212 protein-coding genes, 11 pseudogenes and 1 riboswitch (1 of these 224 cut by a window edge) are annotated in these 230,686 nt (G+C 67.2%); of the genes and pseudogenes, 106 read left to right on the top strand and 117 right to left on the bottom strand.

Going from position 1 to position 230,686, the window contains the following annotated elements:
• On the bottom strand, positions 1-276 hold the 5' portion of the coding sequence (locus C5E41_RS03485; RefSeq protein WP_104374374.1) for a phage holin family protein. The gene continues 138 nt to the left of window position 1, outside the view; 276 of the gene's 414 nt are visible here — the first part of the coding sequence; it begins with the start codon at positions 274-276; the stop codon falls past the left edge of the window.
• 280 nt (positions 277-556) lie between these two features.
• On the opposite strand from C5E41_RS03485, the gene C5E41_RS03480 reads away from it, so the two are divergent.
• Positions 557-895 carry an STAS domain-containing protein gene (locus tag C5E41_RS03480; RefSeq protein WP_104374535.1) on the top strand — a complete coding sequence of 113 codons (339 nt, stop codon included), beginning with the start codon at positions 557-559 and terminating at the stop codon, positions 893-895.
• 75 nt (positions 896-970) lie between these two features.
• Here the strand turns inward: C5E41_RS03480 and C5E41_RS03475 are convergent, their stop codons facing one another.
• Positions 971-2,008: an LLM class F420-dependent oxidoreductase gene (locus C5E41_RS03475; RefSeq protein ID WP_104374534.1), complete on the bottom strand. Its 1,038-nt coding sequence runs from the start codon at positions 2,006-2,008 to the stop codon at positions 971-973.
• 233 nt (positions 2,009-2,241) lie between these two features.
• On the opposite strand from C5E41_RS03475, the gene C5E41_RS03470 reads away from it, so the two are divergent.
• Both C5E41_RS03470 and C5E41_RS03465 read left to right on the top strand, forming a co-directional pair.
• The gene (locus tag C5E41_RS03470) at positions 2,242-2,898 is read left to right on the top strand and encodes a cyclodeaminase/cyclohydrolase family protein (protein WP_104374373.1); all 657 of its coding nucleotides are present in this window, start codon (positions 2,242-2,244) and stop codon (positions 2,896-2,898) included.
• A gap of 149 nt (positions 2,899-3,047) precedes the next feature.
• Positions 3,048-3,779, top strand: coding sequence for a L,D-transpeptidase (locus C5E41_RS03465; protein WP_308706118.1), 732 nt, complete (start codon positions 3,048-3,050; stop codon positions 3,777-3,779).
• A gap of 16 nt (positions 3,780-3,795) precedes the next feature.
• Here the strand turns inward: C5E41_RS03465 and C5E41_RS03460 are convergent, their stop codons facing one another.
• Positions 3,796-4,644 carry a bifunctional 5,10-methylenetetrahydrofolate dehydrogenase/5,10-methenyltetrahydrofolate cyclohydrolase gene (locus tag C5E41_RS03460; protein WP_104374371.1) on the bottom strand — a complete coding sequence of 283 codons (849 nt, stop codon included), beginning with the start codon at positions 4,642-4,644 and terminating at the stop codon, positions 3,796-3,798.
• Between the two features lie 180 nt (positions 4,645-4,824).
• Between C5E41_RS03460 and C5E41_RS03455 the strand changes: the two genes are divergently transcribed.
• Together C5E41_RS03455 and C5E41_RS03450 are read left to right on the top strand one after the other, a co-directional pair.
• The gene (locus C5E41_RS03455) at positions 4,825-5,697 is read left to right on the top strand and encodes a YdcF family protein (RefSeq protein WP_258081521.1); all 873 of its coding nucleotides are present in this window, start codon (positions 4,825-4,827) and stop codon (positions 5,695-5,697) included.
• Positions 5,698-5,742: 45 nt separating this feature from the next.
• Complete coding sequence (locus C5E41_RS03450; protein ID WP_258080710.1) at positions 5,743-6,570, top strand: putative protein N(5)-glutamine methyltransferase; 828 nt, start codon at positions 5,743-5,745, stop codon at positions 6,568-6,570.
• On the opposite strand, the gene C5E41_RS03445 is transcribed toward C5E41_RS03450, so the two are convergent.
• From C5E41_RS03445 to C5E41_RS03435, 3 genes are all read right to left on the bottom strand, one after another.
• A complete protein-coding gene (locus C5E41_RS03445) occupies positions 6,567-7,073 on the bottom strand; it encodes a hypothetical protein (RefSeq protein WP_104374369.1) in 507 nt (168 codons plus the stop codon). The two genes, C5E41_RS03450 and C5E41_RS03445, sit on opposite strands and share 4 nt — an antisense overlap.
• A gap of 1 nt (position 7,074) precedes the next feature.
• A complete protein-coding gene (locus tag C5E41_RS03440) occupies positions 7,075-8,475 on the bottom strand; it encodes a hypothetical protein (protein WP_219823085.1) in 1,401 nt (466 codons plus the stop codon).
• Between the two features lie 159 nt (positions 8,476-8,634).
• Complete coding sequence (locus tag C5E41_RS03435) at positions 8,635-9,810, bottom strand: SPFH domain-containing protein (RefSeq protein ID WP_104374368.1); 1,176 nt, start codon at positions 9,808-9,810, stop codon at positions 8,635-8,637.
• 84 nt (positions 9,811-9,894) lie between these two features.
• Here C5E41_RS03435 and C5E41_RS03430 point away from each other — a divergent pair, with 84 nt between their 5' ends.
• Positions 9,895-10,410, top strand: a complete 516-nt coding sequence (locus C5E41_RS03430) for an NUDIX domain-containing protein (protein ID WP_104374367.1) — start codon at positions 9,895-9,897, stop codon at positions 10,408-10,410.
• Positions 10,411-10,422: 12 nt separating this feature from the next.
• Here C5E41_RS03430 and C5E41_RS03425 read toward each other — a convergent pair whose 3' ends face one another.
• On the bottom strand, positions 10,423-11,250 hold the full coding sequence (locus tag C5E41_RS03425; RefSeq protein WP_104374366.1) for an SDR family NAD(P)-dependent oxidoreductase: 828 nt from the start codon (positions 11,248-11,250) through the stop codon (positions 10,423-10,425).
• Positions 11,251-11,335: 85 nt separating this feature from the next.
• Complete coding sequence (locus C5E41_RS03420) at positions 11,336-12,907, bottom strand: succinic semialdehyde dehydrogenase (protein ID WP_104374365.1); 1,572 nt, start codon at positions 12,905-12,907, stop codon at positions 11,336-11,338.
• Positions 12,908-13,039: 132 nt separating this feature from the next.
• Here C5E41_RS03420 and C5E41_RS03415 point away from each other — a divergent pair, with 132 nt between their 5' ends.
• Positions 13,040-13,744, top strand: coding sequence for a TetR/AcrR family transcriptional regulator (locus tag C5E41_RS03415; RefSeq protein ID WP_104374364.1), 705 nt, complete (start codon positions 13,040-13,042; stop codon positions 13,742-13,744).
• 37 nt (positions 13,745-13,781) lie between these two features.
• Here the strand turns inward: C5E41_RS03415 and recD are convergent, their stop codons facing one another.
• Genes recD through recC form a run of 3 tightly spaced genes read right to left on the bottom strand, consistent with a single transcriptional unit; the run spans position 13,782 to position 22,971 of the window.
• Positions 13,782-15,662, bottom strand: a complete 1,881-nt coding sequence (gene recD / locus C5E41_RS03410; protein ID WP_104374363.1) for an exodeoxyribonuclease V subunit alpha — start codon at positions 15,660-15,662, stop codon at positions 13,782-13,784.
• Positions 15,659-19,528 carry a UvrD-helicase domain-containing protein gene (locus C5E41_RS03405; protein WP_258080709.1) on the bottom strand — a complete coding sequence of 1,290 codons (3,870 nt, stop codon included), beginning with the start codon at positions 19,526-19,528 and terminating at the stop codon, positions 15,659-15,661. The genes recD and C5E41_RS03405 overlap by 4 nt, the downstream gene beginning before the upstream one ends.
• Positions 19,525-22,971 (bottom strand): exodeoxyribonuclease V subunit gamma, encoded by a 3,447-nt coding sequence (recC, locus tag C5E41_RS03400; RefSeq protein ID WP_104374362.1) that lies wholly within the window; start codon positions 22,969-22,971, stop codon positions 19,525-19,527. Before recC ends, C5E41_RS03405 begins: the two co-directional genes overlap by 4 nt.
• 363 nt (positions 22,972-23,334) lie before the next feature.
• Between recC and C5E41_RS03395 the strand changes: the two genes are divergently transcribed.
• Positions 23,335-23,541, top strand: a complete 207-nt coding sequence (locus C5E41_RS03395) for a hypothetical protein (RefSeq protein ID WP_062965071.1) — start codon at positions 23,335-23,337, stop codon at positions 23,539-23,541.
• Positions 23,542-23,667: 126 nt separating this feature from the next.
• Entirely contained in the window at positions 23,668-24,558 is an 891-nt protein-coding gene (locus C5E41_RS03390) for a tat pathway signal sequence (protein ID WP_104374531.1), read from the top strand.
• Between the two features lie 147 nt (positions 24,559-24,705).
• Here the strand turns inward: C5E41_RS03390 and C5E41_RS03385 are convergent, their stop codons facing one another.
• Positions 24,706-26,184 carry a cytochrome P450 gene (locus C5E41_RS03385; protein WP_104374361.1) on the bottom strand — a complete coding sequence of 493 codons (1,479 nt, stop codon included), beginning with the start codon at positions 26,182-26,184 and terminating at the stop codon, positions 24,706-24,708.
• An 86-nt stretch (positions 26,185-26,270) separates the two neighbouring features.
• Between C5E41_RS03385 and C5E41_RS03380 the strand changes: the two genes are divergently transcribed.
• The gene (locus C5E41_RS03380) at positions 26,271-26,936 is read left to right on the top strand and encodes a TetR/AcrR family transcriptional regulator (protein ID WP_146097453.1); all 666 of its coding nucleotides are present in this window, start codon (positions 26,271-26,273) and stop codon (positions 26,934-26,936) included.
• A 138-nt stretch (positions 26,937-27,074) separates the two neighbouring features.
• Positions 27,075-28,613 (top strand): NAD(P)/FAD-dependent oxidoreductase, encoded by a 1,539-nt coding sequence (locus C5E41_RS03375; RefSeq protein ID WP_104374359.1) that lies wholly within the window; start codon positions 27,075-27,077, stop codon positions 28,611-28,613.
• A 121-nt stretch (positions 28,614-28,734) separates the two neighbouring features.
• On the opposite strand, the gene C5E41_RS03370 is transcribed toward C5E41_RS03375, so the two are convergent.
• The 3 genes from C5E41_RS03370 to C5E41_RS03360 all read right to left on the bottom strand — a co-directional run bounded on the left by C5E41_RS03370 (position 28,735) and on the right by C5E41_RS03360 (position 30,867).
• Complete coding sequence (locus C5E41_RS03370) at positions 28,735-29,424, bottom strand: urease accessory protein UreD (RefSeq protein ID WP_104374358.1); 690 nt, start codon at positions 29,422-29,424, stop codon at positions 28,735-28,737.
• The gene (gene ureG, locus C5E41_RS03365; RefSeq protein ID WP_104374357.1) at positions 29,414-30,127 is read right to left on the bottom strand and encodes an urease accessory protein UreG; all 714 of its coding nucleotides are present in this window, start codon (positions 30,125-30,127) and stop codon (positions 29,414-29,416) included. The genes C5E41_RS03370 and ureG overlap by 11 nt, the downstream gene beginning before the upstream one ends.
• 107 nt (positions 30,128-30,234) lie before the next feature.
• Entirely contained in the window at positions 30,235-30,867 is a 633-nt protein-coding gene (locus tag C5E41_RS03360; RefSeq protein ID WP_104374356.1) for an urease accessory protein UreF, read from the bottom strand.
• 192 nt (positions 30,868-31,059) lie between these two features.
• Here C5E41_RS03360 and C5E41_RS33660 point away from each other — a divergent pair, with 192 nt between their 5' ends.
• The 3 genes from C5E41_RS33660 to C5E41_RS03350 all read left to right on the top strand — a co-directional run bounded on the left by C5E41_RS33660 (position 31,060) and on the right by C5E41_RS03350 (position 33,204).
• Entirely contained in the window at positions 31,060-31,230 is a 171-nt protein-coding gene (locus C5E41_RS33660; RefSeq protein WP_181063076.1) for a hypothetical protein, read from the top strand.
• 33 nt (positions 31,231-31,263) lie between these two features.
• Positions 31,264-32,253: a zinc-binding dehydrogenase gene (locus C5E41_RS03355; protein ID WP_104374355.1), complete on the top strand. Its 990-nt coding sequence runs from the start codon at positions 31,264-31,266 to the stop codon at positions 32,251-32,253.
• Between the two features lie 123 nt (positions 32,254-32,376).
• On the top strand, positions 32,377-33,204 hold the full coding sequence (locus tag C5E41_RS03350; protein WP_104374354.1) for an alpha/beta fold hydrolase: 828 nt from the start codon (positions 32,377-32,379) through the stop codon (positions 33,202-33,204).
• Between the two features lie 75 nt (positions 33,205-33,279).
• Here the strand turns inward: C5E41_RS03350 and C5E41_RS03345 are convergent, their stop codons facing one another.
• Positions 33,280-34,146, bottom strand: coding sequence for an SDR family NAD(P)-dependent oxidoreductase (locus C5E41_RS03345; RefSeq protein ID WP_258080708.1), 867 nt, complete (start codon positions 34,144-34,146; stop codon positions 33,280-33,282).
• 65 nt (positions 34,147-34,211) lie between these two features.
• A complete protein-coding gene (locus C5E41_RS03340) occupies positions 34,212-35,786 on the bottom strand; it encodes an MFS transporter (RefSeq protein ID WP_104374353.1) in 1,575 nt (524 codons plus the stop codon).
• 83 nt (positions 35,787-35,869) lie between these two features.
• Between C5E41_RS03340 and C5E41_RS03335 the strand changes: the two genes are divergently transcribed.
• Together C5E41_RS03335 and C5E41_RS03330 are read left to right on the top strand one after the other, a co-directional pair.
• Positions 35,870-36,586: a TetR/AcrR family transcriptional regulator gene (locus C5E41_RS03335; RefSeq protein WP_104374352.1), complete on the top strand. Its 717-nt coding sequence runs from the start codon at positions 35,870-35,872 to the stop codon at positions 36,584-36,586.
• A 93-nt stretch (positions 36,587-36,679) separates the two neighbouring features.
• Positions 36,680-36,919, top strand: a pseudogene (locus C5E41_RS03330) (hypothetical protein); the annotation flags it as partial.
• Here C5E41_RS03330 and C5E41_RS03325 read toward each other — a convergent pair.
• The 5 genes from C5E41_RS03325 to C5E41_RS03305 form a co-directional block, all read right to left on the bottom strand.
• Positions 36,909-37,571, bottom strand: a complete 663-nt coding sequence (locus tag C5E41_RS03325) for an O-methyltransferase (protein WP_104374529.1) — start codon at positions 37,569-37,571, stop codon at positions 36,909-36,911. The pseudogene C5E41_RS03330 and the gene C5E41_RS03325 sit on opposite strands and share 11 nt — an antisense overlap.
• Before the next feature lie 76 nt (positions 37,572-37,647).
• Complete coding sequence (locus C5E41_RS03320; protein ID WP_104374350.1) at positions 37,648-39,369, bottom strand: urease subunit alpha; 1,722 nt, start codon at positions 39,367-39,369, stop codon at positions 37,648-37,650.
• Positions 39,369-39,755, bottom strand: a complete 387-nt coding sequence (locus C5E41_RS03315; RefSeq protein WP_104374349.1) for an urease subunit beta — start codon at positions 39,753-39,755, stop codon at positions 39,369-39,371. The genes C5E41_RS03320 and C5E41_RS03315 overlap by 1 nt, the downstream gene beginning before the upstream one ends.
• Before the next feature lie 9 nt (positions 39,756-39,764).
• Positions 39,765-40,067, bottom strand: coding sequence for an urease subunit gamma (locus tag C5E41_RS03310; RefSeq protein WP_104374348.1), 303 nt, complete (start codon positions 40,065-40,067; stop codon positions 39,765-39,767).
• Positions 40,068-40,161: 94 nt separating this feature from the next.
• Positions 40,162-40,620 (bottom strand): PaaI family thioesterase, encoded by a 459-nt coding sequence (locus C5E41_RS03305; protein ID WP_219823084.1) that lies wholly within the window; start codon positions 40,618-40,620, stop codon positions 40,162-40,164.
• Between the two features lie 213 nt (positions 40,621-40,833).
• Here C5E41_RS03305 and C5E41_RS03300 point away from each other — a divergent pair, with 213 nt between their 5' ends.
• Complete coding sequence (locus C5E41_RS03300) at positions 40,834-41,376, top strand: OsmC family protein (RefSeq protein ID WP_104374347.1); 543 nt, start codon at positions 40,834-40,836, stop codon at positions 41,374-41,376.
• Between the two features lie 88 nt (positions 41,377-41,464).
• Positions 41,465-42,790 (top strand): bifunctional o-acetylhomoserine/o-acetylserine sulfhydrylase, encoded by a 1,326-nt coding sequence (locus C5E41_RS03295; protein WP_104374346.1) that lies wholly within the window; start codon positions 41,465-41,467, stop codon positions 42,788-42,790.
• 218 nt (positions 42,791-43,008) lie between these two features.
• On the opposite strand, the gene C5E41_RS03290 is transcribed toward C5E41_RS03295, so the two are convergent.
• Positions 43,009-43,716 (bottom strand): hypothetical protein, encoded by a 708-nt coding sequence (locus C5E41_RS03290; protein ID WP_104374345.1) that lies wholly within the window; start codon positions 43,714-43,716, stop codon positions 43,009-43,011.
• 100 nt (positions 43,717-43,816) lie between these two features.
• Between C5E41_RS03290 and C5E41_RS03285 the strand changes: the two genes are divergently transcribed.
• The 6 genes from C5E41_RS03285 to C5E41_RS34770 all read left to right on the top strand — a co-directional run bounded on the left by C5E41_RS03285 (position 43,817) and on the right by C5E41_RS34770 (position 50,285).
• On the top strand, positions 43,817-44,887 hold the full coding sequence (locus tag C5E41_RS03285) for a FecCD family ABC transporter permease (protein ID WP_104374344.1): 1,071 nt from the start codon (positions 43,817-43,819) through the stop codon (positions 44,885-44,887).
• Between the two features lie 164 nt (positions 44,888-45,051).
• The gene (locus C5E41_RS03280) at positions 45,052-46,122 is read left to right on the top strand and encodes an iron chelate uptake ABC transporter family permease subunit (RefSeq protein ID WP_258080727.1); all 1,071 of its coding nucleotides are present in this window, start codon (positions 45,052-45,054) and stop codon (positions 46,120-46,122) included.
• Positions 46,119-47,006 carry an ABC transporter ATP-binding protein gene (locus C5E41_RS03275; protein ID WP_104374343.1) on the top strand — a complete coding sequence of 296 codons (888 nt, stop codon included), beginning with the start codon at positions 46,119-46,121 and terminating at the stop codon, positions 47,004-47,006. Before C5E41_RS03280 ends, C5E41_RS03275 begins: the two co-directional genes overlap by 4 nt.
• A 77-nt stretch (positions 47,007-47,083) precedes the next feature.
• Complete coding sequence (locus C5E41_RS03270; RefSeq protein ID WP_104374342.1) at positions 47,084-47,521, top strand: BlaI/MecI/CopY family transcriptional regulator; 438 nt, start codon at positions 47,084-47,086, stop codon at positions 47,519-47,521.
• Positions 47,522-47,584: 63 nt separating this feature from the next.
• Positions 47,585-48,562 (top strand): M56 family metallopeptidase, encoded by a 978-nt coding sequence (locus tag C5E41_RS03265; protein ID WP_104374341.1) that lies wholly within the window; start codon positions 47,585-47,587, stop codon positions 48,560-48,562.
• A gap of 304 nt (positions 48,563-48,866) precedes the next feature.
• Positions 48,867-50,285, top strand: coding sequence for a DEAD/DEAH box helicase (locus C5E41_RS34770; RefSeq protein WP_258080707.1), 1,419 nt, complete (start codon positions 48,867-48,869; stop codon positions 50,283-50,285).
• 232 nt (positions 50,286-50,517) lie between these two features.
• Here C5E41_RS34770 and eutC read toward each other — a convergent pair whose 3' ends face one another.
• Both eutC and C5E41_RS03250 read right to left on the bottom strand, forming a co-directional pair.
• Positions 50,518-51,285: an ethanolamine ammonia-lyase subunit EutC gene (gene eutC, locus C5E41_RS03255; protein ID WP_258080726.1), complete on the bottom strand. Its 768-nt coding sequence runs from the start codon at positions 51,283-51,285 to the stop codon at positions 50,518-50,520.
• Between the two features lie 182 nt (positions 51,286-51,467).
• Positions 51,468-52,886 (bottom strand): ethanolamine ammonia-lyase subunit EutB, encoded by a 1,419-nt coding sequence (locus tag C5E41_RS03250; protein WP_104374339.1) that lies wholly within the window; start codon positions 52,884-52,886, stop codon positions 51,468-51,470.
• A gap of 171 nt (positions 52,887-53,057) precedes the next feature.
• Between C5E41_RS03250 and C5E41_RS03245 the strand changes: the two genes are divergently transcribed.
• Positions 53,058-53,585 (top strand): J-domain-containing protein, encoded by a 528-nt coding sequence (locus C5E41_RS03245; protein WP_104374338.1) that lies wholly within the window; start codon positions 53,058-53,060, stop codon positions 53,583-53,585.
• On the opposite strand, the gene C5E41_RS03240 is transcribed toward C5E41_RS03245, so the two are convergent.
• Positions 53,582-54,040 carry a PPOX class F420-dependent oxidoreductase gene (locus tag C5E41_RS03240; RefSeq protein WP_104374337.1) on the bottom strand — a complete coding sequence of 153 codons (459 nt, stop codon included), beginning with the start codon at positions 54,038-54,040 and terminating at the stop codon, positions 53,582-53,584. The two genes, C5E41_RS03245 and C5E41_RS03240, sit on opposite strands and share 4 nt — an antisense overlap.
• Before the next feature lie 68 nt (positions 54,041-54,108).
• Between C5E41_RS03240 and C5E41_RS03235 the strand changes: the two genes are divergently transcribed.
• The 4 genes from C5E41_RS03235 to C5E41_RS03220 all read left to right on the top strand — a co-directional run bounded on the left by C5E41_RS03235 (position 54,109) and on the right by C5E41_RS03220 (position 59,254).
• On the top strand, positions 54,109-55,545 hold the full coding sequence (locus tag C5E41_RS03235) for a GuaB1 family IMP dehydrogenase-related protein (RefSeq protein WP_104374525.1): 1,437 nt from the start codon (positions 54,109-54,111) through the stop codon (positions 55,543-55,545).
• A 370-nt stretch (positions 55,546-55,915) separates the two neighbouring features.
• Positions 55,916-57,298: a hemolysin family protein gene (locus C5E41_RS03230; RefSeq protein WP_104374524.1), complete on the top strand. Its 1,383-nt coding sequence runs from the start codon at positions 55,916-55,918 to the stop codon at positions 57,296-57,298.
• On the top strand, positions 57,291-58,355 hold the full coding sequence (locus C5E41_RS03225; RefSeq protein WP_104374336.1) for a hemolysin family protein: 1,065 nt from the start codon (positions 57,291-57,293) through the stop codon (positions 58,353-58,355). Before C5E41_RS03230 ends, C5E41_RS03225 begins: the two co-directional genes overlap by 8 nt.
• Entirely contained in the window at positions 58,352-59,254 is a 903-nt protein-coding gene (locus C5E41_RS03220; protein WP_258080706.1) for a 3-methyladenine DNA glycosylase, read from the top strand. The genes C5E41_RS03225 and C5E41_RS03220 overlap by 4 nt, the downstream gene beginning before the upstream one ends.
• 19 nt (positions 59,255-59,273) lie before the next feature.
• Here the strand turns inward: C5E41_RS03220 and C5E41_RS03215 are convergent, their stop codons facing one another.
• Positions 59,274-59,747, bottom strand: a complete 474-nt coding sequence (locus C5E41_RS03215) for a nuclear transport factor 2 family protein (RefSeq protein WP_104374335.1) — start codon at positions 59,745-59,747, stop codon at positions 59,274-59,276.
• Positions 59,748-59,803: 56 nt separating this feature from the next.
• Positions 59,804-60,130, bottom strand: coding sequence for a hypothetical protein (locus C5E41_RS03210; RefSeq protein WP_258080705.1), 327 nt, complete (start codon positions 60,128-60,130; stop codon positions 59,804-59,806).
• Between the two features lie 205 nt (positions 60,131-60,335).
• Between C5E41_RS03210 and C5E41_RS03205 the strand changes: the two are divergent.
• Together C5E41_RS03205 and C5E41_RS03200 are read left to right on the top strand one after the other, a co-directional pair.
• Positions 60,336-61,433 (top strand): annotated as a pseudogene (locus C5E41_RS03205) (LVIVD repeat-containing protein); the annotation flags it as partial.
• Entirely contained in the window at positions 61,434-62,084 is a 651-nt protein-coding gene (locus C5E41_RS03200) for a DUF305 domain-containing protein (RefSeq protein ID WP_104374333.1), read from the top strand. It begins immediately after the preceding pseudogene.
• A gap of 255 nt (positions 62,085-62,339) precedes the next feature.
• Here the strand turns inward: C5E41_RS03200 and C5E41_RS03190 are convergent, their stop codons facing one another.
• Positions 62,340-62,885 (bottom strand): PadR family transcriptional regulator, encoded by a 546-nt coding sequence (locus C5E41_RS03190; protein WP_104374331.1) that lies wholly within the window; start codon positions 62,883-62,885, stop codon positions 62,340-62,342.
• Positions 62,886-62,931: 46 nt separating this feature from the next.
• On the opposite strand from C5E41_RS03190, the gene C5E41_RS03185 reads away from it, so the two are divergent.
• Positions 62,932-63,498, top strand: coding sequence for a peptide deformylase (locus C5E41_RS03185; protein ID WP_104374330.1), 567 nt, complete (start codon positions 62,932-62,934; stop codon positions 63,496-63,498).
• Positions 63,499-63,580: 82 nt separating this feature from the next.
• Here the strand turns inward: C5E41_RS03185 and C5E41_RS03180 are convergent, their stop codons facing one another.
• Positions 63,581-64,177: a TetR/AcrR family transcriptional regulator gene (locus C5E41_RS03180; RefSeq protein ID WP_104374329.1), complete on the bottom strand. Its 597-nt coding sequence runs from the start codon at positions 64,175-64,177 to the stop codon at positions 63,581-63,583.
• Between the two features lie 98 nt (positions 64,178-64,275).
• Between C5E41_RS03180 and C5E41_RS03175 the strand changes: the two genes are divergently transcribed.
• From C5E41_RS03175 to C5E41_RS03150, 7 genes are all read left to right on the top strand, one after another.
• Entirely contained in the window at positions 64,276-65,358 is a 1,083-nt protein-coding gene (locus tag C5E41_RS03175) for a hypothetical protein (protein WP_104374328.1), read from the top strand.
• Positions 65,359-65,618: 260 nt separating this feature from the next.
• Complete coding sequence (locus tag C5E41_RS03170) at positions 65,619-67,802, top strand: malate synthase G (RefSeq protein WP_104374327.1); 2,184 nt, start codon at positions 65,619-65,621, stop codon at positions 67,800-67,802.
• Between the two features lie 217 nt (positions 67,803-68,019).
• Entirely contained in the window at positions 68,020-68,226 is a 207-nt protein-coding gene (locus C5E41_RS36105) for a hypothetical protein (protein ID WP_219823083.1), read from the top strand.
• 162 nt (positions 68,227-68,388) lie between these two features.
• Entirely contained in the window at positions 68,389-68,520 is a 132-nt protein-coding gene (locus C5E41_RS34765) for a hypothetical protein (RefSeq protein WP_258080704.1), read from the top strand.
• Between the two features lie 53 nt (positions 68,521-68,573).
• Positions 68,574-69,122: an HNH endonuclease gene (locus C5E41_RS03160; RefSeq protein ID WP_104374522.1), complete on the top strand. Its 549-nt coding sequence runs from the start codon at positions 68,574-68,576 to the stop codon at positions 69,120-69,122.
• Between the two features lie 76 nt (positions 69,123-69,198).
• Positions 69,199-69,459: a WhiB family transcriptional regulator gene (locus C5E41_RS03155; RefSeq protein WP_104374326.1), complete on the top strand. Its 261-nt coding sequence runs from the start codon at positions 69,199-69,201 to the stop codon at positions 69,457-69,459.
• A gap of 106 nt (positions 69,460-69,565) precedes the next feature.
• Entirely contained in the window at positions 69,566-71,239 is a 1,674-nt protein-coding gene (locus C5E41_RS03150) for a substrate-binding domain-containing protein (RefSeq protein WP_181063075.1), read from the top strand.
• A gap of 311 nt (positions 71,240-71,550) precedes the next feature.
• Here C5E41_RS03150 and gcvP read toward each other — a convergent pair whose 3' ends face one another.
• The 7 genes from gcvP to C5E41_RS03110 all read right to left on the bottom strand — a co-directional run bounded on the left by gcvP (position 71,551) and on the right by C5E41_RS03110 (position 78,856).
• Positions 71,551-74,364: an aminomethyl-transferring glycine dehydrogenase gene (gene gcvP / locus C5E41_RS03140; RefSeq protein WP_104374325.1), complete on the bottom strand. Its 2,814-nt coding sequence runs from the start codon at positions 74,362-74,364 to the stop codon at positions 71,551-71,553.
• 169 nt (positions 74,365-74,533) lie between these two features.
• Positions 74,534-74,628: riboswitch (glycine riboswitch) on the bottom strand.
• Between the two features lie 91 nt (positions 74,629-74,719).
• Positions 74,720-75,310, bottom strand: coding sequence for a MerR family transcriptional regulator (locus C5E41_RS03135; protein WP_051024556.1), 591 nt, complete (start codon positions 75,308-75,310; stop codon positions 74,720-74,722).
• Between the two features lie 273 nt (positions 75,311-75,583).
• Entirely contained in the window at positions 75,584-76,057 is a 474-nt protein-coding gene (locus C5E41_RS03130) for a bifunctional nuclease family protein (RefSeq protein WP_030517724.1), read from the bottom strand.
• Between the two features lie 79 nt (positions 76,058-76,136).
• Entirely contained in the window at positions 76,137-76,910 is a 774-nt protein-coding gene (gene ftsR, locus C5E41_RS03125; RefSeq protein WP_104374324.1) for a transcriptional regulator FtsR, read from the bottom strand.
• 54 nt (positions 76,911-76,964) lie between these two features.
• Positions 76,965-77,435, bottom strand: a complete 471-nt coding sequence (odhI, locus tag C5E41_RS03120) for an oxoglutarate dehydrogenase inhibitor Odhl (RefSeq protein ID WP_036500944.1) — start codon at positions 77,433-77,435, stop codon at positions 76,965-76,967.
• A 219-nt stretch (positions 77,436-77,654) separates the two neighbouring features.
• Positions 77,655-78,053, bottom strand: coding sequence for a glycine cleavage system protein GcvH (gene gcvH, locus C5E41_RS03115; RefSeq protein WP_104374323.1), 399 nt, complete (start codon positions 78,051-78,053; stop codon positions 77,655-77,657).
• Positions 78,054-78,190: 137 nt separating this feature from the next.
• Positions 78,191-78,856 carry a CDP-alcohol phosphatidyltransferase family protein gene (locus C5E41_RS03110; protein ID WP_104374322.1) on the bottom strand — a complete coding sequence of 222 codons (666 nt, stop codon included), beginning with the start codon at positions 78,854-78,856 and terminating at the stop codon, positions 78,191-78,193.
• Positions 78,857-79,020: 164 nt separating this feature from the next.
• On the opposite strand from C5E41_RS03110, the gene C5E41_RS03105 reads away from it, so the two are divergent.
• The gene (locus C5E41_RS03105; protein ID WP_104374321.1) at positions 79,021-80,715 is read left to right on the top strand and encodes an FAD-dependent oxidoreductase; all 1,695 of its coding nucleotides are present in this window, start codon (positions 79,021-79,023) and stop codon (positions 80,713-80,715) included.
• Positions 80,716-80,862: 147 nt separating this feature from the next.
• On the top strand, positions 80,863-81,756 hold the full coding sequence (locus tag C5E41_RS03100) for a nuclease-related domain-containing protein (protein ID WP_104374320.1): 894 nt from the start codon (positions 80,863-80,865) through the stop codon (positions 81,754-81,756).
• Positions 81,757-81,788: 32 nt separating this feature from the next.
• Here C5E41_RS03100 and C5E41_RS03095 read toward each other — a convergent pair whose 3' ends face one another.
• The gene (locus C5E41_RS03095) at positions 81,789-82,520 is read right to left on the bottom strand and encodes a phosphatase PAP2 family protein (RefSeq protein ID WP_258080703.1); all 732 of its coding nucleotides are present in this window, start codon (positions 82,518-82,520) and stop codon (positions 81,789-81,791) included.
• Between the two features lie 65 nt (positions 82,521-82,585).
• A complete protein-coding gene (locus tag C5E41_RS03090; RefSeq protein WP_104374519.1) occupies positions 82,586-84,607 on the bottom strand; it encodes an acyl-CoA dehydrogenase family protein in 2,022 nt (673 codons plus the stop codon).
• Positions 84,608-84,808: 201 nt separating this feature from the next.
• On the opposite strand from C5E41_RS03090, the gene C5E41_RS03085 reads away from it, so the two are divergent.
• Entirely contained in the window at positions 84,809-86,191 is a 1,383-nt protein-coding gene (locus C5E41_RS03085) for a threonine/serine ThrE exporter family protein (RefSeq protein WP_104374319.1), read from the top strand.
• A 52-nt stretch (positions 86,192-86,243) separates the two neighbouring features.
• On the opposite strand, the gene C5E41_RS03080 is transcribed toward C5E41_RS03085, so the two are convergent.
• The 4 genes from C5E41_RS03080 to C5E41_RS03065 form a co-directional block, all read right to left on the bottom strand.
• Positions 86,244-86,963 (bottom strand): TetR/AcrR family transcriptional regulator, encoded by a 720-nt coding sequence (locus C5E41_RS03080; protein WP_063013819.1) that lies wholly within the window; start codon positions 86,961-86,963, stop codon positions 86,244-86,246.
• A 126-nt stretch (positions 86,964-87,089) separates the two neighbouring features.
• Positions 87,090-88,334: a cytochrome P450 gene (locus C5E41_RS03075; RefSeq protein ID WP_308706022.1), complete on the bottom strand. Its 1,245-nt coding sequence runs from the start codon at positions 88,332-88,334 to the stop codon at positions 87,090-87,092.
• 187 nt (positions 88,335-88,521) lie between these two features.
• Positions 88,522-90,366 (bottom strand): asparagine synthase (glutamine-hydrolyzing), encoded by a 1,845-nt coding sequence (gene asnB / locus C5E41_RS03070; protein ID WP_104374318.1) that lies wholly within the window; start codon positions 90,364-90,366, stop codon positions 88,522-88,524.
• 236 nt (positions 90,367-90,602) lie between these two features.
• Entirely contained in the window at positions 90,603-90,851 is a 249-nt protein-coding gene (locus C5E41_RS03065; RefSeq protein ID WP_258080701.1) for a hypothetical protein, read from the bottom strand.
• Between the two features lie 332 nt (positions 90,852-91,183).
• Here C5E41_RS03065 and C5E41_RS03060 point away from each other — a divergent pair, with 332 nt between their 5' ends.
• Positions 91,184-91,933: a helix-turn-helix domain-containing protein gene (locus C5E41_RS03060; RefSeq protein WP_104374317.1), complete on the top strand. Its 750-nt coding sequence runs from the start codon at positions 91,184-91,186 to the stop codon at positions 91,931-91,933.
• A gap of 114 nt (positions 91,934-92,047) precedes the next feature.
• Here the strand turns inward: C5E41_RS03060 and C5E41_RS03055 are convergent, their stop codons facing one another.
• On the bottom strand, positions 92,048-92,491 hold the full coding sequence (locus C5E41_RS03055; RefSeq protein WP_104374316.1) for a hypothetical protein: 444 nt from the start codon (positions 92,489-92,491) through the stop codon (positions 92,048-92,050).
• Between the two features lie 615 nt (positions 92,492-93,106).
• On the opposite strand from C5E41_RS03055, the gene C5E41_RS03050 reads away from it, so the two are divergent.
• The 4 genes from C5E41_RS03050 to C5E41_RS03035 all read left to right on the top strand — a co-directional run bounded on the left by C5E41_RS03050 (position 93,107) and on the right by C5E41_RS03035 (position 98,338).
• Complete coding sequence (locus C5E41_RS03050; protein WP_063028185.1) at positions 93,107-93,787, top strand: heme oxygenase (biliverdin-producing); 681 nt, start codon at positions 93,107-93,109, stop codon at positions 93,785-93,787.
• A gap of 316 nt (positions 93,788-94,103) precedes the next feature.
• On the top strand, positions 94,104-96,119 hold the full coding sequence (locus C5E41_RS03045; RefSeq protein WP_104374315.1) for an SDR family oxidoreductase: 2,016 nt from the start codon (positions 94,104-94,106) through the stop codon (positions 96,117-96,119).
• Between the two features lie 45 nt (positions 96,120-96,164).
• On the top strand, positions 96,165-96,881 hold the full coding sequence (locus tag C5E41_RS03040) for a polysaccharide deacetylase family protein (protein ID WP_104374314.1): 717 nt from the start codon (positions 96,165-96,167) through the stop codon (positions 96,879-96,881).
• 56 nt (positions 96,882-96,937) lie between these two features.
• The gene (locus tag C5E41_RS03035) at positions 96,938-98,338 is read left to right on the top strand and encodes a WS/DGAT/MGAT family O-acyltransferase (protein ID WP_104374313.1); all 1,401 of its coding nucleotides are present in this window, start codon (positions 96,938-96,940) and stop codon (positions 98,336-98,338) included.
• A gap of 5 nt (positions 98,339-98,343) precedes the next feature.
• Here C5E41_RS03035 and C5E41_RS03030 read toward each other — a convergent pair whose 3' ends face one another.
• Together C5E41_RS03030 and C5E41_RS03025 are read right to left on the bottom strand one after the other, a co-directional pair.
• Positions 98,344-99,294 (bottom strand): alpha/beta fold hydrolase, encoded by a 951-nt coding sequence (locus C5E41_RS03030; protein WP_258080700.1) that lies wholly within the window; start codon positions 99,292-99,294, stop codon positions 98,344-98,346.
• Between the two features lie 39 nt (positions 99,295-99,333).
• Positions 99,334-100,341 (bottom strand): zinc-binding alcohol dehydrogenase family protein, encoded by a 1,008-nt coding sequence (locus tag C5E41_RS03025; protein ID WP_181063094.1) that lies wholly within the window; start codon positions 100,339-100,341, stop codon positions 99,334-99,336.
• A gap of 133 nt (positions 100,342-100,474) precedes the next feature.
• Here C5E41_RS03025 and C5E41_RS33655 point away from each other — a divergent pair, with 133 nt between their 5' ends.
• The 3 genes from C5E41_RS33655 to C5E41_RS03010 all read left to right on the top strand — a co-directional run bounded on the left by C5E41_RS33655 (position 100,475) and on the right by C5E41_RS03010 (position 102,824).
• Positions 100,475-100,822, top strand: a complete 348-nt coding sequence (locus C5E41_RS33655; RefSeq protein ID WP_181063074.1) for an AraC family transcriptional regulator ligand-binding domain-containing protein — start codon at positions 100,475-100,477, stop codon at positions 100,820-100,822.
• A gap of 58 nt (positions 100,823-100,880) precedes the next feature.
• Positions 100,881-101,732 (top strand): VOC family protein, encoded by an 852-nt coding sequence (locus C5E41_RS03015; RefSeq protein WP_104374310.1) that lies wholly within the window; start codon positions 100,881-100,883, stop codon positions 101,730-101,732.
• Positions 101,733-102,155: 423 nt separating this feature from the next.
• Positions 102,156-102,824, top strand: coding sequence for a TetR/AcrR family transcriptional regulator (locus C5E41_RS03010; protein ID WP_308706027.1), 669 nt, complete (start codon positions 102,156-102,158; stop codon positions 102,822-102,824).
• A 173-nt stretch (positions 102,825-102,997) separates the two neighbouring features.
• On the opposite strand, the gene C5E41_RS03005 is transcribed toward C5E41_RS03010, so the two are convergent.
• Positions 102,998-104,413 (bottom strand): amidohydrolase family protein, encoded by a 1,416-nt coding sequence (locus tag C5E41_RS03005; protein WP_104374308.1) that lies wholly within the window; start codon positions 104,411-104,413, stop codon positions 102,998-103,000.
• Positions 104,414-104,938: 525 nt separating this feature from the next.
• Here C5E41_RS03005 and C5E41_RS03000 point away from each other — a divergent pair.
• Positions 104,939-106,006, top strand: a complete 1,068-nt coding sequence (locus tag C5E41_RS03000; protein ID WP_219823082.1) for an enoyl-CoA hydratase/isomerase family protein — start codon at positions 104,939-104,941, stop codon at positions 106,004-106,006.
• Positions 106,007-106,074: 68 nt separating this feature from the next.
• On the opposite strand, the gene C5E41_RS33170 is transcribed toward C5E41_RS03000, so the two are convergent.
• Positions 106,075-106,281 carry a hypothetical protein gene (locus C5E41_RS33170; RefSeq protein WP_146097452.1) on the bottom strand — a complete coding sequence of 69 codons (207 nt, stop codon included), beginning with the start codon at positions 106,279-106,281 and terminating at the stop codon, positions 106,075-106,077.
• Positions 106,282-106,325: 44 nt separating this feature from the next.
• On the opposite strand from C5E41_RS33170, the gene C5E41_RS02995 reads away from it, so the two are divergent.
• Positions 106,326-108,503 (top strand): acyltransferase family protein, encoded by a 2,178-nt coding sequence (locus tag C5E41_RS02995; RefSeq protein ID WP_439956347.1) that lies wholly within the window; start codon positions 106,326-106,328, stop codon positions 108,501-108,503.
• 61 nt (positions 108,504-108,564) lie between these two features.
• On the opposite strand, the gene C5E41_RS02990 is transcribed toward C5E41_RS02995, so the two are convergent.
• Both C5E41_RS02990 and C5E41_RS02985 read right to left on the bottom strand, forming a co-directional pair.
• Positions 108,565-109,410 carry an alpha/beta hydrolase family esterase gene (locus tag C5E41_RS02990; RefSeq protein ID WP_181063073.1) on the bottom strand — a complete coding sequence of 282 codons (846 nt, stop codon included), beginning with the start codon at positions 109,408-109,410 and terminating at the stop codon, positions 108,565-108,567.
• 835 nt (positions 109,411-110,245) lie between these two features.
• Complete coding sequence (locus tag C5E41_RS02985) at positions 110,246-110,926, bottom strand: TetR/AcrR family transcriptional regulator (protein ID WP_104374306.1); 681 nt, start codon at positions 110,924-110,926, stop codon at positions 110,246-110,248.
• A gap of 81 nt (positions 110,927-111,007) precedes the next feature.
• Between C5E41_RS02985 and C5E41_RS02980 the strand changes: the two genes are divergently transcribed.
• The 4 genes from C5E41_RS02980 to C5E41_RS02965 all read left to right on the top strand — a co-directional run bounded on the left by C5E41_RS02980 (position 111,008) and on the right by C5E41_RS02965 (position 116,617).
• Entirely contained in the window at positions 111,008-112,417 is a 1,410-nt protein-coding gene (locus C5E41_RS02980) for an amidase (RefSeq protein WP_104374305.1), read from the top strand.
• A gap of 495 nt (positions 112,418-112,912) precedes the next feature.
• Entirely contained in the window at positions 112,913-113,860 is a 948-nt protein-coding gene (locus C5E41_RS02975; RefSeq protein WP_104374304.1) for a DUF1214 domain-containing protein, read from the top strand.
• 209 nt (positions 113,861-114,069) lie between these two features.
• Complete coding sequence (locus C5E41_RS02970; protein WP_258080699.1) at positions 114,070-115,194, top strand: terpene synthase family protein; 1,125 nt, start codon at positions 114,070-114,072, stop codon at positions 115,192-115,194.
• A gap of 136 nt (positions 115,195-115,330) precedes the next feature.
• Positions 115,331-116,617 carry a sensor domain-containing diguanylate cyclase gene (locus tag C5E41_RS02965; RefSeq protein WP_258080698.1) on the top strand — a complete coding sequence of 429 codons (1,287 nt, stop codon included), beginning with the start codon at positions 115,331-115,333 and terminating at the stop codon, positions 116,615-116,617.
• Between the two features lie 15 nt (positions 116,618-116,632).
• On the opposite strand, the gene C5E41_RS33650 is transcribed toward C5E41_RS02965, so the two are convergent.
• Together C5E41_RS33650 and C5E41_RS02960 are read right to left on the bottom strand one after the other, a co-directional pair.
• Entirely contained in the window at positions 116,633-116,770 is a 138-nt protein-coding gene (locus C5E41_RS33650; protein ID WP_181063072.1) for a hypothetical protein, read from the bottom strand.
• Between the two features lie 111 nt (positions 116,771-116,881).
• The gene (locus C5E41_RS02960) at positions 116,882-117,385 is read right to left on the bottom strand and encodes an archease (RefSeq protein ID WP_181063071.1); all 504 of its coding nucleotides are present in this window, start codon (positions 117,383-117,385) and stop codon (positions 116,882-116,884) included.
• A gap of 393 nt (positions 117,386-117,778) precedes the next feature.
• Here C5E41_RS02960 and C5E41_RS02955 point away from each other — a divergent pair, with 393 nt between their 5' ends.
• Positions 117,779-118,693, top strand: coding sequence for an alpha/beta fold hydrolase (locus tag C5E41_RS02955; protein WP_104374302.1), 915 nt, complete (start codon positions 117,779-117,781; stop codon positions 118,691-118,693).
• Between the two features lie 197 nt (positions 118,694-118,890).
• Entirely contained in the window at positions 118,891-120,639 is a 1,749-nt protein-coding gene (locus C5E41_RS02950) for a sensor histidine kinase (RefSeq protein WP_104374511.1), read from the top strand.
• A 63-nt stretch (positions 120,640-120,702) separates the two neighbouring features.
• On the opposite strand, the gene C5E41_RS02945 is transcribed toward C5E41_RS02950, so the two are convergent.
• From C5E41_RS02945 to C5E41_RS02925, 6 genes and pseudogenes are all read right to left on the bottom strand, one after another.
• Positions 120,703-121,437: an SDR family oxidoreductase gene (locus C5E41_RS02945; protein WP_104374301.1), complete on the bottom strand. Its 735-nt coding sequence runs from the start codon at positions 121,435-121,437 to the stop codon at positions 120,703-120,705.
• A 234-nt stretch (positions 121,438-121,671) separates the two neighbouring features.
• Positions 121,672-122,298 carry a TetR/AcrR family transcriptional regulator gene (locus C5E41_RS02940; RefSeq protein WP_181063070.1) on the bottom strand — a complete coding sequence of 209 codons (627 nt, stop codon included), beginning with the start codon at positions 122,296-122,298 and terminating at the stop codon, positions 121,672-121,674.
• Positions 122,295-122,558 (bottom strand): hypothetical protein, encoded by a 264-nt coding sequence (locus C5E41_RS33645; RefSeq protein ID WP_181063069.1) that lies wholly within the window; start codon positions 122,556-122,558, stop codon positions 122,295-122,297. The genes C5E41_RS02940 and C5E41_RS33645 overlap by 4 nt, the downstream gene beginning before the upstream one ends.
• A 68-nt stretch (positions 122,559-122,626) precedes the next feature.
• Positions 122,627-123,547: an NADP-dependent oxidoreductase gene (locus C5E41_RS02935; protein ID WP_104374299.1), complete on the bottom strand. Its 921-nt coding sequence runs from the start codon at positions 123,545-123,547 to the stop codon at positions 122,627-122,629.
• A gap of 50 nt (positions 123,548-123,597) precedes the next feature.
• A pseudogene (locus C5E41_RS02930) lies at positions 123,598-124,235 on the bottom strand (HD domain-containing protein).
• A gap of 88 nt (positions 124,236-124,323) precedes the next feature.
• A complete protein-coding gene (locus tag C5E41_RS02925) occupies positions 124,324-125,031 on the bottom strand; it encodes a hypothetical protein (RefSeq protein WP_146097451.1) in 708 nt (235 codons plus the stop codon).
• Positions 125,032-125,561: 530 nt separating this feature from the next.
• On the opposite strand from C5E41_RS02925, the gene C5E41_RS33640 reads away from it, so the two are divergent.
• Positions 125,562-125,729 carry a hypothetical protein gene (locus C5E41_RS33640; RefSeq protein WP_181063068.1) on the top strand — a complete coding sequence of 56 codons (168 nt, stop codon included), beginning with the start codon at positions 125,562-125,564 and terminating at the stop codon, positions 125,727-125,729.
• A 175-nt stretch (positions 125,730-125,904) separates the two neighbouring features.
• Positions 125,905-126,570, top strand: a complete 666-nt coding sequence (locus C5E41_RS02920) for a maleylpyruvate isomerase family mycothiol-dependent enzyme (protein ID WP_104374297.1) — start codon at positions 125,905-125,907, stop codon at positions 126,568-126,570.
• Positions 126,571-126,641: 71 nt separating this feature from the next.
• On the opposite strand, the gene C5E41_RS02915 is transcribed toward C5E41_RS02920, so the two are convergent.
• The gene (locus C5E41_RS02915; RefSeq protein ID WP_104374296.1) at positions 126,642-127,076 is read right to left on the bottom strand and encodes a hypothetical protein; all 435 of its coding nucleotides are present in this window, start codon (positions 127,074-127,076) and stop codon (positions 126,642-126,644) included.
• Positions 127,077-127,738: 662 nt separating this feature from the next.
• On the opposite strand from C5E41_RS02915, the gene C5E41_RS02910 reads away from it, so the two are divergent.
• The gene (locus tag C5E41_RS02910; RefSeq protein ID WP_258080697.1) at positions 127,739-128,662 is read left to right on the top strand and encodes a Cof-type HAD-IIB family hydrolase; all 924 of its coding nucleotides are present in this window, start codon (positions 127,739-127,741) and stop codon (positions 128,660-128,662) included.
• A gap of 107 nt (positions 128,663-128,769) precedes the next feature.
• On the opposite strand, the gene C5E41_RS02905 is transcribed toward C5E41_RS02910, so the two are convergent.
• A complete protein-coding gene (locus tag C5E41_RS02905) occupies positions 128,770-129,108 on the bottom strand; it encodes a hypothetical protein (RefSeq protein ID WP_104374295.1) in 339 nt (112 codons plus the stop codon).
• A gap of 125 nt (positions 129,109-129,233) precedes the next feature.
• On the opposite strand from C5E41_RS02905, the gene C5E41_RS33635 reads away from it, so the two are divergent.
• The 7 genes from C5E41_RS33635 (at position 129,234) to C5E41_RS02875 (ending at position 134,463) form a co-directional block, all read left to right on the top strand.
• Positions 129,234-129,389: a hypothetical protein gene (locus C5E41_RS33635; RefSeq protein WP_086007330.1), complete on the top strand. Its 156-nt coding sequence runs from the start codon at positions 129,234-129,236 to the stop codon at positions 129,387-129,389.
• A gap of 162 nt (positions 129,390-129,551) precedes the next feature.
• Positions 129,552-130,178 carry a nitroreductase family protein gene (locus tag C5E41_RS02900; protein ID WP_104374294.1) on the top strand — a complete coding sequence of 209 codons (627 nt, stop codon included), beginning with the start codon at positions 129,552-129,554 and terminating at the stop codon, positions 130,176-130,178.
• Between the two features lie 139 nt (positions 130,179-130,317).
• Entirely contained in the window at positions 130,318-130,458 is a 141-nt protein-coding gene (locus tag C5E41_RS33630; protein ID WP_181063067.1) for a hypothetical protein, read from the top strand.
• 379 nt (positions 130,459-130,837) lie between these two features.
• Positions 130,838-131,632, top strand: coding sequence for an alpha/beta fold hydrolase (locus tag C5E41_RS02895; protein WP_219823081.1), 795 nt, complete (start codon positions 130,838-130,840; stop codon positions 131,630-131,632).
• Between the two features lie 85 nt (positions 131,633-131,717).
• The gene (locus tag C5E41_RS02890) at positions 131,718-132,488 is read left to right on the top strand and encodes a maleylpyruvate isomerase N-terminal domain-containing protein (RefSeq protein ID WP_104374509.1); all 771 of its coding nucleotides are present in this window, start codon (positions 131,718-131,720) and stop codon (positions 132,486-132,488) included.
• Between the two features lie 64 nt (positions 132,489-132,552).
• Complete coding sequence (locus tag C5E41_RS35690; protein ID WP_308706116.1) at positions 132,553-133,605, top strand: FAD-dependent oxidoreductase; 1,053 nt, start codon at positions 132,553-132,555, stop codon at positions 133,603-133,605.
• Between the two features lie 144 nt (positions 133,606-133,749).
• Positions 133,750-134,463, top strand: coding sequence for an alpha/beta fold hydrolase (locus tag C5E41_RS02875; RefSeq protein ID WP_219823080.1), 714 nt, complete (start codon positions 133,750-133,752; stop codon positions 134,461-134,463).
• Positions 134,464-134,668: 205 nt separating this feature from the next.
• Here the strand turns inward: C5E41_RS02875 and C5E41_RS34760 are convergent, their stop codons facing one another.
• Together C5E41_RS34760 and C5E41_RS34755 are read right to left on the bottom strand one after the other, a co-directional pair.
• Positions 134,669-135,376 (bottom strand): helix-turn-helix domain-containing protein, encoded by a 708-nt coding sequence (locus tag C5E41_RS34760; RefSeq protein WP_258080696.1) that lies wholly within the window; start codon positions 135,374-135,376, stop codon positions 134,669-134,671.
• Positions 135,377-135,545: 169 nt separating this feature from the next.
• Entirely contained in the window at positions 135,546-136,781 is a 1,236-nt protein-coding gene (locus C5E41_RS34755) for an AAA family ATPase (RefSeq protein ID WP_258080695.1), read from the bottom strand.
• Positions 136,782-136,913: 132 nt separating this feature from the next.
• Here C5E41_RS34755 and C5E41_RS02865 point away from each other — a divergent pair, with 132 nt between their 5' ends.
• On the top strand, positions 136,914-137,333 hold the full coding sequence (locus tag C5E41_RS02865; RefSeq protein ID WP_104374292.1) for a nitroreductase family deazaflavin-dependent oxidoreductase: 420 nt from the start codon (positions 136,914-136,916) through the stop codon (positions 137,331-137,333).
• 49 nt (positions 137,334-137,382) lie between these two features.
• Here C5E41_RS02865 and C5E41_RS02860 read toward each other — a convergent pair whose 3' ends face one another.
• From C5E41_RS02860 to C5E41_RS02835, 6 genes are all read right to left on the bottom strand, one after another.
• Positions 137,383-138,657 (bottom strand): MFS transporter, encoded by a 1,275-nt coding sequence (locus tag C5E41_RS02860; RefSeq protein ID WP_104374291.1) that lies wholly within the window; start codon positions 138,655-138,657, stop codon positions 137,383-137,385.
• Entirely contained in the window at positions 138,654-139,763 is a 1,110-nt protein-coding gene (locus tag C5E41_RS02855; protein WP_104374507.1) for a PLP-dependent cysteine synthase family protein, read from the bottom strand. The genes C5E41_RS02860 and C5E41_RS02855 overlap by 4 nt, the downstream gene beginning before the upstream one ends.
• 97 nt (positions 139,764-139,860) lie before the next feature.
• On the bottom strand, positions 139,861-140,256 hold the full coding sequence (locus C5E41_RS02850) for a hypothetical protein (protein WP_104374290.1): 396 nt from the start codon (positions 140,254-140,256) through the stop codon (positions 139,861-139,863).
• Positions 140,257-140,581: 325 nt separating this feature from the next.
• Positions 140,582-141,190: a sigma-70 family RNA polymerase sigma factor gene (locus tag C5E41_RS02845; protein ID WP_104374289.1), complete on the bottom strand. Its 609-nt coding sequence runs from the start codon at positions 141,188-141,190 to the stop codon at positions 140,582-140,584.
• 352 nt (positions 141,191-141,542) lie between these two features.
• Positions 141,543-141,743 (bottom strand): hypothetical protein, encoded by a 201-nt coding sequence (locus C5E41_RS02840; RefSeq protein WP_104374288.1) that lies wholly within the window; start codon positions 141,741-141,743, stop codon positions 141,543-141,545.
• Positions 141,744-141,936: 193 nt separating this feature from the next.
• Positions 141,937-143,127: an alcohol dehydrogenase catalytic domain-containing protein gene (locus C5E41_RS02835; protein ID WP_104374287.1), complete on the bottom strand. Its 1,191-nt coding sequence runs from the start codon at positions 143,125-143,127 to the stop codon at positions 141,937-141,939.
• Between the two features lie 125 nt (positions 143,128-143,252).
• Here C5E41_RS02835 and C5E41_RS02830 point away from each other — a divergent pair, with 125 nt between their 5' ends.
• Positions 143,253-143,624: a hypothetical protein gene (locus C5E41_RS02830; protein ID WP_104374286.1), complete on the top strand. Its 372-nt coding sequence runs from the start codon at positions 143,253-143,255 to the stop codon at positions 143,622-143,624.
• Between the two features lie 4 nt (positions 143,625-143,628).
• On the opposite strand, the gene C5E41_RS02825 is transcribed toward C5E41_RS02830, so the two are convergent.
• Positions 143,629-144,078: an STAS domain-containing protein gene (locus C5E41_RS02825; protein WP_104374285.1), complete on the bottom strand. Its 450-nt coding sequence runs from the start codon at positions 144,076-144,078 to the stop codon at positions 143,629-143,631.
• A gap of 237 nt (positions 144,079-144,315) precedes the next feature.
• Complete coding sequence (locus C5E41_RS02820) at positions 144,316-144,489, bottom strand: CsbD family protein (RefSeq protein WP_030518399.1); 174 nt, start codon at positions 144,487-144,489, stop codon at positions 144,316-144,318.
• Positions 144,490-144,678: 189 nt separating this feature from the next.
• Here C5E41_RS02820 and C5E41_RS02815 point away from each other — a divergent pair, with 189 nt between their 5' ends.
• Positions 144,679-145,272 carry an Rv1733c family protein gene (locus C5E41_RS02815; protein WP_146097450.1) on the top strand — a complete coding sequence of 198 codons (594 nt, stop codon included), beginning with the start codon at positions 144,679-144,681 and terminating at the stop codon, positions 145,270-145,272.
• Positions 145,273-145,311: 39 nt separating this feature from the next.
• Here C5E41_RS02815 and C5E41_RS02810 read toward each other — a convergent pair whose 3' ends face one another.
• The 5 genes from C5E41_RS02810 to C5E41_RS02795 form a co-directional block, all read right to left on the bottom strand.
• Positions 145,312-145,560 (bottom strand): hypothetical protein, encoded by a 249-nt coding sequence (locus C5E41_RS02810; protein WP_104374506.1) that lies wholly within the window; start codon positions 145,558-145,560, stop codon positions 145,312-145,314.
• Between the two features lie 115 nt (positions 145,561-145,675).
• The gene (locus tag C5E41_RS35875; RefSeq protein ID WP_368854133.1) at positions 145,676-145,930 is read right to left on the bottom strand and encodes a hypothetical protein; all 255 of its coding nucleotides are present in this window, start codon (positions 145,928-145,930) and stop codon (positions 145,676-145,678) included.
• Positions 145,931-145,943: 13 nt separating this feature from the next.
• Entirely contained in the window at positions 145,944-147,896 is a 1,953-nt protein-coding gene (locus C5E41_RS02805; protein ID WP_104374283.1) for a VWA domain-containing protein, read from the bottom strand.
• Positions 147,893-149,287 (bottom strand): ATP-binding protein, encoded by a 1,395-nt coding sequence (locus C5E41_RS02800; protein WP_104374282.1) that lies wholly within the window; start codon positions 149,285-149,287, stop codon positions 147,893-147,895. Before C5E41_RS02800 ends, C5E41_RS02805 begins: the two co-directional genes overlap by 4 nt.
• A gap of 50 nt (positions 149,288-149,337) precedes the next feature.
• On the bottom strand, positions 149,338-149,691 hold the full coding sequence (locus C5E41_RS02795) for an STAS domain-containing protein (protein WP_146097449.1): 354 nt from the start codon (positions 149,689-149,691) through the stop codon (positions 149,338-149,340).
• 197 nt (positions 149,692-149,888) lie between these two features.
• Here C5E41_RS02795 and C5E41_RS02790 point away from each other — a divergent pair, with 197 nt between their 5' ends.
• Positions 149,889-150,368, top strand: coding sequence for a hypothetical protein (locus tag C5E41_RS02790; protein WP_258080693.1), 480 nt, complete (start codon positions 149,889-149,891; stop codon positions 150,366-150,368).
• A 75-nt stretch (positions 150,369-150,443) separates the two neighbouring features.
• Here C5E41_RS02790 and C5E41_RS02785 read toward each other — a convergent pair whose 3' ends face one another.
• On the bottom strand, positions 150,444-150,890 hold the full coding sequence (locus C5E41_RS02785; protein ID WP_258080692.1) for an ATP-binding protein: 447 nt from the start codon (positions 150,888-150,890) through the stop codon (positions 150,444-150,446).
• 193 nt (positions 150,891-151,083) lie between these two features.
• Between C5E41_RS02785 and C5E41_RS02780 the strand changes: the two genes are divergently transcribed.
• From C5E41_RS02780 to C5E41_RS02765, 4 genes and pseudogenes are all read left to right on the top strand, one after another.
• On the top strand, positions 151,084-151,644 hold the full coding sequence (locus C5E41_RS02780) for a hypothetical protein (protein WP_146097448.1): 561 nt from the start codon (positions 151,084-151,086) through the stop codon (positions 151,642-151,644).
• Positions 151,628-151,816 (top strand): MrpF/PhaF family protein, encoded by a 189-nt coding sequence (locus C5E41_RS02775; protein ID WP_258080691.1) that lies wholly within the window; start codon positions 151,628-151,630, stop codon positions 151,814-151,816. Before C5E41_RS02780 ends, C5E41_RS02775 begins: the two co-directional genes overlap by 17 nt.
• A gap of 69 nt (positions 151,817-151,885) precedes the next feature.
• A pseudogene (locus tag C5E41_RS02770) lies at positions 151,886-152,080 on the top strand (helix-turn-helix domain-containing protein); the annotation flags it as partial.
• 49 nt (positions 152,081-152,129) lie between these two features.
• Positions 152,130-152,567, top strand: a complete 438-nt coding sequence (locus tag C5E41_RS02765) for a hypothetical protein (RefSeq protein ID WP_181063065.1) — start codon at positions 152,130-152,132, stop codon at positions 152,565-152,567.
• 6 nt (positions 152,568-152,573) lie between these two features.
• On the opposite strand, the gene C5E41_RS02760 is transcribed toward C5E41_RS02765, so the two are convergent.
• Entirely contained in the window at positions 152,574-153,932 is a 1,359-nt protein-coding gene (locus tag C5E41_RS02760; protein WP_104374276.1) for a TIGR01777 family oxidoreductase, read from the bottom strand.
• 371 nt (positions 153,933-154,303) lie between these two features.
• On the opposite strand from C5E41_RS02760, the gene C5E41_RS02755 reads away from it, so the two are divergent.
• A complete protein-coding gene (locus C5E41_RS02755) occupies positions 154,304-155,566 on the top strand; it encodes a TetR/AcrR family transcriptional regulator (RefSeq protein WP_439956530.1) in 1,263 nt (420 codons plus the stop codon).
• A gap of 281 nt (positions 155,567-155,847) precedes the next feature.
• On the opposite strand, the gene C5E41_RS02750 is transcribed toward C5E41_RS02755, so the two are convergent.
• The 3 genes from C5E41_RS02750 to C5E41_RS02740 all read right to left on the bottom strand — a co-directional run bounded on the left by C5E41_RS02750 (position 155,848) and on the right by C5E41_RS02740 (position 157,857).
• On the bottom strand, positions 155,848-156,363 hold the full coding sequence (locus C5E41_RS02750; protein ID WP_104374505.1) for a DoxX family protein: 516 nt from the start codon (positions 156,361-156,363) through the stop codon (positions 155,848-155,850).
• Between the two features lie 230 nt (positions 156,364-156,593).
• Positions 156,594-157,154, bottom strand: a complete 561-nt coding sequence (locus C5E41_RS02745) for a hypothetical protein (protein WP_104374274.1) — start codon at positions 157,152-157,154, stop codon at positions 156,594-156,596.
• Positions 157,155-157,263: 109 nt separating this feature from the next.
• Positions 157,264-157,857 (bottom strand): amidohydrolase family protein, encoded by a 594-nt coding sequence (locus C5E41_RS02740; protein WP_104374273.1) that lies wholly within the window; start codon positions 157,855-157,857, stop codon positions 157,264-157,266.
• Positions 157,858-157,884: 27 nt separating this feature from the next.
• Here C5E41_RS02740 and C5E41_RS02735 point away from each other — a divergent pair, with 27 nt between their 5' ends.
• From C5E41_RS02735 to C5E41_RS02730, 3 genes and pseudogenes are all read left to right on the top strand, one after another.
• Positions 157,885-158,652 carry an ABC transporter substrate-binding protein gene (locus C5E41_RS02735; RefSeq protein WP_104374272.1) on the top strand — a complete coding sequence of 256 codons (768 nt, stop codon included), beginning with the start codon at positions 157,885-157,887 and terminating at the stop codon, positions 158,650-158,652.
• A 4-nt stretch (positions 158,653-158,656) separates the two neighbouring features.
• A pseudogene (locus C5E41_RS33165) lies at positions 158,657-158,786 on the top strand (IS3 family transposase); the annotation flags it as partial.
• A gap of 104 nt (positions 158,787-158,890) precedes the next feature.
• A pseudogene (locus C5E41_RS02730) lies at positions 158,891-159,031 on the top strand (IS5-like element ISNeu3 family transposase); the annotation flags it as partial.
• Positions 159,032-159,096: 65 nt separating this feature from the next.
• Here C5E41_RS02730 and C5E41_RS02725 read toward each other — a convergent pair.
• A complete protein-coding gene (locus C5E41_RS02725) occupies positions 159,097-159,858 on the bottom strand; it encodes a FadR/GntR family transcriptional regulator (protein WP_104374504.1) in 762 nt (253 codons plus the stop codon).
• Positions 159,859-160,198: 340 nt separating this feature from the next.
• Between C5E41_RS02725 and C5E41_RS02720 the strand changes: the two genes are divergently transcribed.
• Positions 160,199-161,176, top strand: coding sequence for an NAD(P)H-dependent flavin oxidoreductase (locus tag C5E41_RS02720; RefSeq protein ID WP_104374271.1), 978 nt, complete (start codon positions 160,199-160,201; stop codon positions 161,174-161,176).
• Between the two features lie 91 nt (positions 161,177-161,267).
• Here the strand turns inward: C5E41_RS02720 and C5E41_RS02715 are convergent, their stop codons facing one another.
• From C5E41_RS02715 to C5E41_RS02690, 6 genes and pseudogenes are all read right to left on the bottom strand, one after another.
• Entirely contained in the window at positions 161,268-162,029 is a 762-nt protein-coding gene (locus C5E41_RS02715) for an SDR family NAD(P)-dependent oxidoreductase (RefSeq protein WP_104374270.1), read from the bottom strand.
• 152 nt (positions 162,030-162,181) lie between these two features.
• Positions 162,182-163,329: pseudogene (locus C5E41_RS02710) on the bottom strand (thiolase family protein).
• 377 nt (positions 163,330-163,706) lie between these two features.
• Entirely contained in the window at positions 163,707-165,197 is a 1,491-nt protein-coding gene (locus tag C5E41_RS02705) for a class I adenylate-forming enzyme family protein (protein WP_104374269.1), read from the bottom strand.
• Between the two features lie 606 nt (positions 165,198-165,803).
• The gene (locus C5E41_RS02700) at positions 165,804-166,997 is read right to left on the bottom strand and encodes a Cmx/CmrA family chloramphenicol efflux MFS transporter (protein ID WP_104374268.1); all 1,194 of its coding nucleotides are present in this window, start codon (positions 166,995-166,997) and stop codon (positions 165,804-165,806) included.
• Between the two features lie 598 nt (positions 166,998-167,595).
• Positions 167,596-169,764: an acyl-CoA dehydrogenase gene (locus tag C5E41_RS02695; protein WP_181063064.1), complete on the bottom strand. Its 2,169-nt coding sequence runs from the start codon at positions 169,762-169,764 to the stop codon at positions 167,596-167,598.
• A gap of 3 nt (positions 169,765-169,767) precedes the next feature.
• Complete coding sequence (locus C5E41_RS02690; RefSeq protein ID WP_146097446.1) at positions 169,768-170,034, bottom strand: hypothetical protein; 267 nt, start codon at positions 170,032-170,034, stop codon at positions 169,768-169,770.
• 494 nt (positions 170,035-170,528) lie between these two features.
• Between C5E41_RS02690 and C5E41_RS02685 the strand changes: the two genes are divergently transcribed.
• The gene (locus C5E41_RS02685; RefSeq protein WP_104374266.1) at positions 170,529-171,293 is read left to right on the top strand and encodes a crotonase/enoyl-CoA hydratase family protein; all 765 of its coding nucleotides are present in this window, start codon (positions 170,529-170,531) and stop codon (positions 171,291-171,293) included.
• A gap of 270 nt (positions 171,294-171,563) precedes the next feature.
• On the opposite strand, the gene C5E41_RS02680 is transcribed toward C5E41_RS02685, so the two are convergent.
• From C5E41_RS02680 to C5E41_RS02650, 7 genes are all read right to left on the bottom strand, one after another.
• A complete protein-coding gene (locus tag C5E41_RS02680) occupies positions 171,564-172,739 on the bottom strand; it encodes an acetyl-CoA hydrolase/transferase C-terminal domain-containing protein (RefSeq protein WP_219823079.1) in 1,176 nt (391 codons plus the stop codon).
• 4 nt (positions 172,740-172,743) lie between these two features.
• The gene (locus tag C5E41_RS02675; RefSeq protein ID WP_258080690.1) at positions 172,744-173,907 is read right to left on the bottom strand and encodes an acyl-CoA dehydrogenase family protein; all 1,164 of its coding nucleotides are present in this window, start codon (positions 173,905-173,907) and stop codon (positions 172,744-172,746) included.
• Between the two features lie 105 nt (positions 173,908-174,012).
• The gene (locus C5E41_RS02670; RefSeq protein WP_104374264.1) at positions 174,013-175,155 is read right to left on the bottom strand and encodes a thiolase family protein; all 1,143 of its coding nucleotides are present in this window, start codon (positions 175,153-175,155) and stop codon (positions 174,013-174,015) included.
• Between the two features lie 23 nt (positions 175,156-175,178).
• Complete coding sequence (locus tag C5E41_RS02665; RefSeq protein ID WP_439956346.1) at positions 175,179-175,466, bottom strand: Zn-ribbon domain-containing OB-fold protein; 288 nt, start codon at positions 175,464-175,466, stop codon at positions 175,179-175,181.
• A 200-nt stretch (positions 175,467-175,666) separates the two neighbouring features.
• Positions 175,667-176,803 (bottom strand): acyl-CoA dehydrogenase family protein, encoded by a 1,137-nt coding sequence (locus tag C5E41_RS02660; RefSeq protein ID WP_258080689.1) that lies wholly within the window; start codon positions 176,801-176,803, stop codon positions 175,667-175,669.
• 96 nt (positions 176,804-176,899) lie between these two features.
• On the bottom strand, positions 176,900-178,015 hold the full coding sequence (locus tag C5E41_RS02655) for an acyl-CoA dehydrogenase family protein (protein ID WP_104374261.1): 1,116 nt from the start codon (positions 178,013-178,015) through the stop codon (positions 176,900-176,902).
• Entirely contained in the window at positions 178,012-179,172 is a 1,161-nt protein-coding gene (locus C5E41_RS02650) for an acyl-CoA dehydrogenase family protein (protein ID WP_258080688.1), read from the bottom strand. The genes C5E41_RS02655 and C5E41_RS02650 overlap by 4 nt, the downstream gene beginning before the upstream one ends.
• Positions 179,173-179,379: 207 nt before the next feature.
• Here C5E41_RS02650 and C5E41_RS02645 point away from each other — a divergent pair, with 207 nt between their 5' ends.
• The 4 genes from C5E41_RS02645 to C5E41_RS02630 all read left to right on the top strand — a co-directional run bounded on the left by C5E41_RS02645 (position 179,380) and on the right by C5E41_RS02630 (position 183,004).
• Positions 179,380-180,021, top strand: a complete 642-nt coding sequence (locus C5E41_RS02645) for a TetR/AcrR family transcriptional regulator (protein ID WP_104374260.1) — start codon at positions 179,380-179,382, stop codon at positions 180,019-180,021.
• A gap of 84 nt (positions 180,022-180,105) precedes the next feature.
• A complete protein-coding gene (locus C5E41_RS02640) occupies positions 180,106-180,906 on the top strand; it encodes an enoyl-CoA hydratase/isomerase family protein (RefSeq protein ID WP_104374259.1) in 801 nt (266 codons plus the stop codon).
• Entirely contained in the window at positions 180,903-182,075 is a 1,173-nt protein-coding gene (locus C5E41_RS02635) for an acyl-CoA dehydrogenase family protein (RefSeq protein ID WP_104374258.1), read from the top strand. Before C5E41_RS02640 ends, C5E41_RS02635 begins: the two co-directional genes overlap by 4 nt.
• Positions 182,072-183,004 (top strand): acyl-CoA dehydrogenase family protein, encoded by a 933-nt coding sequence (locus C5E41_RS02630; RefSeq protein ID WP_219823078.1) that lies wholly within the window; start codon positions 182,072-182,074, stop codon positions 183,002-183,004. The genes C5E41_RS02635 and C5E41_RS02630 overlap by 4 nt, the downstream gene beginning before the upstream one ends.
• A 204-nt stretch (positions 183,005-183,208) precedes the next feature.
• On the opposite strand, the gene C5E41_RS02625 is transcribed toward C5E41_RS02630, so the two are convergent.
• The 6 genes from C5E41_RS02625 to C5E41_RS02600 form a co-directional block, all read right to left on the bottom strand.
• A complete protein-coding gene (locus C5E41_RS02625; RefSeq protein WP_104374256.1) occupies positions 183,209-184,180 on the bottom strand; it encodes a VOC family protein in 972 nt (323 codons plus the stop codon).
• Positions 184,177-184,803: a cysteine hydrolase gene (locus tag C5E41_RS02620; RefSeq protein ID WP_104374255.1), complete on the bottom strand. Its 627-nt coding sequence runs from the start codon at positions 184,801-184,803 to the stop codon at positions 184,177-184,179. The genes C5E41_RS02625 and C5E41_RS02620 overlap by 4 nt, the downstream gene beginning before the upstream one ends.
• 23 nt (positions 184,804-184,826) lie before the next feature.
• Entirely contained in the window at positions 184,827-185,615 is a 789-nt protein-coding gene (locus C5E41_RS02615) for an acyl-CoA thioesterase (RefSeq protein WP_104374254.1), read from the bottom strand.
• Between the two features lie 317 nt (positions 185,616-185,932).
• Entirely contained in the window at positions 185,933-187,078 is a 1,146-nt protein-coding gene (locus C5E41_RS02610) for an acyl-CoA dehydrogenase family protein (RefSeq protein ID WP_104374253.1), read from the bottom strand.
• 132 nt (positions 187,079-187,210) lie between these two features.
• Positions 187,211-188,122, bottom strand: coding sequence for an SDR family oxidoreductase (locus C5E41_RS02605; RefSeq protein WP_104374252.1), 912 nt, complete (start codon positions 188,120-188,122; stop codon positions 187,211-187,213).
• Between the two features lie 590 nt (positions 188,123-188,712).
• Entirely contained in the window at positions 188,713-189,924 is a 1,212-nt protein-coding gene (locus C5E41_RS02600) for an amidohydrolase family protein (RefSeq protein WP_104374251.1), read from the bottom strand.
• A 326-nt stretch (positions 189,925-190,250) separates the two neighbouring features.
• Here C5E41_RS02600 and C5E41_RS02595 point away from each other — a divergent pair, with 326 nt between their 5' ends.
• Positions 190,251-190,931 (top strand): SDR family NAD(P)-dependent oxidoreductase, encoded by a 681-nt coding sequence (locus C5E41_RS02595; RefSeq protein ID WP_181063063.1) that lies wholly within the window; start codon positions 190,251-190,253, stop codon positions 190,929-190,931.
• A gap of 294 nt (positions 190,932-191,225) precedes the next feature.
• Entirely contained in the window at positions 191,226-192,488 is a 1,263-nt protein-coding gene (locus tag C5E41_RS02590) for a CoA transferase (protein WP_219823077.1), read from the top strand.
• Positions 192,489-192,596: 108 nt separating this feature from the next.
• Here the strand turns inward: C5E41_RS02590 and C5E41_RS02585 are convergent, their stop codons facing one another.
• Positions 192,597-193,310 (bottom strand): FadR/GntR family transcriptional regulator, encoded by a 714-nt coding sequence (locus tag C5E41_RS02585; protein WP_258080687.1) that lies wholly within the window; start codon positions 193,308-193,310, stop codon positions 192,597-192,599.
• A 614-nt stretch (positions 193,311-193,924) separates the two neighbouring features.
• Here C5E41_RS02585 and C5E41_RS02580 point away from each other — a divergent pair.
• Positions 193,925-195,481, top strand: a complete 1,557-nt coding sequence (locus C5E41_RS02580; protein ID WP_104374499.1) for an AMP-binding protein — start codon at positions 193,925-193,927, stop codon at positions 195,479-195,481.
• Positions 195,482-195,561: 80 nt separating this feature from the next.
• Entirely contained in the window at positions 195,562-196,710 is a 1,149-nt protein-coding gene (locus C5E41_RS02575; protein ID WP_104374248.1) for an acyl-CoA thioesterase, read from the top strand.
• A 164-nt stretch (positions 196,711-196,874) separates the two neighbouring features.
• Here the strand turns inward: C5E41_RS02575 and C5E41_RS02570 are convergent, their stop codons facing one another.
• The 4 genes from C5E41_RS02570 to C5E41_RS02555 are packed head-to-tail and all read right to left on the bottom strand — an operon-like array spanning position 196,875 to position 201,004.
• Positions 196,875-197,882: an NADPH:quinone oxidoreductase family protein gene (locus C5E41_RS02570; protein WP_104374247.1), complete on the bottom strand. Its 1,008-nt coding sequence runs from the start codon at positions 197,880-197,882 to the stop codon at positions 196,875-196,877.
• Positions 197,883-197,916: 34 nt separating this feature from the next.
• Positions 197,917-198,687, bottom strand: coding sequence for an SDR family NAD(P)-dependent oxidoreductase (locus C5E41_RS02565; RefSeq protein ID WP_104374246.1), 771 nt, complete (start codon positions 198,685-198,687; stop codon positions 197,917-197,919).
• A complete protein-coding gene (locus C5E41_RS02560) occupies positions 198,684-199,718 on the bottom strand; it encodes a phosphotransferase family protein (RefSeq protein ID WP_104374245.1) in 1,035 nt (344 codons plus the stop codon). The genes C5E41_RS02565 and C5E41_RS02560 overlap by 4 nt, the downstream gene beginning before the upstream one ends.
• Positions 199,715-201,004, bottom strand: coding sequence for an acyl-CoA dehydrogenase family protein (locus C5E41_RS02555; RefSeq protein WP_104374244.1), 1,290 nt, complete (start codon positions 201,002-201,004; stop codon positions 199,715-199,717). Before C5E41_RS02555 ends, C5E41_RS02560 begins: the two co-directional genes overlap by 4 nt.
• A gap of 108 nt (positions 201,005-201,112) precedes the next feature.
• Here C5E41_RS02555 and C5E41_RS34750 point away from each other — a divergent pair, with 108 nt between their 5' ends.
• A complete protein-coding gene (locus C5E41_RS34750; protein ID WP_104374243.1) occupies positions 201,113-201,823 on the top strand; it encodes a TetR/AcrR family transcriptional regulator in 711 nt (236 codons plus the stop codon).
• Positions 201,824-202,201: 378 nt separating this feature from the next.
• Here the strand turns inward: C5E41_RS34750 and C5E41_RS02540 are convergent, their stop codons facing one another.
• Positions 202,202-203,170, bottom strand: a complete 969-nt coding sequence (locus tag C5E41_RS02540) for a PDR/VanB family oxidoreductase (RefSeq protein ID WP_104374242.1) — start codon at positions 203,168-203,170, stop codon at positions 202,202-202,204.
• 217 nt (positions 203,171-203,387) lie between these two features.
• Here C5E41_RS02540 and C5E41_RS02535 point away from each other — a divergent pair, with 217 nt between their 5' ends.
• Positions 203,388-204,461, top strand: a complete 1,074-nt coding sequence (locus tag C5E41_RS02535; protein WP_104374497.1) for a Rieske 2Fe-2S domain-containing protein — start codon at positions 203,388-203,390, stop codon at positions 204,459-204,461.
• A gap of 307 nt (positions 204,462-204,768) precedes the next feature.
• Here the strand turns inward: C5E41_RS02535 and C5E41_RS02530 are convergent, their stop codons facing one another.
• Positions 204,769-205,185, bottom strand: coding sequence for a nuclear transport factor 2 family protein (locus C5E41_RS02530; protein WP_104374241.1), 417 nt, complete (start codon positions 205,183-205,185; stop codon positions 204,769-204,771).
• Positions 205,186-205,433: 248 nt separating this feature from the next.
• On the opposite strand from C5E41_RS02530, the gene C5E41_RS02525 reads away from it, so the two are divergent.
• Together C5E41_RS02525 and C5E41_RS35870 are read left to right on the top strand one after the other, a co-directional pair.
• Positions 205,434-207,689 (top strand): CoA transferase, encoded by a 2,256-nt coding sequence (locus C5E41_RS02525; RefSeq protein WP_181063062.1) that lies wholly within the window; start codon positions 205,434-205,436, stop codon positions 207,687-207,689.
• Positions 207,690-207,731: 42 nt separating this feature from the next.
• A pseudogene (locus C5E41_RS35870) lies at positions 207,732-207,863 on the top strand (transposase); the annotation flags it as partial.
• A 173-nt stretch (positions 207,864-208,036) separates the two neighbouring features.
• Here the strand turns inward: C5E41_RS35870 and C5E41_RS34745 are convergent.
• The gene (locus C5E41_RS34745) at positions 208,037-208,288 is read right to left on the bottom strand and encodes a hypothetical protein (protein ID WP_258080686.1); all 252 of its coding nucleotides are present in this window, start codon (positions 208,286-208,288) and stop codon (positions 208,037-208,039) included.
• A gap of 764 nt (positions 208,289-209,052) precedes the next feature.
• Between C5E41_RS34745 and C5E41_RS02515 the strand changes: the two genes are divergently transcribed.
• The gene (locus C5E41_RS02515) at positions 209,053-210,561 is read left to right on the top strand and encodes a class I adenylate-forming enzyme family protein (RefSeq protein WP_258080685.1); all 1,509 of its coding nucleotides are present in this window, start codon (positions 209,053-209,055) and stop codon (positions 210,559-210,561) included.
• Positions 210,562-210,807: 246 nt separating this feature from the next.
• Here the strand turns inward: C5E41_RS02515 and C5E41_RS02510 are convergent, their stop codons facing one another.
• From C5E41_RS02510 to C5E41_RS35865, 3 genes and pseudogenes are all read right to left on the bottom strand, one after another.
• Positions 210,808-211,281, bottom strand: coding sequence for a hypothetical protein (locus C5E41_RS02510; RefSeq protein WP_104374238.1), 474 nt, complete (start codon positions 211,279-211,281; stop codon positions 210,808-210,810).
• 381 nt (positions 211,282-211,662) lie between these two features.
• Positions 211,663-211,908: pseudogene (locus tag C5E41_RS02505) on the bottom strand (AMP-binding enzyme); the annotation flags it as partial.
• A gap of 427 nt (positions 211,909-212,335) precedes the next feature.
• A complete protein-coding gene (locus tag C5E41_RS35865; RefSeq protein ID WP_368854132.1) occupies positions 212,336-212,554 on the bottom strand; it encodes an integrase core domain-containing protein in 219 nt (72 codons plus the stop codon).
• 1,029 nt (positions 212,555-213,583) lie between these two features.
• On the opposite strand from C5E41_RS35865, the gene C5E41_RS02495 reads away from it, so the two are divergent.
• Complete coding sequence (locus C5E41_RS02495) at positions 213,584-214,687, top strand: porin PorA family protein (RefSeq protein ID WP_104374235.1); 1,104 nt, start codon at positions 213,584-213,586, stop codon at positions 214,685-214,687.
• Between the two features lie 337 nt (positions 214,688-215,024).
• Here the strand turns inward: C5E41_RS02495 and C5E41_RS02490 are convergent, their stop codons facing one another.
• Positions 215,025-215,978: an aldo/keto reductase gene (locus C5E41_RS02490; RefSeq protein ID WP_104374234.1), complete on the bottom strand. Its 954-nt coding sequence runs from the start codon at positions 215,976-215,978 to the stop codon at positions 215,025-215,027.
• 112 nt (positions 215,979-216,090) lie between these two features.
• Here C5E41_RS02490 and C5E41_RS02485 point away from each other — a divergent pair, with 112 nt between their 5' ends.
• Positions 216,091-216,690, top strand: coding sequence for a TetR/AcrR family transcriptional regulator (locus C5E41_RS02485; RefSeq protein WP_104374495.1), 600 nt, complete (start codon positions 216,091-216,093; stop codon positions 216,688-216,690).
• An 84-nt stretch (positions 216,691-216,774) separates the two neighbouring features.
• Here C5E41_RS02485 and C5E41_RS35685 read toward each other — a convergent pair whose 3' ends face one another.
• Together C5E41_RS35685 and C5E41_RS35680 are read right to left on the bottom strand one after the other, a co-directional pair.
• Positions 216,775-217,218 carry an AMP-binding enzyme gene (locus C5E41_RS35685; protein ID WP_368854485.1) on the bottom strand — a complete coding sequence of 148 codons (444 nt, stop codon included), beginning with the start codon at positions 217,216-217,218 and terminating at the stop codon, positions 216,775-216,777.
• Between the two features lie 237 nt (positions 217,219-217,455).
• Positions 217,456-218,246 (bottom strand): annotated as a pseudogene (locus C5E41_RS35680) (AMP-binding protein); the annotation flags it as partial.
• A 302-nt stretch (positions 218,247-218,548) separates the two neighbouring features.
• Here C5E41_RS35680 and C5E41_RS02475 point away from each other — a divergent pair.
• On the top strand, positions 218,549-218,941 hold the full coding sequence (locus C5E41_RS02475; RefSeq protein ID WP_258080684.1) for a PaaI family thioesterase: 393 nt from the start codon (positions 218,549-218,551) through the stop codon (positions 218,939-218,941).
• Between the two features lie 102 nt (positions 218,942-219,043).
• Here C5E41_RS02475 and C5E41_RS02470 read toward each other — a convergent pair whose 3' ends face one another.
• On the bottom strand, positions 219,044-219,832 hold the full coding sequence (locus C5E41_RS02470; protein WP_104374233.1) for an acyl-CoA thioesterase: 789 nt from the start codon (positions 219,830-219,832) through the stop codon (positions 219,044-219,046).
• Between the two features lie 12 nt (positions 219,833-219,844).
• Positions 219,845-219,982, bottom strand: a complete 138-nt coding sequence (locus tag C5E41_RS33620) for a hypothetical protein (protein WP_181063060.1) — start codon at positions 219,980-219,982, stop codon at positions 219,845-219,847.
• 264 nt (positions 219,983-220,246) lie between these two features.
• Here C5E41_RS33620 and C5E41_RS02465 point away from each other — a divergent pair, with 264 nt between their 5' ends.
• The 5 genes from C5E41_RS02465 to C5E41_RS02445 all read left to right on the top strand — a co-directional run bounded on the left by C5E41_RS02465 (position 220,247) and on the right by C5E41_RS02445 (position 225,019).
• Positions 220,247-221,491 carry an amidohydrolase family protein gene (locus tag C5E41_RS02465; protein ID WP_104374232.1) on the top strand — a complete coding sequence of 415 codons (1,245 nt, stop codon included), beginning with the start codon at positions 220,247-220,249 and terminating at the stop codon, positions 221,489-221,491.
• A 55-nt stretch (positions 221,492-221,546) separates the two neighbouring features.
• The gene (locus C5E41_RS02460) at positions 221,547-222,341 is read left to right on the top strand and encodes an enoyl-CoA hydratase (protein ID WP_258080683.1); all 795 of its coding nucleotides are present in this window, start codon (positions 221,547-221,549) and stop codon (positions 222,339-222,341) included.
• Complete coding sequence (locus C5E41_RS02455; protein WP_146097444.1) at positions 222,338-223,258, top strand: VOC family protein; 921 nt, start codon at positions 222,338-222,340, stop codon at positions 223,256-223,258. The genes C5E41_RS02460 and C5E41_RS02455 overlap by 4 nt, the downstream gene beginning before the upstream one ends.
• Positions 223,259-223,658: 400 nt before the next feature.
• Complete coding sequence (locus C5E41_RS02450; protein WP_146097443.1) at positions 223,659-224,099, top strand: hotdog domain-containing protein; 441 nt, start codon at positions 223,659-223,661, stop codon at positions 224,097-224,099.
• 11 nt (positions 224,100-224,110) lie between these two features.
• Positions 224,111-225,019 carry an alpha/beta fold hydrolase gene (locus C5E41_RS02445; protein WP_104374229.1) on the top strand — a complete coding sequence of 303 codons (909 nt, stop codon included), beginning with the start codon at positions 224,111-224,113 and terminating at the stop codon, positions 225,017-225,019.
• A 462-nt stretch (positions 225,020-225,481) separates the two neighbouring features.
• Here C5E41_RS02445 and C5E41_RS34340 read toward each other — a convergent pair whose 3' ends face one another.
• Complete coding sequence (locus tag C5E41_RS34340; RefSeq protein ID WP_219823076.1) at positions 225,482-226,375, bottom strand: TIGR03619 family F420-dependent LLM class oxidoreductase; 894 nt, start codon at positions 226,373-226,375, stop codon at positions 225,482-225,484.
• A gap of 412 nt (positions 226,376-226,787) precedes the next feature.
• On the opposite strand from C5E41_RS34340, the gene C5E41_RS02425 reads away from it, so the two are divergent.
• From C5E41_RS02425 to C5E41_RS02410, 3 genes and pseudogenes are all read left to right on the top strand, one after another.
• On the top strand, positions 226,788-227,681 hold the full coding sequence (locus tag C5E41_RS02425; RefSeq protein WP_104374228.1) for an enoyl-CoA hydratase: 894 nt from the start codon (positions 226,788-226,790) through the stop codon (positions 227,679-227,681).
• 407 nt (positions 227,682-228,088) lie between these two features.
• Positions 228,089-228,745, top strand: coding sequence for a hypothetical protein (locus C5E41_RS02420; protein WP_146097442.1), 657 nt, complete (start codon positions 228,089-228,091; stop codon positions 228,743-228,745).
• Between the two features lie 489 nt (positions 228,746-229,234).
• Positions 229,235-230,559, top strand: a pseudogene (locus C5E41_RS02410) (IS3 family transposase); the annotation flags it as partial.
• Between the last annotated feature and the right edge of the window lie 127 nt (positions 230,560-230,686).

The raw sequence follows: 230,686 nt of genomic DNA, 5'->3' as shown, positions 1-230,686 counted from the left end.
GCCGGCCACTATCAACGCGGACGCCCACGCGGGCAACACCACCGCCAGCCCCATGATCGCCGCCGCGACCAGCGCACCGATCACCGCCAGCCCCAGCACGGCGGCGGCACCGACGAGTCCGGCGCCGGTTCCCAGGCGTTTGGCCTTGCCCTGCGCCTCGACGACGGCGAGTTTCGCCTCCGCACGGACCAGCCGGCTCAGTTGCTCCGTGGTGGTGCCGACCAATTCGGCCACCGACGCCGTCTCCGGCGCTCGGCCGTTCTCGATATGCGCCATCACCAACCACTCCTCCGGGCGCCGATCGAATCGGGCGACCTCGCTCCGCCCGCGAGCGAACCGCCTCTCCGGTTGTGCTCGCGATACCCGGGAAATCCGCGACGACACCTCCGCCGGTGCGCACGGGCGAGGGATTTCGCGCGCGTCGCGCGGTTAACTCCGCGGTTAACTCCTTGCGCCGGAAGGCAATTGCCCGGCCGGAGCGAGCCTCGGGTACCCAGCAGGTAGATTGACAACCGTGACCAATACTTCCGGAGACGCGTATCCCCTCGCCGACGCGATGACCACCTCGGTCAGCGTGCACGACGATGCGACCGTGCTCACGGTGGCCGGCGAGGTGGACTTGGCGACCGCGCCCGCACTGGAGAGTGCGATCGAGGCGACCCTCGGCGGTAGACCCGCGGCGCTGATCATCGACCTGTTGCAGGTGAGTTTCCTGGCCTCGGCCGGTATGGCCGCCCTGGTGGCCGCCCATCAGCGGGCCGGCTCCGCGACGAGCATCGTCCTGGTCGCCGAGGGACCGGCCACCAGCAGACAGCTCAAACTGACCAATCTCGATCAGGTATTCGCCCTGCACCCCACCCTCGACGCCGCGCTCGCGGCGCTGCACCAGGGCTGAGCCGGCAGGGACCGACCGGACAGAGACCGACCGGACACGGCCGGCAGCCCGGAAGCGGACTGCCGGCCACGCCGATCAGACCAGCTCGCGCAGCTGTTCGATCAGCTTCACCCGTTCCGGCGCGGTCGCGGCCAGCGGCATCACGTTCAGCACCGTGACCCCGGCCTCCCGGAACGCCGCCACCCGCTCCTTGACGAAGCCCGCCGAACCGATCAGCGAGATGTCACGCACCAGAGCGTCGGGCACGACTTTGGCGGCCTCGTCCTTCTTGCCGGCCAGATACAGCTCCTGAATGCGGTCGGCCTCGGCGCCGTAGCCGTACTGCGTGGCCAGCGAGTGGTAGAAGTTCTTGCTCTTGGCGCCCATGCCGCCGATGTAGAGCGCCAGATGCGGCTTGACGAACTCCCGCAGCGGCTCCACGTTGTCGCCGATCGCGAGCGCCGGGCCAGCGTAGACGTCGAGGTCGCCGAGTTCCGGATCGCGTTTCGCCTTTCCGGCGGCCAGCGCCTCGCCCCACACGTCACGGGCCTTCTCCGGCAGGAAGAAGATCGGCTGCCAGCCCTCGGCCAGTTCGGCGGCCAGCTGCACGTTCTTCGGGCCGAGCGCGGCCAGCAGCACCGGGATGCGGTCGCGTACCGGGTGGTTGATCAGCTTCAGCGGTTTGCCCAGTCCGGTGCCGCGTTCGGCGGGCAGCGGGATCGTGTAGTACTTGCCCCGGTATTCCAGGCGCTCGCGCCGCCATACCTTGCGGCAGATCTCCACGACCTCTCGGGTGCGACCGATCGGCGCGTCGTAGGGCACGCCGTGGAACCCCTCGATGACCTGCGGTCCCGAGGCGCCCAGACCGAGGACGTAGCGGCCGTCGGAGACGTAGTCCAGACCCGCCGCGGTCATCGCGGTGAGCGTGGGCGTGCGGGTGTAGAGCTGCAGAATGCCCGAGGCCAGCTGCACCCGTTCGGTCTTGGCCGCCAGATATCCCAGTCCGCTCACCGCGTCGTAGGAGTAGGCCTCGGGCACGAAGACGATGTCCAGGCCGGCCCGTTCCAGATCGGCGACCTCGGCCACGACCTCTTTGAAGCCCCCCGCATAGTTGATGCCCAACCCGATCCGCATCGTATGCAACTCCATTCATATGCAACCAGTTGCAGTGAGGTTACCGCACTGCACCACCCGGCACAAACCGCGATCCGCGATCGCGGCCGGGGGTGGCCTCGGGTTCCATCCTCCACACCGCCCGCACGCCGTCCGCGACAGGGCGGTGCGGCCCGGTCGATGATCGGGCGCGCGGCCCGGTACGGTTATCGGCGTACCGCACACCGATTCCTCGAAACGGGAGGCCCCGCAGCATGTCTCAGGACACCGCATCGTCGCCGGACACCACGACGTTCGGAGAGTCGACGATCGGCCGCTACCTGGACGATCTCGCCGCCAAGATCCCCGCGCCCGGCGGCGGTGCGGTCGCGGCGCTGCACGCCGCCCAGGGAGCTGCCCTGGTGGCGATGGTGGCCCGTTACACCACCCGCGCCAAGGACGCCGACAACCGCCCGGCGATCGATCGGATCATCGCGGCGGCCGACGCCGCCCGTGAGCGCGCGCTGGCCCTGGCCGACGCCGACGCCACCGCCTTCACCGCGGTCGGCGCGGCTTACAAACTGCCCAAAGACACCGACGAGCAGGTCGCGGCCCGCAAGGACGCGATCGCCTCGGCACTGCTGCAGGCCGCGCGAGTGCCGGCCGCAGTGGTCGCCGAAGCCGACGAGGTGCTCTCACTGGCCGCGGATCTGCTGCCGATCGGCAATCCGAACGTGGTCACCGACATCGGCGCCGCCGCCGACGCCACGCGGGCCGCAGCTGCCAGTTCACAGTTGAATATCGCCATCAACGTCGGCTCGCTCGGCGACCACGAGGCCGAGGAGTTCGCGCCCGCGCTGCAGCGCATCGAGGAGATCTTCGCGCGCGCGGATGCGCTGCACACGGACGTTCTCGCGGCCGTCGTCGGCTGATCGCATTACCACACCCCTCGGCTACATCTTGTTTGCCACACCGTAACTGTCGTTACGAAGCAAAAACTATTCCGGCGACCATGATCATCCGGAATTAGGATCGAGGTCCTGATCCACACACCACCTGAGGGGGTGGAGCCATGAGGAATATGATGCGTCATGTATTCCTGGCGACAGTCATAGCAGTACTGGCCGCAGTCACCACGGGCACCGCGGCAGCGGTCCTGGTGACACCGCAGACCACATCCGTGGCCTCGATTTCACCGAGCAACGGCGCCGTCGTCGGAATCGCCCATCCGGTCACCGTCCGGTTCACCGCACCCGTCACCGATCGCGCCCGCGCCGAACGATCCGTGCACGTCGGCGCCCAGGCCGGGAGGTTCTCCTGGACCAACGACAGGGAACTGGTCTGGAACTCCACCGGATACCTGCCGGCCGACGCGCGATTCACCGTGACCGCCGGCAACGCTCGATCCGAATTCCGAACCGACGGCGGGACCAGCGCCGATGCCGATATGTCGGCACATACGTTCACCGTGTTCATTCCCGGGCAGGCGCCACGGGTCATGCCCGCCTCGATGGGGAAGCCCGGGCGCGAGACCCCGGTGGGCACCTTCCCCGTGATGGAGAAGGACCGCACCATCATCTTCGACTCGCGCACCATCGGCATTCCGCTCGACGATCCGGAGGGCTACTACCTGACCGGCGAGTTCGCCGAACGGCTCACCTCGGGCGGCGTCTTCGTGCATTCGGCGCCGTGGTCGGTCGGGCAGCAGGGCAATTCGAATGTCAGCCACGGCTGCATCAACCTGGCCCCCGCCGATGCCGAGTGGTACTACGACAACGTGAGTGTGGGCGATCCGGTGACCACCCACTGGTGACCAACGCGCCTGGTGATCAACGCGCCGCTTCGGCCGCCTCCACCACGTGCCGCATCAGCAGCGCGGTGGTGACGGGTCCGACACCGCCGGGAACCGGACTCAGCGCGGCCGCCCGGCCCTGGACCGAAGCGGCGTCCACATCGCCGACGATGCCACCGTCGGAACCCTCGTTCGTACCCACGTCGATGACCACCGCGCCCTCGCGCACGTGGTCGCCACCGATCAACCCGGCCCGCCCGGCTGCCGCGACCACGATGTCGGCGGCCGAGGTGACCGCCGGCAGGTCCGTGGTGCGCGAATGGCACACCGTCACCGTCGCATTCTCGGCCAGCAGCAGCTGTGCCAGAGGTTTGCCCACCACGTTCGAACGGCCGACGACCGCGACGTGCCGGCCCGCCAGTGGGATGTCGTGATGTTTGGCCAACTCCACCACCGCCTGTGAGGTGGCGGGCGGGAATCCGGGCAGTCCGGCGGCGAGCAGTCCCAGCGACAGCGGGCTGACGCCGTCGACATCCTTGGCCGCGGCGATGGCCGCGCTGACGTCGTTCAGTTCGACACCTGCGGGCAGCGGCGTCTGCAGCATCACCGCGTGCACCGCCGGGTCCTCGCTGAGCTTTGCCAGCGCCTCGCGAATCTCCGCGGCACTTGCCTGCGCGCCGAGATCGGTTGTCTCGCAGTCGATTCCGAGGCGACCTGCCGCGCGTTGCAGCGAATTGACATACCACCCGCTGGCCGGATCGTCGTTGGCCACCACCAGCACCAGGCGGGGGGCAGCCCCGGATTCAGCCTGTGCGGCGGCGCGATTCTTCGTCTCGGCGTTGAGGTCGGCGGCGAGTTGTTTGCCGGTCAGCGAAATGGTGTCCACCCGGCCACCTTATCGGTCCGCGCACCTGCGCCGACGTCCGCCGCCGCCTCAGCGAATGCCGACTCGAGCGGTGGTAAATCCGGGGCCCTCGCCGATTCGGCCCGTATGGTGGGCACGGCTGTGCCAATGCCCCACCCCACCCACGCGGGATACCGCTCGCCCGGAAAGGTGTCGACTGCAGTGAACATCGCCAGACGTGTGAAACATCTTCTCATCGCGGCCTCGGCGGCCGCGCTGCTGGCCGGACCACTCACCGCGACGGCCACCGCCGCCGACGGACCGGCGCCGCTGTACAACTCGGCTCAGGAGAACTTCGTCAATGGCAACGATGCCGCGGGTCTGGCCGATCTGCGCTCGCTGCTGGACAACACACCCGACGACGCGCAGGCGCTGGCCCTGCAAGGTATCTGGTCGGACTACACCGGCGATCTGCTCACGCGCGAAGCCGCGTTCAACCGGCTGGCCGCCATCGACCCCGGCATGGCCCAGGGGGCCCGCAATCTCATCGGTGCCATCGGCGCGGCCGTGGGCACCCTGCCCAATCCGCTCCCGGCGCTGGTCGGTCCGCAGACCGGCATCGTGGTGCTCGGCTACGGCCTGCTGCCCGACGGCAGCCTGCGTCCCGAACTGGTCAACCGGCTCACCGCCGCGTGGTTGCAGGCGATCGCGGCGCCGATGTCGCCGATCGTGGTGACCGGCGGCAACCCGCAGAACGGAGTACCCGAAGCCGCCGCGATGGCGGGCTGGCTGATCGGCCACGGCATTCCGGCCTCCCGCGTGCTGGTCGAGGACCGCGCCAATTCGACCGTGCAGAACGCGCTGTTCAGCACCCGGATGCTTCAGGACGCCGGAGCGACCAGCGCGGTCGTGGTGACCTCACCGAACCACATCCGCCGCGCGGTGGCCGATTTCATCGTCGCCGGCACCCGCGTGGTCGGGGCGACGACCTCGCTGGATCAGCTGGTGTCGCAGCTGCCGCCGCCGAGCAAGGCCGCGCAGCGCGGCATCTATCTCGACGCGACCCGCACCTTCCTGCTGCCGTCGACTCGCTGATCGGCGCACGGAAATTGTGTTTGACGCGGCACCGACAATGGTGGGGTGATCGACCCCGAATCCGACGAGTCCGCCACCGATACGATCGTGGCCGACCTGCGCCGTGCCGGATGCGTCTTCGCCGAGGAGGAAGCGGCCCTGCTCCGGCAGGCCGCCTCCTCCCCCGGCCAGCTCTCCGCACTCGTCGCACGCCGCGTCGACGGCATACCGCTCGAATATCTCCTGGGCTGGGCCGACTTTCGCGGTGTGCGGGTGGCGCTCGACCCCAGCGTGTTCGTACCGCGGCAACGCACCGCGTTCCTGATCGACGAGGCCCTCGAACGCACCGCCGCCCGATCGGGCGATCGGCGCACCGTCGTCGACATGTGTTGTGGCTCGGGCGCGTTGGGCCTGGCCGCGACGACCGCGTTGCGCGCCGGCGGGGTGGACGTCGAACTGGTCGCCGCCGATATCGACACCGCCGCGGTGGCGTGCGCGCGGCGCAATCTGGAACCGCTGGGCGCGCGGGTCTTTCAGGGTGACCTGTTCGCCGCTCTGCCCGGCGAACTGATCGGGCGCGTGGATCTGATCCTGGCCAACACCCCGTATGTGCCGACCGCGATGATCGCCCGGATGCCGCCGGAAGCCCGCGACCACGAACCCCGCACCGCCCTCGACGGCGGCGCCGACGGACTCGACGTGCTGCGCCGCGTGGCCGATGCCGCCGGGCGGTGGCTGACGATCGGCGGGTGGGTGCTGGTCGAGATCGGCACCGGCCAGATCGATACCGCCACAGCGATCGTCGCGGCCGCCGGGCTGCGCCCCGCGATCGCGGAATCGTCCGACTACGGCGCGACGGTGGTATGTGGAACCCGGATGAGCGCCGGGAGCTAGCTGCCGATGCCGCGGCGGAGGTCGTCGGCCGTGCGCAACCGCTCCCGTACCCCCGCCAGATCGGCCTCGAGCGCGCGGAGATCCGGTTGTGTTGCCGCCGTGGCATAGTCGGCGACTCCCGCCTCGACCGCCGCGACCGCGCGGTCGGCCTGCGCCAGCTGTGCCGTCCGCGCGCCGGAATGCAGCATCGAGATCGCGACCAGGTGGTCGTCGAGAGCCAGTGCCGACTGTTCCAGATCCGCGCGCAGGGTGACCGTTGCCGCCGTGTCGTACGCCGTCACCGCGCGCAACGCCGTCATCGCATCGCGCAGGCGGCGGTGCAGGCGGGCCTCGGGGTCGTGTGAACGCGCCCAGGCGGAGGGTGCGCGGGTGGCCGTACCCGGTACCACCTGGTTCTCGGCGGCGATGCGGCGGCGCTGATGGGCCAGGGCCACCGCCCCGATCGCGACGATCCCGCCCACGATCACCACGAGGGCGAGCACGAGCAGTAGCAGCACGAACATGTCAGCTCCCGTGGTGGACGACGGTGGTGTGGCCGGTGCTGTGATGGTGGGTTCCGCCGCCGTGCCACATCGACAGTGCGACCACCGCGCCGATGATCAGCAGCGTGACGACTGTCACGAACGCGGCGAGTTTGCCCTTGCTCCACGGCCGCTGCCCGATGACCTCACCGGTCAAGCCGTTGATGTAGACCCGGAACGGGGTGTTCGCGTAGACCACGGTCAACAGCCAGATCGGCAGCAGAATGTGCTTGTACGCCAGCGAGTTCCAGGTCGAGCGCAGGTCGTGGATGTGCTGGCGGTCGCCGCCGATGTCCTCGCGCACGGTCTGCTCGATGGCCTGTTCCATCCGCGTCCGGGCGACCGGGAACATCTCCTCGGCGTCGCGATCGTAGGTGCGGGCCAGGTGGCCGGCAACATACTCGGGCGAATAACCGGTGGCCTCCGCGACCGGCCAGGGTTCGAGTTCGGCGACGCGGGCGCTGTCGTCGATGTCGTTGGCGAGAATCGGCAGATCGTCGAAGCGGTTACCGACCTCTCCCATCACCGGATACCAGCGAATTTCGGTGCGGCTCTTCAGTTCTCCGTCGTCCCAGTACCGCTCCGTGTACTCGTCGCCGCGTTCGCCCCGATACCATGTGTGCACGTCGGCGTCGTAGGTGAAGTAGGCGTGGTAGACGCTCGCCAGCGAACCGAGCCGCTTGTAGTTCTTGAACGCGGTCGGGGCGAACCACCGCCCCGCGATCCACTTCTCGACGCGTTCACGCGCCGCCTTCTCGTCGATGCGGAACGGGAGCACTCCGTCTACCGGTAGCCGGGCCGGAGCGTTGTGCACGTCGTCGCGTTGGATCGGCGTGGCGCAGTAGGGACAGCGCGTCGCGGTCAGGCTGCCGACGAATGTGGTTGTGCCACCGCAATTCTGACACTTCACCTCGCGATCCCCGGTGACCTGCGGCCCCGCGGTCACGGCCTGCAGCGCGCGCAACTCCCCCATCGCCTGCCGCAGATCCCGCGCGACGACCGGTGCCCGCGGCGCCGAGAGCGGCGAGTAGTTTCCGCAACTGGGACACCGCAACTGCTGCGAGGCGATGTCGAACACCAGCTGGCCGCCACAGGCCGGACACGGATAGGTCCGGGTGAGCTCGGTCCGGTGCAGCATCGCCGGATCCGCCGAACTCTCCGGCGCCGCGGGGAATTGCGGGGTGCCACCGGGACCGGCGGGCGCGGTGCCGAAGCCACCGGACGGCGAGCCCGGAGGCGCGATACCCGCCGGCGTATGATTCGCGGCCGAATAGGGCGAGGGACCGCCCGCGCCCGGCCCGTGATGGGCCACCGCCGGTGTCCCGGGAGGGCCTGCGGCGGGAGCCGGGTATCCGGCGCTCGCACCCAGCGGTGGGGGCGCCATGCCCCGCGGTTCGCGGAAGGCATTCGGTGGCGGCGGCGCCGGACGGTGTGGCGTGGCCGCCGGCTCACCGTAACCACTCGGCACGGGTGGCGGCGTCGGCGACGGGTTCGGTTGTGGGCGTGGGTGGTTCATACGTCCCCCGGTTCGGCTGAGGCGCGGCTAGCCGACGGGAGGCGGCGGGGGCGGGGTGCCGGGCAGCGGCGGCGGACCCCCGAACAACGACTGCAACGCGGGGACCGTCGAGGCCGCGGCCCACGCGGACATACCGGTGGTCCAGACATTCGTCTGCGGTGTGAGGCGGCCGGCGGCGACGAACTGGCGCAGCTGATCCACCGGGAACGGACCCGCCGCCTGCCCGTCCAGGTCGATGTGGAACTGCTGCTGCACCGGAAGCGGCGGCGGCTGCTGTGCGTAGCCCGGCTGGGCGTAGCCGTTGGCGGCGGGTTGGGCGAAGGCGCCCTGCATCGCGCCCGCCATCTGCCCGCCCAGAGCCACGCCCATCCCGGCCTGCATCGCCGCGCCCATCGCGCCGCCGCCGGGATTCTGCGCGGCGGCGAGCATCGCATCGGCCGCCTGGACCTGCTGGTACCGGTTCGGATCGCGGACGTTGTCGGCGAAACCGCCGGCCTCGACACCGCGGGCCACACCGCGGGTCATCGCCTGCTGGATCTCCTCCGGCAGCGAAATCGTCATGGTGACCGCGTCGACACCCAGTCCGAACGACGCCACCCGCTGCGCCACGAATTCGCCCAGCTTGTCGGACAATTCGACCTGGCGCCCCTGCAGATCGATCGCGCCGAGTCCGGTGGCGAGCACCATATCCGAGAAGGCGAGCGCGACCGTGCGCCGCAGCAGATCGGTGATCTGCTCCATATCGACCACGCTCTCGGTACCGATCACCTGGCGCAGGAAGACGGCCGGGTCGACCACCTTCACGATGGTGGTGCCGTTGGCGCGGACCTGCACCATGCGGAAGTCGGGATCACGCACGGTCACCGGTTGCGGTGTACCCCAGCGGAAATCGGTGACCGGCCGGGTGTTGACGAAGTACACCTCCGAACGGAACGGGCTGTTGAACCCGTGTTTCCACCCCTGCAGGGTGGACATGATCGGCATGTTCTCCGTGGTCAGAGCGTAATGGCCGGGCTCGTAGCGGTCGGCGAGCTGCCCCCGGTAGACGAAGACGGCCTGCTGGCCCTCGCGCACGATCAGTTCGGCGCCGTTCTTGATCTCGTTGTCGTAGCGCGGGAACCGCCACGCCAGCGTGGAATTCGTATCGTCGAGCCATTCGATGATGTCGACGAATTCACCGCGGATCTTGTCCATCAGGCCCATGCGTACTTCCGTCCTCCCTCGGCGCATTCCGCCGCGCAGAGTATGGCACAAACGGATTCGCTTCGGCCGCTAGCATAAGGCGTTGTGGAGCAGCGATACGTGCGCAGGTCGGGACGGGTGATCCTCGCGGACGCCGACGACCGGATTCTGCTCATCGCCTATCGCGGCACGCTGGATCCGCTGTACTGGATCACCCCCGGCGGCGGCATCGACGCGGCGGAATCGCCGGCCGAGGCGGCGGCGCGGGAACTGGGTGAGGAGACCGGATTGCGCGTCAGCGCAGCCGATCTCGGGCCCCAGGTGGCGGTGGCCGCCGGGCATCTGGATATTCCGGGATGGCTGTCGGGCCTGTTCCGTGAGGACTATTTCTTCTACCGGCTCCCCACCAGCGGCACCGATCCGGACACGAGCGGGCTGCTGAGCTACGAAAGCACCGCCATCGACGAATTCCGCTGGTGGAGTGTCGACGAGCTCGCGAGCACCGACCAGCAGGTGTTTCCGCTCGGTCTCGCCGGGCTCCTCGGCGAGCTGCTGGCGGGGCGGATTCCACCGGAGCCGATCACGCTGCCGTGGCGTGACCGGCGCGGCGAAGCCTCGTGAATCGGCCGCGCCTCAGGACTTACGGCCGGTGAATTCGTCCATCGAGTGGTAGACGCCCACCTTGTTCAGGTAGAAGTCGCGCACCTTCAGCGGCAGCAGACCGGAGATGGCGCGGTTGAGCCGGGAGGTCCACGGCAGCACCACCAACGCCGAACCGTTCTTCATCTCCCGCCACGCGGTGTCGACGACCTCTTCCTGCTCCAGGATCGGCGTGAACCAGAACCCCTTGGCGCCGTCGAACATTCCGGTGTTGATGTAGGTCGGGCACACCGTGGTGACCTTCACGTGCTCGTTGCCGGACTGCTCGAGCTCCAGGCGCACCGAATCCGACCAGCCCAGCGCCGCCCACTTGGACGCGGCGTAGACACTCATGCGCGGATTGGACACCAGCGCCGCCGAGGAGGCGATGTTCAACACCCGCGCGGGGGTTTTACGCCGCACCATCGCCGGCAGGAATTCCAGCGCGATGTACATCGGCGCCAGCGCATTGATCGCCATCGTCTTGTCGATGTCGGCGCGGTTCTCGGTTTCCCAGAAGTAGCCGTTGCCGCGCACGATGCCGGCGTTGTTGACCAGCACGTCGATATCGCCGACTTGCGAGCGCACCGCGGCCGCGGCATCGATGATCGACTGCTGGTCGGACACGTCGACCACGTAGTGGTGCACCCGGCTCAGCGCTCCGGAGGACAGTTCGGCCGCGGTCTGCTTCAGCGCGATCTCGTCGACATCCCACAGCACCACGTCGGCGGCCTGTTCGCGCACCGCACGCTGGGCGAAGGATTTGCCCAGGCCCATCGCCGCGCCGGTGACCAGTACCCGCTTGCCCGCGACCGTATCCATATCCGTTCCTCTTCCTGCGTACCCGAGTCCTTCGTGCCCGAAGTCCTCTTGTGCCCGAAGTCCTCTTGTGCCCGAGCGGGCGAGATCATTTCTGCCGCAACGCCTTCATCACGCCGAAGTAGAGCGTCATGGTCTTCGCCCACAGTGCTTCCGACATGCCCGGCAGCGGCGCGATCGGCAACGCGCGCTGGACCGCGATGGTCTGGGTGTCGACGTATTTGAGCAGCCCCTCCGGGCCGTGGCGGCGGCCGCTGCCCGAGATGCCGAGCCCGCCGGAGGGGGCCGCGACACTGCCCCACGCCGCGATGAAGCCCTCGTTCACGTTCACCGATCCGGCGTGGATGCGGGCGGCGATCTCACGGGCGCGTCCGGTATCGCGGCTCCACACACTGGCATTGAGGCCGTAGGCGGTGTCGTTGGCCTGGTCGACGGCCTCGTCGTCGCTGTGCACGCGGTAGATCGAGACGACCGGGCCGAAGGTCTCCTCGCGGTAGACCGTCATACCCGGGCGCACCCCGGCCAGCACCGTCGGCTCGTAGAAGTACGGGCCGAGATCCGGCCGCGCGCGGCCGCCGGCCAGCACGGTCGCACCCTTGGCGACGGCGTCCTGCACGTGTTCGGTGACCGTGTCCAGCTGGCGCACGAAGGTCAGCGACCCCATCTGGTAGGAGTAGTCGAGCGCCGACCCCAGCCGCAAAGACTGTGTGGCGGAGGTGAATTCGCTGACGAACCGGTCGTAGACACGGTCGTGGACATAGATACGCTCGATGGATTCACACAGCTGCCCGGCCGAGGCGAAACAGGCGCGCACCGCGGTCTTGGCGGCCGCGCTCACATCGGCGTCGGCGAGCACCAGCAGCGGATTCTTGCCGCCCAGTTCGAGCGAGTAGCCGATCAGTCGCTCCCCCGCCTGCCGGGCGATGGTGCGGCCGGTGGCGCTGGAACCGGTGTAGTCGACGTAGTCGGCGCGCGCGATCACCTCGCCGCCGATCACCGAGCCGCGGCCCAGCACCGCCTGCCACAGCCCCGCGGGCAGTCCGGCGCGTTCGGCGGCGTCGATCGCCCACAGCGCGGTGAGCGCGGTCTGGTTGTCCGGTCGCGCGACGACCGCGTTACCGGCCATCAGCGCGGGCAGCGCGTCGGAGGCGGCCAGGGCCAGCGGGTAGTTCCACGGCGAGATCACCGCGACCACACCCTTGGGCCGGTTGCGGACCTCGACCTTGGTCAGCACCGGCAGCACACCGCGTGGGGTGCGCGAGGCCAGCAGCCGTTCGGCCGCGGCGGCGTAGTAGCGGGCGTTGACCGCCGCGTCACCTACCTCGTCGAAGGCGTGCACGCGAGACTTTCCGGCCTCGGTCTGAACGATGTCGAGGATGGTGTCCTGTTCGGCCAGGACCAGATCGTGGAAACGGCGCAGCACCGCAGCGCGTTCGCGCACCGGAACCCGCGCCCACTGCTGTTGGGCGCTGCGGGCGGTCGCGAAGGCGGCGTCGATATCGGCGGTGGACGACTGCGGCAGATCGGCGATCTTCGCGCCGGTGGCCGGGGCGAATACCACCACCGAGGGTGCGCCACCCGCGGTGGCGTGTGCGAGCAGGCGGTCCACCAACTCCTGCGGCAGGGCCGGGGCGGCGGCGAGGTCTGGGGCGGTCGTCATTGTCGGCCCTCTCGATCGGCAGGCGCCCAATAATTCGTTGAACACCAGTGTTAGATTAACACCGATGTTAGATTAATAGGGCGATGCCGGGCCATGTCAAGTCCGGACGACCGATCAGGGAGGAACCACGGGATGCCGCAGGACGGGGTGGTCACCACTCACAACGGCGCCGCTCGCCGGGGCCGGCCGCCACAGACGCGCGCACAGGCCGACGAGGTCCGCTCCCGCATCGTCACCGCCACCGCGGCGGTGTTCACCGAATTCGGTTCACGCGGACTGAGTGTCGCGCGCATCATCGAACAGGCCGGAATCTCGCGGCCGACCTTCTACCGCTATTTCGCCAACGCCACCGCCCCGCTCGACGTGATACTCACGCAGTCCAACGAGGGCCTGGTGGGCGGCATCCGCAAGGCATTGGAAGAGTCCGAGGAGCCGGTGGCGCTCGGTATCGGCATCATCGACGCGTACCTGGACTGGGCACGCGGGCACGGGCCGATGCTGCGGCCGGTGTTCGCCGAACTGCACGATCCGGCCTCACCGGTCTCGGCGTACCGGGAGCAGGCCTTCGACGACATCCGCGCGCTGGTGCGGGAGAAGTTCGCGGTGCTGGGCCGGCAACTGCCGGCACCGCTGGACCTCGACACCGCCCTGCAGGTCTGCGCATTCGTGGTCTACCAGGTGTCGCTGGCCACCGCGCCGGGCGCGGACCCGGACCCCGATGCGGTCGCCGAGGCCCGGCTGACGATGATTCGCACCGTCCTGGTCACCCTGGGGCGGCGCGAGGATGTCGAACTCGCCCTGACGATTCCGGGGATCTTCCTACCCGTGCAGGGCTGACCCCCCGTGCAGGGCTGACACCGGCAGGAGACCCGGCTCAGCCGCGCAACCCGCTCGCTCGCAGCACCCGCCGCGAGATCCCGGCCTCCAGCGCCTCCGCCGTACCGATGATGCGCACCCGCTGCCGGGCGCGAGTGATCGCGGTATAGAGCAGTTCACGGGTCAGCAGCGTCGACTCCGGGCCCGGCAGCACGATCGTCACCGCCCCGTACTGGCTGCCCTGGCTGCGATGGATGGTCATCGCGTACACCGTGGTCACACCCGGGAATTGGGTGGGATGCACCAGATACGGTTCGCTGCCGCGCTGCAGGGCGGCACGCAGGCCACCGTCGGCGGACCGCACGATGACACCGGTGTCGCCGTTGTAGATGCGGGCCTCGTGGTCGTTGGCGGTCACCAGCAAGGGCTGGCCGGGAAACCACTGCCCGGCAGACGATTCCATCCCGATTCCGGCCGCGCCGACCCAGCCGCCGGCCATCCGGTCCCACCGTTCGACACCGAACGGCCCCTGCCGGTGCGCACACAGCAGGCGATGCGATTCCATCGCCTGGAGCGCGGCCGCGGCGTCGCCCGCCTCGGCGGCGGTGGTGGCTTCGCGGGCGGCGCGCACCACGTCGGCACGCACCTCGGCGATGTCGTCGGGTTCGTGCAGGGACAGTTCCGCACCGCCGTCGTGCAACAGCGCCAGCGCCGTCTCGGCGTCCCCGGCGCGCACCGCCACCGCCAGATCGGCGATCCGGCCACCGAACCGGCGGCCGCGGGTGAGGCGGATCATGCCGCCGCGCAACCGGTTTCGTTCGCGCTCACTCAGATCCTCGGCACCGGCCACCGGACCGGAACCGGTATCCAGGATCCGTTCGAGGAGCGGATTCGGCGGTCCGGCCACCGGGCCCGCGACCAGATCGGCGAGGACGGCGCCGGCGTCGACCGAGGCCAGCTGGTCCGGGTCGCCGACGAGCACCAGCCGCGCGTCCGGGCGCACGGCGGGCAGCAGCCTGCTCATCATGGTCAGCGACACCATGGAGGTTTCGTCGACGACGATGACGTCGTAGGGCAGCCGGTTGTGGGCGTGATGGCGGAAGCGTGTGGTGCCGCCGCGCTGCCAGCCCAGCAGGCGGTGCACGGTCGCCGCGGTCAGTTCCGGCAGGTCGAGGTCGCCGGCCTGTTCGCGCACCGATTCCTGCAGTCGCGCAGCGGCTTTGCCGGTCGGGGCGGCCAGCGCGATGCGCAGGGGTGCGGTGTCGGCGACCGCGCGCTGGTGAGCGACCAGCAGCGCCAGGATGCGGGCGATGGTGTGGGTCTTACCGGTGCCGGGACCACCGGCGACCACCGTGGTCCAGCTGGTGGCGGCGACGGCGGCGGCGATGCGCTGGCGATCCGGGGCGGCGCCGGGCCCACCCGTACCCGGGAACAGCCGGTCCAGTTCGCGGCGCACGGTGTCCGGATCGACGAGCGGATGCCCGTGCGCGCGGTCCGCGAGTACCTCGCGGATCGTCTGCTCCTGCCGGTAGTAGCGGTCCAGATACAGCAGCGGCCCGCCCTCGGATTCGACCAGCCGCAGCGGGCACAGCGGCCCGGCCGGACTGCCGCACACCAGCGGGCTCGCGCGCAACCGATCACACAGGCTGTCGACCTCCGGCCACGGCAGCAGAGCCGGATCGATCGGTTCCGCCTCGCCGAGATCGAAACCCTCACCGTCGACGCCGATTTCGTGCATGCGCCGCAATTCCAGGCATACCGATCCCGACCGCACCGCACGCACCGCGAGCGCGGCGGCCAGCAGGACCTGCTCCCCGGATTCACCGCCGAGCCGGCCCAGCCGCAGCGCCACGTGCACATCCGCCGCCGACAACACCCCGGCGGTGTTGAAGGTCCGCAGCAGTCCGGTGGCGCGCTGCGCCACAACGATCGCCGTCACCTGCTGCCCTTTCCGGCCAGCAGATCCGATAGCGCCACGATCAGCTCCGCCGGTGGGTCCCACCCGAACACGCCGTGGCCGGGCGGGGTCGCCGGGCCGATCATGCCGCGCACGAACAGATAGCGCACCCCGCCGAGGTGGCGAGCCGGATCGTAGCCGGGCAGCCGCCAGCGCAAATAGCGGTGCAGCGCCGCCGAATACAGCAGGGCCTGCAGCGGATAGTGCGAGCGCATCATCTCCTCGGCCATCCGGTCGCGCCGATAGTGCGCGACGGTCAGTGCACCGGTGCCGAGCCGGTTGGTCTTGTAGTCGACGACGAGAAAGCGGGGGCCGTCGGTCCGCAGCACCGCGTCGATACTTCCGGTCAGATACCCGCGCAGCGGAACGTCGCCGAGCAGGTCGAGGGCATCGGCGTAGGTGGCGAACGGATCGTCGGACCGCAGATGTTCTCGCAGCAGGGCGCCGATGCGACGGACCGTCACCCGCTGCGCCACCGGCTCGTCACCACCCGCGAGCGGCAGTTCGAATTCCAGTTCGTTCAACCGATCCCGGGAGCGGATATCGGCCAGCGCGACCGGATCGCACGGGGTGCGCAGCACCTCGACGAGTGCGTGGGCGAGTGCGCCGGGATCGATGTCGGCCATGAGTTGCTCGACGGCCTGTTCGCAGCGCAGCCGGACCTCTGCGGCCAGATCCGGCGCATCGGTGTCGACCAGCTCGAGCACACCGTGTACGAGGGTGCCGAATTCGGCGCCGTAGGGCAGATCGTTCATCAACGACGGTGCCGCGCCGGCGAACTCGTCCTCCGAGCCGAGGCCCGGACCGAGTTCCGGCGCAGACGACAGCGGCTCGTCGGAACCACTCTCGACAGTATCGGTAGCCACGAAATCCGTTGCACCATGCGCTGTTTCATGCGCGGACGCGGTGAGCGCCGAGTACGAGGTCCGGCGCCAGTCGTGGTCGACCGAGCGGGTGAACCGCGCGGCCTCGAGTTCCTTGTCACCGGTGTGGCCGCGTTCGGTGCGCAGCCGCGCCTCGACCGCCGCGCGGACGGGCTCGATCTCGATCAGGCCCGGACCGGCGGCCGCGGCCCATTCGCGCAACTGCTGCAGCACAATCGGATCCGCGGGCACCTCACTGCGCGCCGGCACCTCGGCGCTGCCGGGGACGCGGCCCAGGATCATCCGATGCAGCGGTGCGGCGGCGGTACCGTAGGCCGGCGCCCACCAGGCCACCACCTGGCACTGCGCCCGGGTCACCGCGACATACAGCAGCCGCAGCTCCTCCCCCGCTTCCTCGGCCTCGCAACGGCGGCGGTGCTCGGCGTAACCGGGCGCTTCGGGGCCGCCGACGTCCAGAACTCGCTCGTCGCCGTCGTGGAACAACAGCGTCGACGGATGGGGGTTTTTCGCGCCGTCCCACGCGAAAGGCAGATAGACGACGGGAAATTCCAGGCCCTTGCTGGCGTGCACGGTGGCGATCTGCACCGCGGCCGCGTCGCGGTCGAGGCGGCGGCTGCGTCCCGCGACGGCGCCCGAGGCCGGATCGCGAACCCGGTCGGCCAGCCAGCGGGTGAGCGCGGTGAGCCCGAGCGATTCCCGCACGGCGACCTCGTCGAGCAGTTGCGCGATATGCCGCAGATCGGTCAGGCGCCGTTCGCCGCCGCTCTGGGCCAGCAGTCGCGGCGCGGGCTGGGCCTGGGCGGACAGCCGGTCGAACACGGCCGCGAAACCCGAGCGTGCGAACAGCCGGGCCGCGTCGCGCAGCTGGGTGCTGAGCCGGCCGACCAGATCCGCGCCCCCGGCGTCGATATCGGCGGCGGACAGGCCGAGCAGCGGGGTGGTGGCCGCCAGCCGCACCCGGTCGCCGCGGTGCGGTTGTTCCAGCGCCCGCAGCACCCACAGCCAGTCGGTGGCGCTGCGGGTGGCGAAAACGCTGGCGCCACCGGCGAGTACGGAGGCGACACCGGCGCGGTCCAGCTCCGCGCGGACCAGATCGATCTGCGCGCGGGTGCGAACCAGCACCGCGATATCACCGGGGCCCAGCGCGCGGTCGCCGATCCGCGCCCCGGATTCGAGGGTGCGGACGATATCGGCGGCGAGGTCGGTGGCCACGCGATCACGCTGGCGGCCCACCACCGGAAAACCGCTGCCGTTCAACGCTCCGGCACCCTGGCGAGGAAAACACCTGAGCCGCAACGGAACCGCCGCGCCCTCGGGTCCGGTGAGCCGGCTCTGCGGCCGCACCCCCGTGACCGGCGGCACCGTGATCTGCGCATGTCCCAGGGCCGCGCCGCCCAGCATGTGGTGCAGCGCCGCCAGCAGACCCGCGTCGCTGCGGCGGTTGGTGTCCAGCTCGCGACGGGTGTCGGCGTGGGCGACCGCGTCCAGATAGCTGAGGACCTCGGCGCCACGGAAGGCGTAGATCGCCTGTTTCGGATCGCCGACCAGCACCAATGTGGTGTGGTCGTGAAAGACTCGCCGCAGGATGTCCCACTGCAGTGGGTCGGTGTCCTGGAATTCGTCGACCAGCGTCACGCGGAAGCGGTCGCGAATGCGGCGGCAGGCGCGCTCGCCGTGGACCGGGTCGGCGAGCACGTCGTGCAGCAACACGAGCTGATCATCGAAGTCGCGGATGCCCGAAAGTCGTTTGCGCCGATCGACTTCCGCACGCACCGCGGCCGCGAACGCCGCCGCCTCGGCCGCGGGGTGATCGCCGAGCTCCTCGCCCGGAACCAGCCGCGCGCGCCGGTCCGCCACCGCGGCCGCCGCCAGCGATAGCGCCTGCCGCACCGGCATCGGTGCACCGCCCCGGGCATAGCGGGCCAGATACAGATCCTCGGCGACCGTGCTCACCAGTTCCTCGATGCCCTCGACCAGCCGCACCCGCGGATCGTGTTCGCCCGCGATGCCGAGTTCGTCGAGCATCCGCTGACAGAAACCGTGCGTGGTGGAGATGGTGCCGGCATCGAAATCCGACAGCGCGGCGACCAGCCGCCGGCGCCGCCGTGCCACCTCGGCCGGGTCGGCATGGGCCAGATGCGCGATCAGCTCGTCGGCTCCGGCGCGCGCAGCCTCCGGATCGTCGAGCGCGGCCGCGACCGTGACGAACCGCTCCCGCGTCCGTTCCCGCAACTCCTGGGTCGCCGCCCGGCTGAAGGTCACCAGCAGCAGCTGCGAGATGTCGACCAGCCCCTCGGCGACGAACCGCACCGCCAGGCCCACGATGGCATAGGTCTTACCGGTCCCCGCACTGGCCTCCAGAACGGTGGTCCCGGTAGGCAATTCACCACACAGATCGAACTGTGCGGGCGACGCTCCGACGGAACCGGCCACCCGCGCGCTTCTCCGACGCCATGCGCCACGATCGACCGCGCACTGCTCGACGTCGCGCGCCCTTCTCTCGGCCGCAGTCGAGACTCCCGGAGCGCCGGATCCCGGTGTGCGGTCGGCGAGGTCGAATCCGCCGCTGCTCCGCTCATCGACGCAGCCGGCGGCGGTGCCGCCACCCGGTGTGTCCACGGTCGCGGCGACATCACCTCGATCCGGGTCGGATTGATCCTGCTGGTCGGCGTCGGCACACTCGCCGGCGGCTGCGGGCTCCGCCATGTCGGATTCGGGGCCCCGGCCGGCGACGTCCGAGCCGCCGCGCCGATTGTCGACACCGGCGTCGGCGGCGGCACCTGGGGTGTCGGCGGCCGTATCCGCAGTCGCCGCCGCGTTGCCGGACTGGGCCGCCTCCGCAGCGAAAAGCTCTCCGGTGTCGGCTGTTTCGTGCATCGCGCGGGCGCGGCGACGCTGGGGAGTGGTGTGCGCCGGCGCCTCGGCGGTGCGCAGGTCGGTGACGGGGAACAGTTCCTCGGTCATGGCTGCCCCTGGGATTCGTTGGCCAGCAGCGGATTCCACAGTCGCCGGGCCACCGAGCCGAACGTAGTGGTCTCGCCGTACCGGTCGGGTTCGGGCAGCGGGGTTTCCAATTGCTCGAGGGTCGGTTCGGGTCCCCGGATGTAGGTCAGGTAGCGGTCGGTGTGGTCGCCGAACGGACGCGGCCCCTTCGGTCCGCCGTAGAACTCCTCCTCCGCGGCGGCGCGAGCGGAGTCGAGATCGGCTCCGCGACAGCGACGTTCGGCATATAGCGCCGACGCCGACGGCGCGAACGACAACGGTTCGGCCAGGCCCTCCTCGCGCAGATCGGCCAGCTCGCGCAACAGGTCCGCCGCGAGCGCGGGGGCCGGTGCGGTCAGCGACGAACGCCAGGCCGGGCGGCCGAATTTACCGCGCCCGATGCTCACGGCCCGCCAGCTCTGATGGCGTTCGGTGGCGGCCAGCGCCAGCAGCCGCACCCACGCCGCCATCCGATGTTTGGGCGCGAGGCGCGAATAGGTGGCGCGCACGACCGCGTCGTCGTGCACATCGGCGACCGTCCCGGTCAGCCGCCGCCCCGATCCCAGATCCACCGCGATATCAATGGTGCGCGCCGGGGCCTGGTGCAGGGGCGCGGCGACCTGCACCAACCGGTCGACCGTGAATTCCACCTCGGCCAGCACCGCCGCGCCGAGACCGAACGGCGGCAGCGTCCCGCGCCGCCATTCCGCAGCGCGCAGGGCAGCCGGATCCGCGCCGGTGAGCCGGGCCGCCAGCATCCGTTCACCGATATTCCAGGTGGCCAGCCCGGTCAGTTCGATGGGCAGGCGTTCGTCGATGTCCTCGTCCTCCTCCGGCACCCGGATGCCCAGGCGCTGCCACAGGAAGGCCCGGATCGGATGTTCGGCGAACGACACCAGTTCCGCCAGTTCGACATCCGTGCGCGCCACGGCGGGCAACGGGCCGGACAGCCACGGCGGACTCGGTTGCGCGGGGCGCGCCGCCGCGCGGGCGGCGGCCAGCGCGAGGGTGTCGAAACCGAACGGGTCGCGCGCGTCGAAGTTGCTGCCGTCGTATGCCTGCAGCGGATGGCGGCGCACCACGTCGTCGGTGCCGCGGTGAGCGCGCACCACGTCGATCAGTTCCGCGAGCGGCGTGACCGGCGGCCGGGGCGTTCCGGTCACCGGATCGGCGCCGGTGTAGAGCACGACGAGACGGTCTTCGGCGGCGAGGACGGCGTCGAGTAGGAGTCCGCGGTCCTCGCTGCGCGAATCACGCTCGCCGACCAGCGGTTCCCGCGCGGTGACGTCGTCGCCGTCGATACCGCCGGTGCGCGGGAACACCTCGTCGTCGAGCCCGAGCAGCACCACCACCCGATGCGGGACCGACCGCATCGGCGCCAGGCCGGAGACGGTGAGCTCGCCGGTGCGGTAGTTCGAGCGCGGCGCCCGGGCCCGCGCCCGCGCCCGCAGGGCCGCGATCACATCGGGCAGCCGCAATTCGGCCGCGTCCGCGTGTTCGAAGGCGGCGGCGAGTTCGCGCCGCGCCTGCACTCCCTGCCAGGCCGCCGCAGCCGGCAGATCGGTGAGCAGATCGAGCGCGCGGTGCAGCATCTGCAACCACTGCCGCGCGGGTCGCGGGGTGCCGGCGGGTTCGGCCGGGGTGGGTCCGCTCAGATCGCGCACGCAGACAGCGAGCCGGTCGACGAATTCGGCGAACCGCCCGGCCAGGTCCACATCACCGGAGTCGACGTCGTCCAGCGGCAATGCCAGATCCAGCCAGTCCTCGCCCGATTCCCCGGCGGCCACGCCGAGCAGAATCCGGTCGACGGCCGCATTGAGGGTGTTCTGGCCGAATTCGGCGAGGCCGAAGGCCTGCCGCTGCCGTTGCCCGATTCCCCAGCGGGCGCCGGTTTCGGCGGCCCATTCGCGCAGCCGCTCGATATCCTCGTCGTCGAATCCGCAGCGGTATCGGACGGGTTCGGTGGCGGCGAGGTCGAGCACCTGGGTGACGCCGACGCGCCCCTCGGCCAGCGCCAGCAGATCCTCCAGCACCGCGAGCACCGAATTCGCCGCGCCCGCACTGCGTTCGGCGGACCGCACCCGCAAGCCGTGCGCGGGATTCGCGTCGGGAACGTCGAGAGCGGCGGGCCCCTGGCCGAAGGCGGCTCGCACCAGCGGCGCATAGCCGTCCGGATCGGGACACAGCACGATCACGTCGCGCGGTTCAAGGGTGGGATCGCGCTGGAAGAGCCCGAGCAGGACATCGCGCAACACCTCCACCTGCCGGGCAGGGCCGTGGCAGGCGTGGATCTGCACGCTGTCATCAGCCGCGCGCGGCACCGGCACCGGCGGCCAGCGGTCCGCGCGGAGGGCGTCCTGCAGCTCGGAAAGCACTGTGCCCGAACGTTTTCCGGCATCGGCACGATCGGGCTCGGGCGCATGGTGCTGATCGGCGAAATCGACGGTCGCCAGCCGGTTCTGGACTTCCCGCACGTCGCGACCCAGTGCGCCCAGCAGCGGATGCCGGGCGATCGGTTCGGCGACCACGCGCCGGGGAGCGGCGGGACGGGTTCGCACGATCGTTGCCGCACCCGCCGGCCCCGTACCAGCCTCCGCAATCGCGTCGGGTCCGGCCGGGCCGGCGACCTCCGGGGCGCACGCGCGCAACCGCTCCCACAGCGCCGGGCTCGGATGCGCGAGCCAGATGTGCACGTCCCGGTGTTCGGCCACCGCCTCCAGCACCGCGAGGTGCGGGGCCGGAATCCGGGGCAGCCCGAAGATCGAAAGCCGCTGCGGCAGATCGATACTCGCGGGATCGGTGCGTAACCGGCGGCGGACGGTGTCGAGCCGCTGCGCCGGTGCGGGGACGCCGATCGCCTCGCGCACCCGTCGCCACAGTCGCGGCTGCCACAGCAGGTCCTCGGGCAAGTCCGCGCCGCAGCCGTCGGTATCGGCGCCGTTGCCCCAGTCGGTGATCAGGGTCGGGCGGGTGGTGCCGTAGGTGTCGAACAGGGTCGCGATGTGCGTCGCGGTGCCCAGCCGCCGGCCCGCCCGGTACGCCTCGGCCGGGCCGGCGCCCACGCCCAGATGCCGGGCCAGGACCGCCGCCCAGGGCTCGCCGAGCGCGGCGTCCATCGCCGCCAGCACCGGCCATACCAGCCGGTCAGGCGCCCACGGGTCGGCGTCGGCGGCGATATCGGAGGCCGCGGCCGAGATGTCGGCGACCAGCGATGCCGGTGTCGGATAGTCGATGTTGGCGGCCACGCCGTCGCCCGCCCACGCGCCCAGCGTCACCGCGAGCCGCTGGTTGAGCCAGCGTTGCACTCCGTGCGCGCCGACGGCGACGACCTCGGCGGCGAAGGGGTCCGGCAGCGGGTGCGACAACATCGCGGCGAGCGCGTCGGCGAGCGTGCGCGCCGACTCGGCCCGATGGATGTGCAGCACCTGCGCACCGCCTCTCTGTCCCTCGCGCGCGATCCGTTGTCGCGGTGATGCGGCGCGCCCGATCCTACAAACCCGGCCACCGCCCCCGGCGGCACCGACCCTTCTCGGAGCGCCGCGCCCGGCGAACGCTGTGACACGAGCTCTCCGCAACCGACCGAGCAACGCCCGTTACCACCGATTTGCCGCCCTTGGCAGCATCCCACCAAACATTCGGCAACACAATCGAATCCGGCCATCATGACCATTCGGCTATCGCGAGCGCAATTCGCCACCGCGTGTCACCCGCAGACCGGGTCCGTCGTGTGCCACAGTGCTCTGCGGGGAGGTTTCGGGAGAAGCGGTATCGAAAGGCTGGTTCGATTCATGTCTGCGACGGTGGTCCCCCTCGTACCCAGATCCGGGTTCACGGTACGGCGATCGGGCGAGACGTGGGAACTGATCAACTCCCGGCACTACGGCCGCGGCGTGGTGCTGCACAGCTGGGCCCGCGACCGGCATTCCGAGGCCTTCGAGCACTGCTATCGGCTCAACGGCCGCAGCGTCGAGGAATTACTCGCAGCATTCCGCTGACCTGCGCCGTTACGGCCGACATGGCCGAAATGCGCTGGCCTGCAACGATCTCCGCGGAGCTACCACATCCACAGGTCGAGCTCAAGACGTGCGTGATCGGCGGATTTGTGGCTATTGTGGCTCACCGTGCGTTATCCCCGGACCGCGTCCCGCGGCATTCGAACCACCCGCCTGGCCGCCGGTGCCTGCGTCGTCGCCGCCGCGCTGATCGCGGGCACCCCCGTACTGGATCCCGCTCCGGCCACCGCCGTCCCGCTGCGCATGCAGGGCTGCCGCGACGGCTTCGACTGCGATATGAGCAGCCGGATCGCGGCCGTCGACAACTATCTGGCCTCCCGGCCCGGTGTCACCGGCTACGTGGTGCGCGACCGGGTCACCGGCGGCACCTATGCCAACGGCAATGCCGACACCCTGTTCTGGACCGCCTCCACGATCAAGCTCGCCATCGCCGAGGATCTGCTCAACCGGGCGCGCGTCGGCGCCATCGCGCTGACGCCCGAGGACCGCAACCAGATGGAGTCGATGCTGGCGACCTCCAACGACGCCGCGGCGGACTTCCTGTGGAACAAGTACGCGGGCCCGGACCGGCAGGCCTTCAACAACGCCTTCCGGGCGAACGGCATGACCGGCCTGGTGCCGCGCCCGACCAACGGCAACGGACATCTGTTCCCGGACTGGGGTTTTCAGCAGTGCGCGCCGGCCGATCTGGACCGGTTGATGAACAACGTGCTCGACCACATGCACCCGGACGACCGCGGCTACCTGCTCGACCGGATGCGCAAGGTCGACACGAATCAGCACTGGGGCGTGTGGGGCGCGGGCGACGCCCTGCACCCCGGCCTGAAGAACGGCTGGTCCGACGAGAACGGCGGCTGGGTGGTCAACTCGGTCGGCTTCGCCGGGCCCGGTGAGCGCTACACCCTCGCGGTGATGAATTCGCTCGGCGACCAGGGCGGCTACACCGACGGCGAGGAGACCACCACGCATGTCGCGCAGCTGCTGTTCGCCGGACGGTGAGCCGGGCGCTCACCACCACCGCGACAGCGCGCAGACCGGTCACCGCCGCGACAGCACGCAGACCGGTCACCACCGCGACAGCACGCAGACCGGTCACCACCGCGGCAAAGCGCAGATCGGTTACAGCCGCTGCTGCGCACTGATCGGTTACAGCCGCGACAGCCGCATCGGCGCCCCGTCGCGCGGGAACGGGATGGTGTTGAAGCCCCACGGAATCAGATAGTCGTCGGGAATGTGCCAGCGGTAGGCACGCACCATCGCCGCGATGACGACCTTCACCTCGAGGGTGCCGAAATGCATGCCGATGCATTTGTGCGCCCCCGCGCCGAACGGCATCCACGCCAGCCGATGCGACTTGTCCTCGCGCCGGCCCTCGGCGAACCGTTCCGGATCGAAACGTGCCGGCCGCGACCACAATTCGGGGAGCAGATGATTGACCCCGTAGGCGACGTCGACGTGGGTGCCGGCCGGAATGTAGTGACCGGCCACCTCGGTGTCGCGCACCGCGCGGCGCACCAGGCCCGGCACCGGCGGCACCAGCCGGAGGCTCTCCTTGATCACCAGATCCAGATCGCTAAGGCGGTCCAGGTCGGCGATCGTCGGCGGCGCACCGTCGAGCTCGTCGAACAGCGCCTGCGCCTCGGCGCGCACCCGCTGCTGCCAGTCCGGGTGGCGGCCCAGGTAGTAGGCGACCGAGGTCGCGGTGGTGGTGGTCGTGTCGTGGGCGGCCATGATCAGGAAGATCATGTGGTTGACCACGTCGGCGTCGGAGAAGGTCGCACCGTCCTCGGTGCGGGCGTGACACAGCGCGGAGAAGAAGTCCGCACCCTCTTGTCTGCGCTTCTGCGGCACCATGGCGGTGAAGTACTCCTCGAGCGTCTTGCGCCCGCGCAGGCCGGCGCGCCACGCACCGCCGGGCACCGGATAGCGCACCAGGGCCAGCGGTGCGTGGGTGCAATCGAGGAAGGCCTGTCCGAGCCGGTGACGTTGCGGTCCGGCGTCGACCCCCATGAAGGTTTCGGTGGCGATCTCGAGAGTGAGATCTTTCACCGTCGGGTACAGGCGCAGGGTGCGCGCACCGGCCGGACTCCAGCGGTCGACGGCGGCCTGGACCACAGGACTCAATTGCGCCAGATGCGATTCCAGTCGCTCGCGGGTGAACGCCTGCTGCATGATACGCCGGTGGAACATGTGCTCGGAGAATTCCAGCAGCAGTAGTCCGCGGCGGAAGAACGAGCCGATCAGGAAGTCCCAGCCCTGCCCGAAATCGTTGCGCCGCTTGCCGAGAACCTCGTCGACGGCCTGCGGCCCGGCGATCAGGACGCGATCGACGCCGAAGGATTTGCTGTAACTCACCGGGCCGTAGCGGCGATATCGGTCGTACATCTCGGCGGGGCCCCAGCGCAGATACTGCAGGGAGCGGCCCAGTACCGGCAGGCCGGAGTCACCGCGCACGGCCGCCGCCGCACTGGCCCGCGGCGGTGTGGCCAGCACCTGCTCCCGGGCCGGTAATCGGTGTAACAGCCGGTCGATCGGATGACTGTTCGGAATTTCGATGAAGCCGATGTTCTCCCGCTCGGCGTTCTCCCGCTCGGCTTCGGAGGGACGCGGATCGACGCTGACCATGACTGATGCCTCCCGAACACAGCGACCGCGCACGCCGCCCAGCCGCAAGAAAAGTACACCTCGTACATTAGAGGTAGGATCACGCTGTGACAAGGGACACAGAAATTCGGCGTCCGGGCCGGCCGCCCGGGCCGCCCCGGGATCCGGACCGCCGGCGCGCGGAAATCCTCGACGCGGCCGAGCGGGTGGTCGCCGGCTCCGGAGTTCGGATGACGATCGCGCAGGTCGCCGCGGAGGCCGGATACGCGCGCACCGCGGTGTACGCGGTGTTCCCGGATCTCTCGGCGCTGATCGACGCCCTTGCCGAGCGGCATATGAACGCCATCATCGCCGCCGCCGACCGGCTGCTGGCTCAGCCGCTGCCCGCCCGGCAACTACTGCGGGCGGTGGTGACCCTGATCTGCGATTTCGTCGACGCCAATCCCAATCTGCACCATGTCATGATGCAGCGGCTGGAGCGCGGCGACGCCGAGCACCGGCCGTTCTTCACCCGTGTATCCGACTGGGCGACATCGATTTTCGACATCATCCTGCGCCGTCTCGACGCCGACCCGGCGCTGGCGCGGATCTGGGCGACCGCCACCGTCGGCGCCATTCTGATGTCGGCCGAGGCCTGGATGCAGCAACCGAGCCGCTCCCGCGCCGAATTCGTCGACCAACTCGCGGCCTTTCTGTGGCCGGCCGTGGAGAGTATCGGCGGCGACCGCCTCGTCGGGCCGCTGGCGGCCGCCGCGGAGCCGGTGCCGAAGTAATCGCATACCCGCCCCAGGCGGGCCGAAACTCGGGCCCAGGACGCGGACGCGCCGACATCCGGCGCTCGTCGTGACTGCCTCCGGGCAGCCGACTACCGTTGAGCCTGTCGTAGACCGAACGTCCGGCGAGGAGCGCTGATGGGAACCGAAACTGTCGAGAACCGACGCCACCGCGTGGTGGTGATCGGATCCGGCTTCGGCGGCTTGTTCGCGTGCAAACATCTCGAGCACGACAACGTCGATGTCGTACTGATCTCCAAGACCTCCACGCACCTGTTCCAACCGCTGCTCTACCAGGTCGCCACCGGCATCCTGTCCACCGGCGAGATCGCCCCCGCCACCCGCATCGTGCTGCGCAAACACCACAACACGCAGGTGATCCTGGGCGAGGTCCACGATATCGACCTGGTGAACAAGACCGTGACGTCGAAACTGCTCAACCAGGACACCGTCACCTCCTTCGACAGCCTGATCGTCGCGACCGGCGCTCAGCAGTCCTATTTCGGCAACGACCAGTTCGCCACCTACGCGCCGGGGATGAAGACCATCGACGACGCGCTGGAACTGCGCGCACGCATCCTCGGCTCGTTCGAGGAGGCCGAACTGGCCAAGACCCAGGAGGAACGCGACCGATTCCTCACGTTCGTCGTGGTCGGGGCGGGCCCCACCGGCGTCGAACTGGCCGGCCAGATCGCCGAACTCGCCGACCGCACCCTGGTCGGCACCTTCCGCAACATCGATCCGCGCGATGCCCGCGTGCTGCTGGTCGAAGGCGCCGGCGCGGTGCTCGCGCCGATGGGCCCCAAACTCGGCGGCAAGGCGCAGCGCCGCCTCGAGAAGATGGGCGTGGAGATCCAGCTCAACGCGATGGTCACCGATGTCGACGCCCGTGGTGTGACGGTCAAGGACAAGGATGGCACCGAGCGTCGCATCGAATCGGCGTGCAAGGTGTGGTCGGCCGGCGTACAGGCCAGCGAACTGGGCACGATGCTGGCCGAACGGTCCAAGGGCACCGAGACCGACCGGGCCGGGCGGGTTGTGGTGGAACCGGATCTGACGATCAAGGGGTATCCGAACGTCTTCGTCGTCGGCGACCTGATGGCGGTGCCCGGCGTGCCCGGTCAGGCGCAGGGCGCCATTCAGGGCGCCACCTACGCGGCCAAGCAGATCAAGGCCGAGGTCGCGGGGAAGCAGACCCCCGAGCAGCGCAAGCCGTTCAAGTACTTCAACAAGGGCAGTATGGCGACGGTTTCGCGATTCAACGCCGTCTGTCAGATCGGCAAGCTGGAGTTCTCCGGCTTCTTCGCATGGCTCATCTGGCTGGTACTGCACCTGTACTACCTGATCGGCTACCGCAGCCGGACGGTCACGGTGTTCCAGTGGTTCGTGGCCTTCCTCGGCCGCAACCGCGGGCAGATGGCGGCCACCGAACAGTGGGTCTTCGCCCGGCTCGCGCTCGAGGCCATGAACGGCAACGGGACCGACGCCCGGGAGGTGAAGGCCGAGGTCGGCAATGCGACGCCTCCCGCCGCGCCCGGTGAAGCGCCGGCGAAATCAGCGGCCACAACCCCGGACGGCGAAAAGGCCTCGAGCACAAGCGAATCCGCTGCTTCGAGCGAGTCCGTTGCTTCGAGCGAGTCGACCGCCTCCGGCGCGTCGCATCCGAAGGCGGGCTGACGACTCGGCCTGTTCACCACAGCACTACCGAGGGCCGCGAGCCGATGCGCTTGCGGCCCTTGTGTATTCACGTGGGCCGCATAGCACGATCAATTCCCTGCCCCGAGGGCCGAGGTCCCCCTCACCCCGCTGCGGCGGTTCGACGGCGAAGGTTCGCGGGGGTTTCGGACAGTCGCGCACCCGTCCACGTCGACAGCGAGCCACCGGCGGCGAGCGGAAGCAACGCGGCCGCCACGCCGATGGTCGAGGCGGGGTTGTCGTCGGGGTATCGCAGCTCGCTGGACAACGCGCGGGGGGCCGACAGCAGGTCGTCGGCGGCGGTGCCGGCACCGAGTTCGAGGCGGTGGCGCAGCAGCGGCAGCGCGGAGGTGTCGGCGACGAGGTCGCCGCGCCAGCGGCCGTGGTCCTCGCCGGTGCGGCCGATCTGCACGCGTTCGCGGATGCGGATCCGGGCATCGGCGGCCAGCCGCACGGTGGTGACCGCACGATGGTCGGCTCCCCCGGCGACGACCGTCGGTTCCGGATCGAAGTCCAGTTCACCGCCCGCGCCGATGTCGAAGGTCCACGAAGCCGTCGACGTCGGAGTGGTGCGGCCGGGGAGCACGATCGTGGCGGCCACCGAGCGAACGGTCAGGCGCGCACCGGGCTCGACCACGATGTGGATGTCGAGGTCGTCTCCGCCGAGCGGCGTGGCCGCCGCACCGACCAGATGCACTGTATCGGGTCCGGTGGAGCGGACCGCCAGCGCGCCGGTGGCCGCCGACCGTGGCCGGGCCCCGGCACGCGCGACGATGCGAATCTCAGTGCGCAACAGCGCTTTCCCCGGCAGTATCGGCGGCCGCCGCCGCGCGCAGCTGATCGCGCACCCACGCCAGCACCGGTGTCGCGGCCGGATCCTCGGTCAGCGAGCTGAAGACGAACGGACGGCCCGCGCGCACCGCCGCGGAATCGCGCCGCATCACCTCGAGGTCGGCGCCGACCATCGGCGCCAGGTCGGTCTTGTTGATCACCAGCAGATCCGAGAACGTCACGCCCGGACCACCTTTGCGCGGCACCTTGTCGCCGCCGGCCACATCGACGACGAAGATCTGCACATCGATCAGGCCCGCGGAGAAGGTGGCGGTGAGGTTGTCGCCGCCGGATTCGACCAGAATCAGATCCAGCGGCGGATTCGCCTCGATCAGATCGTCGATGGCGTCGAGGTTGGCGGTGATGTCGTCGCGGATCGCGGTATGCGGACAACCACCGGTCTGCACCGCGCTGATCCGTTCGTCGGGCAGAACCGCGTGCCGGCGCAGGAAGTCGGCGTCCTCGGTGGTGTAGATGTCGTTGGTCAGCACCGCCAGCGACAGTTCCGCGCGCAGCTGCCGGCACAACGCGGCGACCAGCGCCGTCTTCCCCGATCCGACCGGCCCGCCGATCCCGATGCGCACCGGCTCTCCCGGCGTCCGCACCCGCCTGGGGCGGTCGTGGGCGTGATCGTGCGGTTCGCCATCGATCAGATGCGGCGGCATGAGCTCTCCTTCGGGCCTCGATTCTCGACGATCATCGTGGCCGATTCATGTGACCCCGGTGTTACCGCCCCGGCCGCGACCTTCGCGCGGTTGATCCGCCGCGCGGGTCAGGACGCGAACAGCGGCATCTCGCGGTCGAGGTGGCGCTGAGCTAGCACGTCACCGAGCGGATCGGAGAGAGCGGCCGGGCCGATCGTGGCCGCGCGCGCGGTCTCGTCGCACAGTGCGGCCAGCTCGAGCGTGATCGCCGCGACGGCGGCCGGATCGAGTGCGAGCAGCCGCTGCGCCGCGGTAGCGGCTCCGGTCATCGTCGTATAGACCACGACCCCGGCGATCTCCACCGGTCGCACCGCCGCAGCCTGCCCCACGACTCCGAAGACCGTCGACAGATGCGGCCGCACGCCCAAACTCAACCAATCATGCTGTGGCCATACCTTTTTCGCGAGGCGCAGCAGTCCGCGCCCCTGCGCACGCGAGGCCGAGCGCGCCGCCGGCGCCGGGGTGCGGGCGTCGGCTTCCGCCTCGGCCGACGAGGGGGTCAGGGTTCCCGCACAGACGGCCGCCGACAGCGAGGCCGAGACCAGGCCCGTGGTGCGGATCCGCCGGCGCAGATAGGCCGCCACCGTGTCGAGGTCGCGCACGAGCCCGGAGGCGACCGCCTCCTCGACACCGCCCGAATGCACATGCCCGCCGATGGGCAGCCGCGAATCGGCGAGCGACATCACCATCGCGAGACTCATGGGCATCTCCTGCGGCCGGGCACGATCTCCGATCCTAGAACCGCGCGGTCAGCCGGCCGCCGCGAAGTCCGCGGCGGCGCTCACCGCAGCCCACTTCTCGGTTTCGTCGGACCGGACCTGCCCGGCCGCCCGCGCCGCGGCGAGGGCGTCTTCTCATCGTGCCGGTGTCGCTGGAGCACATCAACTGTCACATTGCTCCGGCCCGGCCTCCCCGCGGGCTGGGTGTCGACGCTGCCGGCACAGCTGATGGTCGACGCCGCCGAGAACCTCCCTCAGTTCGATCCCGCCCGCGCGGCCGACATCGTGGTCGACACACTCCTGCAGGGCGTGGGCTCCGGACCGGACAGTTCCGCGCGCGCTTGACCTAAACAATGGTCGAGGTTGCAGGCTGGGCACATGAAAGCGATACGCCTGCACGAATTCGGCCCGGCCGAGAACCTGCGCTACGAGACCGTCCTCGATCCGCGGCCGACGGCCGGACAGGTTCGAATCGTCGTGGCCGCGGCGGGAATTCACCTGGTCGACACGCATCTGCGCCGGGGCCTGCCGGGCCCTTATCCGGTGCCGCCGCTGCCGACGATCCCCGGCCGGGAGGTCGCGGGCATCGTCGACTCGGTGGGCTCAGGTGTCGACGCGGATCTGCTGGGCGCTCGGGTCGTCACCCACCTGGGCGCGGCGCCGGGCGGTTATGCCGAACTGGTGGTCGCGGATGCCCAACGGCTGCATCGCATTCCGGACGCACTGCATCCGGGCGCGGCGGTGGCGATGATCGGTACGGGGCGAACCACCCTGGGCATTCTGGGAGTCGCCGAGCTCGAGCCGGGACAGCTTGCGGTGGTGCCGGCCGCGGCGGGCGGGATCGGCACGCTGCTCGTGCAATATCTGCGCGGCGCCGGGCTCACCGTCGTCGGACTGGCCGGTGGTCCGGCCAAGGTCGCCACGGTGGCGGCCAACGGCGCCCACCTCGCCCTCGACTACACCGACCCGGGCTGGCCCGACGCGGTGCGCGCGCGCTTCGGCGAACGGCCCGCGCACTGGGTCTTCGACGGAGTTGGCGGCGCAGCGGGCCGCGCGGCGGTCGAACTGCTCGCGCCCGGCGGCGCCCATCTCGTCTTCGGCTGGAGCGATACCGCGCTGGAATTCGACCCCGATGAACTCAGCGCCCGAGGCATTACCTCGCGGGCGGTTCTCGGCCCGGACATGCTCGCACGCGGCGGCGGAATCGCGGCCTTGGAGACGCGCGCCCTGGCCGCGGCCGGATCCGGGCGGCTGCGCCCCGCGGTGCACCGTTTCGCTCTCGGCGACGCCGCGGCCGCACACCGGGCCCTCGAGGACCGCGCGACCGTCGGCAAGGTCGTCCTCGAGCCGCGAGCAGTAGATAGCTGATCGATTGCTCACGTGACCGATTCGTAGCCCCTCGCCTCGGTCGCGGACCCTACGCTGGAGGTCGCGTCTCGTTCTCACGGCCCGCGACCGAGGCCGGCGGGCGCACGCGGAGGAGGTTCGTCCATGCCTGTGTGTACGACGCGTGACGAGGTCGACATCTACTACAAGGACTGGGGTGCGGGCCGCCCCGTGGTCTTCAGCCACGGTTGGCCGCTCAATGCCGACGCCTGGGACGATCAGCTGAAACACGTGGCGGACAACGGGTTTCGCGGTATCGCACACGACCGCCGCGGTCATGGGCGCTCGGCACAGCCGTGGAGCGGATACAACTTCGACACTTTCGCAGACGACCTGAACGATCTGCTCACCCGGCTCGACCTGCGCGATGTCACGCTGGTGGCCCACTCCATGGGCGGTGGCGAACTGGCTCGCTACATCGGCCGCCACGGCACCGGACGGGTGCGTTCAGCGGTGTTGCTGTCGGCTATCCCGCCGCTGATGGCGCGCACCGAGGGCAACCCGGAAGGCGTGCCCGACGAGGTGTTCGATCAGATCAAGAAGGGCATTCTGACCGAGCGCTCGCAGTTCTGGCGCGACACCTCCGAGGGCTTCTTCGGCGCCAACCGGCCGGGTACCACGGCCACCCGGGGCAACCGCGACGCGTTCTGGTTCATGGCGATGCACGAGTCGATCGAGGCCGGGGTGCGCTGTGTCGACGCCTTCGGATACACCGACTTCACCGCCGACCTGGAGAAGTTCGACGTGCCGACACTCATCGTGCACGGCGACGACGATCAGATCGTGCCGATCGACGCGACAGCCCGCAAGGCGGCGAAGATCATCCCGAACGCGACGCTCACCGTCTATGAGGGCGGTTCGCACGGTATCGCGCTGGTCCCCGGCGACAAGGAACGTTTCAACGCCGATCTGCTGGCGTTCCTGCAGAGCTGAAACACCCCGCGTCCCGAGTGCTCGCGCGACTCCGGTTGTCGTGCACGGCCATCGACCACTGTCCACGCACGCGGTTCAGGTGAATCGGAAGCTGCGGGCCATCAGCCGCTGCATCGGGCCGCGGGTCAGATCCGTCCACGCCTGCAGGGGACCGCTCCACCACGGTGAGATCTCCACCGGTTTCGCGACGACGGCGTGACACACCAGATCGGCGGCCTCCGCGGCGGTCAGTCCCGGCATGGAACCGAAATCGGTGGGCGCGCTCATGCGGGTGTGCACCAGCGGCATGTAGATCGAGGTGGTGGTGACGCCGTCGGCCGCCACCTCGGTCGCCACCGTGCGCAACCACTGGTCGAACGCCGCCTTCGAGGCGCCGTAGGCGGCCCATCGCGGCGCCGGCGGCATACGCAGCCCCCAGGTGGAGATGTTGACGATATGTCCGCGACCACGCTCCCGCATCGCCGGGAGCAGGGCCAGTAGCAATCGCACCGGGCCGAGGTAGTTGATATCGATGGTCCGGGTGAAGTCGTGGAAGCGATCGTAGGACTGGTCGATCGAGCGGCGAATCGAGTGGCCCGCGTTGTTGATCACCACATCCACCCGTCCGTGCGTGGCGAGGATGTCGCGGGCCAGTTCGGCCACCGCGTCCATATCGGTCAGGTCGGTGCTGTACGTGTGCGCGATGCCGCCGGCCGCGGTGATGTCGTGGGCCGCGGCGTCGAGTTCCGCTGCCGAGCGCGCGACCATGACCACGACGGCTCCGGCGGCGGCGAATTTGGCGGCGGTGACCTTTCCGATGCCGTGCGAGGCACCGGTCACCAGCACCACCCGGCCCGAGACGGCCTCGCGCAGCGCCGCGTCCTGGGGCCGCGACGTGGGATACAACAAACGCGTCGCGACCCGCTCGGCCAGCGGGCGGCCCGGTGAAGCGGTATTTGTCACAGCCGAAACTGTATTGGGCCGCCTCCACCGGCGGGCCGGAATCGTCACCGTCGACCGGGAACCGGTCAGCGTGTTCCCGCCGCCGCGGACGCGGCATCCACCGCCGCCGCGGACGCGGCATCCACCGCCGGCGCGGACGCGGCATCCACAGCGGCCGCGCGCCGACGCCGGCGACCCGAGGTCGCCGCGGCCGTCACCGCCATCATGATCAGCAGTGCCGCACCGACCACCAGCGCGGTGTGCATGCCGGTGACGAACGAGCTCTGCGCGGCATGGACCGCGGCCGCATCGCCGCGATGAAGCACGAGCGTCTCGCCGAGCGTGTCGGCGAAATCGCCGCCGGATCGAAACACCAGCGCCGCCAGCGAACCCAGCAGCGACAACCCCAGTGCGTTACCCAGTTCGAAGCTCGTCTCGGAGATGCCGACCGCCGACCCGGCCCGCTCGGCCGGAACCGAGGACACCGCGACCTCGGACACCAGGGTGAACACGATGCCGTAGCCGAGGCCCGCGATCGTGGAACCCGCGATGTACCAGCCGATTCCGCCGTCGACGCCGATGCCGAGCAGCAGCAGATTGCCGACCGCGGCCGCGCTCAGCGCCAGCACGAACGAGCCGCGGGTGCCGAGCCGGCGTGCCACCCGGGCACCACCCATCGAGCAGATGAACACCGCGATGGCCGCCGGAATACCCAGCAGCGCCGCGCCCAGGACGTCCCGCCCGGCCACCGACTGCAGATACATGCTGGTCAGATAGCTCATGCCGGCCAGCGACATCATGCCCACGGTGGACGACCCGATCGCCACCCGGAACAGGCCGCGGCGGAACAGGCTCAGATCCAGCAGCGGTTCGGCGAGGGTGCGCTGGCGACGCACGAAGGCCACCAGCACCGCGACGCCGGCGAGGCCGAGCACCACCGAGACCGCGTCGACGCCCTCGGCCGCGGCCCGTTTCACCGCGTACACCAGCGGCAGGATGCCGCCGATGGACATGATCACGCTCACCGGATCCAGCGGTCCGCGACCGGCGGAGCGGTGTTCGGGCAGCAGCAGCGGTCCCAGCGCCAGCAGCACCAGCAAGACCGGCGTATTGATCAGGAAGATCGAGCCCCACCAGAACTTGTGCAGCAGCAAGCCGCCGATCACCGGCCCCACCGCCGAACCACCCGCGAAGAACGCCGTCCAGATGCCGATGGCGGTGCCGCGGGCCCGGGCGTCGGGGAACAGACTCGAGATCAGTGCCAGGCTCGACGGCAGCAACGTCGCGCCGCCGACACCCATCAGCGCGCGCGCCGCGATCAGCACACCGGCGCTGGGCGCGAAGGCCGCCAGCAGTGAGGCGATGCCGAAAACCGTTGCGCCGGCGAGCAAGATGTTGCGCCGCCCGATGCGGTCACCGAGATTGCCCATGGTGATCAGCAGTCCGGCGATCATGAATCCGTAGATGTCGAGAATCCACAGCTGCTGTTCGGCCGAGGGGTCCAGATGCTCGGTCAGCGTCGGCATCGCCAGATACAGCACCGACATGTCCATCGACACCAGCAGCACCGGCAGGATCAACACCGCCAGACCCAGCCACGCCCGCCGGGGGGTTGCGCTCGGCGCGGTGTGCGCCGCCGCCGAGGTCTCAATGCCGACCATCACCTATCCTTCATCTCGTGCGTACGTCGTACGCGACCGGGTACAGCGTACGCATCCGGTCGCAGAAAGGAAAGCGAGTTTCGATGCCGAAACCTTCCCCCCCACCCTCACCTCCGACTTCGGGGTCCCCGAACCGGTCGCAGCCCGAGCGGCTGACGCGAGCGGCGATCGTCGACACCGCCATCGCGCTGGCGGACGCGGACGGCATCGACGGATTGTCCATGCGCCGCATCGCCGAGCGAATGGGCGTGGGCGCGATGTCGCTGTATCGGCACGTACCGAACAAGGACACACTGCTGGCCGATATGACCGACGACGTCGCGCGCCGCTACCCGTATCCGGCGCCGGAAGCGGACTGGACCTGGCGCGACCGGGTGCGCGCGGCCGCCGATATCGACTGGCAGCTCTACCGGCTGCATCCGTGGGTGCTGTTCACCTTCGCGGTGCCGCGCTACAACTTCGGCCCGCACAGCCTGGCATGCCTGGGCTGGCTGACCGAAGGGTTCCTCGAACTGACCGATGATCGCCGCGAGGCCACCGCGATGGCACTCGAGGTCTGGAGCTATATCGCCGGCATCGCCCTTCAGCAGGTCAGCGCCACCATTCTGGCCGCCCGCGAGGACGAGCACGACGAATCCTCCGGGCTGACAGCACTTCTGGAGGGCACCCCGCGCTGGCCGAGCCCGCCCGCGCTGGCGCCCCTCGAGGGCACCGGACTCGGCGATCTGCTCGATCCGGTGCGGCAATTGCATTCGGGCCTGTCCGCGCTGTGCGACGGTTTCGCCGCACGCCACGGCTGATCGGCGGTCAGTAGGACGAACGGCCCTGCGTTCCACCGGACACCGACCACACCTCCACGATCAGCCCGTGCCGGGCGATGAGCCGACCTCGGCGCACCGGAGGATGTGGTCGCCCTCGCGCGCCGCCAGGCAGCCGAGCACCGCCGCTGGCTCCACCGCTACCGTGCCATGCACGCCGAGATCGATCCGGCCGATACCGTGCGCGCCCAATCCCGTTCTCGCATCCTGGAACTCGGCACCGGACAGGAACAGGCGTACGTGGACTTCTGGACCGAACTCGCCGGCCACCCCGACCGGGTCGGGCACGGCGATTCGGCACCGGTCAACCGGTGACCACGGCGTAGGCGAATCCGTCCCAGCCTTTGCTGCCCACGGTCTGCAGCACGGTGGCCTCGAGCCGCGGCTCGTCGGCGAGCAGCCGCAGCGCTTCCCGTGCCCCGCGGACCGCGGGATCGCCGGGGTCGCCGTCGGCCAGGGCGCCGCGGCGCACGACATTGTCGACGATGATCACCGAACCGGGGTGGGTCAGCCGCAACGCCCACTGCACATAGTTGGCGTTGTTGACCTTGTCGGCGTCGATGAAGACCAGGTCGAACGGCTCGCCGTGGTCCTCGGCGACTCCGGGCAGGGTGTCCAGCGCCGCCCCGACCCGGATCTCCACCCGCTCCCCCACCCCTTTGTGATCGAGGTTGGCGCGGGCCACCTCGGCGTGGTGCGGATCGTATTCCAGCGTCACGACGCGTCCTTGGGTGCCCACCGCACGCGCCAGCCACAGCGTGCTGAACCCGCCGAGCGTCCCGATCTCGAGCACACGCCGCGCCCCGCCCGACAGCGCGAGCAGATACAGGAATTTGCCCTGCGCCGGTGAGACGTCGATCGGCGGCAGGCCCGCCTCGGAATTCGCCTGCGCCACATCGGAATCGGCGTCTCCGATCAGAGTGTCCACGATGTAGCGGTCGACCTCGCCCCATTCGGCATTCGTCATATCGGCCAGTGTGCCACCGCGCCCGCACCGGCGCAGCGCCGCGCCATCCACGACCTGCGTGCGGCGGGAGCGAGGTTCAGAACAGGAAGTAACGCTGTGCCATCGGCAACTCGGTGGCGGGCTGCTGCTCCCACACCTCGCCGTCGATACGCACGGTGAAGGTGTCGGGTTCCACCTCGATACGCGGCATCGCGTCGTTGAGCGGCAGGTCGCTTTTGGTCCGGCGGCGTACATCGGCCACCGGCACCAGTTTCCGCCGCACCCGCAGCCGCTCGGCCAGCCCGTCCTCGACCGCCTGCGGGGAGACGAAATGCAGCGACGTGCCCGCCGCCACCACGGGTGCGGCCCCGAACATAGGCCGCGGCAGGACCGGCTGCGGTGTCGGAATCGAGGCGTTGGCATCGCCCATCGCCGCCCACGCGATCGCGCCGCCCTTGAGCACCGCATGCGGGCGCACACCGAAGAAGGCCGGCTCCCACAGCACCAGATCGGCCAATTTGCCGACTTCCACCGACCCGATCTCGTGGTCCAGGCCGTGCGTCACCGCCGGGCAGATCGTGTATTTCGCGATATAGCGGCGCACCCGATGGTTGTCGGCGGCCCCGTCACCGGGCAGCGCGCCGCGGCGGCGCTTCATCATGTGCGCGGTCTGCCAGGTCCGCATCACCACCTCCCCGATGCGGCCCATCGCCTGCGAATCCGAGCCGATCATGGAGATCGCGCCCAGATCGTGCAGCAGATCCTCCGCCGCGATGGTCGAGGGCCGGATTCGGCTCTCGGCGAAGGCGAGATCCTCGGGCACGGCCGGATTGAGGTGGTGGCACACCATCAACATGTCCAAGTGCTCGTCGAGGGTGTTGACCGTATGCGGGCGAGTCGGATTGGTGGAGCTGGGCATCACGTTCGGGTGCGAGGCGACGGTGATGATGTCCGGCGCGTGCCCGCCGCCGGCGCCCTCGGTGTGATACGAGTGGATGGCCCGCCCGGCGATCGCGGCGAGGGTGTCCTCCACGAATCCGGCCTCGTTGAGCGTATCCGAGTGCAGCGCAACCTGAACCCCGGCGGCGTCGGCCACCCGCAGGCAGGCGTCGATCGCCGCCGGGGTGGTGCCCCAGTCCTCGTGCAGCTTGAATCCGCCCGCGCCACCGCGCAATTGCTCCCACATCGCCTCGGGGCGCACGGTGTTGCCCTTGCCCAGCAGCAGAATGTTGACCGGCCAGCCGTCGGTCGCCTCCAGCATGCGGCCCAGATGCCAGGCGCCGGGAGTGACCGTGGTGGCTTTGGACCCTTCGGCCGGGCCGGTTCCGCCGCCGATCAGGGTGGTGATACCGCCGCCGAGCGCCTCGTCGAGCAACTGCGGGCAGATGAAATGCACGTGACAGTCGATCGCGCCGGCGGTGAGGATGCGGCCGTTGCCGGCGATGATCTCCGTCGACGGCCCCACCACCAGATCCGGATGCACGCCGTCCATAGTCTCCGGATTTCCGGCCTTGCCGATCGCGCAGATGCGGCCGTCGCGAATGCCGATGTCGGCCTTGACGATTCCCCAGTAGTCGACGATCACGGCCCCGGTGATCACGGTGTCCGGGGTGCCCTCGGCGCGGGTCGCGCGGGCCTGGCCCATCGATTCCCGCAGCACCTTGCCGCCACCGAAGACGGCCTCGTCACCGGCCAGACCGGGTCCACCGCAGCGGTCTTCGGTGATCTCGATCAGAAGATCGGTGTCGGCGAGGCGAATTCGATCCCCGACGGTGGGGCCGAACAACGTGGCGTAGCGGGCGCGGGACAGTTCCGCCATCAGTCGACCGGCCTTCCGTCTGTCTCGTCGAACCGGTTCGCCACCGGGCCGAGCGGCCCCGGCGCATCCGGGCCGATCCCGTACACCTCGCGGCTGCCGCCCAGCGGCACCAGCGAAACGCGTTGCGCCAGGCCGGGTTCGAAGCGCACGGCGGTACCGGCCGGAATGTCGAGGCGGCGGCCGTGCGCCGCGCCCCGGTCGAAGTCGAGGGCGGTATTGGCCTGCGGGAAGTGCACATGACTGCCCACCTGCACCGGCCGGTCGCCGGTATTGACCACCTCGAGTTCGATCCGGTCGGCGCCGGCATTGATCTCGATGGGGCCGGCGGCGAGCAGATACTCGCCCGGCACCGGGCCGGAGCCGCTCTCGGCGGATATCGCGCTCATCGGTGCCCCTCAGCCGATAGGGTGATGCACGGTCACCAGTTTCGTGCCGTCGGGGAAGGTGGCCTCGACCTGCACGTCGGGGATCATCTCGGGAACCCCCGCCATGACGTCGTCGCGGGTGAGCACGGTGCGGCCCGAGGACATCAGCTCGACGACGGTGCGGCCGTCCCGGGCGCCCTCCAGCACGTGATCGGTGATGATCGCGACCGCCTCGGGATGGTTGAGTTTCAGCCCGCGAGCCTGCCGCCGGCGCGCCAGTTCGGCCGCGTAGCTGAGCATCAGCCGTTCCTGCTCGTGCGGTGACAGACGCACATCGACTCCTCGGCTGCTCGGGCGTACGGTGCTCGATATCTTGGCACGGCCGTACCGGGTGCGCTCGCCGGGACGGGCGCTCGCCTGGCCGGCCTCAGGCCTTGGCCGTCCCGTCCGCGGTGAGGTTCTGCAGCCGCACCTGGCCGCGAGCGACCACCCGGTCCTGCTCGTCGGTGATCTGCACCTGCCACAGCTGCTGCGAGCGGCCCTGGTGAATCGGGGTGGCGACGCCGCGCAGGCTGCCCTCGCGGACCGCCCGCAGGAAGTCGGTGTTGTTGTTGACGCCGACCACGTGACCGCGGTCACCGAACCACACGCCGCCGCCGACACTGGCCAGGGTTTCGATGATCGTGCAGTACACCCCGCCGTTGACGATGCCCGCGGGCTGATGCAGCTGCGGCGAGACCACCCACTCCCCGGCCACGCGATCGGGCCCGACCTCGGTGTACTTCAGACCGATGAGGTCGCTGAAGGTCCCCTCGCTATAGCGGGTCATCTGCTCGGGCGTGACATCCGCCAGGGAGCGAACCCCGAATCGGTCGTGCTGTGTCATAGAAAAACACTTACACCACCCGGGTACCGCCCGGTACGGCGGTGCCGCGCGCTCGGTCACACCCGTGACGGGTAATCGCACAGCACACCGGCGACACAATGTGAAAAGCGTTGTACTGCAGCGGCATACGCACTCACAGCGTTCCGGCTACGGTTGTGATCACGGCGAGCGCAACCCTCGCTCCCGCACTCGCGCGGCCCTACCGTGGCGGCCATGACAGCCGCATCGGACACTCCGCTCAACGACATCGTCGACGCCACCGCACAGGCCGTGGCCGGCGATCCCGCGAAGGCGCAGGTCCTGTTTTCCGCTGCCGGAGTCGCGGAGGGCGCCGTCGGCAGCGCCGTCACGGCCGGCACGTATACGGTCCGGGTGGACGAGCCGGCCGCGTTGGGCGGCGCGGGCACCGCGCCGAATCCGGTCGAGTTCTATCTGGTGGCGTTGATCTCGTGTCAGGTGGTGACCTACCGGTTCTGGGCGCAGCGACTGGGCATCGTCGTCGACGATCTGCGCATCGACGCCGAGGGCGACCTCGACGTGCGCGGCTTCTTCGGACTCGACGACACCGTGCGCGCCGGGTTCCAGCAGGTCCGGGTTAATGTACACATCCGCGGCCCGGAGCCGGCGCAGCGCTACGCTGAACTGCAGGCCGCCGTGGACGCCCACTGCCCTGTTCTCGATATCTCGACCGGGCCGACGCCCGTGCTGACCACACTGATCACGCCGGAGTTGGAAAACTCCACAGTTCCCGCCTGATTCTCCGCGAATCGGGCATTCTGGGGCGGCGCACCGCCGCCTCGTGCGCGACGACCCATCCCATCTACACCTTTTGGAGCTGAAACCCATGACCGACTCCGTCGAGCCGAACGATCCGGCGCAGAACTGGAGCTTCGAGACCAAGCAGGTCCACGTCGGCCAGATTCCCGACGGCACCACCAACGCTCGCGCGCTGCCGATCTACCAGACCACCTCCTACACCTTCCGCGATACCGATCACGCGGCGGCGCTGTTCGGTCTGGCCGAGCCCGGCAACATCTACACCCGCATCATGAACCCCACCCAGGACGCGGTCGAGCAGCGCATCGCCGCCCTCGAAGGTGGTGTGGCCGCGCTGCTGCTCTCGTCGGGTCAGGCCGCCGAAACCTTCGCGATCCTCAACATCGCGGGCGCCGGTGACCACATCGTGTCGAGTCCGCGCCTCTACGGCGGCACCTACAACCTGTTCCACTACACGCTGCCGAAGCTGGGCATCGAGGTGTCGTTCGTCGAAGATCCCGACGATCTGGATCAGTGGCGCGCCGCGATCCGCCCGAACACCAAGGCGATCTACGGCGAGACGGTGTCCAACCCGCAGAACCACATCCTCGACCTGCCGGACCTGGCCGAGGTCGCCCACACCGCCGGTGTGCCGTTCATCGTGGACAACACGGTGCCGACCCCGTATCTGATCCAGCCGCTGAAGCACGGCGCCGACATCGTCGTGCATTCTGCGACGAAGTATCTCGGCGGCCACGGCGCCGCGATCGCCGGTGTGATCGTCGACGGCGGCACGTTCGACTGGACGGTGACCGACGAGCAGGGCAACTCGCGCTTCCCCGGCTTCACCACCCCGGACCCCAGCTACCACGGCGCGGTGTTCGCCGATCTGGGTGCGCCGGCCTACGCGCTGAAGGCACGCGTGCAGTTGCTGCGCGACCTCGGCTCCGCGGTGGCGCCGTTCAACGCGTTCCTGATCAGCCAGGGCCTCGAGACGCTGAGCCTGCGGGTGGAGCGGCACGTCTCCAACGCCCAGGCCGTCGCGGAATTCCTCACCGAGCAGCCGGAGGTGACCAACGTCTTCTACGCGGGACTGCCGTCGTCGCCGTGGTACGAGCGCGGCCGCGAGCTGGCCCCCAAGGGCACCGGCGCGATCGTCGCGTTCGAACTGGCCGGCGGCGTGGACGCGGGTAAGAAGTTCGTCGACGCGCTGACCCTGCACAGCCACGTCGCCAATATCGGCGATGTGCGCTCGCTGGTCATCCACCCGGCCTCGACCACGCACTCACAGCTGACTCCCGAGGAGCAGCTGGCCGCGGGTGTGACGCCGGGTCTGGTTCGCCTGGCCGTGGGCATCGAGGGGATCGAGGACATCCTCGCCGACCTGCGGACCGGTTTCGCCGCCACGCACTAGTTCTCGCCGATGCCCGGTTCGCCGCCACCCGGCGGTGAGCCGGGCATCGTCGTGTCCGCAAAACACCTGCCCGCACATCGGGATCGTGTGCGGAAGTCGGGAAACGACGCGGCGGGCCCTCCGTGACAAGGGCCCGCCGCGGGCAGTGGACCAGGGAGTCGACCGCAGCCCTCGGGACTCTCGCTCGATCCGGACGCCGAGTCGAGTGTAGGTCAGGCTTACCTAACTAAGCAAGAGCGACGCACCGGCAACCCCCGGTCGGCCAACGCCAGCAGCAATGCCTGCCCCCGTTCGATCCCGGCATCCGCGCCGGTCCGCGCCAGTTCCGGAACATAGGTGGCCGCGCCGACGATGGATTCGCCCACCAGATTCCAGAATCGCGCCCGGCTCAACCTCGCGCAGCGCCACAGGCTCTCGCACACCAAGGTCAGCGCCGCCTCGCAGCGATGCGCCAGCCACACCGAGAGCGCCCGATCACACGGCAGCGTCACCACACCCGGCCGCCCCGCCAGCGGATCACCCGCCACCACGCGAATCGTCGTGTCCGACAAGCCCGCCCAGTCCAGCCCGCCGTCGTTGTCGCCGTGCACCCACAGATTCTCGAGCCCCGGATCCCAGGCCCGGTTGTCGCAGACCATCAGCGCGACCACCCGGCCGACCACGGCATGGATCAGCGCGGTGGCGACCACCTCGGCGGCGATCTCGGCGCTTGTCATTTCCGCCACATGCCGGCGATACATCAGCTCGATGCGACCTTCACGCACCCCGTCGGCCAGTCGCCACCACCGCCGGCGCCCTTGTTCGGCCATCGCCGCCATGGCGTAGACCCGTGGATGCCCAGGCTGCAACGCGCGCAGCCGGACGCAGATCTGTTCGAACGCCGGCTCGAGACGGCGAGCCGGGAAAATCGTCACTGGTTCGGACATCGAACCCCCTCAACGTTCGGCATTACGGTCGACAACGGAAGATAGGTTAGGCTTACCAGACTTGCCCGGCCAGAGGTCGCCGCGCAAGTGTTCGATCGCCATGAAACGCGTCACCCAGGAGTCGTTCGCCGCCGTGTCCGCCGCAGTCACCACCCCCCGTCGCCGCGCGACCGGCCTGGCGCTCCTGGCCGGGGTGCTGTTGCTCGCCGTCGTCGCCGGACTCGCCATCGGTGCGAAATCCCTGTCCCCGGCCGAGATCTGGCACGCCGTCTCCTGTCCGGACGGCGTGCCGTTCAGCTGCCCCGCGGACGGGCAGGCCGATCGGATCGTGCGCGAATTGCGCCTGCCCCGAACGGTTCTCGCACTGCTCACCGGCGGCGCACTCGGCATCGCCGGTGCGCTGATCCAGGGCTACACGCGCAATCCGCTCGCCGATGCCGGATTGCTGGGCCTCAACGCGGGTGCGGCGTTCCTGGCCGCGCTCGGCATCCATCTGTTCGCGCTCACCCAGCCGAGCCAGTACATCTGGTTCGCCTTCGCCGGAGCGCTGGCGGCCGGTGTGGTGGTGTTCGGCGCGTCGGCGAGCGGCGGCAGCCGCTCCACACCGCTGACGCTGGTCCTGGCCGGTGCGGCGGTGACCGCACTGCTGCAGGCGCTGACCAACGCGGTGATCCTGCTCGATCCGGCCGCGCTGGACACCTACCGCTTCTGGGTGGTCGGCACTCCCGCCGGCCACGAACCGGCGGTGGCGGCCCAAGTGGTGCCGTTCATCCTCGCGGGAACGGTGCTGGCGATCCTGGCCGCACCCGGGCTCAACGCGATCGGACTCGGCGAGGACGTCGCGCGCGGGCTCGGGGTGAACATCGCGCGCAACCGCGCGATCGGGCTCACCGCGGTGGTGCTGCTGACCGGCGCCGCGACGGCCGCGGTCGGTCCGATCGCCTTTCTCGGATTGGTCGTTCCGCACCTGGGCCGCATGATCACCGGACCGGATCACCGCTGGCTGATTCCGTATTCGGCGCTGCTCGGCGCGATCGTGCTGCTGCTGGCCGATGTCGTCGGCCGGGTGATCGCGCCGCCCGGCGAGTTGCAGGCCGGTATCGTGCTGGCCGCGATCGGCGCACCCTGTTTCATCGCTCTGGTGCGCCGGCGAAAGGTGGCCGAATTGTGAACGCGCGCAGTGATATCCGTACCCCCGATGCCGCCGGCACGGAATCGGGTACCGCGGCCGGAGCGAACGGAGAACGACACGGCGGGGACGCCGGCGGCGAGGCGGCGTCCGGCTTCGTCGGCGATTCGACGAGCGCTCCCGGGGCGGAAAGATCCGGCGCGGCGCTGACACGGGTCCGGCCGGCCGTCCGCGTCGCCGGAATCTCTGCGGTCCTTCGCCTTTCGATGCTGCTGACGCTGTTCGCCCTCGCCGCCGCGATCGCGGTGCTGTTCGTGGTGGACATCTCCGTCGGCGACTATCACATCTCCCTCGGGCGAGTGCTGGACGTGCTGACCGGCGGCGGCACCCGCTCGCAGCGATATGTCGTCATGGAATCGCGACTGCCGCGCGCGGTGACCGCGCTGGTGGCCGGAGCGGCGCTCGGCATCGCGGGCGCGATCACCCAGTCGATCCTGCACAATCCGCTCGCGAGCCCCGACGTCCTCGGCATCACCTCCGGGGCGAGCTTCGCCGCGGTGGCGGTCCTGGCCGGGGTGGGCGGCACCGCCACCGGAATCGTCGCGTCGCTGGGTGTTCCACTCGCTGCACTGGCGGGTGGGCTGGCCACGGCCGCACTGATCGGCGTCCTGGCGCTGGGCCGCAACAGCGGCGGCGACACCGGACTGAGCGGAATGCGGTTCATCCTCATCGGGATCGGGGTCAACGCGCTGCTGCTGGCCGGTATCAACTGGCTGGTCACGCGGGCAAGCCTCGACGACGCCACCCGGGCGCAACTGTGGCTCACCGGCTCACTCAACGGCGCGGACTGGAACAGGACGAGCGCGGCGGCCGCCGGACTCGTCGTCGTGGTGCTGATCGCGGCGGGCTCGGCGCGCACCCTCGCCGCGCTGCGTTTCGGCTCCGACACCACCCGCGCGCTCGGTGTGCGCGTGCAGACACAGCAGTTGGTGCTGATCGGCGCCGCGGTGGCGGCGGCCGCGCTGGCCACCGCGGCGGTCGGCCCGCTGGCCTTCGTCGGGTTGGCCGCCCCGCAGATCGCCCGCCGGCTACTGCGCACCCCCGGCGAGCCGGTCATCGGCTCCGCGCTGGCCGGCGCACTGATCGTGATCGCCGCCGATGTCGCAGCCCGGACCGTCGTACCGGTCGACTTGCCGGTCGGCCTGGTCACCGCCGCGTTCGGCGGACCGTTGCTGCTGTTGCTGCTGATACGCGTGAACCGGAAGGCGACCTTGTGAGCACCCGAACCCCGCACCGGAACACCGGCCACGACGCCCACCGCCTCGCCGCGGAGAACATCACCCTCGGCTACGGCGGCCGCGTCATCGTCGACGGCCTCAGCGTCGATATCGAACCCGGCCTCATCACCACGGTGATCGGGCCGAACGGCTGCGGCAAATCCACGCTGCTGCGCGGACTGGGCCGGCTGCTGCGCCCGAACGCGGGCCGAGTCCTGTTGGACGGCAAGGCGATCGCCACCATGAAAACCCGCGACGTCGCCCGCATCGTCGGCATGCTGCCGCAGACACCGGTCGCGCCGGAAGGTCTGACCGTGGCCGATCTGGTCGCGCGCGGCCGTCACCCACACCAGTCCTGGCTGCGCCAATGGTCGGCCGACGACGAAACAGAGGTCGCGCACGCCCTCGCCCAGACCGGCGTCGCGGAGCTCGCCGATCGCACCCTCGACGAACTGTCCGGTGGGCAGCGCCAGCGGGCGTGGATTTCCATGGCACTGGCCCAGGGCACCGACATCCTGCTGCTCGACGAGCCCACCACCTATCTGGATCTCGCCCACTCGCTGGAGGTACTCGACCTCGTCGACCGGCTGCACCACGATCTGGGCCGGACCGTGGTCATGGTGTTGCACGATCTGAATCTGGCCATCCGCTACAGCGACCGGTTGATCGTCATGCGCGAGGGCCGTATCGTCGCCCAGGGCGCGCCCGGCGAGGTGATCGACACCGAATTGTTGCGGACGGTCTTCGGCCTGCGTGCCGAGGTGCACACCGATCCGGTGTCGGAGCGTCCGATGATCGTGCCGATCGGCGCGCGGCACGTCGTCGGCGCCATCGGCGGACCGCGCCCGGCCGATGCCGAAACGAGTTCCCCGACCGGGTTATGAAAAATCCCACAAAGCTACCGGCCGGTTACGACGAACTGTAGTACGCATTTGTGTCGTTGCCTCCGTAAGCTGGAGGGATGGCAGGTCTTGGTGAACTCGAGAAAGCGGTCATGGACCAGTTGTGGTCGACCGACGAACCGCAGACGGTACGGCAGGTCCATGAAGCCCTCGCCGCGCGCCGCGAGCTCGCGTACACCACTGTGATGACGGTGCTACAGCGGTTGGCGAAGAAGAATCTGGTCGTGCAACAGCGCGACGACCGGGCACATCGATACGCGCCCGTGCACACGCGCGACGAACTCGTGGCCAGCCTGATGGTCGACGCGCTACAGCAGGCCGACGAAGTCGGGTCCCGGCGCGCCGCACTCGTGCACTTCGTCGAACAGGTCGGAAAGGATGAGGCTGCCGCACTCCGGGATGCACTCGCTAAGCTCGAAGCAACCGAGACCGCGCGCAACCCGTCCGAGGACGAGAACACCGCGTCCGACGACAACGGAGTCGCCCCGCCACAGTAGCTGCGTGGTGCTCTCCGGCGCCGCGATCTCGGGCCCATGGCCCCACAACGCAGTGAGCTGAGTATGAACGCAACAGCGCCGGTCTTCGCCGGTCTCGCCTTGCTTCTCGCGGGACCGGTCCCGGCTCTGCTCGGCCGAGCCACCTGGCCGTACCGGACTCCCCGCGCGGCGCTCGTGTTGTGGCAGGCGGTCGCGCTGGCAGCGGTGTTGTCGGCCTTCGGATCCGGGCTGGCGATCGCCAGTCTGCTGCTGGTCCCGGGTCCCGACGGCCGCCCCACCACCTCCCCGACCAAGGAGATCGACGCGCTCGGTCTGGGGCTCTGGCTGATCTACGTCGTCGTCTTGGCGCTGACCCTGCTGGTCGGCGCGCGCCTGATCTACGCCTCGATCCGGGTCGGCGTGCATACCCGCCGCCGTCGGGCCCGGCACCGGATGCTGGTCGACCTGCTCGACCAGGGCGGCGACCTCAGCCACGGCGATCTGATCGCGGCCTCGCCGCTGGCCGGTACCCGTGCCGCGGATATTCGTGTCCTCGCCGCCGCCGAGCCCATCGCCTATTGCCTGCCCGGTCTGCGGCAGCGCGTGGTGCTCAGCCAGGGAACGTTCGCGAACCTGTCGAAATCCGAACTGACCGCGATCGTCAGCCATGAGCGTTCGCATCTGCGTGCACGCCACGACCTGGTGCTGGAGGCGTTCACCGCCGCGCACGAGGCATTCCCGCGGGTGGTACGCAGCAAATCCGCGCTGGATTCGGTGAAACTGCTGATCGAACTGCTCGCCGACGATTCCGCCGTCAAGGTCACCGGCCCCACCCCGCTGGCCCGCGCCCTGGTGACGTGCTCGAATTCCACCGCCCCGCAGGGCGCCATGGCCGCGGGCGGGCCTACCACACTCATCCGCATCCAGCGACTGACCGGTCCGCTCGGCGATCTGCGCATCGCGACCGCGGCCTACGTGACGGCCGCCGCGATCCTGGTGGTGCCGACCCTCGCGGTGGCGATTCCGTGGCTGGTCGAATTGAACCGGTTGCTGAGTGCCTGAGCGGCGGCGTTCCCCGGCATCTCGCGGCCGGCATGCGAACAACTACGGGGACAACCCTTTCGGACGCGGCGGCCCTCGGGGCGCGCGCTCCTCGGAAGGTTCCGGGCGGGCCGGGTCCGGCCGGCCGACGGGCGAGCGCACGGGACGATCGGACCGCGCACCGGATGCCGGAGACCGGGCACCGAAGGACCGTCGCCGTGCCGGGCGCGTCTTCGAACCCTCGACCTCATCGCCGGGTGACGAGGTTTCTCGCGGTCCGGCCGCAGGGCCCGGATTCGCCGAACTCGGCCTGCCGGTCGAACTGGTGCAGGCATTGCGGCGCAACCGCCTCGAGACCGCATTTCCCATCCAGGCAGCGGCGATTCCGGACGTGCTCGCCGGTCGCGATGTACTCGGGCGCGCGGCCACCGGTTCCGGCAAGACGCTGGCCTTCGGTCTGCCGATGCTGGTCCGGCTGCGGCGCGGTGCGTCCGCACCGCGCCGCCCTCGGGCGCTCGTCCTCGCTCCCACCCGCGAGTTGGCCCTGCAGATCGAGGCGGCCCTCGACGAGGCGGCGCTGGCGCTGGGCCTGCGGATGGCGACAGCCGTCGGCGGTATGCCGATCAAACGGCAAGCCGATCGCCTGAGCCGCGGCGTGGACCTGCTGGTCGCGACCCCCGGTCGGCTCGCCGACCTCATCGACCAGGACAAGGTCGGCCTGGACGCGGTGCGCGTAGTCGCGATCGACGAGGCCGACCACATGGCCGAACTGGGCTTCGTCGACCAGATCCGCGCGGTCCTCGACCGCCTACCGGCCGACACTCAGCACCTACTCTTCTCCGCGACGTTGGATGCCGCCGTCGACACCCTGGTGCACACCTACCTCGACGACCCGGTCCATCACGACGTCACGACCACCGCGGGAATGCGGCCATCTTCCGCCGGGCACGCCGAGCCCCGCTCGGGAGAACCCGAACTCGCCCCCGTCGCCCCCGTCGCCCCCGGCGAGCAGGCCGGCCACGGCGCGGGCCTGGTTGAGACCGCGTCCAGCGACACCGGCACGCACACCGGGCGCCGCGCCGCAGCAGCCGAGCCCGCATCACCGTCAGGCACGGCGAAGGTCGCCCACTACCTTCTCCAGATGCGAGCGTCCGATAAGCGCGCAGTAGTCGCGGAGATCGCGGCGCGAGACGGGCGCACCCTGATGTTCGTGCGCACCCAGTACGGTGCGGACAAACTCGCGAGGCGGCTGCGGGAAGGGGGTGTCGGCGCCGTCGCGTTGCACGGCGGGCTGAGCCAAGCGCAGCGCACGCGCACCCTGGCCGCGTTCTCTTCCGGCGCGGCACCGGTACTCGTCGCCACCGACGTGGCCGCGCGCGGTATCCACGTCGACGACGTCACGCTGGTGGTGCACGTCGATCCCGCCGCCGATGCCAAGGACTATCTGCACCGCTCGGGCCGCACGGGCCGCGCGGGCGCGAGCGGCACCGTCGTCACGATCGGCACCGATGCGGGCGCGGACACCGTGCTCCGCGACGCCGCAGTGGTATTCGAGCACGTGCGCATCCGACCCGGCGACCCCCGGCTCGCCGCCTTGGCCGGGGCCCGCACGCCAACCGCACGCCCGGTCCCGGATCCGTCCGCCGCCCCGCCTCGGACGGTCGACACGCAGGAAGCCGACACGCCCGCAAGGCCCTGGCGAAATACCCGGCCGCCACACTCCCGCAAGCGCCGCGCCAACTGAATCACCTACCGGGACAACCCACCCCGTCGACGCGGCAACGGGCGTGCCGGCCACCGATGTCAGGTCCAGTCTCCGACTGCGAACCGTTGATTCGGCCTACCGTGCCACCACCACCGACCACGCACCTCGTCCCCGCACCCGCACCCGCACGAACCTGCCAGACGGGTACGGTTCGGCTCATACCGCGCCGTTGGGTATAGCACGCTCTCGACCGTGCAGCGCCATTTCGGCATCAGCCCTCCGCCAGAATACCTTCCACCACAGTGGATTTCACCGCGTCGGTGCCAGAACCATCCTTCAGGTCTACGCCGGATCGTCCCAGTGCACGCGCACCCGCGACCAGACCCGCGACGACGGCGGCGGCCTGTCGATACCCCAGGCCCTCGGGCGGGTGAATATTCGACACGCAGTTGCGCTCGGCGTCGGTGCGGCCCGGTCGAGGGCAGTGGGTGAGGTAGATGCCCAGGCTGTCGGCCACCGACAGGCCGGGGCGTTCGCCGATAAGCACCAGCACGGTGCGCACGCCGAGTGCGGCACCGAGATGGTCGCCGATCGCCACCCGCGCCTGGGTCGCGATCACCGGCGGGGCCAGCGCGTAGCGCGGAGCGAGTTCGTCGACCAGGGCAGCGAGCAGATCCGGCCCGTGTGTCGCGAGCGCACGCGGAGACAAACCGTCGGCCAGAACGAATCCCACATCGAAAGCGCTGGGCGACAGAGCCGTTCCTATCACCGACGAGTCCTCGGGTTCCCGTCCGAGATCGGGCCGGCGCAAATACTCCGCGCGGTCTCGCGCCCGGCTGCGTACCCGGATCGGCGTCCCGATGTCCAGCGCGGCGACCCGTTCGCACAGCGCGTCTACGTCCACGCAGGTGTGCACCGCGTCGCGGGCCGCCGCATGCGCGGCCCGGAATTCCAGTACGCGCGCGGTGGGCAGCGCGTCACCGGTCCGCCCGAGCCCGATCCGCGCCTGCGTCACACCACGCAATTCCCGCCAGAACAACTCGCTGTCCGCACCTGATCGCCCCGCATCGCGCGGCTGTCCGACTCCGGCCGGATTCGTACCGGTAGCGCTCACACTCGACTCCGCCGCCGGCACCGAGCTCGCGCGTGAACGACTCGCCTCCCCTCGCTCCGCAGTCGCTCCGGCCCTGTTCGCCTCACCCCCCGCACCACTCCCCTCGCTCATCGCGGTCCCGCCAATTCCCGCAAGGGCGAGGCCAGCGGTTCCACCGCGGCGATACCGCCCGCTGCGTCCAGCATGCCCAGCCGCGCCAGCCACTGCTCGAACTCCGGCGCGGGCGCCAGGCCCAGCAGCCGGCGCACGTACAGGGCGTCGTGGAAACTCAGGCTCTGGTAGCCGAGCATCACGTCGTCTGCGCCCGGCACCGCGATCACGAACGCGACACCGGCCGCGCCCAGCAGCGTCAGCAGGGTGTCCATATCGTCCTGATCGGCCTCGGCGTGGTTGGTGTAGCAGACATCGACGCCCATCGGCAGGCCGAGCAGTTTGCCGCAGAAGTGATCCTCCAGTCCGGCCCGGACGATCTGTTTACCGTCGTACAGATATTCCGGCCCGATGAACCCGACTACGGTGTTGACCAGCAACGGCTCCAGCTCACGCGCGACCGCGTACGCCCGCGCCTCGAGCGTCTGCTGATCGACGGGTCTGCCGCCGGCACCGAGATGCGCGCCCGCCGACAGCGCCGAACCCTGCCCGGTTTCCAGATACATCACGTTGTCCCCGACGGTGCCGCGCCCCAACGATCGTCCGGCCTCGTTGGCCTCGCGCAGCAGCGACAGGTTCACCCCGAAGCTCGCATTCGCCGCTTCCGTGCCGGCGACCGACTGAAAGACCAGATCCACCGGCGCCCCCGCCTCGATCAACCCCAGCGTGGTGGTCACATGGGCGAGCACGCAGGACTGGACCGGAATGTCGAATCGGGTCCGCACCTCGTCGAGCAGCGCCAGCAGCTCGGCGGCGGCCCGCGGCGAGTCGGTGGCCGGATTCACGCCGATCACCGCATCGCCGCAGCCGAGCAGCAACCCGTCGAGCACCGCCGCGGCGATACCGCGCGGATCGTCGGTGGGGTGATTCGGCTGCAACCGGGTGGCCAGCCGGCCCGGCAGTCCGATGGTGGTTCGGAAACCGGAGCGCACCTCGGCGGCCCGCGCGACGGCGATCAGATCCTGATTGCGCATCAGTTTGCTCACCGCCGCGACCATCTCCGGCGTCAAACCCGGTGCCACGGAACGCAATACCGCTGCCGGTGGATCCGGCTCCGATCCGGCGGCCACCGCGAGCAGCCAGTCCCGCAGCCCGCCGACGGACAGCGGCGCGATCGGCGCGAAGGCGGCGCGATCATGGGTGTCGAGGATCAGCCGGGTGACCTCGTCGGTCTCGTAGGGCACCACCGGATCGTTCAGGAATTCGCCCAGCGGCACCTCGGCCAGCGCCCATTGCGCCGCGGCGCGCTCCGCGTCCGAACTCGCCGCGCACCCGGCCAGTTCGTCACCGCTGCGCAGCGGTGTCGCCTTCGCCAGCAGGTCGACCAGCCCGTCGAAGACGTAGGTCCGGCCGTGGAGGGTCTGCTGATACCGCATTATCGGTCTCCTCCGGATCGGCGTCACCGGCTCTCCTCCGGATCGGTGTCCTGTCCACCCTCACCGCCGGTGGTGGCTGCCAGCGTACCGCCGCACCCACACCCTTCGATGTCCGTTATGTCCCAACACGTTACGATCGAGTAAGCACTCCGACGACGCGGGGAGGCGCACATGACCGAACGCAAACCGGCAGGCATGGGTTTCGAATCCTGGATCGACAAGCAGATCCGCGAGGCGACCGAACGCGGCGAATTCGACAATCTGGCGGGAACCGGCAAACCCCTGCCCGGCGTGGGCGAGCCCTACGACGAGAACTGGTGGCTGGACAACTACCTGCGTCGCGAAGGTGTGGGCGGCGAGGCGCTGCTGCCGACCTCCTTGGTGCTGCGCCGCGATCTGGAGCGATTGCCCGAGCGGGTCGCGGAAATGGATTCCGAGGCCGAGGTCCGCGCCTACGTGTCCGATCTCAACATCCGCATCGTGGAATGGATCCGGATGCCGCACGGACCGCACGTCCGCCTCGCCCCCGCGCGAGCCGACGAGGTCGTCGCGCGCTGGCGGGCCGACCGGCGCACCCGGCAACGAACCGCCTCCGGCAGCGGAAAGAGCTCTCCCGCAACCACTTCCACGCGATATCGAGGCGGCCGCCCGCGGTGGTGGCGCCGACTGCTCCGCCGTGACCGCCCCGGCGCCATCTAATCCCGAGACGGCGGGAATCCGCCGGTAGCGACCGGCCCCCACCGTTCGACCTCGATGCGGATCAACGATTTGTTCTGCCGCGCCATCGCCGCGCGATAGTCCTCCCAATCCGGATGCTCGCCCGCGATACAGCGGTAGTAGTCCACCAGTCCCTCCAGCGCTTCCGGCATGTCGAGCACCTCGGCACGCCCGTCGATCTGGACGTACGGCCCGTCCCAGTCGTCGGACAGCACACAGATCGACACCTGCGCGTCGCGACGCGCGTTGCGGGTCTTGGCCCGGCCGGGATAGGTGGAGATCACGATCCGGCCCGCCTCGTCGACGCCGCAGGTCACCGGCGACATCTGCGGGGTGCCGTCGGCGCGGGTGGTGACCAGGACACCACGGTGACGCTGCCGGGCGAAGTCGAGCAGTTCGGTCCGGTCGACCTCCGTGGCGGTCGCGATCCGTGGCATGGGCGATCCTTTCTCGACGGTCCTCTCGCACCCACCCTGCCATGATCGATTCCCCTACAATGGCCGGAGTGCAGTTTCTTCCAGGACACACGCCGCCGTACGACCTCACCTACGACGATCTGTTCCTCGTCCCCAATCGCACCGATGTGTCGTCGCGGTTCGATGTGGACCTGTCCACCAGCGATGGAACCGGCACCACCATCCCCATCGTGGTCGCGAACATGACCGCGGTCGCCGGACGCCGCATGGCCGAAACAGTCGCGCGCCGCGGCGGCATCGTGGTACTGCCGCAGGATCTGCCGCTCAGCGCGGCCTCCGACACCATCTCCTTCGTCAAGAGTCGTTCGCTCACCGCCGACACCCCCGTCACCCTCGGTCCGGATCATTCGGTGTCGGACGCGCTGGCCCTGATCCACAAGCGCGCCCATCGCGCCGTGGTCATCGTCGAGAACGACAAGCCGGTCGGCGTCGTCACCGAATCCGCCTGTGCCGATGTGGATCGGTTCGCGCGGCTGCGCACGGTCGCCGACGCCGATTTCGTCAGCGCCGCCGCGACCACCTCCCCACGCGAGATCTTCGGCCTGCTCGAGGCGGCGCACGCGAACCTCGCGGTGCTGGTTCACGACGACGGCACCCTGGCCGGTGTCATGACCCGCACCGGCGCGGTTCGCGACGGCATCTACACCCCGGCCGTGGACCGGAACGGCACGTTGCGCATCGCGGCCGCGGTCGGTGTGAACGGCGATATCCCGGGCAAGGCGAAGGCTCTGGTCGACGCCGGAGCAGACGTCCTCGTCATCGATACCGCCCACGGTCACCAGGAGAAGATGCTCGAGGCCCTGCGCGCGGTCGCGGAGCTGAAACTGGGCGTGCCGCTGGTGGCGGGCAATGTGGTCTCTGCGGCCGGAACCCGCGATCTGGCCGAGGCCGGGGCCGACATCGTCAAGGTCGGCGTGGGGCCGGGCGCCATGTGCACCACCCGCATGATGACCGGCGTCGGCCGCCCGCAGTTCTCCGCGGTCGCCGAATGTGCCACGGCCGCAAAGGATCTCGGCGTGCACATCTGGGCGGACGGCGGGGTCCGCCACCCGCGTGACGTCGCGCTGGCGCTGGCCGCGGGCGCGTCGAATGTGATGATCGGCTCCTGGTTCGCCGGTACCTACGAATCGCCCGGCGATCTGCGCGTCGACCGCGACGGCAACGCCTACAAGGAGAGCTTCGGCATGGCCTCCAAACGCGCCGTGGCCGCCCGCACCGCCGCCGACAGCGGATTCGATCGCGCACGCAAGGCGCTGTTCGAAGAGGGCATCTCCTCCTCACGGATGCGACTGGACCCGGAACGTCCCGGGGTCGAGGACCTCATCGACCACATCTGCTCGGGTGTGCGCAGCGCCTGCACCTACGCCGGGGCCCGCACCCTCGCCGAACTGCACGAGAAGGCGGTGCTCGGCGTGCAGTCGGCCGCCGGCTTCGCCGAGGGCCGCCCCCTGCCTTCGGGCTGGTGAACCGCTGACGTCCGGCATCCGAGGTCGGCTGTGTCGCGCGTTACCGCGCGGCGCAGCCCATTCGCCGGGCAGCCCCACGCGTCCCGTCCAGACCGCACGCGACCGAGAAGCGGCCGGGGCTCGAGTGCACCCCGGCGCGCCGCGGCGCTCGGCAGCGGCGCGCATGCCGGTAACATAGGCTGTGCCGACCGGCCGAGCTCGCCTCGGCCGACCGGCATTGCGTTTTGTTCGGCTCGTCCACTTGCGAAAGGAACCAGTTGTCACCCGCGTCCGAGGGCGCCACACAGGAGGGCTCCTCTACCGAGCCGGGTGACCAACCCGGCGCCTCCGTCTCCGCAGATCCTCCGTTACCCGGTGGGCGGTGCCGATCGTGTCCGTAGTGCTCACCATCGTCAGCCTGCTGGGATTCATCGCGCTCACGGCGGGCACGGCGATCTTCGTCGCTGCCGAATTCTCGCTCACCGCACTCGAGCGCAGCACCGTCGAGGCGCACGCCCGCGAGGGTGACCGTCGTGCGCGCCAGGTTCGCCACGCCCACCGCACCCTGTCGTTCCAGCTGTCAGGCTCCCAGCTCGGCATCACCATCACCACCCTGGTCACCGGTTACATCGCCGAACCCGTGCTGGCTCGGCTCATCGAGCCGATCTGCACCGCCCTCGGCGCGAGCCCCGGCACCGCACAGGCTGTTTCGCTGATCATCGCGCTGGTGCTGGCGACCTCGCTGTCGATGACCTACGGCGAGTTGGTCCCCAAGAACATCGCGATCGCCAAACCGCTGACCACCGCGCGTTGGACGGCCGGTCCGATGATCGTGTTCACCACGGTCTTCTCCTGGCTGATCAAACTGCTCAACGGCGCCGCGAACTGGGCGGTGCGCCGGCTGGGCATCGAACCGGCCGAGGAACTGCGGTCGGCACGCTCGCCGCAGGAGCTGGGCTCACTGGTGCGCACCTCCGCGATGCGAGGCTCGCTCGATCAGCGCACCGCCCTCGTGGTGGACCGCTCGCTGCTGTTCGGTGAGCGCAGCGCCGAGGATCTGATGACGCCGCGGGTCAAGATCGAGACGCTGGATCAGAACGACACCATCACCGACCTCATCGCCGCCGCCGGCCGCACCGGACTGTCTCGTTTCCCGGTCATCGACGGCGATCTGGACAACACCCTGGGCATCGTGCACGTCAAACAGACATTCCTGTATCCGGTCGGGCAGCGCGGCACCATCGCGCTGTCCTCGATCGCGCGGCCGGTGCCGATCGTGCCGGCCAGCCTCGACGGCGACACCGTGCTGGAACGAGTGCGCGCCGACGGGATGCAACTCGCGCTGGTCGTCGACGAATACGGTGGCACCGCGGGCCTGGTGACCATGGAGGACATCATCGAGGAGATCCTCGGCGACGTCCGCGACGAGCACGACGAGGAGGAGCTCGACGTGCGCCGCACCGCCCTGGGCTGGAACTGTTCCGGGCTGCTGCGCATCGACGAGGTGTCCCGGGCCACCGGCTACGACGCGCCCGAGGGCGAATACGACACCCTCGGCGGACTGGTGCTGACCACTCTGGGCCGGATTCCGGTGGCCGGCGACGAGGCGCTGCTGCCCACCCCGAGCGCCACCAACGGGCACGCGATGCAGCCGCACACCCACGGCGGCTGGCTGGCGCGGGTGGAACGAATGGACGGACGACGCATCGACCGAGTGCTGCTGCAGCCGGTGGACGCCGATGCGGTGACGACCTGGGAGCTCAGCCATGGGTGATCTGTTCGGACTGTTGCTGACCGTCGTCCTGCTCGGCGCCAACGCCTTCTTCGTCGGCGCGGAGTTCGCGCTCATCTCCGCCCGTCGTGACCGGCTGGAAACCCTTGCCGCCCAAGGTAAACGGGGAGCCGGCACGGTGATCGGCGCGGCCGAGCATCTGTCGATGATGCTGGCCGCCGCCCAGCTGGGCATCACCATCTGTTCGCTGCTGCTGGGCCGCATCGGCGAACCGGCGATCGCCCATCTGCTCGAGCGCCCCTTCGATCTGGTCGGCGTGCCGGATCAGCTGCTGCATCCGGTGGCATTCGCGCTGGCCCTGGGCCTCGTGGTGATTCTGCACATGCTGATGGGCGAGATGATCCCGAAGAACATCGCCCTGGCCGGGCCGGAGCGGGTGGCGCTGCTGCTGGTTCCGATCATGTTGTGGTGGTTGCGCCTGGCCCGCCCCCTGATCGGCCTGTACAACCTGGCGGCCAATCTCACCCTGCGCGCGCTGCGCATCGAGCCCAAGGACGAACTCGACGCGACCGTGTCGTCGGTGGAGCTGGCGGAGATGATCGGCGAATCCCGCTCGGAAGGTCTCCTCGACGAGGACGAGCATCGTCGCCTCACCCAGGCGCTGGGCACCACCGACCGCATCGTCGCCGATGTGATGGTGCCGCTGGCCAAGACGCGCTGTGTGCCGCTGCGCGGTGACGGCACCACCCTGGGCGATATCGAATCCGCGGTCGCCGAAACCGGCTTCTCCCGCTATCCGGTGCGCGCCGGCGACGGCTCCCTGGTCGGCTATCTGCACGTCAAGGACGTGTTGGACAAGGTGGCCGACGATTCGGCCGGGCCGTCGACACCGATCCCGCGCACCGATATCCGTCCACTGCCGACGCTGAGCATGGGCACCACGCTCTACGAGGCGCTGGCCAGGTTGCGCCGCACCAACAGCCATCTGGGCCGGGTCATCGACACCCGCGGCAATACCGTCGGCATCGTCGCGCTCGAGGATCTGGTGGAAGAGTTCGTGGGCACCGTGCGCGATGCCACCCACCGGGTGGCGGAATGACCGTGGACGCGATACCGGCTGCGACGCAGGGGCTTCGGATCCTGCCGCCGGCGCAATGGCGGGACCGGGCGCAGGCACATCGGGACCGGGTCGACGATATGGTCGGCCCGTATCTGCGGCAACGCGCCGACGGCCGCAAACATCCGGTGATCGATTTCCTGTTCACCTACTACGGGCACAAACCGGCCCAGTTGCGCCGCTGGCATCCGGGTTTCGGCGTGGCTCTGGCCGATGCCGAGGAGTACGCGCAGCGCCGCGGCTATCACCGGGTCGAGACGGCCGGCGGTCCGGCCCATACCGCCGACCCGGCCTTTCTCGACCGCCGCCGCGGCACCGTGGAATTCGTCGCGGCCCTGCTGGCGGCCACCGCCGCACGGCCGGCGCAACTGTCCTGCTTCGGATTACACGAGTGGGCGATGGTCTACCGCAGCGCGGACGTGCGCCACCGGCAGGTCCCCCTGCGGCTCGGACGAGCCGGAACCGACGCCGTGGTCGATTCGATGTCGTTGCGCTGCACGCACTTCGACGCCTTCCGCTTCTTCACCCCCGAGGCGGCGCCACGCAATATCGAACAACTCACCCGCGACGACCAGATCCGCCGGGAACAGCCCGGCTGCCTGCACGCGGGCATGGATTTGTACAAGTGGGCGTTCAAGCTGGTCCCGCTGATCGATTCGGATCTGCTGCTGGACTGCTTCGCCCTGGCCTGCGCCGCCCGCGACATCGATATGCGCGCCAGCCCGTACGACCTCACCGACTACGGCTACCGGCCGATCGCCATCGAAACCCCTGGCGGCCGTGCCGAATACGTGCGTGCGCAGTCCGAACTGGCCCGGCGGGCGGAGCCGTTGCGCACCGAGCTGCTCGGGCGGTGCCGGGCACTGCTCGGGCCCTCCTGACCGAACGGCGCCGAGCGGCTCAGCTCGCGCGGCGGATACTCAATTCCGCCGTGGCGTCGTAGATCCACGACATATCCGCCGCCGCGAAATCCGCCAGCCAGGTGGGCGGCGCCGCCGAGGCGAGGGTTTCGAAGTTCCAGTAGTCCTTCCACAGCGAGACGCGCCCGTCGCGGACCCGGTGCACGGAGACGAACGGCAGCTCGGCACGCTCGCCCGTGGGCCACACCCAGGTTTCGGAGTGTTCGTAGATCACGTCCGGGCCGTCGGCGACCAGCAATCCGTCGTGATTGGTGTATTCGGACAGCCCGGCCAGTCCGATGCGCAGGCGTTTGACGGTGTCGGCCGGCCCTTTCGCGGCCAGCGTGGGACCGGTCGGCACGTCGAGGTAGATACAGTCCTCGGTGAGCGATGCGGCCACCGTGTCCCAGTCGCGTTGGGCCAGCGCCGCCCACAGTCGCAGCACGACCACGCGCGGATCACCCTTGTCGGACATACCTTTTCCTCGCTCTCCGGTTTTCCGGTTGCTTTCCGATCCCACGCGGCGCGCGGTTACACCACCGGGTCGATGGTGTGGATGTTGCCGTCGGGAATGACGAAGGTTTCGGTGATGTCGACGGTCATCAACCCCACCCCGCCGACACCGGAGTCGAGCAGATAGCGCGCGGTCACCACATCACCGCATTCGGTCATCCGAAGATCGCGAATGTCCTGAATCACCGAATACTCGACGCCGTGATTCAGTTCCTGCGTCAATTGCGGACCCGAATAGCCGGTCTTCAAGCCGGCTTCGACCGGATTCGGTGCTGCCGCAGCCATTCCCGCTCCGGCGTTCAACGCGGCAGCCACCGCACCCGACATGACTGCAACGTGTTTCATTCCCATTCGCAGAGTTTGTCTCACGTGTTGCTGTGGCGCAATAGCTCGGCGGCCCCGGACGGCTTTCCCCGAAAACAGACCCGATGAGAAGGTGGGTGGGTTACCGTTTCGATGCATTGCCCGCAACCGGCGGTACCGACTACCTCCGCGTGCGGGGACGCGTAACCCGTTTCACTGTGGAAGGTGGGGGTCCCGCAATGACGCGGAGGTCAACACCGCACGGAAACTACTGGTGGGCACCGGAGTTCCGTTCCTGGAGGGCACGGGCTACCTGTCGGTCTACGACATCTCCGACTGCGCGCATCCGCGACTGCTCAATCCGGGGCCGGGTACCGATCTGGCCATGCCCCTGCCCATCACCACCCACGAGGGCGGCTTCTCCCCCGACGGCCGAACCTATTGGGCCTCGGGCATCGCGCCCGGCTTCGTCAGCGCGGTCGACCTCACCGATCCGGCGAATCCGCGCGTGATCTGGCGGGGGCTCACCGGCATCGAGGCGCACGGCTTCGGCATCAGTGCCGACGGCAACCGCATGTATCTGTCGGCACTGGGCGGATTCACGGTGCTCGATATCAGCGCGATTCAGCGTCGCGATCCGAATCCGCAGGTCAACCATATCGGCCGGGTGTTCTGGACCGACGGCTGGGCGACCCAGCACAGTGTGCCGGTGAGCTACGACGGCACACCGTATCTGTTCACCGTGGACGAGGCGGGAGCCGGCGGGGTGAAACTGGTCGACATCTCCGATGAGAACAACCCCAAGGTCGTCGAGAAGATCAAGTTGCGGATCGATCTCCCGGAGAATCAGGACAGCATGCTCGCCTCCTCGATGGGCGGTTCGGTGTTCTCCTACGATCCGCACTACTGCGCGGCCGACCGTCCCGAGAATCCGACGGCGCTGGCCTGCGGGTGGGAATCGTCCGGCATCCGGGTGTTCGATGTGCGCGATCCGTTCCAGATACACGAGATCGCCTACTTCAATCCGCCCGCCCGCACCGGACAGAATCTGCAACTGTGGAACTCGCCGCACGCACTGGGTTCGCTGATCGGACCACCGGCGCTGGAAGGATTTTCGGTGGCGCGTGCCATTCTGGACGGGAAATTCGATCCGGCCCAGGCCCTGTCACCGCGCACCGGGATGCTGGCCTTCGGTGACGTGTCCTCCGACTGGTGTTTCGCGCCCCCGGAATGGCACGGCAGCCAGCTGTGGACCTCCTGCAACGACAACGGATTCATGGTGTTGCAGCTGGACAACGACGTGTATTCACCACCGGCCGACCAGCATTCGATCGTGGGTTCCTAGATGTCGCGATGGCCGCGCTGGGGCTCCTATGCGGCAGCGGCGGTGATCCTGCTGGTGATCGGCGCCGCGCTGCGGCCGGTAGTACTGCCCGAGAAGCACACCGCCGCACCGGTTCTCGACGCCACCGACATCGGATTCACCCAGGATATGACGGCTCACCATCAGCAGGCGATCCAGATGGTGCAGTGTCTGGACCCGGCGGTCGATCCGCAGGTGCTGCGGCTGGCACAGCAGATCGACCAGTCGCAGCGGGCGGAGATCGGCACGATGCTCGGATGGCTGCGCCTGGCGAACGCCGCACCGATGTCGGACCATCCGATGGCATGGATGCAGGCGGACACGGTTGCCGCCCACGATCATGCGGCGAGCGGGCCCGCCACAACCGCGCCGGTGGCCACGATGCCGGGAACGGCGAGCACGGCCGAGCTGGACCGGCTCTCGACCGCCCGCGGGCGCGATGCGGAAGTCCTTTTCCTGCAACTGATGTACCGCCATCACCAGGGTGGCATCGCGATGGCGCGCGCCGCCGACCAGCGGATCGCCTCCGGCCCGGTGAAGGAGCAGGCCCGGGCCATGCTCGTCGCCCAGAGCCAGGAGACCGGGTTGATGGCGCTGATGCTGAACCAACGTGGCGCGCAACCACTACCCTAGGCCGATTCCGGCGACGAGGGCGCACCACTGCCGTGTCCGCCGGCTCGGCGACCTCCCGCCACACGGTCGTCCTCACCACCCGTCGCATCGAACCGGTTCGCGCCGGGGAGAAGCACCTGATGTGGTCCTGGCCGATCGCCGCCTCGGGGTGCAAACACACTGTCGGCGTGGCCATTCCGACACCGAAGGGCGATCTGTGCGTCCTGTCCGAAGCGCTGTGGGTCGAGCCTCGGCGGTAACCGTCACCCGTTCCGATCAGGGACGTTCGTCAAGCTTGTCGAGATCAGCGAGAACCTGCTCGTGCCAGGCGATCTCGGCGCCCAGCCGCATCCTGGCGTGTTCCACGATCAGGTCGTCGGCACGGGTCTGATCGGGCCAGCGCCGTTCGAGCTGGTGGTCCATCGCCGATTCGCGGGCACGCAGGGCGGCGATCCGGTCCTGCAGGTACCCCCGCAACACCTCACGGTCGAGGTCGGCGCCCACGGCGAGCGCCAGATCCACCGGATCCGGCCGGATATCGACCTCGGTGAACGCCTCGTCGCGCAGGGCGCGCAACTCGCGGCGTCCCTCGTCGGTGATCTCGTAGATCGTGCGCGCGGGCAGACCGCCGGGTTGTTCGGTGCGCAGCGGCCGGATCAGTCCCTCGTCCTGCATGCGATGCAGTGCGCCGTAGAGCGAGCCCGGTTTCACTCGCGACCACAGGTCCGCGCGGTCCAGGCGCGCGTCGCGGCGCAGCTGATGTCCGTGCATCGGGCCGCGTTTCGCGAGAGCAGCCAGGACGAAGAGCCGGGTTTCGTTCACCGGACAAGTCTCGCACGACTACTCGTATTTGAGTACTCTCTCCGATATGGCTATTCGACCGATCCTCATCGCCGGCGATCCCCGCCTGGCCGCTCCCGCCGTGCCGGTCACCACATTCGATGCCGAGCTGGCGGCGTTCGTCGATGATCTGTTCGATACCAATGCCGCGGCGCGCGGGGCGGCGGTCGCGGCCAATCAGGTCGGCGATCCACGGGCGGTCTTCGTCTACGACCTCACCGATCAGGGTGTGCGCCACCGCGGTCACGTGGTGAATCCGGTGCTCGAGACGTCGGAGATTCCCGAAACGATGCCCGATCCCGAAGACGACCTGGAGGGCTGCCTGTCGGTTCCAGGCGAATGGTTCCCCACCGGGCGTGCCCACTGGGCGAAGGTCACCGGCGTCGATGTACACGGCGAGCCGGTCACGATCGAAGGCACCGGCTACCTTGCCCGCTGCCTGCAACACGAGACCGACCACTTGGCAGGACGGTTGTATCTCCATCGGCTCATCGGCCGCAATCACCGCGCCGCACGCCGGATGATCCGTGACCGCGGATGGAATCGGCCGGGCAACTCCTGGCTGCCCGATGGCACCGGCCGACGCCCCGCCTGAGCCGAAACCCCTGCGGCGCAGCACCTCCCACATTCCACCCATGGCATACCGCGAGCCCGCGACGAATCTCGCGATCGTTCACCTACTCTCGAGCGCCCGCCAGACTACGATAGGCGGCAGCGTAGACATCTGGGCGGACGTCTCCCATCAGCAGGTACTGCTGCAGAAAACCCATCATCGCGCCGAGCATGACCTGGGCGAGCGCGTCGATATCGGCTGCGGCGGAGAGCAATCCGTCCTCACGGGCGCGCCGGAGCAACTCCCGCCAGGCGCTCCGGACCTGCGCCAGGCGTTCCCGGACGATCCCGGCCACCACCTCGTCCCGCCCGGCCTCCGCCCACGCCTGCACCGCGACGCGCGGAATATCACCGTCGCGAGCCAGGTCCGCTAGCTGCCCGAGAATCGACTCCAGCGCATCGATCGGCGCCACCGGCGTCGCCCCCTCGGTGAGCCGCGCCAGATTCGCGGTCATCCGGCCGAGGACCGAATCGGCGATCGCGCGGATGATGTCGTTCTTGGATTTGAAGTAGCCATAGACCGCCCCGGCCGACATCCCCGATTCGGCGATCACCGCGGACATCGTCGTCTTGTGGAACCCCTCGCGGGCCACACAGCGCACGGCGGCGGCGATGAGCTGGTCGCGCCGGGCGGTGCGACGCTGTTCGGTCAGTCGCGGCATCACCGCATCATAAAAAGAACGTTCGTTCTTGACAATGTCGCCTGGACGGGCGCATGGTCGGAGTTACAAAAAGAACGTTCCTTCTCTTTGGAGTTGCGATGCGACCGTCGCCCGCCACCGTTCTCGGACCGGTTCTGGCCCTGTCCGCCCTGATCACCGTGCTGGTCACGGCCTTCGCCTGGCCGACCAGCAACCTGTCCCCACGCCACCTCCCGGTCGGCGTGGCCGGTCCAGCCCCCGCCATCGAACAGGTACGCCAGGGGCTCGGCACCCTCGGCAATTCGGCGATCGATACGACGACATACCCCGACCGCACGATGGCCGTTCAGGCCATCGAGGATCGCGATATCTACGGCGCCATCGTGATCGGCGCGAACGGACCGGAGGTACTGACCGCCTCGGCAGCCGGTCCGGCGGTCGCCCAAGCCCTGAGCGAAGCCGCCCGGAGCATGAGCCAACGAATGCAAACCGCTGCGCCGCAGACGAATTCCGGGCAGTCGCAACAGCCCGGTAGTCCTGCCGCGGGCCAACCCGCGCCCACCAGCTCGATACCGCAACAGCTTTCGCCGACTCCAGTGGTCACCGATGTGGTCGCAACACCGGCCGCCGACCCGCACGGCGCGGTATTCGGCCTCACCCTGGTCCCCATGGTCATCGGCGGCCTGTTGGCCGGCGGCGCCCTGTCACTGCTGACGCTGGGCCGCAGCGCCCGGATCGGCGCGGCCGTGGCCGTCGCACTCATCGCCGGATTCGCCGTCACCGCCGTACTGCAGACCTGGCTCGACGTGCTGACCGGAAATTACCTCGCCAACGCGGGAGTCGTCGCCCTGGCAATCGGCGCGACCACACTCGCACTGCTCGGCCTGCGCGCCGTGCTCGGACTCGCCGGGCTCGGCTTGGGCGCGGCAACCTTTGTCGCACTGGGCATTCCACTCTCCGGCGCCATGTCCGCACCGGAACTGCTGCCGACCGGCTGGGGCACCCTGGGCACCCTGCTCCCACCCGGGGCGGCCGCCACCGCGCTGCGCTCGACCGCCTATTTCGGCGGCTCGGGCTCGGCAGCGGCACTCGTGGTGCTGAGCTGCTGGGCCGTGGGCGGACTACTCCTGGCGACACTCCCCCGGCCCGCACGCCTTTCGCATCCGGCGCACGAACCCGCGCCGCTCGCCCGAACGGCGTAATCGATCCGGAACCCGCCCCCCATTACGCCGGCTCCACGGAAACGTGCCGGCGAGGTCACCCCTCTCCGGACCGGCAACCGCGGCGCCTACGGGCACCGCCGGGTTCCCGGGCCGGAGGCGACCCAGGGCAGCCGACCGCAGTTGTGGCCCACGATACAATCGGGCCTGCTCGATCGATGCCGACCGCGACCACGTAACTACCCATGGGTAACATGACAGGCGTACTTTTTCCATCCGGCTTTCTCGAAATGAGGCAGTAGATGACAGAGCGGATTCAGGTCGGCGGGCTCCAGGTGGCCAAGGTTCTTCACGATTTCGTGGAGAACGAGGCGCTCCCCGGCTCCGGCGTAGATTCCGCCGCGTTCTGGACCGGTGCGGAGAGCGTCATCAACGACCTCGCTCCCCGCAACCGCGCCCTGCTGGCCGAACGCGACGAGATCCAGGGCAAGTTGGATGCCTGGCACGCCGAGAACCCGGGCACCGGCTACGACAAGGCCGCCTACAAGAAGTTCCTCGCCGAGATCGGCTACCTGCGCGAGGAGCCCGCCGATTTCGCGATCGGCACCCAGAACGTCGACGACGAGATCGCCACCACCGCCGGTCCGCAGCTGGTCGTGCCGGTGAGCAACGCGCGCTTCGCCATCAACGCCGCCAACGCGCGCTGGGGCTCGCTCTACGACGCGCTCTACGGCACCGACGCCATCTCCGAGGCGGGCGGCGCGGAGAAGGGCACCAGCTACAACAAGGTCCGCGGCGACAAGGTCATCGAGTGGGCGCGCAACTTCCTCGATGACGCGGTGCCGCTGATCACCGGCTCGCACGTCGGCTCGAAGGCATACAAGATCGTCGACGGTGAACTCGAGGTCACCCTCGAGGACGGCACCGACATCGGGCTGGCCGATTCCTCGGCCCTGGTCGGCTACCTGGGCGACCCGTCCGCGCCGAGCTCGATCCTGCTGCGCCACAACGGTTTGCACATCGACATCCAGATCGACCCGGAATCGCCGATCGGCAAGACCGACGACGCGGGCGTCAAGGACGTCGTGCTCGAGTCCGCGGTCACCACGATCATGGACTTCGAGGACTCGGTCGCCGCGGTCGACGCCGAGGACAAGGTGCTCTGCTACCACAACTGGCTGGGCCTGATGAAGGGCGATCTGGCCGAAGAGGTCAGCAAGGGCGGCAAGACCTTCACCCGCACCATGAACCCGGACCGCGTGTACACCGGCCTCGACGGCAACGACGTGGTCCTGCACGGCCGCTCGCTGCTGTTCGTCCGCAACGTGGGCCACCTGATGACCTCCGACGCGATCCTCGACGCGGCGGGCAACGAGGTGCCCGAGGGCATCCTCGACGGCCTGATCACCTCGCTGATCGCGGTCCACTCGCTCAACGGCAACGCCAAGGTCAGCAACTCGCGCACGGGTTCGGTCTACATCGTGAAGCCGAAGATGCACGGCCCCGACGAGGTCGCCTTCGCCAACGAGCTGTTCGGCCGTGTCGAAGATGTGCTGGGGCTGCCCCGCAACACTCTCAAGGTCGGCATCATGGACGAGGAACGCCGCACCACGGTCAACCTCAAGGCCTGCATCGCGGCCGCGAAGGACCGCGTGGTGTTCATCAACACCGGCTTCCTGGACCGCACCGGCGACGAGATCCACACCTCCATGGAGGCCGGCGCGATGATCCGCAAGGCCGAGATGAAGAAGCAGCAGTGGATCCTGGCCTACGAGGACTGGAACGTCGACACGGGCCTGACCACCGGCCTGCCGCACAAGGCGCAGATCGGTAAGGGCATGTGGGCCATGCCGGATCTGATGCACGACATGCTCGAGCAGAAGATCGGCCACCCGCGCGCCGGCGCCACCACCGCCTGGGTGCCCTCCCCGACCGCCGCCACCCTGCACGCTACCCACTACCACCTGGTGGACGTGTTCAAGCGGCAGGCCGAGATCGCCAAGGGCGGCCCGCGCGCCACCGTCGACCAGATCCTGGAGATCCCGCTGGCCGCCGACACCGACTGGTCGGCCGAGGAGATCCGCAACGAGTTGGACAACAACTCGCAGTCCATCCTGGGCTACGTGGTCCGCTGGATCGATCAGGGCGTCGGCTGCTCCAAGGTGCCCGACATCAACGATGTCGCGCTCATGGAAGACCGTGCGACCCTGCGCATTTCGAGCCAGCTGATGGCGAACTGGCTGCGCCACGGCATCGTCACCGCGGAGCAGATCGTCGAAAGCCTGGAGCGGATGGCGCCCGTCGTGGACCGGCAGAACGCCGGCGACGCCGCCTACAAGCCCATGGCCCCCGACTTCGCCGGCAGCGTCGCCTTCCAGGCCGCCAAGGAACTGATCCTGGAAGGCACCCGCCAGCCCAACGGCTACACCGAGCCCATCCTGCACCGCCGCCGCCGTGAGGCGAAGGCGCTCGCCGCGAAGGGCTGATCCGGCACTCGTCGCGACCCCGTCGCGGCGAACGTCCGACGTCGCAGCCCCGGTCGCATCATGCGACCGGGGCTGCGTCGCGTCCGGCCCTCTCCGCCCGGTGTTGGGGTGCGGGAATGCGGGGTGGTATCGGACCGTTGTCGCCACATTTGCGAATTCTGATCGTCTATGCGCATCCCGAACCGATTCGCTCACCGGATCTCTCAAAGATGTTGCGGTGCGACACCTTCGGAGCGCCGGGCATCAGGTTGTCGTCGGCGATCTGTGTGCGATGGGATGGAAGTCGCAGGCCGACGCCGCCGACTTCGGCGAGACCGGTGCGGGAACCTTCATGCACCGCATCGGCAGGCCGGGCGGTCCGTGGCCGAGCGCACACCCGCTGTTGGCCGCGACGGGAATAGTTCGAGTACCACCGGTGCTGTAATCACCGCACCAGGGGGTTTAACGCGCCGCCGGATCGTCTGCGGCAGCGAAAAAAATGACCCGACAACGGCGGTAACGCTGTGTCACCATGACAGCGATGATCAACCGGTCCCGCCGGCACGGCAGGGCCACTCGACGAGTAACGGGAAGGAGGAGGTGGCCGATGTATCCGAAGAATATGCGCGACGAGATGAACAGTCCTGCCGGGCAGCGTCTTTCGACCGGTATCGAGCTGTCGCAGCACATTCTGCGGCACGCCGATCGGAAATCCGGCCCCCTCTTCCAGCAGGCCTGACCGACTCCCCGTCTTCCCTCTCGTTCCGCCTTTCACGAAACATGGTGACTCCCATGCTGTCTCGTCACGCCGAAAGACCCCTCGCTCCCGACAACTGGATACACGCACCGGTACTGGTCCTCAACGCCTCCTACGAGGCGCTGACCGATATCGGCGCCGATCGCGCGGTGGTGCTGGTGATCAGCGGTACCGCCGAGACCGTGGCCGAGCGGCAACCGCATTTCCCGATTCGCTCCAAGCATCTGGAAATCGCTCTGCCGCAGACGATTCGGCTGCTGCGCTACGTCTACCTCGAGCACAGCGTGCTCGTGCACGACGAGAGTCGGGCCACCCTCGCGGGCGTGCTGCGGCGGGACCGTCATCGGTGCGGATACTGCGCCGGCTGGGCGCGCACCGTCGATCACATCCGCCCCCGCAGCCGGGGCGGACCCAACACCTGGAACAACCTGATCGCCGCCTGCGGACCGTGCAACACCCGCAAGGCCGACCGCACCCCGGACGAGGCCGGGATGCGACTGCTCTGGGAACCCAGGGCGCCCACCGACATGCAGCGGCGGCAGCGGCGGATCTGGAAGGACCTCGTCACCACCGGCACACAATGAACAGCCACCGGCGCACAGTGAACAGCCGCCCGTGCACACTGAACACCCGCATATCCCGAGGAAGGAGGGATCCGATATGACAACTACGGCTCCGGCACTCACCCTGGTGGATCTGCTCCCGGTCTCGGATACACAGAGCTGGGAACAGGCCGCATGCAAGGGTGACCCGAACCACGATGCCTGGTTCCCGTACCCGTCGCAGGACTTCGACTACGCGCGCGGAATCTGCGCCGGCTGCCCCATTCGCCGGCAGTGCGCGGAGTTCGCGGCCACCACCGGCCAGTCCGGTGTGTGGGGCGGTCACGAATTCGACCGCGGCACGCTGATCCGCGACTGAGAACGCCACGTGCGAGTGGTCCACGCCACTCGCACGATCCGAGCGCCCGGCGCTCGACCGATCCTGGTCAAGCGCCGGTTTTCGCGTGACCATACACTGGAAAATCGTGGGCACACATCGCAGCGCGGACGGATCACGGGGCGTCAGCAAAGGTTTGGTTATCACCGTGGTAGCGGTCCTGCTGCTGATCGTGGCGGTCGTCGGTTGGTTCTGGCTCAGCAATCGTTCGGCATCGGAGAACCGCAGCGCCGCCGGCCAGTGCATCGAGGGCCCGGTGACCCTTGCCGTCACCGTCGATCCCGATATCGCCGCTCCCGTGCGCGCCGCCGCCGATCGCTACAACGCCACACACCCCCAGGTGCGCGACCACTGCGCGAAGGTCTCCGTCACCGAACGGACCACCGCCGCGATGGTGGCCGGGCTCACCGCACCGAACTGGGACGCCAAGCTGGGCCCGCAACCCGGTCTCTGGATTCCGAGTTCTTCGCGCGCGGTCGAGCAGATGCGGGTGCCAGGACTGGTCCAGGGCACGCCCGCCTCGATCGCCGTCAGCCCGATCGCGGTGGCCGCGCCCGGCCCCCTGGCGCAAGCGATGGAAAAGGCCAACCTCAGCTGGTCGGATCTGGCGCGGCTGCAGCGCGGGTCGCTCGGCGATATCGGCCTCGGCAAGTGGGGTCCGCTGCGGATGGCGATGCCCCCGGGTGACGATTCGCTGGCCGCCGCGGTGGCGGTCGGGTCAGCCGTCTCCGGCTCCGATCCGCTGACCGATGAGTCCGCCGCGTCCGGTCAGGTCGTCGCCGCCATCTCCGGATTGGCCGCCGACGCACCGGAATCCGGTGACACCGCCTCCGCGCTGGCGGCGGTCGCCGATTCCGCACAAGGTCCCAACTCTCCTATCCATGCCGTAGCAGTTACCGAGCAGCAAGCCAAGGCTCGGCCGAGCGTCGCGCTGCTCCATCCGACCGGTGCCGCGCCGGCCGCCGATCACCCCGCCGCGATGCTCACCGGAAGCTGGGTCGACAAGACCCAGAACCTCGCGGCCGGCATGTTCGCCGACTTCCTGCGTGCCCCCGAACAACAGAAGCTGTTCACCGACAACGGATTCGACGCCGCGGCCGCCACACCCGCCGCGGTGCCGGCGAAGTCGGTCCTCGATCGGGTGCAGTCGGTGCTCGCCCATCCGGTGCTGGGCGTACAGGCCACGATTCTCATCGACACCTCGGCGGCGATGGCTCCCAACGACGGTTCGATGTCACGGTTGAACAACACGCTCGCCGCGGTCCAGTCGACCCTCGACACCATGCCGCCGGATTTCGGTGCCGGCGCCTGGATCTACGCCAACCAATTGACCGACGGCAATCCCTACCGGATGGTCGCGCCCACCCAGGCACTCACGCCGCAGCACCGCACCGAATTGTCCACGGCCCTGGGCAATGTCACGCTCGCCGGTTCGAGCACCGACCGCACTTACCCCTCGCTCGAGGCCGCCTATCGCAGCGCGGTGAAGAACTATTCCCCGGGAAAGACGAATTCGGTCCTGCTCATCACCGGCGGCCCCAACGACAATTCCTCGGTGACCGGGGACCAACTGATCGCCGATATCACCGGCGCCGCCGATGCCGCGCATCCGGTGCGGGTGGACGTGATCGTCGTGGGCGGCCAGGGCGCCCAGGCTTTGCAGAATCTGGCCCAGAAGACCGGCGGCACCTACACCAAGGTCAGCACCTCCGACGACATGAGCTTCGGCACCGCCGTCAACCACGCACTGACCACGCCGTAGCGCTGTCCGCCGCGGACAGCGAGCCACCTACAGCCTCACCGAACCCGCGATCCAGCTGGTTCCGGGTCCTGGGCGCCCTCGCCTCCTGGGCCCTGCGGCACCGTCCGACGACCCCCGAACTACGCGTCCGCGCGGAACTACTCGAGGCCGGCGGCCCGCAACTGTGGGCGGAATTCATGGACGAACTGCGCGAACGCCACCTTGGCATCGCGCGCCCGGATACCGGCAAGCCGACCGCCACCGAACGCCTCGCCGAGGCCTACGCGCGGGCGGTCGCCGCCGGAGCGTGACCGCCCGCGCTCGGCCCGTACTCAGTCGGTGTACGCCTCGAGCGAGGGGCACGAGCACACCAGATTGCGGTCACCGAAGGCTCCGTCGATGCGCCGGACCGCCGGCCACACCTTGGCCCGGCCGGAGTGCACACCCAGCGGGTAGACGGCGGTCTCCCGGCTGTAGGGATAGTTCCAGTCGCCGACGAGGGCAGCGGCGGTATGCGGTGCGCCGCGCAGCGGGCTCTGCTCGATCGGCCAGGTGCCGGCGGCAACCTCGTCGATCTCGCCCTTGATCGCGATCATCGCATCGGCGAAGGCGTCGAGCTCTTCGAGGTTCTCACTTTCGGTGGGCTCGACCATCAGCGTCCCGGCGACCGGGAAACTCATGGTCGGGGCGTGGAATCCGTAGTCGGCCAGGCGCTTCGCCACATCGTCGACGGTCACGCCGGTGCGCTTGGTGATCTCGCGCAGATCAAGGATGCACTCGTGGGCGACCATGCCGTTCTCCCCGGTGTAGAGCACCGGGAAATGCGAATCCAGCCGCCGCGCAAGGTAATTGGCCGAGGCGATCGCGGTCAGGGTGGCCCGGCGCAGGCCGTCGGCGCCCATCATCCGAATATAGGCCCAGGTGATCGGCAGGATCGAGGCCGACCCGTACCGCGCCGCGGACACCGCGTGCGAATCCGGCTGCAGCGGATCGCCCGGCAGGTAGGGCGCCAGATGTTCGCGCACCGCGACCGGGCCCACGCCGGGACCGCCGCCGCCGTGCGGGATGCAGAAGGTCTTGTGCAGGTTCAGATGCGAGACGTCACCGCCGAATCGACCCGGACGGGCAAGTCCCACAAGGGCATTCAGATTCGCGCCGTCGACGTACACCTGTCCGCCCGCATCGTGCACGAGTGCGCACAACTCGGCCACCTCGTGCTCGTACACGCCGTGGGTGGACGGATAGGTGATCATGATGCAGGCCAGCCGGTCGGCGTGGTCGGCGATCTTGGCACGCAGATCGTCGAGATCGACATCGCCGTTGTCCCGGCATTTCACGACCTCCACCCGCAGCCCGGCCATCGCCGCCGATGCGGCGTTGGTGCCGTGCGCACTCGAGGGGATCAGGCAGGTGTCGCGGTGGGTGTCGCCGCGGTCGAGGTGATAGCGGCGGATCGCGAGCAACCCCGCGTACTCGCCCTGACTGCCGGCGTTGGGCTGCAGGCTCACCCGGTCGTACCCGGTGACCGCGGCCAGCCAGTGCTCCAGATCCTCGATCACCCGCAACATGCCGGGCGCGTCCTCCAGCGGCGCGTACGGGTGCAGGCGCGCGAAACCGGGCCAGGTGATGGGCTCCATCTCGGCGGTGGCGTTGAGCTTCATGGTGCACGAACCGAGCGGAATCATGCTGCGGTCCAGGGCGATATCCTTGTCCGACAGCTGCCGCAGATACCGCAGCATCGCGGTTTCGGTGTGATAACGGGTGAACGCCGGATGGGTCAGATAGGCCGAGGTCCGGGTCTCGATCGAGGGCAGTGCGGCCATCTCCGGCACGCCGTCGGCGCCGAAGCATTCCAGCACGATCGCCACCTGGGCCTCGGTGGTCGCCTCGTCGCAGGCCACCGCCACGTGATCGGCGTCGACCAGGCGCAGGTTGATACCGCGCCCCTTCGCCTTCGCGACCACGGCCTCGGCGCCACCGGGCACCGACACCAGGACAGTGTCGAAGAAACGCTCGTGCACGACCGCGTCGCCGAGCCCGGTGGCGAGCCGCTCGGCGTGGCCGTGCACCCGCCGCGCGATCGCACGCAGCCCGTCGGCGCCGTGGTAGGAGGCATACATCGCGGCCACGATCGCCAGCAGCACCTGCGCGGTGCAGATGTTCGAGGTCGCCTTCTCGCGGCGGATGTGCTGTTCGCGGGTCTGCAGCGCGAGCCGGTAGGCGCGGTCCCCGTCGGCATCCACCGAAACGCCGACCAGGCGACCGGGCAGTTGCCGGGCGTGCGCGGTGCGCACCGCGAGATATCCGGCGTGCGGACCGCCGAAGCCGAGCGGGACACCGAACCGCTGGGTGGTACCGAAGCACACGTCGGCGCCCTGCTCCCCGGGCGGGGCGATGAGCGTCAGCGCCAGCAGATCGGCGCCGACCGCGACCAGCGCACCCCGCGCGTGCGCCGCGGCGATCACCGCGGCCGGGTCCGCGATCCGGCCGGAGGCGCCCGGCGTCTGCAGGACGACGCCGAAGAAGTCGCCCTCGGGCAGCTCGCCGGAACTCAGATCCGCCTCGACCAGCGTGATGCCGAGCGGTTCGGCCCGGGTGGCCAGCACGGTTCGGGTCTGCGGGAACAGGTCGGCATCGATCAGCAGGCGCGCGGAGGTGCTCTTGCGGTTGGCGCGCTGCAGCAGCGTCATCGCCTCGGCCGCGGCGGTGGCCTCGTCCAGCATGGAGGCGTTGGCCACCTCCATGCCGGTCAGATCGGAGACCATGGTCTGGAAGTTCAGCAGCGCTTCGAGCCGGCCCTGGCTGATCTCGGGCTGATACGGCGTGTACGCGGTGTACCAGGCGGGGTTTTCCAGCAGGTTGCGGACCAGCACCGGCGGGGTCAGGGTGTCGTAGTAGCCGAGCCCGATCATCGACGTGGCGACGGTATTCGAACGTGCCAGCGCCGCGAGCTCGGTGAGTGCGTCGTGTTCGGAGATCGCGGCCGGCAGCGCGTCCAGGCCGGTCTCGCCGGCGGCGTCGACAATGCTCGCGGGGACGGCACGCGCGGCGAGTTCGTCCACCGACCCCACGCCGACGGTATCGAGGATCCGATCGAGTTCGGTGGTGTCGGGTCCGATGTGGCGGTCGGCGAAACTACGGGTCACGGCAGCTCCAAGGCTCGGGCGGGTCGACCGGCACCCCGGGTGCCACCGTCGACGACTGTCGGCCCTCCCCCTCTGTCGTGGCGCCTGAGAGATTCGGGGTCGCGCGCGATCCCTTTCCCCATGGGCGGGCGGCCCGCATCGTGTGCGGCCGCCGCTTTCCAGAGGCGTCGAACTCCGTACGGTCCCTGATGCCTGAGAGATTGACGGGGAGGTGCTGCTCCTTCGGCGTCCGGGACGAACCCGGAACTCTCCCGCACGGCGGCGACGCACCCTCAGTCTAAGCGGTGCGCCGTAAACGCCATGTTTCCGACCAGCTCAGGGCGCAGTCGGCTGTGTCACATTCGACGAGGGACGACTATCCGGTCTTGCGGTTCTCGCGCGCCTTGCGGCGGTAGGCCAATTCGTCCTCGGGCCGGTCACTCGCCTCGTGGGTTTCGGCGCGTTCGGCCGGGAAGTTGGCGATCGCGCCGGTCAGCTCGCGCATGGCTCCGCTGACAGCGATACCGAAGACGCCCTGACCGCCCTGCAGTAAATCGACGACCTCTTCCGGGGAGGAGCATTCGTAGACGGTGGTGCCGTCGGAGAACAGCGTGATCCCGGCCAGATCCTCGACCCCGCGGCTGCGCAGATGATCGACGGCGATGCGGATGTTCTGCAGCGAGATCCCGGCGTCGAGCAGCCGCTTGACGATCTTGAGAACCAGGATGTCCTTGAAGGAGTACAGACGCTGGCTGCCGGAACCGGTGGCGCTGCGAATCGAGGGGACGACGAGCCCGGTGCGGGCCCAGTAGTCGAGCTGGCGGTAGGTGATACCGGCCACCTGGCATGCGCTGGGAACGCGGTAACCGACCAGCTCGTCGGGCACCGTGTCGTCAGGGAACAGCCCTGGCTGCACGACCGCGGTGGGCCGCGGGTCGGGTGCTGGTTGCTGCGGTCGGTCTCCCACTGCTACTCCCTCACTGCATCGCCGAAGAAGAACAACGGCCTAACTGTCGAGGCTACTCTGTCGATTGTCTCGGCAGCACGGGCATGGAGCCAAACTCCGCGTGCGGCGTGTTTCTCACCCTCTACGTGAGGTATAGAGCGCCGTCGGGATCACCTCACCGCCACATGCGGTTCACCGATGATCCGATGACGCTCAGCCGTCGGTGCCTTCAGAGACAGCTCAGCTGTCGGTGCCTTCGAAGACAGCTCAGCTGTCGGTGCCTTCGAAGACAGCTCAGCTGTCGGTGGCTTTGAAATCGTCCGGAGACACCGACTCCAGGAACTCCTTGAACTTCTCCACCTCGTCCTCGCGTTCGTCGGGCATCACCAGCCCCGCTTCCTCGAGGACCGGTTCCTCCGCGTAGATCGGGCAACCGACCCGCAAGGCGATAGCTATCGAATCCGACGGACGTGCGGAGATCCGCACGTCGTTGTCGAAGACGAGGTCGGCGTAGAAGGTTCCCTCCTGCAAATCCACGATTCGCACCTCTTTCAAGGTGTGGCCGAGGTCGTGGATCAGGATCTTGATCAGGTCGTGGGTCAGCGGCCGGATCGGGGTCACCCCCTCCTGCTCGAGCACGATGGCGGTCGCCTCGGCCTGACCGATCCAAATGGGCAGATAACGGTCGCCCGACTCTTCACGCAGCAGCAACACGGGCTGGTTCTGGGGCTGCTCGACCCGGATGCCGATCACACGCATTTCACTCATCGCACTGGCCTCCCATACTCGCCGGCCGCCCGCACGAGCCCAGCTGGGCAGGCCGTATCACCGAGTCTAGGCGAAGAATTCAGCCGCCGAGGGAAGCCCGCACCGACGTCTTCACCAAGCTGGTATGCAGCGTCAGCGACAACGCCGCCAACTCGCGTACGGTCTCCTCGGCGCGGGCCCGGGCATCGGCGTCGCGACTCTTGGCTATCGGCGCGGCGATCTGGGCGATCATCGCCGCCTCCCGGTCCGCTGCCAGCTTGAACGCCCGCAGATGCCGTGCCTCCAAACCGAATTCGCTCATCGCCTGGGCGGTGCGGGCCAAGGTGACGGCCTCGGCGTCGAAGAATCCGGCAGCGCCGGGCGTGATCAGGCCGGCACGAATCAGTTCGGTGAGAAATTTCTCATCTATCCCGGCCTGCTCCAGCAGATCGGCACGCGTGACGCGCATTTCGTGATCGAGGCGCAATTCGTCCGGCGACACCTCGCCGGGCACCACACCCAACCGCCGGGGCGCCGCGGGGGTGGCTACCGTGTGGGTGGACTCGGGCGCACGCCCCGAGTCGTCCGCACCGGCGCCGTCGGCCCGGGCCCGCGCCTCGCGCACGCCCAGGGTCGCCGCGCCGCGGTCGATCGCTTCGAGCTGCTCCTTGATCACCTTCAGCGGCAGATACTGATCCCGCTGCGCGGTCAGCACGAACTTCAGCCGTTCGACGTCGGCGACCGAGAATCTGCGATATCCCGAAGGCGTGCGCTCCGGGCGGATCAGCCCCTCGGACTCGAGGAAGCGGATCTTGGAAATGGTGATGTCCGGAAAATCCGGACGCAGCAGGTCCAGCACGGAGCCGATCGACATTCCTCCGCGTGTCCATTGCGCTGCGCCAGTCATCAGTGGAATCCGCCTCGGCCGTTATGCGCTCGGCTCGTTGACCTGCGGTCGCGGCCCGGTCAGGAAGACCAGCCGGAACTTGCCGATCTGCACCTCGTCACCGTTCTGCAGCTCCGAGGAATCCACCGGCTCGCGGTTGACGTAGGTGCCGTTGAGGCTGCCCACGTCCACGACCTGGAAGGTGTCCTCGTCCTGCCGGAACTCCGCGTGCCGACGGGACACGGTGACATCGTCGAGAAAGATGTCGCTGTCGGGGTGACGGCCCGCCGACGTGGTGGGCTGATCCAACAGGAACCGCGACCCCGCGTTGGGACCGCGCTTGACCACCAGCAGGGCGGCACCCGCGGGCAGCCCCTCGACCCCTTGCACCGGCTGCTCGCCGGTCTGCTCACCGGAGCGCGACGCGTCGACCTCGTTGAGGAAGTCAGCGCGGAACACCGAAGTCGTTTCGGCCGCGCTCTCCCCGTATCCCGGGTCTTTGTTCTCGCTCACCCTTGCTCTCCTCCTCGAACCGATTTTCCGTACCGGTATCCGGCGCCAATTCCGAGCGCACTGCCCTCACCGTCGCCACCCATCGCGACCGGCTGTCGCGCTGTCAGGTGTCACCGGCAAGTTCCGGCAGAGTTCCCGGCACCGGCCGCCGGCACATCTGTTGGCATTGACCGTACCCTGCTGGGCCACACCCGTGCAGGTAGAACTGGGAAGGCTGACTCAGCCCTCGATAACTCCTTGGTAACCTGCGGCATCGAGCAGTGCGCCGAGGGCGGTATCGAGCGCCTCGGCGTCGTCGATCTGCAGCTCGAACATCCAGCCGTCACCGTAGGGATCGGTGTTCACCGATTCCGGCTCGGAGTCGAGATCTTCGTTCGCCGCAACGACTTTCGCGTTCAGCGGGGCGTAGATCTCCGAGACGCTCTTGGTCGATTCGACCTCGGCGATCGCCTCGCCGGCCGACACCACGGTCTCGACTGCCGGCAGCTGCACGAACACCACATCACCGAGCTGCGACTGCGCGAAATCGGTGATACCGACCCGCACGCGGTTCGGCGCGATCCGCTGCACCCACTCGTGTTCCTCGGTGTAGCGAAGGTCCTCGGGAAGGTTGGTCACAGGCTGATTCCTCTCACGGGGCGTCCTTTCACAGGCGTCGGCCGACCGGCGTTCGGCACAACTCTATCGACCCGGGCCGACACGGTGGATCGCCACACCCGCTGCGAAGTTGCTCGCGGCGCAACAGGTATGGTCCGCTACCGCGCGGGGGGCATCGTCCGCGCGACGGCGAAGGCCTTACGCAGATACAGCAGGCCCGTCCACACGTAGACCGCCGTACCCCACCACAGCAGCGCCCAGCCGAAGGCCCGGCCGAAACCGGCCGCCGCCCAATCCATCTGGCCGGCCAGCAACCACGGCAACGCTGACATCAGCGCGAAGGTGGCCGCCTTGCCGAGGTAGATGACCTCCGGCGGATCGAGGTCGCGGCGGCGATAGATCGGCAGCGTCGTACTCAGGATCAGGTCGCGGCCGATCAGCACGACGACGAACGGCCACGGCAGGATTCCGCGCACCAGCAGGCCGAGCACGGTGGCGATGAGATACAACCGGTCCACCAACGGGTCCAGCAGGGCGCCGAGCCGCGAGTACTGATCGAGCAGCCGCGCCAGCTTTCCGTCGAGGTAGTCGGTGACGCCACTGGCGACCAGCAGCGCGAACGCCCAGCCGTCGGCATGCAGGACCAACAGCAGCCAGAGGAAGACCGGCACGCCGATCAGCCGCAACACACTCAATATGTTCGGCACGGTGAGAATGCGGTCGGTGTCCGTGCCGCCCGCAGCGTCCGCGGGTTCGCGCGCGGGCTCCGAGCGCTCGGAGGCCTGATGGTCGGGGCCGGACCCGCCGGTCGGTCGGTTGCTCACGCCTGTTGCTTACCCGAACCGATCCCGCCGCGCCATTCGGGCACGCCGCGACGGGTGCGGCGGCACGATAGGTTTACCGGTCGCATCCGGCCGGATGGCACACTAGCGAGTGACGCAATGAGTCGATAATCGTTTCATTGTGAACGCGGTGACGAGAGGAAGACATGCCCGACTTCGACTACGACGTGGTGGTGATCGGCTCCGGCTTCGGTGGCAGCGTCAGTGCACTGCGCCTCACCGAGAAGGGCTATCGGGTGGCCGTTCTGGAATCCGGCCGGCGCTGGCCCGCGGAGTCCATTCCGAACTCGAATTGGAATGTGCGCAAGTCGATCTGGGCGCCGCGCCTGGGCCTGACCGGCCCGCAGCGGATCAGCGTGCTCGGCAAGTGCGCGGTGTTCTCCGCCGCCGGTGTGGGCGGCGGCTCGCTGATCTACGGCAACACCCTCTACGAACCGCTGCCGAACTTCTACACCGACAAGCAGTGGGCCCATATCGCCGACTGGCGCAGCGAACTGGCCCCCTATTACGACCAGGCCAAGCGGATGCTGGGGGTAGCGCCCAATCCGCGTGTGACGCCCGCCGACGAGGCGATCCGTTCCATCGCAGACGATCTCGGCGTAGGTGATACCTATCACCCCACCAACGTCGGCGTGTTCTTCAACGAGGAGCAGCCCGGCGTCGAGGTCGACGACCCCTACTTCGGCGGCGCAGGCCCGCGCCGCAGCGGCTGCATCCACTGCGCGCGCTGCTTCACCGGCTGCCCGCACAACGCCAAGAACACCACCCCCACCAACTACCTGTACCTCGCCGAACAGGCCGGTGCCAAAGTGTTCGAACTGACCACGGCGACGCGCGTGCGTCCGATGGTGGGCGGCGGCTACGCGATCGAGACACAGCGTTCGGATCGCCGGCTTCGCAAGGGCCGCAAGACTTTCACCGCCGAACAGGTCGTCTTCGCCGCCGCGGCGCTGGGCACCCAGAAGCTGTTGCACACGATGCGTGACGACAACGTACTGCCGAACCTGTCGCCCCGGCTGGGCGAGCTGACCCGCAGCAACTCCGAGGCGATTCTCAATGTGGTCAGCCGGCAGCGCCGCGACTTCGCCGAGGGCATCGCCATCACGTCCTCGATCCATCCCGAACCCGACACCCACGTCGAGGTCTGCCACTACGGCAAGGGGCAGAACGCGCTGTTCCCGATGTCGGTGCCGATCGTCGACGGCGGCGCGTTCCGGTTCCTGCGCTTCCTGCTGGCCATCGTGCTGCACCCGCTGGTCTTCGCACGCAGCCTCAATGCCCGCCACGCCTCGGAGAAGTCGGTGATCCTGTTGGTGATGCAGTCGCTGGACAATTCGCTGACCTCGTTCCGCCGCTGGGGACAGCTGAAGACCAGACAGGGCACCGGACAACCGAATCCGACCTGGATTCCGCTGGCCCACGAGATCGGCCGCCGGTTCGGGGAGAAGGTCGACGGCGACGTGCACGGCCTCGTCATGGACGTGTTCAACATCCCCGCCACCGCGCACTACATCGGCGGCTGCGTGATCGGCGAAGGGCCCGAAAGCGGTGTGGTGGACCCGTACCAACGCGTATTCGGCCATCCCGGACTGCATATCGCCGACGGATCGGCGGTCACCGCGAACCTCGGAGTGAACCCGTCGCTGACGATCACCGCGCAGGCCGAACGCGCGATGGCGTTCTGGCCCAACAAGGGTGAACCCGATCCGCGGCCGGAACTCGGCGCGAGCTACCGCCGCATCGACCCGGTCGCCCCCCACTTCGCCACCGTGCCCGATACCGCGCCGGGCGCGCTGCGGCTGCCCATCGCACCGATCGATCCCGCGCCCGCCGAGCGCTGACCGCCGGCAGACCGGGCGCCGTCGCCACTGCCCCGCCGGGCGGCGAAGGCGCGCGATATGCCGACACCGGCGCGTCGAAGTCTCCCCCGGACCCGTAGTGCCCCTTATGCTTTCCGGTACCGAGTGTCGACGGAAGGGCGGTCGCCAATGCTCGTGCGAGTGCAGAACGCGGCCGGGACCCTGGCCGAGCGGGTCCTCATCGACTGGTTGCGTACCTGGAAGGGGCCGGGTGACCCACAGGGTGTGGCAACGGTCAACTGCAGTCTGTTCTACGCCGATCGGTTGCATCAGTTCGATGCGGTGATCTGGACGCCGACCACCTGTGTGGTGATCGAGGCCGAGGCCCTGGTCGAGCGGGTGAGCGGCGACCTCGAGGTCCCGTTGAACGGGCCGTGGCGGGTCGGTGGGCACGTGGTGAGTTTCGAGGGCGGCGATCGCGGCACACCGCTGGACCGCTCCCGTGAGCACACCCACGCCCTGCAGAACTGGCTGGCCGAACGCGGCCTGGGCCAGCGCGTGGTGCAGGGCGTGGTCGTGGTGGTGCCGCCGCACGGGGCGAAGCCGACGATCCGCCAGCTGTGGAACGACCCGGGTTTGCAGGTGGTGCTCGGCGACGACCCGAGGCGGCTGGCCGATTGCCTGACCGCGCTCACCTCGCAGGGCCGGGCGCAGTGGACGGTGAACGAGGTGGCGCTGACCTTCCGCGGATTGGGTATTCTGCCGTATCTGCCCTCCCCGCAGGATCTCGTCGCCGAGGGTTTCGGCGGACCGGTGGACACCACACTGTGGTACGGCGGCCCGCAACAGGCGCAGGCGGAGGCGTTCCTGGAGGAGCAGGCCCACGCCGATCAGTCCTACGGGCGCCCCGTCGCGATCACGATGCCCTGGTACAGCCCGTGGAACCTGTATCCGAAGGAGGCGGACCGCATCGATCCCGGCCGGGCGGTGCTGCGCATCCTGCTCGCGATCGGCATGCTTATCGCTGCTGCCTGGGTGGTCTGGTTCGTGATCTCGCTGGTCCTGAACTTCGGTCCCGGCTGAGCCGGACCGGCGGCGCCCGCCGCGGGCATTCCTCAGGCCGCCGGTGTGCCCGCCGTGCGATCGGTGTCCCCTACGGCATCCGTGCCCGACTCCGCCGCTCCGCCGGCACCTGTCTCGTCGGCGGCCTCTGCACGAAGCGACCGGGTCTCGAACCGCATGCGCAGAGTCGTCGTCACCGACCAGCAGGCGGTCGCCGCCGCGACGGCGAACCCGGTGCCGCCGACCACATCGGTCGGATAGTGGTAGCCGAGGCCCACCATGCCTACCGCCACGGCCGCCAGAGCGAGTGCGGCGACCACGCCGATGACCAGGCGCAGGCGCACGGTGGCGGCGACGAGCAGCAAACCTGTTGCGATCGCGACGAATTGGACGGTGTGCCCACTCGGATAGGCGAGATAGTGCTGTAAATGCCTGTCCCACAGCGGTTTCAGCACCCAGGTGTTGATCGCGACCACCAGCTCGAGGACGAGCACCAGAAATCCGGCACCCCACCAATCGCGCCGGCGGGCGCAGTAGAGCACACCGATCAGCAACAGCGGCAACACGATATAGGCGTTGCTCGGCACCACCAGCGCGTCGTAGACGCCGCGATGCGAGTCCAATCCCTCGTGCACGCGATCGCCGATCGCGCGATCGAACGCCGTCGGGCCCCCGCCGGTGGGGAAGCTCAGCGGAACCGTCACGGTGACCAGCAGGCCGATCAGGGTGACAGCGGCGGCAACGACATGCGCTCGATATCGAGCGACCGGCGGTGGAGCGGGCACCTGTCGACCATAGCCGCGGCCCGTTACCGCCCCACCGTCACCGTCCGCCGATATCGAGCACGGGTTCACGCGCCCTGGTGCACGCTCGCGTCGTCGAGCATCGCCGCGCGCAGCATGGCCTCGGGCACCCCGAGCGCTTCGACGAGTGTGGCCGACTGCGGCCGCAACCGGTCCACGAGTTCGTTGACACCGCGGCGCACCGCTTTGGCCCGATCCACCGACATGAAGCGGTGCATGATGTACCAGGCTTGATTCTGTTCGATGGTGGAGTACACGAACAGATCGCAGACGGTGTCGGCCAGCGCTCGCGCGTCGGGATCCTCGATATCGGCGATGCCCTCGATGAACGCCTCCAGCACCAGCCGGTCGATATGCGCCTCACCAGCGGCGAGGATGTGGTCCTGCGCGTTGTTGAACGCCTCGAACGGACCGGTATCCTCGGCCCGCGCGCGCAGCCGGTGCGCGGCGGTGCGGGTCAGATAGTCCTCGCGGTCGGCGAACAGCTGCAGCTGCACCGAACGCCGGGACAGATCGCCCTCGTCGACGCCGTCGTCGGAGCGGTCGCGCAGGCGCTGGATGAGCTGGCGCACACCCGAGGTCTCGCGCACCACGTCGCGGGCCATGGTGGCCGCGAACCTCACCCAGCCGAGGGCGTCGAGATCGCGCACCTCGTCGGAGTAGGCGGTGAGCAGTTCCTTGGCCACCAGCTGGGTCAACACCACGTTGTCACCTTCGAAGGTGGTGAACACGTCGGTGTCGGCCTTCAGGGTGACCAGCCGGTTCTCGGTGAGATAGCCTGCGCCGCCGCAGCATTCGCGACATTCCTGGATGGATCGGGTGGCGTGGCGGGTCTGGGCGACCTTCAGGCCGGCGGCCCGCTTCTCCAGCGCGCGCTGCGCCTGCGGGTCCAGATTCTGCCCGGTCTGCACCAGGTGCATGCGCCGCACCAGATCGTTCTGGGCGAACGCCAGCGCGAACGCGCGCGCGACATGTGGAAACAGCCGGCGCTGATAGCTGCGATAGTCCAGCAGCAGGGTTTCGCTGCCGTCGTCCGGATCGGAGAACTGACGGCGCTTGTCGCCGTAGCGCAGCGCGATACTCAACGCCACCCGTGCGCCGGCGGCGGCCGCGCCACCGACACTGACCCGGCCACGCACCAGCGTGCCCAGCGTGGTGAAGAACCGGCGGCTCGGGTTCTCGATATCGGAGCGATAGGTCCCGTCGGGGTCGACATCGGCGTAGCGGTTGAGCAGGTTCTCCCGCGGGATCCGGACGTGGTCGAATTCGATGCGACCGTTGTCGACGCCGGGCAGACCGCCCTTGAGACCGCAGTCCGACGTGGTCACGCCGGGAAGATCGTTGCCCTGCTCGTCGCGGATGGGGACGAGGAAGCAGTGCACGCCCCTGCTCTCGCCGCCAGTGATCAGCTGGGCGAATACCGCTGCCATCCGGGCGTGCTCGGCAGCGCCGCCGATGTAGTCCTTGCGGGCGGAGGCGGTGGGGCTGTGCACCACGAACTCACCGGTCGCCGGGTCGTAGGTGGCGGTGGTTTCCAGATTCGCCACATCGCTGCCATGCCCGGATTCGGTCATCGCGAAACAACCGAGGAGATCCAGTGACAGCAGGCGTTTGACGATGTCGGTGTGGCGGTCGGTGCCCAGATTCTCCACCGCGCCGCCGAACAGACCCCACTGCACGCCGGCCTTCACCCACAGGGACAGATCGGTGTAGGCGAGCATCTCCAGGCCGGTGACAGCTCCGCCGGGATCGCCGGTCCCACCGTGCTCCAGGCTGAAACCCTTTTCCGCATAACCGAATTCGGCGATGAGGCGCATCTGATCGAGTACTCGCGCGCGAGCCTGGCGGTAATCGAGGTAGGGATCACCGAACAACCGGTCGTCGGCCAGTTGCCTTCGTGCCTGTTCCCGGACCTCGCGCCACGGGCCGTCGAGCGCGGCCCGCAGATGATCGGCGGTCGACTTCCCGTTCTTCGCTGTCCCGGTGCTCGGTGTCCCGGCCTCCGACTGCGCGGAGTCTGATCTCACGGAACCTGCTGCTTCGGTGCCCGTAGCGGTATCGGTGCCCATGGTTATCGACTGTAGCGGGACTCGGAACGAACCGGCGATAACCAGCAGATTGCTCTGCTCGCCGCCCACGGCGAGGTGAGGGAGCTGACCCCGGACCGCCCGCCGACTCCGGCTACCGTGTCCTGTGTGACAGATGAGTTGGAGCCCGAACTCGTCCGCACGGGGCCGGAAACCCGGCCGAGTTCGTTGTGGCATCGGGCGATGGGAGCGGTAACCGATCGGCTGGTCGCCCAGCGGCGCGCCACGGTGGACTCGGTGGTCGAGGCGCCGGCCCCGCTGAAGCCGATCGATCTCACCGACGACGCCGCCGTCACCGAGGTGCTCGACCTGGCCGAGCGGGTCGGCGAGGTGGTGCTCGCCTCGGGCACCGCCGTCACCGACACCAGCACACAGGTCGAATTCATCGCCGCGACATACGGTTTGGCGCAATGCGACATCGACGTGACCTACAACTCCATTCGTATCTCCGCCGATCGCGGCCCGTCGCTGCCACCCGCCAGCACCATGCGGGTGGTGCAGTACCGCTCGCTGGACTTCACTCGCCTGTCGGCCGTCGACCGCCTCACCCGGCGGATCCGCCGCGAGGTGGTTCCGCCTCAGGAGGCGCACGCCGCCCTCGACGCGATCACCACCGCCCCGCACCCCTACAACCGGTGGGTCGCCACATTCGGCTGGTCGCTGCTCGCGGCCTCCATCGCGCTGTTGCTGGGTGGTGGCGTGCTGGTCGCGGCCGTGAGTTTCGCCACGACGTTGCTGATCGACCGATGCAACCGCGCGCTGAACAAGCGCGGCCTGCCCTTCTTCTTCCAGAACATGATGGGCGGCATCATCGCGACCCTGCCCGCGATACTGCTGCAGACCTTCGCCGAGGGGTTGGAAACCAATCCCAGCCTGATCGTCGCGGCCGGAATCACCGTGCTGCTCAGTGGTTTACAGCTCGTCGGTGCGGTCGAGGACGCGATCACCGGCGCACCGATCACGGCCGCCGCCCGCATGCTGGAAGTGCTGGTCATGACCGGCGCGATCATCGGCGGGGTCGGTGTGGCACTGCGCGGCGCCCAAGCCTTCGGCGCCCAGGTGCCGCCGATCGACATGTCGCCGTCCTACGACATCACCAATCTGCCGTTGAAGATCACCGCCGGTGCGGTGGCGGCGGCGGCATTCGCGCTCGCCTGTTACGCCGAGCGCCGGGCCCTCGCCGTCGCCGCCATCAGTGGTGCGGGCATCACCGTGTGCTACCTGTTCGTCCAGCACGCGGGCTTCGGTCCGGTGATCGCCGCCGCGGTCTCGGCGACCGCGATCGGTCTCGCCGGTGGTCTGCTCGCCCGCCGGGCGGTGACGCCCCCGCTGGTCGTCGCCATCGCGGGCATCACTCCGCTGCTGCCCGGTCTCAAGGTCTATCGCGGTCTGTTCGCCCTGATCAACGACGATTTGCTGGTCGGGCTGAATCAGATGTTCGCCGCGCTGGTGGTCGGCTGCGCCCTCGGCGGCGGCATCACGCTCGGTGAGTGGTTCGCCCGGTGGCTGCGCCGGCCGCGGATCCTGCGGCGGGTCACCGGGGTACGGCCCGACGACTTCACCTGAGGCCGCCGGGTTCGCGGCCCGGACCGGAGGAGGGCTTGTCCGAGGGGATGCCTCAGGCCGCGAACCCGATGGAGCGGGCCAGATCGGCCAGCGTCGCATCGAACAGGGCATCCGGATTTCCCACCGGCATCGGGTAGTTGCCGAAGACTTCGAGGGTGACGTGCCCGTACAGCCGGGCCCAGAACTGGATCATCAGATAGGTGACACCCAGGTCCAGCTTCTCGGCCGGGAATTTCTGCCCCGATTCGGCGAGCACGGCGAGCAATTCGGTCTGGAATCCGACGAGGTCTTCGCGCAGCGCGTGCGGGATCACATCGGTCGGCGGGGTGACGATGTCGTAGGTGGTCAGCAGCCGGCCTGCGGCCTCCAGGAAGATGCGGCCGAACGGTTCGTCGAATTGCCGCATGGCGCTGGCCGAACCCCCGGCCGGCGAGGCGAAGACGAGCGTGAACTCGTGGGCGTGGGCCAGGGCCCACTGCCGGAAACCCTTGCAGATGGCGAACAGCTGGACCATCCCGTCCTCGGGCAACTCGGCCACCTGTTCGGCCAGTTCCTGGGCCAGGTCGGCGCAGATATCGCTGCGCAGCGCACCCACCAGGTCGTCGCGGGAGGCGTAGTACCGATACAACGCGGGTGCGGTGATACCCAACTCACGCGCGATGGCGCGCAGGGTCACCGCCTCGGGTCCTTGCTCCACCAGGAGCGTGCGGGCCACGCGCCGGATATCGGCGTCGCTGACCGCGGGCATCCGGCCCCGTCGTGCGGCTGTCATGCGTCGTCCTTCGTCGCATGCACACCGGCCCCGACGTCACGGGTACGTCGAGGCCGGTGCGCACACTGTGTCCTGGGCCGCCGGAGACCGGGGACGCCGAGGGCGCTGCCCCAGCGGCCGCGGCGCTCACTCGTAGGCGACCTGCCAGCTCTTGATTCCGTTCAACCAGCCCGAGCGTAGCCGGACCGGCTCGGAAACCTCACGCAGGTTGGGCATCACGTCGGCGATGGCGTTGAAGATCAGATCCAGCTGCAGCCGGGCCAGGTTGGCGCCGACGCAGTAGTGGGTGCCGGTGCCGCCGAAGCCCACGTGCGGGTTCGGGTTTCGCATGATGTCGAAGTCGAACGGCTTGTCGAAACGTTCCTCGTCGAAGTTCGCCGAGGAGTAGAACAGGCCGACCCGCTGGCCCTTCTTGATGGCCTGACCACCGATTTCGGTGTCCGACAACGCGGTTCGCTGGAACGCGATGACCGGGGTCGCCCAGCGCACGATCTCGTCGGGCGCGGTGCGCGGCCGCTCGGCCTTGTAGCGCTCCCACTGCGCCGGATTGTCCACGAAGGCCTTCATGCCGTGGGTGGTGGCGTTGCGGGTGGTCTCGTTACCGGCCACGGCCAGCAGGATGACGAACCAGGCGAACTCCTCCGAGCCCAGGGCCTCGCCCTCGATATCGGCGTTGAGCAGCTGGGAGACGATGTCGTCGGCCGGGCATTTGCGCTTCTCCTCGGCGAGGTTCCACGCGTAGCCCATGACCTGCGCGTTGGCCATCTTGTAGCTGTCGGCGTACTCGGGGTCGTCGTAGCCCATCATCTGGTTGGACCACTCGAACAGCTTGCCGCGATCCTCCTGCGGCACGCCGAGCAGTTCGGCGATGGCCTGCAGCGGCAGCTCACAGGCGACCCGCTGCACGAAGTCGCCGCCGCCGGTCTTCTTCGCCTCGTGCACGATCCGCTCGGCCCGCTCGCGCAGCGCGGCCCGCAGGCTCTCCACCGCGCGCGGGGTGAAGCCGCGCGAGATGATCCGGCGCAGCTTGTCGTGCGCCGGCGGATCGGTGTTGACCAGCATGGCTCGCTGGATCTCGATCTCCTCGCGGGTGATCTCGCCGTTGAAGCGGATCACCGCGGTGTTCTCCTGGGTGGAGAAGACCTCGGAGTTCTTCGAGATCTCCTTGACGTCGTCGAGCCGGCTCACGACCCAGTAGCCGCCGTCGTCGAATCCACTCACTCCGTTGGGCTGGTCGACCCACCACACCGGGGCGGTGCGGCGCAGCTCCGCCCATTCGGCCACGGGCAGACGCTGCGACAGCAGATCGGGGTCGGTGAAATCGAAATCGTGACCGATGGACGGCAGAGACGGCAGAGACGGCGCGGACACGGTACCTCCTTTGGAACACGTTCCTATGGAGTGAACCACACCACACCCGTTTTGTGAACACCTATTAGTAAATAATGTTCACCTGCTTGTTCAGGCTCGCGAGCAAACGGCCGGCTCCGCCCCTGACCAGTGCGGACAGCGCACGGGCCGGCCCGACACGAGGTCGGGGCCGGCCCCGGACAAGCGCTCAGTCCAGCTGCAGTTGCGGAGAATACAGCTCCAGCCAGGTGTGCAGATCGATGATGCGATCCAGTCCGGCGCGCATGTAGCTGTCGATGCCGGACGGGTCGTGGGCAACCACTCGCTGCAGCCACTGCCGGTCGATGATCTCGAACAGCGGTGAATCGTCTTCGGCGAGAAAATGTTTCGCCTGCTGCTGCAGCACCGCCGCATAGCCCGGATCCTGCGTCGACGGATACGGGCTCTTGACCCGGCGCACCACCGATTCCGGCAGCACATGCTCGGCCGCATGCCGCAGCAGGCTCTTTTCCCGGCCGTCGAACGTCTTCAGCGACCACGGGGTGTTGTAGACGTACTCGACCAGGCGGTGGTCGCAGAACGGCACCCGCACCTCGAGGCCGACCGCCATCGACGCGCGGTCCTTGCGGTCGAGCAACGTGCGCACGAACCGGGTCAGGTGCAGGTGGCAGACGGTCCGCATCCGGCGTTCGACCTCGGATTCGCCGTCGAGGTGCTCGACCTCGGCCACCGCCGCGCTGTACTGATCGGCGACGAACTCCTCGAGCCGCAGCCGCTCACGCAGGGCCGGATTCAAGATCTGCCAGCGTGCGTCGCCGGTCAGAGCGGTGTTGAACGCCAGCCACGGAAAGGTGTCCTCCTTCAGCGCCACCTCGTCGTGGAACCAGCGGTACCCGCCGAACACCTCATCGGCCGACTCCCCCGACAGCGCCACGGTCGACTGCTGCCGGATGGCCGCGAACAGCAGATACAGCGAGGTGTCCATATCACCGAGACCGGCGGGAATGTCGCGAGCGGTGACGACTGCGCGCCGCACCGCCGGATCGGCCAGATCGGCCGGATTCAGCACAACGTCGCGATGGGCCGAGCGCACCAGCGCGGCCACCTCCCGCACGAACGGCGAATCCGGGGTGTCGCGCATCTCGTCGGGGACGAAGTTCTGCTCCTGGTTGGCGAAATCGACCGAGAAGGTGCGCAACTGCTCGCCGTCGCGGGCGAGCCGGGCCGCGGCCAATCCGGTGATCGCGCTCGAGTCCAGTCCGCCCGAGAGCAGCACACAGCGTGGCACATCGGAGATGAGCTGGCGATCGACGATGTCGGTCAGCAGCTCACGCACCCGGGCGACGGTCCGTTCCTGGCTGTCGGTGTGCTCAACGGCATGCAGCCGCCAGTAGGTGCGGGTGCGAATTCCGTTGCGGTCCACCGTAACCAGCGTGCCGGGCAACACCTCCGCCATGCCCTTCCACAGCGACCAGCCGGGCTGTTTGGTCATGGCGAACAGCTCGCGCAGGCCGTCCAGATCGACGGTCTTGGCCGCGATCGGGTTGGCGAGGATGGCCTTCGGCTCGGAGCCGAACAGCACACCGTCGGGGGTCGGGTAATAGTAGAACGGTTTGATCCCCATCCGGTCGCGCACCATGACCAGCTTCTGGTCGCGCTCGTCCCAGATCGCGAAGGCGTACATGCCGTTGAGGTGGTCGACGACGGACTCACCCCATTGCAGATAACCGTGCAACACCACCTCGGTGTCGCTGTCGGTGTCGAAGCTGTGCCCGAGTCCGCGCAGCTCCTCGCGCAGTTCACGGAAGTTGTAGGCCTCCCCCGAGTACACCATCGCGACGTCGCCGGCCGGGGTCGGCACAGACATCGGCTGCGCCCCGCCCGGCAGGTCGATGATGGCCAGCCGCCGGTGCCCCAGCGCCGCGTGGGCGCGAACGAAAGTGCCCCGCCCGTCCGGCCCGCGACAGGCCATGGTTTCGGTCATCGCATCGATAACCCCCTGCTGCCGGGTGAGATCGTCCGAGAACGCCACCCAGCCCGCGATTCCGCACATTCCGCCGCCTCTCAATAACTAATTAGCTTAGGGAACTATCCGTAAACCTGTTGTAACACAACGAGTCTCACGCGCGCCACCACGCGCCCGACTTGTCCGAGCTTGTCCGAACTCGCCGCTTTCGCCCGATTTGCATCATTGATCCCGATCGTGCGAACAGCTGGAAATCCGACCACTCAGGTCGCCGCCGCGTGCCAGATTCGACCACACCACTCACCCTCGGCGCTGTCGGCCGCCTACCGGTCACGTTCGGGTTGCGATCCGGTAGCCCACCGTGAGAACGACACCCGCGGATTCACGATCTCCACGTCGGCGACCGACATCACCGAATTAAGTGTGAGAAAGTCGAAATGCTCTGTTGTCGGCGCGATTACAGTATCGGCGCCGGCCGCGCGGACCTGGTCAGCGAGCGGTATCAGGCCCACCTCCGGCGCCCACACGAGCCGATAGCCGAGACGTTCGGCCAGCCGCCGAACCCGAGCCACGTCCCAATCCGGACACGACGACTCCGGATGTACCCACCCCAGCGCTATCGGTCGCGCATCCCTCATCGGCGCCGACTCCGGCGACGCACGTCGCCCCCGCAGCGGCACGCGCACGAGCGCGACGGTCAACACGCGCGGTGAGCAGGAACAGAATCCACATTGCACACCCCTCACAGTCCGGTTCCGAATACCGCGACCCGGATCAGTTGGCCCTCCGGCTGCGCGGCCATGCCAGATTTGCTGACACCACCACCTCCGGGCGACGACGAAACCGACGTCAATACGCGCACAATCGGGGCGACATTTAGGCGTCATTCCCCTACAGTTGCCGCATGGGAAGACCCAACGTCGCCTTACGCGCCGCTCGCACGGCCCGGTTGCTCAGCCAAGACGATTTGGCCCGCATGCTCCGCGAGGCCGGATGCGTCAGCGCCACGAAACGACTCGTCCAGCGATGGGAATCCGGCGCGACCACGAATCCCCGCCCCTCGCATGCGCGGGCTTTGGAGCAGGTGATGCGCCTGCCCATCGAAAGCCTCGGATTCGGCGCGGTGATGGCTGGACGCAGCCTCTCAGGGGACGACACGGCTGGACATGAAGTCCACTCGCCGATCGGCGACGTTCCCCGAGAGCGCCATCCGGGCCAGGCCGCTCCGCAGCCCAATTCCGGTACATACAGCGGGATTTGGCTGTCGCGCTACGAGTTCTACTCCTCCGGTCGCGAGCAGACGTTCACGTCGTCGCATTACGTGGTCGTGCTGCAGCACGAGCAACGGCTCACTGTGCGCAGTCTGCCGAGGTCCGCGGCGGGGACACTCGAACTCGACCTGACCCTGGACGGGCACATCGCGACGGGCACCTGGTCGGAAACCACCGCGCCCAGTGGCTACTACAAGGGCGCGCGGTACTTCGGCGCGATCCAACTCCTGTCGGAACTCACCGCGACCCGCCTGGCAGGCAAGTGGGTGGGATTCGGAAAGAACTTCGACGTGAATGTCGGGCCGTGGGAGCTGGTCCTGCAGGATCGATCGACATCGAAGGCCACGATCGAGAAATACGATCGCCCGCCCGAAACCGACTGACGTGCCGGGCCACGCGATTTCGTGGCGACGAGAACATCCTTGCATCGCAAGCGAAACGAACGGACGGGCTGACCTGTGGACTACAAATGCGGATGTCGCCGACCATGCCGAATATTAGTCGAGCTGTAGCAGAGGGAACAGCGGGGCGAGGAAGGGAAGGTTGCGGACGAGGACATCCACGGCTGAGCGCGCACCGGTGCCTGTGCCGCCGAAATTGCTGCCTTTCCATGTCACGCCGGTCGAGCCGGCCGTGTAATAAATTCCCTGCCCGCCATCGCATTGGACGTCCGCCGTATATTGCCCGGCAGAAGTCCCACTGAAGTCGTACGTATAGGTCAACGTGCTCGGATTCGGTGCCGGGCTCGAATACTTCACCACGCTGTTGATCTTGAACACACACGATTCGCCACTCGCCACACCGCTGACCTGGGCTGTGAGTACCGAACCGGAGGTGGAGAAGGTGGCGGCCGCGTTAGCCGCCGCTATGCCGGGCAGAAAAACGATCATGGCCACCGCCGCGAGCACTGCGACGATTCCGCGAGCCGGTAGGCCAGACATCCTATCGCTCCCTTCGGGATGACAACTGAATTCGAATTGTCTTGCCTCAGTTTGAAGAACACCTTTGTTCAGGCATTAGGCTGCTACACCTGGCGTTATCGTGAAACTACAGCCGCTGACGTTTTAAGAATATCAACCGAATGTCGATTACAAATATGTACGTACGTACTTATTGAAATGGCGGCGCCGCCCGCAGGCAACCATATCGCTACAGTCGACATTTCGCTTGCCGAGTCCGGGGCCGCCATGCCCCCGGTCGGGTTCTCTTCGGTGAATTGCGCGAACACACTGCGCCGCAACATGGCCGGAGCACGCTCATGCCCAGGAGCCCGGTCGGGCCCACGATGCGCACGGCGCCCCGGTATTCCACGGCGTGCATGCTCGGCAAAGTCGCAGGACGCGTCGACGCCGTTCCGATTGGACTTCTCCTGCATCCAGCGACCGGGCGCCGGCGAAGAAGCGGCAGCTCATTCACCGCCGACCGGTGCTCTGTGTGCGGCCCGACGCGCCTTTCTCGTCCGAAAGTTTGATTCCGCCACGCTCATCGACCGGTATCGTCGGAGGCGAAGTTAGGTTACCCATACTTGCCGTCCACGAAGCGAGGAACTCAGGATCATGCCGGACGCCACCTCCACCGAGCAGCCCGTGCCGTTCTCCGCGCAGATCCGCTCCGCCACCGCCGAACAGCACGAACGCGCCGAGAACTCCACCTTCATGAGCGACATGCTGGGCGGCGCCCTGGACGTCCGGGCGTTCTATCGCTACACCGGCCAGCTCTGGCACATCTACCGGGCGCTCGAGGCGCACTGGGACACCCTCGCCGACGATCCGGTCGCCGGTCCGTTCATCCGGCCCGAACTCGCGCGCCTGGCGCATCTCGAAGACGATCTGGCGCATCTGGGCGGCCCGCAGTGGCGCGACGACATCGACGCGCTGCCCGCCACCGCCGAGTACGCCGCCCGCATCACCGAGTGCGCGCTGACCTGGCCCGCCGGCTATGTGGCCCACCACTACACCCGCTATCTGGGTGATCTGTCCGGCGGTCAGGTTATTCGCGGCACCGCGGCGAAGCTGTGGCAGCTGCCCAAGCGTGGCGACGGGGTGCGCTTCTACGTGTTCGATCAGATCGCGAACCCGGCCGCTTTCAAGCGCGGCTACCGCACCCTGCTCGACGAACTGGCCGTCGACGATCTGGAGAAGCAGCGAGTACTCGGCGAGTGCCGGCGCGCCTTCGATCTCAACAGTGCCGTATTCGCGGATCTGGCAAGCGAATTCCCGGTCCGCCGCGAAGGCTGACCTCCCCCGGACACTCCTGGACGTCCGACCGGAAGGTTGCTAGTCGATAACCAGATGCATCTCCGAGTTACATCAAAATCGTTGTTACACATACTGATCGGCGCTCCCATGTGGTGACAAGCCCCACACCACAGGGGGCGCCGTTTGGTTGCGGGCGCAACTCGCCGACAGCTAAAGTTACTCACCAGTTAGGCACGCAGGGGTTCCTACAGCGACCTCGATTCTGATAGAGGCCGATTCGTTCAGTCCGCATCCACCGACGCATGTCGGACGAACAACGTTGTGCGACAACATGTTCGACCTGCAAGGAGGGGTTATGGCCACCTATATCGTGACCGGTGGGACGGGTTTTCTGGGGCGGCGCGTGGTGGAGGGACTGCTCACCGCCGATGCCGACGCCGTGGTGCACGTGCTCGTGCGCGAGGCCTCGGCAGCCAAACTGGCCGAACTCGCCACGCGCTGGAATGCCATCGACCGAGTGTTTCCGCTGGTCGGCGACCTGAAGGCCGAAGGTCTGGGACTCGCGGACGAACCGCCGGCCGCACAGCACGTGGTGCACCTGGGCGCGGTCTACAACATGACCGCCGACGAGGAATCCGCTTACGCGGCCAATGTGAACGGCACCCGTGCGGTGATCGCGCTCGCCACCGAACTGGGTGCGATGCTGCACCACGTGTCGTCGGTGGCGGTGGCCGGTGACCACCGCGGCAAATTCTTCGAAGACGATTTCGACCTCGGCCAGAATCTCGAATCCCCCTACCACCGAACGAAATTCGCCGCCGAGCGACTGGTCCGTGAAAGCACCGGGCTGCGCTGGCGGGTGTATCGCCCGGCCATCGTGGTCGGCGATTCGCGCACCGGCGAGATGGACAAGATCGACGGTCCGTACTACTTTTTCCCCGCGATCGCGCGGCTGGCCGCGCTGCCGGGCGGGCTGCCGCTGCCGCTGCCGGATCTCGGCGCGACCAATATCGTCCCGGTCGACTACGTCGCCCAGGCCATGGTCGGGCTCATCGGCCGCCCGAGGCTGAACAAGCGCACCTTCCACCTGGTCAACCCGCGTCCGCAACCGTTCACCGAAATCTACGGCGCGCTCTCGCGAGCAGCCGGCGCACCCGGTGGCGTGGGTCCGGTGCCGGGCAGCCACACCGCACTGGCAACGCTGAACCGGCTGCCCGGTGTCACCGCGGCGCGCGATTTCCTGTTGACCCAGTTCGGCATTCCCGCCGAGGTCGCCCCGCATACCTCGTTCGCGTCGGAATTCGTCTCCGACTCCACGCGGGCGCTACTGCGCCGCACCGATCTCGAGGTCCCCGCCTTCGACACCTACGCCGAGAATCTGTGGCGGTACTGGCGCGCCCACCTGGATCCCGACCGGGCGCGCCGCCACGGGGGCGGCGACCGGCTGCGCGACCGAATCGTACTCATCACCGGCGCCTCCTCCGGGATCGGCCTGGCGACCGCGCACGCGGTGGCGCGACGCGGTGCGACGGTGCTGATGGTGGCGCGCGGGGTCGACGAACTCGAGGCGGCGGCCGTCCAGGTGCGCGAGCAGGGCGGCGACGCCTACAGCTACTCGTGCGACATCACCGACGAGAAGGCGGTCGAACTGCTGGTCAAGCAGGTGCTCGCCGACCATCACCATGTCGACTATGTGGTGAACAACGCCGGGCGTTCGATCCGCCGCTCGGTGCTGAACTCCACCGACCGCATGCACGACTTCGAGCGGACGATGGCCGTCAACTACTTCGGCGCGGTACGGTTGATCCTGGCCTTGCTGCCGGCCATGCGGGAACGCCGATTCGGCCACGTCGTCAACATCTCCTCGATCGCGGTGCAGACCAAACAGCCGCGCTTCGCCGCCTACGTGGCGAGCAAATCGGCACTGGACACCTTCAGCGAGATCGCGGCGGTCGAGAACGCCGACGCCGGCATCACCTTCACCTCGGTGCGGATGCCGCTGGTGCGCACCCCGATGATCGCTCCGACCGAGATGTACCGATCACTGCCGGTGCACAGCCCTGACCAGGCGGCGGCGATAGTAGTGCGCGCACTCGAAGAGCGGCCCGCGCGCATCGACACGCCGATCGGCACCTTCGCCCAGGTCATCGACACGGTGATGCCCTCGGTGAAGAAGGCCATTCTGCACCAGGGCTTCCGGCGGACCGGCGAATCCGCCGCGGCAAGGCACGGCCGCGCCGCATCCAGCGATCCGGCCGAGGCCAGCGGCCGCAGTCCGCTGCTGGCACTCGCACCGGTGGTGCAGCCGCTGATGGGATTGCCCACCCCCGCGGCTCGTATCGTCAACCGGTTGCCCGGCCTGCACTGGTGATCCGCACCTACCACCGGACCCTGTGTCCGGTGGTAGGTTTCGCCGATGAAACGCAGGCTGCTGTTCGGCGGCGGGATCGTCGTCGTTGTCGCGACGGTGCTGTCGATCGGCACGTACATCCTGATGAATTCGCGGACCTTCCAGGTCGCCGGGCGCGTGGTCCACCGCGTCGACACCAGCGGCAAGGTTGTCGCGCTGACCATCGACGACGGCCCCACCGACCGCACCTCCGCGATTCTGGAAACCCTTGCCGCCGAACATGTTCCGGCCACCTTCTACCTCGTCGGCCGCGAGCTGGCAGCCCATCGCGACTACGGGGCGCAGATCGCGGCGGCCGGGCACGAGCTCGGTAACCACAGCGACACCCATCGGCGGCTGGTCTTCGTCACCCCGGCCACGGTCCGCGACGAAATAGAGCGCACCGACGCCGAGATCGAGCACATCGGCTACCACGGCCCGGTGACCTTCCGCCCGCCCTACGGAAAGAAGCTGGTCACACTTCCCTGGTATCTGTCCCGCCACGACCGCACCACCGTGATGTGGGATGTCGAATCCGATTCCACCGGCGGGGCGAGCACCGATGCCATAGTCTCCGACACGGTGAACCGTACCCGGCCGGGGTCGATCATTCTGTTGCACGCGATGTACCAGCCGGCCGCAGAGGCGGCGATTCCGCGCATCGTCGCAGAACTCCGTTCGCGCGGTTACGGTTTCGTGACCGTCTCGCAACTGATCGCGTGCACGAAACCCGCCGGAATGTGACCGAACTCCCCTACCGTTTCAGCCAAAACTAGAACGTGTTCTAATAGTCTACAGGTATGGAGCGATTGACCGGGCTGGATGCCAGCTTTCTGTACCTGGAGACCGACACCCAACTGCTGCACGTGTGCGCGCTGCTGATCCTCGACCCGCCCGCCGACGGGACGGACTACGAGTTCACCGCACTGAAGGAGGAATTGGGGCGCCGCCTGCACCTGATTCCCTCCATGCGCCGCCGCGTCCATCGGGTCCCGTTCGACCTCGACCACCCGGTCTGGGTCACCGACAACGACTTCGACCTCGACCGGCATGTACGCCGCCTCGGGCTCCCCTCCCCCGGCGGACCGAAGGAGCTGGCCGAACTGGTCGCCGATATCGCGGCGCAGCCGATGGACCGCACCCGCCCGCTGTGGGAGATGTGGGTGATCGAGGGCCTGGCCGACGGTAAGGTGGCCGTCGTTTCGAAATACCATCACGCTGCCGTCGACGGTGTCACCGGCGCCAACATGATGGCCTATCTGTGTGATGCCGAACCGGGCGTGCGCTATCCCGATCCGCCGGCCGAGACCCACTCGGAGTCCGACGAACCCAACGATCTCGCCCTCGCCGCCGAGGGGCTGGTGCGGATGCCGGCGAAACTCGGCGTGGTCGGCATGGTGCCCAAGACGCTGGGCAAACTGGGCGGGCTGGTGCAGCGCCGACGGGCCGACAAGCAAGGTATGGCGCTGCCGTTCACCGCACCGCGCACGCCCTTCAACCGGACCATCACCCGCCATCGCAGTGTCGCCTTCACCACCGCCGATCTCGACGAGATCAAGGAGATCCGGGCCGCATTCGATGTGAAGGTCAACGACGTGGTCCTCACCGTCATCGCGGGCGCGTTGCGCCAGTATCTGAGCGAGCACGACGAACTGCCGGAGACCTCGCTGATCGCCTCCGTGCCGGTCTCCACCCACGAGACGACGCGGCACGAACGCGGCGTCAACAAGGTATCGACGCTGTTCGCTCAGCTCTACACCGACGTCGAGGACCCGGTCGAGCGGCTGCACCTGATCGCGCACGGCAACGTCGGCGCGAAGGAGGAGCACGAAGTCCTGGGCGCGGACTTCCTGCAGGACTGGGCCGAATACGCCCCGCCGAACACCTTCCGGCTCGCGGTGCGCGCCTATTCGTCGTTCAAACTCGCCGAACGGCATCCGGTGGTGCACAACCTGGTGATCTCCAATGTGCCCGGACCGCAGCAGCCGCTGTACTTCCTCGGCCACCGCATCGATGCGCTGTTCCCCTTCGGCCCGGTCTTCCACGGCGCCGGCCTCAATGTCACGGTGTTGTCGGCCAACGGCGATCTCGATTTCGGCTTCATCGCCTGTCGTGAGCTGGTGCCCGATCCGGACAGGATGGCCGACGCCGTGCACGACAGCATCTCCGCGCTACTGAAGGCGGCCCACGCCCAGCGCTGAGCGCCTCAGCTCTCCCGCCGAGCGGCCACCGACGCACAGGCCTCGAGGAGCACAGGGACAAAGGCGTCCGCCTCGAGTACACAGGCAGCATGCCCAGCCGGTACGAGGAAGATCTCCGCTCCGGCAATCATTTTCGACATCTCCAGCTGCCGGTAGACCGGCAGCGCGCGATCATGTGTCGTGATCACCACGCCCGTCGCCATATTCAGGCTCGACAACCACGGCGAGGAATCGAAGCGTCCCAGTTCGGCGATCGCCTGGGTCATCGCCCATCCGCTGGTGGTCCGCAGTTCGGCCAGCGCCCATCGATCCATTCGGCCGTTCTCCCACGAGATCTCGGGCGCATGCGGCAGTTTGCTCGCCGCTTCGGCGACCCGGCGACCGGCCGTCTCGGTCATCACCCCGGCGACCAGCGCCATACCGCCGTGGAACAGCCGCTCACGCCACTTCTCCCGGAACCGGTGGGTCGTCGCACACAGCACCAGGCCACCGACCCGCTCCGGATACCGGTACGCGACCAACTGAGCGACGATTCCTCCCATCGAGTATCCCGCCAGGATCGGCCGGTCCACGCCGGCGAGCTCCGCTACCGCGACAACGTCCTCGGCCAGATCGTCCAGATCGAAACGCGGCGAACGAATTCCATGCCCGTGCCAGCGCTGGTCGAACAGCACCACCCGGTAGTGCTCGGACAACTCCGCCAGGGCTGGGAACCAGTTCAGCATCGCTGTGGTCACCAGTCCGTGCAACAGAATCACCGTCGGTGCGCCCTCGGGCCCGGGGATGTCGACCAGATAGGTCCGCCCGCGCCCGAGCAGATCCACCATCCGGCCCGCGGGCACCGAGGTCGTGCGCGATACGCGGGTACCGAAGCGACCGCCGGCCGCCCCGCGACCACTGCCCGCCGTCTGCCGCTCCGCCGCCATCGTGTCCTCCTGCACCGCCAGCCCTGTCATGAATTAGAACACGTTCCAATTCGATGGTACCGGGTGCGGTCAGCGAGCTCCGGGCAGCAGCACAGCCGCCCCGGCGAATCGGCCGTGTGCCAGATCGGCCAGGGCCCGGTCGGCGGATTCGAGCGGATAGGGGTTGATGCGAACCTGCATCCGGTGCTGTGCGCAGAAGTCCAGGAATTCGCGTCCGTCCGCGCGAGTGTTGGCAGTGACCGAACGGATCTCGCGCTCCTGGAACAGATGGCGCTGATAGTTCAGCGCCGGGATATCGGTGAGGTGGATACCTGCGATCGACAGCACACCGCCGCGGTCCAGCCCCGCCAGCGCGGGCAGCACCAGGTCCCCGACCGGCGCGAACAGGATCGCCGAATCCAGCGGCACCGGCGGCGGATCGGCCGCGCCCTGCGCCGACGCCGCACCCAGCGCCAGGGCCAACTCCCGCGCGGCGGCGTCGCGGGTCATCACGTGCACCTCGGCGCCCTGAGCCAGGGCGACCTGGGCGGCCAGATGTGCGCTGCCGCCGAAACCGTAGATGCCGAGCCGTCCCCCCGGCGGCAGCGACGCCCGCCGCAGCGCCCGGTAGCCGATGATGCCCGCGCAGAGCAGGGGGGCCAACTCCGCGTCGGCATACCCGGCAGGCAGCGGGTACACGTAATCGGCAGGCGCCGTGGCATATTCGGCGTAACCACCGTCGGCGTCCCATCCGGTGTAGTGCGAATTCGGGCACAGATTCTCCGCGCCGCGGCGGCAGTACGAGCACACCCCGCAGGTGCTGCGCAACCACGCGATACCGACCCGGTCACCGGGCGCGACAGCCGTCGCTGCCTCGCCCGCCGCGACCACCTCGCCCACGACCTCGTGACCGGGCACCACCCGCGGCCGGTGCACCGGCAGATCGCCCTCGGCGACATGCAGATCGGTGCGACACACGCCGCAGGCCAGCACTCGCACCAACACCTCGCCCGCGGCCGGCTCCGGAATCGGGATCCGGGTGCGGACCGGCGGGGATTCGTCGATCGGGCCGGGCCGCACCACCTGCCAAGCGGCCATCGTCGCAGGACTCATCGCACTCCTTCCGACACCGGAACGCCCGCGCCACTGCGGGAAGATCGATGGTAGTCGGGCGGGCGGACGGACCGGCACATCCAGCCGCCGAGGCGGTCAGGAGCACCGGAACGCGGCGTTGACAGCGTCGCTGAGTGCCCGCGCCGTCGACCGCCTTCCCGCTGCCCATCGGGCGGTGCACCAGATCGTCGACCTGGCGCGCCGGCGCGGCTGGGACACCGGGCAACTGCTCGCCGAGGCCGGGATCGCACCGCAGTTGCTGAACCCGGGACGCGCCCGCGTCACCGTCGGGCAAGCCGTGCATCTGGTGCAGCGATTGTGGCGCAGCACCGACGACGAACTACTCGGATTGGGCCGCCACCCGATGCCGCGCGGCGCCTTCCGGCTGGTGTGCTTCGCCCTGCTAGGTTCCCGCGACATCGCCGCCAAGTGTATGAATGCCCTTACCGTAAGCATTACCGGTTAGACATAGCATTCGGCGTGGGCTCGCGACGGATCGGCACGCCATTGGACTTGGGAGAGAGATGTCAACTGCGCTCGTCGTGGAACGCCTGGGCCACGTCAACATGTTCGTCGAAGATCACGCCGGCATCACCAGCCGCTACCGCGACATCTTCGACGCATCGGTGTTCATGGATTTCACGGAGCCGGAGGTCGGCGCCCGCAACACACTGTGGCTCGTCGGCGACACTTGCTTCGAGGCGTTCACTCCGACGGATTCGGCCGGGGCGATCGCAAGATGGATCGACCGATACGGAGCTGGGTGGCACTCATTGGAGTGGACCGTCAACGACCTGGACGACGCTCGCGACGTCCTGCGCAAGCACGGCATCCGTATTACCGACGACCGCCCGGGCAGTTACCTGTTCACCCATCCCCGAGACCTTCACGGCCTGTGCGTCGAGTTGACCACCCATCACTTCCCCGGAGACAAGCGAGATGAGGACGGGTGGGCACCGACGTATTGGGCCGATGAGCACCCGCTCGGAATCCAAGGCGAGCCGGTCATCAGACTCGGTTCCAGCGAGCCCGAGAAGGCGGCGGCCGCCGTGGCCGAACTGGTGGGCAGTGAGACCACCGCGACGGAGAATTCGGCTCACAACACGCTCGGTTTTCGTGTGCCTCTTGCCGATCACGCGGTGGAATTCGTCGCCTCGCGCAGCGGCGGCGACAACGATCTTGTCGGCCGATTCCTCGCCGACCATGGTGAACGCGTGATTAACGTCGAACTCGGGATCGCCAGCCTCGACCGGGCCAGGGCCTTCCTCGCTTCGAAGTCGATCACATTCGAACAGTGGGGCGCCCAGTCATTGCTGCTGCCGGGCCGCGAGATGTTCGGCACCCCGGTCGTGCTGTCGGAACGCGGCACCGCCTGACAACCCTGCGGATTCCACCATGAAGGCCCTGATAGCGAACTCGGCGAGAGCCACTCCGTCTCTCACGGAGCGGACCCAGGGCCCTTCTGACCGGCGTCCGCGGCGCCGCCGACATAAAGGATTCGAAGGCGCAGCGCCGTCAGCTCGAAGCATCGGCCGACGTCACGTCGGTGCGCCATCGGCCCGTTCGGACATACCGGCACCGTTGCACGATTGCGCCCGATCGCACAGTCGTGCAACGGTTTTCGAGTCGAATCCGTAATACCGGCAAGATCGAAACGCGGCCCCAGCGCAGCTACAGGGCTTACGACGCATTACGGTATGAGATACCGTATAACCAGCTTCGAAACGGGCCGATCGTAGGGCCGGGACGGAAGGCCATGGCACAGGCAGCGACAAAGCGCGAGCGCCGGCCACGGATCGATCACGGCTGACAACATCCTGGCGGAGGCTTTTCGCTTCTGTCGCGAGCAGTCGCTGGATGCGCTCACAATGCCACAGCTCGCCAGTTTCATGGAGGTCGGAGTTACCAGTATCTATTGGTACTTCAAGAGCAAGGACGAGCTCCTCGAAGCGATGTCGCGCGCAGCCTTCATCCGATTCGCCGAGCTTACCGAGGTAGACCTGTCCGGCCGGTGGGACGAGATTCTGCGACGCTATTTCAGAGTGTTCCGTGATGTCCTGGAGGCGGACCCGGTCCTGTGCGACTTCATCGTAGTCCGCGTGGAACTCGCTCGTTCCACCGATCACATAGAGCCGACCCTGCGACACCTTGATGAGATCGCGGGAGTGCTCGTCGGTGCCGGCTTCACTCATGAACAGGCTCTACTCGGTTACAACTCGCTTTCGCTCTACACCCGCCGCGCGATACACGCAGATCGCCTCCGTGAAGCCAGCGTTCACGAACGAGGCTTCATCGGAGGCCTCCGGGGCCAGTTGACTCGATCCGTAGCGGACGAGCCGCCCAATCTCGCCCGCGGCCTCGACGAGTCGACACTCGACGACAACGACGAGTTCGAGTTCGGCATGAATCTGATCATCAGCGGCCTGCACGCGTTACTGGCGGAATCAGGCACCGCGAACAAGGCGTGATCCGTCCAGTGAGGGACACCGCCCGCCGGTTTTTGCTCCCGGCCAAGGCTGAAGCCCGGTCAGGAGCGGGCTGGGCGCCAGAAGACGGCCAGTAGCAGGAGCGCTCCGCCCACTCCGAGCACAGCGCTCACCGCCGCGGCGGCCCAGCCTCCCACGAGTGGGCTTTCCTACGATCAGGTCGTTCGCCAGAAGATGTGACCGTCGATGACGGTGGCTCGGACGTTGTCGGCCGTGGGCGCACTCAGGGCTCGAGCGAGCGGCACTTCGAGCACGACCAGATCTGCGGGTGCGCCGGCACGAAGGCGGCGCGGGAGGCCACCGGGATCGTCGGGCGAGCCCAGGTATGCCCGCAGAGCCTCACCGGCTGTCAAGTGCTCGGCGATGTTGAGGGGAGCTCCGGTCGCGCCGGCTCGGTCCCGCGCAGCAGCGATAACCGTCCATGGGTCGATGGGACCGTATGGCGCGTCGCTGGACAGCGCCAACGGCACACCCGCGTCGACGAGAGAACGACACCGATAGAGGTCCGGCAGGTCGGCAGCGTCGACCGTATGGCGGTAGTCGTCCCCGCGATGGCGTAGGAAGCCGGGTTGCGTCACCACGCTGAAGCCGTGGCGGCGGATGTCGGCAATGCTCTCGACCGGAATGAGAGCCCCGTGTTCGATCCTGTCTCCTGCCCGACCGCCTGCCTCTTCCATGGCGGCCAGCAACAGCAACAGCGCCTCGCGACTCACGCAGTGCACGGCCACGGCGCGGCCGTGACCGTGTGCACAGCGAATCCTCTCGACCAGGTTGTCCAGCGACGGCAGACCCGAATCAGGGATCACGATCTTGTACGGCCCGACACTCACCCGTGAATTTTCCTGCTGCACAACAGCATTCAAAGGAACACCGAGTAGATGCAACCGTTGCGGAAGCTCGCCGGTGGCAACGGACTGCGTAAGCGCGGTCTGCGAACCCGGCGTCAGGTCCGGTGTCGCATCCGTGACGCCGGTAATCCCCTTTCGAGCCAGCTTCGCACCGAGCGCGTGCAGATCGGGCGGGCCGGCCGCCGGGAGCCGGTCGCGAAGCCAGGAGTCGGCACGCCAGATCCGGCCGGTCGGCTCACCGGCGGCATCGAGTTCGACGCCGGGATGCCTTGTGGCAGCGGTGATCCGAACCTGTCGGAGCGCAGCTGTATTGAGAATCCACATCGCGCCGCTGCGGTGCTGGATCCGAACCGGGCGGTCGCGGTGCAGCGCGTCGATGGCGCGCGCATCGAGATCTCCTGCGACGCTTTCGAAATAACCGACTCCGCGCACCCATCCGTGTTCATCGCCCGCGGCCATCGCAAGCGCGTCCGCCAACTCCTGCCGGTCGCACACCTCGGGCGGACCGCAATGCACCGATGCCGCGTCGGCTGCCGTGGCGTACAGGTGGAGGTGGTGGTCGTGCAGGCCCGGTATGACCGCGCCGCCACGCGCATCGATCACGTCCTGCGCATCCGAAGTCGACAGGCCACGCCCGATCTGCTCGAGACGAGATCCGCGCACTCGAAGATCGAGACCGGTTTGCCCGCGCACCTCCGCATTGCGGATGACGATCACCGTCATGGTCGTGTCCCCGGCGAACGCAGGACTCGGAACCTGTCGGCACCGGGCTCCGGGGCCTCGGCCGAAGGTCGTCGTGCCTGCGGCTCGCTCACCGGCACACCATCGCCCGGTAAGGCCGGATCGTCAGGACGAGCGCAGGCGACGGCAGCCCACCCATCGGCTGTGCGAAGAAGCCGACCGGCTCCGCCGATGGGCACCCTTCCCCGTCGACGACCGTCGGTCAGGGCCGCCCGTTCCGCGAGCATGTGCGCGCCGTCGATGGCCAATTCCCGGCCGGTGCTGCGGGCTACGGAGCCAACCCGTTCCGACAACCGACGTCCTCGCGAAGCCGCATACCCCGGCGGGACGATGCACGGCCCTTCCCGATGCCCGGTCAATGCGACTACGCCGCTTTCCGCCCAGTCCACGACATGATCGTGCTGTCGACCGGCCGGTAGCGTCGGAAAGACCATCGTGCGATCGTAGAACCTGCCGCGGAGACCCACCGACAGCGCCCAGCCGTCGCATGCCAGGATGGTACGGGTGATGTGCGGTGACCCCGATGTGAGCATGAACCTGCTGCAACTCGAGCTCGGAACAGACGGCTCGCCGGCGAACCCCGTAGCCGTCATTCCGCTCGAAACATGGGAAACCCGAACGGACGAACAGATCCACCACGCCGCAACGGCGATCGCCGATTCGATGCGCATCACGATCGGCGTTCTGCATGAAGCGCCGACCCCGAGACTCGAACCGCTGCTGCGGGCCGCCACACTCACACTTTCCGAAGTGCCGTCCGACCATATCGCCGTGGTGGACTGCGCGGACCTCGACGATGCGCTTCGCCGCCTCGAGGACGCCGTTCGTTACAGCCCGTGCGCCAGCGTTGCTCTGGCGCGCCTCCTCCGCCAGACGTCGATCTCCGACACCACATCCGGTCTGGCAGCCGAGGCAGCGGTTTACTCGATGTTGTTGAGCGGCAAGGAGTTCGCACGCTGGCTCGGAAACCGGAACCGGCCCCGAACTACCCGACGACCGGAGCACCCCCTCGTCCGGATGGACCGATCCGACGACGTCCTGTCGGTCGAACTCGCCAACCCGGACCGGCGCAATGCTCTCAGCTTCCAGCTGCGCGAGGAATTGCTCGACGCGCTGCGAATGGCAGATTTCGACCCCACTATCGAGCGGGTGAACATTCGCGGGGCAGGACCGGTGTTCTGCAGCGGAGGCGACCTCGATGAATTCGGCACCGCCACCGATTGGGTAGCTGCCTACCTGGTGCGACTGGAACGCGCCCCGTGGCGCATCATCGACCGGCATCGAGAACGTTTCGCTGTTTACGCGCAAGGCGCGTGTATCGGTGCGGGTATCGAAATGGCGGCGTTCGCGGGGCGACTGGTGGCGGAGGAAGGCACCGTATTCCGCTTGCCCGAAATCGAAATGGGTCTGGTACCCGGCGCCGGAGGAACGGTCAGTATCCCGCGGCGAATCGGGCGATGGCGGGCGGCCTGGATGATGCTGACAGGCGAGCGGGTCGATTGCACCACCGCTCTGCGATGGAACCTCATCGATGCACTCAGCCCGAAAACAGCCGATGCCGGACGCACGAGCTGACCGGGCCCGCGAAGCACAACGATCACGGCCCGACCCGCACGAGCCACCTGCCGTCGGTCCGGTCCCTCTCACTCTCGGTTCCGGCAAGGTGAGGCGAGACGACGACGTACTTCGGCGTCTTGAAACCCGCCGGCCTTCGCCATGACCGAACCGGATGTCGCCAGCAGCGACGCCACGAACATCGCCACACGAATCCGCTGAGAGAATTCCGCGACGCGAAAACCGCTTGATTCGACCATAAGTGGCACACCGGGCACGGCAAATTCGTCGGCCACGGAAACGGCACGTCGGCACGTCACGACCGAGCCGATCCACCACAATGCTGCACATGACGGACACGGCCGTGAGCGGGTTGGCAAATCGGCAGGCAGACCGGGTTCACCATGCATCGCAGCCCGGGGAGGGATTTCGGCCCGATATCGAGGGGTTACGAGCAGTCGCTGTCGTGGCGGTCGTGCTGTTCCATGCGGGAATTCCGGGGATCAGCGGTGGATTTGTCGGGGTGGACGTCTTTTTCGTAATTTCCGGATTTCTGATCACCGGAATACTGTGCCGGGAGGTAAGGGCCGGCGGCACCATCGGGCTGGTCCGATTCTACGGCGCACGCGCTCGCCGGCTGCTGCCCGCGGCGGGCATCGTGGTGGTCGCCACCGCGATCGGCGCGGCGGTGCTGCTGCCGCCGCTGCAGGCGCGCCAGGTCCTCGGCGACGGGATCGCCAGCGCGTTGTATGTCGGGAACAATCGGCTCGCCCTGCGCGGCACCGACTACCTCGCGGCGAGCGAGCCACCCTCGCCGTTCGAGCACTTCTGGTCACTCGGCGTGGAGGAACAGTTCTACCTGGTGTGGCCGATGCTCATCGTCGCGGCGGCGTGGCTCGTTCGGCGCCGCCGCACCGCATCGGCCACTGCACTTCCCTACCTGATCACCCTCGCGGTTGTCGCCGCGCTCTCGTTCACGATCTCACTGATCTGGACCGGCACGCTGCCGCCGTGGGCGTTCTTCTCGCTGCCCTCCCGGGCGTGGGAGTTGGCCGCCGGCGGCCTGGTCGCGCTCTCGGTTGTCGTGTGGTCCCGGTTGCCGCAGTCGGTGGCCGCGCCGGCCGGATGGATCGGTCTGGTTCTGGTCGTGGTGGCCTGCACCCAGTTCGACAGCAGGACCCCCTATCCCGGCAGCGCGGCCCTGATCCCCGTCGCGGGCACCGCTCTGATGATCGTATCCGGCTGTGCCGGAGCGCGTTTCGGGGTCGGCCGACTGCTGACCCGCGGTCCGGTACGGGCGATCGGAGGCTTGTCCTACACCTGGTACCTGTGGCATTGGCCGGTCTTGCTGCTGGCACCGCATATGCTGGGCCACCCGCTCGGGCGAGTCGGCGCATTCGGTGCGCTCGTGATGGCCGGCGGGCTTGCCCTGCTGACCCAGTGGACGGTCGAGAATCCGGTCCGCTTCGCGGCGCCGTTGCGGAACTCGGCCGGGCGCAGCCTAGCCTGCGGCGGCGCCTGCACCGCACTCGCCGCGAGTGTGGCGCTCGTGCTGCTCGTGCTCGTTCCCGCCCCGGTCGGGCACGGCGTGGCGGCACCGTCCCTCGTACTCACCACGCCCCGGGACTCGGCCGCACCCGCCGCCGACCCCCGTGACGAGGCGGTGCGGCAGCTGATGGCCCAAGCGCAAGCAGCGGTCGCCGCCTCGGCCGAAATCCGTGCTGTTCCATCGAATCTCACCCCCTCACTGGACAGCGCGCCCGGCGACAAGGCCGACGTGTTCACCAATGGTTGTGTCCGGTCGTGGCGCGAGGTCGGCCAGGGCGAGTGCGCCTCGGGTGCTCCGGACTCGCCCACCACGGTGGCCTTGGTGGGCGATTCCCATGCGGCGATGTGGAATCCGGCGCTCGAGCCGATCGCCGAGGCGCGGCACTGGCGGCTGGAAACGATGGCCAAGGTCACCTGCCCACTGCTGGACCTGCCCATCACCAGCCCGTACTTGGACCGGGAGTACACCGAATGCGAGCAATGGCGCGGCCAGGTGCTGAACAGGCTGCGAACCGAACACCCACGGTTGATCGTGGTGGGCATGTCCCGACGCTACGGCGGCGATTTCGGCTTCGTCTCCTACGATCGAGCCTGGGTCGAGAGCCTCGGCCGCCTGGTCGCCCAGCTGCGCGCGATCGGTTCGGCCGTTCTCGTTCTCGGGCCGATCCCCGATCCCCACACCACGGTGCCGACGTGCCTGTCCGAACACCTCGACGATGCCACCGCATGCGCACCCGCACGCCCGGCCGGAGTGAACGACGCCGGTGTCTCGGCCGAGCAGGCGGCAACCACGGCCGGCGGCGGCCAATACGCCGATCTCACCTCGATGTTCTGCACCGCCGGCCGCTGCCCCGTCATCGTCGGCAATACTCTGGTGTTCCGCGACGACAATCACCTGACGGTCAGTTACGCCCAGACCCTCGGACCGGCGATCGGCGCCCTCACCGACCGCGCCCTCGCCCACGGATGACGGGCGTCGGAATCCCGCTGCGGCATCGGGCGCGGGGACCGACGCACTGCCCGCTCGGCTCCTACGGGAGGGTGGCGGCAGACATGAAGTTCCACAGTCGATCTCGCAGATCCTCGCCGGCTGCGCCGGACGGCCACTGATGCACCTGTCCGTTTTCCACCCGGTATTGCACGGAGGTCCCGCTCCGGCACGGTCCGTAGCCGGTCGTCGTGCCGAATGTGTCCTTGGACTCGGCCGGCGGGACCGGGCAGCCATCGCGATCTACCCATGCGTCGACGTTGGCCACACCGGCTACCGGATCGGAGATCGGGTCGATCTGCCCCTGGGCGACGCCGACGGAGATCGGCCGAGCGGGTTGACAGGGCGATCCTGGACTGGGAATCAGCAGGGTCGGATTCGGGAGGGTGGGATCGCCGCCCTCCCAGGACGTTACGTCCGCGAACACGTCGGAGGCGTCGCACGCCATCCGCTGTGACATGATGCCGCCGTCGGACCAGCCGCTGCTGTATACGCGCGCGGTGTCGACGCACCAATTCGCCTCGATGTCGGCGACGACCGAGCGCAGGAACCGGACATCGATCGAGCCCTGCTGAAACTCCCAATCGTTGCCCACCAGACCGTTACCGGGATCCAGCGGCAGATTGTTCGCGTTGCCCTGCGGGTAGGCGACGATGAAGTGGTGCGCGGACGCGTAAGGAGTCCAGCCCGAGACCTGCTCGAAATCTGCCGCATTGCTGGCATTTCCATGTTCGGCGAGCAGCAGCGGCACCGCGTGTCCGGCCAAGCCGGCAGGAACGTTGAGCCGATAGATCCTGGTACCGATCGTCCGTACGACGGTGCCGGCGGTCGCTGCCAGGCTGCACTGCGCCGCGGCGGGGCGAATTCGGCTTCGACCACCTGGTGTCACATGCGCAACCTGCAATGACGTGACGACTGCGGCGATGGCGGCTACGGCCGCTGCGAGTCGAATTGCGATAGCGCGCATACTTTCCCCTCATCGAGCCGGCGACGGACAGCAGCCTACTGCGGCCATGATTTCCCGCAGTGGTAAACGGTTGAATCGGTTCACCCGGCATTATGCGGCTGCTCGGCCGTCAGTACCGGCTATGCAGCGTATTCGTACTCGTCGCCTTCGAGCCGAGCTCCAGTGCGTACCTCTCGACGTCGAAGCGGTGCGCGTCGTTCGCTTCCTGCGTGGACCAATCCGCCGCGATCTGGTCCGCAAGACCCCACATCGCTGACCTGCCGCGACCCGAGCACCACCGTTCTCGGACACGACATGTCGATATGCCACCGTCCTCGACCGGGGTAGCCCGCCGTTGCCCGACAGTGACGGTGAGGGAAACGCCGATTGAATACTTCACTCAGCAGGCAGTTTCCACTCGATATTCGAGCGCTGGAGGTTTGCTAGCGATGGTGGATCGGGTAACAGAACAGTAAGGTCGGCGTCCTGCCCGGCGTCGACCTGCGCGTAAGCCGGAAGGCATGACCGGTTACGCGAAGCCGTTGCGGTGCCGCCGGGCCGATCGCCACCCCGGCGGCATCGCTACGTTCGGCGAGACGGCAACGTTTGCCGAAAGCAGGCTGTGTCGCCGAAAACTGGGCTGGGGTCAGGGCATCGGCGGCAGCATCGGGGACAGGGGCTCGTGAACCGTAACGAGGACGAACGACGTCGCCGTAGGGGGCGCTCCCTCATACCAGCCGGTGGCCCAACTTCGCCATCGCGCGACCGAATGGCGTTGTCACGCCTCGGATTCGGCGGAAGACGGATCGCCCTCGCCCACCTGATCGTCCGCCGGGGCTCGGCGGCGCAGCCGCAGAGCCAGCTCCACATGACCGTTGTCGAGCAGGAATCCCAGAAATAGGGCGCGAAACGCCGCATGCACCGAATCCGGCGGCAGCGTGCCCGGTACGGCCATCTCGTGCAACGCCAACCCGTGCGCCAGGGCCGTGAACGCCGGTGCGGCCGCCTCGGGTTCCGGGGCTCCGGCCGCGCGCACACCCGCGGCGGCGGCCCGGCGGGCGGCATCGAGCGCCCGTGCGGCGGCGTCGCGGAACTCCGGGTGCCGCGCGGCGTGCAGATAGGCCTCGAACAGCGCCGGCGTCTCCGGCGAGCGCGGGGTCGCGGCCGACGACAACGCGGCGGCGATCTCGTCGGGTGTGCTGTGCGCCTCGGCCAGCGCCTCGGCGAGCGCGACCTGGGTATCGGCGTCGGCGTCGGTATAGACCCGCAGCGCTTCCTCGGTCAGCGCGTCGATCGAGTCGAAGAAGTAGCCGACCGTGGTCAACGGCAGTCCGGCTTTTTCGGTGACCGCGCGATGTGTCACCCCGGCCACGCCCACGGCCGCGGCGACCTCGACAGCGGCCGCGAGCAGGGCTTCGCGTCGGGCCAGGGCACTGGGACGGTGGCGGCGCGCGGTCACGATGCAACCCTAGGCCATCTCTGTAACTTCTTACAGTTTCCCTCTGGGCTGAGTCTGTACATTCTTCTAGACTCAGCCGTCATGACGTCCCTTCACGCATTTCGCGACGATGCGCTCGCCGAGCACGACGCGGTCGCCCTCGCCGAACTGGTCCGCACCGGTTCGGTGAGCCCGCGGGAACTCGCCGCCGCCGCCATCGAGCGAGCACGTGCGGTCGACCCGCAACTCGACGCCGTCGCCTGCGCGATCTACGACGCCCCGCGCTACCACTCGAACTCCGATTCCGCCCTCTACGGCGTGCCGACGTTCGTCAAGGACAACACCGACGTGGCGGGACTGCCGACCAACCACGGCAGCGAGGCGTTCCGGGCGCGGCCGGCCGCGAAGAACGGCGCCTACGCCGACCAATTCCTCGGCACCGGTCTGACGCTGCTCGGCAAATCCCGACTGCCGGAGTTCGGCTTCAATGCCACCACCGAATTCATGACCGAACCTCCGACGCGCAATCCGTGGGACTTGGATCGCTCGATCGGCGCCTCGTCGGGCGGTTCGGCCGCGCTTGTCGCCGCGGGCGTGGTCCCGATCGCCCACGCCAACGACGGCGGCGGATCCATCCGCATCCCGGCCGCATGCGGCGGACTCGTCGGGCTCAAGCCGAGCCGCGGCCGCCACCTCGACGGCGAACAGGCGCGGCGGATGCCGATCCACATGATTTCCGAGGGCGTGCTCACACGCACCGTGCGCGACACCGCGGCATTCGTCGCCGCGTCCGAAAATGTCTGGCGCAACCCGAAACTCGCCCCCATCGGCGAGGTCCGCGGCCCGGCACGACGACGGCTGCGGGTCGGGCTGCTCATGCACAGCGTCACCGGAGCCGAGGTCGACGCGTCCACCCGCGCCGCGGTCGAGCACACCGCCACCCTGCTGGAGAAGGCCGGGCACGTCGTCGAACCGATCGCACTCCCGGTCACCGAGCAGTTCGCGGTGGATTTCATCCAATACTGGGCGCTACTGGCCGATCTCGCGGTGAGTACGGGCAAGCTCGTCCTGGACCGGTCGTTCGACGCGGCCGCCACCGACGGACTCACCCGCGGACTGCGCGCCCAGCACCGCCGCAACCTGCACCGAACGCCGGCGGCGCTGCGCCGGTTGCGGCGCATCCCCGCCGCGTATGCCCGAATGTTCGCCCGGCTGGAAGTCGTTGTGTCGCCGGTACTCTCACACACGACACCGCCGCTGGGCCACCTCGCACCGACCGTCGCCTTCCCGGAGCTGATCGACCGGCTCACCCGCTACGTCAGCTACACGCCACTGAACAACATCGCCGGCACCCCGGCGATCTCCCTGCCGATGGGCCGCACCACCGAAGGACTGCCGGTCGGCGTGCAACTATCGGCCGCCTACGGCGACGAACGCACACTGATCGAACTGGCCTACCTCCTCGAAGCCGCACAACCCTTCCCCCGCATCCAGGAGCACACGAACCCCTGACGCCCTTATGCAAGGTCCATCCCTCGTGTCCCGGCAGCATCGGCACCGTTGCTGATCCACAGCCCGCTGCCGCTGCTCGAGCCCTCGCGCAGCGGCTGCCGCTGCCTCGCCCCAGGCCGCCACGACCCGGCGCCGCATCCTCGAACGCGCCGCCGAGCGAGGGCGATGGGTGACCCCCGCCCACCTCGCGGGGCCCGGAGCAGTCGAAATACACCGCACAGGAACACATTTCACACTCGGCGAGTGGGCTGTGGCCGCTGCGGCACCACGCTGACATCAGCGGCCCGACGAGTCCCCCCCCTCGTCGGCGCCGGCCGCGCAGTGCCGTTCGTGCGGTCGGCAGTGCGATGACCAGCGCTGTCACCGACCCGGCGCTGTGCCCTTGGTTTTCGAGACACGAGCGGGATGGAGATGCGCAGATGCGGCCCGGAGAGGGCAGCGTGGACCACAATAGGGACCGTATCGGGCTTGTCGGCAACAGTGAGGAGTACAGCGATGGCGGTGCATGTCGATGTCGACAATTTCGTGCGGGCGGAGACGGATCGTATGTTCGCCGATCTGCAGCGCGACGCCGGCGCGATCAACACGTTCCTGCACAACCGGGAACCGGCCTCGATCGATCGCCAGACCGTGATCCGCCTCAACCGCGACACCCTCTACAGCTTCGCCGTCGTCGACCTCACCGCGGGCGCGACCGTGACGCTGCCCGAACACGGCGACCGCTACCTGTCGGCCATGGTCGTCAGCGAGGACCACTACGTCGACAAGGTCTTTCACGATGCCGGGTCCTACGAACTGCGGCCCGACGACTGCGGCACCGACTACGCCCTGGTGGCGGTGCGGATCCTCGCCGACCCGAATTCCGCCGAGGACCTCGCAGCGGTTGCGGCCCTGCAAGACGGACTCTCGCTCGCCGCCGGCTCGGCGCGCGAGTTCGTCTCACCCCACTACGACACCGCGAGCCTGGACACCACCCGCACAGCGCTGCTGACCCTGGCCGCGGGCCTGACCGGTTTCGACGCGATGTTCGGCCGCCGCGATGAGGTCGGCCCGGTGCGTCATCTGATCGGCACGGCGGCGGGTTGGGGCGGGCTGCCCAGCGAGGAAGCCTCCTACGTCGCCGTGGTTCCCGACCTGCCGCCCGGCAACTACGAGTTCACGCTACGCGAGGTGCCCGTCGACGGGTTCTGGTCGGTCTCGGTGTACGACGCGGCCGGCTATTTCGAGAAGAATCCGCGAAACAGCTACAGCGTCAACAACATCACCGGAGTGCCGAACGCGGACGGATCGGTCACGGTCCGGTTCGGCGACTTCCCTGACAGCGTCGCCAACGCGATCCCCACCCCCGAAGGCTGGAACCTCGTGGTCAGGTTGTACCGGCCCCGCGCCGAGATCCTCACCGGCGCATGGACGCTGCCGGAGCTGGCGCCGGCGAACGTGTGACCGCTCCCCGCCGAAGGCCGCCGGCCGTCGACCACCAGCAGAAGCGCAACGGTCCGCGGCAATTTCCCAGTTCGATCAGCAGTCCCACGACCGGCAGTTCGGTCGGCTTCCGAAATGCGTTCGCTTCGCATACCCACTCCCCACAGCTGCTCCGGTGAAATACTGGTACGCGGTATCGCCAACTGCCGGCGACACTTTCGGGCCGGCGGATGCCGCTCACGGATTGGGAGACGTTTGTGCAGTACATGCCCCAGATCGAATCGGATATCGCCGCAATGCACGCCGAGTACCAGGAACTTCTTCATGGGGATCGATGGTCACTGCGCGCTCTGTTCAGCACCGACGACTGCGATATCGCGCGATATTGCAGCAGTTTCAGGCCCAACCGGTTCGGCGCCGAAGCGTGCGCGCAAGTCGAGGCGTTCTGCCGCAGGCATCGGATCTGGCTGGAAAGGGGTGGTGCCGCCTACAACTCGATGACGCCCTACCTGCATCCGCGGACGATCAGCCTCGCGCGGATGACGACGATCGGTGTCTACAACGCAATCCTGTTCGCACTCAACGACACTGTGGGCCGCGAGAAGTTCAGCCACCTGTCCGAGGCCGAGCGAGCACAGGCACAACTCGAGGTCGACCATCTGTGTCGATTATTCGAGTCCGGACGGATCCGGCCGGACAACTCCACGCCCATTGTCGAGGCGACCGTCGAATTCCTGGCGACCCTCACCGAGCAAGCCGAGCCCGTGTGGCTGCAGCGATTCCGCGCATCGACGATCGACCACCTGCGCTCGGCGATCCGCGATCAGAACGTCGGCGCGCGAGGTGACCTGCTCAGCGTCGACGACTACATCGCCCTGCGTAACGAGGTCTCGGGGATGTACCCCGCGATCCAGCTGTGCGAATTCGCGCGCGACACCGCCCTGCCCTGGGACCAGCTCACGGCCGCCGGTCTCGCCGAGGATCTGCGCACGCTGGAACGCCTCACCGCCGAAGTCGGAGCGCTGATGAACGATGTCTTCTCCTTCGAGAAGGAGGTCATCGTGGACCGCTCGGATTTCAACCTCATCTCGATTCTGCTGCTCAATACGCCCGGTGCGACGCTGGCCGACGCCGTGCTCAGCGCCGCGCAGATCGTGCGCGCGCGATTCACCGACTTCCGCAGGCTGCGGCAGGACCTGCTCGACCGCTGCCCCGCGCTCAGCCCAGCGCTGGCCACCGCGGTCACCGCCTACGCGGACGACCTCGACCAATGCGTCCAAGCGAGCTGGGTGTGGCAATGCGCCACCTCCCGCTACAAGGGCCGGTCGATATTCGCCGAGGCTCACCACGCGTGAGCAGTCCACCGATGACGTGACGAATCGGGCATGCAGTACCTTGGAATGCAGCGTCACGATCAGCAGTACCAGCCGGGGGAAGCATCGCCGGGCACCCGAAGTAGCAGCAGAAGCGCATCGGACATGGGGAGTTGGAGTGGACGATCTGAGCATGGCACTCGCCCAGCAATGGGAACGCGCGCTGGCAACGATCACCGCTCACCCTTCCTACGCCACTGTAGAAATCTCGTTTCTGTGTGGCCTCCTGGAAGAACTCCACGCCAGTCTGACCGCGGAGACCTTCGACGCGGCCGCCGGATCGCGAGCGGGGGCGGCGCTGGCGGGTGCCCGGCTCACCGATCCCGCGGTCCCGGTCGTTTCCGCCCCGGTACTGCACCGACTCACCGAATTCAGCGATCACCCCGAGACCGGCCCGCGCATGGCCGCCCTGCTCGTCGCGTTCGGCCACGGCCATCACTTCCTCGCCGAAGCGATCAGGGCCGACGATGTCGAGGAAGGCCAGCGCCGGTTCCGGCTCGTCTTCGACCACGCTTCCATCGCCATCGCGATCGGCGACACCAATGGTGTTCTGCTGGAAGCCAATCCGCATCTGGCCGACATGATCGGGGTGCCGGTCGATTCGCTGCGCGGAATCAGCGTCTACGACTTCGCCCACCCCGACGATCAGGGCGCGATCCGCGCGATGGTCTACGACGACCTCGTACCGGCCAGGGCAGGCACGGCGAAGATCGAACGACGCCTGCAACGCGCGGACGGCAGTACCGGATGGGCCACATTCGCGATCACCTATGTCCGGAGCGCCTTCGGGCCGGACTATCTGCTCGCCATCGGTGAGGACGTCACCGAACGCCACCAACTGCAGGAGCAGCTCCACTTTCAAGCGCGCCACGACGCGCTCACCGAGTTGCCCAACCGCCGCCACCTTCTCGACACCCTCAAATCGGTGATCGCCGCGGCCTGCGAGAACGATCTGATGGGGCTGTGCTTCACCGACCTGGACCACTTCAAAGAGGTCAACGACCGATACGGTCACGGCGTCGGCGACCAGGTGCTGGCCGCCGTCGCCCGTCGCCTGGACGACAGCCTGCAAGACGACGAATGCCTGGTCGCACGAATCGGCGGCGACGAATTCGTCACCCTCATCCCGCCCCCGGCCGACACCCGGAGAGTCGCGGCGGTCGCGGACCGCCTGCGCGGCGCCCTCTCGCATCCCCTCATCGTCGGCGGGCACCAACTCCACATCTCCGCCAGCATCGGAGCCGTCGTCACACCGGTCGTCGGCAAGGACCCGGAATGGCTACTCGACGCGGCCGACACCTCCCTGTACGACGCCAAATCCGGCGCCCGAGGCAACTGGATCCTGCACACCGTCCACGCGCCCGAGCCTGCCGAGGACAGCTCTGCCCGATGCGGAAACGCCTGAGGGTTTCGACGGCGACTATTCGCCTTTCGGCAACGACGCGATCGGAGCCGCGCGGCGCAGTTCCGCCAGCTCTTCGACCGGCAGCCGCCGGGCCCACATATCCGGATGCGTGACGTCGAAATCTCGCGGGATATCGGGAGGCGTCGCACGCATATCAACCACCGGTCCGTCATCGCTGCCAGAAACAGGTTCTAGAGATATCAAGCACAATCAGCGGGTGCTGAACCCCGGAACACGGTGAGCCACAAGAGGACCCGGCCGCGGTCAGCCGAGCTGCGCGGGCGCACTCGAGATGACGTGCTGAATCCGCGGAATGCCTTCCGGAGCGGGTGTGCACGCCAATTCGTCCGACTCGACACTTCTGTCCAGCGATACATCGCAGTGCCAGCCCCCGCGCGCGGATTGCAGGCCGATGGTCCGTACGTACACGGACTCCAGCGCATCCTCGCTTCCGCTCAGATCGGCGGTCTCGAACCGAATGTCCCAGCCGTTCGAACGTTCGATGCTGGTGGTCACCGGGATCCTGCCGAAGACGCGGCGGTGATAGACGACCCAGTCCAAGAGGTACCCCAGCAGGTCTTCGGGATCGTTCGAGATGTGGGTCCATTCGATCGCTTCGGAGGCGGCCGGCCTGGGCGGGGTCACGAAACAGTCCACCAATGCGTCGACCGCTTCACAGAGACAACCTTCGCATGTCGGCGCCCACGCCTCGAGCTCGATCTCGGCCTCGCGTGCAGAGGACCTGTGCCCAGCTGATTTCACTGCCATGACCTCCCACCGATTGCGGCCGGCTTGCGCACCGCTTGCCGACGATCTGTCCTGCCGATACTCCGCCACCACGGGTGAATGCACCAGGGCAGACCGACCCATGTTCGACAGCTATCGGTCACGGAAGGGCATCGCGATGCTCCGCCGGGGCGAGAAGGCCGGCAGCGAACCACCATCGCAACCGCCCCTCGCCCGACGAAAGTCCTTCCGGTCGGAGACCAGTGACCCGACCATGGCGGACGTTGCACCCTTCCTTTCGAACAGCCCTCTCGACAAGTCTGGATCCGACGCGGCTTCTTTTTTCGTCCGATGTTTGCCCCATCACCGCGACGACGTGTAACCGGTTACGCAGGCACGAACGGCGAGACCGCCGCGACGACGTCAGGAGTTCCGATGCCCCAGTGGCGAGCCCCGCGGCAACCCGACCGTCCGGCCGGGACACAGGCACGGCAACACCCGCGCTCTGCGCGGCTGCGAGCACGATCGGTTCTCGTCGAGGGCCGTATTGCCCGCTATTCGACCGGCGGACACGGTCCCCGCGTGCTCTTCCTGCACGGGTGGGGATTGGGGAGATACGCCTACACCCGCCCGCTCGAGGAGCTCGTTCGCATGGGAGTGCACGTCTTCGCCCCCGCGCTTCCCGGCTTCGGAGGTACCGCCGGCTTGCCGATCGAGGACCGGTCTCTCGCCGGCTACGCCCGGTGGGTCGGAGATTTCATCGAGGCGATCGACCTACCGCTGCCGGTCACCGTGGTCGGGCACTCTTTCGGTGGCGGCGTCGCGATTCAGGCCGCACACGATCTACCGGAGCTCGCCGAGCGGCTAGTACTCGTGAACTCCATCGGCGGCTCGGCATGGACCGACGGCCGCGGGGTGGCACGCGCACTCCGTGAACGTCCGCTGTGGGACTGGGGCCTGCACTTGCCGGCAGACCTGCTGCCCGGTCGCCAGCTGACCCGGGTCCTGCCGGTGATCATGCGTGATGCGGTGCCCAACGTCCTGCGAAACCCGACAGCGGTGTGGGAAGTCGCGTACCTGGCCCGGACCGCCAACCTCACCTCCGAGCTCACCGCGCTCGCCGAGCGCCGGCTGCCCGTCTTCGTGGTGTGGAGCAAGCGAGACACGGTTATCCCCGAATCCACGTCGATGTCGCTGCGGACCGCCCTGGGCGACCCCCGCACGATCACCGTGCCCGGCGGGCACGGCTGGCTCATCGACGACCCGCATGCCTTCGGGGAGATCATCACCAACGTCGTTCGCGAACCGGATTCCGGCTTCGAGCCCGACACCCGGCCGACGGCACAATAGCGATTGACGCCGCGCGCTTCGCGACCATTCGTGCCCCCGTCCCGGCGGCGGCATCACAGCGCGTATCCCCAGCCGCCGGGCGTTCTCGCTGGCGTCGGTGCGCGCGTCGTTCTAGCCTACAAACAGCGCCGATTCGAAAAGAGGAGTCCCGACACTCGATCCCACGGCACAGGTTGTCGGTGAGGGAGGTGGCCGCCATGGGCGGCGAACCGTCTGGCAGCAACGGGGCCGACCGCGCCACTACCGGCCAGGCAGCGGTGCGTCACGCGGTCTCCCAGCTGCGACTGCACACAGTCCTTTCCGAGCTCCGTGATCGTGTCGAGGACGTCATCGATGCCCGCGACCAGATGGGCGGGCTGGTCGAGGCGATGCTCGCGGTCACGGCCACGCTGAATCTCGACGACACCCTACGCACGATCGTGCACGCCGCCATGAGCTTGGCCGGAGCGCGTTACGGCGCCGTCGGCATCGTGGGCCCCGACGGCGAGCTGGCCCGGTTCATCCACGAAGGTATCGACGCCGAGACCGTCACGCGGATCGGACATCTCCCGCGCGGACTCGGCGTGCTGCGAACAACACTCGACGATCCGAAACCGCTGCGCCTGGACGACCTCGGCCGGCACCCGGATTCAGTGGGCTTCCCGCACCATCACCCCCCGATGCACAGCTTCCTCGGGGTGCCGCTACTGATCCGTGGCGAGAACTGCGGCAGCCTGTATCTGACCGAGAAGTCCGGCGGGCACTCCTTCACCGCCGACGACGAAGTCGTGGTCAGTGCCCTCGCGTCCGCGGCCGGCATCGCCGTCGACAACGCGCGACTGTTCGGATCGGCCGAGCGCCGCCAACGGTGGATTGCGGCGACCTCCGATCTGACCACCGAATTCCTCGGCGCGGCCGACCCCGAAACGGTCCTGTGCCACGTGGTCGACCGGGCCCGCGAACTCACCGAATCCGAACGAGCGTGGGTCGCCGTCAACCCCCACCCCGACGTCCCCACCGACGACGTCACCGAACTGCACATCGCCCAATCGTCCGGACCGACCTCGCACCGGGACCGGCGAATACCGGTCACCGGCACCATCGCGCAGGTTTTCCATGGCAACAGGTCGGCCGCCTATTCGCGCCTCGACGCCGACGACAGCGCCCTGTTCGGGGAGGGACCGGTGCTGTTGCTCCCCCTGCGCACCGGCGCCACCGCGCTCGGCGTGCTGGTATGCGGCCGCGCGCCCGGCGACCCGCCCTATCCGGGCGAGGTCGCCGCGCTGTGCGAAGGGTTCACCGGACACGCGGCGTTGGCGCTGGACCAGGCCCGGATGCAGCAGCGCGTCCGGGAACTCGACGTCTTCGCCGACCGCGACCGCATCGCCCGCGATCTTCACGACCACGTCATCCAACGCGTATTCGCCATCGGACTCTCGCTCCAGGGCGCCATCGGCTACAGCCACCGCGCCGACGTGCGCCGGCGCCTGTCCGACGCCGTCGACGAACTGCAACAGGTCATCACCGACATTCGCGGCAGCATTTACGAACTACACGCCGACGCCGGCCTCACCCGGCTACGCCAACGCATCGCCGATATCATCCGCCGCCACGCCGAGCCCGCGGGCCTGCACGTCACGACCCACTTCACCGGCCCGCTCGACGCGGTGCCGCCAGAACTGGCCGACCATGCCGAAGCCGTGGTCGGCGAAGCGGTCGGCAACGCCGTCCGCCACGCGGCCGCCGACACCCTCACCCTCGACATCACCGTCGACAACGCCCTCACCATCACCGTCGAGGACAACGGCGTCGGCTTCCCGGACGCCGCCGACCTCACCGGCGGCGGATTGTCCGACCTCGCACACCGCGCCCACGACGCCGGCGGCAGCTTCGGCCACGGCCCGGCCGAAGCTCCCGGCCCCCGCGGGCCCGGCACCCGACTCACATGGACGGCCCCGCTACCCTGATCGCCTTGCGGCCGGACGTGAAGGCAGCCCGATCACCGCAGCGAAGCCGGCAGGCGCCTCCGGTCAGTGCGACCGCAGCCAGTCCCGGTAGTGGGTGCGGGCCAGATGGGCGTCCGCGGGCGCTGTCAGCTCATCGCCTTCGACCGCGGCGAACAGGCCCGCGCTGTTGTCGGTGACGACGTGGCGATGGTCGCCGGTGGCGTCGAGTGTGATGCGGCCGAGTTCGTCGAGAGGGAAGACATCCGGACCGGCGATGTTGCGAATGCCCCGTAGTGGTGCGGCGGTGGCCACCTCCGCGACCTCGGCGGCGACCTCCGCGGAGCTGATGGGCTGGATCGAGGTGGCGGGCAGGTGCACGGCGTCGCCGTCGGTGGTCGCGTCCATCGTCGCTGCGACGAACTCCATGAATTGGGTGGCGCGCACGATCGAGTACGGAATCGGCCCCGCCTCGACCAGATTCTCCTGCAAGGTCTTCGCCCGGTAATAAGCCAGGGCCGGCACACGATCGACGCCGACGATGGACAGCGTCACGAGGTGCCCGACACCGGCCGCCTCCGCGGCGGCCAGCAGGTTGGTCACCGTGGTGTGGAAGAAGTCGACGGACGCGTCGTCGAAGGTCGGCGAATTGGTCACGTTGACGACGACCTCGGCGCCGCTCAACGCGGCGTCGAGGCCCTGCCCGGTGAGCAGGTCGAGGCCGGTCGAGCGGGAGTGCCCGGACGCCTCGTGTCCCGCCGCGGTGAGGCGCTGGATCACCTGGGAGCCGATCAGTCCGGTGCCGATAACGGAGACTTTCATGATGCTCCTACGGTTGTGTTCGAACTCGGAACCCCGGATCGCCCGGGGCGACAGGTGTTTCCGCGGTATGCCGACATCGGTGGATGAGACGTGATCACGGTGGCGGCTTCGCAGTCGAGCCCAGCAATACTATCGACGCGCGGTCGTGGGCCGAGGGCCTCCGAGGGGAGGGTTTCGACGGCGCCGCCGAGTTGCGGCCATCTCGTGATCCGACGCGGACGGCGCCGCCACGACTCAGCGTTTCCCCGGCGGCGTGATCCCGGCGAGGAGGACATCGGCGACATGGTCGGCGTAGGTCAGGGGGTCGACATCCGGATTAGTGTCGAGATAGTCGAGCATGCTGTCGACCATCCCCTGATAGGTCACCGCCAACAGCCGCGGGTCGAGGTCCGCGCGCAGCTGTCCCTGGTCCTGACCGCGCCGCAGGAGTGCGGCTTGCCGGGCATACCAGGCGCTGTATTCCCGGTCGCGGAGGGCGGCACCGCCGCCGAATGCGCCCAGATTCAGCACGATCTGACGGATCGTCCGCAGCTCGGCCCCGTGCGTCGCGGGCAGCTGTGCCGCGCGCCGGATCGCCGCGCGCAGCAGATCATCGAGATCGGCGTCGAGGTCGATGTCGGCCGCGACGACCGCTTCGAGTGAGATGAACGCGCGCCGGGCAGCGTGTGCCATCAAATCGTCGAAGTCGGTGAAGTAGTGCCAGAGCAAGCCTTTCGACACCCCGGCGGTGCGTGCGATCTCGTCGGCGGTCGCCGCGGCGAGCCCCTGGCGCCCGACGATCTCGATGGCTGCGGTCTCCAACTGGAGGCGGCGGGCCTCGGCGCTGAGCCGTTGCCGGGCGCGCTGATTCAGGGCCGTCATATCCGCTCGCGGACGACCAGAAGGATCATCAGCGCCATCAACACCGCGATGCCCACCATCTCCACGCGCATCCATCCGGGGAGGAAGTGCGGCAGCAGCGCTTCGACGACGTTCACCAGGAACAGTGCGGCCGCGATCAGGCAAACGGCGCGCAGCGCGGCGACACTGCCGTGACGTGCCGACCGGAGGCGCAGCGGTAGCAGCACCGCGAACACCGCCACGATCACCGCGTGCCCCCATGCCTCGCGCGGCGCGACCACGGACAGAACCACCAGGGCGGCAAAATGACCTACCAGTCAATACGTCAATCCTGGCCTTGCGGGCCCTGCTACTCGTCGGCGACCTGGATGATCGTCCGGCCCGGTGTGCGGTGGCGGCGAGCGAATGCGGACGCTGTTTCGGCGAGCGGTCGCACGGAGCCGACGATGGGTTCGAGCCGCCCCGACCGAACCCGCTGGGCGAGATCGACCAGCCGCGCGCGGTCGGGTTCGACGACGAAGAAGACCGCCCGCCCGTCCCTGGGCTGCGTCGTGGGCGGCATGGCGATAGTGACGAGAGTGCCACCGGGGCGGACCAGTGCGGTCGAGCGCTCGAGGATTGCGCCGCCGATGACGTCGAATACGACATCCACCGCACCGACATCCCGCACGTCGTCGCTGTCCAGGTCGAGGAAGGCCCGTGCGCCGAGTCCGAGGACGATGTCACGGTCGCCGGCTCGGCCGGTGCCGATCACGTGCGCGCCCACCTCGCGCGCGAGTTGCACGGCGATCGAGCCCACACCGCCTGCGGCGCCGTGGATCAGGACCGTCCGGCCGGTCGCCAGGTGGGCGTGGTCGAACAACCCCTGCCATGCGGTCAGGCCGGAAATGGGCAGCGCGGCGGCCACGCTGTAGTCGATATCGGCGGCGAGCGGGGCGAGGTTGCGGGCCTCCACCGCCGTGTATTCGGCCAGCGATCCATTGCGCGCCCAGTCGGTCGGCCCGAATACCCGCTGACCGACGGTGAGACCGGTGGTTCCGTAGCCGAGTTCGACCACGACCCCGGCCAGCTCGTGTCCGGGAATGGTCGGCGTCCGGTCGCGTCCGGCACGATCGGACCAGGTTGCCGGCCAGTCGAGTTCGCCGGGCGTGAAGCCGGCGGCGTGGACTCGCACGACGACGTCGTTCTCCGCGGCGTGCGGGTAGGGCATATCGGTCAAGGTGAGCCCGGCGATACCGGAATCACGGTCGCGCACGGTAATCGCTCGCATGCTGGAATCCTTCCCGGGACATCCCCGTTCGGCAGCGGCAGCTTGTCGGGTCAGCTCGGCCAGGGCGCGCCGAGGATGCTCTCGACCGTCGTCGGACGCCGGAAGCCGGGGACGAAATGCGCGAGCACATCGGAATTCACTGTGCCGTCAGTGGTTTCGGGCCGGTTCCGGAGTCCGTCGACGTAGGTTCGCAAGAACTCGTTCTTGAAATCCCCCCTCGGATGCGCCGCGAGGATTTCGTTCAGCTGGTCGTCGTTCAGCCCGTTCAACCCGAAGCCGACCACATCGGTGAGGACGCCGAGATGCGTGGCCGCGATCTCTGCCGCCATTCGGGACGGAATACCCGGCGTGGTGTGCAGTGCGACCGCCGTCCAGACCGTCTCCACAGCCGCTGACGAAAATCCCCGCGCCGCAAGGAACTTGCGCGCATGATCCGCGCTGTCGACCTCGAAACGCTGGACGATGTCGGAGAAGGGGTCAGCAGGCCGAGGTCGTGGAAGAGGGCCGCCAGGTACAACAGTTCCGGATCCGGCGTCAGGCCGAGCCTGTCGGCGTGGATCAGGCCGAACAGATATACCCGCCTGGAGTGGTGGTAGATGAGCGGGCTGGTCGCCTCCCGAATGAGCCGGGTCGCTTCGGCGACCGCCGCAGTATCGGGAATCCGCAACCCGCCGACGATCTCTGGCATGACGTACGACCTTCCGGCTGACGACATCCCTTATCGCCTCGCAGTCGCGAAGACCGAGACAGGATGGGGACGACGTGGTGTCCGTGCGCTATGTCGCCGCGGGACCGGATGCATCTGCGGGGCTGGGCGCATCGGTGGGAGTCGCTTTCGGCGGGAGAGGCGCGGTGATCCCGACGATCGTGCCGACCGCCGCGCCGAGCGCCCCACCGAGCGCGGCGGCGGGTGCGGCGACGACAGCGGCGCCGACGGCCGCGCCGATCAGCGGGCCGGCCACCAGGCCGGTCGGCAGGAACGGGATACCGACGACGAATCCGGCCGCCGCGCCGAGCGCCGCGGCGGGGATCGCGAGGGGCGCGGACACCGCCGCGCCGATGCCCGCGCCGATGGCCGCACCGACCCCGGCATCGACAACCGTGGCGGCGCATCGATCAGGATCGGCGGGAACCTGTTCACAGAACGTCTCGATCGGATGCTGATCCTCGACGGGCAGCGCATCCGCGATCGGGGCCGCCGGGTCGGCGGGGGCCCTGTCCGTAACGGCGGCTGCCGCGATGGCGACGGCCGGGCCGTCCGCCGTCACAGCCGGGGCCGAACCGTCGTCACCGGGTGCGTTCTGCGGGGCGACAGCCGAATTGTCCTGGACGACAGGACCTTCGGCGGGCGGCAGCGGCACGGGAAGTAACCCCCGCACCTCGTGCGCCAGCGTTTGCCAATCCACTGCCAGCGGCGGCGCAGCGGGCGCCCGCACAGCGTCGGCCGGGGTGAGAACGAGTTCGCCGGGAGATGCAGTGGCCACTCCCGTGCCTAAAAAGACCGCAAGCGGCAACATACTCGCAATCAACATTGGACGTGACCTGCGCCGATAACCAGTCTCCGGCATTTCACACCTCCCGGGTGTTTCTCTTCGAGTTTTCCCGACCCTCTCACATAGTCGCACACGTTGCGGCTGAGGTAGTTTAAGCTCCAACTCGGACCGGACAGTGGAGAAACGACGAATTCACGGGCGACGATCGAATGACGATTTCGCCGCCCCGAAACGGTGAATCCCAGCTTGCGACGCATTCGACTACGAATTCTCGGCAAACTCGTGGCGGAGTTCGAGCGCAGCGCGACCACAACGCTTTCGCACGCTCCGGGAACCGATTCCACTACGCATGCCTCTGGTTAGCTGTCAGACTGTCGTCGATCGCGTGCGGGTTCACCCCGACGGGCTACGGTCACGACCGATCGCAGGGCCGATGGCCAAGCAGAGGGGGTCGGATCACTCGTGAAGCCGCCTTGCTCGAAATCGTCTTCCACGGCCGCTACTCGGCGTAGAAAGAGGTCATGGGAAGGCAGGCGACCGTCGTTGTCTACGTGCTCGCACTGGTGGCCGTCGTGGTAGGCGTCGATGTGCTGTTCTTCAGGCACCATTTCTGGCCACGGCTGCTGGTGAATGTCGGGATCGTGCTGGTGTTCGCCGCGTTCTACCTCAGGTTCGTGCAGCGTTCGTGACGCGCCGCACGGTTCGGAGACGAGATGTTCGACGGTTTCGGCCGCACATCGCCGGTTCTCGCAACCGCCGAGCCGATGAATTCGCGCCCGCCTCTTCGTCTGCAGTGGGAACGCTCGTCCGCCCTGCGGGGTCACCGCGGCTCAGCGGCGCGGGCACCCGGACTGGAGGTCGTGGATGTCGAACAGGATCGCTCGCGAGGATATCTGGGCAATGGTCCGGGCCGAACGGACAGCGTTGGCCGATGATCTCGCCGGCTTGGACGAGCAGCAGTGGGATAGGCCGACGTTGTGCGGGGAATGGACGGTGTCCGATGTTGTCGCCCACCTCACCGCAGCGGCCACTATCGGCCGGTTTCGCTGGCTCCGGAGCGTGCTCGGCGCCCGGTTCGACTTCGACAAGCACAACGATCGGCGACTCGCCGAGCATCGTGGCGCGACCCCCGCTGAAACTCTGGCGCGGTTCCGAGCCGTCGCCACCAGCACGCTCGCACCCTCGGGACATACCGCGGCCTGGCTCGGCGAGGTCGTGGTCCACGCGCAGGACATCCGCCGGCCCCTCGGACTGTCCGGCACGCCGTCCGTGAAAGCCGCCACCGTGGTCGCCCGCTTCTACGCCGGACGCAATTTCACCGTGTCCAGCCGCAGCAGGATCGAGAGGTTGCGGCTGGAGGCGACCGACGGCCCCTTCGCGACCGGGGCCGGTTCGCTGGTCGTCGGAAGCACGATCGCACTGACCATGGCGATGGCCGGCCGAATCACCTACTGCGACGACCTATCCGGTCCAGGAGCGTCCATCCTGCGCGATCGGCTGAACCCGCCGACCGATTGGACCCTCGCGTGAGTCCGGACAGCGAAGAAGGCTGGAATACGCTGAAGCTCAGCGCATTCCAGGCTTCCTCGCGTGTGTGGTGATCAGGGTTGCGGTTGCGCGGTGCGCGACATCCCGGTTCCGCGCCGGGTGAAGGGATTACGCAGCCGCGGCTTGGGCGTGGCCGCCGGTTGCGCGGGCGCGGTCTGCGCGACGCCCGGCTGCGCCGACGGAGTCTTCGCGAGATCCTTGCGCGTGGCGGTTATTTCGCGGCGCGATTGCCGCAGCTCGCGGCGTACCTCCGCATGCCGGCGCGCGGAAGAGAACGCGCCGCTCAGGGCGACGCCCAGGCCGAGCATACCGACGGCGCCGACCGCGGCACCGGCGGCGAACAGTTCGTTCTGAGTGGGGGTGAAATGGGCTCCGAAGACGGTGAATTCGCTCGCCAGCACGTGCGTGTCGCCGGAATTGGCCAACGCTGCGGCGATTCCGACGACCAGCGCGGCGAACAGAACGATCAACCCGATGAATACAATCATGGCTACTACCGATTCTCCACATCGATGGACTGGTGTAGTGGGGAAATAACCGGCTTCCGGATCGTCAAACAGCAGTCTCGGCAAGGCGCTTCGGATGCACGGTGGTGTCCCGGCCTCCGGAACCGATCCCGCCCAACGCTTCCGGGCGAGGTCTCGACTCGTGCCGTAAAGACCCTCGCCCCCGCCCCCGGAACGATCTCTTCCGGCGCCCCGTCACGAATACACAGTCGATCGAATACCCGAGAAAATCTCGAGCAATTCATCGGTAAATGTTGAATATTGCGAAACACCTCGGGTATCGACATAAAATCCTAATGTCCAGCAGAGCGGGTCGCGCGCCTATCGCGCGCGGATGCCGGCCCGCTGAGAAATCCGACGGGCCGGATCGGCCGAGGTGGAGCGCGGCGCTGCGGCTCGGTGCGCGCCGCGCTCCACCGTATCTTCGGGCCGCGGAGTCCGGCGGATGGTGAAAACGCGGGATTTCCCGGCAGATCAGGGTTCCGCTCCCTCCCTTCGGGGATGCACCCGACTCGCGGTGCGATGCCCTCGGCCGGGGGCATCGCACCGCCGCGCCGGTCGGCGTACATACTGGCCCCGACAGAGCAGGCACGACGACGACCGCGCCGGGGGCGCCCCGCTGTGGCGCGTCCCGGTGCGGCGGCGTGGTCGACGGCGAAAGTGGGCAGGTGCGCAGCGGATCGGTGGATGACATCCCGGAAGACAATGGACCCCTGGGCCGTTCGACGGTCTCGGCACCACCGTCGTGGTCCTCGATCCCGCCCGGTAACCACGATGTGCGACTGGTCGTCTGCGATATGGACGGCACCTTGCTCACGGATTCCGGTGCCGTGCCCGACACGTTCTGGCCGCTGCTCGACGTGATGCGTTCGCGGGGAGTCACCTTCGTGCCGGCCAGCGGGCGGCAGTACGCGACGCTCGCCGCGCTGTTCGAGCAGTCGCCGGACGGGGTGTCGTACATCGCCGAGAACGGTTGTCACGTGGTCCATTCCGGCGTCGCCGTGTCGACGACCTGCCTCGAGTTCGATACCGTGCTACAGGTCGTACAGGCGACCCGGGAAGCACCCAACGCCGCCGAACTCGGACTGGTGGTGTGCGGCCTGAACAGCGCCTATATCGAGCGTACGGATCCGGCATTCGTCGCCGAGGCGGCGAAGTACTACGCCCGCCTCGAGCGCGTCGACGATCTCGCCGCGGTGACCGACAAGGTGCTGAAACTGGCGATCCACGACTTCACCGATGCCGAGCGCACAGCCGAGCGGGTGTTCGGATCGATCGCCGCACGCGAGCAGGTCGTGGTGTCCGGGCAACACTGGATCGACATCATGAGCCGTGACGCGGACAAGGGTCGCGCGGTGCAGTCGCTCCAGGAGGCGCTCGGGATCTCGCCCGCACGGACCGCGGCGTTCGGCGACTACCTCAACGACCTCGAGATGCTCGAGGCCGCGCGATGGTCGTTCGCGATGGCCAACGCCCACCCCGAGGTTCGTGCCCGCGCCCGCTACCTCGCACCCGCCAACGACGAGGACGGCGTCGTGACGGTGTTGTCGCGGATATTCGGTTCCTGAGCAGGCACGCTGTGGCTTTCACCCGAGGAGCGCAACGCCATGCTCGACGGGTTCCGCCGCGTCCTCGCCTCGGGCAGCGGGAACGGTCCTGGCCCGGATCGCCGGCCCTATCTGATCAGTCCGGTCATGTTTCCGGGTGCGCGGACGCCCGGCTGAGGCAGTCGCACGGCGTTCGTCGTGCGGGCGGGAGGGGGACGTGCGAGGCTGAGCGACATGTCCGAACGCGCGGATGTCTCACCGAATCTCACCGAACAGGGCCGCGGGCCGGCCATCGCGCGTGCCGCCACCGAACTGATCGCCTGGGTCGCGGCGCCGTGGGCGCTGGCGTCGTGGTCCGTGGCGGCGGCGGTGATCGCGGTGGTCGTGCTGATCGGCGTACCGACGATCTTCGCCACCCGCGGTGACATGAAGCAGGTGCTCGTCGCCGTCCCCGGCTGGGCCACCATCGCGATGATGCTGCTCCCGAGACGTTCTGTTTACGCCCGTCAAGGCCGGGTATCTGCGATGTGTTATCGCAGTACGGCCGAACGCGGCAGCGCCTGGATAACAAAAGGCAAAGGGAGAGTTTCACATGATTATTCTGGGAGTTATCCTCCTCGTTCTCGGGTTCGTTTTCAGCATCCCGATCCTCTGGACTCTGGGCATCATCGCCGTCGTCATCGGCGCGATCCTGGCCCTGCTCGGAGCGTTCGGACGTCCGGTCGCCGGGCGCGCGCATTATTTCTAGCGACGGCGAATTCCTTTCTCCGGAGCGCGTACTCCCACCGTGTGGCGGGGGTACGCGCTTTGCCCTTCACAGGTGCGGACCGCATCGCTTCGGCTTATCCGGGAACAAAACCCGCGTCGGGCATCCTTGGACGGTATACGCCGATCCAGAAGGAGACCCGTAGTGACCGAACTGCTTCCGCTCACCCCCGACGAATTGCTGACCACCACGCGTGCCGTACGCCGCCGTCTGGATCTGACCCGGCCCGTGCCGCTGGATGTGATCCGCGAGGCGCTGGAGGTGGCCTTGCAGGCGCCGTCCGGAGGCAACCGGCAGCATTGGCACTGGATCGTACTCACCGATCCGGCGGTCAAGGCGCAGGTCGCGGAGCACTACCGGCGCTCATATCTGGCCTACCGGGAGGCCGGGGGCGAACCCGCCGACGAGAGCGCCGCCCGCATCGCCACCAGTTCGGATTATCTGCGTGAGGTGATGGCGGAGGTCCCGGTGCTGGTGATCGGTGCGATCAGCACGGGCACCAGCGCGGCGCTGCCCGACAACCAGGCGGGACTGTGGGGTTCGCTGCTCCCGGCGGCGTGGAGCCTGGCGCTGGCATTGCGCGCGCGGGGCCTCGGAACGACTTGGACCACATTACATTTGCAGTACGAGCGCGAGGTCGCGGAGATTCTCGGCATTCCCGACGACGTCCGCCAGGGTGTGCTACTCCCGGTGGCCTACACCAAGGGCACCGACTTCCGGCCCGGCCCACGCGTGGATCTGGACTCGGTGCTGCACATCAACGGTTGGTGAGCGCGTCCGGAAGACGTTCGAAGCCAACGGGTTCCCGGATGTTGTGACACAACCCATAGGTCGCTCGTGCGAGACATGTTGTGGCGCTTGGGCTTCGGGGTAGGCCTGGAGTACGACCGATCGCGGAAGGAGAGAGCTCGTGAACGTTTCGATCACCGCTTCCCACCGTCGCCGCCGGGCCACGCCGAACGACACCGAGGACGCCCGTTCCGCCGTCCTCGTCGTGATGGTCTGGGCCGCATTGATCGTCGCGGCCGGCGTACTGCTGATCTCGCTCTAGCGTTTGCCGCCCGGCTGTCGAGGTAGTCGGCTACGAGTCGAGAAAGGACGAATCATGTCCCATCCGAATCATCCGAACGACGACGACACCGAGGAACCGCGGGGTGGGCGGCCCGGACCATTTCGACCGTCCGGCAATCGCGGACGCCGGCACCCTCGGGGCCATCACCACCACCGAGGCACGCCTTCCGGCACTTGAGGTTAGGCTAACCAATGTGACTGGGAGCGCGCAGGGGACTCGGACGGGACGATCCGTACGGCAGCGAGCCGATCCGGCCGCACCGCACAGCCAGGGTGCGGCGAGCACGGCGCCCACTCGCGACGGGCGTCGGCTGTACTACATGCACCGGCCGGGGCGGAACGAAACCCTTTCTCCTCTAGTGGTTTTCGAGAGCGGACTCGCCTGCACCCGCTCGTACTGGGCGGCGGTGCAGCGAGAATTCGACGACTACGCGGCGACCGTCGTCTACGACCGCAGCGGCCTGGGCCGCAGCGCCCCCGACACCGCACAGCGCGGACTCCGGCGGCTGGCCGACGACCTCGTCGATCTGCTCGATCACCTCACCGAGCGCTTCGCCGCACCGCGGTTCGTGCTGGTCGGCCACAGCTGGGGCGGCCCGATCGTGCGAGTCGCCGCCGCGGAGCGGACGGACCGGATCACGGGCGCGGTGCTGATCGATCCCACCGACGAGTTCTGCGACGACCTGTTCACCGCGGCGTCGCGGCGGGCGGCCCGCACCGGGCAACGACTCAGCGCCGCACTCGCACGTATCGGCGCACTGCGCCTGGCCTACCGCGACACCCTCGCGGCGCTGCCCGCCGATGCCCGCGCCGACTTTCGCGCCGAGGGCTTCACGGTCGCGGCGATGCGCACCCGCGCCGCCGAATTGGCCTGCCACACAGCAGATCTCGAGCAGTTGCGACGGACCGACCCCGACCGTCGTGAGCTCGCCGTCACGATCGTTTCCGCCGACTCGCCCTCCACCGGTATCTCGGCCCGCTCGCGCGCGGCGATCAACGCCGCGCATCGGCGGCGGGCCGTACGGCCGCACGGCCGGCATGTCGTCGCCGAGCGCTGTGGCCATATGGTGCCGACCCAGCGGCCCGGGCTCGTCGCCGCCGAAATAGTCCGCATCATCGAGGAATACAGGCCGGGCGAGCGAATCGTCGGGTGAGATCCGGCAGCGGCGGGGTATGCCCGAATCAGAACGGACCCGCCGCGACAACCGGGCGACGAAGGCCCGGTCGGAGGAGATGCCGATGGTTTCACACACTGCCGCCGAGGCGTTGCCGGAATGGGAGGCCTTCGCCCACGCCGTACAGTCGCGCCGGCCCGACGCGGGCACCTGGTGCGAGGGCTGGACCGTACGCGATGTCCTGATCCACAACACCGGCAATGCCGAGGAGCTCGCGCGGGTACTCGCCGCCCATGCGGCGGGCAGTCCGGTGCCGACCCGTGGTTTCGAGGAGCGGGAGGCGCCCTACCGCGCGATGCCGGACGCCGAGTTGTGGGCTGCGTTCGTGGACCGGTGCGAACAACTCGTCGAGACCGCGGAGCTGATCGACACGCTGTCTCCGCTCGAGGCGATCGGCTGGACCGGGCGAACCGTCGCCCCCGACTTCTTCCTCGAGCACATGCGCCAGGAGATGGTGCTGCACCGCTGGGATATGACCGGCGACGACGCGACGGCGATCGATATGCTCATGCAGCCGTGGATAACTCGCCACAGTGTGCGCGATGTCGGCCTCCCGTTGCTCGCGCGCGGCAGCAGGGACATCGATTTCGGTCCCGAGGGCCGCATCGAGGGCCGATTGCGCGCACCGGGCACCGACGACGTCCTGGTCGTCGCCGCTCCGGACGGCAACTCCATCGAGTTGGTGCCGCCGCACGGGCAGGCGACCGTGGAAAGCGATCCGGCCGTGCGCGCGCTGTTCCTGTGGGGCCGCCGGCCCGCCGATCCGACGCGCTGGCACAGCAGCGCGGGCCCCGAGGAACTGGGCCGGCTCCGCGCGCTGCTCGCCGGATACTGACTCCCCGTGCACCGGTCGGTGCCCTGCCCGGATTGCGCAGCGCGGGGGCGGGCAGTCCGCGGAGATGGGTGCCACAACCGATGTCGCCGTGGTCGGAGCCGGAATCGTGGGCCTGGCCACGGCTCACGCGCTACGCCGGGCCGGGCTCTCGGTCACCGTGTACGAGTCGGCCCGGCCCGGCGGCGGTCAATCGGCCGGTCATTCCCGGATCTTCCGCCACGCGCACACCGATCCCCGGCTGGTCGAGATGGCGGTGGCCGCCCGTCGAAGCTGGCGCGAGTGGGAAAGCGACTTCGGCACCGAACTGATTTCGGAGGACGGAGCGGTCGCGCTCGGGGACGGCGTGGCGGACAAGCTGGAGTTCCTGCGGCGGACCCCCGGTGTCGATGCCCGCGGTATCGACACCGAGGAGCTCGCGATGCGGCTGCCACCGCTGGCCGACTACGACGGCCCGGCCATGCTGGACGCGACCGGCGGCTCCATCCGCACCGTCGCCGCGATCGACGCTCTCACCGATCGGTTGCGCGACGCGCTGGTCACCGACCACGTCCTCACGCTGCGGCACACCGCAGCCGGGACCGTCGAATTACGCACCGGCACAGCCTGTTCGGAATTCGGCAGCGTCGTCGTCTGCGCGGGCCGCGGTACCGCACCGCTGGCCGGGACGCTGGGCCTCGCCCTGCCGGTCCAGGTGTCCGCGCACGTCCGGCTTTGTGGTCGCAACGTCACCACCACGAAGGAGAATCCCGTGAGCGACATCAACGACCTGGTCGAACGCTACCTCGCCGTCTGGAACGAGACCGATCCCGCCGCCCGCGCCGCGCAGATCGCCGACCTGCTCACCGACGACGCCGAATACACCGATCCGCTGGTATCGGTGCGCGGTCACGCCGGTCTCGACGCGACCGTCGCCGCGGTCCAGCAGCAGTTCGCCGGCGTGGACTTCCGTCTCGGCGGCCCGATCGACAGCCACCACGGCATCGCCCGCTTCACCTGGCAGCTGGGCCGGCCGGGCGAGGAGCCGCTGGTGATCGGCTTCGATGTCGCCGTGCTCGGTGACGACCGCCGCATCCGCCAGATCCTGGGCTTCCTCGACAAGGTGCCCACCGGCGCCTGATCCCCTCCCGACACCCGACACTTCTCCCCGCAAAGGACCGGTCATGTACTTCACCACCACCGATGGAACCACCCTCGCCTACGCGGACTACGGCACGGGCGAGCCGATCGTCTTCGTCGCCGGCGCCATGCTCAACACCGAGATGTGGGAGTACCAGATTCCGTACTTCACCACCGTGGCTACCGCTGCATCGCCCTGGACCGGCGCGGCCACGGGCGCTCGGATCGCCCGTCCACCGGCTACGACATCGACACCACCGCCGATGATCTCGGCGCCCTGCTCGACCATCTCGACCTGCGCGGCGCCACCCTGGTCGGCCACTCCACCGGCGGCGCGGAGATCGCCCGGTATCTGGCCCGCCACGGCGAAAGCCGCGTTGCCCGAGTAGTTTTCCTCGCGGCGATCCTGCCCTTCATGAAGGCCACCGACGACAACCCCGGCGGCATCCCGGAGGCCATGCTCGACGCGCTGCTGGACAGTGTGCGCACCGATCGCGGCCGGTGGCTGGCTCGCCAGTCGCAGATCTACTTCAACACCCACCTCAACCCGGACGTCTCGCCGGAACAGGTCGACATCACCTACCGTCAGTGCCTGTCGACCGCGCCGTGGGCGACGCTGCACATGCAGCAGGCGGTCTTCCACTGCGACAACCGGGAAGCGTTGCGCGGCGTCACGGTTCCCACGCTCATCGTGCACGGCGGCCTGGATTTCTCCGCGCCGGCCGAGGTCACCGGCCGGCGCACCGCCGAACTGATGCCGAAAGCCGTCTACAAGGAATACCCGACCGCCGGTCACGGCCTCTACACCTCGCACGCCGCCGAGTTCAACAACGATCTCCTGGAATTCGTCAAGGGATGAGCGAACACCGTTGTTCCGCAGCACAATCCCGAGGAACACCCTTGTCCACACCTACCATGCTCGCCCACGGCACCCGCCCGGCGAGCCCACCACCGGCACGGGCCACCCTGCTCGTCCTGCCGACCGGGATCTTCATGGCCACATTGCACTTCTTCATCGTCAGCCCCCGGTGTCGCCACCGGAGGCTCCGGCATGTCGGCATCTGTCAATGCAGTTGATCCGCAATGGTTTTCAGCTCGCCGCGCGAGGTCACTCCGAGTTTCGGGTACGCCTTGTAGAGGTGGTAGCCGACGGTGCGGTGACTGAGGAACAACTGGGCGGCGATATCGCGATTGGACAGGCCCTGGGCGGCGAGGCGAGCGATCTGCAACTCCTGCGGGGTGAGACCCGTCACCGCGCGCGGCCGCGAATCCGGTTGTGCGCCGGCCCCGCCCGGTGCCGCGCCGGTCGCGACGAGTTCGGTGCGGGCGCGTTCGGCCCAGGGGCGCATGCCGATTCGCTCGAACATGTCCAGCGCCTCGGTCAGCACCGTTCGCGCCTCGCTCTTGCGGCGGGCGCGGCGCAACCACGCGCCGTAGAGTTGCGCGGTGCGGGCGTATTCGACCGGACGGGCCTCGCGGTCGTGCAGATGCAGCGCCCGCGTGTAGTGCGCCTCGGCGCGGTCGTCGTCGGCCAGCAGTGCGCGGCAACGCAAGACGAGCGCCTCGGCCCACGGCTGCCGCACCGCCGTGGCCCAGTCGGCGAGCCGATCGGCGTGAGGTTCGGCCCGGTCGGCGGCGCCGACCCGCACCGCGGCCTCGACCAGATCGGGTATCGAGCGCATCGCGCACAGGTGATGGCGCAGCGGGTCCCGGGTCAGCCGCTCGAAACGTGACAGCGCGGATTCGGCTCGGCCCGAACCCAGTTCGAGCAAACCCAGCGACCACTGCGCCCACGCCGCACCGGGCGAGGCGGAACCCGGTGTGCTGTCGGCGAGCCCCGCCTCTGCGTACTGCGCGTATATTCATGCCGCCGAGGGCGACGAGCAGCAGTGCCGGCCGCACGGCGGGCGAGCCCGGCGGCACGCTCCAGATCGCCCGCGTTCAAGGCGGATTGGGCGGCCAGCGCCTCCCGGTGCGCGCGCGGTCCGGGGTCCGTGGTGAGCCGGGCGGCGCGTTCGTAGGCCACGGCGGCCGCCTCGTGGCCACTGCGGGCGAGCGCACGCGCGGCCGTATCCTCCAGGGCCGCAGCGACTTCCGTATCCGGTCCGGTGGCCGCGGCGGCCGCGTGCCAGGCGCGGCGGTCGGCGTCGGCGGGACCGTCCAGCGCCGCCGCCAGCGCGCGATGCGCGGCCACTCGCTGCCCCAGGGGGCCCGCTGGTACACGGCGGCCCGGATCAGCGGATGGCGGAAGGCGATCGTCTCCGCCGTCTCGCCGCGCACCAGCAGTCCTGCCTCCTCGGCCGGGGCCAGATCGTCGATTCCGGCGCCGACGGCCGCCGCGGCGCGCAAGACCGCCGACAATTCGCCGGACTCCTCGGCGGCGACGATCAGCAGCACGTCCTGCGTCGACTTCGGCATCCGGCTGACCTGGCCGTGGAAGGCCAGCTGCAGTCGATCGGTCAACGTCAGCGCGGCCGGATGGGCCGCACCGGGACGTTCGCCGCGGGTGGCGGCGGCCAATTCGAGCAATGCCAGCGGATTGCCCTGCGCCTCGGCCAGGACCTGCCGGCGTACGCCGGCGGGCAGTTCGCGACGGTCCAGCAGCGCGGCCGCGGCGTCGGCGTCGAGGCCGGCGATGCGGCGTTCGGGCAGATCGGCAGCCCGGGCGAATGCGGCACCGTCGCGGGCGGCGAGGATGATCACGACCCCCTCGGCGTGCAACCGCCGGGCGGCGAACAGGATCGTGTCCAATGAGGCACGGTCGAGCCATTGCGCGTCGTCGATCAGGCAGACCAGCCCGGTATCGCCGGCGTATTCGGTGAGCAGCGACAACACCGCCAAGCCGACCAGCATCGCATCACCGCCGGGATCGTCGCCGAGTCGCAGTGCCGCCTCCAGCGCCGCCCGCTGGCGCACCGGCAGGGCAGGCAGATGTGCCAGCGCCGGCCGCAGTAGCAACTGCAATCCGGCGAACGGAAGTTCGGCCTCGATTTCCACCCCCGCGCCGCGCAGCACCCGCAGGTCGCCGCTGAGATCGGCGGCGTGATCGAGCAGGGCGGTTTTACCGATTCCGGGTTCGCCGCGCAGCACCAGCCAGCCGCTCTCCCCTGCGCGGGCCCGGTCCAGCAGGGCGGCGATCGCCGTGGTATCGGCCGCGCGCCCGTACAACTCAGCCATGGCACCGCGCGGTGGCGGCCGCCACGAATCGGATCACGAACACCGGACCGATCATCGCATACCGCGCGTTCCCGGTCTTTGCACGTGCGCGCCTCCCGTCCCGGCCACGCGTTCGACAGCAGAATGTAGGTCATGAGCGATTGGAATACCGCGATCATCGAGGAATTTCGAGCCAACGAGGGCCGCGTCGGCGGTGATTTCGAGGGCGCACCGATGGTGCTGGTGCATCACCGCGGCCGCAAATCCGGCCGCGAGCTGGTGGCACCGATGATGTACCTGGCCGACGACGAGAACCCTGACGCCGTCTATGTTTTCGCGTCCAAGGCCGGGGCTCCGACCAATCCGGACTGGTACTACAATCTGATCACCGCCGGGACGGCCGAGATCGAACGCGGCACCGACCGATACCCGGTGTCGGTGACCGAAGTGACCGGTGAACGCCGCGACCAGATCTTCGCCGAACAGGCCCGCCGCTATCCCGGATTCGCCGGCTACGCCCGCAAAACGGAAGGCATCCGCACCATTCCGGTGCTGGAACTGCGACGCGCATGATCTGTCCGGTACTCGTCCGCGGCCGCGGACGAGTACCGGCCACCACCGATCAGGCGGATTCGCGCACCGACTCCGTCGAAACCACTTCTCCCCCAGCCGATTGCGCGTGTGACGTCCGCTCCAGCACGGCCAGCGCGACGGCCGCGAGTGCCCCGATCGCGGCGAAGCCGCCCCACACCAGCGCGTCGAGTCCGGCCGACCGCGCGGCATCCACCACCACGCCGGTGACGAGGTTGCCGGTCAGGATCCCGACTCCGACCACCGTGTTGTACAACCCGTAGTGAGTGGCCACGAGTGTGCCGCCGGAGAGCGAGACCACCGTGTCCATTTCGAACGGGAAGACCGCCGCGGTCCCGACCGCGAGGATCGCCGCCGAAATCAGCAGCGCCGCAACGGCAGCCACCGTGCCGAACGGCCGCGGCCCTGGTATCAGCAGCAGCGGCAGGAAGGACGCGGCCAGTACGCCCATGCCGGCCACGAGGCCGCGGCCGGTCCCCCACCGGCGGCGAAACCATGCGGTGATGCGCAACTGCCCGGCCACCGCGACCACCCCCGACACCACGAACAACGCCGAGGTCAACGCCTGCGCGTGGTCGGAGCTCAGATATTCGGCCTGCAACGGCAGCGCCAGATAGACCTGGAACGACAGCACATACGAACCGATCATCGCGACGGCGAAGGCCAGGAATCGCCGGTTGGCCACTACGGTCCGCCAATCCTGGAGCACCGTCGTGCGCACCGCGGGATCGCTCGCCCGCCGCGGTGGCAGCGCGAACAGTTGCGCGAGCGTCAGCACCGCGAAGACCACGGCGGCGGCCGCGGCGGTCACCCGGAAGTCGGTGACCAGCAGGGCGAGTCCGGCCAGCGGCCCGACGAGGATTCCGGCCTGATAGAAGATGTTGAAGATCGCGAACGCCTCGACCCGGCGTTCACCGGTCTCCGCGGCCAGGTACGCGCGCACCGCCGGATTGAACAGCGCACCGGCGAAACCCGTTGCGGCCGAAGCGATCAGCAGCATCGGCAGGGAGGTGGCGAAGATCAGCAGCGCGAATCCCGCGGTGCGCAGCAGACAACCCGCCACGATGAGCGGTTTGTAGCCGAGCCGGTCGGCGAGCGTGCCGCCGACGAGGAACATGCCCTGCTGGGAGAAATTGCGCACGCCCAGCACCAGCCCGACCGCCCACGCCGCCAGACCGATCGGGCCGGCGAGATATCCGGCCAGGTACGGCATGAGCATGTAGAAGCCCAGGTTGATGCCGAACTGGTTGACCATCAGCAGCCGGGCCGCCGGGTCGAAGCTACGGAATCGGGCGAGGACACTCATGCGGCGGGCTCCGGGTCGAGGGTGCGGGGGTCGACGACGGTGGTGCAGCGAGTCCACGAGGTCACGGCTCGCTCGGCGGGATGGCCGATCGTGTCGGGTTCGACGGGCGGGTCGGCATCGAGCAGGCCGTGTTCGTCGCAGTAGGCGTCGTTGTAGACGGTGTCGGCGTAGCGGTGCGGCCCGTCGGGAAAGACGGCGGCGACCCGGGTGCCGGTGTCGTGCACGCGCGCGGCCCAGCCCGCCACCAGCGCCACCGCGCCGACACTCCAGCCGCCGCTGGCGTGATGGGTGGCGGCCAGCGTCCGGCAGGCCCACACCGCCTCGGCCGGTGCTACCCAATGGATTTCGTCGAAGGCGGCGTAGTCGACGTTGCGGGGGTGGATGCTCGAACCCAGCCCGCGCATGAGGCGCGGCCCGGCCGGCTGTCCGAAGATGGTCGAGAACACGGTATCGACGCCGATCAATCGCAGCCGCGGATTGCTCCGGCGCAGCACCCGGGCCACGCCCGCGGAATGTCCGCCGGTCCCGACCGCGCACACCAGGACGTCGACGCGGCCCAATTGCTGCACCATTTCCAGGGCCAGCGATTCGTAGCCGTCCACATTGTCGGGATTGCCGTACTGGTCGGGGCTCCAGGCCTCCGGTTCGGCGGCCAGTAATGCCGCGACGCGATCGCGGCGCGCCTGTTGCCAGCCGCCGGCCGGATGCGGTTCGGTGACCGTCTCCACCTGCGCGCCGTAGGCCCGCAGCAGTCGCACCACCATCGGTTCCATGCCTGGGTCGGTGACCACGGTCACCGGATGCGCATGCACCATCCCCGCCAGCGCGAGACCCAATCCCAAGGTGCCGCTGGACGATTCGACGATGCGCGCGCCCGGCCGCAGGTCGCCGCGATATTCGGCGCAGCGCACCATGTGCAGCGCCGGGCGGTCTTTCATACCGCCCGGATTGGCGCCTTCGAGTTTGGCCCAGAAGCCGCGGCCGCGGCCGCTCAGCGGTTCGCCGATCCACAGCACCGGCGTATTGCCCACGAGGCCGCGCGGGCGCTGCGCCGGGATCGGTGCCGCCGGAACCGGCTGGGGGTGGTCGAGCACGATGTCGTCCATGACTGTCGCTTTCGGTATCTCCGCCCGGTGCGGGCGGTACGGATGCGGGCAGCGGACACCGGCCGCCGGCATGGGCCGGCGGCCTGTCGCTGACCGATCAGCGGCGGGCGATACCGAAATGCGTCAGAATGTCGCGACCGATGCGTGGTGGCGGGCCGGGCGGTCCGCGCACGGCGGTCGGGAGAAGGTGCCACGAGGCGGCGGTGATGGGCTCCACCGCAGCCCACAGCTGGCCTGGTGGCCAGAGTTTCGCCGGATCGGCCGGAAGCACCGAGTCCAGGACGACGTGCCTGTCGTGCACACAGCAGTGGTCCCAAGCGGGCAGATGGGAACCGAGGTGAACCAGCGGCGATTTCGCGGCTGCGGACGAGGCGACGGCGCCGGGCGTCTCCGCGTCGGCGACCGCGCAATCGGTATGCAGCGCGAGGAGAGTGAGGAGGAAGACGAAGATCATGGCCGCGACACCCCGCCGCGGCCGGAGCACGATGCTCACCGCATCCGCACCCGCCGCTCGAGCGGCCGGAGCAGCGCACAGGCACGGTGCCGGGCCACGGTCCGGGTCGGACACCGATCCACCACCCCAAGCCTCCTCATCACGAGTGTCTTTGCCGCACAACACCTTCACACGGAGCTGCCGAACACCGAAACGATAGCCGTCCCACCATTGGAGACCGCTACCATAGGGTCGGTGATATCTACTACTTATGTACGTAAATAGTAGACAATAACCGACTCCCTAACGAGCGTCGCCGTCGCAACAACACCTCGCAATATACCCCCAGGGGGTAGGAAAACCCAACTGCCGGGAGCGGGCGCCCTCACTCCGTCTCGTCGCGCGCCTTCTCGGAAAGCCTGGAACCGAGCGTTTTCAATCCGGCCCGGATGCGGGCCTTCGCCGTAGGCAGCGGGATGCCCAGATCCTGCGCCACCTCCGGATAGGTGCGGCCACCGTAGAACGCGAGCAGAATCGCCTCCCGCTGCCGATGACCCAGCCGGTGCACCTCCCCCGCGACCGACCGCTCGTCCAGCCGCTGCGTCACCTCGTCGAACACCACATCGCATTCAGGCTGATACTGACCACGTCCGAACGCACGCTCCCGGTCCGCCATCGATTGCTCCGAGCGCACCCGGTCGACCGCCCGCCGGTGCGCGAACATCATCAGCCAGGCCATCGGGCTGGCCCGCCCAGCGTCGTATTCGCCGGCCGCGGCCCATGCCTGCAGATAGACCTCCTGGCTCACTTCCTGAGCCAATCCGGGGCTACGCAGAATAGCGGTCAACCGCGCCATCAGGCGGGCATTGGTGCTGCGATAGAAGACGGCAAACGATTCGGCGTCCCCGGCCGCAGACTTGTGCAGCAAGGTAGCCAGCTCCGCAGCGGTGATCGTTGTCGAACCATTCTGTCGGTAACGCTGATCGATGTCCATCGCACACCGTTTCGTTTCGCCGGATAGTCGTTACCTGCGGTGAGAGTCGGCGTCGTTGCCGAATCGCCTGTTCGATCCTTGTGCCACCGAGCGCCGATGCCCGCGGCCGAACCCGTGATACCCGATCCGAGCCGCTGGAACCGGCCGATCGGTGCCGTCACATTCAACGACATATCTAACATCGAAGGCCGAGTGCCAGATGTTAACCACAAAAATGGAACAATCTCGAGAACGTCGGCATTCCGCGATCGGAGCAGCGGCGGCGACCGAAGACATCGCGGTGAGCCCGACAGCCGCGTAGGCCGGATCGATGATCCGGCCTACGCTGTCCAGTCCATCGTGGCGATTCGGGTCAGCGACCGCCGTGGCTGTGCTGACCGCCGGCCTGTTTGGCCGCGGTCGGCTGCGCCTGGGCACCCTTGCGCCCGGCTTCGTGCGGATCGGCGGCATTGCGCTGGCCGAAGCTACCCGAGCTGGCCTGTCCGCCGCGACGAGCCTGCTCCTCGGTGTCGCTGCGGTTGCCGAACTGTCCGGGATTGTTCTGGTCGGCCATTGCGGACCTCCTTCGCAGTGGGGACTTCTTCGATCGCGACCGGCGTACTGCCCGGCCACATCGGAGGCACTACCCGAGCCTCCCGGGTCTATGCACCTGGCATCCCGACCGATTGCGAAAGTACTGGTCGTGCGCGGAAATATCTTGCGGCACCGGGCGATTCGGACATACCGGCCGAGGGCCGCCCACACGATCACGCGGCCGCCGGGTCGAGGACCACCTTCACCATGCCGTCGGCCTTGCGCTGGAAGTCGTGATACACCCGCGGCGCCTCCGACAGCGGAAGCCGGTGGGTGGCAAAGGTTTCCACACCGAGCGGATCGCCGTCCCGCAGAAGGGGAAGGATGTCACCGGCCCACCGCTTGACGTTGGCCTGGCCCATCCGCAGCTGAATCTGCTTGTCGAACAGGATGCGCATCGGCAACGGGTCCGCCATACCTCCGTAGACCCCGGACAGTGATATCGTGCCACCGCGCCGCACGATATCGATCGCGCTGTTCAATGCCGCGAGCCGATCCACACCGACGGTATCCATCAGCTTCTGCGACACCATCGCCGGCAGATAGCCGGCCGAACGCTGCGCCAACTCCGCGACCGGCGATCCGTGCGCCTCCATACCCACCGCGTCGATCACACTGTCGGAGCCCCGCCCGTCGGTGCGGTCGCGGATCACATCCCCGGTCGAGGCGTCGATCTGTTCCAGGTCGACCACCTCGATACCGCGATCGGCCACCCGCCGCAATCGTTCCGGCACCCGGTCCACACCGATCACCCGGTAGCCGCGATGGGCGGCGATCCGGCACGCCATATCCCCGATCGGGCCCAGCCCCAGCACTACCACCGAGCCGCCGTCGGGCACGCCGGCGTACTCCACCGCCTGCCAGGCCGTCGGCAGGACATCCGACAGATACAGGAAGCGGCTGTCGTCGGGACCGGCCGGAATCGGGATGTGGGTGAAATCGGCATGTGGAACCCGCAGGTACTGTGCCTGAGCGCCCGGCACCTGTCCGTAGAGCTTGGAATACCCGAACAAGGCCGCGCCACTGCCGTATTCGCGCACCTGCGTGGTCTCACACTGCGTCGGCAAACCGGTATCGCACATGACACAGTGCCCGCACGCGATCTGGAACGGCACCACCACCCGATCACCCACCGACAGCGACCGCACCTGCGAGCCCACGTCGACCACCACCCCGATCGGCTCGTGGCCGAGCACATCACCGGCACTCATGTACGGGCCGAGTACCTCGTAGAGGTGCAAATCGGACCCGCACACACCCGAGGAGGTCACGGCGATGATGGCATCGGTCGGTTCCTCGATCCGCGGGTCGGGCACCTCATCCACCGAAACCTTGCGGTGGCCCTGCCACGTCACTGCTTTCATCGTGTCACCTCGATCTGCATCTGTGCTGGATACGGCCACCGTCGGCCTACCCGCCGCCCGGAGGCCCAAACGAACGGGCGCGGCGCCGACGGTTTGCGGCGGGCGATTGCGGGCACGCGAAGCACATGGCTGGAAACGAATCCGACGAAGACCTGCTCACCTCGATCGAAGGACTGGATTCCGACGATGTGGGCAACGACGACGGCGACGAGATCGTGGAACCACCCGACGACTGGTCGGGCGTGGACAGCTACGGCATGACGGCCCGCGAGCAGCGCACGGAACGCCCACTCTCCCAACGCCTGGCCGAAGAAGAGCCGGATGTGGGGACCAGGCCGCCCGCCGAGCCGACGCTGCCGGAAGCCGGTGCGACCGAAGGCCTGGATTCGATCCGCACCGGATCACCCGGCGGCGCCAGTGACACCGAGGCCGTCGAGGAGATCGTGCGGCGCGAATCCGATACCGACGACTCCTACTTCCCGCTCCCCGACGAGTAGCGGCTCACCCCGGGGTGGCGGCGATCGCGGGCCCGGCCGCGTCGTACGTGGCGCGGCCGACCGCGCTCACGACGGTCGAATGGATCGGCAGCTGCCGGGTCAGTGGATCCAGCGCAGCAATCCGCACGATCGTCGGCGACTGGGTGACCAGACAGAGATGCACCCCAGCGGCGCGGTAATGCTCGGCCTCCCGCGCCAGCGCCAGCAGGGCGCGCCAGGACAGGAAGCCCAGGCAACTGGTGTCTATCACCACGATGGGCACGCCGCTTTCGGCAGCAGAACGAATGCGTTCGCTCCATCCGGACATGGTGTAGCTGTCGGCCTCGCCGCGAAACGACAGCACCAGGGCGGGGCCACGAGTACGCACGACCGCGGTGAGGCGCGCCTCGGCAACCTGGGAGGTGCCGGGTTCACCGGCGGGGACTACTGGACGTAATTCGGCGCTCGAGCTCATTCAGGTCTCCAACCGGAGCCGAGGGCAACGGGCACAAGCCCGCTGCGGGCGTCCTACCACATGAAGACCGACCCGCGCTTTCCTTCCTAACAGAGACGAAGCAGTCTGTACAGCCGAAACGACGAAACCGCAGGTCGAGCGGGTGCGCGGCAACCACCGCGGGTAGGAGACGGGGCCCGTACCAGGCGCATTCGCCGCGTCGGTACGGGCCCCGTGACAAGACGGTGCCGGACGAGATCAGTGATCGAAGGCGTCCTTGACCTTCTCACCCGCGTCCTTCAGGTTCGACTTGGTCTGATCGGCCTTGCCCTCGTTCTTCTTGTCCGGATCGCCGGTGGCGGCGCCCAGTTTCTCCTTCGCCTGCCCGGCGGCGTCCTCGAGCTTGTTCTTGGCCTTATCGATGGCACTCATACCGTGCTCCTTCCGAGTTGCCGGACCACCCGCAACGACTGCGGGTCGCATCGATGCGATAGCCACGCAGGTTCGAGTCAAACCTGTCGCCGGACGTGGCGAAGATCCACTCCGGACGCCGTTTGCCCGGCCCGCGAACGGCTACTCTCCGACCGTGCCTCTGCCGGTCGTGGTGGGAGAGTGAGAGTGGTGCGTACTACCTTCGCGGTACTGCGGGCCGGGCGACTCGCGCCCTGGACCCGCTCGCCGTTGATGCGCCGCGACGATCGCTTCGAGCAGGCGCTGCGCCTCGCCCTGCTGCTGGGCGCACTCGCCGCGATCCTGCTGGCCGTCGCCGCCGGCACCGCCCAGTATCGGGTCGAACTCGCCTCTATCCACGCCGACAACGCCACGAAAACCGCTGTGACAGCGGAGGTTACGAGCGATCCGATCCGGATGCCGGCGCCCAGCGGCATGTTCGCCGACCAGCTCCGCGCCCAGGCGCAGTGGAGCCGGGACGGGCATCCGGGCCAGGCGATGGTCGATGTCGACGGCACAACACATCGCGGCGACCGAATTCCGTTGTGGCTCACCACACGGGGTGATCCGACCACACCCCCGGTCGCCGACGATGCCGCGGTCGCCAAGGGTATCGCCACCGGCACGGCCGCCCTGCTCGCATGCTGGGCGCTGGCCTACGGGCTGGCCCGGTGCACCGGCTACGCCCTGGATCGGCACCGGGCCGGCGAATGGGAACGCGAATGGCGGCGAATCAGCCCGCAGGTGGGACACGGGCACTCCTGAGCACCGACTTCGACCGGAGGCCGTCGCCCACTTGTTGTCTCAATCGGGCAGGCGGCGCATCTCGATCAAAGTCAGTCCCAAGGCGTCGATGCGGGCCAGCACGCTGCGCATCGCGGTGTAGTCCTCGAGCGGGCCGAACAGCGCGGTGGTGCCGGGCGCGGCAACGCCACTGCGGGCCAGTTCGGGAAACTCGGCGCAGATGTCGCCGGCCAGCTCCCCGTCGACGACGAATTCGTAGCGCACCGCACCGCCTCTCGATCCCCCGTGCCGTGCGGTGGGCGCAGGCACCGTCGTCACCGCCGAACACCGCCCACACGGGCATGACGTCTCCTGGATGACAGCGTCCGGCTTCCTCCGAACGGCTTCCGCGCCGCGTACTCCCACCGGGGCAGCGACCACCGCACTACGCCGACCAGTTCACGCCTGGGACCCCGGGCGGCGCTTCACCCGTCGCGGGTGAGCGCGTGCGCGGTGCTGAGTCAGACCGCCCAGGTCTCGCACCCTGTCGACGACGCGCCGTATCCGAACGAGCGACGCGATCCCGCTCCCGCTGTTTCCGGTCGACTCGCAGGGCTGCGACCAGCACCTCACCCGGAAACAGATCGCCTGCGAGCAGCGGATCCCGGTTCAGCTGAACGAGCACACGCGGCAGCAGCACGCCGACACCGACGCTATCGGCGCCGCCCACTCAGGTAGTCGGACACCACCGCCGCACCCAGGCCGTCCAGATCCGGGGCGATGACACGGCCGCCGCTGCGGCGGGCCATCAGGTCGACGAACGCGGCGAGCCTGGGGTTTTCGCCGAGGATGAACACCGAGACCGACGCACCGAGCTTCGCGAGGACATCGACCTGGGCCATGGTGACCGCGAGGGTCCGGGAGTCGGGCGGCCAGTTGAAATACGAGCTGCCGTCGGGTTCCAGGTGGGCGGTGGGTTCACCGTCGGTGATCACCAGGACCACCGGCACCGCGTCGGGGTGGCGGCGCAGGTGGCGGGCGGCGAGCAACAGGGCATGGTGCAGGTTGGTGCCCTGTTCCCAGACAGCTTCCAGACCGGTCAGTTCCGCGATGTCGACGGTGGTGGCATGGCGGCCGAAGGTCACCACTTCCAGTGCGTCGGAACGGAATCGGGTACTGATCAGCTGATGCAAAGCCAGGGCGGTCCGCTTCATCGGCAGCCAGCGTCCGTCCTGCACCATCGACCACGACGTGTCGACGCACAGGGCCACGGCCGCGCGGGACCGCTGATCGGTTTCGGTGATCTCGACATCCGAGACCGACAGCGACACCCGGCGGCTACCCGTCGACGCCGACCGAAGAACCGCGTTGCGCACGGTCTTCGACACATCCCAGGGTTCGGTGTCGCCGAAGCGCCACGGCCGCGTCGCGCCCGTCGGTTCGCCGGCCGCACCGGCCGTCACCGTCTCCCGCTGTCCACGCTGAGCGCGCAACCGCCCGATCACATCGCGCAACGCCACCTCGCCGAGGCGTCGTAACGCCTTGGGCGTCAAGCGAAGCGACCCGTCGGGCGCGCGTTCGAACAGGCCCTGGCGGCGCAGTTCGCGTTCCAGCTCGGCCAGCCGCGCGGCGTCGACGGCGGCGTCGGCACCGAGCTGTCGGGCGAGGGCGTCGAGGTCGATGTCCTCGAGCCGGGCGCCGGGATAGGACTGGCCGAGTTGTTCGGCCAGTGCGTCCATTTCGGCCAGATCCTGCATCGCCTGTGCGCCCTCGCCGAGACCGAGCGGGTCCTGGCCCCGGAACCGCTGTCCCGAATCCCAGTCCTCGCCGGGGCGCAGCGCGCGCAGCGCGGCATCCAGCGCCGAAACCTGTTCAGCGATACGCGGATCACCGAAGGCCTGGCCGATCAGTTCGCTCAACTCCGCCTGCTGCTGCGGCGAGAGCGAATTCATCATCCGCTGCGCGGCGGCCGCACGCGCGGCCAGCGTGTCGATCAATTCCTCTGTGTTGCGGGGGTTTTCGGGAAAGAACTCGCCGTGTTCGGCCATGAACTCCGCGAACTGCCGCTCGGTGTTCTCACCGCGGGCGTGCGCCGCGAGCAGCTGGTTCAGATCCGACATCATCTGCCGCACGCGCTCGACATCCTCGGGCGTGGCGTTCTCGAGCGCCTGCTTCATCCCCTGGAAGCGGGAGTCGAGCAGTTCGCGGCCGAGCAGTTCCCGTATCTGCTCGTAGTTGGCGCGCCCGGTCTCCGAGCGCCATTGGTAGTCGGCGAGTTCGGTCACCGCGGCGGCAGTACTCGACGGGAGCGCGTCGAGTTGAGCCTCGGCGAAGCGGGCATCATCGCCCGGGTCGGGGAACAGCGCGGTACGTTCGGCCTCCAACGCCTGATCGAGCAGTTCCCGCACCTGCTGCAAGGTGCCGTCGAGGCGGTGCCGCCGGGTGAGCTGGGCACGGCGCTGCCACAACCGCCGGGTCAGCTCGTCCAGTCCGGCCGTGCGGCCGGTGCCGCGGCGCAGCAGCTCCTCCAGGGCGGTGCGCGGGGAGCTGCCGTCCATCACGTCGCGGCCGATGGAGTCCAGCGCCTCCCGTAGATCGACCGGCGGCGCCAGTGGGTCGGGACCATCGTGATAGGCGCCGTAGGAGTAGCGGTCGGGGGTCGTCATGAGCCGTAGGTCGCTGTGCCGTCGTCGGAGTCCTTGGCCAGCTGGCGACTCAAATACAGTGACTCCAAAGCGAATTCGACGGCCGCGGCGATACGCGCCGGCGAATCGGTCGACTCGGTGCCGAGTCGCTCGGCCACCCGGGCCAGCACCGGCAGCTCAGGCAGCGCTGAGAGCACCTCCTGGCCCGGTACCCGTTCGCCGGTGGTGACCGGATGGCCGGCACTCACCGCCTCGGCCAGCGGCCGCAGGTCCACCCCGGCCAGCCGCCGGCGTGCCGTCTCGGCGAAGGCGCGCCGCAGCAGATGGATGAGGTGCTCGGTTTCGCGGCCCTCCTCGCCGGATTCGAATTCCACTTTGCCACGCAGCACCGCGGGTACCGACTCCAGATCCACCGGCCGGGCGACGGCGGGATGTTCACCGGTCAGCGCGGTCCGGCGCAGTGCGGCGGCCGCCACGGTTTCCGCCGCCGCCACCGCGAAGCGCGCCGAGACGCCGGAGCGCTGATCGACGGCCGGCGATTCCCGCAGCTGGCGCACGAAACGGGCCAGAACCTCGAGCAGCGGATCGCCGACCTCGGCGACCAGCTCGGCCTCCTGGCGCACCAGCGCGGTCTCGGCCTCCACGTCGAGCGGATAGTGGGTGCGGATCTCGGCGCCGAACCGGTCCTTGAGCGGAGTGATGATGCGGCCGCGGTTGGTGTAGTCCTCCGGATTGGCGGTGGCGACCAGCAGCACGTCCAGCGGCAGCCGCAGCGTGTAACCGCGCACCTGGATGTCGCGCTCCTCCATCACGTTCAGCAGCGCGACCTGGATCCGTTCGGCGAGGTCGGGCAATTCGTTGATGGCGACTATGCCGCGGTGGGCGCGCGGGACCAGTCCGAAGTGGATGGTTTCAGGATCGCCCAGGCTGCGGCCCTCGGCCACCTTCACCGGGTCGACATCGCCGATCAGGTCGCCGACCGAGGTGTCGGGGGTGGCGAGCTTCTCGGCATAGCGTTCGCTGCGGTGACGCCACGCCACCGGCAGGTCGTCGCCCAGTTCGGCCGCGAGTCGCCGGCCCGCCGGGCTGATCGGCGCCAGCGGATGTTCGCCGAGTTCGGCGCCGTCGATCACCGGCGTCCATTCGTCGAGCAACCCCACCAGGGTGCGCAGCAGCCGGGTCTTACCCTGGCCGCGCTCGCCGAGCAGGACCACGTCGTGACCGGCGAGCAGCGCCCGCTCCAGTTGCGGAACGACGGTGCGGTCGAAGCCGACGATGCCGGGCCACGGATCGGTCCCGGATCGCAGTGCGGCGAGAAGATTCTCGCGGATTTCGGATTTCACCCCGCGCGGCTGATAACCGGCGGCGCGCAGTTCGCCCGCGGTGGCGGGCAGATGCTGAGGAACACTCACCCCAGCGACGCTACGACGATCTGGCGCGTCCGACAACGATTGTGTTGGGCTCAGTTCGCGGCCGCGGGCGGGGCGGGCAGGCTGCTCAAGGCGGCGACCACAGTGGCATGGATGGCCAATTCGGCTGTCAGCGGATCCACCGCCGCCATCCGCGCGATCGTCGGCGAGCGACTGACCAGGCATATCGCGCCACCACGCCCGCGCCGCTCGGCGGCCTCCTCGGCCAATGCCCGCAGGGCGCGCCACCCCAGGAAGTCCATACCGCCGGTGTCCACGACCAGCGGCCCGTCGCGGGATGCGGCCACCGCCGCTCCCTCGTGAACGAGGCGGCGCCAATCATCGAGGGTCCAGGCATCCGCCTCACCGCGCACCGACAGGACGACAGCCGATCCGTGCGTGCGCATCACCGCACTGAGGCGGGCCTCAGCGCGACCCGGGACGGGAAGTGATCGGTGATGATCGATTCGGAATGTGGCTTTCGACTTCATGTGCGATCTCCCAGGCGAAATCGACATGTTCGGTGCCCCGCCTTCTCGAGGCAAATCCCGCTGTCACAGTTCTAACAAAGACACAGCGGTCTGTACAGACCGTCCACATACGGTTGCGGACCGCGGGGGCGGGTAGCCGACAATCGACCGCCGCCCGACTTGCCGCCGAACTCGGCGACGGGCTGTTCGCGACCGACCCCGAAGCGCAGATCGTGGACACCTATCGCGGCACCGGCGGGCGCGGCAGCGGTTACGCCGAAGTCGGAATGGCCTGGGCCCCCGACGAACAGACCGCGGCGCAGGCCGCATTGGACACCACCCGCTGGGCGCTCACGGGATGGAAGGTAATGAGCGAGTTGCCGAATCCGGTGAATTTCGCCGCGGCGACCACTACCGTGCGGCGCGACGATATTCTCGAGCGATTCGCCTGCGGTTCCGATCCGAAACGCTATCTGGAAGTCGCGCAGCAATATGTGGATGCGGGATTCGACCATCTGGTGATGCAGAACGCCGCGCCCGATCCGGAAGGATTCATCGACTTCTATCGCAGCGAACTCGATACCCCCATGCGGGAATTGACTCCGGCGAGCTGAAATTCGGGTCGGCGTGCAACCAGAGGGCCCGGCAGGGCGATTGCCGGGCCCTCGCCGCGACCCTGGTGGTGATATTCAGGCGGTGATGCCGTGCCGGCGCAACCGCCGGAATTCGACCGTCACCGGATATCCGGCCACCTCCGAATCGAAGGGTGCGGTGGCGGCCTCGAGCGAGTCGGTGATGGAGGTCAGCACATGCCAGCCGAGTCCGTCCTGGTGCAGCGCCTCCGGAGTGACCGCCACCGCCGTCACCGCGACCGACATCCGGTCGCCGTCGTAGCCGAAACCGCATTCGATCGACGATCCGGGCACGGCGCATTCGATCAGCGCGGTGGCGATCTCGTCCAACGCCACCCGGATATCGGTCACCTCGTCGAGCGCGAATTCGGCCATCAAAGCGACCGTTTCGGCCAGAGCGCGCAGCATGAGCAACTGGCGCGCTTGTGCGAGTACTCGCACGCCGACGACCGAACCCGCAGGCGCCGGGTCCGCCGATGGCGAAATCCACTCGCTCAAGGACACGTCCTCTCCTTCCGCCCCGCAGGCGCGTCTCGCATTTTTCCGCTCATCGTCGCCGATACCCGGGCGTCCGGGGAACCAAACGTCTGCCGGGAAGGGAGCGGGCGGCGGTCCGCGGTTGGCGGCGACATCGCCGGATATCCGCAGGCCGAGCGGGTAGGCGCCATTGCGGTGCGGCCCCGAGGAGGAGGTGCGGATGCGGCGCGGCGGTGTCGTGGTGGAGGCGGTGGCCTGGTGGCTGATCTGTGTGCTGATCTGGCAAGCCACCGTGACGGTCGCGGCGTGGGAGGAGTTGATCGCCGCCGCGGTGCTGGCCCTGCTGTGCGCGGTCGCCGCGTGCGCGGCGCGACGTGCGGCCGGGGGACGGTGGCGACCCCCGGCCCAGCTGCCCCGGTGGGTGGCGCGCACCGCCCTCACCGTGGTGCGAGATGGCGCCGGAGCGCTCGCCCTGGTGGCGCGCGGCCGGCGACCGGTCGGCCGGTTCACCGAATTACCCTTGCCCGCAACCGGTTCGACAGCACAGCGCGACGGACCGGAAGCGGCCGCGACGATTCTGCTCTCGGCGACACCCGGTTCCCTGGTGGTCTACTCGGCCCCGAACATTCCCGGATCAGGCTGCACACCCTGCCGCTACCCGAGTCCGCGCTGCAGCGCGCGATCCGCGACCCGGACCGGCGACGCTGATGTGGACCGTCGCCTCGATCGCACTGCTGGCGGGCGCCCTGCCGCCCGGAATCTGGTTGTCCGCACGCGGTAGCGCGGCCCACCGGCTGGTCGGAATGCAGATGGTCGGAACGGTCACGGTGCTGGCGCTGATCACCATCAGCCTCGCCGCCCACCGCCCCGACTACCTGATCGTGGCGACGGTGCTGGCATTGCTAGCTGTTGTGGGTCATGAGGTTGGTGACGGTGTGCGGGGTGTGAGGTGAGGGGCGGGTCTTTCGGCGGGGAGGATGAGAAACGCCAATCCCTGCATCCGCCAGCCAGAAAGACCCGCCGTGTCTCACCGTCATGCCCCGTTGTCGATCGAGGGGCGTCGCCGCCTCGTGCACCGCTGCCAGTCCCGCCCAATCGCGCACGTCGCCGCGGAGATGGGCATCTCACGCCAATGCGCCTCGAAGTGGGTGAACCGGTGGCGCGAGTTCGGCGAACTCGGCCTGGCCGATCGGTCACCGACACCGCACCGGCAACCTACTGGAGGAGTCGGCGCATTCGGTACCGCTGACCGCGCTCGTGATCGCGGTGTCGGCTGCCGACACCCCTTCCGGCCGCATTCCGGTGACGATGCTCGCCGCGGTGTTCGCGCTGTTGGGTGCCGGTGTGCTGAGCGGACTTCCGGGGCGATTCGGCCGTGAGGTGGCGGCGGCCGCGCAATTCTGCGATGGGATCGGTTATCGAGAACGGGCGTTGTCGGGAGTCGTCTCGGCGCAGTCCGCGCCGGATCCGAGCTGGACGCTGCACGCGACGATCCTCGGCGTGGTGTCCGCCGGGGCCGCGATGGCGCTGGCCCTACTCGGCATCCACCTGCGAAACAGGCTGGGCAACAACGATTCTCGACCGGCCTCGGTGAGGGCGGTGCGGCAGGGACTGCACCGGCTGCACAGTGGCCACCTGGGCGACTACGCAGCGTGGCTGGTGTTCGGCTGCGCGGCCGTCCTCGGACTGCTCTGGGTGGGGTGAGGCGGTCTACTCCCCCGGCGCCTCGAGCCGGCCCAGCACGTGCCGTAGCGCTGGTTCGAGACGGTCGGTGCGGAAGTGATGGCCGGTGGCCAGCAGCCGGGACGGCTCCACCCGCTGACTCGCCGCGGCCAACTCCCGCGCGCCCTGCCCGCCCAGCAGCAGCGCCGGACCGGCCTGCGGCACCGGAAGTATCGCGGGCCGCCTGACTACGCGGGCCAGCGTGCGGGTGTATTCGGCATTGCGGACCGGATGCGGTGCCACCGCGTTCGCCGGACCGGACAGGGCGGCGTCCCACAGCGCGCGATGGTAGATGTCGATCATGTCGTCGATGCCGATCCACGACATCCATTGCCGCCCACCGGCGATCGGTCCGCCCAATCCGGCGCTGAACAACGGCCGCAACAAGCGCAGCAGCCCGCCGGCCGGCGACTGCACCAAACCGGTCCGCACCCGCACCACCCGCACCCCGGCCTCGCGGGCGGGCCGATCGGCGTCCTCCCAGGCCGAGACCACCTCGGCCAGATATCCGTCACCGGCCGGACTGTCCTCGGTGAGCAAGCGATCACCGCAGTCGTAGCCGTAGTAGCCGATCGCCGAAGCACCGACGAAGGTCGGCAATCCGGTCCGCGCGGCCAGCTCCGCGAGCGCGCGTGTGGGCTCCACGCGGCTGTCGCGCACGCGGCGTTTGTGCTCGTCGGTGAACCGGCCCGCGATCGGCGCCCCGGCCAGATGTATCAGCGCGTCCACCCCGTCCAGGAGGTCGGCAGCGGGAGCGGCCGGATCCCACTGCCGCTCGTCGCGTTCGCGCGCGGGCCCGCGCACCAGCCGGATCACCCGGTGCCCGCCGGTTCGCAGAAAGGCGGTCAGTGCGGTCCCGACGAGTCCCGAGGCGCCGGTGATCGCGATGGTCGACGACCGCAGGCCGTTCTCGGCGGCCCGGGCGTGGGCCGCCAGATCACCGGCCAGCTGCCGGTGGCGGTATTCGAACATGGGCCGCAGCAGCGCGGCGGGCACGGGCGTATCCACCTCGTCGACGATTCGGGTGCGTCCCGCGTCGACTGCTTCGAAGCCGTGGGTATGGCGCCACCGCACCACATGCGCGAAGGCCGAGGCGGGGCCCTCGGCGACGAGTTCGTCGGCGAAACGATGCGGCGGATCGTAGGCGGCCGGATCGTGGCGGGCCACCCAGCGCAGGTTGCCGGGCAGTGCCAGTTCGGCGCGCCCGTCCTTCAGCGATCCCGCCTCACGGACCACCCGCACCGGTTGCCACGGCGGCGCCAGCCTGGTCAGCGCACCGGGCCGGGTGAACCATTCGAAGACGTCCGCCCGCGGAAAGTCCACGATATTCGCCGATTCGAAACCCATGAGGCGGCAGTACCCCCGCCACACCGGCCCGAAACGACCGAGCACCGGCACCGCCGGTCAGCGTCGCGGTTCTCTCCGGAGGGGATCGCCCCACATCCTCCGTACCCGCAACGCGGCTTTGAGCAGTTTGCCGCCCGCGTTGCGTGGCAACGGCTCGCCCACCACGGTCACCTACTGCGGCACTTCGAAGTCGGCCAGCCCGTTCCCGGCAGTGCCCGATCAGAGTCGAGATATCGAGCCCGCCGCCAGATGGAAGCTGTCATCGGGGCTCGGTGATGACGAACCGTCGCGGTCTCCGTCAAGGCACCCAGATACGCACTAAAACGCTGAATCGTTAAACTATTAGATTGCGGTCAACTCTATTGGCCAGCGTGGCGCTGTCGGTATGCGGCCCGCACGAAGAGGAGAGGTGCATGGTCGCAGATTCCAAGTCCGGCCTCGCTTCCGCGCAAGCAGACGGCACGAGAGTTCGACGCAGGCCCAAGGACCGGAAAGCGCAGATCGTGCGCGCGGCGTCGCGTGCATTCAGCGAGCGCGGTTTTCATCCGGTCGGTGTCAACGAGATCGCAGCCGAGGTCGGCATTTCCGGCCCTGCCCTGTACCGCCACTTCCGCAGTAAGTACGCGTTACTCGTGGCCGCCACCGAGGGCGGTGCACAGCTACTGCTGGACGCCGCGCAGGCCACCGACGATCCAGGTCTCGCACCCGAAGCCCGCATCATCACGCTCATCCGCACACTCGCCGCCCACGTTGTCGACGTACGCCGCGAGGGCGGGCTGTATCGGTGGGAGCGGCGTTATCTAGAGGGCGACGACCGCCGCCGTATCCGGCTGATTTACGACGAACTGCAAGCGACGGTGGAATCGGCCATCGCCGAAGTACATCCCGACGTGGACCCGAACGACGTAGCAATCATAGGAACCGGGATGCTCAGCACCATCGGCAGTATCACCCTGCACCGCGCCGCCTTGCCGCGTGCCACTCTGGTTGATCTACTGCAGGACATCTGCTGGTCGATCCTGCACACTGAACTGCCGCCCGCGCCCCCGCGACCCGCAGCCGAGATACCGGTGCGCGGCCTGCCGCAAAGCTCCAAACGTGAGCGGCTGCTCACCGAGGCGATCCGCAGCTTCGGCCGCCAGGGCTATCACGAGGCGAGCATCGAGGAAATCGGCGCGGCCGTCGGGATCAACGCCTCCAGTGTGTACCGTTACTTTCCCAGCAAGTCCGAACTGTTGGCGGCGGCCTTCCACCGCACCGGCGAGCGGATAGCCATTGCCAACGCCGAGGCATTGGCCGAGGCGAGCAGCCGCGCCGATGCCGCACTACGTATCGCCGACCGCTTCGCCCGAGTCAACTTCGCCATGCCGGAGATCCTGCCCGTTTACTTCGCGGAATTCTCGAATCTTCCTGCGGCCGAACAACGTCGGCTGCTCGCGGTGCAACGCCAAAACGTCCTGGAGTGGGCGAGCCTTCTCGACGACGAGCCGACCGAGGCCCGCTTCCGCGTGCACGCCGCCATCGCCCAAGTAGTCGACGTCGGCCATCGCCTGCGCTTCGACCGCCGCCCAGAGAGCCTCGCCCGAGTTCATGCACTTATGCGCGCGGTACTACTGGGAAACAACTGCGACTAGATGTTCGTCTCCCATGCAACGCCTTCCTTAGTCCGCCGCGCTCACCCCGGCGAGCGCGGCGGACCGAGATCCGTGGACAGAAAGACTGTTACAGCAATGCCGTGACCAGGCTCGGTGAGCGGGCCACACGGCCCACGCCACCTGGATCCAGGCTGCACCAGGCCGGAACTCCGGTTCCGGCACCTCCTCGAGTCGAAGCATCGAGAGGTGTCGTCAACCTCACCGGAGTGGGCGCAATGGCAACACGTGAATTGCAGCTGTTCACCGCGGGCAGTCCGAGCTCAGCTCTGCGCCGCTACTTCCCGCGGCGGGCGATAGAAGATCACCAGCTGCGCCAGCCCGGCCGCGACACCACCCACCAACGCGATCAGCCCTCCCGGCACACCGGCCAGCGTATCGTCCAGTCCCAGTAGATGATCCACTGAGATCTGGCCCGGCCCCGTGATGGCGACCGATGCGCCGAGCACCGCGAGAACCAAGTTGTATTCCCAACCCGAATTCACACTGAAGAATCCGTTTGCGCGGTGCACGGTATAGGCCGCGACCAGCATCAACGCGACGAATGCGGCACCGGCGAACGGTGTGAGCATTCCGATCGCGAGGAACAGCCCGGCGATGATTTCGACAGAGGCAGCAGACAAAGCGTGCACTCGCCCCGGCCGCATGCCCATGCCGTCGAACCAGCGCGCCGTACCGGCGATCCGCCCACCCGAGAAGAATTTTTGATAACCGTGTGCAGCCATCGTCAGGCCCCCCACAACCCGCAACAGTCCCACACCGACATCGAGAGACGTCATATCCATGGTTGATCAACTTCCTTGTCCGGTAGATCAGAACAACGCGCATCGCCCGTTGTAGCCGCCAGGGCACGCAGTCCGCCTGAGCAGCCGGCAGGAGGAGAGTCATGCGGGCGCCACAGACTCGAGTACCGGAACCGGCGTGCCAGTCATACGCGCCCGCAGCCCCCTCGAGCGCAACCGGATCTTAACAGATCAATAATCTGTCTCATTACGCACGGCCAACTACCTCACCGCCGGCTCGCCACGGCCCGATCCCACCATCGCCGGCGAGCGGCACCACGGTCGAAGTGCTTGCGAACCGATGGGGGCCAGGGTGCGGGAATCGCGATTTGGCTTGTGCTGGCGCGGTATCGGCGCAGGTAGCGTTGGACCTGCTGTTCGGTGCCGGGATAGCCCATTTCGGCGATCTCGCGGGTGGGTTGGGCGGCGTTGCGGATGCCATCGTTCCAGCGACGGTGCAGATGTTCGTGGTAGCCATCGAGGACGGTTGAGCGCTGCTGGTTCTTCGCGACCAGCGGATCGACCGTTGCGGCGCCCGCGAACTTGCGCGCCGTGGCAGGATGCAAGCCCAGCTCACGACCGATGGCTCTCGACGACCTGCCCAAGATTCTGCCCAGGTGAAACCGGTCGGCGACCTGTAGTGCGTCCGGGGCTCCCTGCCGAGCGCCGCCGACCCGGTCGCGGCAGATGATCTGCGGCAGAGGCCTGGCACGGAGCCATGCCGCCAGAGCATCACCATCCCGGCCGTCGATGAGGTCGACCGGTCGCCGTGTTCCGAGGTCGATCATGACGGTGCCGTAGCGGTGTCCCCGGCGGGCTCGACCGTCATGGTAAAGCCGAGCCCGTAGGAGGTCCGGTGATCTGGTCCGCCCGCCGGGCGGACCAGATGCCGGGCACCTACGCCTTGCTGCCGGTGAACAGGTCGCCGAGGGATTTCTTGATCTCGGCGGTGTCGCCGTGCTGCTGACCCTGCAGCCAGGTATCCGAGGCGTCGGCCGGTTCACCGTTGTTGGGCCGCCAGGGATTTCCGGCGTCGGCCGTGTGAGCGGTGTAGCCAGCCTCCGGGAAGTTGTAGATGCGTCGAGTGTTCAACTCCACCATCTTGTGCACCTCGTCGTCGGGGACGTCGGCGAAGACCTCCTCGGCCCTGGCCCGGCTCTTGGGCCAAAACGAGTCGGAATGCGGGTAGTCGCACTCCCAGGTGATGTTGTCGACGCCGGTCTCGTAGCGGCTCTTGACCCCGAAGTCGTCCTCGATGAAACATCCGGAGATGTTGCGGCGGAACAAATCCGAGGGCTGCACAGTGGGATGGATGTTCTGGTAGTACTTGTGCTTGCGCCACACGTAGTCGGCACGTTCGATCAGATATGGGATCCAGCCGATTCCGCCCTCGGAAAACGCCACCTTCAAGTTCGGGTGCTTGTGGAACACCGGCGAGAACAGCAGATCGGCGCACGCCATCATCGACGTGGTGCCCATTAGGGTGGTCATCACCGCGAAGGGCGCCTCCTCGGCGACCTGCGGCGGGAATCCCCCGGACCCGAAGTCTTCGGGTTCGGTAACGGCTCACTTCCCGAAGAGCCCTACCTGATCGCCGAGGCGATCGCCGACCGCGGACTCAAAACTGTCGGTGTGGTGTTCGAGCGGGCCGCACCAGGCTACGGCTACACCGAGTACTTCGCCGACGCGTGTCGCCGGGAGGGCCTGGAGATCGTGCACAGCGAGGGCGTCGGTCAGGTCGACCGCGACATGAGCGTGACAGTGGCCAACCTGATGGCCCGCAAGCCCGACGCGGTGGCCTACTTCGGATTCGGTTTACCCGGGATCGAGATGAATGCCGCGTTCACCGCGGCCGGGTGGAACCCGCCGCGCTACATGTGCACCGCATTCATCCTGTGCTACTGCATCCCCGGGTGGATGCGCGACCTTCGCGGCTGGATCGGCGTGGACCAGTACGACGAGGCGAACCCGGTAACACAGGCCATGCAGGCGCGGTTCGCCGAGCGCTTCGGCTACCGGCAGGACAACTGCGTGCCCACCTTGGCCTACGACTGCGGCCTCGGCCTGGCCACCGGGATCGGCAAAGCCGCCAGCCTGACACCACTGGGGGTCATGCGCGGAATGGAGAAGGTCAAGGCAGTACCGGCGGCCACCGGCGGTCCGGGAACCCGCATCTCATTCGGCAAGTGGAATCGCCGGGCCTGGCACGGCGTGAATTACCTTGTGCTGCGCGAGATCAACGAAGACGCGAGCGGTACCCGGTTGGTCACCCGCTTCCGCGCCTAGTGTCCTGCGCCTGAAGATTGTCACCCGGATCGAACGAACCCTACCACCGACGCCGTCGGCACTCTGCTCTCGGCCGCTTGACGCCGATCGAATACGAGACAATCATGACCCCACCGGCAAGTCGAGCCGCGTGACAGAACCTGTCACCTCCGGGTGCACCAGCATGCTGCCGGAGCCCGGGTCGTGCATGTCGGCGGGAGTCGGATTTTACGGAGATCACGACGAACCGGCTGATCGCGCGATTGGCCGGTCCCGTGGCGGCCTCACCACAAAGATCCACCTGGGCTGCGATGGGGGCGGTCGTCCGGTGTCGATTGTGCTGACCGGCGGCAACATCAATGACTGCACCGCGTTCGTGCGGGTGCTGGCCGACAAAGGTTGTTCCACCCGCGCGACCCGCCTCGGTGCTCCCCGAAGGGGAAAGAGCCGGTCAGGCCCCCCTATTCAGGGAAGTACATCAAGGACCGTTTCCCCGGGATCGCTGATCATGAGCTCGGTGACCTGAGTCAGGTGCCGCCGCCAGAAACTGACTGCCTTATCGGCGTCCTTCGCTCGGATCAGGTCGATGAGCTTGGCATGAGAACGCTGAGCCGCCAGGCATGTCGCCGAGCTTTCCGCCTCGTCTCGGTGCTCCTGCAAAACCTTCTCATTATGGCACTCGAGTATCGAGAACAAGATGTCGAGCATAACCATCGTCGTCTCGTTTCCGGCCAGTTCCGCTAGCAACCGGTGAAACTCGAGATCATGTCGACGTATGTATTCCTCAGGATCATCAAGCAATTGCTCGCCCTCGACCAGCATCGCCTCCAGCCGGCCGAGCCCAGCGGCGGTGCGTTTCCGTGCGACCATCTCGACAGCCGACGCCTCGACCATCATTCGGGCCTCGTAGACGTCCGCCAGCGTTGCGCCCATGTACTGCAACAACGTTCCGACATATCGACCCGCGGTTCCAGCATCGGGGAGCATGACCCGCGCGCCCCCGCGCGCACCACGCCGGACTGTGATGACCCGCTCCGACTCGAGAATGCGAAAGGCTTCGCGAAGCGTCGGACGCGAGATACCGTATCGCTCCATCAAAGCGGCTTCAGAGGGCAGCGCGTCACCAACCTTCAGGGCGCCGGTCACGATTTGGCGACGGACATGCGCCGCGACCATCTCACCGGCCTTGGGTACTCGGACGACGGTCGAATCGGGCATCGCGGTCATACGTCCCCTCCGGTCCATAGAAGCCGTTGCCACATATTATTCGATACCTTCGACCAGCGGGGTCGTGACTGCCGTCGACTGAAGGTTAAATCAATCACCTTATCCTACGGTACGAGTACCGCCGACGAGATCGGAATTCGCCCGATAGGCGAAGCGCGCACAACGCGGTCGAGGTGAAACCAGCCCGACGAACAGCCGGGGGCCGCCGATGTGACGAGTAGCACCTCAGCGGCGACCGCCGAAGGCCATATCCGCGGACGTAACAAACCGCGCTCGATTAAGTACAATAAACTGACTTATTGACGACCTGAGGTCACGAAGAGCGCGAAGAGGTAACACGATGATCAGTACCCGGATCACCGAGATGTTCGGCATCGAGCATCCACTGGTCTGCGGTGGCATGACAGGCTTGGGCACTGCACCACTGATCTCGGCTGTTGCCGAGGCCGGCGCCCTGGGCTTTCTCACTGCGCTCACCCAGCCGAGTCCGGAAGACCTGGCGAAAGAGATCGCCCGGACACGGGAGCTGACAGACCGGCCCTTCGGCGTAAATCTCACGATATTGCCGACGATCGATCCTGTTCCGTATGACGAGTACCGAGCCGCGATCATCGAGTCCGGCGTCACTGTAGTGGAAACCGCAGGGTCGGACCCTGCACCGCACCTGCCGGACTTTCACGCGGCCGGGGTGAAGGTGATCCACAAGGCCACCAGCGTCCGGCACGCCGTCTCGGCCGCTCGCAAAGGCGTCGATGTAATCAGTATCGATGGCTTCGAATGCGCGGGCCACCCCGGAGAAGACGACGTCCCAGGCCTGATCCTCATTCCGGCCGCGGTCGCCCGACTCGATATTCCGGTGATAGCCTCCGGCGGTATCGCAAATGGCGCCGGGCTGGCCGCCGCACTCGCGCTGGGTGCCGACGGCGTAAATATGGGGACTCGCTTCATGGCGACCACGGAGGCGCCCATCCACAACAACGTCAAACAGCAGATTGTCGCCAATACCGAGCGCGACACACTGCTCGTCTTCCGCGAGTTCCGGAACTCGGCACGCGTGGCCCGCAACAGCATCTCCGAGCAGATCGCAGAGATTTCGAAGCGGCCGGGTGCCACCTTCTCCGATGTCGCCGCCCTCGCTTCCGGCGCACGTGGTCGCGCCAACGTCCTCGGCGCGGGCGACATAGAAGGCGGCCTGTGGTGGGCGAGCATGGCCCAGGGGCTGATCCACGAGATCGCCGATTGCGCCGATGTGGTCGCCACGATCATCGATGATGCCACGAAGATCATCACCGAACGCTTGCCGGCGCTGGTCAACTGACGAGACTTACCCGAACGCGGACTCGCCCGCGTCGTTCACCTCATTGAAGGTCTGCGACGCGGGCGAGTCCGTCAGCACTCGGCGGAACTGTTTACCGCGGGGTGAAACGCTGAGCACCGTCGATACGGATAGTCTCACCGTTGAGGTAAGGGTTCGTGAGAATGTGCTGCACAAGCGCTGCGTATTCCTCCGGTTTACCCAATCGCTGCGGGTTCGGGATATTCGCCGCGAAGGCTTTGAGGGCTTCCTCACCGACGGATTCCATGATCGGCGTTCGCATGGTGCCCGGCGCGACCGTGCACACCCGGATCCCGAGCGGCCCCAGATCGCGGGCCGCAACCAGAGTCATTCCCACTACACCCGCCTTGGCGGCGGAATACGCGATCTGGCCGATCTGCCCCTCGAAGGCAGCGATGCTGGCCGTCATAACCACCGCACCACGCTGCCCGTCGCTGTCGGGCTCGTTCTGCGCGATGGCGGCAGACGCCAACCGGAGCACGTTGTAGCTGCCCGTGAGGTAAAGATCGACCGTCTTGGTGAACGGCTCGAGCGTCGCCGGAGCACCACCACGACCAACGACCTTTTCCGGCTTTCCGTAACCGCCATGGGCGACGACGGCGTGCCGGAAAGTGCCCATCTGACGGGCGACATCGATCGCGGCCTGGACACTCGCCTCATCAGTCACATCGGTACGCACATACCGAGCCTTGGCCCCGAGTTCGCCGGCCAGTTTTTCGGCGCGATCGTCGGACAGGTCCGCGATCACCACCGCTCCGCCGTCTTCCACGATCCGCCGCACCGTGGCCTCTCCGAGACCACCCGCACCACCGGTTACCAGGGCAACATCACTCATCGAACCATCTCTCCTCTACAGGACCAATAATTTAGCTAATTATGACATATCGCTCGGGGAGCCTGGACGGCGATCCCAGTACAAGGTCGGCAAGCTGGTGGGATCCACGACAGCGCGTCGAGCACCCGACTCAGCCTCGCATCCAGTTGGTATCACCCCAGTAGTTCCACAATGGTCGCGTTCGCCTGACCGCCGCCCTCACACATCGTCTGCAATCCGTACCGAATACCGTTGTCACGCATATGATGCAGCAGGGTAGTCATCAGCCGTGCACCGCTGCCACCCAGGGGGTGCCCTAGAGCGATGGCACCGCCGTTCGGATTGAGCGCTTTCGGGTCGGCGCCGGTTTCGGCCAGCCAGGCCATCGGCACGGGCGCGAAAGCCTCGTTCACCTCGAAGGCGCCGATGTCATCGATACGCAAACCGCTCCGCTCCAACGCCTTCTTCGTCGCAGGAATAGGCGCGGTCAACATGATCACCGGGTCGTCACCCGCCAGCACGGCGGTATGCACTCTAGCCAGCGGCTTCAGGCCGAGTTGCCTGGCCTTCTCACTGGTGGTCACCAACAGCGCTGCCGCACCGTCGCTGATCTGCGAAGCATGACCCGCAGTAATAACACCATCGGGTTTGAACGCGGTTTTGAGGTTGCCCAAGGTCTCGACCGAACCGCCACGGCGGACACCCTCGTCCGCCGTCACCTTAGTGCCGTCGGCCGCGGTGATCGGCACCAACTGCTGATCGAATCGACCCTCGTCCTGCGCGGCCGCCGCCTTCTCATGAGAAGCGAGGCTGAACTCGTCGACCTGGGCACGCGAGAAGTTCCACCGCTCCGCGATCATCTCGGCGCCCGTGCCTTGATTCGGCTGGATACCGTCGTACCGCGCCAGAAACGCGGAGCTGTAAGGCGACCCGGCAGCGACCGAGGTCCCCATCGGCACCCGACTCATCGACTCGACACCGCCGGCGATCGCGATGTCTATTGACCCGAGATGACGCCCGCCGCCGCGAAATGCAGCGCCTGTTGCGACGAGCCGCACTGGCGATCCACAGTCACTCCCGGAACCGATTCGGGCCACCCCGCGGCGAGGACCGCGTTCCTGGCGATATCCAGAGCCTGCTCCCCTACTTGGCCAACGCATCCCCACACCACATCGTCGACAAGCGCCGAGTCCACCCCGGTCCGCTCGGCAACAGCCTGCAACACCCGGGCAGACAGGTCCACAGGATGGATTCCGGACAGACCGCCGTTTCGCTTTCCCACCGGAGTCCGAACGGCCTCCACGATCACCGCATCACGCATTCCACTCGCCTCCTGTGCCGGATCGTTGCGATCCCTCTGCCGCGTTACGGAAGGCTAACGTGCGACAGCATTAAGATATATGATTGAACTATTTTTCATGGACTGAACCGCACATGCGGCTGATCGACGCAGAAGATCCACGAATCGGTGTCGGCCACGGCGCCTGGCACCAGTTCACCCAGCACGACGCCCGCCCGTCGGCTCCGCCGAAGTCGGGTCGGCCGCCGGCCGGTGGCGGCCGCGCGCTCTGTCACGGTTAAATCCTCGACAGATCAGGGCGCCTGTGCAAGAGGGGCTGCTCCGACTGTCGCAGGAGCGAAGGCGGGACAAGCAATGCCCCTGGGATAAACGAGTTCCCAGGGGCATTGCGCAGTAGATCAGACCGTGCGGGTCTGGAACCGGCTGACCACCTCACGGCGGAGCAGCTTGCCAGTCTCCGTGCGCGGGAGTTCGTCCCAAACGGCGATGTCGTCCGGGGTCTTGCTGCTGCGGAGGGCGGCACGCACGAAGCCCCGCAACTCTTCACGGTCCGGGTCCTTCGCGCCGCGTGGTACGACGGCAGCCACAATCCGTTGGCCCCATTCTTCATCCGGAACGCCGATTACGGCTGCGTCGGCCACGGCAGGATGCCGCAGGAGCACTTCTTCGATTTCCGCGGGCGCAATGTTCTCCGCGCCCCGGATGATGGTGTCGTCACGGCGACCACCGACGTACAGGTAGCCGTCCGCATCGAGATATCCTTCGTCGCGGGTATCGAAGTACCCGTCCTCGTCGACCAGTCGGCCGTGCCCGTCGTATTCAGCGGACACTTGGGGACCCCTGACGCAGATCCGTCCGCGTTCACCAGGCGGAAGCGCCTCTCCATTCTCGCCTCGAATGACGATCTCGACACCCGGCACCGGGCGGCCGACCGACGAGAGCCGCTCACGCAACTCTGGTGATGTGCCACTCAGTGCCGCGCGGTGATCGTCGGGGCCCAGAACGCAAATCGTCGAGCTGGTTTCGGTGAGGCCGTAGGCGTTGACGAAGTCCACCGATGGCCAGGTTTCCAGCGCGCGACTGATGACGGTCAGAGGCATCGGAGCGCCGCCGTACGCCAGCGTTCGCAGCGACGGCACCGACTTGTCGGCGTCGGAATCGATAATCCGGGCGAGCATGGTCGGCACGACGAGTGCGTTCGTGATCTCTTCCGTCCTCACCAGTTCCAGCCACTGACTCGGCTGGAACTGTTCCAGAACGACCAGCCGCCGTCCCGCGTACAGATTGGTAATGACATTTGCGACCGCCGCGATGTGGTAGGGCGGCACGCTTACCAAAGAAGCATCCGCAGGATCTGCCGTGCCGAACTCGACGGAGCCGATGACGTAGGACGTCAGATTCTCGTGCCGCAGCAAGACACCCTTGGGGGCGGAGGTGGTTCCCGAAGTGTAAATGATGACCGCGGGGCCATCGGTGTCGATGAACTCCTCGTTTGCCTCGGAGCCCACGGCGGTCCGCTTCAGCCACTCATCGGTTGTCACCACGTGCTCCGAATGCCGGGCGACGGCCGGATGCGCGCTCGGATCTGCGATCACATAGGCGTTTTCGTGCTTGGCGAGTAGTCCGTCGAGTTGCTCGGCGCCGAGGCGGAAGTTCAGGGGCACCAGCGGAACCCCGGCATAAGCCGCAGCGAACATCGCGACGGGAAAGGCCGGTCCATTCACGGCGAGGTAGACGACGGCCCCCGCGCCGGAGCGCCGGATCTCGGCTGCGCCGCTGATTGCCGCCGCCCTGAGGGCCGCCGCCGAAAAACCGCCTGCGCGGCGGCCGATTACCACGCGATCGCCGAAACCGTCGGCAGCCATCTCCAACAGCATCGTCAGGTTCATCAAAACTCCTCATGCAGCGGTAATCACGACCATACGGCAGGGTTAGTATAGGGTAAATAATATTACTATTCAAGCTGGTCTGTTCAGTTGTTCCCCGTGGCGGGTCTCCTGCGCGCATCCGCGAGGTCGCGTCGGCATGCGCACGCGATCAATACCCTGTTTGCACCCTTCTAGGTCGGCGATCGCGTCGCCTGCACTGTACGGAAGCCGCCGGGTCGGCTCGGCCCTTCCGGCGGGGTCGAAAGCTGGAAGCTGGGGTGAACCGACGGCATGGACGTCCTGCTGGATCGCTGGGATCTTTTGGCGAATTACAGCAGATCTGATCAATCCGGACACAGATCGCGGCTGCCAGGCTGAACAGCACACACCGTGACGCACACAGCGACGATATGGGACCAGCCCGGTGCTCGAGGGCTAACGCGTACCCCGCGCGGGCCTCTAGTTGTATGAGGCCGTGACGTTCGTGACGCCGGTGGGTAGGCGGCTGGCTGGCGGCCGAATCTTTCGCCCGGTAACAAGACCCGTTGTCCGATGGCAACCGTGTAAGTCCAGCGATCCTGGCACCGCTGGACCAGTCGTCGCCGCCCTTCCACCGACAACGGAGCGCTAGCGTGCATCGGCGCGCACCTGCTCGACCGGGCTTGTGCCGCGCCGACGCTTGCCGATCGCCGCGACCCCCACCGCCGCGGTGGTGAAGGCGGCGCTGCACCACAGTGCCGTGGTCGGGTGATCGGTGCGGTCGACCAGCAGACCGGCGATGACGGGGCCGACAATGGCACCGACGTTGAGGGCAGTGGTCGCCAACGCGCCCGCTATCCGCGTAGCAATCGGTGTGGCGGTCTGCACGATCGTCGCGATCAGGGTCGAACCCACGCCGAACGCGACCGCGCCTGCCACCATCGACATAACCATCACCCAGATCAGCGAGTGCGCGGTCACAGCAGCCGCGAGCCAGACTCCGACCAGTACGACGGTTCCAGCCACGATGATCCGCCGCCGGTGGTGGTCGTTGTAGCGACCGGCGACTGTCACACCGAGAAACGAGCCGACACCGAACAGGGCCAGCACCACCGGAACCCACCGACCACCCCCGGCGATGCTGGTCGTGATGGTGCCGAGATAGGTGAATCCGGCGAAGGTTGCGGCGTTGACCAGGACCCCGGCCGCAACGGCGGTCAGAACCGGCCGGTGCCACAACACCAACCATTCGCGGCGCATCGAGGGTGCTTGCTCGTCCGGTGCATCACCCTCACGCACGTCGCGACCGAGCATCACCCACACCGGCACAAGCGCTGCTGCGCTGATGACGGCGACGGCCCAGAACGCCGAACGCCAACCCCAGAGGTATCCCAGCAGCGTGCCTGCCGGGACACCGGCGATGCAGGCCACCGTCACCCCGGACACCACCACCGAGGTCGCGCGCCCGATCCTCGCCGGGTCGACCAACCTTGGCAATGCGGCCAGCGCGACCGCTAGGAAACCGGCATTGGCGACCGCCGCGACACCGCGTGTCACCAGCAGTACCGCAAACCCGGTTGCCGAGGCCCCGACGACATGAGCGGCGCAGAACACCGCCAGGAACGCTGTGACCGAGTACCTGACGGGCAACCGGCCCGCCGCCACCGCCATGGCCGGCGCGCCCAGCACCATGCCAGCCGCGAACAGCGAGATCAATAAACCCGCAGTGCCGAGCGAAACGCCGACATCAACCGCGATCCGTTCCAGCAGTCCCGAGACCATGAATTCGGATGTGCCCTGCGCGAAAACCGCAACAGCCAGCACGAACACCACAATGGGCATTAGAAAGTACTCCCCGGATACAGGGCACCGCAGCCAAACTCACGGCACCCGGGATGAGTTGCAGAATCGGGCGAACCATCACCCGACTGCAAGGAATCGACATCACCCGGCGCTGCGAGGTGCCCAAACCGCACCGATCGCTCAGCGACCGGCGCGGAAACACACTCACAACGCCGCCCAGCCCACAGGCCGAGCGGCTACCGTCTGGACGCCTCCGGAGAACTCACCCTGCCACCCTAACAACCCACCGGCATCAAACCGAAGCAACGACTACAACGTCATGACCCGCAACATCTAGTCGAACAAGAAGAGAGTAGGCGCCGATATCCATTCACGGGCGCGATGTCCTGGCCCTGCCTCTGTCTCTCGCGAAGACGACAGTGTCCGCGGCTGATGTCATCTCATCCGCGAACACGCCGGCAATCAACTCGACCAATCGCTGCCGACCGGGACGCGGCTGCCCACGACCCCGCTCCTGATCGGCCTCGGGATGGTGGCGTTCGGTCTTTGCGGCGGCGCCCGCCCGAATCCCGCTGCTTGTATCGGTGGCTGAGCAGCCACCGATACAAGCAGAGAACCCGAAAGACGCCACTCCTCACTATTTGCTGAGCGCAGGTTCCCGGGGAAGGCCCAGAATCCGCTCAGCGATGAGATTTCTGATGATTTCGCTGGTGCCGCCGGCGATTGTCAGGCAGCGGCTGTAGAGAAAGTCGTGGGCGAGCTTCGCTTCGCCGCCCGTCAGGACCGCCGGACCTGCCAGACGCAGAGCAAGCTCGGTGACGCGCTGCTGATGTTCGGCTCCATACAGCTTCGCCAGGTTGCCTTCGATACCCGGTCCAGTGGCGAACACGGCCCGCGCCGTCTGCCGCAGGTTCACGGCGGCAAGGGCGTTTTCCTCGACCAGCAGTTCACCGACCGCCCTCGCATATCCCCGGTCGTCCGGGCGGTATTCGGTGAGGAGGGGCAGCAGATCAACGGCGGTCAGCGTCGTCGATCCGGAGCCGATGGTCACCCGCTCGTTACCGAAGGTGGCCATCACCACCTTCCAGCCGGCATTCGGCTGGCCCACAACGTCCTCGTCAGGGACGAACACGTTCTCGAAAAACACCTCGTTGAACAGCGCCTCACCGGTGAGTTCTTTGAGCGGGCGAATTTCGACTCCCGTGGCCGCCATGTCCACGACCATGGCGGTAATCCCTTGATGCTTGGGCGCATTCGCGTCGGTGCGCACAGTGATCAAGCCCCGGTTGCTCTCTCGCGCGTTACTGGTCCACACCTTTTGGCCAGTGATCGACCATCCGCCGTCGACACGAACCGCCTTGGTCGACACGGCCGCCGCATCCGAACCCGCGCCTGGTTCGCTGAAAAGCTGGCACCACCGTAATTCCCCCTCGAGGCTGCGCCACACCCAACGTTCGATCTGTTCGGGGGTCCCGTGCTGAAGCAGGGTGGGCACGACCCACTCGCCCAGGCCGAGGCTCGGCCGGTCCAGTCCTACCAACTCTTCCTCGATCACCAGCTGTTCGGCGGGGTCCGCTCCGCGACCGAAAGGCTTCGGCCAGTGCGGCTGCAAAAATCCGCTTCTCGCCCACAAATTGCGCTGTTCGGACTGTTCGGCCCGCTCGAGCTGAGATCGGAACTCGCGCGCCGCATGACGGTACTGCTCAGCTTCGGCGGGCAGATCCAACTCATGGACGGGCCGGGCTCCGGCCAGTTGCCGGCCTGCGACCGCGTCGTACAGGGTTTCCTGTCCACCCAGAATCGTATGCAGGACCGCGGCCCGGTGGACATAGAGATGCGCGTCGTGTTCCCAGGTGTAGGCGATACCGCCGTGCACCTGGATGTTCTCGAGCGCGACCCGCTGGTAGGCGGTCAGGCTGTGGCCGGCGGCCAGCGCCGCGGACAGATCGGCCCGCTCGCCGGAAACCCGCGCAGCATCCCAGGTGACGGCCGCTGCCAGCTCGGCATCTATGAGCATATTGGCGCAGTGGTGCTTGACCGCCTGGAACGAACCGATAGCCCGACCGAATTGCTTGCGGACAGTTGCATACCCGGTCGCCATCTCGGTGCACGCCGCCAATCCGCCGACGGCCTCCGCGCTGGCGAGCAGCCGCAGCAGACGCGTGCACGCGGCCGCCGCGCCGGAAAAAGTATCGACCACCGTCACGGAGTCCAGCTCGATTACCGTCACTGCGGTCATCAGCCGATCAACCGAATCGTTACGCCGGGTCGTGATCCCAGCACCGGCTTCCAGCAGTATCAAGTCGTCGCCGACCGGAAGGAGGATCACGTCGGAGTCCGGTTCCCCCAGAGCTGCGATCGAACCGGCTGATACCCTCCCCCCTGCCAGCGTCCGCCCTTCCAGGGTTGCAGCCGCCGCCGGCGCGATGGCGGCTACCATCTCACCGCTCACCAGTTTCGGAAGCCACCGCGCCCGCTGTTCGTCACTACCCGCCTCGGCAATCACGGCCGACGCGGCGACGGTGGACAGGAACGGCCCGGCGATCGCGAACCGGCCCATTTGCTCGCAGACGACGACCAGTTCGGGCAACCCGTAGCCCTGGCCCCCGAACCGCTCGTCGATATGCAGGCCGAGCCACCCCGTGGAAACAATCTCTTTCCACAGCGCGTCGTCTTCCCACCAGCGGGATTCGCTCGGCGGATCGAGAAGGATTCGGCGCGCAGCGGCGGTACCGCCCCGGCTCTCTATCAGACTTCCGGCGACATCCGCGAGGTCGCGGTGTTCACTCGTCAACGCGATTGCCATTGTTCACGCCTCCCTGGCGAGCAATTGTGAAGCGGCCGGGCGCTCGCCTGTGGGGCGCCATACGGAGAATGGGATCGCGGACAGGTCGAGCGGATCACTCAGCCTGCGCGAGCCCACGCGGGCAACGGGTTCGCGCACGCCGTCGGCGGCATCCGACTCGATCTCGCACGCGGCCGTATACCGGCGCGCCGAGTGCCGGACATCCGGCAAGTCCGCCCGCTCATCCCCTTCGACCTCGTTCGATAGAGCGAGGATCGAACTGTTGCACACGAGCCGCAAATATAGCATAACTATCTACCTAAATGATCCATTGTATCGTGGCACTCCGGACACCCACCGGCAGCTTCGGTCACCCACATCCCCCGATGAACCTCGAGGCGTTCGGCCCGATCTTCGAGGGACGCCTCCAGCTCGCCCCGGCGGCGCGGTTCAGCCGTTCGGGTCCGCGCTCCCCGGGGGCTGCTTGACCGGTGACCACACCGAGGCGATTTCGACCGAACCGGAGTACAGCCAGGCGATCATGCCACAATGGCGCGATACCGGGATCAATCGCCCGGTCGCGAAACGGCGAAGATGTAGGTCTCGGCGCCCCGGCCCCAGCGCCCCTCGCCCCACACGAGGCGCGAAGGAGGGACGGCGTACCGGGCCCTGCCCCGCGGCGGATACCGGCGCGGCCCACCGATAAATTAGTCATATAATTGAGTGTAAAGTTTTGGATATTCGCCCGTCGGATACGCCAAAACTCACGAGAGAGAGACCTTTCCATGTCTGAGCCAGTGTTGGTCGAAGAACGCGACCGCATCCAGATCATCACGATAAATCGGCCCGACGCACGCAACGCCATCGACGCGGCGGTGGCCAAGGCTGTCGCCGCCGCCGTCGACGAACTCGACGCTCGCAAAGATCTGTCGATCGGCATCCTCACGGGCGCGGGCGGCACATTCTCCGCCGGGATGGATCTGAAAGCTTTTCTGCGCGGCGAGGATCCGACACTGCCCGGCCGAGGACTCGCAGGCATAGCCGAGGCGCCGCCGCGCAAACCGATGATCGCCGCCGTCGAAGGCTATGCCCTGGCCGGGGGCTGCGAACTGATGCTGGCCTGCGATCTCGTTGTCGCGGCCGAGAACGCGAAATTCGGCTTGCCCGAGGTCAAACGCGGACTGGTCGCCGGCGCGGGCGGCCTCCTGCGTCTGCCGCGACGGATCCCCCAGCAACTCGCCATGGAATACGCGCTGACCGGCGATTTCTTCACTGCCGCCGAGGCGCATCGTTTCGGCTTGATCAACCGGCTCACCGAGGCGGGCCAAGCCCTCGAGGCCGCCGTCGAACTGGCTGAGAAGATTACCGCGAACGCACCGTTGGCTGTCGCCGCCACCAAGGAGATCGTCGCCAGATCCGCAGACTGGACCAGTGATATCGCCTTCGCCCGGCAGTCGGAAATCATGAGCCCGGTATTCGCCTCCGCCGACGCCCGCGAAGGCGCCCAGGCATTCGCCGAGAAGCGCAGCCCAGTCTGGCGCGGCGAATAGATAGAAAGCGGCCGACGGAAGGTTGAAGCTGGGTGCGGAACCGATCGGTTCCGCACCCAGCGCCGTTCGCACCGGCTTGGGTCAGCTGCCAACACAGGGGAAGCGCCGGTCGGCCGATCACGGAATACCGGCGGCCCAGCCCAGTCTCCACGGACTCCATCCGTACACCGACCGCGGCTGATAACGCGACGAGAAGTCCGGTGCGGAACCGAGTTCGCACCGGACTTCTCGTTCTTTCTGCTGGTTCTTCCGGGTAACAGTGGGCGGAGTTCAGCTCTCTCGCACCCCGGCCGGGCCCCAGGCCGCCACCAAGGCGTCGGCACGTTCGGACCGATCGAGCCCACGCAGGTCGGCGACGCCATGCTCGGTGACGATGACGTCGACATCATGGGCTGGTGTGCTCACCGGCCGCGAGAGCCGCCGCACCAGCGTCGATCGCCCGCGATGCGTGGTCGTCACCGCGACGATACTGAGCCCGCCCACGGAACGGGCAGCGGCGGCCGCATAATCCGGGTGTCCGCCGATTCCTCCGACGATCGCCTTCTCCGTGCCCTCGACGTTCACCTGGCCGTCGATATCCACCTCCACCGCCGTGTTGACCGCGAACAGGGGCGAGGCGCTCAATCGCCCGGGGTCGTGCGTGATCTCGACCGGATGGAGCAACGCGCGTCCGTCGGCCCAGGCGCGCAAACGTGGACCGCCCGCCAGATAGGTGGTGATCGGAGTATCGAGCAATAGGCCGCGCGCATCGAGATCCACGACGGAGTCGGGCAGCAGGCCCGAATCGAGCAGCACTGGCACGGTCAGCTCGCGCAGCACAGTAGCACCGAGTGCGCCCGGCCCAACCTGCAAGCGGGCGCCGGCCGGAATGTACCTCAGCAGGCGCTGGACCATCAGCTCGATTTCCGCTGAAGCGGGCTGGTCCGGCATATCCAACGGCGTGTCGTCCGTCTCGCCGACCACATACAACCGATCCCGCGGCAGCACCGGACCGGTGGCGCAGGACGGCGCGCCTCGCGACACGACGGCCGCGATGCGCGCGCCCGCTGCGACCGCGCTGTGCTGCCAGGAGATTTCGTTGCCGAACCGGAATCCTTCCGGGGTCTGCACGACGGACGCAAGGAGCACATCGGGACGGAGCGGCCCGTGGAGTAGCGCGGGAGTACTCGACAGCCTGACCGGAATCGACCGCACCCACCCAGCGGCGACAGGCGTACGTAATCCCCAGCCCGGCATGAAGGTTCGAGCATCCGCGAAGACCGACGCGTCCAGTTCCGGATCTTCCTCCGGAACCCACCCGAGAACCAGCCGCAGATCTCCGAGTTCGGCCGCCACTGTGGTCAGCTCGCGCGACAGCACCCGTGGTGCGCCGAACCCGTCCCCGACGGCGACGGTGTCACCGGGGCCGATGAGCGACGCGAGCGTCCTCGAAATCGTCTGCGCCACAGCCTCATCCGTCTTTCTTTACTGGTTCCCGGGGGAGTCCGAGCACGCGTTCCGCGAGGATGTTGCGCTGAATTTCGCTCGTTCCTCCCAGAATTGTCTGAGCACGTGCCACCAGCATCTTGTGCACCAATTCGTTGTCCCCGAAACCCGATGTCACATCGAGCCCCAGCACATCGACGGCAAGGTCGCCGAGATCGCGGTGGGTTTCCGAGCTCATCACCTTCAGCACCGAGAAAGTCGGCGAGTCCAGCGAGGAGTCGTCGTATACGGCGCGCAACCAGGTCGCACGCAACAGCCAGATCCGAGTCCACATCGAGACGAACTCGTCGGTCAGCAACGGGGTGACCCGGTCGCGCTCGACCGCGGCCGCGATCATCGCCTCCAAATCGGAGAACATCGACACCGATTGCGACCCGAGGGATAGACGTTCGGTGCCCAGAGTCGCCGTGGCAACCGCCCAGCCCTGCCCGACCTCTCCGAGCCGGTACTCGTCCGGCAGCCGAACACCGGCGAAGAACACCTCGTTGAACTTGCTTTCGTCGTCCATCTGCCGGATGGGCCGCACCTCGATCCCAGGCAGGTCCATGGGCACGATGAACGCGGTCAGCCCGCGGTGGCGCTCCGACCCGGTTCGCGCGATCAGCAGGCCGTAGTCTGCGGCGGCTGCCGCGCTGGTCCAAATTTTCTGCCCGTCGATCACCCAGCCGTCGTCGTGCGTGACAGCTCGAGTACGCAACGAGGCCAGGTCCGAACCGGCCTCCGGCTCGGAGAACAGCTGGCACCAGAGGTGGTCGCCGAGCCGAATGGGTTCGAGGTACCGGGCCCGCTGGGCGTCGGTCCCGTATTTCATGATTACCGGGGCGGCCAGATTGGTGCCGACGATGCCGAGCTGTTTTGGTACGCCGGCTCTGGCGGTCTCCTCCGCAAACACGGCCTGCTCCATGATGGACGCGTTCCGGCCACCGTATTCGACCGGCCAGTGCAGGCACGAATACCCCGCGTCGGCGAGCAGACGCTGCCAGGCCCGCCCTGCGGGCACGTCCTCGACGGTAGGGGTGGGACCGTAGTCCCGCAATCCCTCCGGCCGGGGCACCGACTCGAGCCAGGCCCGTAATTCAGCACGGAATCGCGCCGGATCGGCCGCCTCCTGCGCACCTGATCGTGTCACATTCACTCCTCATCGATTCTCGATGTATTGCTGCCCGCGGTACGGACTCCGGCCTGGACGACCCGACCGCATGAAGGAACGAAACGCGGCCGGGTCTTCAGCTCGCTATCGCGAGAGGATGGTGACGCCCGCGGTCCCCGGAGAGCCATACAGTTGGGCGTAACCCACTCGCGCATTTCCCGGCACCTGACGGTCTCCGGCCCGGCCGCGCAACTGAGTGACCAGTTCGTAGATCTGGCGCAGCCCCGACGCGCCGACCGGCTCGCCGTTCGCGAGCAGACCGCCGTCGGTGTTCACCGGGATGCGCCCACCGATCTCGGTTGCCCCCTCGGCGAGCAACTTCTCCTGCTCACCGTCTTTGCAGAACCCGTTCTCGGCCATATGGATGATCTCCGAGCCGGCGTCGGTGTCCTGCAACTGCGCGATATCGACGTCCTCGGGACCCAGACCGGCTTGTTCGTAGGCGGCCAGGGAGGCGTCCACCGTCGGGCTCGGCACCGAGTCCATCGGCAGTGACGGGGCCAGCAGTTCGAACGCACCCAACCGGCGGCTGCGCAGTGCCGACGCCCGGATGTAGACCGGGGTCTCGGTGTACTTGCGGGCTTGATCCGCACGGCAGACGATGGCCGCGGCCGCACCCTCGTCCGGCGAGCAGTACATGTACTGCGTCAGCGGATAATTGAGAATCTGAGATTCGAGAATCTGATCCTCGGAGATGGGCTTGCGCCGCCACGCGTTCGGATTGGCCGCCCCATTCCGGAACGCCTTCGCCGCGGCCCGGGCCAGCGTCCGGTCGCTGATGCCGTGATCGTGCATGTAGCGGTTGATTTTCATACCGAAGAAATGCGTGGTCAGGAAGAGGCCCGCTTCGCCATACCAGCCCGGCAGACCAGCAACCGACGGATCGGCGGCGAACGCGCCGCGGGGGTGCTTGTCCAAGCCGATGGCGATCGCCAGATCGTGCTCACCGCTGGCCACCGCATTCGCCGCCATCGCGAGTGACGTTGCGCCGGTGGCACACCCGTTCAGCACTGCGCGGGCTGGAATACCGGTCAACCCGAGCAGGCCGACCACGGCCTCGGGATTGGTTATCTCCATGCTGCCGGCGAAGGCGGTTCCGATGTCCTTCCACTCCACACCGGCATCCGCCAGGGCCGCACGTACCGCATCGGCACCCATTTCCAGAGCCGACTTTCCTTCATAACGACCGAACGGGTGCAGGCCGATGCCTACGATCGCGACGTCCATTGAATACTCCTCGAGAATGGTTCTCAGCCCACCGGCCGAAATGCGTAGATCATCGTCTGCGAGCCGTCCCCGGCAGTGCCGAAAGGAACGACGGCCAGTTCCATCTCCTGGCCGATCGAGAGCTTCTCGGGATCCGGTTCGGTAAGCCGGGCCTCGACCATCAGTTCACCGCCCAATTCGACATACCCGACCGTGAAGGGTTCGAAGGTCTCCGCGGTGTCGCTACCGGCGTACGGGGGCGACGGCGGACGAAAACGCTGCGTCGTGAAAGTCCACAGCGTGCCACGGCGCGGCAGTTCGTGGGTTTCCATCGTTCCCGAGTAGCAGCGGAGGCACCGCTGCTTCTTCGGGAACTCCACGAACCCGCACTCAACGCATTTGCCGGCGAGCAGAACCGGATTCTCCGACGGCCATGTGAATAGGCCTTCGGCAAGCGGAACCTGATTATGGGGCATGGCAGTCGCCCTCCTTTCGAGGGTTTCGAGAACGCCGAAACCCGAACTGTTGCGGATCAACTGACAAGTCGTCCGTTACCGGACAGCTCTGGCACTCGACGAGCAAGTACCGACCGGTGGTGGGCCGGCGAACCGAATTGGACTTCGCTGCTCTTGGCGCGCTTGTAGAACAATTGCGCCGGATGTTCCCAGGTGAAGCCGATCCCCCCGTGGATTTGGATGTTCTCCGTCGCGCATGTGCTGTATGCGGTGGAACACACGCTCTTGGCGAGGGCCGCCAGCATGTCCTTGTCGGGATCATCGGCATCAATGGCGTCGGCCGCGAAACGTGCCGCCGACCGCGCGGCTTCGACAGCAACAAGCATATCTGCGCATTTGTGCTTGACAGCTTGAAACGATCCGATAGGGCGACCGAACTGGTGCCGTGTCGACGCATAGTCGACCGCCATTTCCAGGACGCACTCGGCCCCACCGACCTGTTCCGCGGCCAGCGCCACTGCGGCTCGGTCGAGGACGCGCCGCAGAACCGCCCACCCTTCGTCCGCACCTACGAGCAACCGGGCGGGGGTATGGTCGAACTCCACCGTGGCTTGGCGCCGGGTCGGGTCCAGCACGTTCTCCGGCGTACGCTGCACGGTGCCGCCGTCCACCAGGAATAGGCCGACCCCGTCGGGCAATCGGGCCGCGACCACGAGCACGTCGGCCGTCACACCGTCGAGCACGTGGCGTTTGCGGCCGGTCAGCCGATATCCGTCAGCGTGGGACTGCGCGGCCAGCTGAATCGAGTTTTCGGACCAACCTTCGCGATCCTCGGTGACTGCGAGCGTGCCGACAGTCTGCCCAGTAGCGATACCGGGCAGCCATTCCCGGCAAGCGTCGACGTCGCGGGCCTCCATCAAGGCACCGGCGAACAGCACAACACTGCTGAAAAACGGCCCACACAGCAGCGCGCGCCCCATCTCCTCGAGCACTACGCACAGATCGACGAACCCTGCGCCGATACCGCCGTACTCCTCCGGAATCGCCAACCCGTGCAGGCCGATCTGTTCGGCCATGACACGCGCCAGCTCTTTGTCGACCCCCTCCTGGCTCTCCATCGTCCGACGCAGATCAGCCTCGGAAGCTCTGTCCTGCAACAGTTTCCGGACCGTAGCAGCGAGCTCCTGCTGCTCCGCGGTGCGTACGCCGTACACCCGGGTTCCTCCTTCGCTGGATGAATCGTTTGCTCGAATCGGCCAACGGCGGCCGCAGATCTGGGTCGATGGGCCTGGTCTGGGCATCCTCCGTGGTCACGCCTCGCCAGCCACTTCGAGCCGGTGACCAACCGAGCGCGCACCGTCGCCTCGGGAAGCGATTTCGGCACCGCCGTCGGTGATCAGTGGCCACAGCTGGTGAGGTGCTCCCGCGAGGACTTCGGCACCGATATCACCGGCCCAGCGAGTGGCGGTGCCGTACTCCCTGGTCCACGACCACAACCGCCGAGTCCAATGGTTGAGCGAATACTCCTGGGTGGCACCCATAGCACCGTGCGCCTGGTGCGCTGCCGCGGAAGCGATGCGGACAGCGTCATCGGCCAAGGTTTTCGCCGACCAGATCTCGAACCGTCCATCGCCGCGCGCTGCTTCGCGCGCCGCGATATCTGCGGCGACCGATATCGAGGCGGACTGCTGCGCGAGGTGCACCAGGTGCTCCTGTACCGCCTGGAATCGGCCGATCGGCCGGCCGAACTGTTTGCGCTCGCCGGTATAGCGGAGCGTGATCTCCAGAATCCGCTCGACGGCGCCGGCGATCAGCACGACCCGAGTCAGCGCACCTCGCAATTCGAATGCCGCGCGATCGATTCCATCGGGAAGGGCCGAGAATTCCACTGGCGCGATCCCATCGAGATGCACCGTGTCCCGCGGCTCACCGGCGAGATTGCGTCGCGGCTCGACACGGACCGTGTCAGGCGCGACGACCGCGACCGCCCAGCGGTCCTTGTCCGGTACCAGTGCAACGATCCGGTGCGCATCCCGCGCCCAAGGCACGCGATGCACCACACCGGATAGGGTCGAACCGTTCCACTTCAGGTCGTCGGTGCGGTATCCCGGCACGACAGTGGCCGGGCCCTCGCCCACGGAAAGTCCGGCCTCGGCGAGCAGCCATCCGGCGAGGATCCCGGTCTCTGCCAGCGGAAGCGGGACCGCATGGCGGCCGGCCACACGCAGCACCGTCAGTGCGTCGGCGAGGGAACCGCCCTGACCGCCGGAATTCTCCGGCACCGAGATCCACGGCAGGCCTGCCTCCGCAACAGCCTTCCATGCGGCGGCCGGCCAACCGTCGTGTTCGGCGGCTACCAGGGTCTGTTCGGTGCACGTAGCGGCGAAAATCGATGCCGCGACCTCGCTCAGCAATTCCTCGCTCATCGCGTCATTCCTTTCGCAACCACGGACCGCAGGATCTCGCTGGTGCCACCGCGGATAGTGAATACCGGGCGGGTCAGTAACGCAGCGGCCAGCAAGCGTTCGAAGCGCGACGGAGAGTCGGTGACCGGTTCGGTGTCGACGAGATCGAGCAGCATCGTCACCAGATCCTGCTCGAAACGCGTGCCCATCTCCTTGAGCAGCGCAGCTTGCAGGACTGGAGACTCACCGGCGTCCATCGCACGCGCCAAGCTGAGCGACATGTTGTGCAGGACCCACCATTGGGCAGTCATACGTCCGAGCGCGATACGTGCCGCCGTTGCATCGCTCCCCGGGAAGCCTTCCTCCAGCAGCGCCGTCAGCACCGGATAGGTCGACAGGAACCGGTCCGGCCCCCCTCGTTCGAAGGCCAACTCCGCGGTGGTCTGCCGCCAACCCTGGCCGGTCTCCCCGAGAACCAGCTCGTCGGGCACGAAGACATCGTCGAAGACGATGTCGTTGAATTCGGCGCTGCCGTCGAGCAACCGGATCGGATCGATACGCAAGCCCGGCGACGTCAGATCGACCAGAAATTGCGTCAGTCCGGCATGAGGGTCGCCCTCGTCACTCGTTCGGCACAACGCGATCATCCACTGATTGCGGTGTGCGCCGGTTGTCCAGACCTTGCGTCCGGCGAGCAGCCATCCCCCGTCGGTCTTCACCGCCCTCGTTCGCACCGCAGCGAGATCACTACCAGCGTCCGGCTCACTGAGGCCGATCGAAAAGCCCAGTTCGCCTCGGCAGATTCCGGGCAGGAACCGCTCCTTCTGCTCGGGGGTCCCGAACTTTTCGATGACGGCGCCACTCTGCCGGTCGGCCACCCAGTGGTGCCCGATAGGCGCGCCGCGGACCAGCAGTTCCTCGGTCACGATGAATCGATCCACCGCGCTGCGCTCAGAGCCGCCGTATTCCTTCGGCAGCGCCATGCCCAGCCAACCACGCTCACCGAGTTTGCGGGAGAAGTCGCGATCGGCCCCAGCATCCATCCCGAGCCCCGGCTCGAATCCGGTGTCGGCCAGCTCCGCCTCGAGGAACTCGCGCACTTCGCGCTGCAGCGACCTCTCCTCCGGCGTGAGTTCGGTCGCGCCGAAACGCACACCCGAACCACGATCGTCTGCCATCCGCACTCCAGTCTCCGCGTATGCGTGAGCAGTCACGCCGACCTAGTCCGCACACGATCAGAACATTACGATCAATAATCTATCTAATTATGACCTAGAATCCAAGGGCCTCGGCATCGGGCACCCCAAGTTGACAATGGTGTCCAGATTCGGCGCGTCGCGCGCATCTCACCGACGGGGATCCGCATCTCCTACACTGGTCCCACCATGGAAGATTCCGACGCGACACCACTCGACACCCGCGATACCTCCCCCGACGCGACGATCGGTGAGGACAAACTGGGCGCGCGCGCGATCCGCACCCGCAACGCCATCCTCGAGGCATCCAAGCAACTGTTCCTCGAACGCGGATACGCCGGGACCCGCATCAACAACATCACTGATGCGTGCGGGATCTCACGAGCCGGCTTCTACACGTACTTTCGCGACAAGCGCGAGATCTTCGACGTCTTGGGTGAGACGACCTACCGCGAACTGCTGGACCTGGTTGCGGAATGGGATGCAGTACCCAACCCTGCGCCCCGCGCGGATGTCGAACGCTGGGTACGAGCATATTTCCATTTCATGGATCGCCACGGCGCTTTCGCCATGTCGGCTCACTCAGGTCCTGACGACGAGGATGTGCGCGCGGCGACCACCCGGATGCAGACGCGGGTGATCTGGCTGCTCGGAACCGCACTGCGCAACCGCCAGAACCGGCCGACCGACGCGCCCGAGGCCCTCGGCCTGACCGTGCAAGCGATGCTCGAGCGGTCATGGTTCCTCGTCCATGCGAGCCGTCTCCCAGTCTCACCCTCCGACGTCATCAGCGCGGCGACCGATTCCATCATGGCTTCCCTGACAAGCTGAGCCCGTGCAAACCGCCATACTTGACAGATTCGTCAGACGGCGTTGTGATGAATCTCGACAAGAGATCCATCGTGAGGGAGAGCCATGCACAATCCGTTCGAGCCCGAGCTGCTGATCGAATCCAGAGCGGAGGTCAGGCTCGTCACCCTGAATCGGCCGGATGCGCTCAACGCCACGAACGAGGCGCTTCACGACGCACTGATCGCGGTATGGCGGCACTTGAGCAGAGATCCCGAGGCTCGAGCTGTGGTGCTGACCGGTGCTGGCCGCGCCTTCAGCGCGGGCGGCGATTTCGAACATTTCGTCGAACTGTGGGACGACCGCGCCACGCGGCGCAAGGAAATCGACTCTGCAGGGCACCTGCTCCACGCAATGCTCGACTGTCCGCTGCCGGTGGTCGCCGCGGTCAACGGCGCCGCCGTGGGCTTGGGCTGCAACCTCGCGGTCTGCAGCGATATCGTCCTGATGGCCGAGAGTGCGTTCATGGCGGACCCCCACGTCGGTGTCGGACTCACGGCTGCCGATGGCGGTGCACCGATCTGGCCGTTGCTCATGGGCATGCTGCAGGCCAAGGAATACCTGCTCACCAGCGAGCGCATTCCGGCGTTGCGGGCAGTCGAACTGGGGCTCGCCAGTCGGGTCGTGCCGGACGACGAACTGCTCGACGAGGCACTGCGGGTCGCGAACAAGCTGGCCGCGCAACCGCCGCACGCACTCCAGAGCACCAAGCGGGCGCTGAACATGCATATGAAGCGGGCTGTCGCGGGCGTGCTCGAGTACGCGCTCGCCGAGGAATACGCATCCTTCGATACGTCCGAACACCAGGAACTGGTGCGCGCCTTCCTCGACCGGTCGCGCAAACGCGCCGCGGCGGAACAGTCGTGACCGGCGCCTTCGCCGGGGACCTGGCCGCCTACCGCTCAGGGCTGCGCGACTTCCTCGCGAGTGCCGAACTATCAGAATGGCGCTCCCGGCACTATTCGACCACCGAGGAGCAGATCGCCCACCACGCCCTGCTGATCGGCGAACTGCACCGCGGCGGCTGGAGCCGCTACGGCTGGCCGGTCGAAGCTGGGGGCTTGGGTGGAGACGAACGCCACCGAGCTGTGCTCTACGACGAGCTTGCCGCGGCGGGATTACCCGTTCCGACACCATATCTGCTGCTCGAAACCCTCGGCCCCCCGATGGTCAAGTTCGCGCCGGCGCTCGCCGCGGAGTACCTGCCGAGCTATCTGCGTGGCGACGAATGGTGGGGTCAGGGCTTCTCCGAACCCGAGGCGGGGAGCGACCTCGCGTCACTGCGCTGCCGGGCCCGCCGCGACGGCGACAACTACGTCGTCGACGGACAGAAGATCTGGACCAGCCACGGCGCGACGGCGACCAGACTGGTATGCCTGGTGCGCACAGGAACCCCGGAATCGCGGCACCGCGGGCTCTCGATGATCATGATCGATGCAGACACCCCCGGTGTGTCGCGGCGACCGATCTCCCTGGCGAGCGGCGACAACGAACTGGCGGAGATCTTCTTCGACAATGTCGTTGTGCCCACGTCCCGGCTGATCGGCGCCGAGGGCCAGGGGTGGGCGGTCGCGATGCATCTCTTGCAATACGAACGCGCGATGTATGCGTGGATGTCCGCTGCGGACGCGTCTCGCCGACTGCGAGAGTTGTGCACGCAGCTCGACAGTCGAGTCGAGAACGGCGGGCGGCTTCCCGGCGATGCCCTGGCACGGCTCGGCGACTGCCATGCCCAGCTCGTCACCCTGCGCGCCCGTAGCGCAGCTACCGTGCGCAAACTCGCCTCCGGCGACACTGTCGGGCCCGAGGCCAGCGTGGACAAGGTACTGCTGGCTGGTGCGGAGATCGCGCTGTACGACCTGAGCCGGGATCTACTCGGCCCGGACTTCCTGTTCGCCCGCACCGACGAGGCCGAGGAATGGCGCAGCGAGTGGTGGTACAGCCGCTCGGCCACGATCCTCGGCGGCTCCTCCGAGATCCAGCGAACCATCCTCGCCGACCACGTGCTCGGCCTGCCCAAGGAGGCCGCTCGATGACCATGGCGCCTTCCGGCCTCGATGCCGAAGCGATCGAACTGCTGTCCGGCACCCTGCGCGGGGTCTTCGCCGACCGGACCAAACACCAGGACCTCGAGGCCGCACTCGCTGAATTGGGCTGGGAGGACGTCGTTTCGACCGATCCCGCCACGGCGATCGACCTGCTGTTCAGCGAACACGGGCGAGCACTGGCGACATCGCGCCTGTTGGACAGCGTGGTGCTCGACGTGCTGGCGCCGGCGTTATCCGTTGCCGGGACGAAACGTGCGGTTCTCTACTGCTCCTCGGGTATTGCCCTCGCTCTTGGTTCCTCGGATGGGGTCGGCGAACTCGTCGCCATCGATGGTGCTGGGACCGTACGGTTGTTCCCCGCCGAAACGGTCGATCTCGAACCGGTACGCGGGTTCGATGACGATTCTCCGTGGTTCCGGGCTTCGAATCTGCCTGATACAGGGGAGGTTTCGGTGGGCGAGGTCGGCACGACGGCCGTCGCCGCTGCTCGGCGTGCACTCTGCGCCGAAATCATCGGTGCCTGCGCCACAGTGCTCGACCTGGCCACTGCCCATACGAGCACCCGGGTCCAGTACGGCCGCCCCCTGGCGACTTTCCAAGCTGTCCGGCACCGGCTCGCGGAATCCTACGTCGCCATCGAGGGCGCACGCGCCGCACTGCGGCTCGCCTGGGACGAAGGAAGCGAATCCGCCGCCCTACTGGCGAAGTTACGGGCGGGTCGCGCCCAAGCCGAGGTTATGCGGCACGTTGTGCAGGTATTCGGCGCCATGGGCCTCACGCGCGAGCACGACGCGCACCGCTACGTCACCCGTACCGCAGTGCTCGACCAACTACTCGGAAGCCACACGGACCTTGCCGAGGAGATCGGCGCGGCGCTGCTGAAAGGCGCCGCCCACACCCCGCCGATCACGCTCTGAGATCCCCAACCACAAACACCCCCGGCTATTTCGGCGAGCCGGGGGTGTTCTGCATATGCGCCGCAGATATCCCCACGCGCGGTCGCGCAGCCATCGCTCCCTCCCCCCGCACTTCACGACTTACTGTGCGGCCGTCACGTTGATGGCACGCAGCACAGTGTTGTTCCGCCAGGGGCTACATCGCTGGTATAGACCGATTCGGATTCATCGTGGCTCCTGGGGACGTCGCATGGTCTCTCGTGGCCGTTCCACCAGTTCAACCACTCCCCCATCGGGATCGGCAAGGAACAGCACTTCGAATCCACCGGTCGGAATATCCGGCATGGAGAACACCACCGGTTCCGGGACCGCCCCGTGCGCACCGCTGTCGACCAGCGAGTCGTACGCTTCGCGGACGTTGTCGACGGCGAGTGCTATTCGATACAGCCCCTGGGTGTTCGCCGCCCGCGGAGTTCCGGAGACGGCCGGTATTTCGATGAGTTCCAACGAGAAGGTCGGATCTTCGGGAAGGATCAAGGAAGCGGTCGCCCGGTCGTCCACCTCATCGCGTGACCGCACCTGCCAGCCGATTCCCTCGTACCAGGCGATGGTCGCCGACAGATCGGAACAGCGCATCCGTTCATGGGAAAGCAGCGCGGTCCACTGTGGATCTGTATCCGCGGGCACCATTTCCACGACTTCGAAGGCCACCCCGTCCGGATCGGCGAAACGCAGTGCCGCGCGCTTCCGGCCTCGCACCATGAGCCCGCCCTCGATCGAGACGAAAGCGACCCCGGTCGCTTTCAGGCGTTTCTCGAAAACGGCCAGCGAGGCAACTCGGAACCCCAGCGCAGCCAGGATCGGCGCCACCATCCCGGGTTCCGCAGGTTCGGTCTGCGGACGAGACCAGCCGACCAGTTCCAACGCGGGCGCCGAACGCGGACCGCGAGCGTCGAAAAGGAACGACGTGACGCTGTCGGTACTGTCACCCAGTCCCATGGTGGCCGAATCGCCGCCCTTGCTTACCGAACGCATCCGCGGGTCGAGGCCGAAAAGTGCCATGTGAAATGCCGAGGAACGTTCCACGGCAGCGGTATTGAGGTTGCAGTGCAACACGGCATGCGCGTGATGCGCAACGGCGTCGCGCTGAAGCGTCACGCCGCCCCCGGCGAGATCGGTGGCCGTACCGCTACTCATGCCGTCACCGCCGTTTCGGTCAGCGCGGTGACCACGTCGTCCACTGTCGTCAGCCTGCCCAACATCGCCATGGTGTTGCGCAGCACCTGCTCGCCGTACTCCGGGCTGCTCGCCCCCACGGCGTCTCGCACTACAAGCAGGCGGAATCCGTCCTGCCCCAGATCGAGCGCGGTCGCCGGCAGCGCGACATTGAGCGAAACACCGGTCAACAGAACCGTGCGGATTCCCAGTGTGCGCAGGTTCGGCGACAGATCCGTACCCCGGGTGGGCGATAGACCATGACGACGCGAAATCACCACGTCGCTTTCGTCGAACAACTCGGGAAGCACCTGCGCGGCCGGATGTCCGGGATACCACTCGCGCGACTGCGCGGTCGCCTTCCACAGCGGCGCCGACCCCGGATCGGCACCTGGCCGGAGCCCTTCGAACGTCACGTGGACCACCCGGACACCGGCCTTCCGGACCGCCGGCAGCAACCGAGCAAGGCTCCGAACGACCTTCTTCGACTCATCGGCGAGCGAGGGAAGTACCGGGTCCGGCCCGACCACCCCGGTCTGACATTCCACACAAACCAGGGCGGTCGAGGCCGGATCCAAACCGCTGGCGGCATTTCTTGACGACATAGTCAGATTCTACCCGAAGACGCCTATCGGAATAGCGCTTCCTGAGTCACGCTGGCCGTCAGCGTGCCATCGGCCCGCCACACTCCTCCGGAGTAGAACCCACGCCCTCGGGAGATCGCCACCGACGCGAAATCCACCACATGCCACTGGTCGAACCGAAAAGGGCGATGGAACCACACCGCATGATCTATGGATGGACCCGCCCGATCCTCACCCTCCGGCGCCTCTACCAGGCCGGTCGAAGCATCGGACAGGTACGTCAACGCGCACGCTTGCATCAAGGGGGTATCCGGTATGTCGAGGGCGCCGCGGACCCAGAAGAGGCTCGGATACGGCAGCGGACGACGCTGCGGAGGGACCCGGATATCCAGCGACGTCAGAAATTCGAAGTCAAACCTCGGCAACCCTTCCGGCCCCGGAACGTCCGGCGCCGGGACGAACTCGTGGTCCGGCGCGGAGGCGGTGGACGTGGCGAACGACGCCGACAGCGTGAAGATGACCGCGCCGTCTTGGACCGCCGTCACCCGTCGCGCGGAGTACGACCGACCGTCACGATCTTCGTCGACACGGAACATCACAGGTCGCGACGTCGCGCCGGAACGCAAGTAGTAACAGTGCAACGAATGCGGGACCCGTTCCGGTGCGACAGTACGCCCAGCCGCGTGCAACGCTTGCGCCGCGATCTGTCCACCGTAGATCCGCGGAGGCCCGTCGAATACAGCCGTAGACCGGAACAACCCACGGTCGACGGGCTCGAGATCGAGCAGATCGAGCAGGGTGGGTAGCACCATCTGTTGCGCCTCGAGCGTCATCAGACAGCCTCTACAGCGATGGGGATCCCGATGAGATGACCCTCACCGCAGCCGCAGCCGCAGACCGCCGTCGCACGGGGCAATTGACTCACAACGTCTCCTGTCGATCGGGGTACATCATTAGAACATTATTCGAAACTTGACACTATCGTCAAACCAATCTGACTCTCATACACGCTGCGGCGAGTGCACCTACCCGATGCAAGTGCGTCAAGCTGGACGCCTGGAGACACGAGCGCGGGAGCGTGCGGCCTAACGACCGGTCAGCGCTGACCGGTCCCAGGCCGCACGCTCCCGCTGCGGTCAGACGGACGCTACTAGAAGCCCATACCTCGTCCGATCAGGTCCTTCATGATCTCGGTCGTGCCTCCGTACAGCCGCTGCACTCGCGCGTCACGCCACAAACGCGCGACCTCGTATTCGTTCATATAGCCGTAACCGCCGTGCAACTGCAAACAACGATCGGTAATTTCCCACTGCAACTCAGTGATCCACCACTTGAGGCCGGCCGCTTCCTGCGCGGTCAGCTCATCGGCGTTGGCCGCAAGTATGCACTGGTCAAGATACACCTGAGCAACATCGAGCTTCGTCTGCATCTCGGCCAGGAAGTGGCGGTTGACCTGGAAGGTGCCGATGGTCTGTCCGAAGGCTTTTCGTTCCTTGACGTACGCGACAGTCAGGTCGAAAACGCGGCGCGCCATCCCCATCGCGTACGTGGCGATTCCGAGCCGTTCTGCCGGAAGGTTGTGCATCAGGTGGTAGAAACCCCGGTTCTCCTCACCGATCAGGTTCTCCACCGGCACTCGGACATCGTCGAAGAACAACTCCGCAGTATCGGCCGACCACTGCCCGATCTTGTCGAGTTTACGGCCGCGTCGAAAACCTGGGGTCGTCGTCTCCACCGCAATGAGACTGATACCCTTACGCCCTGCCGCAGGATCGGTCTTCGCCGCGACCATCACCAGGTCCGACAGTAAGCCGTTGCTGATGAAGGTTTTCGAGCCGTTGATGACGTAATGGTCGCCGTCGCGTTTCGCGGTCGTCTTGATGCCGGCCACATCAGAGCCCGCCGCCGGCTCCGACATCCCGATCGAGGTGACGATCTCGCCGCTGGTGAATCCGGGCAGCCATCTCTTCTTCTGCTCGTCGGTGGTCAGATCGCCCACCAGGTACGAGGCCATGATGTCGTTCTGCACACCGAGCCCGATGCCTACCGAGCCGGTACCGAACATTTCCTCGCTGACGATACTGTTGTAACGGTAGTCCTTGATGCCGAGACCGCCGTACTCCTCGGGAGCCTCCCACCCGAGGAGACCGGCCTGTCCAGCTTTGCGCCACGCTTCACGACTCACCTTGCCGGCGCGTTCCCATTCATCGGCATACGGGGCGCATTCACGCTCGAAGAAGGCCCGAGCCGTTGCCCGGAACTGATCATGGTCCTCGGTAAAAATGTTCCGTCGCATCGGCTCTCTTCCACCACTTTCCCGTTGTAGGTTCTTGTTTCAGCTATTCCCCGCGGATTCGGTCGGCTAGGCGAAGAGCGCGCGCAGCTCGCTCTTGCCCCAGCCGCATTCACGCCCGCTCGCCCTCGATTCTCAGCTGCCGGGCCGCACGCCGGCGGCCCGGGTGCGGAACAGGTCCGTCGCCGCGAGAGCTCCGAGCTTCGTCGCGTCCCAATGGGCACCGCCGTTGGAGACCTTCGCCGCTATGTCCCAGCCCGACATCACTGCGAGGTATTCGCCGGTCACACGGAAGACCTGCCCGCTGATGTGACCGGCCGCCGGGCTCGCCAACCAGGCCACAACCGGTGCCGCCAGCGCAGGATCGAGCGGATCGAACGTGTCGGCGGCTCGCTCGTCGGCCTCGACCACAGGGCCGTCGATCACCCCACTGGCCAGGCGTGTCGCCGCGACCGGGCTGATCGCATTGACCGTTGCCCCGATGCCCGCCAGTTCCAGGCTCAATGTCTGCGTCAGCGCGGCGATAGCAGCCTTGGCGGGGCTGTAGTTCGACTGTCCGAAGTTTCCCTGCAGGCCTGCGCCGGAAGTGGTGTTCACGATTCGCCCGTAGACCGACCCATCGCCCGCCTTGGCTGCCACTCGCCAGCGTTTTGCCACAGCGCGGCTGGCAAGCCAGCTTCCGCGCAAGTGCACCCGCAAGACGAGGTCGAAGTCCTCGACAGACATATTCCAGATCGCCCGGTCCCGGACGATGCCGGCGTTGTTGACCACGATGTCCAAGTGCCCGAACTCATCGAACGCGCGGGCCACCATCGCATCGACCTGCGCTTCGTCGCCGACATCGCCGTAATCAGCGATCGCCGTGCCACCCCGTTGCCGGATGATCTCGACCACACGATCGGCATCGCGCCCGCGACCCTCACCGGAAGCCGATGAACCCAGGTCGTTGACCACCACACTCGCACCGTGCGCGGCCAACTCCAGTGCGTGCGCCCGACCGATCCCGTGTCCCGCGCCGGTGACGAGCGCAACCCGTCCGTTCAGCAATGCTCTGCTCTCCTTGGTGTGGGCACGTCCGCGACAGAACGTACGTTTCGTATTCCGCCGAGGGCCACCGATACCGTCGGTCCGGCGGACACGGACTCTTCGAACAGTAACAAAATTATATAACTAGTTCAACTATAACCAGGTGGCCCAGCATCCGTTTTAACTAACCCATTGCACTCTTTCCAGAGACTCTCTCACAGCAATCGGCGGTACGCGGCCGCCGGACCGGGGAGCTCACCGTCCTGAAGTGTGGTCGAGGAGGTAGAAGAGTCAATGGGAGCACGAACTGACGGGCGAGGACGAGACCAAGACGCCAGCGCCCAGCATGCCCCGCCGGGATGTCCACCCGCCCGGGCACAAACATCAACGAACCGGTGCTCGAACCATGCGACATGGTTGAAGCACCGGCTCGTTCTGACGCATCGCCTTCTGTATGTCTCCCAGGGATGACGGTGTGCAAGCCCTGGATCAGGGGACTGTCAAGCTCGCCTCGACGGCGAGTTTTCCCGACCGCGGAGGGGCTTTCCCTGCTACTCGAACACGGGGCACTACCAGCCTCTACACACCAAGGGCCTCGGGCGCCGAATCCGTCAGGCGGCAGCGAGTTCGGAGGGATTGCGCACCGGAAGACCCAAGAACCGCCGGGCGTTGTCACCCATGAAGTCGTAGGTGCGCTTCTCGTCCATCCCTTCGGCATACCGGAAGAAACCCTTGGGTTCCTCGAGACCCTCGGGATGGGGGAAGTCGGAGCCGAACATCACCCGGTCCCAGCCCACAGTCTCCACCACGTCGGCGACAGAACCCTCCCAGAACGGACTGACCCAGATATTGCGCCGGAAAACATCAATCGGATGTTCCGGGAACGCCTGAGGCATCTTCTTGTAGAAATCCTCGTAATCGTGGAAAAGCGGCTGCAACCACGCCGCCCCGTTCTCGATACTGGCGACACGAAGTTTCGGAAAGCGCGTGAACGTGCCGTGGGTGATCAGACTGGTGATCATATCGGTAATCTCGCGGTGCCCCAGCGCGATCCAGCGGAAGGCGCTCATTTCGGTGAACACCTGCGAGTTCGGCGGCTCCCACATATTGATGTAGTCATCCAGCGGCGGCTGGCTCGCATGCAGAACGACGGGGAGGCCGGCGGCCTCGACCTCGCGCCAGAATGGGTCGAACTCCGGCATCGCCGGACTGCGCCAGCCCTTCCAGCTCCGCACCGGTGCCGGTTTGATCAGAATGGCCTTGGCACCGTTCTCCAGAACATACTCCAGTTCCCGCAAGCCTTCATCGAGCAGACCCAAGTTGATGACCGGAGTCATGAACAGGCGATTCTCGTGCGTGAAGCCCCACGTTTCGAGCATCCACTGGTTGAGCGCGTGGATCATGGCACTGCACAATTCCGGATCCTCGCTCGCCGAGTGTTCGACGAGGTTGGCCAGCGTGGGGTAGATCAGCGCCTCCTGAACACCCTGCGCGTTGAGCGACTCGATCCGAGGCTCCGGGCCACGGAAGGAGGGGATCGAGTCCATCACGCGCTCCCGAGCCATCTGCGACAGAGTCTTGCCCTCATGGTTTTCGGCCGCGAAGAAGGCTTCCCACGCGCCGGGAGCGGCCACCCTGTCAAAGGTCGGGTTCGGGATGTAATCACGAATCTTCCCCAGGATGGAGATGCGGGTCTGCCGGCCCACCTCCACGAAATGGACGGCCGACTTGTACTTCTCGGGGAGGTACTTGGTCAGGGCATCCGGGGTTTCGTACATGTGCTGGTCGGCATCGAAGATCGGTGCGTTGGTGAACTGAGTCACGGGTCTTCCTCTCGAGACGGCGAGCTGAGCCGGTGGTGTCCATCCCAAGGTAGAATTATTTGACGGACTCGTCAACTATGATGTGGTGTGGGCGATGCAGCCGATAGAAGTGCGTGCATATCCCGCCTGACATCACGTCGACGAGGTTGTCACTACCTAACTACAGGCCGGCCTATCGGCAGGTAGCGGGCAGCAGACTGCCGAGATGGCGAATTGGCCGAGAATAACCACCGACTCGGTTATCGCATCTCGCCAGCCTAACAGCATACTAATTACACTATTCCGCTGGACAGTGGTTTCACTGGATGCAAGAGGAGGCAATCGGAGTGAAGGTCCTTGTGATCGGGGCAAGCGGCGATGTGGGACGGGGCGCCGTGGCGGCCTGCCTCGCGCGGGGGTGGGAAACGATCGCCGTCGGCCGCACGGCAGCAAAACTCACCGAACTCGCCGCCGAACACGACGACGAGCGGCTATCCACTGCAATCGGTGACCTTGCCGACGAGACGACAACGACCGCGTTGGCCGATTCCGTGGGCCTCGAGTCCATCGACGCCGTCGTGGTGACCGTAAGTGGACCGTGGTCACCGACACCCGTCCGCGACTGCGACTGGGACACGGTGTCGGAGACGTTCGACCGACTGCTACGTCCACATGTGAATGCCGCCCGGATTCTCCTTCCGCGACTCCGCAGCGGTGCGACCTACCTGACCGTCGGTGGCGGGATGGCGGACGCAATCTTTCCGGGCATGGCACCGGTCGCGATGTCCCAGGCCGCTCAGCGCAACTTCGTCCGGGCATGGCATCGGGAAAGCCGCGGGGTAGCGGTGGCGGTCCGCCAACTCACCATCGCCGCCATGGTCAACGGTCACAGCACCCGAAAGGTGGCCGCACCGGACTGGCTGACCGATGCCGAAATCGGCGATCGGATCTGCGCGATACTGGCCGATCCCGCAGCATTTCCCGGGCCGGTACTCAATTTCTCCGTCGCCGACCGGAACCCTGCCTGATCGAGCGGGACGATGCGGGGAGATGGCCCCGCGCGTACTCTGGCACGGAAGCTTGCCATGCCGACGGATCGATGGATGGACGACACAGATTCTCCGTACGCTCCGGCTGCACCCCACGAACATGCAGTCGTGGCCGGATCAGCCCAGCTCATGCCCCTGTCCGGCGTGATCGGGCAGGTGTATGGCACAGGGCCGGGCGCGGAGTATGCGCGTCGACTGCTCCAGATGTTCGGGGCCGAAGACACAATCGATGACGCGCCTCGAGTCGTGGTGTCAATGCCTCATCGTCCTGCGGTGCAGGATTGGGCGGAATCGGGCGCGATGGCGCTCACCGGTCGAGCCGATGGGCCACCGCTTGCCTCCCCCGGGATGCCCGCCACCGCGATCCGCGCCGCATTAGCAGTGTTCGCCGAATTGCGGCACGGACATTCGCGGTCCACTCCGTCGCTGCCCGGGGTCGAGGTGCTCGGTGAACGCGCCGCCATCTTCGGCCGTGGTCGCAATGCTCCGTGGTCGGTTGGGGGCGCATTTCGAGTTTTCCCGGCGGCGAGCGGGTACCTCGGTATTTCGTTGCCGCGACCGGATGACCTCACCCTTTTACCCGCCCTGGTCGAGGGCGAGGTTGGTAGCGAGCCGTGGCAGACGATCTCCGCGTGGGCACAGACCTGCTCTGCCGAGACAGCCGCTGCTCGCGCCCAACTGCTGGGCATTGCCGCCGCAGCCATACCCGACAGTCCCGGTCGGCCGCACGACAGACAGTTCCGGCATCGCGGCGGACATGGAATTCTCCTGCGGCAAGGTGGTTTTCGACGTCATCGGCGCACTCAGCCGTTGGTCGTCGATCTGACCTCGCTGTGGGCGGGCCCGCTGTGCGCGCATCTGCTCGGCCTAACCGGAGCCCGCATCGTCAAGGTCGAAAGTACGCGCCGACCCGACGGGTCGCGTTCCGGTTCGCGCGACTTCTATGACCTCCTCCATGCCGGGCATGCTTCGGTCGCAGTGGATTTCACAACTGCCGAAGGCATCACCACCCTGCGACGTCTTATCGACGCCGCCGACCTGGTGCTAGAGGCCTCCCGACCGCACGCGTTACGCAGACTCGGCATCGATGCCGATGCCGCCGTCGACAACGGCACAAGTTGGCTCGGCATCACCGCCTACGGACGCACCGGCCCATGGTCCGATCGGGTGGGCTTCGGCGACGATGTGGCCGCCGCGGCCGGCGCGGTCGTCATCGACGGCGGCGAGGTACTGCCGTGCGGGGACGCCCTCGCCGATCCGGTCGCCGGCGTTCACGCCGCCGTTGCTGCTGCCGCTCTTTTGGCCTCGGACACAGCGTTTCTGGCCGACGTGTCGATGCGCGACATCCTCGCCGCCACCCTGCGCGTCCCTGTCGAGCCCCATGACGTGATCCCAGGACCCGCCGGGCTCTGGCGAGTGCGCACCGCAGACGCCGAGTTCCCCGTCGCACCACCGCGCGCGCGCCGGTCGGAGACGGCCGCCGCGGAACTCGGCGCAGACACCGACGACGTGTTGGCACGATGGTCGCGCGCGTGAGCGTTCTGATTCAGGGCAATGCCCAGCTGGACATCCATTGAGAATGATCCCCTGGGTGCACGTCGTGCGGTAGCCGAGCAGTGCCAAAGGGAATCCGGATCGAGCCCGTTACGGCATGATGTCGAGCACCGACTCCGCTTCGAGGTCCGCGATCAAGAAATCCTTGACCTGCGCCAAGTGTTTACGCCAGAAGGCCACGGCCTTGTCAGCGTCTTTGTCTCTTATCAGCTGCACGAGCTTGACATGCGCCCGATGCGCGGCAACCGAACTGGCCCTGGCCGACTCATCCGCACGATGTTCCCGGACGAACTTGTCCACGTGACTTTCAATCACGGTCGCAACTATGTCCAAAAGCACAGTCAAGGTTTGATTGCCCGCCAGTTGCATCAGCAGGCGGTGGAACTCGAGATCGTATTGCGTGCCGAAAGCCATCGGGTCGGCGAGCAGCTCCGCACCTTCGGCGAGCATCTGATCCAGAACCCGCAGATCGGCAGCCGTGCGTTTACGCGCGAGCACCGCGACCGCAGTCGCCTCGAGATTCGCCCTCGCCTCATGGACATCGGCAAGAGTGGTCCGCCGATACTGCAACAATGTGCCGACATAGCGAGCAGCTACCGACGCATCCGGCAGGGTAACACGAGCGCCACCCCGAGCACCGCGCCGCACCTGAATAACCTGTTCTGATTCCAGAATTCGGAACGCTTCCCGCAACGTCGGCCGTGATACACCGTACTGCGCCATCAACTCGGTCTCCGACGGCAGCGCCTGCCCCTCCTCCAGCTGACCGGTCACGATCTGTCGGCGCAGCTGGGCAGCAATCATCTCCCCAGCCTTAGGCACGCGGACGACAGACGTCGACCGTGGCATCGCAGACATACATTCCCCTTAATCGTTGTGATCAGCTGATACATATTATTATCACCCCACCCCAACAGCAAACCGAACCCACGCCCGCAAATTCGGCAATGCCCAACCCGGCCCGCCGCCACTGGATACAGGCCGAGATCGCGATCAGTCATTTCAACCCCCCGCCTCGGACGTGGCGGTCGGCGTCGTCCACCCCCAGGCAGCCGTCCCCAGCCCCTCGAGGTCACTACACCTCATCGAGACCCTCGAAGCCGCATGCACGACCGGAGCACCTACTCGGATCCTCGGGTCCTCGGCAGGAGCCTGCCTAGGTCGGCCAGGACGCCCTCCAGCTCGGCGAGAGCGGGAAGCATCCGAGCCGGGCCTATGTCAATCCGAGGAGGTCGACGCTGGCACGGTCCCAGCTTCCCCGGAAGATGCGTTTGACGACCCAGTCATTTGCTGCGTAGCGAAGGCCGATTTCGCGCTACTTGCCAGCGATCGTCGCATTTGGCACTATCGTCATATTGAGGCCAGATCAGCTGGTGCCAGATCAGCTGGTATTTCCCCGCAATCCCTGGGAGCAACGCATGTCCCTCCCCCCTTGTCTCGCCGACACCGTCCGCGACAACGCTGTGCGCTTCGGCTCGGTTCTCGCCTACCGCGCAGAGGGGCAGACGCTTACCCACGCCCAATTACACACTCGTGCAACGGCACTCGCTGCGGCGCTGGCACGGATGGGCCTACGCCGCCAGGACCGGATCGCGGTATTCGGCCAGAACAGTATCGCATTCGGCGAGGTGCTCGCCGCCGGCCAGCTGAGCGGCCTGGTAGTCGCCACGGTGAACTTCCGCTTGGCGCCGCCGGAGATCGGTCGCATCCTGGCTGACGCGGCGCCGCGAGTCCTGTTCGTGGATAGCGAATATCTGTCAGTAGTGGATGCCATCCGCCCCGCGGTGGATATCGAGCACGTTGTCTGCTTCGAGGGGTCGGACCGCTCGGAGGTCATCGACTATCAGGAGTTGATGGACTCCGCAGCAGGAGCGGATCTGCCGTTCACCGCGCGCCCCGACGACATCGCCTGTCTGGTTTACACCAGCGGCACCACGGGGAACCCCAAAGGATGCATAATCGGCCAGCGTGAACTCCACGCAAGTGCCCACATCCTCAACGGTGAGTTGCGCACCGGAAGCACCGATCGGGTATTGCTGACAATGCCTATGTTCCATATCGGCGCAATGGCGATCGGCTTGGCGCTGCACGCGCGTGGCGGCACGGCCGTGCTACATCGCAAGTTCGAACCGCGAGCGGTCCTCGACGCGATCGCCGCCGACAACGTCACCACCCTGCACCTGGCCCCAACCATGCTGCAAGGCGTACTCGACGCCGCCATCGGCGATGCCGACGCACTCCTCCCTGTCAAGACCGTGGTGTATTCGGCGGCCCCTATCACCACGACAACCCTGGCCGCGGCCATGCGGGCAATGCCGCAGGCAGGTTTCCTGAACCTCTACGGCCAGACCGAGGTGATCACCGCCGGACTGCCTCGCGAATTACACTTCGGCGCAGAAAATTCCGTCCAGCGGCGGTTGCGATCTGTCGGGCACCCCTTCCCACAAACCCGGGTACGCATCATCGACGAGGCGGGCAACGACTGCCCGACCGGTCAGCCGGGCGAGGTGATCGTCGCCTCACCGACCGCATTTCGCGGTTACTGGAACAATTCACAGGCGACGGCACAAACTCTGCGCGACGGATGGTGCCACACCGGCGACGTCGGCTTCCTGGACGAGGAGGGACTGCTGCACCTGGTCGACCGAAAGAAGGACATCATCATCAGCGGCGGCGAGAACATCTACTCGCTGGAGGTCGAAGACACACTGAGCAGCCACCCGACCGTGGCACGATGCGCAGTAATCGGGGTCCCGGACCAGCAGTGGGGCGAGGCGGTGTGGGCGATCGTCGAACCTGCCGACAACGCCGTGGTCGACAGCGCACAACTGCGCACTTTCGTCGGGGACCAGCTCGCCCGCTACAAAGCGCCCAAAACAATTGTCGTCGTCGACGCATTACCTATTCTTCCCACGGGAAAGATCGACAAGAAGACATTGCGCGCCCACTACACGGCAGCGGACGGCGCGGTCTAGCGCACTGTTCGACCGCAGGCAGAGGGGGCCGCCAGGGCGACCAAGATTTTGACCTCGGTCGCACGGCCATCGCCGAGAAGATGTTCGAGGCCACCGTCGACCACCTCACCGAGGGAAATCGTGCTACCGACCATATGCCGCGGATCGATCTTCCCCGCCGCCACCGCGTCGATGACAGCCTGGAAGTCGGCACGCGTATACGCGAAGCTGGCCGTGATGTGTTTTCGGTAGTGAGCAGATCCACCGGTCGCCCCCTCGCCAACGACTCGCTGTACAGTTATATTATTGGACTCATTAATCACGTGCGTGAGCGAGCTGCGCTTGCCGCAAAAGGAGGGGCTCAGTCGATGAGCATGGCCGCCGAACAACCGGTCGACCGTATTTCCTTGGCCGACACCCTGAAAATCCACCGGGTCAGCGGTTCGGAATTCCTTGCCCCTATCCGTCCCACCGCCACACCGCGCATCTTCGGTGGCGTCACGGCCGGACAAGCAGTGCTCGCCGCCCTGGCGACGGTGACCAGTGACCGACGCATCCACGCCCTGCAGGCCACATTTCTGCGCCCCGGCACCGGCGACGCTCCGGTCACGTATCACACCGACCACCTGCACGACGGCGGGTCGCTCACCACCCGCCTGGTCACGGCCACTCAGTACGACCGGACCATCTTCACCGCCACCGCGTCGTTTCACCGTTCCGAAAACGGTCTGGCACATCAAATTCCGACCCTATCCGCACCGGAGCCCGAAAAGGTCGCGCCCGCAGCAAGCGCACTGAGCGACGACGCCGTCAATCTGTCATGGCTGTCGGCGATCGAGCAGAATTTTATGCTGGAATTTCGCTTCCCCGACACGCCGATCCGGGTCTCGACCACCCGCGGCGTCACCGTCGCACCGCGACAACAGTTCTGGGTACGCCCACGCGGCCCGCTGCCCGACGACCAATCGGCCCACGCCGCGGTGCTGGCATACCTGTCGGACGTCCTGCTGCTCTCGACATCCCTCGGGCCGCACGGCAAAACACTGCAAGATCCAGGCATGCGGTTCGCCACGGTCAACCACACAATCTGGTTCCATTCCCCTGCCCCAGCCGATGATTGGCTCCTGTACGAGCAGGAGGGGATCTGGGCCGGGTCCGCGCGCGCCGTATGTCGAGGCTCGATCTTCCGCAGGAGCGGCGAGCTGGCCGCGACAGTCATGCAAGAAGGGCTCATCCAGGTCTCGGCATAAGACGTACCCGGTGCCTACCCCGATGCTGCGCTGTCTACACTCGCGGGCTTGTCCACGCCGTTCGCGATGGGAAGCGGCAGGCCGCAGCGCCACGTAATCGACGTGCGGCCGGTCGGTCCGATGATCGAGGACGTCACCCGGGTGCCGCCTCGACGGAAGCACCGTCATGGGGTGGCCGGCACCGATGGTCCGCTCCGATCTCCGACAAGGAGCACCAACTTTCCGATCGCGCGACGCTCACGGACGGCGAGCAATGCCTCCGCGACATTCTCGAGGTCGTACCGAGCGCCGATATGGGGCCGCAGCCGCCCGGCCCGGAAATGCTCGATCAGTTCCTCCTCGTCGCGCCGGGCGTCATCGGGACGCTTCTCGCCGAAGGTCCGAATCTCCATGCCGCAGACTACGACCCCCTTGAGCAGAACGAGATTCAAAGGGATGGAAGGTATTTCCGAGCTCGCGAAACCGAGGCAGACGAAACGGGCGCCCCACGCGGTGGCCCGCAGCGCCTGCTCGCTGTGCGCGCCGCCGACGGGATCGATCACTACATCGGCACCGGTTCCGGTGAGTTCTTTGATCCGGTCCTTCAGCTTCTCGCTGCGGTAGTCGATGGTCTCCGCCGCTCCGCGCGCCCGGCACACCTCGGCCTTCTCCAGGCTCGATACCGCGGCGATCACCCGCGCGCCGAGCAGCGCGGCGATCTCCACCGCCGCCAGGCCGACCCCGCCCGCCGCGCCGAGCACCACGACCTGGTCACCGGGTCGTACCTGCGCGACGCTGCGCAGCGCGTGGTACGCAGTGAGATAGGTGACCCGGAACGCGGCAGCCTCGGCCGGGTCGACGCGTTCGGGCACCGACCACAGAGCGGCTGCGGGCACCGCGATCCGCTCGGCGAACGCGCCGTTCGCCGCCACACCCGCCACCCGGTCCCCCGGATCGAAACCGGTGACGCCGGCCCCGACCGTGCGGACGGTTCCAGCGAACTCAGACCCCAGTGTCAACGGCAATGGCCATCGCACCTGATAGTCACCGCTCATGATCAGCAAATCGGGATAGTTCACTGCCGCCGCGGCGATGTCGACGACGACCTCGCCCGGCCCCGCCACTGGGTCCGGCACATCCTCCACGCGCAGGTTGTCGATCGGGCCGTAGGCCTCGATGCGTGCAGCCTTCATTGCGATTCTCCGAATTCTCTTGTCTGCGTGGGCATCATAGGGTGCGGAAGGCTCCTCCGTCGGCGAGGATCTGCGCACCGTTGATGTAGCCGGATGCTTCCGACGCGAGGAACACGCACAACCCCACGAGGTCCTCGGGCCGCCCCAACCGGCCCATCGGGTTCATCTGCTCGGCCTGCCTTCTCATCTCGGGCGTCCACGCCTTGCTGATATCGGTATCGAAGGCGCCCGGCAGTATCAGATTGGCTCGAACCTTCGGAGTCCACGCCCCCGCCAGACCGAGCGTGAGCGCATTGAGCCCGGCCTTGGCCATCGCATAAGGGAGGTCGATGACGTCGGGCCGCAGCGATCCCGCCGTCGAGATATTGATGATCGACCCGCCGTCGCCGGCGTTCATCCGCGAACCGATCAACGTCGCCAGCCGAAACGGCCCTTTGGCATTGACCGCATGGGTTTTGTCGTAGAGCGCTTCGGAGACAGAGGAGAGACCGGAGTACAAAGGCGACATTCCGGCGTTGTTCACCAGGACGTGGCAGGCGCCGAAGCACTCGTAGACACTCTCGACCAGACGGTCGCAGTCGTCCCAGTGGCTGACGTTGACCGCGTGCGGCAGCACCCGGCGACCGGTCGCCCGCCCGATCTCGTCGGCCGCGGTACGGCAAGCGTCCAATTTGCGGCTCGCGACGACGACATCGGCACCGGCGATCGCGAGCCCTTCGGCGACCGCCCGGCCGATACCACGGCTGCCGCCGGTGACCACGGCGACCTTGCCGGACAGATCGAGGGATTCGGCCGGTGTCTTCATCGAGTGACCCGATAGTCGCTGGAAGCCGCGAGCTCGGCCGCGCCCGCCATCAAATCCAGTATCAGCGGACCGAAGGACTGCAACTTCGGATCGTCACCCGCGCGCTGATACCCCTGTTCGAGGACGATCGCCAGTTTCCACTTCGCCAGAATCTGGTAGTAATCCATATCGTCGACCTGACGACCCGAACGTTGCGCGTAGTACTCGATGAGGGCGGTCCGACCGGGCATCCCGGTCAGATCGACATAGTTCTTCGATCCGTCCGCCACGGTGTCCTCCGGCCAGGAATGCATGAGCCAGGCGAGATCGAGTTTGGGGTCGCCGATCGTTCCCATCTCCCAGTCGATGATCGCGGCAAGACGCGCGGGCGCGCCGTGCTGGTACATCACGTTCGCGAACTGGTAGTCGCCATGCATGATGCCGGGTACGAAGTCGATGGGGCGGTGCTCGTCGAGCCATCGGGTGGCCTCGTCGTAGCCGGGCACATCCCGGCTGCGGACGCGTTCGTAGAACCTCGTCCAACGGCTGACCTGACGCTCGTGATAGCCCTCCGGTCTGCCCAGATCACCGAGGCCACGGGCCAGCCAGTCGACCTGGCCCAGCAGCACGACGCCTTCGACAAGTTGTTCGGCGAGGGCCGGACGCGTGGAGAGGTCACTTGCGAACGGTTCGGGCCAGGCGATGTCCTCCACCGGTGACCAGCCATCGACGAAGCCCATCAGATAGAACGGCCTGCCGAGCACCGATGAGTCCGCACACATCGCGATCGCCGGGGTGTGCGGGACATCGGTCCCGGCCAGCGCCTGGATAATCCGCCATTCGCGCAGGATGCCTTCGTCGCGCGAGGACGGCGCGGAGATAGGCGGTTTGCGTAGCGCGGCATGAAAGTCACCGCGTCGGATCTCGAAGATCTCGTTCTGACTGCCACCGGAGAGGAAGGCGGTCTCGACCGGCGCTCCGCGACCAGGCAGCCCGATGGCGTCCATCCACGCGGCGAGGGTGACGGTGTCGAGGGGTGTGGTCGCTGTCATTCCGCTTCTCCGCTCCCCAGCAGCTCCGCTTCCGCCCGCTCGCGCAGTGCCGGAATGTATTCGCTCGGCCACATCCCCGTGGCCGGCGTGTAGTCGCGCAGCAACTGCTTGGCGACGGTGCTCTGATGGACTTCGGTCGGTCCGTCCGCGAGCGCGAGTAGCATTCCCGCGGTGTAGAAGCGCGTCAGCGGCAGGTCGTAAGTGGTGCCGAGGGCACCGTGTACCTGTATCGCCCGCCGGGCGACGGCTTCCAGCACGCGCGGGGTCTGCATCTTGATGGCCGCGATGTCCTTGCGCACCCGGTTGTAGTCGTTGTACTGGTCGATTTGCCAGGCGGTGTACATCACGAACAGGCGAAACTGCTGGATTTCGACGTAGGAGTCGGCCAGCATCGCCTGCACGGACTGCTTCGCGGCCAGCAACTCGCCCTTCGTGCGCCGCGACAGCGCACGTTCGGCCATCATGTCGAGGCAGCGCTGCGCCGCCCCGACCGACCGCATCGCGTGGTGCACGCGTCCGCCGCCGAGCCGGGTCTGCGCCACACCGAAGGCGTCACCCTCCGCTCCGAGCAGCGCCGAAGCGGGAACGCGCACATCGACGTAGCGCACGTACGCCTCGGATCCGTCCTCCGGCGGCTCCCCGAGATGGGCAAGATTGTGCTCGATCTCGATACCTGGTGTTTCCGCCGGCACCAGGAACATCGACATGCGCTTGTGCACAGGCGCTTTCGGATCGGTAACAGCCATGACGATGAAGAAACTCGCCCAGCGGGCGTTCGAGGAGAAGAATTTGGCGCCGTTGATCACCCACCCGTCTCCGTCGCGCACCGCCCGGGTCGTGAAGACGTCCGGATCGGCGCCGCCTTGCGGCTCCGTCATCGAGAAGCACGAGACGATGTCACCTTCGAGCAGCGGATCGAGGTAGCGCGCCTTCTGTTCCGGTGTGCCGTAATGGGCGATGATCTCGGCATTGCCGGTATCGGGCGCCTGGGTGCCGAAGATGCGGGGACCCCAGATGGACGTACCGAGAATCTCGTTGAGCATAGCCAGCTCGAGCTGGCCCGAACCCGTGCCGCCGAGTTCAGGGGGCAGATGGCAGGCCCACAGTCCCCGGTCCCGCACAGTTTCCTTCAGGGGATCGATAACCCGGCGCTGCTCGTCGGTCAGCGGCTTGTAGATGTCGTGAGGCCACAAGACATCCAGCTTGTAGATCTTGTCGGTCACGAATGCCTTGACCCAGTCCAGTTTCTCTCTGAACCCGGGATCGACACTGAAGTCCCAGCTCACTTACAGCCTCCTTGTCGGGTGAATGCCGCCGTCAGAATATCCATTCTGGACTTTCAGAATCAACATTCTGACACGTTAGAATGATGCAGAGGGCTGGGAAGGAGTTCGATGTCGACATCCATCGCCACGACCGAAGATCGAGATCCGGTCATCGGGGCCGCGGTCGACCGCGCGTTGTCGAAGCGGCGCGCCGATGTCCAGCGTGAAGTGGAGGCCATCCTGGACGCCGCCCTCCGGGTGGCCGAGCGCGTCGCGCCGAATCCACCTCGGGTGGCCGACATCGTCGCCGAGGCAGGCACGTCCAACCAGGCGTTCTACAAGTTCTTCAGCAGCAAGGACGAACTCATGCGCGCAGTCCTCGCGCGCGGCACGGGTCGAGTGCACACGTACCTGTCACATCGAATCGGCAAAACGGATAAGCCCGCCGAGCAGGTGGAGGAATGGATCCGAGGCGTCCTCGCCCAAGTCGGCGACCAGACCGCGGCGCGGCAGAGCAGGGCGATTACGATTCATCTCGGCGACAGGGCGATCGCAGAAGCCGGAGCTCCTGGCTTGGACAAGGCGCGCGAACTGCTGCGCAAGGCGGTGCGAGCCATGGGCAGCGAGCACGTCGAGTTGGATACCAACGCGGTGTTCGAACTGACCTTCGCGGTATTGGCACGACACAGCGCCGCCGGTAGCTCACCCTCGGCGGAGGAATCCGCCCACCTCGTCGAGTTCTGTCTGGCCGCAGTGGCGCACGGTCGCACTGATACCGCGGCCTCTATGCTCTCGTCAGCCGGCCCGGCCTGCGGAGCCGCGAAGATGAAGGCGCCATGACGGTCCATCAGAGCGAAATAGCGCCTGACCCAGGTCTCCATCTCAGAGGCGCTGCACGGCCGCGGCAGGTTTTCGATTTCGCCGACTACCTCGAGAAGATCCCGGTACGCCGCCTCGCCGAGCGCCTCGAAGACTTCCCGCTTCCCTCGGAAATAGGTATAGAAACCGGCGGGCGATATGCCGCACGCGTCGGTGATGTTGTTGATCCGGGTGCCACCGTAGCCGAGTTCGAGGAACAGCCGCTCGGACGCGACCAGGATCGCGCTGCGCGTCCGGAGCGCACGCGGGCCGAATCGTTCGGCTGCCTCGACACTCCCCTCGATTTATGACATATCTGTCAACTATGCTCCCCTCGGAGCGAAATGCGCGACTGACGGACTACAAGTCGAGGACGAGCCGTGGCGTGTTCGCACGCGAGACGCAGACCATCATGGTGTCGTTGGCGGCTTGCTCCTCCGGCGTGAGCAGCGAGTCGCGGTGGTCCGGAACACCGCCGAGCACGCGCGTCTCACAGGTCCCACAGGTGCCCTCCTCACAGGAGGTGGGAACTTCGAACCTGGCAGCTTCCAGCGCGGCGACAATCGTCTGATCGGCGGCAACACGTACTGTCGTCCCGGACTGCGCCAGGTCCACCTCGAAGCTACGTTCCGGCTCGTCGACCACGATCGCCTTCGGCGCGAAACGCTCGACATGCACGGCGATTCCGCGCTCGGCACAGCACTGCTCCGCCGCGAGCAGCAGCGCCTCGGGACCACAGCAGTAGACCGCGGGCTCATCGGCGAGGTCCAGACCGTCCAAAGCCCCGGCCAGATCGAGCAGCCCGGTCTCGTCTTGCGGTCGCAGTGCGACCCGGTCGGCATATTCAACGACCAGGTCCGCGCCGAATGCCATGGACGCCCGAGTGCGGCCGCCGTACAACAGACACCAGCGCGCCCCTCTCGCGGCGGCCGCCCGCACCATCGGAATGATCGGCGTCACGCCGATTCCGCCCGCGATGAACAGGTACGACTTCGCATCGACGAGTCGAAAGTGATTGCGCGGTCCTGCGATTCGAATCGACTCACCGACCTCGAGTGCGGTATGCACATATTCCGAGCCGCCACGCCCGTTCGGCTCACGCAGCACCGCTACGCGGAAGCAGGACCGGTCGTCGGGATCGCCGCAGAGCGAGTACTGCCGCACGAGGTCCGGGCCGAGCACCAGATCGATGTGCGCACCCGGCTCCCACGCCGGAAGCTGACGATCACTGGGATCACGCAGGGTCAATTCGACGACGTCGTCGGCGACGACCGCCTTACCCGCGACGATCAGGTCGAGTTTCGGCTCGACACGCGAAGTTGCAGACATTGTCATCCTTCCCAGCGGTCCAGGCGCGATAAACCCGCAAATTTCAGTCACTACCTCGGCGGACCAGCGATTTGATGCTACCGTCAAACGAGCGTCATATTGATCGGCTAGGCACCGCTACACTCTAGAGGAAGTCCGGCACGTTGACGATTTCGTCGCCTAGGACACCGAAAGCGGCGACAGCGAACGATAAATGGTGGCGAGCAAGGAGATACGAATGCGACTACACGGACTGTCCCTCGAGATCACCGGCTGGTTCCAGGTGGCCTGGTCCGCCGACTTCGCCGTGGGCCAGGTGGTGCCCCTGCGCTACTTCGGCCGCGATCTCGTCGGGTACCGAGGCAACGACGGCGTCGTGCGGGTCCAGGACAGGTACTGCCGTCACCTGGGCGCGAGCCTCGCGCACGGCGGAAAGGTAGTCGACGAGGGCATCCAGTGCCCTTTCCACGGCTGGGTATGGGCCCCCGACGGCCGGAACATGTCGATCCCCTACCAGGATCGACCGAGTCGAGCCCGCCGGCTGGGCTGCTGGCCGACGATCGAACGCAACGAGTCCATCTACATCTGGTTCGACGCCGAGGGCCGCGAGCCCTTCTTCGACGTACACGATGCGTTCACCGCCATGCGTCCGACCGCAGGTCGGGAATTCCACCCGCTCCGTCCCGAAGCCCGGCAGCACTTCCGCGACCTGCGCGTGCACCCCCAGATGGTCACCGAGAACACGGTCGACCCGCAGCACTTCCGCTTCGTCCACGGCACGCCCGTCAGCCCGGTGGTGCTGGAGGAAACGGTGGAAGGCCCCCACTGGTGGGCCCGTATCGGTTTCGGCAAAGGTTGGACCGAACACGCCGAGGACGCCGACGGCGTACTCCGGACCGACACCGAGAACACCATCGAATTGCACTGGGACGGACTCGGCGCCAGCGTGACGGCCGAACACCTCGCCGGACAGGGCGTCCGCGTCATCATGATCAACTGCACGCCGGTCGAGGACGGACGGAGCGAGATCTTCGCCAGTTACTGGGTCGACCGGCAGGCCGGCGACCTCGAGGACGGAACGTACGACCGTCGCCTGCGATCGGCGAAGCTGGCGCTGCCCGACGATATCGAGATCTGGAACCACCAGATCTATCTCGATCCTCCCACCCTGGCGGGCCCGGAAGGCCCCGGCTTCCGCAAGATGCGCAAGTGGGCCAAGCAGTTCTACCCCGCGAACGACGCGGTCAACGGCCCCAACGGCGCCGGCGACACGCGAGCGCCCAATGCCGAGAAGGCCGAGGCCGGGGCGTGACCGATGCGGCCGCCGGGCTCCACACGGATTCTGGAAGCTGATCGCCGCGCAACTGCGCGAGAGCGCGGAACAGGTCGCGGCAGGGCCGTTCGAACGCCGGCGTCGGTGCGGGCACCAAGGTGTGATCGGCGTGTCGGACGCGAACCGGGCGGCGCCGTGGTGGTCGTGGTGGCACCCGGCGACAGCCACTGGATTCCGCCGCCGCGTTGCGGCACTGATCGACATCGGTGGGTGGGCGCAGCGCTCGGCGCCCAGGCTGCTCCGAATGAACTGCAGAGCATCAGATTTCGGCAGCGGAAGGGATCGTTCAGGCCTCGCTGCCGGTACGCGCCGTCCACTTGCCGTAGGGGATGTGATCGGGAATGTTCCAGAAACTGCGGACCCTACTGCTCCCGTCCGGTTCTAGCCGCCACACGTCGACGCTGGGGATGATCAACGGCTCACCACGGTAAAGACCCTCGTTGTGGCAGACGACGACAGCCTCGGAGCCTCCGGTGATCAACTGAAGAATGGTGACGGCGGGATGGTCCGGCCCGGTCCGGTCCCACAATTCGCCCGCCAGATCCCACCCACGTTTGACCGGAGTACCCACCGGATCCTCCAGGATCGGTTCCCCGGGCGCAGTCTCACGCCAATGCCTCAACCAACCTTCCCGGTCCTGCTCGTTCCACAGCCGATACCACCGGCGAATGAAGATCTCCAGCTCGTTCCCCGTGATCGTCACGTGAGACTCCTTCCACGACCCAAGCAGACTACTTTCCTAAACCTTATTGTTCAACTGATTACACTATTTCGCTCCACGACCCGCGTAGAACGAGTAAGGTCGTGAGTCCCACAGCAGGACTGATAACTAAACTATTTATCTGTATGAGCTGGAGCCCGCACCCTCGGCGGGATCGCTGGCCCTCCGGGACACGGCAGCACGGCACACCCAGGCCGTGGGCTCACGCTTTTCGGCATCAGGAGATGAAGATGACAACCGACCAAGGGTTCCCGCTCGCCGGAGTGCGAGTCCTTGAACTGAGCGCGGGCCAAGCCGGCCGAACCGCGGGCATGCTCCTCGCGGACCTCGGCGCCGACGTCGTTCGCGCCGTTCCGGAAGACTGGGCACCGGCCGCACCGGATTCTCCCGAGGGGCCGCAAGACCTGTGCTGGGACCGCGGCAAGCGATTCACACCCGCCGCGGACCCCGCCGCCGTGCGACGCCTCGCCCGCGCCGCCGATGTGGTGCTCGACGACGCGTCGCCGGGGGCCGAGCGGCCCACGGGGCTGGACTCGGAATCCCTGTGTGCGTCGGCACCCGCGCTGGTACACGTGTCCATGCCCCCACACGGAACCGTCGGCCGCTGGCGCGATCTTCCCGCCGACCCGCTACTTACCTCTGCCATCGGCGGATTCGCCACCTTCCACCCCTCCCACGACCCTGGCACTCCGATCGCCTCCGCGGTGCCGATGGTGCCCGCAATTCAGGGCGCACTCGGCTCCGTGTTGGCCGTGGCTGGTGTATTCGGCGCCCGCACCACCGGTCATGGCCGCTCCCTGATCACCACGGGACTGCATGCCTGCGCCGCCGCATTGTCCACCCTTGTTGTCAAGGGGATCGATACGGACCAGGTCATCAATCCCGGCGGCCGGATGGACAGCAGACCCAACTTCCGCATCTACCGGTGCGCCGACGACCGTTATCTCCACTTGTCGGCACTGACTGTCGAATTCTTCCTGCCCGCGCTTACCGCACTGGACCGCCTCGACATCATGGTCATGCCCGGTGTCGACGGCGAGTTTCTGAACGTCCTGCGACCTGAGATCGGACCTGCTGTATCTGCGGAGCTGGAACAAGCCTTCGCTCAGCGTCCGCGCGACGAGTGGCTGGAAATCCTCGGGGCAGCGGGCGTTCCGTGCGCTCCGGTGCTGAAGCGCGAGGACTGGCTGAAAAGCGATATCGTCGCTCACGCAGCGCCGCCGGTCGAACTCGCGCATCCCGAGGTGGGGCCGGTGATGCTGCCCGGACCGCCTCTGACGTTCTCGGAGTCGGCCTCGGCGATCCGACATCTGCCCGCCGCGCAATTCGTGCCCGCAGCCGAATTGTGGACCGACGAGCGACCCGAGGTGTCGCGGGCGACACCCGCCCCCGCCCTTCCTCTCGCAGGTCTGCGGATTCTCGACATCAGCACGTTCCTCGCCGGCCCGCTGGTCAGCACTCTTATGGCCGACCTCGGCGCAGCGGTCGTCAAAGTGGAGGCCCCCCGCGGAGACCCCTACGCCGCGTACGCCGCCTCCTACGCCGCAGTCAACCACGCCAAATCCATCGGCGCCCTCGACCTCCGCGACCCCGACGGACATTCGGCGCTACTACAACTCGCCGCCGATGCCGACGTCCTCGTGGACAATCTCCGCCCATCCGTTGCCCACCGACTCGGCGTGTCGGATAAGTCGCTGCGCGCGGGACATCCGCGACTGGTGCATACGTCCGTCTCGGCGTTCGGTGCCACCGGGCCGTTCGTCGAGATGCCGGGCTTCGACCCGGTCCTGCAATCCCGTTCCGGCCTCGCCGCGGCGCAAGGCGGAGACGACGAGCCCGTCGCCACGCTCACACCGGTCCTCGATGTCGCCACCGGCGCACTTGCCGCTTTGGGCACCCTGGCGGCCCTGGTCGAACGGGTCACCTCGGGACGAGGACAACACGTTACGACCTCACTCACCGCCTCATCGACTTTCCTACAGCTCGCCGAACTGACGTCCTACTCCGGCAGACCGGAAGCCGAGGCCGGGGGCCGCGACTACCGGGGTCCGGAACCCGCGCGCCGCTACCACCGCGCCGCCGATGGCTGGCTCGCCATCGCGGCCACAACAGCCGCACAGCGCCGCGCAGTGGAATTCCTGGTCGGGCAGGCTCCGCTGACCCACGAAGCCGTCGCCACTGCACTCGCCGACCACACGGTCGAGCATTGGGTTGGCGTCTTCACCGAGGCGGGCGTGCCGGTCTGCGCTGTGCCGTCGCCGATCGGATTCCTCGATCAGCCGTATCTCGCGGATAACGACTTCAGCCACGTCGTACGCGATCCCCGGTTCGGTCGGTTCCGGCTGATTCGTGGATACTTCCAGCGCCCCGATACGCACGCTCACGCCGCCGAGTGGCCCGAGGGCGTGGAATTGCTGCGCCGGGCGGGTGCGCTGCGAGAGCGGTACACGCTGAGCGATCCGGAGCACGACGCGATCGTCGTCTAGGAGTCATCCGTGGCGGCATCGTAGAAGTACCGGACCAGGAAGTACCCGGACAAGTTGAAGACGCGGGCGGTCCGCCTGTATCGGGAGTCGGACCCGAAACCGACGATCCGGAAGCCGGCCGAGCAGCTCGGGGTGCATCACGAGGCGTTGCGGAACTGGATCCGCCAGACCGAGGCCGATGCCGGCAAACGTTTGGAACGTGTTAACGAGATATGCGTTCTGCGAGTGCGTATTTCGCCGCGGAGCTCGGCCCGACCCGGCGGTGATCACGCGGTTCGTCGAACAGAACAGCCAGCACCCGGTCGAGCTCCTGCTACGGGTCCTGGGCATCACGTCCTCGACCATGATCAGCGCTGGGGCCGGTCGATCTCGGCGGCGAGGAAAGCCGACGCAGCCTCGAGAATCGCCGACGAGCTAAGCTGGAACGCCGCATACCACCGCCCCGCTTGCGAACATTTCTCGAACGTTTGCCGGGACAGTTTCGGCCCGTGGCTCGTCGCTCGTGCCGCGGCCCGGCCGAGCAGATCTTCTACCCGAGAACCCGAGATGAACCGAATTGCGTTATCGGCCTGGACAATCCCGCCCGGCGCATTCGTCACCCGAGGGAGTCCAGCTCTCATCGATATGGGTGGTGCGCGTCTTTTGTTGTGACAGACGCGATCCCATCGCTGCCAGTACTTCGGTGCTCTAATTTCGCAACGCTTCGGCCTCCGCCCTGATACCCTGCCATCAGGCACTAATCGTCGGCATATCTGGGTGGGATGCGCCTGGCTGACGGAAACCGGCACGCTGTAGTCGTGCGCGTGATGCGGACCAGTTCGCCGAAATGCTCACACGCCGATGCTCATTGACTCCCGGATGCGATCAACACCCAGTCATTGCCGACCAGCATCGCGCCGGAAGGAGGCCATCGACGACGGCGGAGGCCACGGGCATTGCGAGCTTTTCCACAAGTGCCGCGCGATGGAAAGCTCGGGGTAATATAAACTGAATTATTTACCGAAAGCAGTTCAATGCTAGACCCAGCACAGCAGGACGGCTACCCCCACGGCCACCGGCCTCGCAGTCCGGTCAGGATGGCTCGACGAGTTCGGAGGGCGGCATTGCCCCGCAGTTATCGGCTGAGGCCGATGGCCCTGCCGATAAAACGAGAGGACCAGTTTCCGGGCCGGTCGGCGGGTGGCGATTCCGGTTCCTTCTCGGCAGCGGGTCAGGATGCCGAACACCAGGTCCTGAATGGCCAGGCCGTCATCGACAGGATCGGTATGCCCTGTAGGGCGACCGATGAAGTAGCAGCTCGGGGCGCCGGTCGACGGCCTGTAGCCGCGGAGCAACGACGCTCAGCGGAAAGGATGACGAAGTCATGACAAGCGTCGAAGAACCACAAACCGGAAGTGCCGCCGAGGACTTCGCTGCGGTGCTGCGATACCGGATGCGGGCTTACGGTGGTGAACCCTTCGCCGAGGTCGGCGGCCGCTGGCTCACGGGCGAGGACCTCACCGGGTATGTCGACCGGCTCAACACACTCATCGCCGGCGCCGGCGTGGCGGAGAACGCCGCGATCGGCGTGGTGATGCGCAACCGGTTTCCGCATGCCGCGGCGATCCTCGCGTTCGTTTCGGAAAACCGCTCGTTCTCGATGATCTACTGTCAGCAGTCTCCGGAGGCGATCGGCGCGGATATCGAACGGCTGGGACTCGCCTTGGTCGTGGCGGATCCTGAGGACTGGACGCCTGCCGTCGTGGATGCCGCACGCCGGCAGGGATCGGTCGGGATCGCAATCGGGGCTGACAGGGATCACGTCACGCTCGTTCCCGGCCTGGAGCGGTTGGGTGCGGGTCCTTTCGGTGAGGTGATCGATCAACACGGTGTCGCCGTTCTCACCAGCGGCACTACCGGGCCGCCGAAGCGGCTGCACATCCGCGTGCCGGTGCTCGAACGCGCGGCCGCGAGCGCCAGCCCCGGCGTCGCGGTGTCGGCTGATGAGCCTCCGGATCTGGTCTTCTGGCCGTTCGGCGGGATCGGCGGCCTTTGTCAGTTGCTCGGCGCCGTACGCGCGGGCAAGCGGCTCGTCCTACTCGAGCGGTTCACCGTGCCGGAATGGGTGAGCGCGATCAAGCGTCATCAGATCACCCGCGTCGGCGTACAACCGACGGTCATTCGGATGATTCTCGACGCCAATGTGCCGAAGGAGGACCTCGCCTCCCTGAAAATGCTGCACGGCGGTTCCGGGCCGCTGGATCCGGGCACCCGGGACCGATTCGAGGAGGTCTACGGCATCCCAGTGCTGTGGGCGTACGGAGCAACCGAATTCGCGGGCACGCTGATCGCCTGGACGCCCGAGCTGTATCGCGAGTACGGCGCGGCCAAACGCGCCAGCTCGGGCAGGCCGGTGCCGGGGTCCGAGGTCCGGGTGGTCGACCCGGTGACCGGCACGGAGGTTCCGCCAGGCGAGGAGGGCGTGCTGGAAGCCAGGATCCCGCTGATCGAGCCGGACTGGATCCGCACGACCGATCTCGCCTCGATCGACGAAGACGGCTTCGTGACACTGCACGGCCGTGGCGACGGGGCGATCATCCGCGGTGGTTTCAAGGTTCTGCCCGAGGTGGTGCGCAGCGCGCTGGTCGCGCATCCGGCCGTGCTGGACGCGGTCGTCGTCGGACTGCCCGACCGGCGGCTCGGTGAGCTCGTGGCGGCTGTCGTGGAGCTGGCGAGCGGTGTCGAGCCACTCACCGAGGACGCCCTCCGGGAGTGGCTGCGCGACCGCCTGCCGTACCAGCAGGTGCCTGCGCGAATCAAGATCGTGGATCGGCTCCCTCGCACGCCGTCTCTCAAGGTCAGCTTCGAGGCCGCGCGTAAACTGTTCGCCTAGTTTTTCGTGATTCCAGCCCCCATGGGGGTTCCACATCGGGTCGGGCCGTTCATATCTCCTTCATGGCCGCCCTCCCGCAGCCAGGCGGGTTGCGGGAGGGCGGCCAGGGCGCAGAAGAAGTCGTTCACGCCCAACTTGACGGGCCGGCTTCGGCCACAGCGCGAGATGTTCCAGGATGTCGTTCTATGACGCCTTGCGCGCAGGTGGGCGCTCCGCGCGCTACGCGGCGATCAGGCGCGCACCGAGTTAGCCTGGCGGGTAACGGGTCTGGTTCGTCCCGCAGAGCAGGGTAAGAGTTCCGATCGCGATGTCGCCGCCGACGTCGTTCGGGTTGCACTCGGCCGGCTGCACCGCGGTGGCGCTCCGGTGCGCCAGGTTCGTGAGCGCTGTTGGCACGTGACAGTAGGCCCGTGCGGGCCGTTTTCCCGGCAGGCCACGTGTCTTGTCGGCGACCATCGGTTCCGGGAGCACACACAGGGGTGATCGGCGCTCTCTCCGCATGGCGGCGTTCACGCTCGTGTAGACCTCCACCTGGTCACCACAGGCGTGCGCGGTACCGGGTTCGCACAGCGCGACGTTGACCGGGATCGGTTCGGACACAAGGAAATCGACCTTCGCCGCGCCCGGACCGTACCGGTATCGCGCGAGCGCGCAACGGTACGCGCGAGGCAGCCAGTGGGCCCGCGATGTCGGGAAGTTCCGCAGTCCGAGGCCGAGCATGAGTTCCTGGCCCGGGCTATGGATGCCGCTGCGGAAGTCCCCGACGAACTGCGAAACGGTGACGACCGCGGGAAGCCTGGCGAACGGCGCGAACCGGTCGCCGAGGAAAGAACTGCTTGCCGGCCGTGGTCAGGTCCCACTATATGCGTCGAGTTCGATGCCGGCGGCGTGCGCCCGCAGCGAACTGCTCAGCACCGCCATCATCGCGCCGCGTCCTCGACTGAGAGCAACCGGTCGAGCTGCTCGCGGGTGCGGCGTGCCGAATCATGTTGTTGCGGAAGACAATATCCACTGTGCCCGATACAAGAACAGAAGAGCAGGAACGCGAACATCACGCTACCGACATCGCGACGCATGCGGGCCTGACGAAAGCAGCGATTGCTACTTCCTCTCAGCCTCCTCGCTCACCATCGCGCGCACGCGGTCTCGGAGTTCGAACTTCTTGATCTTTCCGGTGGGCGTGTAGGGGAACTCATCGAGTGTGATCAAGCGCTCCGGGGTCTTCTGCTTCGCGACCCCGGCAGTCCCGAAGAGCTCCGTGACCTGTTCCATCGTCAGCTCAGATCCCGGACGGAGACGGACGTACGCAGCCACCCGCTCACCCAAACGCGGGTCCGGCATAGGCGCGACTGCGCACTCTGGTCGCCGAGGCGGGGCCGGTGCGGATCGTCACGATGAACCGACAGTTCGGAATGGGACTCGGGGTGCAAATTTCGTACAGGTTCACCGCGGGGCTGCGGTATTCGATGAGGAGAATCCATGTCGCCGGCGGGGTCGGTGCCGGTTATGTCCGAGCAGACCGGCCCGGTCGAGGCGGGTCCGAGCATTTCGATGTGCAGGGGCAGGATCACTCGAGCAATCGACCTGGACAAATTGATACGGCAACGGCATTGCAGATGAGACCGGGTTTCTCGAGAAGGGGACCCACTCTGCCGGGGTGCAACGGCAGTACTGGGCCCACATCACCCTGTCTATGCTCGCCCTGGCGTGGCTGTCGCCATCCAAAGCCATTGCTACAAAGGGGGAATCGGCATTCACGACGAACCGCCACGGGTCAGGGACCGGCTTCGGTGTCGGACCAGCGCCGGTCGGCGTGGTGTTGTTGAGAGTAGTACGCGGCTTCGCATTCGGCCGGGGTCAGGTAGTCGAGCAGCGAGTGAAGATGCGAGTTGTTGTACCGGTCGCGCCACTCCATGAGCGCGAACTCGACCTCGGTGAGCGTTTCGAACGGACCGTGCCGATTGACCACCTCGGTCTTGAACAGGCCGATGATCGATTCTGCCAGGGCGTTGCCATAGGCATCGCCGACTGAACCTATCGATGCCGAGAGTCCCTGCAGAGCAAAGGGATTCAGTGAACCGCACTGAGGTGTATCGACTGCCGGCCTCGGTATGAAATATCAGTCCGGGCTCGATCGAGTGCCAGTAATGGCCACGCCGCCACACGGCCATGTTGAGCGCTTTGGACACCAGCGCGATCGTTTTCGTGTTCGCCGCAGTCCAGCCGTATGGCTGCGCTTATGCGCATCAACACCAATCACTACCAGGCTCAAAGGATTTCGTCCCTTTCCACGGTTCATCCAGGCTGACGAGCCGAGTGAGGACGGCACGCGTCAACCGGGCAGTTCGCGCGCTCCTACCATGCCAGCTCATCACGCTCGGCCGTCGACATGCCCGAGGCGACGCGTTTCCCCGGGCGCACTTCCTCAGCCAGGGCTTCTTGATCCGGATCCGCAGCGTCTCGAAGTGCACATCGACCAACAGGGCCACAGTGGGACTGTGTTACACGCCAGAGTAATAACTCACCAATATAACTCATTACGCTACCAGCGCCTCCAAGTAGACGACGCGACACTAGTCGTAATCACAGCAGCCCAGCCGACTCGAGCTGGTCAACCAGCCGCGCCACCAGCACGAACACGAGGCGCCTCCAGATGTCGCCGAGACTCGACCACCACCCCCACCGTTCGACGTAAATCCCCTCAGCCTTGCCAGTTCTGGCATAGTTCGCAGAGACTTTCCCTGGGCCCACCGGCGCGCTTCACGCAGCGCTTACGGATCGCGCGGATCACCGCCACCGAACGACACAGCCGGAGGAACGGGCAGCGACACTGTGCACCCACTATCTAACAAGTGTAAATATTCATCGAATTTGACTATATTTCCTGCAGTGGTGCTCTATCTTGATAGCCGGTGACGCCCATCACAGTCGGCTATCACTCGGATAGGCCGTGAATTGGGCGTCCCCAGCCTCGGACTCGAACCTCGAGGCCGAGCGTTCCACAAGCACAGGAGTTCACACGGTGCTCATCCGAAAATCCTCCCTCTTATGGCTTCTCGCCGGAGCCGTGCTCATCGTCGGTGCAGTACTCATTCGATTCGTCTTCGTACCGTCGATGAGCACGCTGCCGTCCGATCTCGACCAGGGCCAGAAGTTCGAAGGCACCATGCAGGCGCTGAACCCGCAAGCATTCGCCACCGGAGATCTGCAACACCTGTTGACGCCGCCCATGCCGATTACCGCCGACCGGTCGATCAAAGTGGATGCGGTCGACGGTAATACCGCGATCATCACAAGTACGGGGGTTCTGAACCTGCCCCAAGGTGAGAAACAGTCGGACGTGCATACCTACGCGGTCGACCGAGTCGACTTCGGCCCGGTAAATCTCAGCGACCAACAGCGTCGCGAGCTTGTTCCGCAAAACCGGCAAGCCACCTTCGAACCGCATAAAGGCCTGACGTTCACCTTTCCCATGCACCCATCTCGAGATGGAAACTTGTTCTACGATTCGACTCTACGAACCACGGCGCCTGCCAAGTTCGTCGACGAAAAGAAGCTCGAGAACCGCGACGTGTATCGATACCACATCGAAGCAGCAGGGCCGATCGCCGATCCAGCAACGCTGGCTCAGTTCAAGGCCTTTCCCCCGGCGGTACCCAAGGTAATGATCGGCGGACTACTACAGGCCGGCCTTGTGCCCGAGGCGTCTCGTACCTCCCTCGAATCCGCACTTCCGAGCCTTCCAGATCAGCTGACCATCGGCTTCAGCAGCATCAACAACGTCGACGCATCGGTAGATGAACAGTTCGGCGCGCCGATCGCCATCGCGCAAAACCAGGCCATGTACGTGACTGTTCCCGTGAACGGCACCCCCCTTCCGGTCCTTCCGTTGTCGACCATCAAAATGCAATCCGTCGAGAGCGATGTGGCTTCTACCGCCAGCACCTTGTCGTCGAACAGCACAAAGCTCATGCTTTTCGGCACCGTGCTCCCGATCATTCTGGGAGCACTCGGAATCGTCGCCCTAGGCCTAGGGGTCGTGCGCCGCAAGCGACCCTCCGCACGCCCGGCCGAGGTGCGAGAAGTCATCGAAAGCTCGCCGGTCGCGCAACAACCTCCGCTGTAGCTCAGGATTCGAAAGACTCGAAGGACAGTTCTGGCGCACGCGAAAAGCAGCGGTCGCGATGGCGAAACCGCGCGCCAGAACATATCTCGAAGCTCCACGCGACGCGAATTCGACGAGCCGTCAGCGGGAGCTGCGCGACCAAATGCTCGTTTCGCACAGCTCCCGCAATGGGGTTGCCGCCCGCAGGCGGCAACCCCATCTCACGGCTTGCTGGTTCCGGCTCTAGTCGAGAATAACCATCATCGTCTGATTGCCTGCCGGCTCGACCAGGATGTGGCGATCGAGAGCACCGGCGCTGCGGACCCGCAACCCGCCGGGTGGGATAGCGGTACCTGTCTCACAGCCAGGGCGATGGGGTACCGCGCCCGCCGTGCCCTCCGGTTGGGGCGATCTCGTCGATGCGGGCGAGATCAGCACTGGTGAGCGTAAGACCGGTCGCGGCGATGTTCTGTTCGACGCGACCGGGGTTGCGCGACCCGGGGATGGGCACGATGTAATCCTTCTGCGCGAGCAGCCACGCGAGCGCCAGTTGCGACACCGTCGCGTTTTTGGCCGCAGCCAGTTCGGTCAGCCGGGCGACGATCTCGGCGTTGGCGGGGTAGTTGTCCGCATTCCACCACGGGATTCGGGTACGGAAATCAGTCGGCTCGTACTGATCGGCGGGCTTTGCGGTGCCGGTCAGGAATCCGCGGGCCAGCGGTGAGTAGGCGACGAAGCCGATGGCGAGTTCCTCGAGCAGCGGGAACAGCGGCTCGGCATCACGGGCGAAGATCGAGTACTCGGTTTGCAGCGCCGAAATTGGGTGCACCGCATGGGCTTTGCGGATGTCGTTCGGGCCGGCCTCGGACAAACCGAGGTACCGTACCTTGCCGGCGTCGACGAACTCGGCCATGGTGCCAATGACATCCTCGATCGGCACGTCCGGGTCCACACGGTGCTGGTAGAGCAGGTCGATCGAGTCGACGCCGAGGTTGCGCAGGCTCGCGTCGACCACATCGCGGATGTGTTCCGGGCGGGAATCGGTGCCGAAGTCGCGGGTGAACCCGAACTTCGTCGCGATCACCACCTCGTCGCGGAACGGCGCCACGGCTCGGCCGAGCAGCTTCTCGCCCTCGCCCCACCCATACAGCTCCGCGGTGTCGAAAAATGTCACCCCCAGTTCGTACGCACGGCGAATGGCCGCGACGGACTGCTCGTCGTCGCCGGCACCGTAACCCATCACGGTGCCCATCGCGCCATACCCTATCGCCGACACGACCAAGCCTTGGCCGCCGAGTGTTTTGGACTGCATGAATAACTCCCTACCACTGTCGACAAGGACAAACCAAACTGTTCGGTTTGACAATACAGCCGGCCAGGACACATGTCAAACTGAACTGTTCGGTTTTGTTAGTATGGTGAGCATGCCTTCCTCGACCCGTGCCGATTCGACCCGAGACCGCATTGTCGACGCGGCCAAGTCCGAGTTCGCACGATACGGAATTGCCGGTGCGAGGGTGGACCGCATCGCGAAGTCCGCGCAGACCAGCAAGGAACGGATTTACGCGTATTTCCGTAGCAAGGAGAACCTCTATCAGGTCATCGCGGCGGAAGAATTGGCGGCGATCGCCGAGGCGACCCGATTGGATCCTGCCGACTTGCCAGGATACGCCGGCCGGGTCCACGACTACTTCGCCAGCCATCCCGACAACTACCGACTGATGTCCTGGGGCCAGCTCGAGTTCTCCCATGCCGACGCGGCTACCACGGGAACGGTGCATCGCAAGACCGAACAGCTGCGTCGGGCACAAGAGGCCGGGCAGCTGGATCCCGCGTGGGATCCGCTCGACGTTCTCGTATTTGTCAACCAGCTCGCCACCTCGTGGGCCGCCCAGCCCGACCTGATCCCCCCGTCCACCGACCCGCAGCAACGGCAAGCCACTCTCGCCGCCCGCCGCGCCGCCGTGATCGCCGCCGTCGAGCGCCTGTTCCCCACCCACGCCGCGGAGGCGAGCAGTCCCTGAAGAACACGCAGACGAATTGGGGCGCTCGAGAATGGCGAGCTTGGGTGGAACGGCCTCGATCTCACCCGGAGCGGAATCGACGCCCTACTCGAAGCGCCCCTCCGCCACCGCGGCTCGCAAGGCCCGGCGGTCGGGTTTGCCGGTCGAGAGCATCGGCAGCACCGACTCGTCCACGACGATCCAGCGGGTCGGCACCTTGAACACCGAGAGCGAGGCGCGAACGTATGCCGCGAGTGCGACGAGGTCGATTCGCTCCACAGCGGGGACAATCACCGCACACACTTCCTCCCCGCGCTCGGGATGCGGCGCGCCGACAACGAGACAATGCCGGACTGCCGCGTTGCTCGCGATCACCGCCTCGACCTCCGGAGGTGAGACGTTCGCCCCGGCAGTCTTGATCAACTCGGAATCGCGGCCGGCATAGAACAGCCGAGGATCGTCCTCGAGACGGAATACCCGGTCACCGGTGTGGTACCAGCCATCGGCGTCGAAGACCTCATGCCGCTCACGCTTGTTGTAACCCACCATCACCCCGGCGCCGCGCACGAGCAACTCCCCCGGCTCCCCCGGCCCGACGGGTGAACCGTCCTCGGCGACGACAGCGGTCTCGACGCAGGTGAACGACCCCGCCGTCTCGCTCATGCCGCGGTGCGTCGGAGTCTCGCCAGGCACGTCAAGCATCGAGATATCGTCCGGGCCCGCGGTCAGCGTGGGAGCCCGAGACAGATCCCGTCTGGCGAAATCCGGATGCGCCCGCAGTTTCTGCGTGAAGGTCGGCCAACCCGCCACAGCCGTGCCACCCTCGCGCTCCAGCAATTCGAGCGTCGCACCGGCTTCCGGGCGTGGCAGCACCAATAGGGTGACCGGCGCGTGCAGCGCACCGGTCAGCATCAGCACGCCGCCGATCCAGAAGAACGGCATACTGCACAGCACGCGCGGCGGATGGTCCGGCGACATCCCTCGCAGCGCTGCGGGCACATGACTGGATTGCCGCATCACGGCGCCATGGCTATGCACGACAGCCTTGGGTGGACCGGAGGAACCCGACGTGTGAACCATCACCGCGATATCGGCCGGATGCACCTGCCTTTCGGCCTCGGCGAGCACAGTACGCGGTACGCCCGCCTCCGTATCCGCGATCGCGGTAAGAGGTAAAAGGGACGCCCAGCGGCGGGGTACCGACTCGGTGAAACACACCGATCGAAGAAACGGCGCAGACGCGACGGCGATCGTCTCGTCTCCCTCGTCCACAAGGTCCGGCAGCGCGCGTTCGAGCAGGTCGACGATATCGGTCGACAGGATCCGGGGAGCGGCGATCAGAATGTGCACATCACCGGACCGCAGCGCGGCACGCAACTCCTGGGCGCTGTAGAACGTGCTCATCGGGACCGCGACAGCGCCGATGCGGCTCACAGCCACACGAGGACCCACTCCGCACTGTAGGTGAACATCAACCCGACCCGGGTGCCCTTACCGATACCACGGGCGAGCATTCGACTGGCGATGTCCGCAGAGCGGTGTTCAGCCTCGGCGTAGGTCAGCCGGGTCGACGGCATCACCAGGTAGTCGTGGTCGCCGTGTTCGGATGCCATGCGCGCGAGCGCGGACCCAACAGTCAAACAGAACGATTCGGCCGTATCGGACACAGCGGCAGCCCTTCGCACCCGGATGTTACCTAACAAATACAATACTATTATTTTACTACATGTATCGATTAACCGACGGCGATCCGCGGCAGCACGAACGAGCCCACGGAATCCACTTTCGGCAATTCGATCCGCGCGCACGACCGATGGGAGAGACACCGATGCCAGACACCGCGAACGATGCGAGAAACCGAGAGCGCCATGGCAGATCGATGCGTTACATATTCTCCCGGGTCCCCTTGACCGCCGAACTCGGCATCGAGCTCGTGGACTGGTCGACGCCCGACACGGTCACTACCCGCATGGCCTACAGCAAGCTCGTCGACAACGGTAGCGGGACACCGCACGGCGGCGCGATCGCGACGTTGATCGATACCACCGGTTCGGCTGCGGTCTGGAACGGTCACGACCACGAACGCGGTATCAGGGGCATGACGGTGTCGATGACCATCAACTACATCGCCGCTGCACGTGAGGAGGTCGTCGTCGCCACCGGCCGCTGTGTTCGGCGGGCCCGCGAATTGAACTTCTGCCAGGTCGTCGTAACCACCGACAGCGGGCGCATCATCGCGGACGGCAGCCTCATCTATCGGATCGCACGGTAGAGCCGAACGGCGCGCTGCTCGCTTGGGGACCGGGACTGCATTATCCAAGGAGCCGTGATCCGACCCGAAATCGACTGCCTCCAAGGTTACTTCCTGTTCGCGTCATCGGAACAACGATTCTTGGGCGAGCGTCGCGAGTAGGGCGCCATCGGTTCGCCGCACCGTGCCGGTGTAGAAGCCGCGCCCGCCGGCCACCAAGGCCGGTACCAAGTCGACGAAGATCCAGTCGTCCAGTAGGGCGGGCCGGTGGAACCAGACAGCGTGATCGAGGCTGGACCCGGCCCGGTGTGCGCCTTCGGGTGCGTCGAACAGACCCGACGATGCGTCTGAGATATAGGTCAGGACACAAGCGTGCACCAGCGGTGAGCGCGGCAATGCGATCTCGCTACGCGCCCAGAACGCAGTGGGCAACGGAATGCTGTCGGTGCGCTGCGGGGTGACCCGCACTTCCATCGACACCATCCGACCGCCTTCCCGCCGCGGCAGGGTCTTCGGCGCCGCGAGATCGGGAATGGGAATGAATTCGTACTCGGGTCCGGCACCGGGCGTGACGAACGACGCCGACAGGGTGAAGATGGTTGCCCCATCCTGGACGCCCCTGACCCGGCGCGCGGAGTACGACCGACCGTCCCGGTCCTCCTCGACGTGCAGCCGCACCGGTTTCGCGGCTGTACCGCCACGCAGGTAGTAGCTGTGCAGCGAATGCGGCACCCGTTCGGCGGGGACCGTACGGCCCGCTGCGAGCAGCGCCTGCGCGGCGATCTGCCCACCGTAGAGGGGATACGGGTCGTCGTAGACGGCCACAGAACGGAACACCGTCGGCTCGAGCTCTTCTAGTTCGAGCACATCGGCCAGCGTCGTGTCCGACAGTGAGGGCGTGGGGTACGTCATCAGACCTCCGACTCAGAATCCCAGACAGAGCTGGATGTGGCGCAGGTCTACCTCGACCAGTGCCTCCTCGCGGCCGACGGCGGCGAGCTGTCCGCCGAGGCTGCCGCGGACCTGAAGTGCTGGACCGCCGACGGCCCGTGACTGCAGCATACAGTAAGCTAATTTAGCTATACGGACAAGCAGAGCGGTCGTCTCTTGACATGCCGCGAGGCTTTCGTGTCTCCAGCCTTCACCTACATATGCTATACAGGTAAATAATTATTCTCTTCGTTCGGGTTGCGCGCGTCGCAGACACCGGCCGAAGGGGCGGCCGACCCCACGCGTAGAGTGTTATAATATAACTAATTGAGCGACAGAGGGACAGAGGCATACGCCGGCGCCATGACGGTCCGAAATTCGAAGAAGGGTTGAGCGATGACAAGTGTGCAGGATCCGCAGGTCAGCGGCCATGAGGCAGAAACGGAGGGCGCCTTCGATCTGCCGTATCCGGTGTTCGACTTCGACTCACACCTGTACGAGCCCCGCGAGGCGCTGGAGACTTACCTCCCCGAGAAGTACCGGCGCGCGGTCCGTTATGTCGATGTCAAGGGACGCACCCAGCTTGCGGTGAACAACTACATCACCGACTACATCCCGAATCCGACCTTCGAGGTCGTGGCAGCCCCTGGTGCGCATGAACAGTACTACGCGGGAAACAACCCCGAGGGTCTCACCCTGCGAGAGCTCACCGGCAAGCCGATCAGGTCGATTCCCGCATTCCGTGAGCCGGAGCCCCGACTCGCGGTGATGGACAAGCAGCACGTGGACGCCGCGCTGGTGCTGCCTACCCTGGCGAACCTGGTCGAACAGACCGCTGCCGACGATCCGGAACTGGTACATGCGGTGATCCACGCGATCAACGAGTGGATATACGACGTGTGGTCCTACGATTACAAGCATCGCCTTTACCCTGCGCCGGTTATCACCTTGGCGCTGGTCGAGGACGCCATCAAGGAGCTCGAGTACGTTCTGGAGCGGGGCGCGAAGACCATTCTGATCCGTCCGGCGCCGGTAAAGGGCCTGCACGGCTGGCGCTCTCCGGGTGCCCGGGAATTCGACCCGTTCTGGAAGCGGGTCGAGGAGGCCAACCTGCCGGTCATCGTGCACGCCGCCATGCCGCCGCTCAACGACTATGTGGCGATGTGGGACGACACCGGGACCTCCAGCGCCTTCGAGCAGACCCCCTTCCGTATGGTGACATTTGCTCATCGGGATATCGAGGACATGGTGTCCGCGCTGGTCCTGCACGGTGTCTGCTCCCGGTTCCCGAAGATCCGCTTCGCCAGCATCGAGAACGGCAGCGACTGGATCGGCCCCTTGCTGCACAGGTTCGAGCTCGCCTACTCGCAGATGCCGAAGCAGTTGGAGGAGAATCCGGTCGAGGTGTTCCGCCGCAACTGGTGGATCAACCCGTTCTGGGAGGGCAATCCGGAGAAGCTGGCGGAGCTTGTGGACCCGAGCCACATCGTCTTCGGCTCCGACTATCCGCACCCGGAGGGCCTGGCGGCGCCGCTGAAGTACTTCGATTATCTCGAAGGCGTTCCTGCGGAGAAGATCCCGGCCATCATGGGTCAGAACGCTTTCGATTTCATGGGAGTCGAACCTCCCGCCAAGAACTGATCGGTGACCACATGGCCGGCGAGCTGTGCTCGCCGGCCCGAGAAGGAGGGGCCGCGTGCCCGAAAGTCAAATCTCTTACCGGACCGACGGGCCGGTGGCCGTCATCACGCTCAATCGGCCCGAGGCGGCGAACGCGCAGTCCTTCGAGTTCCTCGACGAACTCGACGCGGCATGGACCACAGCCGAGCGTGACCCCGATGTTCGCGTCATCCTGCTCAACGCCAACGGAAAACACTTTTCGGCGGGTCACGATCTCCGGAGTGACACCGTTCCGGAAACCCTGGCGGAAATGTACGCCAATGAGGCCGATCGTTATATCGGTTATTCGCTCAAATGGCGCAATTCGACGAAACCTACTATCGCCGCCGTGCAAGGAATGTGTATCGCCGCGGGCCTGATGTTGTGCTGGCCCTGCGACATCATCATCGCGGCCGATAACGCACAGTTTTCCGACCCTGTGGTGAACATGGGTATCGGGGGAGTCGAATACCACGGTCACACATGGGAACTCGGTGCCCGCAAGGCAAAGGAATTGCTGTTCACCGGTGACCGCATCTCGGCCACGACGGCCGAGCGGCTCGGCATGGTGAACCGGGTGGTCCCCCTCGAGACGTTGTTCGACGAGAGCATGGCCCTCGCCCAGAGGATCGCCCAAAAGGATCCCTGGGCGCTGCGTCAGGCCAAGCGAGCGGTCAACCAGACGCTCGACATACAGGGATTTCAGACCGCGTTGCAATCCGTCTTCGACATCCACGCGACAGGGCATGGGCACTGGTTCAGCGCAGTCAACTTTCCCGCGTTGGCAGGCTTGGAGCAGATGAAGGCCGCCCAGAGCAAGGAAGTATCGTGACGGCGATCGTACGCGCATGGCTGCACGTGCAACTCAATTCCACAGACGAGGAGGCATGCCATCGCTTCTACGTCGAGACCTTCGGTTTGCGCGAGGTCATGCGGACCGAGTCCCTCCCGGTGGAGGACGGGACGCCGTTCGCGATCGACGGCCCGATGAGAAGCAACACATTCTTCCTCTACGACGTGCGCGGCCCGCGGACCACTGTCGGCATCGAAGCCCAGCTCTGGCAGACGCCCGCGGTCCACGGTGAGGCCTATCCGAACATCACCCACCCCGGTTTCCAGGCTGTCGGACTCCGCGTCCCCGACCTGGATCCGGTCCTCGCCGTGGCGGAGACGAACGGTGGCACCATCCTCCGCGTGGTGAACGAGGCTGTGCTGGCCGATGGTGGCACCCGAACGGCGTGGTTGCGCGATCCCGACGGAATTCTGGTCGAGGTCGTCGAAGCCCCAGGTCTGGACGCGCCGTCGAACCTGCACCGTCACGTCCTCAGCACCGCGGACTTCGCGGCGAGCCTCGCGTTCTACGAGACGCTGGGATTCACCAGGGTTTCGATCGAGAAGGGCGTGAAAGCTGGTGCGTGGGCGCCGGAGGTGCCGGACAACGCGACGGCCGATACCGCCGTGCTGACACTGCCCGGCGGCGGCTACTCGCTGCTCGTCATCGGCTGGGTCGACCCGGTGCCGCAGGGGCGTGCATACTCCAGCGGCAATCACCGAGGTCTGTTCCGTTGTGCGTTGGCGACCGACGACATCGATGCGGCGATGGCGCAGCTGTCGGCCGGCGAGCAGAAGATCGAATATCGCGGACCGTACGAGTTCGCGATGACGGGCACCAAGCTGCCCAATCTTCGGGTGTTGTTCCTGACCGACCCCGACGGTGTGACTGTCGAGGTCGTCCACCGCCCGATGTAGCGAGGCCGCAATGGCGCCGCGAGAACTTTGCGGCGCCACCGGCATCTGGTTCGTTGCGCGGAGGTGTCGATCCCGTGCCAGCCGCCCGCTCGTTCGCTTGGTTCACCTGCCTGCCGGCCGCAACGCCGAGGTATTCGCTGCCGCGGCACAAGAGGTGCTGGCGACCGTGCCCGAACGAGCACGGTGGACGCTAACCTCGGATCAGGGTGCCACCCAACGAACTCACGGCAGCCAAGCGGACCCACGCTGCGCCGAGGCCCTCGCCCCCGGGGTACGGGACGCAGTCGATCCGGAACCAGCCACACCCTTCCTCATAGGCGTCAAATACTATTTACTTAGCTTATACATCTTTTGTTGTAGATTGTGAGCCGTTACAGGTGGAAGTGCGAGGGAGGTCCCGGTGACGGAGCGTGGCACAGTGCGGAGTCCGGCGCGACCAAAGAAGGTCTATAGCGCTCCCATTACGCACCGGCCGGAACGGGACGGAACCATTGTCGACAGCTCGCACGTGCCGTTCTACCTAGCCATGGAGTATTCCGCCGCAGCGTGGCGTTCACTTCTGGTCGATGTGTGTGGGGATCTCCTACCGGCGAGCGAGCTGGGCGTCGTCGACGTGTCGGCTACCTTCACCCGTGAGATGTTCGTCGGTGACGTGCGCGCGGACGTCGAACTGAACAGGCTTGGCACCAGCAGTTTGGGTTTCCGAGTGGTGATCTATCAAGACGACGTGGCCTGCGCGGACATTACCAACGTCCTCGTCCGGCTCGCGCCCGACCGCACGAGATCACTTCCGTTGTCGGCGGCGCAGCGGGCGGCGCTCGCGTCGGTCCTGACAGTGTAAGGGGAAAAGGAATGAGTTCACCCATCGTACAGTGCGAGAAAGTCGAGTTACCTGGTCACGGGTTGACATTGGCAGCCGATCGTTGGGCCGCCGTCGATAGCCACCACAAAGGTGCTGTGGTCTTGCTCCACGGCGGTGGCCAGACTCGGCATTCGTGGCGCGCAACCGGCGAACGGCTGGGGCGAACCGGTTGGATCGCCTACGCGGTGGATCTGCGCGGTCACGGCGACAGCGACTGGTCCGATCGCGCTGAATACGGCCTTTCGGCACACCTCGGCGACCTGCTGGCCCTAGTCGACGAGGTTCGTCGCCGTGAGCCCGGGCTCCCCCTCGACCTAGTCGGAGCATCACTCGGCGGGCTCGTATCGCTGGTCGCCACAGGCGAGAATCCAGGGCTCGCGGACGCGTTGACGCTGGTCGACGTGGCGGTACGGGTGGAAGATGCCGGAAGTGCCCGGGTACGCGACTTCATGCAGAGTGCTCCGGACGGATTCGACAGCCTGGAGCAGGCATCCGCGGCCATCGCCGCCTACAACCCACATCGACCCCGGCCAAGTAACCTGGAAGGGCTGAAGAAGAACCTCAGGCTGCGCGGCGGCCGTTGGTATTGGCATTGGGACCCGCGCACCCTTGAACTCGCGTCTTCCCCTTTCGATCCCGATCTGCCCGTCAGTCCCGCGGCTTACACCCGATCGAAGAGCGCCGCCCGGCGTATCGACTGCCCGGCGCTGCTCATACGAGGAAAGATGTCCGACGTGGTCTCCGACGACGGTGTGGCCGAGATGCGGGAATTGATTCCGCAGATACAGGTGATTGATGTGCGCGGAGCCGGACACATGGTGGCCGGCGACGACAACGACGTTTTCACCGCCGGACTCTTGGAGTTTCTCGATCGCTCGGTGGCCGACGCTTCCCTTTGAGGATCGAAACCGCCGCCTCGCCCCCCGCGCTTGTCACCACGATGCTGGACGCGGCCACCGGCAGCTGAGCAGACGGGCGGGCAGGCGTTGTCGGCCGGCGCCCCGGCAGATCCCCGTCGTCGGGGTCGGACGAATATCGGTCGGACAGCGAAGCGCCGATCGAGCGCGTGTGCTCGATCAGGCTTCTTCTCCGCTTGTCAAAGGCTTGGCGAGGTCCAGTAATTCGGCGGCTCGTGACGCTAGGTCAGTTCGATGTGAAAGGGCCAAGCTCTGTGCCGATTAGTTCGATCTCGGTCAGACAGTCATCGATGCTCCGTGCTCCGCTTCTCTCGCAGTAGCGCGGTTCGGTCAGCGAGTTTGCCGAGTTCCGGCGTACCGGTGACGGCGGCCATACCGGCAGTTTGTTCGAAAGGCAGCCACCCGTCGGCAGTCTCGGCCACCCGCCGCATCGCGGCCTTACTGTTACCGCCGATCCAAAACTGGCGGACCGGGCCGCTGCGCGGGACGGGGCAGCATGGCATGTCCGTGTGCCGGGAAGAACGTGTCGTCGCGCTCGACGACCTCGCCCGACCACGCCGCCCGCATCGCATCGATCGCGGCGTCGAAGCGCGGACCGCGATCGGCGAACGACGCGTCGAGGACTTCGAACTCCGCCCGCTGGTACCCCGCGCCCATCCCCACCACGAGTCGTCCGCCGGACAGCCGGTCCAGACTGGCCGCGGACTTCGCCGCCAGGTATGGGCTGCGGTAGCCAGCCACCAGCACGAAGGTCAGCAGCCGCACACGCGTCGTCGCCGCCGGCATGAACGACAAGGCGACGAACGGCTCGAAGGCATGGTGGCCACCATTCGAGAGCCAATCCTGCGAGGGAAACGGATGGTCTGTCGTGGAGACGAGGTCGAACCCGCACTCCTCGGCCGCGACAGCGATCTCGGCCAAGTCGCGATTGCCGATCCAGTCTTCCCAGCGTTTCACCGCACGGGTCGGGAACTGATAGTTGAGCTTCATCCGATTTCCTTCGAAGTTCTCTCGCCGCGCCTCGAAATCGGCCCCGATCGCGCGAAACTCACCGCGCAAACAGCCGGTGCCGACGCCGAGGATCAGCCGCCCGCCACTGAGAGTATCCAGGCTCGCCGTCTGATGCGCGGTCAGGAACGGATTGCGGTAGGGCAGCACCAACACCCATGTCATCAGCCGGATGTGCGAGGTCACAGCGGCGCAGAAACCGAGCGCGGAGAACGGGTCCACGCTGCCCTCTCCCCCGTTGCGCACCCATTTCGACGACGGGGCGGGATGATCGGTGAACCCGATCGCGGAATACCCTGAGTCCTCGGCAGCACGGGCAAAGCGAGTCACCAGACGTGTCTTCGATACCTCGAGTGGCGACTGCGCCGAGCCGTTCGGGCATACGAGCGCACAACGCGACCGGCTCGAAGCCCTCCGCCGGCCGGAAAGCGGGAACCTGGACGTGCGCGCCCCACCCCCCGATGCCAACCCGCCGCGTCACGCGACCTCCTGCGTCAATCGAAAGAACTTGGCCCACAGCAGAAGAAACTCGTACAGGCCAGTCAAATTAGGTAGATAATATATCTAAAATCGCCGATCGGCAATGCAGATCGGGCGGCTACGGTAACGCCGGGGCCGAATGGCATGCCCCGGAAGCAACCACGACGGCGGGTCTCACAGCGAACGGCCGCAACAGCAACTTGACATCTTCGCCAAGTGGAGGTTCTATTCGAGAAAGTCGAGCAGTCCGGGAGGTGCCCATATGGGTTATCGGTACATTGATTACGAAACCCTCAGCGGTGGCCGGGTCGCTCGGGTTACCCTCAACCGTCCCCAATCCCGCAACGCCCAGAACCGGGGCTTGTTGGTTGAACTCGGCGAAGCGTTCGACCGGGCCGAAGCCGATGACACGGTGCGTGTGGTGATCCTGCGCGGCGCGGGTTCCTCGTTCTCCGCCGGGCACGATCTTGGTACCGCCGAAAGCCTAGCCGAGCGCGAACCAGGGCCCGGACAACATCCGACATATCAGTGCAACGGCAGCACGCTCGGCGGCGCCGAAGGCCGGGTGCGGCAAGAATGGCACTACTACTTCGAAAACACTAAACGCTGGCGAAACCTGCGGAAGATCACCATTGCCCAAGTACACGGAAATGTTCTGTCCGCGGGCCTGATGCTTATGTGGTGTTGCGATCTGATCGTAGCCTCCGAGGGCACGATTTTCGCCGACGTCGTCGGCACGCGGCTGGGTATGTGTGGGGTCGAATACTTCGCCCACCCATGGGAATTCGGCCCCCGAAAAGCAAAAGAACTATTGCTCACCGGCGATTCACTGAGTGCGGTGGAGGCTCACGCGCTGGGGATGGTCAGCAAAATCTTTGGCTCGGATGAAATTTCTGAACGGACAGTCGAATTCGCGAACCGAGTGGCTAAGGTGCCCTCGATGGCGGCACTGCTCATCAAGGAATCCGTCAACCAATCCCAGGACGCAATGGGCTTCAGCAATGCGCTCGACGCGTGCTTCACGCTGCACCAACTCAATCATGCGCACTGGAGTGAGGTATCCGGCGGCGAGGTGTATGTCGGCACCGCCGACTACGGACTCGACGACTGGCGCGCCGCGCCGGCGATCACGCCCGCGTGCCGGGACCACCCGTAGGACTGCAATGGTCGCGGAGACATCTGCCTGCAAAACCTGCACGATGTGCGGACGCCCAGCGAAAGGGCCTGGGCCCGCTGTTCTCGCAAAACCGTGGCCGATTTCCCGGGCGTCGTCGAACCCGGCTGCCACCGCTCGGCGGCGATCCCGAAACTCAGGTCGCGCTGCGTCGTTTCCTCGTGACCGGCCCATCCCACGCCCAAATACTGCCACTCCTATATCGGCCATCGCGCAGTAACAGGCGGTGCTCGCGCGCCGCATTGGCATCACGCAGACGTCGAACTACCTGGCAACCAAATGATTCCTCGACCTGAATTGCGTAGGTGCCTCCCTGTCCATCCGACACCTCGAGTGGGTCTCAGGAATAACAGTGGTCTTTGACACCGGCGTCAAGTAAGGAGCACACAATGAGCACACGCACAACGTCAGCCGGCGCCCCACCGCGTTTTTCGGCGGCAGAGTCGTCAGGCATACTCAACTTTCCCACCGTCGCCTGTTACCGGGCGCCCCATTCATGCTCTCGCTGCGACGCCTGCGGCGACGACTGTGCCACCTGTGAAGTCTGCCTGTTCGGCGAATGCGAGAGGTGCACCCCTCCCGACCTGACCCCGCGCACGGCCGCGATGCTGTTGATCGCCTGCCAGGATCTCGCCGAGCGAGTCCGTCAGATGATCCTGCACAGTCCGCGTCCGGTCTTTCTGTATCACGTCACGCTCGCTTTCGAGGCTCTGTTCGCCGCGTTCGAGAGGGGCGAACATCCTCGGCCCGATAGCCTGGCTATGCAGTTGTGCCTGCACGTAGCGATAGACCACGCTCGTGGGCTCGCGTGCTCTCACGGCGAGAAGTATGTCGAGCAGCTGCCGATGAGCTCGTATGATTACGACTTTCACAGTTTGTACGACACGCTGCTTCCGGACGACGGCCATGAGCACCTGGTCGAGCTGGCTCGAATGGTCGGCGCCCCGGACGAACCGTTGGATTTCATCGCGCTCGGCGATCTCTTGACCGGCAATGCCCTCGGGACGTTCTTCGAGCCGTTCGAGCTCGGTGATCGCGTCGCTTGACCGCGAACCGAGCCAACCACGCCGACGTTGTTTCGCTTCGCCATACATAAATCCGGTTACTCACTTCGTCGCAACTCAGGTCTCTTCGGCCCCGTCCGAGGGCGACGCAAGCGACAAACACCACCGCGGCCTGATTTGAACTGGACCCATGAGGCATGCCAGTTACATCACCGGGAGCGTCCGGTGCCCTACCGGCAGACATAACGAGTTTTGTCGGCCGTCGACGGTCGAGAAGGCGCCGTATTGCTGGGTGCCGCGGCTGCCCGTCGGCATTCCATCGGGGTTCGGCTACTGCGCATTCACTCCTCACCCGCCGGCACAATGTGTGCGTCGCAGAATTGTTCACATTCGCCGTCCGCCTCTCCCCTGCGTGTCAGGCTGAGTTGAGTCCATTGGTTCACAGCAAATCGGCCTGACGCGGGGCGAGATTCGGATTGATATTTCATGACCGGCACGAGGGGCTCGAGGGTAGCCGACCACAATGGGCGGATGGGTTCTTTGGGGCCGCGCGGTGACGAGCCGAAGCGGCGGCGCGCGTTCAGCGCTTCGGACAAGCTCGCGCATCTGCGCGCGTACGAGGAAGCGGTCGAACGCGGCGAGGGCGGGGCGTATCTGCGATCGCAGGGCCTGTATTCGTCGTTGATCAGCGAGTGGCGCAAGCAGCGTGACGCGGGGGTCCTCTCCGGCAAGAAACCGGGTGAGAAGATCGGCAAGTTGACCGCCGAGCAAGCCGAAATCGCCCGGCTCACAGCCGAACTGGCGCGGGCGAACAAACGGCTGGCGACCACCGAGACCGCGCTGGACATCATGGGAAAAGCACACGCGCTCTTGCAGTCTCTGGCCGAGAGCGCGGATCCCGACGAGCAGCGCAAGAAGCGTTGAGCGCCGCGTATGCGTCATTGACCGGTGCCGGTGTCTCGACCCGGCGCGCGGCGATGTTGACCGGGCTGGTGCGTTCCACCGCGATCCGCCGGGCCGGGCTCTGCCCGGCGGCGCGGACGCGGCGTTGCACCGATCCAGCCAACAAGCTGACCATGCTGGAGCGGCGCCGAATTCTGGACACCCTCAACAGTGATCGGTTCGTCGATCTGGCACCGTTGCAGATCTATGCCCAGTTGCTCGACGAGGGCACCTACCTGTGTTCGGTGTCGACGATGTATCGGGTGTTGCGTGAGCACGCGCAGGTCAAGGAGCGTCGGCGGCTGGCGCGGCATCCGGCGACGGTATGTCCGGAACTGGTCGCCACTGCACCGCGGCAGGTGTATTCCTGGGACATCACCAAGCTTGCCGGCCCGATCAAAGGACAGTACTTCGATGCCTACGTGATGATCGACATCTACTCTCGCTACATCGTCGGCGTCCACGTCCACACCCACGAATCCGGTGTTCTGGCAACGGAATTGATGAAAGAGATTTTCGGCGTACACGGCATACCGCAGGTCGTGCACGCCGACCGGGGCACCTCGATGACCTCCAAATCCGTTGCCGCGCTGCTCGCCGATCTCGAGGTAACCCGCTCACATTCGCGACCTCGGGTGTCGAATGACAACCCCTTCTCCGAAGCGCTGTTCAAGACCTTGAAATACGGTCCCGAGTTCCCCGACCGCTTCAGATCACTCACCCACGCAAGGCAATTCATGGACTCATTCGCTCAGTGGTACAACCACGAACACCGCCACACCGGTCTCGGTCTGCATACCCCCGCTGACATCCACTACGGCCTGGCCGCCGACAAAGCCGCTGACCGCACAGCCGTGCTGGCCGACGCCCGCGCCCGCCACCCCCAGCGCTTCGGCACCACCACACCACCGAAATGTCAACGGCACGCGAACCCGGACCATCTGACGGAATCTCAATTTGGACCATCTGCTCGGCTCGGTTTGATGGTTCATTCTTCAGTTGTGCCGGCGGCGGGGACGCGGCCGAGGTCGCGGTTCTTGA

This window comes from Nocardia nova, assembly GCF_002933465.1.
Classification (GTDB): Bacteria; Actinomycetota; Actinomycetes; order Mycobacteriales; family Mycobacteriaceae; genus Nocardia; species Nocardia nova_B.
This window is presented reverse-complemented; position numbering and strand designations above follow the sequence as displayed.

Bases quoted from the DNA above. Each gene is read 5' to 3' on its own strand.
- C5E41_RS03480 (WP_104374535.1), top strand. From the start codon at position 557: ATGACCACCTCGGTCAGCGTGCACGACGATGCGACCGTGCTCACGGTG.
- C5E41_RS03475 (WP_104374534.1), bottom strand. From the start codon at position 2,008: ATGCGGATCGGGTTGGGCATCAACTATGCGGGGGGCTTCAAAGAGGTC.
- C5E41_RS03470 (WP_104374373.1), top strand. From the start codon at position 2,242: ATGTCTCAGGACACCGCATCGTCGCCGGACACCACGACGTTCGGAGAG.
- C5E41_RS03465 (WP_308706118.1), top strand. From the start codon at position 3,048: ATGATGCGTCATGTATTCCTGGCGACAGTCATAGCAGTACTGGCCGCA.
- C5E41_RS03445 (WP_104374369.1), bottom strand. From the start codon at position 7,073: ATGTTCGTGCTGCTACTGCTCGTGCTCGCCCTCGTGGTGATCGTGGGC.
- C5E41_RS03440 (WP_219823085.1), bottom strand. From the start codon at position 8,475: ATGGCGCCCCCACCGCTGGGTGCGAGCGCCGGATACCCGGCTCCCGCC.
- C5E41_RS03435 (WP_104374368.1), bottom strand. From the start codon at position 9,810: ATGGGCCTGATGGACAAGATCCGCGGTGAATTCGTCGACATCATCGAA.
- C5E41_RS03425 (WP_104374366.1), bottom strand. From the start codon at position 11,250: ATGGATACGGTCGCGGGCAAGCGGGTACTGGTCACCGGCGCGGCGATG.
- C5E41_RS03420 (WP_104374365.1), bottom strand. From the start codon at position 12,907: ATGACGACCGCCCCAGACCTCGCCGCCGCCCCGGCCCTGCCGCAGGAG.
- C5E41_RS03415 (WP_104374364.1), top strand. From the start codon at position 13,040: ATGCCGCAGGACGGGGTGGTCACCACTCACAACGGCGCCGCTCGCCGG.
- C5E41_RS03405 (WP_258080709.1), bottom strand. From the start codon at position 19,528: ATGACCGAGGAACTGTTCCCCGTCACCGACCTGCGCACCGCCGAGGCG.
- C5E41_RS03395 (WP_062965071.1), top strand. From the start codon at position 23,335: ATGTCTGCGACGGTGGTCCCCCTCGTACCCAGATCCGGGTTCACGGTA.
- C5E41_RS03385 (WP_104374361.1), bottom strand. From the start codon at position 26,184: ATGGTCAGCGTCGATCCGCGTCCCTCCGAAGCCGAGCGGGAGAACGCC.
- C5E41_RS03375 (WP_104374359.1), top strand. From the start codon at position 27,075: ATGGGAACCGAAACTGTCGAGAACCGACGCCACCGCGTGGTGGTGATC.
- ureG (WP_104374357.1), bottom strand. From the start codon at position 30,127: ATGCCGCCGCATCTGATCGATGGCGAACCGCACGATCACGCCCACGAC.
- C5E41_RS03360 (WP_104374356.1), bottom strand. From the start codon at position 30,867: ATGAGTCTCGCGATGGTGATGTCGCTCGCCGATTCGCGGCTGCCCATC.
- C5E41_RS03355 (WP_104374355.1), top strand. From the start codon at position 31,264: ATGAAAGCGATACGCCTGCACGAATTCGGCCCGGCCGAGAACCTGCGC.
- C5E41_RS03350 (WP_104374354.1), top strand. From the start codon at position 32,377: ATGCCTGTGTGTACGACGCGTGACGAGGTCGACATCTACTACAAGGAC.
- C5E41_RS03340 (WP_104374353.1), bottom strand. From the start codon at position 35,786: ATGGTCGGCATTGAGACCTCGGCGGCGGCGCACACCGCGCCGAGCGCA.
- C5E41_RS03335 (WP_104374352.1), top strand. From the start codon at position 35,870: ATGCCGAAACCTTCCCCCCCACCCTCACCTCCGACTTCGGGGTCCCCG.
- C5E41_RS03325 (WP_104374529.1), bottom strand. From the start codon at position 37,571: ATGACGAATGCCGAATGGGGCGAGGTCGACCGCTACATCGTGGACACT.
- C5E41_RS03320 (WP_104374350.1), bottom strand. From the start codon at position 39,369: ATGGCGGAACTGTCCCGCGCCCGCTACGCCACGTTGTTCGGCCCCACC.
- C5E41_RS03315 (WP_104374349.1), bottom strand. From the start codon at position 39,755: ATGAGCGCGATATCCGCCGAGAGCGGCTCCGGCCCGGTGCCGGGCGAG.
- C5E41_RS03305 (WP_219823084.1), bottom strand. From the start codon at position 40,620: ATGACACAGCACGACCGATTCGGGGTTCGCTCCCTGGCGGATGTCACG.
- C5E41_RS03300 (WP_104374347.1), top strand. From the start codon at position 40,834: ATGACAGCCGCATCGGACACTCCGCTCAACGACATCGTCGACGCCACC.
- C5E41_RS03295 (WP_104374346.1), top strand. From the start codon at position 41,465: ATGACCGACTCCGTCGAGCCGAACGATCCGGCGCAGAACTGGAGCTTC.
- C5E41_RS03290 (WP_104374345.1), bottom strand. From the start codon at position 43,716: ATGTCCGAACCAGTGACGATTTTCCCGGCTCGCCGTCTCGAGCCGGCG.
- C5E41_RS03285 (WP_104374344.1), top strand. From the start codon at position 43,817: ATGAAACGCGTCACCCAGGAGTCGTTCGCCGCCGTGTCCGCCGCAGTC.
- C5E41_RS03270 (WP_104374342.1), top strand. From the start codon at position 47,084: ATGGCAGGTCTTGGTGAACTCGAGAAAGCGGTCATGGACCAGTTGTGG.
- C5E41_RS03265 (WP_104374341.1), top strand. From the start codon at position 47,585: ATGAACGCAACAGCGCCGGTCTTCGCCGGTCTCGCCTTGCTTCTCGCG.
- C5E41_RS03250 (WP_104374339.1), bottom strand. From the start codon at position 52,886: ATGCGGTATCAGCAGACCCTCCACGGCCGGACCTACGTCTTCGACGGG.
- C5E41_RS03245 (WP_104374338.1), top strand. From the start codon at position 53,058: ATGACCGAACGCAAACCGGCAGGCATGGGTTTCGAATCCTGGATCGAC.
- C5E41_RS03240 (WP_104374337.1), bottom strand. From the start codon at position 54,040: ATGCCACGGATCGCGACCGCCACGGAGGTCGACCGGACCGAACTGCTC.
- C5E41_RS03225 (WP_104374336.1), top strand. From the start codon at position 57,291: ATGGGTGATCTGTTCGGACTGTTGCTGACCGTCGTCCTGCTCGGCGCC.
- C5E41_RS03220 (WP_258080706.1), top strand. From the start codon at position 58,352: ATGACCGTGGACGCGATACCGGCTGCGACGCAGGGGCTTCGGATCCTG.
- C5E41_RS03215 (WP_104374335.1), bottom strand. From the start codon at position 59,747: ATGTCCGACAAGGGTGATCCGCGCGTGGTCGTGCTGCGACTGTGGGCG.
- C5E41_RS03210 (WP_258080705.1), bottom strand. From the start codon at position 60,130: ATGAAACACGTTGCAGTCATGTCGGGTGCGGTGGCTGCCGCGTTGAAC.
- C5E41_RS03200 (WP_104374333.1), top strand. From the start codon at position 61,434: ATGTCGCGATGGCCGCGCTGGGGCTCCTATGCGGCAGCGGCGGTGATC.
- C5E41_RS03185 (WP_104374330.1), top strand. From the start codon at position 62,932: ATGGCTATTCGACCGATCCTCATCGCCGGCGATCCCCGCCTGGCCGCT.
- C5E41_RS03180 (WP_104374329.1), bottom strand. From the start codon at position 64,177: ATGCCGCGACTGACCGAACAGCGTCGCACCGCCCGGCGCGACCAGCTC.
- C5E41_RS03175 (WP_104374328.1), top strand. From the start codon at position 64,276: ATGCGACCGTCGCCCGCCACCGTTCTCGGACCGGTTCTGGCCCTGTCC.
- C5E41_RS03170 (WP_104374327.1), top strand. From the start codon at position 65,619: ATGACAGAGCGGATTCAGGTCGGCGGGCTCCAGGTGGCCAAGGTTCTT.
- C5E41_RS34765 (WP_258080704.1), top strand. From the start codon at position 68,389: ATGTATCCGAAGAATATGCGCGACGAGATGAACAGTCCTGCCGGGCAG.
- C5E41_RS03160 (WP_104374522.1), top strand. From the start codon at position 68,574: ATGCTGTCTCGTCACGCCGAAAGACCCCTCGCTCCCGACAACTGGATA.
- C5E41_RS03155 (WP_104374326.1), top strand. From the start codon at position 69,199: ATGACAACTACGGCTCCGGCACTCACCCTGGTGGATCTGCTCCCGGTC.
- C5E41_RS03130 (WP_030517724.1), bottom strand. From the start codon at position 76,057: ATGAGTGAAATGCGTGTGATCGGCATCCGGGTCGAGCAGCCCCAGAAC.
- ftsR (WP_104374324.1), bottom strand. From the start codon at position 76,910: ATGTCGATCGGCTCCGTGCTGGACCTGCTGCGTCCGGATTTTCCGGAC.
- C5E41_RS03105 (WP_104374321.1), top strand. From the start codon at position 79,021: ATGCCCGACTTCGACTACGACGTGGTGGTGATCGGCTCCGGCTTCGGT.
- C5E41_RS03100 (WP_104374320.1), top strand. From the start codon at position 80,863: ATGCTCGTGCGAGTGCAGAACGCGGCCGGGACCCTGGCCGAGCGGGTC.
- C5E41_RS03090 (WP_104374519.1), bottom strand. From the start codon at position 84,607: ATGGGCACCGATACCGCTACGGGCACCGAAGCAGCAGGTTCCGTGAGA.
- C5E41_RS03085 (WP_104374319.1), top strand. From the start codon at position 84,809: ATGGGAGCGGTAACCGATCGGCTGGTCGCCCAGCGGCGCGCCACGGTG.
- C5E41_RS03080 (WP_063013819.1), bottom strand. From the start codon at position 86,963: ATGACAGCCGCACGACGGGGCCGGATGCCCGCGGTCAGCGACGCCGAT.
- asnB (WP_104374318.1), bottom strand. From the start codon at position 90,366: ATGTGCGGAATCGCGGGCTGGGTGGCGTTCTCGGACGATCTCACCCGG.
- C5E41_RS03060 (WP_104374317.1), top strand. From the start codon at position 91,184: ATGGGAAGACCCAACGTCGCCTTACGCGCCGCTCGCACGGCCCGGTTG.
- C5E41_RS03055 (WP_104374316.1), bottom strand. From the start codon at position 92,491: ATGTCTGGCCTACCGGCTCGCGGAATCGTCGCAGTGCTCGCGGCGGTG.
- C5E41_RS03050 (WP_063028185.1), top strand. From the start codon at position 93,107: ATGCCGGACGCCACCTCCACCGAGCAGCCCGTGCCGTTCTCCGCGCAG.
- C5E41_RS03045 (WP_104374315.1), top strand. From the start codon at position 94,104: ATGGCCACCTATATCGTGACCGGTGGGACGGGTTTTCTGGGGCGGCGC.
- C5E41_RS03040 (WP_104374314.1), top strand. From the start codon at position 96,165: ATGAAACGCAGGCTGCTGTTCGGCGGCGGGATCGTCGTCGTTGTCGCG.
- C5E41_RS03035 (WP_104374313.1), top strand. From the start codon at position 96,938: ATGGAGCGATTGACCGGGCTGGATGCCAGCTTTCTGTACCTGGAGACC.
- C5E41_RS03030 (WP_258080700.1), bottom strand. From the start codon at position 99,294: ATGACAGGGCTGGCGGTGCAGGAGGACACGATGGCGGCGGAGCGGCAG.
- C5E41_RS03025 (WP_181063094.1), bottom strand. From the start codon at position 100,341: ATGGCCGCTTGGCAGGTGGTGCGGCCCGGCCCGATCGACGAATCCCCG.
- C5E41_RS03015 (WP_104374310.1), top strand. From the start codon at position 100,881: ATGTCAACTGCGCTCGTCGTGGAACGCCTGGGCCACGTCAACATGTTC.
- C5E41_RS03005 (WP_104374308.1), bottom strand. From the start codon at position 104,413: ATGACGGTGATCGTCATCCGCAATGCGGAGGTGCGCGGGCAAACCGGT.
- C5E41_RS03000 (WP_219823082.1), top strand. From the start codon at position 104,939: ATGTGCGGTGACCCCGATGTGAGCATGAACCTGCTGCAACTCGAGCTC.
- C5E41_RS02995 (WP_439956347.1), top strand. From the start codon at position 106,326: ATGCTGCACATGACGGACACGGCCGTGAGCGGGTTGGCAAATCGGCAG.
- C5E41_RS02980 (WP_104374305.1), top strand. From the start codon at position 111,008: ATGACGTCCCTTCACGCATTTCGCGACGATGCGCTCGCCGAGCACGAC.
- C5E41_RS02975 (WP_104374304.1), top strand. From the start codon at position 112,913: ATGGCGGTGCATGTCGATGTCGACAATTTCGTGCGGGCGGAGACGGAT.
- C5E41_RS02970 (WP_258080699.1), top strand. From the start codon at position 114,070: ATGCCGCTCACGGATTGGGAGACGTTTGTGCAGTACATGCCCCAGATC.
- C5E41_RS33650 (WP_181063072.1), bottom strand. From the start codon at position 116,770: ATGCGTGCGACGCCTCCCGATATCCCGCGAGATTTCGACGTCACGCAT.
- C5E41_RS02960 (WP_181063071.1), bottom strand. From the start codon at position 117,385: ATGGCAGTGAAATCAGCTGGGCACAGGTCCTCTGCACGCGAGGCCGAG.
- C5E41_RS02955 (WP_104374302.1), top strand. From the start codon at position 117,779: ATGCCCCAGTGGCGAGCCCCGCGGCAACCCGACCGTCCGGCCGGGACA.
- C5E41_RS02950 (WP_104374511.1), top strand. From the start codon at position 118,891: ATGGGCGGCGAACCGTCTGGCAGCAACGGGGCCGACCGCGCCACTACC.
- C5E41_RS02945 (WP_104374301.1), bottom strand. From the start codon at position 121,437: ATGAAAGTCTCCGTTATCGGCACCGGACTGATCGGCTCCCAGGTGATC.
- C5E41_RS02940 (WP_181063070.1), bottom strand. From the start codon at position 122,298: ATGACGGCCCTGAATCAGCGCGCCCGGCAACGGCTCAGCGCCGAGGCC.
- C5E41_RS02935 (WP_104374299.1), bottom strand. From the start codon at position 123,547: ATGCGAGCGATTACCGTGCGCGACCGTGATTCCGGTATCGCCGGGCTC.
- C5E41_RS33640 (WP_181063068.1), top strand. From the start codon at position 125,562: ATGGGAAGGCAGGCGACCGTCGTTGTCTACGTGCTCGCACTGGTGGCC.
- C5E41_RS02920 (WP_104374297.1), top strand. From the start codon at position 125,905: ATGTCGAACAGGATCGCTCGCGAGGATATCTGGGCAATGGTCCGGGCC.
- C5E41_RS02915 (WP_104374296.1), bottom strand. From the start codon at position 127,076: ATGATTGTATTCATCGGGTTGATCGTTCTGTTCGCCGCGCTGGTCGTC.
- C5E41_RS02905 (WP_104374295.1), bottom strand. From the start codon at position 129,108: ATGGTGGCCCAGCCGGGGACGGCGACGAGCACCTGCTTCATGTCACCG.
- C5E41_RS33635 (WP_086007330.1), top strand. From the start codon at position 129,234: ATGATTATTCTGGGAGTTATCCTCCTCGTTCTCGGGTTCGTTTTCAGC.
- C5E41_RS02890 (WP_104374509.1), top strand. From the start codon at position 131,718: ATGGTTTCACACACTGCCGCCGAGGCGTTGCCGGAATGGGAGGCCTTC.
- C5E41_RS35690 (WP_308706116.1), top strand. From the start codon at position 132,553: ATGGGTGCCACAACCGATGTCGCCGTGGTCGGAGCCGGAATCGTGGGC.
- C5E41_RS34755 (WP_258080695.1), bottom strand. From the start codon at position 136,781: ATGGCTGAGTTGTACGGGCGCGCGGCCGATACCACGGCGATCGCCGCC.
- C5E41_RS02865 (WP_104374292.1), top strand. From the start codon at position 136,914: ATGAGCGATTGGAATACCGCGATCATCGAGGAATTTCGAGCCAACGAG.
- C5E41_RS02860 (WP_104374291.1), bottom strand. From the start codon at position 138,657: ATGAGTGTCCTCGCCCGATTCCGTAGCTTCGACCCGGCGGCCCGGCTG.
- C5E41_RS02855 (WP_104374507.1), bottom strand. From the start codon at position 139,763: ATGGACGACATCGTGCTCGACCACCCCCAGCCGGTTCCGGCGGCACCG.
- C5E41_RS02845 (WP_104374289.1), bottom strand. From the start codon at position 141,190: ATGGACATCGATCAGCGTTACCGACAGAATGGTTCGACAACGATCACC.
- C5E41_RS02840 (WP_104374288.1), bottom strand. From the start codon at position 141,743: ATGGCCGACCAGAACAATCCCGGACAGTTCGGCAACCGCAGCGACACC.
- C5E41_RS02835 (WP_104374287.1), bottom strand. From the start codon at position 143,127: ATGAAAGCAGTGACGTGGCAGGGCCACCGCAAGGTTTCGGTGGATGAG.
- C5E41_RS02830 (WP_104374286.1), top strand. From the start codon at position 143,253: ATGGCTGGAAACGAATCCGACGAAGACCTGCTCACCTCGATCGAAGGA.
- C5E41_RS02825 (WP_104374285.1), bottom strand. From the start codon at position 144,078: ATGAGCTCGAGCGCCGAATTACGTCCAGTAGTCCCCGCCGGTGAACCC.
- C5E41_RS02820 (WP_030518399.1), bottom strand. From the start codon at position 144,489: ATGAGTGCCATCGATAAGGCCAAGAACAAGCTCGAGGACGCCGCCGGG.
- C5E41_RS02805 (WP_104374283.1), bottom strand. From the start codon at position 147,896: ATGACGACCCCCGACCGCTACTCCTACGGCGCCTATCACGATGGTCCC.
- C5E41_RS02795 (WP_146097449.1), bottom strand. From the start codon at position 149,691: ATGCGCACGCACGGATCGGCTGTCGTCCTGTCGGTGCGCGGTGAGGCG.
- C5E41_RS02780 (WP_146097448.1), top strand. From the start codon at position 151,084: ATGCGGCGCGGCGGTGTCGTGGTGGAGGCGGTGGCCTGGTGGCTGATC.
- C5E41_RS02760 (WP_104374276.1), bottom strand. From the start codon at position 153,932: ATGGGTTTCGAATCGGCGAATATCGTGGACTTTCCGCGGGCGGACGTC.
- C5E41_RS02750 (WP_104374505.1), bottom strand. From the start codon at position 156,363: ATGACGTCTCTCGATGTCGGTGTGGGACTGTTGCGGGTTGTGGGGGGC.
- C5E41_RS02745 (WP_104374274.1), bottom strand. From the start codon at position 157,154: ATGATCGACCTCGGAACACGGCGACCGGTCGACCTCATCGACGGCCGG.
- C5E41_RS02740 (WP_104374273.1), bottom strand. From the start codon at position 157,857: ATGACCACCCTAATGGGCACCACGTCGATGATGGCGTGCGCCGATCTG.
- C5E41_RS02725 (WP_104374504.1), bottom strand. From the start codon at position 159,858: ATGACCGCGATGCCCGATTCGACCGTCGTCCGAGTACCCAAGGCCGGT.
- C5E41_RS02720 (WP_104374271.1), top strand. From the start codon at position 160,199: ATGATCAGTACCCGGATCACCGAGATGTTCGGCATCGAGCATCCACTG.
- C5E41_RS02715 (WP_104374270.1), bottom strand. From the start codon at position 162,029: ATGAGTGATGTTGCCCTGGTAACCGGTGGTGCGGGTGGTCTCGGAGAG.
- C5E41_RS02705 (WP_104374269.1), bottom strand. From the start codon at position 165,197: ATGAACCTGACGATGCTGTTGGAGATGGCTGCCGACGGTTTCGGCGAT.
- C5E41_RS02700 (WP_104374268.1), bottom strand. From the start codon at position 166,997: ATGCCCATTGTGGTGTTCGTGCTGGCTGTTGCGGTTTTCGCGCAGGGC.
- C5E41_RS02695 (WP_181063064.1), bottom strand. From the start codon at position 169,764: ATGGCAATCGCGTTGACGAGTGAACACCGCGACCTCGCGGATGTCGCC.
- C5E41_RS02685 (WP_104374266.1), top strand. From the start codon at position 170,529: ATGTCTGAGCCAGTGTTGGTCGAAGAACGCGACCGCATCCAGATCATC.
- C5E41_RS02670 (WP_104374264.1), bottom strand. From the start codon at position 175,155: ATGGACGTCGCGATCGTAGGCATCGGCCTGCACCCGTTCGGTCGTTAT.
- C5E41_RS02665 (WP_439956346.1), bottom strand. From the start codon at position 175,466: ATGGAAACCCACGAACTGCCGCGCCGTGGCACGCTGTGGACTTTCACG.
- C5E41_RS02655 (WP_104374261.1), bottom strand. From the start codon at position 178,015: ATGAGCGAGGAATTGCTGAGCGAGGTCGCGGCATCGATTTTCGCCGCT.
- C5E41_RS02650 (WP_258080688.1), bottom strand. From the start codon at position 179,172: ATGGCAGACGATCGTGGTTCGGGTGTGCGTTTCGGCGCGACCGAACTC.
- C5E41_RS02645 (WP_104374260.1), top strand. From the start codon at position 179,380: ATGGAAGATTCCGACGCGACACCACTCGACACCCGCGATACCTCCCCC.
- C5E41_RS02640 (WP_104374259.1), top strand. From the start codon at position 180,106: ATGCACAATCCGTTCGAGCCCGAGCTGCTGATCGAATCCAGAGCGGAG.
- C5E41_RS02630 (WP_219823078.1), top strand. From the start codon at position 182,072: ATGACCATGGCGCCTTCCGGCCTCGATGCCGAAGCGATCGAACTGCTG.
- C5E41_RS02625 (WP_104374256.1), bottom strand. From the start codon at position 184,180: ATGAGTAGCGGTACGGCCACCGATCTCGCCGGGGGCGGCGTGACGCTT.
- C5E41_RS02620 (WP_104374255.1), bottom strand. From the start codon at position 184,803: ATGTCGTCAAGAAATGCCGCCAGCGGTTTGGATCCGGCCTCGACCGCC.
- C5E41_RS02615 (WP_104374254.1), bottom strand. From the start codon at position 185,615: ATGACGCTCGAGGCGCAACAGATGGTGCTACCCACCCTGCTCGATCTG.
- C5E41_RS02610 (WP_104374253.1), bottom strand. From the start codon at position 187,078: ATGCGACGGAACATTTTTACCGAGGACCATGATCAGTTCCGGGCAACG.
- C5E41_RS02585 (WP_258080687.1), bottom strand. From the start codon at position 193,310: ATGATTGCTGCCCAGCTGCGCCGACAGATCGTGACCGGTCAGCTGGAG.
- C5E41_RS02580 (WP_104374499.1), top strand. From the start codon at position 193,925: ATGTCCCTCCCCCCTTGTCTCGCCGACACCGTCCGCGACAACGCTGTG.
- C5E41_RS02575 (WP_104374248.1), top strand. From the start codon at position 195,562: ATGTTCGAGGCCACCGTCGACCACCTCACCGAGGGAAATCGTGCTACC.
- C5E41_RS02570 (WP_104374247.1), bottom strand. From the start codon at position 197,882: ATGAAGGCTGCACGCATCGAGGCCTACGGCCCGATCGACAACCTGCGC.
- C5E41_RS02565 (WP_104374246.1), bottom strand. From the start codon at position 198,687: ATGAAGACACCGGCCGAATCCCTCGATCTGTCCGGCAAGGTCGCCGTG.
- C5E41_RS02560 (WP_104374245.1), bottom strand. From the start codon at position 199,718: ATGACAGCGACCACACCCCTCGACACCGTCACCCTCGCCGCGTGGATG.
- C5E41_RS34750 (WP_104374243.1), top strand. From the start codon at position 201,113: ATGTCGACATCCATCGCCACGACCGAAGATCGAGATCCGGTCATCGGG.
- C5E41_RS02540 (WP_104374242.1), bottom strand. From the start codon at position 203,170: ATGTCTGCAACTTCGCGTGTCGAGCCGAAACTCGACCTGATCGTCGCG.
- C5E41_RS02535 (WP_104374497.1), top strand. From the start codon at position 203,388: ATGCGACTACACGGACTGTCCCTCGAGATCACCGGCTGGTTCCAGGTG.
- C5E41_RS02525 (WP_181063062.1), top strand. From the start codon at position 205,434: ATGACAACCGACCAAGGGTTCCCGCTCGCCGGAGTGCGAGTCCTTGAA.
- C5E41_RS02515 (WP_258080685.1), top strand. From the start codon at position 209,053: ATGACAAGCGTCGAAGAACCACAAACCGGAAGTGCCGCCGAGGACTTC.
- C5E41_RS02510 (WP_104374238.1), bottom strand. From the start codon at position 211,281: ATGCTCGGCCTCGGACTGCGGAACTTCCCGACATCGCGGGCCCACTGG.
- C5E41_RS02490 (WP_104374234.1), bottom strand. From the start codon at position 215,978: ATGCAGTCCAAAACACTCGGCGGCCAAGGCTTGGTCGTGTCGGCGATA.
- C5E41_RS02485 (WP_104374495.1), top strand. From the start codon at position 216,091: ATGCCTTCCTCGACCCGTGCCGATTCGACCCGAGACCGCATTGTCGAC.
- C5E41_RS35685 (WP_368854485.1), bottom strand. From the start codon at position 217,218: ATGGTGGGTTACAACAAGCGTGAGCGGCATGAGGTCTTCGACGCCGAT.
- C5E41_RS02475 (WP_258080684.1), top strand. From the start codon at position 218,549: ATGCGTTACATATTCTCCCGGGTCCCCTTGACCGCCGAACTCGGCATC.
- C5E41_RS02470 (WP_104374233.1), bottom strand. From the start codon at position 219,832: ATGACGTACCCCACGCCCTCACTGTCGGACACGACGCTGGCCGATGTG.
- C5E41_RS33620 (WP_181063060.1), bottom strand. From the start codon at position 219,982: ATGCTGCAGTCACGGGCCGTCGGCGGTCCAGCACTTCAGGTCCGCGGC.
- C5E41_RS02465 (WP_104374232.1), top strand. From the start codon at position 220,247: ATGACAAGTGTGCAGGATCCGCAGGTCAGCGGCCATGAGGCAGAAACG.
- C5E41_RS02445 (WP_104374229.1), top strand. From the start codon at position 224,111: ATGAGTTCACCCATCGTACAGTGCGAGAAAGTCGAGTTACCTGGTCAC.
- C5E41_RS02425 (WP_104374228.1), top strand. From the start codon at position 226,788: ATGGGTTATCGGTACATTGATTACGAAACCCTCAGCGGTGGCCGGGTC.
- C5E41_RS02420 (WP_146097442.1), top strand. From the start codon at position 228,089: ATGAGCACACGCACAACGTCAGCCGGCGCCCCACCGCGTTTTTCGGCG.